This window comes from Xanthomonas boreopolis (assembly GCF_046529185.1).
In the GTDB taxonomy this organism is placed as follows: domain Bacteria; phylum Pseudomonadota; class Gammaproteobacteria; order Xanthomonadales; family Xanthomonadaceae; genus Pseudomonas_S; species Pseudomonas_S boreopolis.
Window position 1 is genome coordinate 2,885,692 of record NZ_CP097162.1, and the last position, 225,433, is coordinate 3,111,124.

A 225,433-nucleotide genomic window follows, 5' to 3' on the forward strand; every position below is an offset into this window, starting at 1 on the left:
CAACGGCACCTACGGATGCGAGCACGGCTACCTGCTCGACCAGGTGCTCAAGCGGGAATGGAAGTTCCCCGGCTACGTGATGTCCGACTGGGGCGGCGTGCACAGCGGCTCCAAGGCGGCGCTGGCCGGCCTGGACCAGCAGTCGGCCGGCGAAGTCTTCGACGCGGCGGTGTACTTCGACCAGCCGCTGCGCATGGCGGTCGCCGCCGGCGTCGTGCCGCAGGCGCGGCTGGACGACATGGTCCACCGCATCCTGCGCAGCTTCTTCGCGGTCGGCGCGTTCGACCGCCCGCCGCAGCGCCAGCCGATCGACGGCCAGGCCGGCCTGCTTGCCGCACAGCGGGTCGCCGAGGAAGGCGCCGTCCTGCTGCGCAACGAGGATGGCGCCTTGCCGCTGAAGCGCGGCGCCGGGCGGCTGCTGGTCGTCGGCGGCCACGCCGACAAGGGCGTGCTCGCCGGCGGCGGCTCCTCGCGCATCGACTACACCGTCGCCGGCGGCAACGCGGTCCCGGGCATCGCCCCGACGACCTGGCCCGGCCCGGTGATCTACCAGCCCTCATCGCCGCTGCAGGCGTTGCGCGCCGCATTGCCGGGCGTGCAGGTGGACTTCGCCGATGGCCTCGACCCGGCCGCGGCGGCGCGCGCCGCGCGCGATGCCGATGCCGTCGTCGTGTTCGCCACGCAGTGGGCCGCCGAGTCGGTGGACCTGCCGGACATGGCGCTGCCCGATGGGCAGGACGCGCTCATCGCCGCGGTCGCCAGGGCCAACCCGCGGACCACCGTGGTACTGGAGACCAACGGCCCGGTGCGCATGCCGTGGCTGGAACGGGTGCCGGCGGTGCTGCAGGCCTGGTATCCGGGCATCGGCGGCGGCCCGGCCATCGCCAACCTGCTGACCGGCAAGGTCAACCCGTCCGGCCACTTGCCGGTGACCTGGCCGGTGGACGAGTCGCAGCTGCCGCGCCCGTCGATCCCGGGGCTCGGCTTCCACCCGGAGCAGCCGGGCGCGGATACCGTGGACTACGCCATCGAGGGCGCCAACGTCGGCTACAAGTGGTTCGCCGCCAAGGGCCTGAGACCGCGGTTCGCGTTCGGCCATGGCCTGTCCTACACCACCTTCGCGTTCTCCGGCCTGCAGGCGAACGTGGACGGCGCGCGGCTGCGGGCGAGCTTCGAGGTCGCCAATACCGGCGATCGCGCCGGCGCGGCGGTGCCGCAGCTGTACCTGCGGATGCCGTCCGGGCACGCCACGCCGGTGCGCCTGGTCGGTTGGCAGAAGGTCGCGCTCGAGCCGGGCGAGCGCCGCCGGGTCACGGTCGAGGCGGAACCGAAAACGCTGGCGGACTTCGACACGCAGGCGCGTCGCTGGAAGATCGGCGCCGGCCGCTACACGCTGGAGCTGGCGCGTTCGGCCGGCGACGTGGTCGAGCGCGTCGAGGTGGCGCTGCCCGAAGCCGTCCTGCAATGACCGTGGCGCAGGCGTCGCCGTGCACGACGCCTGCACCCTGGCTGGGCGAAAATGCCGGCATGATCGCGTTCGCGCCCCGCACTCGCACGGCCCGGCACTGGTTCGTCCTGTTGCTGGCGTTCGGCCTGTGCCAGCCGGGCCTCGCGTCCGCGGCGACCACGCCCCGTTCGCAGCCTTCTTCGCAGGAGCGCACCCTTTCGGTCGCTTCGCTGAGCCTGGCGGGCGACCGCGAGCGCTGGCCGGAACGCCGCGACGGCGTGCTCGCCCTGCTCACGCGGCTGCGTCCGGACGTGATCGCGCTGCAGGACGTGCTGCAGGCGCCGGACGTGCCCAACCAGGCCTGCTGGCTTGCGGCACGGCTCGGCTATGGCTGCAACTTCATCACCGCCGATCCGCCCAGCCGGCCGCGCCGCATGGGCAACGCCCTGCTGACCCGCCACACCGTCGTCGCCGACGCGGTGACGCTGCTGCATCCCTTCGAAATGGCCGGCACCGCCGGCATGGTGCAACTGGAGCTCGATGGCAGGCCGCTGGACGTCTACGTTACCCACCTGTATCCCGACGATCCCCAGGCACCGGAGGATTCGGCCGCGATCCGGGCCGCGCAGGTGCGCAACCTGCTGCGCTGGATCGACGTCACCTCCGGCGATACGCCGGCCGTGATCCTCGGCGACATGGCCACCGCGCCCGAAGCGGCGGAGCTGAAGCCGTTCGCCGCGCGCTACCGCAATGCCCTGGCCAGCGCCGGCAGCGCGCCGATCGCGCCGCCGCCCGCCTGCAGCGGCGAACAGGTGTTCGTGCAACCGCCGCTGCGCATACTCTCGATCCGCCCGATCATGGCCGAACCGGACGCGGGCGCGGACGCCGCGCACGGCGTGTTCGCCACGGTGGCCTTGCCGGCCGAGTCCGCGGCGGCGGAACCCTTGAACTAGGTTCCTCCCCGGACGACCTGGCGCTCCTCGCCCGCGCCGGCCTTCCGCACCGCGCGGGCCCCCTTTCCCGGGGAGTGCGCCGGGGATCCCGCGCCCGCAAGCAAGAAGGCCGGAACCTCGCGGTCCCGGCCTCCGGTCATGCATCCACCGCGGAACCGCGGATCAGGCGATCGCTTCCTTGTAGCGGCGCTCGACCTCGTCCCAGTTCACCACGTTGTAGAACGCGCCGATGTATTCCGGGCGGCGGTTCTGGTACTTCAGGTAATAGGCGTGCTCCCACACGTCCAGGCCCAGGATCGGCGTGTTGCCCTCGAACAGCGGGCTGTCCTGGTTGGCCGTGCTCTCGACCACCAACTTCTTGTCCGGGGTCACGCTCAGCCAGGCCCAGCCGGAACCGAAACGGCTGACCGCGGCCTTGGTGAAGGCTTCCTTGAACTTCTCGAAACCGCCCAGGTCCTTGTCGATCGCCTTGGCGACCTCGCCCTTCGGCTCGCCGCCGCCGTTGGGCGACATCACGGTCCAGAACAGCGAGTGGTTGGCATGGCCGCCGCCGTTGTTGCGCACCGGGCCCTGCAGGCTCTCCGGCAGCGACTTCAGCTTGGAAACCAGCTCCTCGACCGGCAGGTCGGCGTACTCGGTGCCTTCCAGCGCCGCATTAACGTTGTTGATGTAGGTCTGGTGATGCTTGGTGTGATGGATTTCCATCGTCTGCGCATCGATGTTCGGCTCAAGCGCGTCGTAGGCGTAGGGCAGCTTGGGGAGGGTATAGGCCATGCGTGTCTCCTGGACTCGTTCGCCCGGCGGGAGACCGGGCGTTGCGGGGTGAATGGTAAGGACGGCGCCGTGACTTACCAAGCCCGGCCCCGGGGAAACTTCGTCCCACGGGCATGCGGACGCCACATGCGACTGTGCGGCGCGGCCGGTTACATGCGGGTGAACCGCACGTTCGGCGCGGGTGTGCGCCATGCCGCGTTCAACCAGGGATGCCCGTGGCGGGTCATACTGCCGGCCTCTCGACCAGGAGCCTGCCGATGCGCCGACCCGCCCTGTTGATCACCGCGATCGTCCTGCTGGTGGCGGGCCTGTGGGGCATGAGGCAGGTGCAGCAACCGCATCCGCAGTTCGCCCCGCAATCGGACCTTCCGGCCGTCGCCGAGGCCCGCCGCGCGCCGGCGCCGGCGTCGAGCGGCTCGATGGACGGGCTGCCGGCCTTCCTGCCGGCCGAGGCACGCGACACGATCGCCTTGGTCCGGCGGGGCGGCCCGTTCCCGCACCGGCAGGACGGCAGCGTGTTCGGCAATCGCGAACGGCGCCTGCCCGACCGCCCGCGCGGCTACTACCACGAATACACCGTGGACACGCCCGGTTCGCGCGACCGCGGCGCGCGCCGCATCGTCACCGGCGGCACGCCGCCGGAAATCTGGTACTACACCGACGACCATTACGAGACGTTCAAGAGCTTCAGCGTGCCGGAGGACGTGCGATGAGCGGCGGTTTCGGCCTGGACCTGTCCGATCCGGCGCAGTCGGGGGTCTACTCCGTCGGCGAGGCGGACCTGGACACCCTGGCCGCGCTGGCGCGCGATGCCGGCCTGCGGGTGCTGCGGGTGGACCTGCAAGGGTGCACCGACAAGCGCACGCTGCTGGCGCGCCTGGCGGCGCAACTGGACTTCCCGCCCGCGTTCGGCCGCAATTGGGACGCGCTGAGCGATGCGCTGCGCGACCTGTCGTGGCAGCCGGCGAACGGCTACGCGCTGCTGCTGGAGTCGGCCGCAACGCTGCGCGCCTCCGCGGGCGCCGACTTCGACACGTTGCTGGACATCCTCGACGAGGCCGCCATCCGTTGGCGCGAATCCGGCATCCCGTTCGCGGTCTTCATGGGATTGCAGGACGATCCCTAGCCCGCCCGTCCGCGCCCGGCGGCAGCGCGGCGCAAGGCACGCATGCCCTGTGACGCGGACCGAGGAATCGCACATCCGCCGGCCGGGGCGCTTCCACTCGCAGTTCGGTGCGGACCCGTACCTGAAGGCGCGCTACGAGGATTTCAGGATCTGGAACGGGGCCCTGGACGCGGCGCAGGTCGCAAGCCTCGCGCAAGGCCGTTGAACGATGCCGGCCCCGGCCGCATGCGTGCTCAGCCGTCCAGCTCCGACCAGCGTGCGTAAGCCGCGTCCAGCTCGGCCTGCAGCACCGCCAGCTTCTGCGTGTCGGCGGTGACGGCGGCGCCGTCGCGGGCGAAGAAGGCCGGGTCGTTCATCGACTCGGTCAGGGCGGCGATGTCGCCTTCCAGCGTCTCGATCCGCGTCGGCAGCTGTTCCAGTTCGCGCTGCTCCTTGTAGCTGAGCTTGCGCTTGCCGGCGGCGGGTTCGGCCGCCTTCGCCACGGCGGGCGCCGGTGCCGGCGATGCCGGCTTCTCCGCCGGCCTGGCGACCGCCGGCGCGGGGCGCTGGCGCAGCCAGTCGCTGTAGCCGCCCACGTACTCGCCGATCCTGCCCTCGCCTTCCATCACCAGCGTGGAGGTCACCACGTTGTCGAGGAAATCGCGGTCGTGGCTGACCAGCAGCAGCGTGCCGGCGTAGTCGGCCAGCAGCTCCTCGAGCAGCTCCAGCGTCTCCACGTCCAGGTCGTTGGTCGGTTCGTCCATCACCAGCAGGTTGGAAGGCTGCGCGAACAGCTTGGCCAGCAGCAGGCGATTGCGCTCGCCGCCCGACAGGCGCGTGATCGGCGCGCGCGCGCGCTCGGGCGTGAACAGGAAATCCTGCAGGTAGGCATGCACGTGCTTGCGCTTGCCGTTGAGGTCGATGAAGTCCGCGCCCTCGGCGACGTTCTCGATCGCGCTCCAGTCCTCGCGCAGGGTCGCGCGGTACTGGTCGAAATAGGCGACCTGCAGGTTGGTACCGAGCCGCACCTCGCCCGATTGCGGCTGCAGTTCGCCCAGCAGCAGCTTGAGCAGCGTGGTCTTGCCGCTGCCGTTGGGACCGATCAGGCCGATGCGGTCGCCGCGCACGATGGTGGTGGAGAAGTCGCGCACCATGACGCGCTCGCCGAACGCGAAGCGAACGTCCTTGGCCTCGATGACCTTCTTGCCCGACGCATCGCCCTTGGCTGCCTCCAGCCGCACGTTGCCGCCCAGTTCGCGCCGCTGCGCGCGCTCCGCCCGCATCGCCTTGAGCCGGCGCACGCGCCCCTCGTCGCGGGTACGGCGCGCCTTGATGCCCTGGCGGATCCAGGCCTCCTCCTGCGCCAGCAGCTTGTCGAAGCGCGCGTTCTCCTGCGCCTCGGCATTGAGCCGTTCCTCGCGGCGGCGCTCGTAGTTGGCCCAGTCGCCCGGCCAGCTGGTGACCTGGCCGCGATCGATCTCGACGATCCGGGTCGCCAGCGCGCGCAGGAAACGGCGGTCGTGGGTGACGAACAGCACGCTGCCGCCCCAGCCCTTCAGGAAACCTTCGAGCCAGTCGATCGCCTCGATGTCGAGGTGGTTGGTCGGCTCGTCCAGCAGCAGCACGTCCGGGCTCGACACCAGGGCCCGCGCCAGCAGCACGCGGCGCTTCATGCCGCCCGACAGGCGCGCGAACTCGGCCTCGCCGTCCAGTTCCAGGCGCGTGAGCGTCTCGGCCACGCGCTGGTCCAGCGCCCAGCCGTCGGCGGCATCGATCCTGGCCTGCACCCGCGCCAGCGCGTCGGTGTCCAGTTGCGCGGCGTGGCTGAGATGATGGAACTCGGCCAGCCACTGGCCCAGCTCGCCCAAGCCGTCGGCGACCACGTCGAACACGCTGCCGCCGGTGCCCTGCGGCACCTCCTGCTCCAGCCGCGCCACGCGCACGCCCTGCTGGACGCGCACTTCGCCGTCGTCCGGGCGCAGTTCGCCGGCGATGAGCTTCATCAGGGTGGACTTGCCGGCGCCGTTGCGGCCGATCAGGGCGATGCGTTCGCCCGGCTCGATCGCCAGCTCGGCCTTTTCCAGCAGCAATGGGCCGCCGACGCTGTAGTCGACGGCATTCAAGGTGATCAAGGGCATCCGCGCATTGTACGGGAGCGGCGCCGCTCGCCCCCACCTGCCGCGCCCGCCCCGCGATCGGCCGTCATTCCAGCAGCGCCGCCAGGGCCGGCGAGAAACGCTTGCCGCGATGGCGCACGACATACAGCTGGCGCAGCAGCCGCGGCAGCGTGGTGCGCAGCTCCACCAGCCGTCCCAGCGCGATCGGCTCCTGCACCGCGCAGTGCGACAGGCAGGCGATGCCGAGCCCTTCCGCCGCGGCCTGCTTGATCGCCTCGGTGCTGCCGAGCTGCAGCGTGCTGGCGAAGCCGCCCAGGTGCGGCAACAACGCGTTGTCCACCGATTCGCGCGTGCCCGAGCCCGGTTCGCGCAACAGCCAGCGCTGGCCGCGCAGCGTGGCCGGCGCCAACGCGGTGCGCCGCCGCGCCAGCGGATGGCCGGGCGCCGCGACCAACACCATCGGGTCGTCGCACCACGGCCGTGCGTCCAGTTCGTCGAGGTGGCAGGGGCCTTCGATCACGCCCGCATCCACCTCGAAGCGCGCGACGGCCTCGGCCACCGCGCGGGTATTGCCGATGCGCAGTTCCACGCCCGCCTGCGGTTGCACGCGCAGCAGCGCGGCGATGCGGGCGGGCATCAGGTAGTTGCCGATGGTGGTGCTCGCGCCCAGTCGGATGCGCGCCGGCGGGCAGGCACCGGCGAGGTCGCCGAAGCGGCGCTCGATCTCCTGCGCGGCGTCCAGCGCGGCGCGGGCCGGGTCCAGCAGCGCGCGCCCGGTCTCGTTGATGACCAGGCGCTTGCCGATGCGGTCGAACAGGCGCGCCCCCAGCAGGCCTTCCAGCTCGGCGAGCGCGGCGCTGGTCGCCGATTGCGACAAGGGGATCGCCTCGGCCGCGGCGACGGTGCTGCCGTGCTCGGCGATCGCGACGAAGGTCCGCAGCTGGCGCAGGGTCAAGCGCATCCATCTATCCATATTCCAGGTTATCCATAACGATACAACCTGTTTTACAGGTAATCGAGCCCGGTCCAGGCTATGCGTATTCCCGCTATCCGCCCCCTCGATGAATACCCTCTCGGTCCAGCCGGCCCGCTCTCCCGAGCGCCTCCCTTCCCGCCCTTCCCCGTTGCCCGGCCTGCTGCTCACCGCGGCGATCGCGCTGTCCTCGCTCCAGTTGGCGCGGCTGGACTGGCTGCAGGCGCATGGCCTGAGCGCGCTGACGGTGGCCATCGTGCTCGGCATGCTGCTCGGCAACACGCTGTACCCGGCCTGGGGCTCCACCGCCGGGAGCGGCGTCGCCGTGTCCAAGGGCACGCTGCTGCGCGCCGGCATCGTGCTGTACGGGCTGCGCCTGACCTTCCAGGACGTCGCCCAGGTCGGCGGCACCGGCGTGCTGGTCGACGCGATGGTGCTGGCGAGCACCTTCGCGCTGGCCTGGCTGCTGGGCACGCGCCTGCTGGGGCTGGACCGCGGCACCGCGCTGCTGGTCGGCGCCGGCAGCTCGATCTGCGGGGCCGCCGCGGTGATGGCCGCCGAACCGGTCGTGCGCGGGCGGGCCGAGCAGGTCACCGTGGCGGTCGCCACCGTGGTGGTGTTCGGCACGCTGGCGATGTTCGCCTACCCGCTGCTGTACCGCGTCGGCGTCGACCATGGCTGGCTGGCGATGACGCCCGAGCAATACGGGCTCTATGCCGGCTCGACCGTGCACGAAGTCGCGCAGGTCTATGCCGCCGGCCGCGCGATCGGCAGCGACGCCGCCGATGCCGCGGTGATCGCCAAGATGGTGCGGGTGATGATGCTGGCGCCGTTCCTGGTGCTGCTGTCGTGGATGCTGGCGCGCCTCGACCGGCGCGCGCCGGCCGCCGGTGCGCGCCGGGCCGGCAGCCCGATCGTGGTGCCGTGGTTCGCGTTCGGCTTCGTGGCGGTAGTCGGCCTCGGCTCGCTGCACTGGCTGCCGGCGCCGCTGGTCCAGGCCGCCAACGCGCTGGACACCGTGCTGCTGGCGATGGCGATGGCCGCGCTCGGCTTGACCACGCACGTCTCGGCCCTGCGCCAGGCCGGCCCGCGCCCCCTGTTGCTGGCCGGATTGCTGTTCGCGTGGCTGCTGCTGGGCGGCCTGGCGATCAACCTCGGCGTGCGCGGCCTGTTCGGTTGATCCGGTGCGGCGCGGGCCGCCGGGTAGAATGGCGCATGACCGAATTCTCCACGCTGCCGCTTTCGCCGGCGCTCGCCGCCGGCATCGACGCCCTCGGCTACACCACGCTGACCCCTGTGCAGGCGCTCGCGCTGCCGCCGATCCTGGAAGGCCGCGACGTGATCGCGCAGGCGCCGACCGGCAGCGGCAAGACCGCCGCGTTCGGCCTGGGCCTGCTCGATCGCATCGACCCGTCGCACCTGCGCGTGCAGGCGCTGGTGCTGTGCCCCACCCGCGAGTTGGCCGACCAGGTCGGCAAGCAGCTGCGCAAGCTCGCCACCGGCATCCCCAACCTCAAGCTGTCGCTGCTGACCGGCGGCGTCGCGCTCGAGCCGCAAGTCGCCTCGCTGCAGGCGCACGCCCCGCACGTGGTGGTCGGCACGCCCGGGCGCGTGCAGGAACTGGCGCGCATGCGCGCGCTCAACCTCGGCAAGGTCGCCACGCTGGTCCTCGACGAGGCCGACCGCATGCTCGACATGGGCTTCGAGGAGCCGATCCGCGAGATCGCCGGCCGCTGCGCGCGCGACCGCCAGGGCCTGCTGTTCTCGGCCACCTTCCCCGACGCGATCCGCGACCTGGCCCGCCAGCTCCTGAAGGAGCCGGTCGAGGTCACCGTGGCCGGCGCCGACAGCGCGCCCGCGATCGACCAGCAATTCTTCGAGGTCGAACCGGCGCACCGGCAGAAGGCGGTGGCCGGGCTGCTGCTGCGCTTCGCGCCGGAATCGGCGCTGGTGTTCTGCAACACCCGCAAGGACGTGGACGAAGTCGCCGATTCGCTGCGGCAGTTCGGCTTCTCCGCGCTGGCGCTGCACGGCGACCTGGAGCAGCGCGACCGCGACGAGGTGCTGGTGCGCTTCGCCAACCGCAGCTGCAACGTGCTGGTCGCCAGCGACGTGGCCGCGCGCGGGCTCGACGTCGAGGACATCGACGTGGTGCTCAACTACGAACTGCCGACCGACGTGGCCACCTACCGCCATCGCATCGGCCGCACCGCCCGCGCCGGCAAGGCCGGGCGTGCACTAAACCTGGTGGCCTCGCGCGAGCGGCCGCGAGCGCAGCTGGTCGAAGCCGAACTGGGCGAGCCGCTGCGCTTTTCCAACGCCCCGCTGGCGACCGGCAAGCCGCCGAAGCTGCCGCAGGCGGCGATGGCGACGCTGCGCATCGACGGCGGCAAGACCGACAAGCTGCGGCCCGGCGACATCCTCGGGGCGCTGACCGGCGATGCGGGGCTGTCCGGCGCGGCGATCGGCAAGATCGCGATCTTTCCCACCCGCTCCTACGTGGCGGTGGCGCGCGCCCAGGCCGACAAGGCGCTGGCACGGCTGGAAGCCGGCAAGATCAAGGGCCGCCGGTTCCGCGTGCGCAAGCTCTGAGTTCAGGCCGCCGGCGCCGCCCGCGGCCGCCCGCCGAGCAGGCGCGCGGGCAGCGTCAGCAGCGCGCGCAGGAACGCGAACAGGGCCTCGAAGGTGATGCCCACCAGCCGGAACGGCAGCGAGAGCAGCCAGGCCAGCGGCCACAGCAGCAGCACGAGCAACGCCAGCGGCCAGCACAGCACGAACAGGATGCACCAGGCGGCGATGGCGAACAGCGTCTTCATGGGCAGCTCCGAAGCGATCGAGGACCCGGGGTTCCGGTGAGCGGCAGCATGCGGGCGGCCTCCCTGCCCGGCAACGGCCGTGCGACGAAGCGCCGGTTGCGGCGACGAAGCCCGGCGCCGGCGCGACGAATCCGGCCATGGCGGGCATGGGAGAGGCCGCCGGTGCCGGCAGGCCGTGCCCGCTAGAGAGGAAGCTCCATCTCCACCAGGTCGTAGCCGCCCCCGAACCCATCCGGTTCGATGCGCCGCACCACGAAGCCGAAGCGCGCGAAGAAGCCCTGGCTCATCGGTGTGGTCTCGATCAGCACGCTGGCGAAGCGGCCTTCCGCGCGGATGCGTTCGAGCCGCTCCTCCAGCAAGCGGGTGCCGAGCCCGTGCGCATGCAGATCGCGCCGGACCATGCCCCACACCAGGCCGGCGGCCGAGGGCTCCGGATGCGGCGCATAGCCGCCGCACCCGAGCAGCTCGCCCCGGGAGTCCTCCAGCACGAAGTAGCGCAGGCCGTCTTCATCGAGGCTGTCGAGGAAGTCCCCGCGCTCGTGCGCGCCGAAATAGTCCGGCACGTTGCTCTCGAACAGCGCGATGCAGGCGGCCAGGTCGGTGGCGCGGTACGGACGCAGGCGGGCCAAGGCGGACATGCCGTCGGTACGAAGAGGGCTGGCTCAGTACGCCAACGTGGCCTGCAACGGCACCTCGCCGGTCCAGCGAGCGCGCCCGGCCAGCGCCTTCAGCTCGACCAGCACCGCCGCGCCGATCACGTCCAGGTCCAGCTTGCGCGCCAGCGCCATCGCGGCCAGCAGCGTACCGCCGGTCGCCAGCACGTCGTCGACGATCAGCACGCGCGCCCCGGGCTTCAACACGTCGGCATGCATCTCGATCCGATCCGTGCCGTATTCCAGCGCATATTCCTGGCCGACCGTGCGCCCCGGCAGCTTGCCCGGCTTGCGCACCGGCACGAAGCCGCAGCGCAGCTCGTGCGCAAGCGGCGCACCGAGGATGAACCCACGTGATTCGATCCCGAGCACCGCCTCCGGCGATGCCTGCCGCCAGGGCTGTGCCATCGCGGCGATTGCCGCAGCAAAGCCCGGCCCGTCCGCGAGCAACGGCGTGATGTCCTTGAACACGATGCCCGGCTTGGGAAAGTCGGGAATGTCGCGGATCAGATCGGCCCAGTGCGCAGGCACAGCGGAAGCCATGCCATGGCTGGCGTCGTTCATATCGATTACCGGGTAAATCGCGGGGGCGGCCATTCTAGGCCGTACCAAGCCCCCGAGCGAGCCATGCTGTGGCTGTTGCTGTGGATTTTGCCGTTTGACTTACCGGGGCCCCTCCGAAGCGGCGGAGACGGTGGGAAAAACCCCGCAGGGGCGACGCACATGGATGTGCGTCGTTTTTCGCCGCGACAGGAGATCGCGTCGAAAAATCCTGCCGGCTCCGCGGACCCGCAGCGTAGCTGCGGGCGCGTAGGCGGGGTGTGCTTGATCAGCCGTTCGGCTGCTGTGAAGCGCTTCTTTTGGTTACTTTTCTTTACGCGGCACATCCTTGTGCCGCGCCCTTCGGGCCGGCTTCGCCGTGCGGCGCCGCTCCTGCGGCGCGCGTGCACAAGCAAAGAAAAGTGACTCGCCGCAAGGCGAAAGCTTTCGCCTTTCTAGCCAAAGGCAAAAAAAGCGAAAAGCAAAGTCCCTGGATGATCAGCCATTCGCCCGCTGAAAAGCGCTCCCCGCCTTCGCGGGGACGACAGCACGGAGATAGCGAGAACCGGATCGATGGTAGGAAAGTCATACACACCCAACCCAACCAATCCCTCACGACATCAACCGGCAACCGCCTTCCGCCCCTGGAACAATCCCCGCACCAGCACGAAGAACATCGGCACCAGGAAGATCGCCAGCAACGTACCCGTCACCATGCCCCCGATCACGCTCACGCCGATCTCGCGCCGGCTGGCCGCACCCGCCCCCGTCGACAACGCCAACGGCAGCACGCCCGCCACGAACGCCAGCGACGTCATCACGATCGGCCGCAGGCGCAGCCGCGCCCCTTCCAACGCAGCCTGCATCAGCGAACGGCCCGCGCGATGCTGCGCCTCGGCGAACTCCACGATCAGGATCGCGTTCTTGGCCGACAGGCCGATCGTGGTCAACAGGCCCACCTGGAAATAGATGTCGTTGACGAACCCGACCAGCGTCGTCGCGGCGACCGTACCGATCAGGCCCAGCGGGATCACCAGCATCACCGCCACCGGGATCGACCAGCTCTCGTACAGCGCCGCCAGGCACAGGAAGATGAACAGGATCGACGCCGCATACAACCAGATCGCCTGGTTGCTGGCCATCCGCTCCTGGTAGGACAGTCCGCTCCAGGCCAGGTCGAAGCCCGGGTGCTCGGCCGCCAGCGCCTCGATCCGCCGCATCGCCTCGCCGGAACTGCGCCCGGTCGCCGGCGCGCCCTGGATCTGCGCCGCCGCCAGGCCGTTGAAACGCTGCAACAGCTGTGGGCCGCGCGTCCAATGGGTGGAGGCGAACGCCGAGAACGGCGCCATCTGCCCGTCGCTGCCGCGCACGTACCACTGGTCGATGTCCTGCGGCAGCGAGCGATACGGCGCGTCGCCCTGCACGTACACGCGCTTGACCCGGCCGCGGTCGATGAAGTCGTTCACGTAGCGCCCGCCCCAGGCGATCGACAACGTGCCGTTGATGTCGCTCTGGGCCAGGCCGAGCGCGCGCGCCTGCGCCTGGTCCACGTCGACCTGCAGCTGCGCCTTGTCGCCCAGGCCGTTGTAGCGCACCGCCGCCAGTTGCGGGTCGTCGCTGGCCTGCTGCACCAGTTGCTGCCGCGCCTGGTCCAGGGCCGGGCGGCCCACGCCGTCGGCGTCGCGCAGCCACACCTCGAAGCCGCTCGACTGGCCGAGGCCGCGCACCGACGGCGGCGAGAGCACCGTGATCCTGGCGTCGCCGAAACGACGGAAGTAGGCGTTGGCGCGATCGATGATCGCCTGCGCGGAGCCGTCGCGGCCGCGCTCTTTCCAGTCCTTCAGCCCGGCGAACGCCTGGCCGGCGTTCTGGCCGACGCCGGCCTGGTTGCGGCCGATCACCATGAAGATCACGTTGAGGTTGTCCTTCTCCTCGCGCATGAAGTAGTCGCTGATGCGCTTGCCGACCTCCTGGGTCTTCGCCAGCGGCGTGCCCTCCGGCGTGGTGAACTGCACCTGCACCTGCGCCTGGTCCTCCACCGGCAGGAAGCCGGTCGGCAGGCGCTGGTAGAGGACGGCCACCACCAGCACCAGCAGCAAGTACAGCGCCACCCAGCGGCGCGGCCGGTCCAGCAGCCGGCCCAGCCGGCTTTGGTAGCCCGCCTGGCTGCGTTCGACCAGCCGGTTGAAGCCGCGGAAGAAACGCCCCTGCGGCCGCTCGCGCTCCACCGGCGCCAGCAGCGTGGCGCACAGCGCCGGGGTCAGCGTCAGCGCGACCAGCGCCGACAGCGCCATCGCCGACACGATCGTCAGCGAGAACTGCCGGTAGATGATGCCGGTGGCGCCGCCGAACAGCGCCATCGGCACGAACACCGCGCCGAGCACCACGGTGATGCCGACCAGCGCGCCGGTGATCTGCCCCATCGAGCGCTCGGTGGCCTCCAGCGGCGGCAGGTGCTCCTCGTGCATGATGCGCTCGACGTTCTCGACCACCACGATCGCATCGTCCACGAGCAGGCCGATCGCCAGCACCATCGCGAACAGGGTCAGCGTGTTGATGGTGAAGCCCGCCACCGCCAGCAGGCCGAACGTGCCCAGCAGCACCACCGGCACGGTGATCGCCGGGATCAGCGTGGCGCGCCAGTTCTGCAGGAACAGGTACATCACCACCACGACCAGCACGATCGCCTCGACCAGGGTGTGCACCACGCCCTCGATCGACACCCGCACGAACGGCGTGCCGTCGCGCGGATAGGCGACCTCCACGCCGTGCGGGAAGCGTGGCTTCATCCGCTCGACCAGCGCGCGCACCGCGTCGGAGGTCTCCATCGCGTTGGCGCCGGAGGACAGCGTCAGCGAGAAACCCGCGGCCGGATGGCCGTTGAGCCAGGTCCAGCTCTGGTAGTTCTCCGCGCCGATCTCGACCCGGGCCACGTCGCGCAGCCGCACCGCCGAGCCGTCCGGCCGGGTGCTCAGGATGATGTCCTCGAACTGCTCCGGCGTCCGCAACCGCGATTGCGCGGTGACCGTGGCGTTGAGCGCCTGCTCCGGCCCGGTCGGCAGCGCGCCGAGTTCGCCGGCGGTGACCTGGGTGTTCTGCGCCTGGATCGCGCTGGTCACGTCCGAGGGCATCAGCTTGAACGCGTTGAGCTTGTGCGGGTCCAGCCACACCCGCATCGCGTACTGGGCGCCGAACACGTTGATCTCGCCGACGCCGTTGAGCCGGCTCACCGGGTCCTGCAGGTTGCTGACCAGGTAGTCCGACAGGTCCACGCTGTCGAGCGTGTCGGTGGTGTCGTACAGCGCCACCACCATCAGGCTGTCGCCCTGCGACTTGGCCACCACCACGCCCTGGTCCTGCACCTCCTGCGGCAACCGGTTGAGCGCCTGGTTGACCGCGTTCTGCACCTGCACCTGGGCGATGTCCGGGTCGGCGCTCTGGTCGAAGGTGACGGTGATGCGCGACTGCCCCGACGAGGAGCTGGTCGAGGAGAAGTACAGCAGGTGGTCGATGCCCTTGATCTGCTGCTCGATCACCTGGGTGACGCTGTCCTCCACCGTCTGCGCGGAGGCGCCGTTGTAGTTGGCGGTGATGCTGACCGTCGGCGGGGCGATGTCCGGGTACTGCTCGACCGGCAGCGTCGCCACCGCGATCGCGCCGGCGGCCATGATGCAGATCGCCAGCACCCAGGCGAATATCGGGCGGTGGATGAAGAAACGCGGCAGCACCGGCTCAGCCTCCGCCGGCGACGCTGGCGGCCGGGGCCACCTTCACCGGCATTCCTTCGGCCAGTCCCTGCGCGCCCTCGACGATGACCTGGTCGCCCGCCGCCAGCCCGGCGTCCACCAGCCAGCGGTCCCCCACCGCGCGCGCGGTCTTCAGTTCGCGGCGATAGGCCTTGCCGTCCTTGCCGACCACCCACACCTGGGCGAGCCCGCGCGGCGTGCGGTCCACCGCCGCCTGCGGCACCAGGATGGCCCGCTCGCGCACGCCCTGCTCGACGATGGCGCGCACGTACATGCCCGGCAGCAGTTGCCGGTCGGGATTGGGGAACTGCGCGCGCAGCGTGACCGTGCCGGTGTCCTCGGCGACGTCGATGTCGGCGAATTCCAGCCGCCCCGGCAACGGGTAGTCGGTACCGTCGGCGAGCTTCAGCTTGACCTCGGTGGACGCCGGCAGCACGCCGCCGGCGGCGATCTCGCGGCGCAGCGCCAGGTACTGGCTGCCCGACTGGGTCAGGTCCACGTTCATCGGATCGAGCTTCTGGATCTTGGCGATCGCGCCGGCCTGGTTGGCGGTCACCAATGCGCCGGGGGTCACCAGCGAGCGGCCGATGCGCCCGCCGATCGGCGCATCCACCGTGGCGAAGCGCAGGTTGGTGCGCGCGGTCTGCAGCGCCGCCGAAGCCGCGTCGCGGTTGGCGATCGCCTGGCGGTAGGCGGCCTCGGCATCGTCGATGTCCTGCTGTGCGGCCAGTTGGCCACGGCCCAGCGAGCGGTAGCGCTCGGCCTTCAGGCGCGTGGTCGCCAGCGCCGCCTCGGCATTGCTCAGGTCGGCCTCCGCTTGGCGCGCGGCGGCCTGGTAGAGCGTCGGCTCGATCTGGAACAGCGGCTGCCCGGCGCGGACCTCGCTGCCCTCCTCGAACAGCCGGCGCTGCAGGATGCCGCTGACCTGCGGCCTCACTTCCGACTCTTCGGAAGCCACGGCCCGGCCGGCCAGTTCGGTGGTGAGGGTCACCTTCTCGGGAGCGAGGGTGACGACGGCGACCTGCTTGGGCCCGGCGGTCTTTTTCTCGTCGCTGCCATGGCAGGCACTGAGCAGGCCGGCGAGCGACAAGGCGAACGCAACGGGGGCTCCCCGGAAAAACAGTCGGAGCAAGGGCATGCGGGGGATTGGAGTCGGGACTGCCGTCGAGATTATAGGTAGGGGTGGGCGCGGGGTACGTGCCAATGGTTGGTCAACCGGCACCGCGGTCGAGCGTTCTCCGCCGACGCCCTGCATCCCGGCAGGCTCGGCCGGGGAAGACCGGAAGCCTCCGGCCGCCGATCGCGCGATCAGGAACTGCAGGAAAGCATCGAGCATCCGGCCCGGTCGCGCGCCCAGTCCGGGCGCTTCGCCGCGAACGCCTCCCGTCCCGGCTGGTCCTCGTAGGGACGCCGCATCACCTCCATCAGCTCTTGGATGCCGCCCATGTCGCCCTGCTCGGCCCGGTCGATCGCCTGCTGGGCCAGGTAGTTGCGCAGCACGTAGCGCGGGTTCGCCCGTTGCATCCGCTGGCGCCGCGCCGCCGCGGCGCCGCCGTCGGCCTCCACGCGCGCCAGGTAGCGCGCCAGCCAGTCGCGCAGCGCCGGCAAGGCCGCATCGCGCTTGTCCGCCGAATAGAAGGCCGGCATCAGCGGCTCGGCCGAGGGCGCATCCGGGGCCACCTCGACGAGGCTGCGGAAGGTCAGCGTCATGTCCATCTCCGCCCGCTGCATCAGCGCGTAGAGCTCGCCGGCCAGCTCCAGGTCGCCTTCCCGGCATTCCGCCAGCCCGAGCTTGGCCGCCGTGTCGCGCCGCTGGCATGCCAGGTAGGTGGCGCGGAACCGCTCCAGGCCGGCGTTCAGCGGCTCCGCGTCCGCGAACAGCGGCGACAAGGCCTGCGCCAGCCTTCCCAGGTTCCAGTACGCGACCTGCGGCTGGGTACCGAAACGGTAGCGGCGGCCCTGGGCATCGGTGGTGTTGGGGGTCCAGTCCGGGTCGTAGTCGTCCACCCAGCCGTAGGGGCCGTAGTCGATCGTCAATCCCAGGATCGACATGTTGTCGGTGTTCATCACCCCGTGCACGAAACCCACCCGCATCCAGTGCGCCACCAGTTCGGCGGTGCGCTCGCACACCTGCGCGAACCAGGCCGCGTAGCCCGGCCCGTCCCGGCCCTGCAGCCCGGGAAAGTCCCGGGAGATCGTGAAATCGGCCAGCCGCCGCAACAGCGCCGCGTCGCCGCGCGAGGCCGGCAGTTCGAAGCTGCCGAAACGCACGAACGACGGAGCGACCCGGCACACGATCGCGCCGGGCTCCGCGCGCGGATGGCCGTCGTAGAACATGTCGCGCACCACCGCCTCGCCGGTGGCCACCAGGCTCAGCGCGCGTGTGGTCGGCACGCCGAGATGGTGCATCGCCTCGCTGCAGAGGAATTCCCGGATCGAGGAACGCAGCACCGCGCGGCCGTCGGCACCGCGCGAATAAGGCGTGCGCCCTGCCCCTTTCAGCTGCAGCTCGTGGCGCTGCCCGTCGCTCCCGAGCACCTCGCCCAGCGAGATCGCACGGCCGTCGCCGAGCTGCCCGGCCCAGTGCCCGAACTGGTGCCCGCCGTAGTTGGCGGCATACGGCTGCATGCCGGGGTAGAGCGCGTTGCCGGCGAACACCTGGGCGAACTCATCCCCGGCCAGGTCGGCGGCATCGAACCCGATCCGCGCCGCGACCTCGGGCGAGTACGCCAGCAAGCGCGCCGCCGCCACCGGCGTCGGCATCACCGGCGACCACAGCGCGCCTTCCACCTGGCGCTGGCGCGGCCCGCTCTCCGGATCGCCCGGCAGCTCGGCGACGAAGCGATTGTCGAAGACCAGCGCCGCCATCGCCTCAGCCCGCGCCGAGCGCCCCGAAGGGGCCGCCCTGCTGGAGCGCCGCACGGTAGGCTGGGCGCGCTTCGATACGCCGCAGGAAGGCCTGCAATCGCGGATGTCCCTCCAGGCCGCCGGCGCGCGCGGCCGCGGCCTGCACCGGGAAGCTCATCTGGATGTCCGCCGCGGTGAAGCGCTCGCCGGCGAACCAGCCGCTCTCGCCCAGTTCGCGTTCCATCCAGTCCAGGTGCAGCTTGAGTTGCGGCCCGACGAAGCCCTGCATTGCCCTGTCGGCGATCATGCGCGCGACCGGGCGCACGAAGAACGGCATCTTCGCCGAGCGGATCCGGTTGAACACCAGCGCCATCAACAGCGGCGGCATCGCCGAGCCCTCCGCGTAATGCAACCAGTACCGGAAGCGCAGCCGCTCGGGCGAATCCACCGGGCGCGGCGTCGGCGAAAGTACCCGCTCGCTGTCGTAGCGGTCGACCAGGTATTCCAGGATCGCGCCGGACTCGGCCAGCACGTGGTCGCCATCCATCACCACCGGCGACTTGCCCAGCGGGTGGATCGCGCGCAGCTCGGGGGGCGCCAGCAGCGTCTCCGGATCGCGCGCGTAGCGCACCACCTGGTAAGGCAGCGCCAGTTCCTCCAGCAGCCAGAGCACGCGCTGCGAACGGGAATTCTCGAGGTGATGGACGGAGATCATGAAGGCCCGGGCGAACGAAGACGGGCCTCGGATGTTACGCCGCCCCGGGGAATCCCCGCAGGGACGCGCGCGTTCTTGCCAAGGCCCGCACAAAAGAAAACGCCGGGGACTTGCGTCCCCGGCGTCCTGGCGACCTGTCGGTGGCCGGCGCGATTACAGCGCCTGCACCTGGTCGGCCTGCATGCCCTTCTGGCCCTGCACGGCGATGAAGCTCACCTTCTGGCCTTCCTGCAGCGACTTGAAGCCATTGCCCTGGATCGAGCGGAAGTGGACGAACAGGTCCGGGCCGCTTTCCGGGGTGATGAAGCCGAAGCCCTTGGCATCGTTGAACCACTTAACCGTTCCGTGTTGACGATCAGACATCTTTACTTGCTCCTGAAACATGTTGGGATTAATCGCGACCACCGGGACCCCGGGGCCGAGACTGAGTTGCAGGTGTGGGTAAAGCGGAACGATGGAGCGGATCGGATGATCGGCAGCACCAGGCCACGATTCACGGTGACCCTAGCAAACACAGTGGCGCGCACATTACTAGGGTTTTCGGGAAAAAGCGACTCCCGCACGTTCATCTTCCCGACCGGGCCCGGTCCCGGGTGGCCCGGGCGGCGGCCGCGCGTATCATGCCGCCCTTTGCCGCAGGCATCCCGATGGCCCTCACCGCCACCATTCGCAAGGCCGAACTGCAGATAAGCGACCTGGACCGTGGCTACTACGCCACCCACAACCTGACCCTGGCCCAGCACCCCTCCGAGACCGATGAGCGCCTGATGGTGCGGCTGCTGGCGTTCGCCCTGTTCGCGCGCGAGCGGCTGGAGTTCGGCAAGGGCCTGAGCACCGACGACGAACCGGACCTGTGGCAGCGCGACTACACCGGCGAGATCGCGCTGTGGATCGACCTTGGCCAGCCGGACGAGTCGCGCGTGCGCAAGGCCTGCAACCGCGCCGCCGAGGTGGCGGTGGTCAACTACGGCGGCAACGCCGCCGAGATGTGGTGGAAGAAGTACCGCCCGGCGCTGGCGCGCTTCGCCAACCTGCAGGTGATCGACATCGACGCCGGCAGCGTCGAGGCGCTGGGCGGCCGGATCCAGCGCGGCATGCGCCTGAACGTGCTGATCCAGGACGGCGAGGTGCAGCTGATCGGCGAGGACGGCGACGTGCTGAGCATCGTCCCGGCCACGCGCAAGGCCGCCTCGGCATGAGCGTCGCCTGCGACGTGCTGGTGATCGGCGCCGGCGCGGCCGGGCTGATGGCGGCGCTGACCGCCGGCCAGCGCGGGCGCCGCGTCCAGGTGGTCGAGCACGCCAACAAGGTCGGCAAGAAGATCCTGATGTCCGGCGGCGGGCGCTGCAATTTCACCAACACCGGCACCTCCCCGGCCAACTTCATCTCCGCCAACCCGCACTTCTGCAAGTCGGCGCTGGCGCGCTTCACCCCTTCCGACTTCCTCGGCATGGTCGAGCGCCATGGCATCGCCTGGCACGAGAAGGAGCTGGGCCAGCTGTTCTGCGACGTCTCCTCCAAGCTGATCGTGAAGATGCTGGTCGACGAATGCCAGGCCGCCGGCGTGCAGATCCGCACGCATTGCGCCGTCACCGGCATCGAGCGCGGCAGCGAGGGCTTCGTCGTGGACACCGCCCAGGGCCGGTTCCTGTGCCGGTCGCTGGTGGTGGCGACCGGCGGCCTGTCGATCCCCAGCCTCGGCGCGACCGGCTTCGGCTACGAGATCGCCCGCCGCTTCGGCCACGAGGTGCTGCCGACCCGCGCCGGGCTGGTGCCGCTGACCTTGTCCGGCAAGCACCAGGAGCGCCTTCGGGACCTGTCGGGCGTCGCGGTGCCGGTGGAAGCCAGCTGCCATGGCGTCGGCTTCCGCAATTTCATGCTGCTGACCCACCGCGGCGTCAGCGGCCCGGCGATCCTGCAGATCTCCTCCTACTGGCAGCCGGGCGACGACCTGCGCCTGGACCTGCTGCCCGGCCTGGATGCCGGTCAATGGCTGCGCGAGCAGAAGAGGACGCGCGGGGCCTCCGAGCTGCGCACCGTGCTGGGCGACGTGCTGCCACGCCGCTTCGCCCAGCGCCTGTGCGAGGTCTGGCTGCCGGACAAGCCGGTCCGCCAGCTGGACGAGCGCGAACTGCGTGCCGCGGCCGAGCTGCTGTCCGCCTGGCCGCTGGTGGCCAGCGGCACCGAGGGCTACCGCACCGCCGAGGTCACGCTGGGCGGCGTGTCCACCGACCAGGTCTCGTCCTCGACCATGGAGTCGCGCCGCGTGCCGGGCCTGTACTTCGTCGGCGAGGTGCTGGACGTCACCGGCTGGCTGGGCGGCTACAACTTCCAGTGGGCCTGGGCCTCGGGCCATGCCGCCGGCGAGGCGGCCTAGGGCCAGGATCGGGAATTCGGGATGGGATGTGCGAACGACGTCGCTTTTCGCGGCTCCCCGGTCCCGGATCCCCCATCCCTCTCAATGGACTCCGATGCACCCGATCATGTATTAAACCCCGTCCCCGGGGAGACCTGAATGCAGAACGGCAAAGACCTCACGCTCCGCCTGATGATCGTCGACGACAGCGGAGAGAGCGCGGAGGGCATCGTCACCCATCTGCGCAACAGCGGCATCGCGGTGCGCCCCTCGCGCCCGCAGAACGCGGAGGACATGGCAACGATGCTGGGCGGCCAGATCGACCTGGTGCTCGCCGCCCGTTCCCTAGCCATCCCGATGCCGGCCCTGCAGCAACGCATCGCCGCCAGCGGCAAGGACGTGCCGCTGGTCCTGCTCGCCGACCGCATCGACGAGGACGAATGGGTCGAGGCCGCCGCGCACGGCGTCCGCGCGATCGCGCTGCGCCAGCGCCCCGAACACCTGCTGGCGGTGGTCCGCAGGGAATGGGCCGACCTGCTCGCCCGCCGCGACCTGCGCCGGATCGAGGCGCAGATGCGCGAGACCGAGCGCCGCTGCGACGCGCTGATCGCCTCCTCGCGCGACCCGATCGCCTACGTCCACGAAGGCATGCACATCCGCGCCAACGACGCCTACCTGGAGATGTTCGGGTTCGAGTCGTTCGAGGACGTGGAAGGCATCTCGCTGCTGGACATGATCGCCCCGCAGCACGTCGAGGATTTCAAGCAGCTGCTCAAGTCGATGTCGCGCGGCGAGCCGCCGCCGGCGCAGTACAAGGTCGATGCGCGCACGCTGGAAGGCGGCACGTTCCCGGCGACGATGGAGTTCGCCACCGCCACCTACGAGGGCGAGGCCTGCGTCCAGGTGGTGTTCCGCAAGCGCGAGGAGCTGGACCCGGAACTGGCGCGCGAGGTCGAGGAACTGCGCCAGCGCGACGCCGTCACCGGGCTGCTCAACCGCCCGACCTTCATGATGGCGCTGGAGAACGCGGTGGCCCAGGCCAGCCGCGGCGGCCGGCAGTCCGGCTTCCTGCTGATCGAACCCGACCACTACGCCCGCATCCTGCCGGAGATCGGCCTGGACTCGGCCGATGCGCTGATCGCGGCGATGGCCCGCTACCTGGCCTCCTTGCTGGACGAGGACGTCACCGTCGCCCGCTTCGGCGAGAACAGCTTCGCCGTCCTCATGGAAGGCGACTATCTGCGCGCCACCACCACCGCCGAGCGGGTCCGCGAGGCGTTCGCCCAGCACGTGTTCGCGATCGGCGACCGGTCGGTCACGGTCACGGTGAGCATCGGCGGGGTCCAGATCGGCGAGAAGATCGCCAGCATCGGCCAGGTGCTCAAGCGCGGCGCGGAGTGCGTGCGCTCCTGCGTCGAGCTGGGCGGCAACGGCCTGGACATCTTCGATCCCAGCGCGGTCGATCGCGCCGAGGAAGAACGCATCCAGCGCTGGCTGGAGCAACTGCGCGACGCGCTGCGCGGCAACGGCTTCCTGCTGCACTACCAGCCCGTGCTCAACCTCCAGGGCGAACCGCTGGAGCTGTACCAGGGCTTCCTGCGCCTGGAGCGCAACGGCGAGCTGGTGCCGCCGTCGGTGTTCCTGGACATCGCCGAGGAGCACGGCCTGATCGCCGACATCGACCTGTGGGTGGTGGAACGGGCGATCAAGGCGATCGGCGAACGCCAGCGCGCCGGCCATGCCACCCACGTGATGGTGCGGATCGGCCCGGAGTCGTTCGCCAACCCGCGCATGCTCGCGACGATCCGCGAACAGCTTGCCGCCCAGCGCGTGCCGGGCGAGCGGCTGTGGCTGCAAGTCCAGGAATCGAAGGTGTTCACCCACCTCAAGAACGCGCAGCAGTTCCTCGCCGAGGTCGCCGCGTTCGGCTGCAAGGTCGGGCTGGAGCAGTTCGGTTCTGGCCTGGATTCCTTCCAGTTGCTGGCGCATTTCCGCCCGAGCTTCCTGCGCCTGGACCGCGGCATCAGCGCCGAGGTCGCGAGCAGCAAGGAAAGCCAGGACAAGATCCGCGAGATCACCGGGCGGGCCGGCAGCGCCGGCATCGTGACCGTGACCGAGTTCGTCGCCGATGCCGCCTCGATCAGCGCCCTGTTCAGCGCCGGCGTGGATTACGTGCAAGGCGACTTCGTCGCACCGGCGAGCCCGGCGATGAACTTCGAATTCTGATCCCGACGTTCCTGCCTGGTCCCGGTCCCGAAAGCGAAGGGCCCGCAAACGCGGGCCTTCGTCGGTCAGACCACCGTGCCGTTGGCGGCACGCAGCGCGGCGATGCGCTCGGGCAGCGGCGGATGGCTCAGGAACAGCTTGCGCAGGCCGTCGCCGACGCCGCCGGCGATGCCGAACGCCGCGATCTGGTTCGGCAGCGTGCTCTGGCCATGGTTGAGCTGCAGGCGCTCCAGCGCCGCGATCATCTTCTGGCGGCCGGCCAGCTGGGCGCCGCCCGCGTCGGCGCGGAACTCGCGCCGGCGCGAGAACCACATCGCGATCATCGTCGCGAACAGGCCGAACACCATCTCCAGCACGAACACGATGATGTAGTAGGCGAAGCCGCGGCCGCCGTCGCGGTTGCCGGACATCGCGCTGTCCACCACGCCGCCGACCACGCGCGCCAGCACGATCACGAAGGTATTGAGCACGCCCTGCAACAGCGCCATCGTCACCATGTCGCCGTTGGCCACGTGCGCGATCTCGTGGCCCAGTACCGCCTCGGCCTCGTCCTCGGTCATGTTGTGCAGCAGGCCGGTGGACACCGCCACCAGGGCGTTGTTGCGGTTGGCGCCGGTGGCGAAGGCGTTGATCTCCGGGCCTTCGTAGACCGCCACTTCCGGCATGCCGATGCCGGCGGCCTGGGCCTGGCGGCGCACCGTCTCGAGCAGCCAGCGCTCGGTGGGATTGCGCGGCTCGGTGATGACCTGCGCGCCGGTGGAGCGCTTGGCCATGAACTTGGACATCAGCAGCGAGATGAAGGAGCCGCCGAAGCCGAAGATCGCCGCCATGACCAGCAGGCCGCTCATCTGCGACGGGTTCACGCCCAGCAGCGACATCACCACGCTGGCGAGGACCAGCACCGCGAAGTTGGTGAGGAGGAAAAGGGCGATACGGTTGAACATGGAAGCGCAGGCTCCGCCTGGATGAATGGATGGATACCGCGAATCTGCGGGGTGGCAGGCTTGAAATCAAGACGGAACCTGACTGACGATTCAGCCAGTCATGACCCCGGTTCCTTACCGCGGCCGGTTCGCGCCCTCGCCCACCGGCCCGCTTCACTTCGGCTCGTTGCTGGCGGCGCTCGGCAGCTGGTTGCTGGCCCGCCATGCCGGCGGCGAATGGCGGGTGCGGATCGAGGACGTCGATCCGCCGCGTACCGTCCCCGGCGCCGCCGACGCCCAGCTGCGCACGCTGCACGCGTTCGGGCTGCACCCGGACGGCGCGGTCGTGCGCCAGAGCGAGCGCCACGGGCTGTACCAGGCCGCGCTCGAGCGGCTGCTGCACGATGGCCTGGCCTTCGCCTGCGGGTGCAGCCGCAGCGAGCTCGCCGCGGCCGGCGGCATCCACCACCGCTGCGTCGCCCCCGCCGCGCCCGCGCGCCGGGCGGTGCGGCTGCGGGTAGCGCCCGGGAGCCGCGCCGGCTTCGTCGATGGCCTGCAGGGGCCGGTCGAGCAGGACGTGTACGCCGAGGTCGGCGACTTCGTGCTGCGCCGCGCGGACGGCTACTGGGCCTACCAGCTGGCGGTGGTCGTGGACGATGCCGACCAGGGCATCACCGACGTGGTGCGCGGCGCCGACCTGCTGGACTCCACGCCCAGGCAGATCCTGCTGCACGAGGCGCTCGGCCTGCCGATCCCGCGCTATCTGCACCTGCCGCTGGTGCTGGACGCCGCCGGCCACAAGCTTTCCAAGTCGGACGCCGCGCGGCCGCTGGACGATGCGGACCCCGCCCCCGCGCTGCGCCGCGCCTGGGGCTGCCTGGGCCAGGACGCGGCGGTCCTGGCCGGCCAGGCCGCGCCGGAGCGGATGCTGCAGCGCATGCTGCAACATTTCAGGCCGGAACGAATTCCGCGCACGCTGTCGCGCGCCTGACGCGCCGCCGGTCCGGCCGGGCCCGTATCCGCCGCAAAGCGCGCGACACGCTCTAGAATCGCCGGTCCCCTCCCGTCGCTTCCCTGGAGCATCCCCGCATGACATCCCGCGTCGTACTGGTCACCGGCGGCACCGGCGGCATCGGCACCGCCATCTGCAAGCGCCTGGCCGACCAAGGGCACCGGATCGCCACCAACTACCGCGACGAGGAAAAGGCGCGGCAATGGCAGCAGCGCATGCGCGCGGACGACTACGACATCGCGCTGTTCCGCGGCGACGTCGCCTCGCCGGAACATGCGCGCGCGCTGGTCGCCGACGTGGAAGCCGGGCTGGGCCCCGTCGAGGTGCTGGTCAACAACGCCGGCATCACCCGCGACACCACATTCCACCGCATGACCCCCGAGCAATGGCACGAGGTCATCAACACCAATCTCAACTCGGTGTTCAACGTCACCCGCCCGGTGATCGAGGGCATGCGCAAGCGCGGCTGGGGGCGGATCATCCAGATCAGCTCGATCAACGGCCTGAAGGGCCAGTACGGGCAGGCCAACTACGCGGCGGCCAAGGCCGGCATGCATGGCTTCACCATCTCGCTGGCGCGCGAGAACGCCGCGTTCGGCATCACGGTCAACACCGTCTCGCCCGGCTACGTCGCCACCGACATGGTGATGGCGGTGCCGGAGGAAGTGCGCGCCAAGATCATCGCGGACATCCCGACCGGCCGCCTCGGCAAGCCGGAGGAAATCGCCTACGCGGTCGCGTTCCTGGTCGCCGAGGAAGCCGCCTGGATCACCGGCTCCAACCTCGACATCAACGGCGGCCACCACATGGGCTGGTGAGCGCCGATGCTGCACCCGGCGCAACACGCTGAAATCGCGGCGGAATCCATGCTGCGCAGCATGCCCGGCGCCGGGAACCGCCGGCCGCCCTGACTTTCGTTGGTTGCAAGCGCTGCTGCGCTGCGCCATCCTGAGCGCCTGACCGTCACGAGTAACCGCTCCATGGCTGGACTGCGCATCATCAAGAAGTACCCGAACCGCCGCTTGTACGATACGGAGATCTCCAGCTACATCACGATCGAGGACGTGCGGCAGCTGATCATCGACGGCGAGGAGTTCGAGGTGCGCGACGCCAAGAGCGGCGAGGACCTGACCCGTTCAGTGTTGCTGCAGATCATCGCCGACCAGGAATCCGACGGCGAGCCGATGCTCTCGACCCAGCTGTTGAGCCAGATCATCCGCTTCTACGGCGATTCGCTGCAGGGCTTCATGGGCAACTACCTGGAGCGCAGCATGCAGGTGTTCCTGGAGCAGCAGCAGCAGTTCCGCCAGCAGATGGGCAACCTGCTGGGCCAGACGCCGTGGGCGATGATGAACCAGCTCACCGAGCGCAACCTGGAGCTGTGGCAGGAATTCCAGCGCAGCTTCAGCGCCGGCTTCGGGCGCCCGACCGGCACCGGGAGCGGCGGCTCCACCCCGCCCCCGGGCACGACCGGCCCGACCGGCAAGACCCGCAGCGGCGGCCGCTGAAACAGGAGTCTGTCGCGCCCGCGCGCGAAGCGCGGCCGTCCCCGCACGCATCGCGAAACCCCTGCCGGTTCACCTTCGCTGGCGCGCGGCGGCGCGTTCGCCGTCGCCGCTGCCCTCGCTTCCCTGCGGCGCGACCCGCTCCACCGCATAACCGCGCGCGCGCAGCTTTTCGACCACGCCGTCCTCGCCGAGCAGGTGCAGCGCACCGACCACCACCATCGCGTTGCCGCGCGATGGCGCCGCCTGCAGCATCCGCTCCAGGCGCGGCACCCAGCGATCGTTGCGCTCGACATTGATGCGGCGATAGAGCGCCGGGTACTGCCTGCGCATGTCCTGGGCCATTTCCTTCCAGAGCACGTCCGCGTCGCCGCGGCGCCAGGCATCGTGCAGGCGCCGGGTCTGGCCGGCGTCGCCATCCGCGTCGTCGAGCGCTTCGGCCAGCATCTGCCGCTGTTCCTCCGGCGACATCCCGGCCAACAGCGCGATCTGCTCGTCAGCGCGCTCCAGCCCGATGGCCGGCTTGCCGGCCTTGAGCGCCAGCTGCATGAAGTGCCGGTCCAGCCCCAGGGCCGGGTCCATGCCCTGCGAGGTCATCGCCGCGATGCTGATCGTCAATCCCACGAACCATGCCTGGTAGGTCTGCAACAGCTCCGGCGACAGGCCGCGGCGCGCGGCATACGCCTGCAGTTTCTGCCAGGTCGGCGCATCCAGTTCCTGCCGCAGCGAGGAGCCGTCCTTGCGCAGTCCGGCCTGCATCATCTTCCTGCCCAGGTCGGGCGAATCGACCTCGTCCGGGGCGAGCTCGAACACCAGCCTGCGCGCATCGGCGAAGGCGCGATCGACCTCGGGCGACAAGGGGTAGTCGTCCGGCTTGAGCAGGTGGAACGAGCCCAGCAGGTACAGGTGCGCGTCGCCCTTGCTGACCTTCCACAACAACGGCACCGGCGGGCGATGCGCGGCGTTCTCCGCCCGGGCGACGGCCGGCGCTCCCGCCGCAACCAGCCACAGCAACAGGCACATCCACGCCACCGCCCATCCAGGGCGGCGCCCATTGCTGGCCCACGCACGCCGCAGCACCGCCGCCGGCAGGCCCCGCATCATGGCGCGCCCGCTCCGGCGTGCGGCTTGCGGTAGTTCTTCTCGCCCGCGGCGACCGCCAGGTCCAGCCGGTTCTCCGGCGGCGGCAGCGGACAGGTGGCGAACGGCGTGAACGCGCACGGCGGGTTGTAGGCGCGGTTGAAGTCGAGCACCACCCTGCCCTGCGCGTCCGGCGCGCCCGCGTCGATGAAGCGGCCCGCCGGGTAGCTGCCATGGCCGCTGGTGCGGTCGGCGAACACGATGAACAGCTCGTGCCCCGGCTCGCCGATCGCTTCCAGCCGGTAGGTCCTGCCGTTTTTCTCGAACTCGACCGCGCCGGCATTGGGCTGCTCGGTGGTGATGCCGACGATATCGACGATCGGGATCGTCTTGCCGGCCGGGTTCGGCACGAAGCGCGCCTCGACGCGCCATGCAGGGTCGGCCGGCCAGTAGTCCAGCCCGGCGAAGCGCACGCGCGAATCGGCGTCGGCGTGGCGTACCCGCAGCGCGCGCCGGTCGCCGCGCTGGATCAGGGTCAACCGCCCCTTGCCTTCGTCGAAGCCGATCGTGGTGGGGGCATCGTCGCGATCGCTGTAGAAACGGATGCGCCCGGCGAGCGGCTTGCCGTCCACGGTCAGCGCGGCGTGCTTCTCCGGGGTGAACCAGACCTTGTCGCCTTCCACCGAGACCAGCCCCATCTTGGCCGGCCCGACCGCGAGCCGGATGCCGCTGTCGGGGCTGCTGCCGATGTAGTGCGCCTTCAGTTCCAGCCAATGCAAGCCGACCAGGCTGGTCCAGCCGTCCGGCTTGCGCAATTCCTCCAGCCGCTGCTCGCGCCAGGCCAGCGTCTCGGCCAGGAACTGCCGGTCCAGCGCCTCGGCGGGCCGGGCCGGCTGCGGTGCGTCCTCACGGCCGCATCCGGCCAACGCGAGCAGCGCCAGCAGGCCCGCTCCCCATCCCCTGATCCGCACCATCGTCAACGCCCCCTGAGGAACCAGCGGTCGATCTCCGCCAGCGTGAACCGCGCCCAGGTCGGGCGCCCGTGATTGCATTGCCCCGAACGTTCGGTCGCTTCCATGTCGCGCAGCAGGGCGTTCATTTCCGGAATCGTGAGCCGGCGGTTGGCGCGCACCGCGCCATGGCAGGCCATGGTCGACAGCAGCTCGTCGCGCGCGCTCGCCACGCGCCGGCTCTGGCCATGTTCGCGCAGGTCGCCGAGCACGTCCCGCAGCAGCGCCTCCGGCTCGGCATGGGCGAGCAGCGCGGGGATGCTGCGCACGTGCAGCGACCCCGGGCCGCTGCGGGTCACTTCGAACCCGAGCTGCGCCAGCGTCTCCGCCTCGCGTTCGGCGACGTCGGCCTCTCGCTCGCCCACCGCGAGCGTGATCGGCACCAACAGCGGCTGCGCGCGCAGGCCGATGCCGTCGTGTGCGCTCTTCAGGCGCTCGTAGCCGATGCGCTCGTGGGCGGCGTGCATGTCGACGACGATCAGGCCCTCGGCGTTCTCCGCCAGGATGTAGATGCCATGCAATTGCGCGATCGCATAGCCCAATGGCGGCACCCCGCTGGCCTCGTCGGTCGGCGGCAGGCCCACCTGCGCCACGCCGATGCCCGGCGACGGCGCGGCCTCGGCAACGGGGTTCTCCGGCGGCGCATACAAGGCCGCGTAGGCCGCGGGAGCATCGGCCACGCGCAGGCCGAGCGGCGATTGCGTGGGCTTCCACTGCGGCGGCGCGCCGCCGCCGCCCTGGAATGCCGGGGCCGCGAACGTGGCGCCGCCCGCGGCTTCCGCGGCATGGGCCGCGACCGGCGTGGTGCCGGCGCGGGTCTGCGCCAGGGCATCCTGCAAGGTGCGGTAGACGAAATCGTGGATCAAGCGCGCGTCGCGGAAGCGCACCTCGTGCTTGGCCGGGTGCACGTTGACGTCCACCCGCGACGGGTCCAGTTCGAGGAACAGCACGTAGGCCGGCTGGCGGCCGTGGTAGAGCACGTCGCCGTAGGCCATCTTGACCGCGTGCGCGACGCTGCGGTCGCGCACCGAGCGCCCGTTGACGTACAGATACTGCTGGTCGGCGCTGGCGCGCGAGTAGTGCGGCTGGGCGATCCAGCCGTGCAGGCGCAGGCCGGCGCCGCTGTGGTCCACCCGCAGCGCCTGCCGCGCGAAGTCCTCGCCCAGCGTCTCGGCCAGGCGCACGTCCGAATACAGGTCGCCGGGCTTGTAGCGGCGCGACGGCTTGCCGTTGTGCGACACCCGCAGCTCGACGTCCGGGCGCGCCAGCGCCAGCGAACGCAGCCACTCCTCGATATGGCCCAGCTCGGTGCGCTCGGCGCGCAGGAACTTGCGGCGGGCCGGCACGTTGTAGAACAGCTCGCGCACCTCCACCGTGGTGCCGGGCGCATGCGCGCGCGGCGCGACCTCGCCGACCTTGCCGCCCTCCACCTGCAATGCGGCGCCATGCTCGTCCTGCGGGCGGCGCGAGGCCAGGGTGAAGCGGCTCACCGAGGCGATCGACGGCAGCGCCTCGCCGCGGAAGCCCAGCGTCGCCACCGATTCCAGGTCGTCGAGCGAGGCGATCTTGCTGGTGGCATGGCGCGACACCGCCAGCGGCAGTTCCTCCGGCGCGATGCCGCCGCCGTTGTCGCGGATCCGGATCAGGCGCACCCCGCCCTCCTCCAGTTCGATGTCGACCCGGCTGGCGCCGGCGTCGATCGCGTTCTCCACCAGTTCCTTGACCACGGACGCGGGCCGCTCCACCACCTCGCCGGCGGCGATCTGGTTGATCAGGATCTCGGGCAGCTGGCGGATGCTCATCGCGCGCCTCCCTCGGTTGCCGGCGACGGGAGCGGAACGGGAGCGGGCGGGAAGTGGGGCATCGGTACTGCGTCCGGCGCGTCGCGCCGCCATCGGGAATCAATCCGGGATGATAGCCGAGCGCCCGGCGGTTCTTGCGCCCGGCCCGACGATGCGACGCAGTGTCTCCCAGATGCGCGGATCGCCGGACTGGGCGACATTGAAGCGCAGGAACGCCGGCGCGCCCGCGGAGACGCTGAACACGTCGCCGGGCGCCAGGACGATGTTCTCCGCGAGCGCCGCCTTCGCCACGTCCACCGCCCGCAGCCCTTCCGGCAGGCGGCACCAGAGATAGAAGCCGCCGCGCGGCATCAGCCAGGGCTCGATCCCGAGCGCGCGCAGCCGGGCGGCGACGTCGCGGCGCGCGCGCAGCAGCCGCAGGCGGAGCTGGTCCATGTGCTTGCGGTAGCCGCCACCGGCCAGCACGTGCGCGATCGTCTCGGCCGCCGCCGGGCCGGGTCCGCCGAAACCGGTGGCCACCTGCAGGTCGACCAGCGCCTCGACCCAGTCGGCGCGCGCGGCGATGTAGCCGCAGCGCAGCGAGGCCGACAGCGTCTTGGAGAAACTGCCGATCCGCACCACCCGGTCCAGCCCGTCCAGCGCGGCGAGCCGCGGCGACGGCTCCGGCTCGAAGTCGGCGAAGATGTCGTCCTCGACGATGGTCAGGCCATGCCTCGCCGCGGCGTTGAGCAGGCGGTGCGCGACCTGCGGCGAGAGCGTCGCCCCGGTCGGGTTGTGCAGCGCGGAGTTGGTGATGTACAGGCGCGGCCGCTCGGAGGCGAGGATGGCCTCGAAACGCGCCATGTCCGGCCCCGTGGGCGTGTACGGCACGCCCAGCAGGGCGACCTGGTGCACCCGCAGCAAGGCGCGGAAATTGAAGTAGCACGGATCGTCCACCAGCACGGTGTCGCCGGGCCGCAGCAGGAACCGGCAGACCAGGTCGAGCGCCTGGGTGCCGGATGCCGTCAACAGCAACTGGTTGGGGGCCGCCTCGATGCCTTCCGCGCCGAAGCGCGCCAGCAGCAGCCGGCGCAGCGCCGGCGCCCCTTGCGTGCCGCCGTAGTCGGTGAGCACCTCCGCGTCGGCGCGCGCGAGCGCGCGGAACGCGCTCCGCAGCGCTCCCGCCGGCATCCAGTCGGCCGGCAGCCAGCCGCACCCGGGCTTCAGCGCGCCGCGCTCCGCGTCCAGCGCCTGCCGCGACACCCAGAACGGATCGACGACGCGCTCCTGGACGCCCGCCTGCCGTGCCAGGTCCAGCGGCGGCAACGCCGAGGCGGCGATGTAGAAGCCCGAGCCGCGCCGGGCCTGGACCCAGCCTTCCGCCGCCAGCCGGTCGTAGGCCTCCACGACGGTCGCGGGCGATACCGCCATCGCATCCGCCAGGCTGCGGATCGACGGCAGGCGATCGCCCGCGGCGAAGGCGCGGCTGGCGATCTTCGCGCGGATCTGCTCCATCACCGCGGCCGTCTTCGCGCCGGTACGCTCCGCCATCGTCAGGTCCAGGTGTATCCCTCGCGGGACCGATACAGTTCGGGCAGATTGTATTGGATCGTCGCTGTTCGCGGCGGTCCGGCGATCGCTAGAGTCGCGCTCCACTCCAGGAGACCGGCGGCATGAGCGACACCAGGACGATGATCGATGGCTGGGGCAGCGGGCTGCTCGGCGTGGCCATCTTCAGCGGCTCGCTGCCGGCCACGCGCGTGGCGATCGCCGGCTTCCCGCCCATGTTCCTGACCTCGGCGCGCGCGCTGATCGCCGGGCTGCTGGGTGGCGCCCTGCTCCTCCTGCTGCGCCAGGCGCGGCCGGCGCGCCGGGACCTGGCGCCGTTGGCGATCGTCATGGCCGGCGTGGTGATCGGCTTCCCGTTGCTGACCGCGCTCGCCCTGCAGCACATCACCTCGGCGCGCTCGATCGTCTTCGTCGGCCTGCTGCCGCTGGCCACCGCGATCTTCGCGGTGTTGCGCGGCAACGAACGCCCCAAGCCGCTGTTCTGGGCCTTCTCGCTCCTGGGCAGCGCCACCGTCGTCGGCTTCGCGCTGTCCAACGGCACGGCCGCTTCCGCGGCGGGCGACCTGCTGATGGTCGCCGCGATCGTGCTGTGCGGGCTCGGCTACGCCGAGGGCGCCGTGCTCTCGCGACGCCTGGGCGGTTGGCAGGTCATCTCGTGGGCGCTCGTGCTGGCCCTGCCGGTCATGCTGCCGATCGCATGGGCGACCCTGCCCGGCAGCGCCGCGGGCATCGGCGCGCCGGCCTGGATCGGACTGGGCTACGTCTCGTTGTTCAGCATGCTGATCGGCTTCGTGTTCTGGTACCGCGGCCTTGCCCTCGGCGGGATCGCCAGCGTGGGCCAGCTGCAGCTGTTGCAACCGTTCCTCGGGCTGATGCTGGCCGGCTGGGTGCTGCGCGAACCGGTGGCCTGGAGCATGGTCCTCACCGCCGGCCTGGTGGTGGTCTTCGTGGCCCTGGCCAGGCGCTTCGCCTGACCCGGCAAGGTCAGCGGCTGCCGCCGGCGACGGTACCGGCCGCCGCCTCCGCCTCGGCCTGGGCGCGCGCGGCGTACAACGTGCCCGGCGGCGGCTGGCGGGTGAAGAAGGTATTGACGCCGTCCAGCACGGCGCTGGCCAGCCTGCGCTGGTAGGCCGGATCGGTCAGGCGCCGCTCTTCTTCCGGATTGGAGATGAAGGCCGTCTCCACCAGCATCGCCGGCATGTCCGAAGTGCGCAGCACCGCGAAGTTGGCGCGCTCCAGGTGCGGCTTGTGGTTGTTGCCGATCCGCTTGAGCCCGCCCAGCACGTGCCCGGCGGCATCCTCGGATGCCTTCATGTGGCCGCTCTGGGCGAGGTCGATCAGCACGTTGGCCAAGGTGTCCTCGGTCTGCTGCAGGCGCACGCCCCCGACCAGGTCGGCCGCATTCTCCTTGTCGGCCAGCCAGCGCGCGCGCTGCGACGACGCGCCCTTGGTCGAGAGCACGTACACGGAGGAGCCGCTGGCGCTGCGGTTCTCGGCGGCGTCGGCGTGGATCGAGATGAAGATGTCGGCACCGGCCGCGCGCGCCTTCTTGGCCCGCATCGGCAGCGGGATGAAGACGTCGCTGTCGCGGGTCAGGTAGGCCTTCAGGCCCGGCGTGGCATTGACCTGGCGCGCCAGTTCGCGCGCCACGGCCAGGGTCACGTCCTTCTCGCGCTTGCCGGTCGGGCCGATCGCGCCCGGGTCCTGGCCGCCGTGGCCGGGGTCGATCGCGACCACCAGCGGGCGCATGCCGGCCGCCATCTTCACCCGCGACGCCGCGCTCGGCATCACCGGGCGCGGCGCGATCTCGGGGTCCAGCGCATCGCCGCCAGGCGGGTCCGCCGGCGGTTTCGCCGCGGGCGCATTCGCCGCCACGGCAGCGCCGTTGAGGATCGCCGCGGGCGACGCGCCGGTGGCAGACGCCGATGCGGATGCGACGGCGGGCGGCGCGCCCGGTGTCGTCGCCGGCGTGGCGGGACGCGGTTCCGGCGCTGCCGGAGGCGGCGTCGCGGGAGCGGCCGTGGCGGCGCGCACCACCGAGGCCGTCAATGCCGAGGTGGCACGCGCGGCCTCGGCGCGCGCATCCGGCGCGACGGTCGCCGCGGCCGCGGGTTGGGGCTCGCCCTGGGCAAGCTTGGGCGCCGCCGCCGGGTCCGGCGAACCTTCGCCCGGCCACTCGATCACCAGCGTCGAACCGCTGCCGTTGCGCAGCATCTGCGGCTTGAACGCGACCACCGCACCGGCGAGGTCGAACACCACGCGGAAGGTGCCGGGCACCGGCTGGCCGGTCCGCACCGCGGTGACCACGCCGCCGGGCGCCGGCATCTTCAGCCCGCGCGCGGCGGCGGAATCGGGGAAATCGACCACCAGCCGGTTCGGGCCGGCCAGGGAAATGGTCTTGTAGCCGCCGCTGCCGGCCAGCTGGATCTCGGCGCGGGTACCGGTGCTGCCGCTGCTGAGCGACACGCCGCGGATCTCGCCCGCGTCCACGCCAAAACCCGCCGCGCCGAGGCTCGCGGCCAGCGCAAGAACGATGAATTGGCGATTCCCCAGGCTCATGGAGCCGGATTCAATCACCGCGGCATCGTAATTGCAATACGTTTTCCCTTAATAATCCGTAACCTGCCAAACCTTTCTAGCGTCAGCCGGCAGCAATGCCCTGCAACTCGGGCAACGCCCGGAGCCGATCCACCCAGGCCTGGCCGGTTTCGCTCTCGCCCCGCACCTGCAGGCGCCGCCCCTCGCCCGCCACCGCCAGGCACACCGTCAGGTCCACCGGCGGCAGCGCTCCCGCGCCGCGCTCGGGCCACTCGACCAGCCACAGGCTGGCGGTGCCCTCGTCCAGTCCCAGGAAATCCAGCTCTCCGGCCGCGCCGACGCGATACAGGTCCAGGTGCCAGGCCTCGCTGCCGTCGGCCAGCGGGTAGCGCTCGACCAGCGTATAGGTCGGGCTGCGGATCGCACCGGCGACCCCCAGCGCACGCAGCAGCGCCCGGGCCAAGGTGGACTTGCCGGCGCCCAGGTCGCCTTGCAGCTGCACCACGGCCTGCGCCGGCCGCGTGGCCGCCATCAGGCCGCCCAGGCGCTCGGTGGCCTCCGTGGAGGCGAGAAAACCTTCGATCATCGACGTATCCCGGGATTGGCGAGCCGCCGCAGTTCCGGCAGCAGATCGGTGGGAAGCAGGCCGCGCTCGCCCTGCTCAGCGGCCGCGTCGCCCGCGCAGGCATGCAGCAGTGCGCCGAGCGCGGCGGCATCGAACGGCGCATGGCCCTGGGCGATCAGCGCGGCGATCACGCCGGTCAGCAGGTCGCCCATGCCGCCTACCGCCATGCCCGGGTTGCCCGCGGCGACGATCCTCGGCGTGCGATGCGGGGCGGCGACGATCGTGCCGGCGCCCTTCAGCACGACCACGGCATCGAAGCGCGCGGCCAGCGATTCGGCCGCCGCCACGCGGTCGCGCTGGACCTGCGCGGCGGGAATGCCCGACAGGCGCCCGGCCTCGCCCGGATGCGGGGTCAGCACGGCGCCGGGAACCGGCCGCGGCGCGGCGGCCAGCAGGTTCAATCCGTCCGCGTCGATCACCAGCGGCTTGCCGGCGGCGAGCGCGAGTTGCCAAAGTCCCCGCGCCCAGTCGTCCTGCCCGAGTCCCGGCCCGACCGCGACCGCGTCCGCCTGCGCCAGCAGCGGCCGCAGCGCGTCGCCGTCCTCGACCGCGCGCGCCATCGCTTCCGGGCAGCGCGCCAGCAACGGCCCGACATGGCGCGCGCGGGTGGCAACGGCCACCAGCCCGGCGCCGCTGCGCAACGCCGCCTCCGCGGCGAGCATCGCCGCGCCGCCGGTGCCCTCGTTGCCGCCGATGCACAGGACCCGGCCGGATTCGCCCTTGTGGCTGTTGAGCCGGCGCGGCGGCAACCGATCGGCCAGTGCCGACGGGTCCCACGACTGCGCTCGCGGCGTCATCGCCGCGAGCGCCGAGGCCGGCACGTCGAGCCCATGCACGACCTTCTCGCCGACATGCTCCAGTGCGTCGCCGGTATACAGCCCGAGGTGCGGCACGATGAACTGCAGCGTCAGCTGCGCCCGGATCGCCGCGCCCGGGGCCACGCCGTGCTCGGCATCGACGCCGCTCGGCACGTCCAGGGCCAGCACCGGCGCACCGGCCCGGTTGATCGCCTCGACGAACCCGCTGCTGCCCTCGTCCAGTTCGCGATTGAGGCCGAGGCCGAACAGGGCGTCCACCAGCACGTCCTCGTCGCCCAGCCCGCACGGGAACAGCTCGACCCGGCCGCCGACGGCGAGATAGTCGGTGCAGGCGCGCTGGGCCAGCTCGGATGCCGGCCCGCGCTCGGGCAGGTGCACCACCCGCACGCGCCGGCCGGCCTGGTGCAGCAACCGCGCCAGCACGTAGCCGTCGCCGCCGTTGTTGCCGGTACCGCAGGCGACCGCGATCCGCCGCGCCCGCGGCCAGCGCTCCAGCAGCAATTCGCACGCCGCCGCCCCGGCGCGCTGCATCAGCACGTAGGGATCGCCGCCGAGCAGCGCGGTGGCCTGCGCGTCGATCATGCGCGCGGCGGCGGTGTCGTAGAGGTCCAGCGGCTCGAACATGCGGCGATTCTACCGTGCGAGTCCCTCGCAAAAGCCCGCACATCCATGTGCGGGGGATATAAGCTCTCCTGCATGTCCGCCGTCCTCGCCAACGCCGATCCGCACCGCGCCGCCGCGCGCATCCGCGCGCTCGCGCGCGAGGCCGGCTTCCAGCGCTGCGGCATCTCCGGCGTCGAACTCGGCGAGGACGAAGCGCACCTGCGCAGTTGGCTGGCCGAGGGCCTGTACGGGACCATGCACTGGATGGCCCAGCACGGCGACAAGCGCTCGCGCCCGCACGAGCTGGTGCCGGGCACGCTGCGCGTGGTCTCGGTCGGGCTCGACTACGGCCGCAGGGACGATCCGCAGGCCTGGGATACCCTCGCCGACGGCGAACGCGCCTACGTGGCGCGCTACGCGCTCGGCCGCGACTACCACAAGCTCATGCGTAACCGCCTGCAGAAGCTGGCCGAGAAGGTGCAGGCGGAGATCGGCCCGTTCGGCCACCGCGTGTTCGTCGATTCGGCGCCGGTGCTGGAACGCGCGCTCGCCCGCAATGCCGGCCTCGGCTGGATCGGCAAGCACACCTGCCTGATCGACCGGCAGGGCGGCTCCTGGTTCTTCCTCGGCGAGATCTACGTCGACCTGCCGCTGCCGATCGACGTGCCCGCCACCGCGCACTGCGGCACCTGCACGCGCTGCATCGACGTCTGCCCGACCCAGGCGATCGTCGCCCCGTACCGGCTCGACGCGCGCCGCTGCATCTCCTACCTGACCATCGAGCACGAGGGCGCGATCCCGGAGCACCTGCGCAAGCCGCTGGGCAACCGCATCTTCGGCTGCGACGATTGCCAGCTGGCGTGCCCCTGGAACAAGTTCGCCCGGCGCACCGACGAGCCGGACTTCCGCGCGCGCAACCGCCTGGACGAAGCCACGCTGCCGGAGCTGTTCGCCTGGGAGGAAGACGAGTTCCTGGGCCGCACCGAGGGCAGCCCGATCCGGCGCAGCGGCCACGAGCGCTGGCTGCGCAACATCGCGGTGGCGCTCGGCAACGCGCCCTCGACTCCCGCGGTGCTGGAGGCGCTGGCCTCGCGCCGCGAGCATCCCTCGGCGCTGGTGCGCGAGCACGTGCAGTGGGCGCTGGCGCAGCACGCCCCGCGCGTCGATGCGGGATAATCGCGCGATGCCTGCCCGCGAAGACCAGATACTCACGCCCAGCCAGCTCAACACGCTCGCCCGCGACCTGCTCGAGGGCGCGTTCCCGCTGGTGTGGGTGGAAGGCGAACTCGGCAACGTCACCCGCCCCTCGTCCGGGCACCTGTATTTCACCCTGAAGGACGCGCGCGCCCAGGTGCGCTGCGCGATGTTCCGGCCCAAGAGCCAATGGCTGAAGTTCCAGCCGCGCGAGGGCCTGCGCGTGCTGGCGCGCGGCCGGCTGACGCTGTACGAGGCGCGCGGCGACTACCAGATGGTGCTCGACCACCTCGAGGAAGCCGGCGAAGGCGCGCTGCGCCGCGCCTTCGAGCAACTGCGCGCGCGCCTGGAGGCCGAAGGCCTGTTCGACCCGGCCCGCAAGCGCCCGCTGCCGGCGCACGTGCGCCGGCTGGCGGTGATCACCTCGCCGACCGGCGCGGCGGTGCGCGACGTGCTCAGCGTGCTGGGGCGGCGCTTCCCGATGCTGGAGGTCGACCTGCTGCCGTCTCTGGTCCAGGGCGAAAGCGCCGCCGCGCAGATCGCCGAGCTGTTGCGCCGCGCCGACGCCAGCGGGCGCTACGACGCGATCCTGGTGACCCGCGGCGGCGGCTCGCTGGAAGACCTGTGGGCGTTCAACGACGAACAGCTGGCGCGCGCGATCGCCGCATCCGCCACGCCGGTGGTGTCGGCGGTGGGCCACGAGACCGACTTCACCCTGGCCGACTTCGCCGCCGACCTGCGCGCGCCGACGCCCTCGGTCGCGGCCGAGCTGCTGGTGCCCGACCAGCGCGAACTGGCCTTGCGCGTGCAGCGCGCGCGCACCCGCCTGCTGCAACTGCAGCGTCACCGGCTCGACCAGGCGATGCAGCGCAGCGACCGCGCCGCGCTGCGCCTGAACGCACGGAGCCCGCAGGCCAGGCTGCAGTTGCTGCGCCGCCGCCAGGAGGAAGCGCTACGCCACCTGCAGGCGCAACGCCGGCAGACGTTCGAGCGCCTGCATGGCCGCCTGCAGCGTGCCGGAGCGCTGCTGCGGCTGCACGATCCCGTGCGCGAGCTGCCGCGCCTGCGCCAGCGCCTGCTGGCGGCCAATCCTCAACCGCCGCTGCTGCGGCGGCTGCAGCAGGAAGCGCTGCGCCTGCGCGGCCTGGCGCGTTCGCTGGAGGCGGTCAGCCCGTTGGCGACGGTGGCGCGCGGCTACGCCATCCTCACCCGCGCCGACGACGGCCGGCTGGTGCGTTCGCGCGAACAGGTCCACGCCGGCGAACGCCTGCATGCGCGCATCGGCGACGGCACGCTCGGCCTGCGGGTGGAGCAGGAAGACCCCTAGAATCCTCGTAGAAGCAGCTCTTGTGGGAGCGGCTTCAGCCGCGATGGGGCTTTCTCATGAATCCCTGCACATGGATGTACTGGCTGTTGCAGAGGGATCTGCATGAAAGCCTCATCGCGGCTGAAGCCGCTCCCACAGAAGCTGCTCCTATTGAATCTGATTCAGACAGAACCAGATCCGGATCAGGCATGCGCGGCGGCCGCAGCGCCTGCCACGCGCCGCTGCCAGCCTTGCAGGATGATCGCCGCCAGCTTGGCCGGGTCATGGTCGAAGTGGTGGCCGCCGGGCCGCGCGACCACCTCGATCCCGCGCGCCTCGAGCTCGGGGCAGAGCGATCCCTTCTCCTGCTCGCCGTGGATGCACTGCAGCAGCCTCGGATCCATCTTCGCCAGCTCGGGCAGGACCGGCGCCTGCCCGGACTTGCCGAAACCCAGCCAGCCGCCGACCCGCACCTTGAAGTTGGCGCCATGGGCCAGGCCGAGCAGCGAGACGAAACGCACCTGGCGGCGTTGCGCCTCGGGCAGCCGCTGGTAGGCGAACGGCATCACGTCGGCGCCGAACGAATAGCCCACCAACGCGATGTCGTCGGCGTGCCAGCGCCGCTGGTACTCGGCCATCACCCGGGAAAGGTCGTCGCCGATCTGTTGCGGGCTCTTTTCCGACCAGAAGTAGCGCAGGCTGTTCCAGCCCACCACGGACACGCCCTGCCGGTTGAGTTCGGCGCCGACGCCCTTGTCCAGTTCGCGCCAGCCGCCGTCGCCGGAGATCACGATCGCCAGCCTGCGGCTGCCCGGCACGTGCATTTCCACCAGCGGCAATCCCGCCAGGCCGCTGCCCGCGGCCGGGAAGCCGGCCTGGACCGCCTGCGCGAGCTGGTCGGCCGTCGCCGACGCCGGCACCACCGCGAGCGTGCCCTGCGCGGCGGACGGCGCCTGCGTGCCGCAGGCGAAACGATCCTGCGCGGCCCCGCCGTCGACCACGACGCCCCCTGCCAGCACGTCCGGCATCGCCGCGGCCATGGCCTGCCGGACCAGCAACGCGCCCTCGCCGTCGCCGACCAGCAGCGGCGGCAGGAACACGTCGATGTGCCGCTTGCGGAGCAGGTGCTTGCCGAAGCGCTCGGCGTCGTCGGCGAACCCGGCGCAGTTGACCTGCCCCGGCTTGCTCACGCTATCCAGGTAGCGCGCCGTGTCGACCACCGCGACCAGCGCCCCCTGCGCGGCCAACCGGCGCGCGCTCGCCCGGGCCCGCTCCGGGGCCGCCGGGTCCGGGAACACCAGCGCCAGCGCCTTGGGCGCACCGGCCGGCGGCGGCAGGATCTCGGGCCGCCCGTAGCGCCCGACGGTGCCGTCGCTCATGTGCCAGGCCACCGCATAGCCGCTGCCGGCGACCAGCAGTAGCGCCATTACCCACCTGAATATCGTGATCTGCCACTTCATGGGAGTCCCCGGCCGTGTGCGGCTTCGACACACGCGGCCGCGCCCGGTTCCCGCCCGGCCGGCGTCCGCGTTCACGGCCGTTAAGCGAGCGCCGGCGCCCTCCGGTCAGCGCGCGCCGGCGGCGCCGTCCTGGCAGAAGCGCTGCCGGTACTCCAGCGCCTTGGGCATCAGCGCCTGCAGGTTCTGGATGCGGGTGCCCGGGTTGGGATGGGTGGAGGAGAACTCCGGCGGCGCCTGGCCGCCGCTGGCCTGCTCCATGCGCTCCCACAACGGGATGGCCTGGCGCGGGTCGAAGCACGCCGCCGCCGCCAGCATCAGCCCGACCTCGTCGGCCTGGGTCTCGTGGCTGCGCGCATACGGCAGCAGGTAGCCGTATCCCATCGCGGCCATCACCATCTGCTGTTGCTGCGGGTCCATGCCGCTGGCGGCGCCGGCCATCTGCCCGATCTGGGTCAGCTTCTGCTGCGCCATGCGCTGGGCGCCGTGCCGCAGCAGCGCGTGGGCGATCTCGTGCCCCATCACCACCGCCATCGCGTCGGCGTTCTGGGCCACCGGGAACAGGCCGGTGTAGACGGCCATCTTGCCGCCGGGCAGGCAGAACGCGTTGGCCTGGTCGGACTGGATGACGTTGACCTCCCAGTCGAAGTCGCGCGAGATGCGGTTCGGCTGCATGCCGTGTTCGGCGGCGAGCGCGCCCTCGACCGGATCGATCTTCGCGATCAACCGCTGCGCGATCGCCCGCACCTGCTGCGCCTGGGGCGAGCCGGGGTCGATCGGGCGTTCCTGGCTGAGGATCTCCTGGTAGGCCTGCAAGCCGAGCGCCTTCTCCTGCTCCACGCCGAGCGAGCCGTCGATCAGCACCTTCTCGCCGGTGTAGGGATCCTCGGTCCGGTTCGAGAACCAGTAGTACGCCGCATAGCCCGCGAACAGCAGCAGCACGCCCCAGCGAACGTTGCCGAACAGGCCGGGCCGCCGGCGCGGCGCGCCTGCCTGTCCACCGAATGGATCGTTGCGCATGACTTCCTTTCCTCCCCTGCCCCGGATCGCCGATCAGATGCCCCGCACCAGCCGGAAGCCGATCCTGGCACTGGTGATGTCCGAATCCTGTGAGAGCCGCCACGACGCGCGCGTCTGCTGCGGCGAGTTCGCCCAGCTGCCGCCGCGGACCAGGCGTTGCCGGCAGCCGGGATTGAACCATGCCGCGCCGTCCGCCGGCGCGCGCCGGTAGTTGGAATGCCAGCAATCGGCCACCCATTCGCTCAGGTTGCCGGCCATGTCGTGCAGGCCCCAGGCGTTGGCCTTGAAGCTTCCCGCCGGCGCGGGGCCCCAGTAGCCGTCGCCGTAGCCGACGAAGGCGTTGTTCCAGTGCCGCCCGCTCGGCGACACGTCGTTGCCGCCGGTGAAGTTGCCGGTGTTCTCCGGCGGCGTGCCGGCATTGCCCCAGGGATAGCGCCCGGTGCTGCCGGCCCGCAGCGCGTACTCGAACTCGGCCTCGGTCGGCAGCCGGTAATGGCGCCCGGTCTGTTCCGACAGCCACCGCGCGTAGGCTTCCGCGTCGCGCACGCTGACGTGCATCACCGGCATGTTGGGGGCCGCGCGCCGGCCGTCGTAGCCGGACTGCCAGTCCACCCCGCTGCGGCGTATGAAGTTGCCGGAGCGCTCGTCGTAGACCACCGAGTGGCCGCGCCGGGTCGCGCGCGGACGGGCCTTGGCCTGCTCGACGAAGGTGCGGAACTCGGCCACCGTCACCTCGGTGATCGACATCGCGAAGCCGCGCTCGAAGCGCACGTAGTGCGCCGGCCGCTCGGCGTCGATGGCGGCCGGGTCCAGGTCGCTCGCCCCCATCATGAACGCGCCGTGCGGCACCACGATCATCTGCGGGCCGCGTCCGCCGTTCTGCATGCCGTCGGTGAACACCTGTCCGGGACGGAAGCTGCCGTAGTGCGTGGCCAGCTCGACGCGCCCGCGCAGGTCGGCGACCAGGGCATCGCCCGGCTCGGCGATGCGCAGGGCCTCGGCCAGCTTCTCGCGCGCGGCCTTCAGGCCCGGCGGCGAGGTCAGGTCGCGCAGGCCGCCATCGTGCAGGGCGGCGACCTGCGCCCGGCGGATCGCCGCTATCCGCAGCCGGGCATCTGCCATCGCCGGCGACGGCGGGCGCACCGTCGCGGCCAGCTCCAGCCACCGCTGCGCGGCCTCGAAATCGGACGCTTCCGCGGCCTGCTCGGCGCGCCGGACCAGGCCGCTCTCCACCGCCGCCAGCCCTTGCCGCGCGCGCGCATCGTCCGGATCCAGCTTCAGCGCTTCGCGGAAGTTGTCCAGCGCGCCGTTGCCGTCCTCGCCCAGCCGGTCGGCACGCAGGTCGTCCTCGCCGGCACGGTTGAACGCCAGCACGCGCTGGGCGGTTTCCACGCGCCCGAGCAGCGCCCGCACCTCGGGGTCCTCCGGCCGCAGCGCCAGCGCCACCATCGCCATCGACCGGGCCCGGTCCAGCGGCACCTCCTCGTCGCCGTCCCGGGCGAGCAGCGCCCCCGCCTGCTCCAGCAACCGCTGCAGCGCGCTGCGCAGGCCCGAACGCGCGGCCGGGTCCTCCGGCACCTGTTCGCGGATCGCCAGATAGAGCGGAATCGCGTCGTCGGCGGTCTCGAACAGCCGCCCCTCCCTCAGGGCCTGGGCGGCCCGGCGGCGCGCCTGCGGCAGATCGGCCCGGTCCAGCGCCACCGCCGGCGGATGCCAGCGCGCGACCGATTCGGCCGCGCCCTCGTCGCCGATCGTCACTTCCGGCGCCCTGTCCTTGGCGCCCCCCGCGGCCGGCGCGCGGGCGGCCGCGGGCGGCGCCTCGGGCGCGGACGAGGAAGGCGAGCACGCCGTGGCCAGCAGCGCGAGCAGCACCGGATACGCGACGCGTCTTGGCAACCTTCCCTCCTGGTGGACGCCGCGCCCGGAGGGGCGCCGGCTCGGCTGGGCTATTCTTACCCACCCGCTCCACCTTCGCATTCACGGACCCCCACTACGTGCCCCACTGGATCACACAGCCCGCCGAACTCGACGCCTACCTGCTGCGCCGCCCCGCCCGCATCGGCCTGGATACCGAATTCATCCGCGAACGGACCTACTGGCCGCAACTGGCGCTGGTGCAGATCGCCGTCGACGACGAGATCCTGCTGGTCGACCCGCTGGCGCCGGGGATCGCCGAAGCGCTGGAGCCCTGGCTGACCGCGCCCGACGTCGTCAAGGTGATGCACAGCGCCAGCGAGGACCTGGTGGCCTTCAAGTGCGCCTGCGGCGTGCTGCCCCGGCCCTTGTTCGACACCCAGATCGCCGCCGCCCTGGCCGGCATCGGCGCCGGGCTGGGCTACCAGAAGCTGGTCCACGAACTCACCGGCACCCTGCTGGCCAAGGGCGAGACCCGCTCGGACTGGCTGCGCCGCCCGTTGTCGCCGTCCCAGCTGGAATACGCCGCCGACGACGTGCGTCACCTGTTCGCCGCGCACGACGCGCTGTCGGCGCGGCTGGAGGCCCTGGGCCGCGCCGGCTGGCTGGCCGAGGACTGCGAGCGCCTGCTGGCCACGGTGGAGCACGACGAGCCCGAGCGCTGGCCGCACGTGGCCATGCGCAGCGCGCAGTTCCTCGACCGCGACGCGCAACTGCGGCTGCTGCGGCTGCTGCGCTGGCGCGACCGCCAGGCGCGCCAGAGCGACAAGCCGCGCAGCTGGATCCTCGACAACGAACTGGCCGTGGCGCTGGCGCGCACCCCGCCGGCCGACGAAACCGCGCTCCAGCAGCAGCTCGACAGGCTCCCCAAGGCCCCGCGCAAGCTCGCCGGCGCGCTGTGGCAGGCCCTGTCCACGCCGCTGCCGGACGAACGGGACGCCCCGCTGGCGCTGGCCGCGGGCGATGCCCACAAGGCCACGCTCAAGCGCCTCCAGGACGCGGTGGCCATGCACAGCCGCGCCCTGTCCCTGCCCGACGGCGTGCTGGCCTCGCGCCGCCACCTCGAAGCGCTGATCGAAAGCGGGCGCTGGCCGGCGCCGCTCGGCGGCTGGCGCAAGGAACTGCTGGAACCGCAGCTGATGCCGTTGCTGGACGCCGCCCGGGCAGCCGGCTGAGCCGCCAACGGGGCCGCAGCGGCGGGATTGACGGGCCGGTCGTCGGCAACTGGTAAAATGGTTGTTTTTACGCCAGCCGCCTAGTGCAACTCCCCCGCCGCACGCCATTCCACGGCCCGACGTTCATCCGCCTGCTCGCCGGCCTGGCGGAGACCGATGTCCAGCCGCCCCGCCCGCTGCCGGCGGAGCGGCTGAGCGAATGGCTCGACATCAACAACGCCATCGCCCTGTCGGCGGCGCTCGACGGCCGGCCGCTCGCTGGCGTGGCGCCCCCGGGCGACGCCGGGGAGGACGAATGCGCCGGCGTCCGCGCCGCCCTGGCCGAAGCCATCGCCGCCGACCGCGCCTTCGACGGCAACGGGGCGGGCGCCGCCACCGACTACGCCTTCTTCCGCCAGCGCTACCTCGCCCTGCAGCAGACCATGGAGACCGGCATCGGCCAGGCGCGCGCGCGCCTGCGCGAGCGATTGGCGGCGCAAGGCCCGGGCCCGGCCCGGCTCGCCACCGTGGATGCGGCGATGGAGAAGGCGCTGGCCCGGCGCGAACGCACGCTGCTGTCGCGGGCGCCCGCGCTGCTCGGCCAGCATTTCGAGCGCCTGCGCCAGGGCGCCGGGCTCCCGGACCAAGCGCCGTCCCCCGAGGACGCCGCGGCGGCAGCGCCCGTCGATTGGCTCGACGGGTTCCGCAAGACCATGCAGGACGTACTGCTCGCCGAGCTGGATGTCCGCCTACAACCGGTCGAGGGCCTGCAGGCGGCCCTCCGCACCTCCTGACTGAGACGTTATGTTGAAGAAACTGCTCGATTTCGCTGTATTTCTCGTCGGCCTGGCGGTCGTGTGCTGGATCGGCGCCGGCTACGCCGGCTCGAACCCGCTGGCCGCGTCCGTGGCCCTGCTCATCGGCGCCTGCTACGTGGCGGGCGGATTCGAGCTGTATCGCTACCGGCAGGCCACCGCCACGCTGGCGCGGGCGCTGGACGCGCTGCCCGTCCCGCCCTCCGGCCTCGGCGACTGGCTGGACCGCCTGCATCCGTCGCTGCGCAACGCGGTGCGCCTGCGCGTGGAAGGCGAACGCGTCGCGCTGCCCGGACCGGCGCTGACGCCGTACCTGGTCGGCCTGCTGGTGCTGCTCGGCATGCTCGGCACGCTGCTGGGCATGATGGCCACCTTGCGCGGTACCGGCATCGCGCTGGAAAGCGCGGCCGACCTGCACGCGATCCGCGAGTCGCTCGCCGCGCCGGTCAAGGGCCTGGGCTTCGCGTTCGGCACCTCGATCGCCGGCGTGGCCACCTCCGCGATGCTCGGCCTGCTGTCCGCGCTGTGCAGGCGCGAGCGGCTGCAGGCGGCGCAACGCCTGGACCTGCAGATCGCGACCACGCTGCGCGTGCATTCGCAGGCCCACCAACGCGAGGAAACCTTCAAGCTGCTGCAGCGGCAGGCCGAGGCGATGCCGGCGCTGGTCGAGCGGCTGCAGGCGATGGCCGCGGCCGTCGAACGGCAGAACCTCGCCGCCCACGAACGCCAGCTCGCCGCGCAGCAAGCCTTCCACGAGCGGACCGAAGCGACCTACCTGCAGCTGGCCTCTTCCGTGGAACGATCGTTGAAGGAGAACGTCGCCGAGGGCGCCCGCGCCGCCAGTTCCGCGCTGCAGCCGGTGGTGCAGGCCACCATGGCCGCGATCGCGCGTGAAACCGCCGCGCTGCACGGCAGCGTCGCCCAGACCTTGCAGCAGCAATCCGAAGCGCTGTCCGGCGGCCTTGAAAAGACCACCGCGGCCGTCGCGGAGGCCTGGAACCAGGCCCTGCTCGACCAGCGGCACGCGAATGCGGCACTGGTCGAGCAGCTGCAGGACATGCTCGGCCGGACCGGCGAATCCTTCGAACGGCGTTCCGCCGATCTGCTCGAAGGCGTTTCGGCCCGCCTCGACGCCACTGCCGCGCAGATGGGCGAGGCCTGGAAGCAGGCGTTGTCGCGGCAGGAAAGCCTCAACGAAGCGCTGGCCTCCGGCAGCCGGCAGGCATTGTCCGAAGCGGCCGGCAGCTTCGAGCGGCAAGCCGCGTCGTTGGTCGAGAGCACCACCCGCTCGCACGTCGACCTGCAGGCCGCGCTCGCCGCGCAGGATCAGCAGCGCCTGGCCGCCTGGAGCGCGACGCTCGACGCCGTGGCCGCCGCCCTGCGCCAGGAGCTGGAACGGGCCGCCGACCATGCCGCCAGCCGCCAGCAGGAGATCTGCGACGTGCTGGCGCGCACCGCCGGCGACATCACGGCCCAGGCCAAGGCGCATGCCGGCGATACCATCGCCGAGATCTCGCGGCTCGTGCAGGCCGCGTCGGAAGCGCCCCGGGCCGCAGCCGAGGTCATCGCCGAACTGCGCCAGAAGCTCTCCGACAGCATGGTCCGCGACACCGCGATGCTGGAGGAGCGCAACCGCCTGATGGCCACGCTCGACACCCTGCTCGGCTCCGTCAGCCATGCCGCCACCGAACAGCGCGCCGCCATCGATGCGCTCGTCGCCACCTCGTCCGAGTTGCTGGACCGGGTCGGCAACCGCATCGGCGAGCGGATCGAGAACGAAGCCGGCAAGCTCGACGTCGCCGCCGCCCAGGTCGCCGCCGGCGCGGCCGAGGTCGCCAGCCTGGGCGAAGCCTTCGGCGCCATCGTGCAGCAGTTCGGCAAGTCGAACGACAAGCTGGTGGCGCGCCTGCAGCGCGTCGAGAGCGTGCTGGACAAGTCGCTCGCCCGCAGCGACGAGCAGCTCGCCTACTACGTGGCCCAGGCCCGCGAGGTGATCGACCTGAGCGTGCTGGTGCAGCGCCAGATCATCGAGGAACTGCAACAGCTCGCCGGCCAGCGCGGCTCCGCCGGAGCCGAAGCCGCATGAGCCCGGACATCGAAGGCGACACCGAATCGGCTACCCCGGTCTGGGCCGCGTTCGGCGACCTGATGTCGGTGCTGCTGGGCGCGTTCGTGCTGATCCTGGTCGGGGTGATCGCCGTGCAGATGCAGCTTTCCAGCCGGTTGGACGAAGAGGTCAGGCAACGGCAGCTGGAAGCGCAGCGCCGCCAGACCCTGGAACAGGCGCTGGCCGGACCGCTGGCCGCCGGCCGGGTCACGCTGGTCGATGGCCGCATCGGCATCCGCGGCAGCGTGCTGTTCGCGCTCAACTCCGACCAGCTCCAGCCGGAAGGCCGCGAGGTGCTGAAGAGCCTGGCCGGGCCGCTGGCCGGCTACCTCAAGGCGCGCGAGGAGATCCTGATGGTCAGCGGCTTCACCGACGATCGCCAGGTCCGCGACGGCAACCGCCAGTTCGCCGACAACTGGGAACTGTCCGCCCAGCGCGCCCTGACGGTCACGCGCGCCCTGATCGCCGAGGGCGTGCCGTCTTCGTCGGTGTTCGCCGCCGCCTTCGGCGCCGAGCAGCCGGTGGGTTCGAACGCCGACGAAGAAGGCCGCGCGCGCAACCGGCGCGTGGAGATCGCGCCGGTGCCGCGCCCGAAGAACACCGCCGCGGTACCCCGATGAGCGACGACGGCCACCACGCTCCCCCGCCGCCCGGTTCCGCGTGCGCGCAGGACGCCGATCGCACGGCGTCCCTGCACCGGCATTTCGTCGAGGCGATGCGGCGCCGCGCGGCCCGGCACGCCGGCGAAGCGCGCCGCCTGCTGGATGCCAGGCTGGCAACGCTGGCCGCGACGGACGCGGATCGCCGCCATCCTCCCGGCCCGGAGGCCGGAACGCCGGAGGCGCCGGACCACGCGCCGCTGCGCGGCTTGCTCGACCATATCGCCCGGCAGACATCGGCAACCGACCCGACCGCCGGCGCCGCGGACGACCCGTCGACGCGCTCCACCTACCCGGACCTGGCCGCACTCGACGAATTCAGGCAGCTCTGGTCCAAGGTCCACGCCGAGACCCAGGTGCGGCAATCGCTGGAGCAGGCACCGGCCAACGCCGGCCCGCTCAACTCGGGCCGGCTCGTGCACCGCTCGTTGAACCTGATGCGCGAGCTGTCGCCGGCTTATCTGCGCCGTTTCCTCGCCCATGTCGACGCCCTTTCCTGGCTCGAACAGATCAACGTGCCTCCCGTGCAGGCGAAGGACGCAGCGCCCGTTCCAGGCGCCAGGAAACGCGCGCGGAACCCGCGATCGCCATGAGCGGCGCGCCGCGGGAACGAACGCCCCGTCGACGGCTATTGGCTTCCGGCCGCGCATCAGGCTAGAATGCGCGCCTCGCGTGGGGCGGTAGCTCAGCTGGGAGAGCGTCGCGTTCGCAATGCGAAGGTCGGGAGTTCGATCCTCCTCCGCTCCACCAATCACACCAGCACGAAAGCCCCGGCATCGCATGCCGGGGCTTTCTTGTATCGCACGATCCTCACATGCGGCCGCGACAACGGCGTGGCCTTGCCCCCTCAGGGGCCGCACGTGCCTGCAGGCATTGCCTGCAAGCGGCATTCCGCCAACAATGCACCCCTTGCATTGCCCGCGACATTCCCTTTCCAGACAGACCCATGACCGAAAAGAACGCTTTGAACCTGGATGCCATTGCCGAGGCCAAGGCCAAGCTGGCCGAAGAACTGCGCAAGCTCGAGGAACAGGAAGTCCACCTGCGCCAGCAGCAGTCGTCCGATGCCTTCACCCAGGTGCTCGCCCTGCTGCGCGAATTCGCCGGCCACTTCAACGCCAAGCAGAAGGCCGAGATCGCCGCCCTGATCGGCGAGGAAAAGCCGAAGGCCAGGAAGAGCGCCGCCAGCGATGCGCGCCGCGAAGTCGCGCCGAAGTACTGGCTGCCGCACACCGGCGAGACCTGGACCGGTCGCGGCCGTACGCCGAAGGCGTTCGCCGCATGGGAAGGCACCGCCGCCTACAAGGAATGGAAGGCCCGCCACCCCAACGAGAAATTCCCGGCCTTCCCGGGCTGATTCCGCCCGAGCCCCCTCGCCCGCACGGGCGAGGGGCCGGTACGCGGGCGCCGGTCCCTTCCGGCTCCAGGCGGCCCCGCCGTTCTTCCGCCGCGTTTCCTAGCCGCCTCAGGCCAACGCCGATATGCCCGCCGGCGCGCGCGATGCCGTGCCGGACAGGCGCCGCTGCGCCTCGGCCAGATCCGCACCGTCCAGCCCCTGCAGCGGCTGCAACCGATCCGCCACCCATGCCGCCACCGGCAGTCCATCGCGGTACAGCACGCGATTGCCCGGCACGCGCGGTACGCGCTCGCCCGGCAGTACGTTGCCCAGCAGATTGGCCGGGTCGCTGGCCGACAGGCACACCCACTGCCCGGCCAAGGGTTCGCGGCGCAGCCGGCGCAACAACCCGATCGCGTCCGGCAAGGCGAACTGTTCGCCGGACAGGCCGGCGATGAAACGCCCGCCGCGGATCTCGCCGCGCGCTTCCAGGCGCCGGTACACGCGCAGCAACTCCCGCCAGGGCGGCAGCCACGCCGCCTCGCGCTCCAGCAGCCGCCAGCAGACCACGCCATAGCGGCGCAGCAGGACCTGCGCGACGTGCGCGACCGCCTCGTGGCGCGCTTCGCCCGGCGTGTCGTCCGCGACCGGCGGCGGCGCGCGCAGCAGCGACCAGCGGCCTGCGTCGCGGATCCCGGACAACGGCGCCCGCCTGCGCGATCTCGACAGCGCCGACGGCCGTTTCGACGCCGGCACGAGCAAGGCACGCAGCCCGGCATAGCTGTCGCAGTGCACGCGTCCGCGCACCACCAATTCCGCCAGCGCGTCCTCCAGCTCGGTGCCGAGCAGCCGCGTCGCGTCGGCGATCTCGTCGAAGAACGATGCGCCGTGCTCGGCCAGGAAATCGGCCACCTTCTGCGCGCGCGAATGCAGCGGCTCGCCGGCCTCGTGCTCCGCCGCCAGGCGCCGCCACTGCATCGCTTCGCGCCTGGGCAGCAACAGGATCGGCGCGCTGCGCAGCGAGGCGCCCGGGCTGCGCGTCGCCGGGGACGGCCGCAGTCGCGTCCACAGCACCCGCCCGGCTGCGCACTGCTCGTCCAGCCAGGCCGGCTGGTAGTCGCGCAGGCGCGCCGCCAGCAGTTCGCTTTCCCAGCACGCGGCCGGGGCCTCGAAGCCTTCCAGCTGCGCCAGCACCCCCGCGAGCGCTTCCGAACCGGATCGCCGGCTGCCCTCGCCCAGGTGCTGCCATTCGAACAGGAAGCGGGCGAAATCGCGCTGCGAGACCGGCTCGATCTCCCGGCGCAACCGCCCGAGCGTATAGCGATGGATGCGCGCCAGCAGATGCCGTTCGCACCATTCGTCCTCGTCCGCGTCCGGCGAGAACCGCCCCGCCATCACGAATCCTTCCTGGCGCAACGCGAGCAGCGCATCGCGCACGTCCTCGCGCGGCAACTGCAACGGTGCGGCCAACCGCTCCAGCGTGACCGGCCCCAGGCCGGCCAGGCGCGCCCGCACCAGCTCGCGCAGGGCGTCGGCGCGCTCCTGTCCCAAGCTGGCCGCCCCTGCCGGCACCTGCAGCGCCGGACGCGGTTCGGCCGACGGATACAGCAAGCGCACCGATTCCAGCCGCTCCACGCTCACCCACGCGAGCGGCACGCCTTCCCGGACCAGGCAGGTGGCGCGGCCATCGCCCGCCAGCGCCTGCAGCCATGCGGACCAGCCAGGCTCGCGCCCGACCTCGTCCATCGCCAGCATCCCGAGCGTATCGACGGCTTCGTGCATCTCGTCGGCATCGCGCGGCTGCGGCCAGGCCTCGGCCCGTACCGCGGCGATCGCCTCGGCATCGAGCCGGCCCATCGCGCCCGCGTCCTCGGCGTCGCCGAACCGGCGCGCCTGCACTGCCTGGGTGCGCCGCTCTTCGAGCGGGGCATCGTCGAGGAACGCGTACGGGCGCGCCTCCAGCACCTCGGCGGCCAACGGCGAGGGCGCCGGCAGGTCGCGCGCCACCACCTCGATGGCGCCGGACTCGATACCGCGCAGCACGTCGAGCCAGCCCGCACTGTCCATCGCCTCGTGCAAACAATCGTGGAGCGTCTGCGCGACCAGCGGATGGTCGGGGATCTCGCGCTCGCCGACGATGTTCTCCAGGCAGGCGACCTGGTCGGGGAACACGGTGGCGAGCAGGTCCTCGGACTTCATCCGCTGCAGTTGCGGCGCCACCTTGCGCCCGTTGCTGAAGCGCGGCAGCGCCAGCGCGTTGGTCGCGTTCCAGCGCCAGCGCACCCCGAACAACGGCGCGTCCAGCAGCGCCTGCACCAGCACGTGCTCGGCCGAGGCGGAATGCAGGAAGCGCGCCACGTCCTCCAGCGGGAAGCTGTGGCGGGTCGACAGCGACAGCACGATCGCGTCCTCGGTGGCCGCCGCCTGCAATTCGAAGTCGAAGGTGCGGCAGAAGCGCTTGCGCAACGCCAGGCCCCAGGCGCGGTTGATGCGGCTCCCGAACGGGCTGTGGATCACCAGTTGGGTGCCTTCGGATGCATCGAAGAAGCGCTCCATCACCACGCAGCGTTGCGTCGGCAGCTCGCCCAGGTCGGCCAGGGCGCGGGCCAGGTAGTCGGCGAGCTGCTGCGCGGCCTCCAGGGGCAGGCCCAGTTCCGCCAGCAGCCATGCCTGGGCGGCCTCGCGCCCGCCTTCGCGCAGCCGCGCCGCCACGTCCGCGCGCAACCGCGCGACCGCGTGCGACAGCTCGTCGCTGCGGCCGGGCGCCTCGCCGAGCCAGAACGGGATGTTGGGCGGCGCGCCCTTGGCGTCCTCCACCCGGACGCGGCCCGGCTCGATGCGCAGGATGCGGTAGCTGGCATTGCCCAGTTGGAACACGTCGCCGGCCAGGCTCTCCACCGCGAAGTCCTCGTTGACCGTCCCGATGTTCTCGGCCTGCGGCTCGAGCAGCACCGTGTAGTCGCCGGTCTCCGGGATCGTGCCGCCGGAGGTGAGCGCCGTGGTGCGCGCGCCCCGGCGCGCGCGCAGGACGCGGTGCACGGTGTCGCGGTGCAGGTAGCTGGCGCGCCGCCCCAGCCGCGTGTCGAAGCCTTCGGCGAGCATCCGCACCACCTCGTCGAAGCGCTCGCGCGACAGGTTGGCGTACGGCCAGGCGCGGCGCACCAGCGCGTACAGCGCGTCTTCCGCGCAATCGCCGCAGGCCGCCTCGGCGACGATCTGCTGGGCCAGCACGTCGACCGGCGCCTGGACCACGCGCAGCGCATCCAGCTCGCCGCGCCGCACCGCATCGAGCAGCGCCGCGCATTCGACCAGCTCGTCGCGCGAGGCCGGGAACAGCCGCGCCTTCGGGGTTCCGCTCACCGCGTGCCCGGAACGGCCGGCGCGCTGCAGGAACGTGGAGATCGAGCGCGGCGAACCGAGCTGGCAGACCAGGTCGACCTCGCCGATGTCCAGGCCCAGTTCGAGCGACGCGGTGGCGACCAGCACGGTCAGCTCGCCCGCCTTCAGGCGCCGCTCCGCCGCCAGGCGCGTCTCGCGCGCCAGGCTGCCGTGGTGGGCCGCCACCCGGTCCTTGCCGAGCAGGTCGCCCAAGTGCCGCGCGGCGCGCTCGGCCATCCGCCGCGTGTTGACGAACACCAGCGTGGTGCGGTGCTCGCGCGCCAGGCCGGCCACCGCTTCGTAGACCTGCAGCCATTGGTCGTTGGACATCACCGCACCCAGCGGCGTCGGCGGCAGCGCCAGCGCGAGATCGCGCTCGCGCACGTATCCCGCGTCGACGATCTCGCAGTCCGGCCGGCCATCGCGCACCTGCCCCGCCCCGACCAGGAAGCGCGCCACTTCGTCGATCGGCTTCTGGGTGGCCGACAGGCCGATCCGCACCAGCGGCGCCTCCACCAGCGCCCGCAACCGCTCCAGGCTCAATGCGAGATGGCTGCCGCGCTTGTCGGCGGCCACCGCGTGGATCTCGTCGACGATGACCGTGCGCACGCTGCGCAGCGACTCGCGGCCGGAGACCGAACCGAGCAGGACGTACAGCGACTCCGGCGTGGTCGCCAGGATATGCGGCGGCCGCCGGCGCGCCCTATCGCGCTCGCGCTGCGGGGTATCGCCGGTGCGCACCGCGCTGCGGATGTCCACCTCGGGCAGGCCGAGCGCCTGCAGTTCCGCGCGGATGCCGGCCAGCGGGGCCTCGAGGTTCGCGTGGATGTCGTTGGAAAGCGCCTTCAGCGGCGACACGTAGAGCACGCGGGTATGGTCGGGCAGCGCGCCCTCATGCTCGAGGCCTTCGCGCAGCAGGCCGTCGATCGCGGTCATGAACGCCGCCAGCGTCTTGCCCGAACCGGTCGGCGCCGCCACGAGCGTGTGCCGGCCATCGGCGATCGCGGCCCAGGCGGCCGCCTGGGCCGCGGTCGGCACCTGGAAGCGGTGCCGGAACCAGCGCGCGACGGCGGGATGGAAGCGGAGCAGCGGATCGGTCATGGGATCGGAACGGGCCAGGAGGCGCCTGCGCCACGATAGCGCCGGCCAGGATCGGATGCAGGTATCGTTGTCGAGATGCGGCCGGATCCGCAGGCCGGCAAGCGGCATACGGCCGCAGGCGGTTAACCGTTCATCGCCGGCAAGGCCATGTGAGGACATCCGGACGCCCGGGGGCGCCGCCCGCGACCGGACCGGCGTCCTGGCGATTGCCCATGCAGGCGCCCGCTGGCACAGTGCGCCCATGCCCAGCCTGATCCTGTTGATGATTGCCGGCGCAGCCGTGTTCGCGTTCTGGAACGCCTCGCGTGCCGCCGCCGAACGCGCCGAGGTGCTCGGCCGCAATGCCTGCCGCGCTGCCGACGTGCAATGGCTCGACCAGAGCGTGCACGCCGTGCGCCTGCGCCCGTGCCGCCTGCCCAACGGCTGGCTCGGCTTCGAACGGACCTTCCGCTTCGACTACTCGCACGATGGCATCGACCGCCATACCGGCCGCCTGGTGCTGCGCGGCACCGAGCTGGTGGCGTTCACCGGCCCTTCGATGGCGACGGTGACGCCGCTGCGGCGCGAACTGGAGAACCCCTAGCGGCGGATCCGGGCCCCAGGCCGCCGGACTGCTGGAGAACCGATCCGGCTCCGGCACCGGCATTCACCAGGCGTGCCGGTCGTTGCCGCCGCTGTGGGTCCTGCTGTCGTTCCTGCCTGGCTTTTCCGCGCCGGCGTGCGTGAGCCAGGCTGCAGTCCCTACGCTCCCATTCCGCAGCGGGAGGAGCGAGATCCCCCTTGCGATCGAACGACACCGGCGAAGCCCGTCGGGACTGGAGTCCTCCCGCGATGCTCCGGCGTGCGCCGGAGCCCGATGCCAGCGACAGCCGCGACGGACTACTTCACCACCCGCAGGTGCGGGCGCTTGCCGGCAGGCGGGGCATCCTCCGGGCCCGGCCCCTGCGGCGGCGGGGCATCGTCGTCCGGCGGCTCGCCCGACGTGCCGGGGATATCGTCCGGCAGCGCCATGCCCTGCCCGGTCTCGCGCGCATACACCGCCAGCACCGCCGACATCGGCACGTACACCGGATGGCTCACGCCGCCGAAGCGAGCGGTGAAACTCACCCCGTCGTTGTCCATGTGCAGGTGCACGACCGCGCGCTCGGCGATGTTCAGCACCACGCGTCCGTCCTGCACCGAGCTCGGCGGCACCTGCACGCCTTGCAAGCCCGCATCCACGAGGATATGGGGCGTCATGCCGTTATCGTTGATCCATTCCACCAACGCCCGCAGCAGATAGGGGCGATGGCTGGTCATGCGGGGAAAGTCTTGGCTCATGTGCGACAGTTTACGCGCTGGGCCTGTCGCGCTGTCCATTCCCCGATGGGCACCGGTACGCGCCGGTACAGGCGCATACCGGCCACGATCACGCCGGCAGGTCGCGCAGCTTCTTTTCCTGGTCGGTGAGGCTGCGGATGAAGCCGGGGTTGCGGAAGATACGGTTGCCGTAATCCTCGATCGCCTTGCCGTCCTTCGGCAGCGGCACGTCCAGCGCCTGCAGGCGCCAGATGATCGGCGCCATCGCGCAATCGGCCAGGCTCATCTCCGGATTGAGGAAGAACTTGCTGGCCTTGAACAACGGCACCGATGCGGTGAGGAGTTCCTTCAGGCGCTTGCGGCCGGCCTCGGCCTGGGTCTTGTTGCCGAGCTGGATCGCCTGCACCTGCGGTACCCAGTCGTGCTCGATGCGCAACATCGCCAGGCGCAGCCGCGCGCGCGACAGCGGGTCGACCGGCATCAGCGGCGGGTGCGGGTAGCGCTCGTCCAGGTACTCGCTGACCACCGACGCGGCGTAGAGCACCAGCTCGCGCTCCACCAGCGTCGGCACCGAATGATAGGGATTCAGGTCGATCAGGTCTTCCGGCGGGTTCTGCGCATCGACCGGCACCAGGTCGTAGGTGACGCCCTTGGCGGCCAGCACCAGCCGGACCCGATGGCACAGCACGTCATCGGTGGAGGAAAACAAGGTCAGGGTATTTCGCATACGCACACTCGTCGCCATTCAAGGCTCTCCAACGACCGGAATCCGCCGGCCGCATCGGCGCCGCCGGCCCCTTGCCAACGGTTCACCACGGTGAACCCGAGTGTGCAATCACACTCCGGAAAAGCCAATAGCAGGGCTATCGTCCCACCGCCTGCAACGCCCGTCCGCCCCCGGTCGCCGGCTCAATGCACGTCCTTCCAGTACTCGCGCTTGACCAGGTAGGCCAGGAACGTCAGCAGGGCCAGGAACAGGATCACCCACACGCCCAGGCTCTGGCGTTTCAGGGCGGCGGGCTCGCCTGCGTATTCCAGGAAGTTGCTGATGTCGCGCACGGTCTGGTCGAACTCGGCCGGGTTCTGCCGGCCCGGCTGTGCCAGCTTGATGCCGACCACCGGCCTCTCGCCCAGGGCCTTGTCGAGCTCGCCGTACTCGGGTTGCTGCAACCCTTGCAGCTCCCACAGCGGATTGGGCATCGAGGCGTTGGGGAACACCGTGTTGTTCCAGCCCAGCGGCCGCGACGAATCCAGGTAGAACGACTTCAGGTAGGTATAGATCCAGTCGGTGCCGCGCACGCGCGCGATCAGGCTCAGGTCGGGCGGCGCCTTGCCGAACCACTTGGCGGCGGCGTCGTGGGGCATCGCGTTCTCGATGTGGTCGCCGATCTTGCCGCCGGTGAAGTTGAGGTTGTTCATCACCTCTTCCTCGGTCAGCCCGAGGTCGGCGGCCATGCGCGAATAGCGCAGGTACTTCAGCGAGTGGCAGCCGGAACAGTAGTTCATGAACAACTGGGCGCCACGCTGCAGCGAGGCGCGGTCGCTCAGGTCGTTGCCGGCCTGCTGCAGCGCGCCGCCCTCGGCGGCCAGCAGGGTCGTGGAGAACAGCAGGCCCGCGGCCATCGTGGCCACGCGGGCGAACCATGGCTTAGTCATGCGTCGTCACCCGCTCAGGCACCGGCTTGGTCTTGTCCAGCCTCGTCCACACCGGCATGGTGATGAAGAAGGCGAAGTACAGGAAGGTCAGCACGCGACCGATGTAGGTCTCGTGGATGTCGGTGCCCGGGCCGGAGCCGATCACCCCCAGCCACACGAAGCACACCGCCAGCGTGCCCAGCGCGACCTTGGAGATCCAGCCGCGGTAGCGGATCGACTTGACCTTGGCCTTGTCCAGCCACGGCACCAGGAACAGGATCGCGATGGCCGAGAACATCACCAGCACGCCGCCCAGCTTGTTGGGCACCACCCGCAGCATCGCGTAGTACGGGGTGTAGTACCAGACCGGCTTGATGTGCTCGGGCGTGACCAGGCGGTTGGCCTCGGTGAAGTTGTCGTGCTCCAGGAACAACCCGCCGAAGCCCGGCGCGAAGAAGATGATGAAGGCGGCGATGATCAGCAGGAAACCGACGCCGACCAGGTCCTTGACCGTGTAGTACGGGTGGAACGGGATGCCGTCGGCGGGCTTGTTCGGGTCCCAGCGGTTGCCCTTGGGCCCCTTCTTGATCTCCACGCCGTCCGGGTTGTTGGAGCCGACCTCGTGCAGCGCGCCCAGGTGCAGCACCACCAGCAGCAGCAGCACCAGCGGCAGCGCGATCACGTGCAGGGCGAAGAAGCGGTTGAGGGTGGCGTCGGACGGCAGGTAGTCGCCCATGATCCACTCGGTCAGCCCGTTGCCGATCACCGGGATCGCGCCGAACAGCGAGATGATCACCTTCGCGCCCCAGAACGACATCTGGCCCCAGGGCAGCACGTAGCCCATGAAGGCCTCGGCCATCAGCACCAGGTAGATCAGCATGCCGAGGATCCAGACCAGCTCGCGCGGCTTCTGGTAGCTGCCGTACATCAACCCGCGGAACATGTGCAGGTAGACCACGATGAAGAACAGCGAGGCGCCGGTGGAGTGCATGTAGCGGATCAGCCAGCCCCACTCCACGTCCCGCATGATGTACTCGATCGACGCGAACGCCTCCGCGGCGCTGGTCTTGTAGTGCATCGTCAGGAAGATGCCGGTGACGATCTGGTTGGCCAGCACCAGCAGCGCCAGCGAGCCGAAGTAGTACCAGAAGTTGAAGTTCTTCGGCGCGTAGTACTCGCTGACGTGCTTGCGGTAGACCGGCATCAGGCCGGGCGCGCGCGCGTTGACCCAGTCGAAGACGCCGTTGGCGGTGCGGACAAGGATGTTGGCCATGCTCAGGCAGCCCCCGTGCTGTTGCCGGACGGATCCACGCCGATCACGATCGTGTTGTCGTCCTGGTAATGGTGCGGCGGCACCAGCAGGTTGATCGGCGCCGGCACGCCGTCGAAGACGCGGCCGGACATGTCGAAGCGCGACTTGTGGCAAGGGCAGAAGTAGCCGCCCTTCCACTGCGGGTCGTAGGGCTCGGGCCGGATCTCGGCGACCATCTCGGGCGAGCAGCCCAGGTGCGTGCACAGGCCGACCAGCACCGATATCTCGGGCTTGATCGAGCGGTACTCGACGTTCTTCAGCACGTACTCCGGCTGCTGGTCCTTGTTCTCGGACTTGGGGTCCTTGAGCCGGCCGTCCAGCGACGGCAGCGCATCGAGGATGGCCTTGGACCGCTTGACGATCCAGATCGGCTGGCCGCGCCATTCGAGGATCAGGCGCTGGCCTTCCTGCAGGGCGCTGATGTCGGCGGTCACCGGCGCACCAGCCAGCTTGGCGCGCGCGCTCGGGTTCCACGATTTGACGAAAGGTACCGCTAGAAACCCTGCTCCTACCGCGCCGACCACTGCGGTTGTCGCGGTCAGGAACCGTCGACGTCCCGTGTTGGCGGGCTCGTTAACCCCATCGTTGGCCATCCGGCTCTCCGATCTGTATTAGGTAGCTTGAGGCTGCCAGCGGCCCGCGGGGGGTCGAGCCGCGATGAATCCGGGGCGAGTGTAGCGGAAGGCTTAATGGACAGACAATGCGTCGGCGAAGGAAAGATGCCCCGGCCGGCGGCGACATGCCCGCGAAGCCGGGCCGAGCGGCGCTACTGGACCGAGGCCAGCACGCCGCGGTAGCGCTCGGCCAGCACGCCCACGCGCTGTACGTAGCGCTGGGTCTCGGCGTAGGGCGGCACCCCGCCGTACTTGTCCACCGCGCCCTCGCCCGCGTTGTAGCCGGCCGCGGCCAGGGTCAGGTTGCCGTCGAAGCGCTTGAGCAGCCAGGCCAGGTATTGCACGCCGCCGCGGATGTTCTGGCCGGCATCGTAGGAATCGGCGACGCCGAAGCGCCGCGCCGTGGCCGGCATCAACTGCATCAGCCCCTGCGCGCCTGCCCGGCTCAGCGCCATCGGGTTGTAGGCCGATTCGGCGTGGATGATCGCGCGCACGACCGCCTCCTCCACGCCGAACTCGCGCGCGGCGGCGGCGATCTCGCCCTGGTAGGCCGCGGTGTTGAGGCGGACGGTCCCGAAGTTGACGCCGGGGTTGACCGCGCACGCGTAGCAGGTCTCGATGAAGCTGTAGCGGATCGTGCGCAGCCCTTCGATGCTCGCGGTCTGCGTCGGGCGTGCGCTGGTGTAGTGGCGCACGCCATCCTTCATGTAGGAATAGAGCTGCCCGCTGACGACCCGCTGCGGCAATCCGCCCGGATTCGCCGGGGCCGGCATCGGCGCCACGGACTTGGGCGCGACCGAAGCGGCGACCGGCGGCACCGCCGTCTTCGCCGGCTCGGCGCTCGCCACGGCGGGCCGGGGCTTGGCCGGCGCCGGCCTGGCGGACGCGCGGCGCTCGGGCTTGTAGTTGCCGACCACGCTGCACGAGGCGCCATGGACGCGCTTGCTCACGTAGCTGGGGATCCCGTCGCCACCGATGCACTTGTACAGGGTGCCGGCGCTGGCCGGCGCAGCCGACAGCGTGGCGAACAGCAGCCCCAGCATCCCCGGTATCCCCTTCATGGCGCGAAGTCTCCCAGCTCCGCCGGGCGTTGCCAAGTGCTTGGCGCGAAAAGGGTTTGTTGCCGCCAGAGCGTGCCATGCCCTTTGGAGTGCGGCATCCGCGTGCTTGGGCCGGGGCAAGGCCGACCCGTCTTGCCAAGGACCGCAACGCATTCCCGCGGTGGCACCGGCCGCGGGAATGCGCTTCAAGGGGCATGGCACGTTCTACAATAGCCGGCTCGCCGCGGCCGCCCCTGGTGGCCGCCCCCGCTCCGCCACCCGTCTGGAATAAGCGCCATGCCCGGGACGCCCGCCTCCGAAATCCCCGCCACGGCCGTTGCCGTGGATTCCCCCACGCTCGTGCCCTTGCCCGGCCAGCGCCCGGCCATCCCGGGCGGTGCGCGCGGGAAGCTGTACATCAAGACCCACGGGTGCCAGATGAACGAGTACGACTCGGCCAAGATGGCCGACGTGCTCGCGCAGGCCGAGGGGCTGGAACTGACCGACGACCCGGAGGAGGCCGACGTCGTCCTGGTCAACACCTGTTCGATCCGCGAGAAGGCGCAGGAGAAGGTGTTCAGCCAGCTCGGCCGCTGGAAGGCGCTGAAGGGCAACGGCCGCGACGTGATCATCGGCGTAGGCGGCTGCGTCGCCTCGCAGGAGGGCGAGGCCATCGTCAAGCGCGCGCCGTACGTGGACCTGGTGTTCGGCCCGCAGACCCTGCACCGCCTGCCCGAGCTGATCCGCGCCCGCCGCGAGCAGAACCGGCCGCAGGTGGACATCAGCTTCCCGGAGATCGAGAAGTTCGACCGCCTGCCCGAGCCGCGCGCCGAAGGCCCGAGCGCGTTCGTCTCGATCATGGAAGGGTGCTCGAAGTACTGCTCGTTCTGCGTGGTGCCCTACACCCGCGGCACCGAGGTCAGCCGGCCGTTCGAGGACGTGCTGGTGGAAGTGGCGCAACTGGCGGCGCAGGGCGTGCGCGAGATCAACCTGCTCGGCCAGAACGTCAACGCCTACCGCGGGCCGATGGAAGGCGGCGAAGTCGCCGACCTGGGCCTGCTGATCCGCACCATCGCCCAGATCGAGGGCATCGGCCGCATCCGCTTCACCACCTCGCACCCGCTGGAGTTCTCCGACTCCCTGGTGGACGCCTATCGCGACGTGCCGCAACTGGCCAACTACCTACACCTGCCGGTGCAGGCCGGCAGCGACCGCATCCTCGCCGCGATGAAGCGCGGCTACACCGCGCTGGAGTTCAAGTCGAAGATCCGCAAGCTGCGCGCGGTGCGCCCGGACATCTCGATCAGCTCGGACTTCATCGTCGGCTTTCCGGGCGAGACCGACGCCGATTTCGAGAAGACCATGAAGCTGATCGAGGACGTGGGCTTCGACCAGAGCTTCTCCTTCATCTACTCGCGCCGCCCCGGCACCCCGGCCGCGGACCTCGACGACGATACGCCCGAGGCGGTCAAGCACGCGCGCCTGGAGCGGCTGCAGAAGCACATCAACGAATATGCCGCAGGCATCTCGCAGCGGATGGTCGGCACCGTGCAGACCGTGCTGGTCGAAGGGCCTTCGAAGAAGAACCCGAACGAGCTGACCGGCAAGACCGAGAACATGCGCTCGGTGAACTTCCCCGGCCATCCGCACCTGGTCGGCCAGTTCGTGGACGTGCTGATCACCGAGGCGCTGACCAACTCGCTGCGCGGCCGCGTCCAGCTGGGCGGGGACGCCGACGCGGCCTGAGCCGGCCGGGCCTGGCGGTTTTTTCGCCAGACCTTCGCCGGGCCTTGCGGCACAAGCCGTGCCGCGGGTTACCCACAGGCTTTTCCGCATTCGATCCACATCGGTTGTGGACAGCGCGCCGGCCAGTGGCGATTTTTTCGCCAATCCGGCTCGATCCCTTGCGCCGCGGCCCCCTGCGGCCGTTATCCACAGGTTGCTGCAGCCGGGTTCCACAACGACTGTGGAGAAACCCTCAATCCAGCCGCTTGCGGAAGCGCGAGATCGCCAGCGTCATCATCACCGCGGTGAACACCACCAGCGCCAGCGCGTCCGGCCACAACTCCGACGGCGAGGCGCCGCGCAGCATGGTGCCGCGGATCAGCCGGATGAAGTGGGTCAGCGGCAGCGCCTCGGCCAGCCACTGCGCCAGCCTGGGCATGCCGTCGAAGGGGAACATGAAGCCCGACAGCAGGATCGAGGGCAGGAACAGGAAGAACGTCATCTGCATCGACTGGAACTGAGACTGCGCGCGCGTGGAGATCAGCAGCCCCAGGCTGAGGTTCGCCACGATCAGCAGCATCGATGCCGCGTAGACCGCGGGCAGCCCGCCGCGCACCGGCACGTCGAACAGCAAGCCGCCCAGCACCAGGATCACCGTGGCCTGGATCAGCCCCACCGCGATGTAGGGCAGCACCTTGCCGACCATCAGCTCGGCGCTGGACACCGGCGTGGCGATCAGCATCTCCAGGTTGCCGCGCTCGCGCTCGCGCACGATCGCCATCGCCGTGAACATCACCAGGGTCATGGTCAGGATCACCCCGATCAGGCCCGGCACCACGTTGATCGCCGACACCCGCTGCGGGTTGTACAGCGGCAGCACGCTGATGCGCGCCTGCGATTGCGCGCTGGACATGCGCCCGTCCAGCGGCATCTGAGCCAGCTGGCGCGCGGCGGCCTGCACCGAGGTATCGGCGCCGTCGACGATCACCTGCATCACCTCGCGGCCTTCGCCCAGCCGGCGCTCGAAATCCGTTGGCACCACGATGCCGACCTCGATCGTGCCGGCCCGGATCAGCGACTGGATCTCGGCCGGGGTGCGCGCGGCGGCGACCGGCTCGACCACCCCGGTCGCCAGCATGTCGCGCACCAGCGCGCGCGAGGCCGCCGTGTCGGCCAGGTCGGCCACCGCCGCCGGCAGGTTGCGCACGTCCAGGTTGATCGCATAGCCGAACAGCAGCAGTTGCAGCGTCGGGATCCCGATCATCATCGCCAGGGTCATGCGGTCGCGCATCATCTGCCGCACCTCCTTGACCATGACCGCGTAGATCTGCGCGATCTTCATGCGCCCTCCTCCTCGCGGCCGCGGGTCGCGGCGACGAACACGTCTTCCAGGCTGGGCTCGATGCGGGCCACCTGCGCCTCCAGGCCGCGTTCGCGCAATGCCGCGGCGAGCGCGTCCGGGTCGCCCCGTCCCGGCGCGCACAACACGCGCAGCTCGTTGCCGATCTGCGCCACCGAGAGCACGCCGTCCACGGCGTGCAGGATCTTCTGCGCCTGCCGCAGCGCCGGGCTGCGTACGCCCAGCGTGCGCCCCTCCAGGCGCCCGGTCAGCTCGGCCGGCGTGCCGTCGGCCACCAGGCGCCCGCGCTCGAGGATGGCGATGCGATGGCAGCGCTCGGCCTCGTCCATGTAGTGGGTGGATACCAGCAGCGTGGTGCCGCCGTCGGCCAGCTCGAACAGCTTTTCCCAGAAGCCGCGCCGCGATTCCGGATCGACCGCGCTGGTCGGCTCGTCGAGCAGCAGCAGCTGCGGCTCGTGCACCACAGCGCCGGCGAGCGCCAGGCGCTGCTTCTGGCCGCCGCTCATCGTGCCGGCGAGCTGCTTCTGCAAGGCCTCCAGGTCGTAGGCGTGCAGCAGCTCCTCCACGCGCGCGTTGCGGCGCGCGCGCGGCAGGCCCTGCACCGTGGCGAGGAACTGCAGGTTCTCGCGCACGGTGAGGTCCTCGTACAGCGAAAAGCGCTGGGTCATGTAGCCGATGCGCCGGCGCAGCGCCTCGGCCTGCTCGGGGATCGGCAGGCCCAGCACCTCCACGTCGCCGTCGCTGGGCGTGAGCAGCCCGCACAGCATGCGGATGGTGGTGGACTTGCCGGAGCCGTTCGGCCCGAGGAAGCCGTAGACCTGCGCGCGCGGCACGCTCAGGTCGACGTGGTCGACGGCGGTGAAATCGCCGAAGCGCTTGGTCAGCCCGTGCGCGCGGATCGCGATGCCGCCGCCGGCGTCATTCATGGGCGTCGTCCGCCAGCCGCGCCCGCACCGGCACGCCCACCGGCAGGTCCTTCGCGCTCGCCGGCAGCTGCACCTCGGCCAGGTAGGTCAGGCGTTCGGCATCGCCGCCGGAGAGCGCGTAATAGGGAGTGAACATCGGCTCGCTGCGGATCGCACGGATCCGTCCTCGGTACACCTGGCCGCTGCCGTCCACGCTGACCTGCAACGCCTGGCCGATGGCCACGCGCCCGCGCAGGGTGGCCGGCACGTAGAGGCGCGCGTACGGCGCATCGCCGACCAGCATCACCGCCAGCGAAGCGCCGACCGGCGCCTGGTCGCCCAGCTTGTACGGCAGGCTGTCCACGCGGCCGGCGCGCGGGGCCACGATGTCCAGTTTCTCCAGGTTGACCGCCTGCACCGCGGCGTCGGCCTGCGCGGCACGCAAGGCCGCCTCGCCCTGCGCGATGTCCTCGGCCCGGTTGCCGCGCTCCAGCTCCAGCAGGGCCTGTTCGGCCGCGCGCACCTGCGCCTGCGCATCGCCGGCGGCGGCGCGCGCGCGATCGACGTCGGCGGCCGCGACCAGTTGCTGCCGGCCCAGCGGCTGCAGGCGCGCGTAGTAGGCGGTGGCATCGCGGGCCTGCGCCCGCGCCGAGGCCAGCTGCGCGCGGGCCTGCGCGATCTGCTCCGTGCGCGGGCCGGCCACCAGTTCCTGCAGCGCCTGCTCGCGTTGGCGGGCCTGCTCCTGCAGGCCCTGCAGCTGCGAACGGGTACGCACCAGCTCCAACTGCATCAACCGCGTGCCGGCCGCGACCTGCTGGCCCTCGCGCACGTCCATCGCCACGATGCGTTCCGCCGCCGGCGCGGGCAGCGTGATCCGGTCCCACTCCAGCGTACCCAACAGCGGATCGGGCTCGCGCCGGCAACCGCCGGCCAGCGCCAGGACGGCGCACGAAAGGATGAGGAGCAGCTTGCGCATCGCGTTCTCCGTCGTTTCCGAATACCGGCCGCTCAGCGCGGCCCGCTCCACGCCCCGTGCCACAGCAGCGCCAGCGCATGCCCGGCCACCGCGTCCATGCCCAGTTCCTCCGCCCCCAGCAGGCGCCGCCAGATCGGCGCGCCCGCAGCGGGAAACATCGTCAATCCGACCAGCGAGGTCATCAGCAGGCGCGGGTCCAGGCCGGGATTGAGCTCGCCGCGCGCCTGCGCGTCGGCGAAACGCGCCGCCATCATCCGGGCGACCTGCGGGCCGACCTCGTCGGTCAGCAGGCCGCGCAGCGCGCCGCCCTCGCACAACACCTCGCGTACCCACAGCTGCGGCCACCAGGGGTTCTGCTCGACCACGGCCACCACGCCCTCGACGAAGGCGCGCACCGTCGCGGGCAGGTCGTCGCCGGCGGCGACCAGGCGCGAGACCAGCCCGGCGGCGACCGGCCGCAGCCGCGTCTCCACCACGCTGCGCAGCAGTTGCTCCTTGTCGCCGAAGTAGTAGTTCACCAGCGCGGGGGTGACGCCGGCACGCTGGGCGACGTCGCGCATCCGCGTGCCGGCGATGCCCTGCTCGGCGAAGCACGCCAGCGCCGCGTCGAGCAGGCCGGCCTGGTGGTCCTTGCCGTCGGCCACCGCCGGCCGCCCCGGCGGGCGGGGCCGTGCGGCGCGCTTGCGGGTGCCGGCCGCGCGCTTGCCGGCGGCGTCTCGAGGTGGCTTGGGATCAACCATAGCGATATTTAAATCCACATTTAATTAAGGCCGGGTGAATTCCGCGGCGCTGGGGTTTGCCGCGCCGACGCGCTAACCTTGGTTCCCTGCCCGGCCGCGCCTCGCGGCACGGCGCCGCTCCGAACGCCTCATGACCACACCCGCGCAACGCGACTTCACCCTCGATCCCGTCGATACCGAGCGCCTGTCCAACCTGGCCGGACCGTTCGACGAACACCTGCGCCAGATCGAGCTCAAGCTCGGCGTGGAGATCGCCAATCGCGGCAACGTGTTCCGCGTCACCGGCCCGGAAGCGGCGGCCGCCGCGGCCGAGAAGCTGCTGCGCGCGCTCTACGACGAGGCCGCCGGCACCACGTTCGACAGCCATGCGATCCACCTGCGCCTCAACGAGGCCAACGTCGAGCACGTGGCCCGGCGCGAGTACGCGCCGCAGGAAGTGGCCATCAAGGTCAAGCGCGGCACCATCCGCGGGCGCGGCGCCAACCAGGCCAGGTACCTGCACCTGATCGCCACGCACGACATCAACTTCGGCATCGGCCCGGCCGGCACCGGCAAGACCTTCCTGGCGGTCGCCAGCGCGGTCGAGGCGCTGAACGAGTCGCGCGTGCAGCGGCTGGTCCTGGTGCGCCCGGCGGTGGAGGCCGGCGAGAAGCTCGGCTTCCTGCCCGGCGACCTGAGCCAGAAGGTCGACCCGTACCTGCGCCCGCTCTACGACGCGCTGTACGAGATGCTCGGCGTCGAGAAGGTGGTGAAGCTGCTGGAGAAGAACGTCATCGAGATCGCGCCGCTGGCCTACATGCGCGGGCGCACGCTCAACGACGCCTACGTGATCCTGGACGAGGCGCAGAACACCACCATCGAGCAGATGAAGATGTTCCTGACGCGCCTGGGCTTCGGCTCGACCGCGGTGATCACCGGCGACCTCACCCAGATCGACCTGCCCAAGCACGTCAAGTCCGGCCTGCGCGACGCGATCGACGTGCTGCGCGACGTGGAAGGCGTCAGCTTCACCTTCTTCGAGTCGCGCGACGTGGTGCGCCATCCGCTGGTCGCGCGCATCGTCAGCGCCTACGACAGGCGCGACCTCCAGGACGCGCAGACGGGAGCCTCGCCATGACCCGCGGACCGGTACGCCTCGACGTCGCCGTCAGCTACGCCCTGCCCCGCGCCGGGTTGCCGTCGGCGGTGAGCTTCCGCAAGTGGGTCGCGGCCGCGCTGAAGGGCCGCATCCGCGAGGCCGACCTGGCGATCCGCCTGGTCGATGCCAAGGAAGGCCGCTCGCTCAATCACCACTACCGCGGCAAGGACTACGCCACCAACGTACTGAGCTTCCCGGCGGAAGTCCCCGAAGGCCTGCCCAAGGGCGTGAAGTTCCCATTGCTCGGCGACCTGGTGATCTGCGCCCCGGTGGTGGAACGCGAGGCCCGCGAGCAGGGCAAGCTACTGAGCGCGCACTATGCCCACCTGACCGTCCACGGCACGCTGCACCTGCTCGGCTGGGACCACGAGGACGACAGGGAAGCCGAGGCGATGGAACAGCTCGAACGCGAGATCCTGGCCGAACTCGGCGTCGCCGATCCCTACGCGGGCGAGCGTTGAGCCCGGGACGCACGGCACCGGCGCCTGGACGCAGCGCCCATCGGGACCGAAGCACCTCTACGACGCCCTCCGCCCGCCATGTTCCGGAGACAGCCTTCTTGACCCGCCCCCTGCTCGCCGCCCTTGGCCTTGCCTTCGCCGCCGGCACGTGCGCGGCCGCCGAACCGGCCACCGCGCCCGACCTGTCGGCCTTGATCGAGTGCCGCCAGGACATCGCGGCGTATGCGCACGGCATCGTGCCGGTGCTGAACGACCCCGCCGCGGCCGAAGCCCTCGGCTGGCAGGCGCTGCCGCGCAGCAATCCGTTCATGAGCGAATTCCGGCTGCCGGCGCCGGTCGCCGCGTTCGGCGCGTCCAGCGACCACCTCGTGGTCTCGGGCGGCACGATCATGCTGCTGCTCGACGGCCCCGATCCCCGCACGCTCGCCAAGCGCCTGCAGTTGGAAACCGGCGTGGACACGCCGGAGAAATTCATGGCCGGCCGCGAGGTCGCCAGCCGCGACGTGGTCACCCCGGGCACCGGCGAGAAGATGGTCGAATCGGTGATCCTGAGCGTGTCGGACGTGCGCAGCCACCCGGGCAAGACCCTGGCCGGCTGCACCTACGACCTGGACAAGCCTTGAGGACCGGGATCGGGGAAGGGCTCTTGGCTCCGTTCCCGGTCAAGACAGCCTGTGCCCTGTGGGAGCGGCTTCAGCCGCGATGAGCTTTCATACAGATCCCCCTGCAAAAGCCCGCACATCCATGTGCGGGGGTTCAACTGGGAACGCCTCATCACGGCTGAAGCCGCTCCCACAGGGGGCGTCGCTTCTGCCCCTCGGGTCCCGGGCCCCGGCTCCACCCTGCTAGACTTGGACCCAACGCCCGGCTCGCCGGGTGCCGTTTCCCCGAATGATGTCCGAAGACGACAGTAGTCACAGTTCGCCCGAACCCCAGGAAAGACGCCGCAGTTGGCTCGAACGCCTCAGCGCGGCCTTCTCGGGCGAACCGCATACCCGCGACGAACTGGTCGCCCTGCTTCGCACGGCCCACGGCGACGGCCTGATCGCCGCCGATACGCTGCGCATGATGGAAGGCGCGATCTCGGTCTCCGAGCTCACCGTCGCCGACGTGATGGTGCCGCGCTCGCAGATGGTCTCGCTGCCGGTCGAGTCGCGCTTCCTCGACCTGATGAAGCAGGTGGTCGAATCCGGCCATTCCCGCTTCCCCGTGCATGGCGAGAACAAGGACGAGGTGCTCGGCATCCTGCTCGCCAAGGACCTGCTGCGCGGCGTGGTCGCCGACAACGGTCCCGGCAACGTGCGCGAGCTGCTGCGCCCGGCGGTGCTGATCCCGGAGTCCAAGAAGCTCAACGTCCTGCTCAAGGAATTCCGGCTGTCGCGCAACCACATGGCGATCGTGGTGGACGAGTACGGCGGCGTGGCCGGCCTGGTCACCATCGAGGACGTGCTGGAACAGATCGTCGGCGAGATCGACGACGAGCACGACGAGGCCGAGGACGAGAGCTCGCTGATCGCCGTGCAGTCCGACGGGCAGTACGTGGTCGACGCGCTGACGCCGATCGAGGATTTCAACGAGCGCTTCGGCGCCGACTTCCCCGACGACGACTACGACACGGTGGGCGGCCTGGTGACCGACGCGATCGGCCACCTGCCCGAGACTGGCGAGGAACTGACGCTGGGCCGGTTCGCGTTCCGCGTCGCCAAGGCCGACGCGCGCCGCGTGCATGCGCTGCACGTCACCGTGCTGCCGCCCGAACTGCAGGACGAGGCTTGATCCGCGCGCTTCCCATCGCCGCGCTGCGGCTGCTGGCGTTGCTGGCCTGCCTGCTGCCGGCCTGGGCGTTCGCCCAGGCCGCGCCGCGGATCGGCGTGGCGACGATGCAGCCCGGCGAGGTGTTCTTCGAACGCTTCGGCCACGACGCGATCGTGGTGGCCGATCCCGCCACCGGACGGGCCATCTCGTACAACTTCGGCTATTTCGACCCGAGCGAGCCCGACTTCGTCGGCCGCTTCATCGAAGGCGAGATGATGTACTACCTCGTCGCGCTGCCGCTGGAAGAAGACCTGCAGCAGTACCGCGACAGCGGGCGCGGGGTCAGCATCCAGTGGCTGGACCTGCCCCCGCGGCAGGCGACCGCGCTGGCCGACGCTTTGGCGGTGCGCAGCCGCCCGGAGAACGCGCGCTACCGCTACGACTACTTCACCGCCAACTGCGCCACGATGGTCCGCGACAGCCTGGACCAGGCGATGGGAGGCGCATTGAAGGCGCAGCTCGCCGGCCGCTCGCGCGGCAATACCTATCGCAGCGAAGCGGTGCGGCTGGCCTCGCCGGCGCCGTGGATGTGGCTCGGCTTCGACCTGGGGCTGGGGCCCTACGCCGACAAACCGCTGTCGCGCTGGCAGGAAGCGTTCGTCCCGATGCGGCTCGCCGAAAGCCTCGCCGAGGCGCGCAACAGCGAAGGCCGCCCACTGGTGCAGTCCACCCAGGAACTGCTGCCGCACCGGATCGCGTCGGAACCGCCGGACCAGGCGCGGTCGCGCTGGCCGTGGCTGCTTGCCGGCCTGGTCGTCGCCGCCGGCGTGCTGGCCCTCGCGCGGCGCCCGCGCCTGCTGGCCGGCCTGGCGATTCCGTTCTGGCTGGCCTGCGCGATCGGCGGCGGGCTGTTGATCTACCTGTGGGGCTTCACCGCGCACCAGGCCGCCTGGGGCAACCGCAACCTGCTCCTGCTCAATCCGCTGTGCCTGCTGCTGGTCGCCGGCGCCTTCGGATCGCTGCGGCGGCACGTGCCCGGCCGGTGGTTTGGCATCGTCGCCTGGCTGGTGGTCGCCGCGGGCGTGCTCGCGCTGGTCATCGACTGGCTGTCGTTCCAGCCGCAGTTCAACCTGCAGTGGATCATGCTGCTGTTGCCGATCCATGCCGCGCTGGCCATGGCGCTGGGGCGCGCCCGCAAGACGGTCCCGCCCGCGGCGGGCTAGCGTCCACGGATTCCGCTTCGGCGGGATCGCGGCTTCCCGGAGCGCGGATCACGCTCACGCTCCCCGTCGTAGCGCCCGCTGCGCGCGAACGGCGCGGCTTGCCCCTGCCCGCGCGCTGGCGCACGATGCGCGCCATGACCGAAATGCACCCGACCCCTTCCGACAATCCCGCGTGCGTCATCACCTGCGCGTTCTACGATGGCCACGGCAAGCGCCACGACATCGGCCTCGACCGGATCAGCGAAGAACTCGAGAAGGACGACGAGGGCTTCGTCTGGGTGGGCCTGTACGAACCCGCCGAGGACGTGCTGCGGCTGCTGCAGAGCGAGTTCGGGCTGCACGACCTGGCGATCGAGGACGCGCTCAAGGCGCACCAGCGCCCCAAGGTCGAGGGCTATGGCAACTCGCTGTTCGTGGTGGTCAAGACCGCGCAACTGGTGGACGAGCGGATCCGTTACGGCGAGACCCATGCCTTCCTCGGCAAGCGCTTCCTGCTGACGGTGCGCCATGGCGCTTCGCTCTCCTATGCGCCGGTGCGGGCGCAGATGGAGCGCGAGCCGTCGATGCTGTCGCTCGGCCCGGCCTTCAGCCTGTACGCCATCCTGGACTTCGTGGTCGACAACTACCTTCCGATCATGGACGAGTTCCGGGACACCCTGGAACTGCTGGAGAAGGACATCTTCTCGGAGAGCTACAAGCGCCGCACCGTGGTGCGGCTGTACGAGCTCAAGCGCGAGCTCAACAAGATGCGGCTGGTGGTGGCGCCGCTGCAGGACGTGCTCTCGCACCTCAAGCGCAACCCCGGTCCCTTGATCCCCGACAGCGTCGTCGTCTACCTGCGCGACGTGCTGGACCACGCGGCGCGCATCAACGACGCGATCGACACGTTGCGCGAGATGCTGGGTACCGCACTGAGCGTGAACCTCTCGCTGGTCACGCTGGCCCAGGGCGAGACGGTCAAGCGCCTCGGCGCCTGGGCGGCGCTGCTGGCGGCGCCGACCCTGATCACCAGCTGGTACGGCATGAACTTCGAGCACATGCCGGAACTCGGCGGACGCTGGTCCTACCCGATCCTCGTGGGCGGCGTGGCGCTGTCGTGCCTGGTGCTGTATCGCCTGTTCAAGCGGGCGAAGTGGCTGTAGGGGCGCCGGGATTCGGGATTCGGGATTCGGGATTCGGGATTCGGGATTCGGGATTCGGGATTCGGGATTCGGGATTCGGGATTCGGGATTCGGGATTCGGGATTCGGGATTCGGGATTCGGGATTCGGGATTCGGGATTCGGGATTCGGGATTCGGGATTCGGGATTCGGGATTCGGGATTCGGGAGAAGCATCTTTGCCTGACTTTGGCTGTCAAGCGATTTGATGCTCTCTCTGCCGTTTTTTGGCTTCTTTGTGGGAGTGGCCTCGGCATGCCGAGGCCGTTCAGTCCCGACGGAGGGCCGACAAAGCCCGTCGGGACTGGAGTCCCTCCCACAGCACCACGCGATACGGAGCAGGCTTTTCCGGGCCCCGCTCAAGCCACGTAGATCGTCTTGACGTTCATGAACTCGTGGATGCCATGCTCGGCCAGTTCGCGGCCGAAGCCGGAACGCTTGGTGCCGCCGAACGGCATCCGCACGTCGCTCTTCACGATGGCGTTGACGAACGCGGCGCCGCATTGCAGCTGGCGCGCCACAGCCTCGCCGCGCCCGGCGTCGCCGGTCCAGACGCTGCCGCCGAGGCCGAAGGTGGTGTCGTTGGCGACACGCACGGCTTCGGCCTCGTCCTTGACGCGGAGGATCGCCGCGACCGGGCCGAACAGCTCCTCCTCGTAGGCCGGCATGCCCGGGCCGACCCGGTCCAGGATCGTGGCCGGATAACCGGCATGCGAGCCCGGGATCGGCTCGCCGCCCAGCAACAGCTCGGCGCCCTTGGCGATGCTGGCCCGTACCTGCTTGTGCAGCTCGTCGCGCAGGTCGGCGCGCGCCATCGGCGCCAGCGTCGTGGCCTCGTCGGCGGGATCGCCGTAGCTGCGCTTGCCCGCGGCTTCGACGAACTTCGCCACGAACGCGTCGGCGATCGCCTCGACCACGATGAAACGCTTGGCGGCGATGCAGGTCTGGCCGGCATTGTCGAAACGCGACTTCACCGCGGCCTCGACCGTCCTGTCGAGGTCCGCGTCGTCGAGCACGACGAAGGCGTCGCTGCCGCCGAGCTCCATCACCGATTTCTTCAGCTGCTCGCCCGCGTTGGACGCGATCGCGCGCCCGGCACGCTCGCTGCCGGTCAGCGTCACCGCGGCGACGCGGGGATCGCGCAACACCGCCGCGGCCTGCTCGTTGTCGATGTGCAGCACGTCGAACACGCCTTCCGGCACGCCCGCGGCCTCCAGCACCTCGGCGATCGCGTCGGCGCAACGCGGCACGTTCGTCGCGTGCTTGAGCAGGGATACGTTGCCCGCCATCAGCGACGGCGCGAGGAAACGGAACACCTGCCAGATCGGGAAGTTCCACGGCATCACCGCGAACACGCAGCCGATCGGCTCGTAGTGGACGTAGCTGCGCTGTGCCTCGGTGCGGATCTCCTTGGGCGCCAGGTATTCCGCGGCGTGCTCGGCGTAGTACGCGCAAGCCTGCGCGCACTTGTCGATCTCGGCCAGCGCCTCCTTGCGCAGCTTGCCCATTTCCGCCGTCATGATCCGCTGGATGTCGTCGCGGCGCCGGGCCAGTTCCTCGCCGGCCTTGCGCAGCAGCGCGCCGCGCTCGTCCAGCGGCCGCGCCGCCCAGGCCGGGAACGCCCTGGCCGCGGCGGCCAGGCGCCGCTCGATCGCCGCCTGGTCCATCGCCTGGACGGTGTGCTCGGGTCGGCCCGTGTACGGATTGACGGTCTGGTAGCTCATCGTGCGGCTCCGGAAAACGAATGCGCATATGCTAGCCCCGCGCAGGTCGTCATCGCGTCAGCGACATCATTGCGGGGGCGGCCCCGGCCGCGGCGGGCCGTAGCCGCCCCGCGAACTCAACCGTTCTCCTGCAGCGCCAGCTGGATGTCCTGCTGCCGGCGCTTCTCGTTGCGCGCCATGATCCACCAGCCGATCGCCGCGGCCACCGACACCGCCAGCACCAGGATCGTCGCCAACGCGTTGATCTTCGGGCTCAGGCCCATGCGTACCGAGGAGAACACCTTCATCGGCAAGGTGGTCGAACTCGGGCCGGCGACGAAGCTGGCGATCACCACGTCGTCCAGCGACAGCGTGAACGCCAGCAGCCACCCGGACACCAGCGCCGGGGCGATGATCGGCAGCGTGATCAGGAAGAACACCTTGAGCCGGTTCGCGCCCAGGTCCATCGCCGCCTCTTCCAGCGAGCGGTCCAGCTCCTGCAGGCGCGAGGACACCACCACGGTGACGAACGACAGGGTGAAGGTGACGTGCGCGATCCAGATCGCGGTGACGCCCTTCGGCGCGATGCCGATCGCGCCGCCGACCGAGACCAGCATCAGCAGGATCGACAGGCCGATGATCACCTCCGGCATCACCAGCGGCGCGGAGATCAGCGCGCCGAACAGCGTCTTGCCGGGGAAGCGCCGCAGCCGGGTCATCGCCATCGCCGCCATCGTGCCGATCACCATCGAGGCGGTGGCGGTCCAGAACGCGACCTTGAGGCTGATCCAGGCCGCGTCCAGCATCTGCCGGTCGCGCAGCAGTTCGCCGTACCACTTGGTCGAGAAGCCCGACCAGACCGTGGCCAGGCGCGACTCGTTGAACGAGTAGACGATCAGCAACAGGATCGGCAGGTACAGGAAGCCGAACCCCAGGCCCAGCACCAGCCAGGTCGCCAGGCGGCCGCCGCGCGTCGCGCTCATGTCAGCCGCCCTTCCAGCTCGCGCTGCTGGTAACGGTTGAAGATCAGGATCGGGATCATCAGCAAGCCCAGCATCACGATCGCCACCGCCGAGGCCACCGGCCAGTTGCGGTTGTTGAAGAACTCGCCCCACAACACGCGCCCGATCATCAGCGTGTCCGGCCCGCCCAGCATCTCCGGGATCACGAACTCGCCCACCGCCGGGATCATCACCAGCATGCAGCCGGCGATGATGCCGTTGCGCGACAGCGGCAGGGTGATGGTGAGGAACGCCTTCCACGGCCGCGCGCCGAGGTCGTAGGCGGCCTCGAGCAGGCGGTGGTCGAGCTTGACAAGGTTGGCGTACAGCGGCAGCACCATGAACGGCAGGTAGCAGTAGACGATGCCGATGTACGCGGCGACCGGCGTGTACAGGATGTGCAGCGGCGAGTCGATCAGGCCCAGCCCGGTCAGCAGCCGGTTGAGCACGCCGTTGCTGTCGAGGATGCCGATCCAGGCGTACACGCGGATCAGGAACGAGGTCCAAGAAGGCAGCACCACCAGCATCATCGCGACGTTGCGCGCCGCCGGCGGCATCCGCGCGATCACGTAGGCGATCGGATAGCCGGCCAGCAGCGCCAGCAGCGTGGAGATCGCGGCGATCTTGATGGAACTCAGGTAGGCCAGCAGGTACTGGTTGTCGGCCAGCAAGGAGAGATAGTTGCCGAGGTTGAGGCGGACCGTGAGCGCCTCGTCCACGTACTCCAGCAGCGGCGTGTACGGCGGCATCGCGATCGCCAGCCGGCTGAAGGAGATCTTCAGCACGATCAGGAACGGGATCGCGAAGAACACGAGCAGCCACAGGTACGGCGGCGCGATCACCGCCCAGCGGCCGCCCGGCAGCCAGCGTTTGAGCGCGCGCGGGTTCATGAGGTCAGCACCACGCCGTCGTTGTCGTCCCAGGACACCCAGACCTCGTCGCCCCAGGTCATCCCCTCGCTCTCCCAGCGCTTCTGGTTGGCGAAGTTGGATTGCAGCTTGAGGCCGCTGGGCAGGCGCACGTGGAAGATCGAGTGGCTGCCGAAATAGGCGATGTCCTCGATGGTCCCGCGCGCCTTGTTGTACTGCTGCTCCGGCTCGGCCTGGGTGATCCACACCTTCTCCGGGCGCACCGCGAAGGCCACCTCCTGGCCTTCCACGCCGGTGATGCCGTGGCTGATGTAGATCGGCACCGGGAACTGCGGGCAGAGCAGCGTCACGTGGTCGGGCTGGTCCTCGTCGATCCGGCCCTCGATCAGGTTCACCGAACCGATGAACTCGGCGGCGAAGCGGCTGTTCGGCGACTCGTAGATGTCCGCCGGCGTGCCGACCTGCTGGATCCAGCCCTGGTCCATCAGCGCGATGCGGGTGGCCATCGTCATCGCCTCCTCCTGGTCGTGGGTGACCATCACGCAGGTGACGCCGGTCTTCTCGATGATGTTGACCAGCTCCAGCTGCATCTGGTTGCGCAGCTTCTTGTCGAGCGCGCCCATCGGCTCGTCCAGCAGCAGCAGCTTCGGCCCCTTGGCCAGCGAGCGCGCCAGCGCCACGCGCTGCTGCTGCCCGCCGGAGAGCTGGTGCGGCTTGCGCTTGGCGAGCCTGCCCAGCTGCACCAGCTCGAGCATCTCGCCCACACGCGTGCGGATCGCGTCCTTGCCCAGCCCGTCCTGCTTGAGGCCGAAGGCGATGTTCTGCTCGACCGTCATGTGCGGGAACAGCGCGTAGGACTGGAACATCATGTTGATCGGCCGCTCGTACGGCGGCAGGTCGTTCATCGGCTGGCTGTCGAGGACGATGCGGCCGCGGGTCGGCGTCTCGAAACCGGCCAGGCAGCGCAGCAGCGTGGACTTGCCGCTGCCCGAACCGCCGAGCAGCGCGAAGATCTCGCCCTTGCGCACGTTCAGGCTGATGTCGTCGAGCGCGACGAAACCGTCGAACTCCTTGCGCACGCCGCTGATCGAGAGGTAGTCGTCCGGGCGCTCGGACGCCGCGGAGGAAGACGGATTCTGCGGCCTGGCCTCGGTCGACGCCATCGAACACTCCTGATCGGTGAAGGATCGCGGGCGCCGCGCCTGCCCCCGCCGCCCGTGACGAGCAGTGTAGCGGGGCCACGGTGGCGGGAAAACGCTCGAAGTCCCCTCCGCTAGAGGCGGCAAGGCACGGCCCGCGCGCCGGCGGCGCGCGTGCCTCGGAGCGCCCACGCCGCCGGCGTGGACCGGGACGCGGACGGGGCGAGGCGGGGGCGAAGCCCCGGGACGGTGTTCAACTACTTTCTTGCGGGAGGGACTTCGGTCCCGACGCTTGGCCGATGCTGCCGCCGGGACCGAAGTCCCTCCCACAAGAACACTGCCCGGCCCGAACAGAGCCGAGCAAGGAAGTACGGCCTACCTGGCCGCCGCCTGCTCCGGCGCCTGCCAGCCCAGCCCCAGGCTCTTCTGCAGGCCGATGTAGTCCACCAGCAGCTTCATCTGCGCCTGGGTCCGGCTGTCGCGCGCGGACAGCTGCTGGCGCTGCACGTCCAGCGCGTCGATCAACGACGTGGCGCCGGCCCGGTAGCGCTGCTGCACCAGGTCGGACGAACGCGTCGCCGCGTCCGCCGCATCGCCGGCCATCGCCAGTGCCCGGCGCGAGGCGCCGAAGCGCGCCAGCGCGTTGTTGGCGTCCTGCAGGGCCGCGAGCACCTTGGCCTCGTAGCTGGCCGCATAGGCCTGGTTGCCCGCCCTCGCCTGCGCCACCTGCGAGCGCGTCTTGCCGAAATCGAACACCGACCAGCGCAGGATCGGCGCGACCACCGTGCCGACCGCGTCGGAGCCGAGATCGCCCGGCGAGGTCGCGCCCATGCCGATCCCGCCGAGCAGCGTCACCTGCGGGAAGTAGCCCGACAGCGCCTGGCCGATCTTGGCCGACGACGCGGCCAGCTGGCGCTCGGCCCTGCGCACGTCCGGGCGCCTGCGGATCAGCGAGGCCGCATCGTCCACCGGCACCACCGCCGGCAGCTGCGGCAGCGGCCGCGGCTCGGCCAGTGCGGCATCGAGGGCGCCGGGCACGCGTCCGGTCATCAGCGCCAGCTGGTCGAGCGATTCCTGCAGGGTCGCCTGCAGGTCCGGGATCGACGCCTCCTGCTGGCGCAGCTGCGCCAGCGCGCGTTCCACGTCGGTCTGCGGCGCGGCGCCGCGTTCGCGGCGCTGCCGGGTCAGCTCCAGCATCTTCGCCGCCTTGTCGCGGCTGTCGCGGGCGATCGCCAGCCGCTCCTGGGTACCGCGGTAGTTGGCGTAGGCACGGCCCACCTCGGCGGCGAGCTGGACTTGCGCGTCCGCCAGCTGGGCCTCGTCGGCCTCGGCCTGCGCCTGCGCCTCCTGCTGCGCGCGGCGGCGGCGCCCGAACAGGTCCAGCTCCCAGCTCGCGTCGAAGGCCGCGGTGTAGAGCTCGACGTTGTCCAGGTCGGTTCCCTGCAACTGCGGGGTGCTGCGCGCCGCATCGACGATCGCGTCGGGCATGCGCGCGTGCACGTAGCCCGCGGTGGCGCCGACGCTCGGCATCCGCTCTGCCCGGCGCTGCCGCACCAGCGCGCGCGAGGCGCTGACGTTGGCCTCGGCCGCGCGCAGGTCGGGACTGTGGGCCAGCGCCTGCTCGACCAGCCAGGTGAGCTGCGCATCGTCGAGCGCCTCCCACCAGCGCTGCGGCGGCGGCGCATCGGCGACGACGGCCGGATCGGCGCGCGGCAGGCGCGCCTGCGCCAGGGCGTCGCCGGCCACGTCGGGCTTGACGTAGTCCGGGCCCAGCATGCACGCCGACAACAGCAGCGGCAGCGCGGCCGGCAGCAACAACGGACGGAACGGGGAACGGGTGGTCATCAGTGCATCACCATGGGCCCGCCGCCCTTGGGCAGCGGCTTGAGCATGAAGATCAACGGGAACGTGCAAACCACGATCACGCCGAAGATCCAGAACAGGTCGTTGTAGGTCATCACCAGCGCTTGCTGCTGCACCAGCTGCGCGATCCGGGCGAACGCCTGCAGTTGCGCGTCGCCGCTGCCCGCCTGCAGCTGGGCGCCGATGCCGTGCAGGTAGTCCTGCGCCAGCGGCGAGTTGGCCGTGGTCGAGCTGCCGATCATCTCGGTGTGGAAGGTCAGCCGGCGCTCCTGGAAGGTGGAGATCAACGCCAGGCCGATCGAACCGCCGAGGTTGCGCGCGGCGTTGAACAGGCCCGAAGCGTCGCCGGTGAGGTTCTGCGGCACCGAGGTGATCGCGGCCTGGTTGAGCGCCATCATCGCGAACGCCAGGCCCACGCCCTGCAGCAACTGGCCGATCACGAAGTGGATGCCGACGCTGTCGGCGGTCAGTCCCAGGTTGACGAAGCAGGCGCCGGCGAACGCGGCCATGCCGATGCCCACCATCAGGCGCACGTCCACGTTGGCCAGCATCCAGGGCATCAACGGCATCAGCAGCACGGTCGGCACGCCGCCGAGCAACAGCACGTAGCCGGCCTGCTCGGTGTTGTAGCCGGAGATCACCGCCAGGAACTGCGGGATCATGTACATCACGCCGAACAGGATCATGCCCACCGCCGTCACCATCACGAACACCGAGGCGAAGGCGCGGTTGCGCAGGATCGACAGCCGGATCACCGGCTCGCGGTTGATGAACTGCGCCAGCAGCAGCGCGCCGAAGCCGAGCAGCGACAGCAGCGAGAGCATCAGGATCAGCTCCGACTCGAACCAGCGCTCGCGCTGCCCCTCCTCCAGCACCACCGTCAACGCGCCCAGGCCCGCGGTCATGCCGAAGATGCCGAGCCAGTCGGCGCGCAGCAATCCGCCCCAGTCGGCCTTCTCGTGCTTCAGGCCCAGCAGCAACAGCGCCACCAGGCCCGCGCAGATCGGCACGTTGATGAAGAACGCGTAGTGCCAGCTGACGTTCTCGGCCAGCCAGCCGCCCAGCAGCGGCCCGATCACCGGCCCCAGGATCACGGTCATGCCGAACAGCGCGGTGCCCTGGGTCTGCTGCTCCGGCGGCAGGCGCGTGCCGACGATGGTCAGCGCGGTCGGGATCAGCGCGCCGCCGGCGAATCCCTGCCCCACGCGCCCCAGGATCATCATCGGCAGCGTCGTGGACAGCCCGCACATCACCGAGAACGCGGTGAACATGATCGCGCAGATCAGCAGGAAGTTGCGCAGCCCGAGCGTGCGCACGAACCAGCCGGTCAGCGGGATCATCACGATCTCCGAGACCAGGTAGGCGGTGGAGATCCAGGTGCCCTCGGTGCCGCTGGCGCCGACCTCGCCCTGGATGGTCGGCAACGCGGCATTGACGATGGAGATGTCCAGCGTCGCCATGAACGAACCGATGGTGCCGGCGGCCACGGCCAGCCAGGCGCTGGCGTCCGCCTTGCGCGGGCGGCCGGCGGCCGCCGCGGCGGCATGCGCGCTCACTGCGCCGCCCCGCCCTTCGCGCCCTCGCGCCCGGCCTCGTCCTCGGCCCGCGCCTTGCCGTCCTTGGCCGAGCGGGTATCGACGGTCACCACCACCGACATGCCCGGCACCAGCACCTTGCGCGCCTCGGCGCCGGCATCGACGCGGATGCGCACCGGCACTCGCTGCACGACCTTGGTGAAGTTGCCGGTGGCGTTCTCCGGCGGCAGCAGCGCGAACTGCGAGCCGGTACCGGGCGAAATGCTGTCGACCGTGCCGTGCAGCTTCACGCCGGACAGGGCGTCGACCTCGATCTCCGCCGGCTGCCCCGGCCGCATGAGGCCCATCTGGGTTTCCTTGAAGTTGGCCTCGAGGTAGAGGTCCTCCACCGGCATCACCGTCATCGTGCGGGTACCGGCGGCGACGAACTGGCCGACCTGCACGGTCTTGTTGCCGATGCGCCCGTCGATGCGCGCGGTCAGCCGCGTGTCCTCGAAGGCCAGGCGCGCGGCGTCGGCATCGGCGCGGGCCTGCGCCAGGCCCGCGCGGGCCTGGGCGAGCTGCGCCTTGGACGCTTCCAGCTGGCTGCCGGCGCCTTCGAGCTGGGCCCGGGCGGCGTCGTATTGCGCCTGCGCGCGTTCAAGGTCGTGCTGCAGGCTTTCCAGGTGTTCGTGGGTGTCGGCGCCGCTGGCGGCGAGCGGGGTGAACCGCGCGACCTCCGCCTTGGCCAGGCGCAGGCTGGCCGCCGCCGCGGTGACCTGGGTGCGCGCCTGCAGCAGTTGCGCGGATTGTCCCTGCACGCCGGCCTCGGCGGCGGCGATGTCGGCCTCGCGCACCGCCACCACCGCCTCGGCCTGCTCCAGCTGCGCGCGGTAGGTACGCCCGTCGATCTCGAGCAGCGGCTCGCCGGCCTTCACCCATTGGTTGTCCTTGACGAACACCTGGGTGACGTAGCCGTTGACCCGCGGCGCCACCGCGACCGCATCGGCCTTCAGGTAGGCGTTGTTGGTTTCCTGCAGGTAGCGCCCGACCAGCAGCCAGTGCACGAACCAGGCGACCAGCCCGGCCAGCACCACCAGGCCGACGACGAGAAGCGTCCACTTGACTTTGGGGTTGGCGAGCGGCGAAGGCTTGCCGTCCTTGTCCTGGCGGTCATCGGACCCGTTGGAAGGGGAATGCCCGCGTGCCTGATCGTCGTCTGCAGTGCTCAAAGCCAGGTTCCTTGAAAGCCGTTGCGGTCTCGCCGTCCTGACGAACAGACGGCCACGTATGGTCGGGACGGCTACCTTACTATTATTTGTACCGCCGGGTACAGATTGAGAAGGGACGGCCGCGCCGGGCCGCGGCCGCCCGTTCATCTCCTCCGGCCGGAGGTCAATGCCCCGTCTTGAGCTCGGTCCACAGCCGGGTGTACTGGCGATCCACTTCCGGCGGCATGATCTTCAGGCCGAACAGCTTGGCCATGGTCTCCGGCGGCGGGTAGATGGTCTTGTCGTCGCGGATCGCGGCCTCGATCAGGGGCGTGGCGGCCGGCACCGGGTTGGGATAGCTGACGAAGTTGGTATTGGCGGCCGCCACTTCCGGCGTCAGCAGGTAGTTGATGAACGCATAGGCGTTCTCCGGGTGCTTGGCGTCCTTGGGGATCGCCAGCATGTCGAAGAACTGCAAGGCGCCTTCCTTCGGGATCGAATAACCGATGCGGACCCCGTTGCCGGCCTCCTCGGCGCGGTCGCGCGCCTGCAGGATGTCGCCCGACCAGCCCACCACCAGGCAGGTGGTGCCCTTGGCCAGCGCGTCGATGTACTGGCTGGAGTGGAAGTTCTGGATGTAGGGGCGGATTTCCTTGAGCTTGGCCGCGGCCTTGGCGATCACCGCCGGATCGGTGCTGTTGGGATCCTCGCCCAGGTAGTGCAAGGTGGTCGGCACGATCTCCGAAGCGGTGTCGAGGATGGTGACGCCGCAGTCCTTGAGCTTGGCGATGTTCTCCGGCTTGAACACCAGGTCCCAGCTGTTCACCACGTCGGTGCTGCCGAAGGCCGCCTTGACCTTGTCGATGTTGTAGCCGATGCCGGTGGTGCCCCACAGGTACGGCACCGCGTACCGGTTGCCCGGATCCTGCTGCGCGATGCGCTTCATCATCTCCGGATCGAGGTTGTTCCAGTTGGGGATCTTGCTGCGGTCCAGCGGCTGGAACACGCCGGCCTGGATCTGCCGCCCCAGGAAGCTCAGCGAGGGCACCACCACGTCGTAGCCGCTGCCGCCGGCCAGCAGCTTGGCCTCAAGGACCTCGTTGCTGTCGAACACGTCGTAGGCGACCTTGACGCCGCTGGCCTTCTCGAAGTTCGGGACCGTGTCGGTCGCGATGTAGTCCGACCAGTTGTAGACGTTCAATACCTTCGCTTCGGGCGACGCCGGGGCATCCGCGTCGCCCGCGCTCTCGCCGCTTCCCCCGCAACCGGCCAGACACACCGCGGCCAGCGCCATCCACATCGCATGTTGCTTCATCGTGGTCTCCATGGGCCGCCCGCAGGCGGCGGTAGGCAGGCGCCGTTGCGGACGCCCGGTGTTGCCCTCCCCCTTGCCGCGCGAACGCCGCTCTCACCGGCGGCGCCCGTACACCTTGAACCTTGCGATGAAGCCCCCTGTCCGCCGCGGCGACAGAACCCAGCTTGCGCCATGGCGCGGGGGCCATGCGGGAGGGACTCCGGTCCCGGCGGGCTCTGCCAGCAAAGCGCCGGGACCGGAGCCCCTCCCACGATCACTCATGAATGCAAACAGCCCCTGGGCATCAACGCCCCGTCTTGATCTCCGTCCACAGCCGCGTGTACAGCTGGTCCACTTCCGGCGGATTGATCGCGTAGGTGAACATCTTGGCCTTCACCTCGTCCGGCGGGTAGATCGTCGGGTCGTTGCGGATGTCCTCGGCCACCAGCGGGGTCGCCTTCGGCACCGGGTTGGCGTAGTGGATGAAGTTGGTGTTGGCCGCGGCCACTTCCGGCGTCAGCAGGTAGTTGATGAACGCGTAGGCGTTTTCCGGGTGCTTGGCGTCCTTCGGGATCGCCAGCATGTCGAACCACTGCGGCGCGCCCTCCTTCGGGATCGAGTAGGCCACGTGCACGCCGTTGCCGGCCTCGTCGGCGCGGTCGCGGGCCTGGATGATGTCGCCGGACCAGCCCACGGCCAGGCAGGTGCTGCCGTTGGCGAGCGAGCTGACGTACTGGCTGGAATGGAAGTTCTGCACGTACGGGCGGATCCCCTTGATCAGGTCGGCGGCCTTCTGCAGTTCCTCCGGCTTCTGGCTGTGCGGGTCCAGGCCCAGGTAGTTCAGCGCGATCGGCAGCAGGTCGGAGGGCGTATCGAGGATCGTCACGCCGCAGTCCTTCATCTTGCCGATGTTCTCCGGCTTGAAGATCAGGTCCCAGCTGCCGGCGATGTCGGTGCTGCCGCCGAAGCGCTCCTTGAGCTTGTCGACGTTGTAGCCGATGCCGGTGGTGCCGATCATGTACGGCACGCCGTACGCGTTGCCCGGATCCTGCTGCGCGATGCGCTTCATCACGTCCGGGTCGAGGTTGGCCAGGTTCGGGATCTTGCTCTTGTCCAGCGGCAGGAACACGCCGGCCTTGATCTGGCGGCCGAAGAAATTGAGCGTCGGCACCACCACGTCGTAGCCGCTGCCGCCGGCCAGCAGCTTGGCCTCGACCATCTCGTCGCTGTCGAACACGTCGTAGACGACCTTGATGCCGGTCGCCTTCTCGAAGTTGGGGACGGTGTCCTCGGCGATGTAGTCGGAGTAGTTGTAGACGTTGAGGACCTTCTCCTCGGCGCCGGCGGGCTTGCCGGCATCGGCATTGGCGCCGGCCTCGGGCTTGCCGCCGCAGGCGGCCAGCAGCGTGGTGGCGAGGGCGACGGTCAGGATTCGCAGCTTCATCGTGGTCTCCACAAGATCCCGCTATGAGGGTGGGGCCGGCCGTGGGCCGGGACTACGCCAGCCTACCCAGCGCCGGGCTATTTGCCCAGCGCCGCGGCGGTGTCGTCCAGCGCCTTCCAGGCCTTGTCGAACAGTTCGTCGACCTGGGCCCGGGTGATCACCAGCGGCGGCGACAACAGCATCGCATCGTTGGTCGCGCGCAGGATCAGGCCATGGCGGAGCGCAATGTCGCGGCACAGCGCGCCGACCTTGCCGCGCTCGTCGAAGTAGCCGCGCCGGCGCTTGTCCGGCACCAGTTCGAGCGCCCCCATCAACCCGGCGATGCGCGCCTCGCCGACCAGCCGGTGCCCGCCCAGCTCGGCCCAGCGCTGGGCCAGGTAGGGCGCGATCCGCTCGCGCGCAGTCTCGACGATGCGCTCTTCCTGCATGATCCGCAGGTTCTCCAGCGCCACGGCGGTGCAGACCGGATGCCCCGAATAGGTGCAACCGTGCGCCAGCTCGCCGCCCTGCTCCTTCAGCACGCCCGCGACGCGGTCGTTGAACATCGCCGCGCCGAGCGGGATGTAGCCGGAGGTGATGCCCTTGGCGATGGTCATCACGTCCGGCTGGAAACCGAAGTACTGCGAGCCGAACCACTGCCCGGTGCGGCCGAAGCCGCAGATCACCTCGTCGGCGACCAGCAGCACGTCGTACCTGCGGCAGATCCGCTCGATCTCGGGCCAGTAGCTGCGCGGCGGGATGTACACGCCGATGGCGCCCATGATCGGCTCGCCGATGAAGGCGGCGACGTTGTCCGGGCCCAGCTCGAGGATCTTGTCCTCCAGCCGCCGCGCGGCGAGCAGGCCGTACTCCTCCGGGTCCGTGTCGCCGCCGTCGCCGAACCAGTACGGCGGATCGATGTGCGCGATGCCCGGGATCGGCAGGCCGCCCTGCTTGTGCATGCCCTTCATCCCGCCGAGGCTGGCGCCGGCCATGGTGGTGCCGTGGTAGCCGTCGTGGCGCCCGATGAAGACCTGCTTCTGCGGCTTGCCCTGCACCGCCCAGAAGTGCCGCACCAGCCGCAGGATGGTGTCGTTGGCCTCCGAACCGGAGTTGGTGAAGAAGGCGTGGTTGATGTCGCCGGGCGCCAGCTCGGCGAGCTTGGCGGCCAGGCGGATGGTCGGCTCGGTGGTGCACTGGAAGAAGCTGTTGTAGTAGGCCAGCTCCTCCATCTGCCGCGCCGCCGCCTCGCCCAGCTCGGCCCGGCCGTAACCGATGTTGACACACCACAGCCCGGCGAACGCGTCCAGCAACTGGTGCCCCTCCGCATCCCACACATAGACGCCCTCGCCCCGCGTCAGGATGCGCGTGCCCTTCTTCGCCAGCGCCGCGTTGTCGTTGAACGGATGCAGGTGGTGGGCTGCATCCAGGTCCTGCAGGGTCCGCGTTTGAATCGGGTCCATCGCCATCTCCGCTATCGCTTTTGATTTTTGCCGTTGCCGTTGCCGTTGCCGTTGCCGTTGCCGTTGCTCGTGATGTTGCCTTGGCTTCCCGCCTTTGACTTACCGGGGCCCCTCCGAAGCGGCGGAGATGGCGGGTAAAACCCCGCAGAGGCGACGTGCATGGATGCACGTCGTTTTTCGCCGGGGCAGGATGCCCCGTCGAAAAATCCCGCCGGCTCCGCGGACCCGCAGCGCAGCTGCGGGCGCGCAGGCGGGGTGTGCTTGATCAGCCGTTCGGCTGCTGTGAAGCGCTTCTTTGGGTTACTTTTCTTTACGCGGCACATCCTTGTGCCGCGCCCTTCGGGCCGGCTTCGCCGTGCGGCGCCGCTCCTGCGGCGCGCGTGCACAAGCAAAGAAAAGTGACTCGCCAAAGGCGAAAGCTGTTGCTGTTACGCAAGAGAACCCACAAGACCTCGAACAATGCGAGGCTTCCCTCGCACCCTCACCCCAACCGCCCCGGCCCACACCAGCGGAGTGGGCGCTCAAAGGCACGCGCGCCAGTGGCGCGCAAGCCGTGCCTTATCGCCCCGAAGGGAGAGTGGCTCGAGCTCCCCCCTGCCCCTCAAGCACTCAACGCCTCAAACATTCAACAACAGGAACTCCCGTTCCCACGAACTGATCACCCGGAAAAACGTCTCGTACTCCTTCCGCTTCACCGACACGTAGGCACGCACGAACCGCTGCCCCAGCATCTCCTGCAACGGCACGCACCCCTCCAACTCGTCCAACGCCTCGCCCAACGACCGCGGCAGATCGTAGCCCTCCTCCTTGCCGCTGCCGGTGATCGGCTCGGTCGGCTCCAGCTTCTCGCGGATCCCGAGCAGGCCGCAGGCCAGCGTCGCCGCCATCGCCAGGTACGGATTGGCGTCCGAACCGGCAAAGCGGCTCTCCACCCGCATGTTCTCGGGCGTATCGAACGGCACGCGCAACCCGCAGGTGCGGTTGTCGTAGCCCCACAGCACATTGCTCGGCGACACCTCGCCGAACACCAGCCTGCGATAGGAATTCACGTTCGGCGCGAAGAACGCCATCGCCATCGGCACGTACTTCTGCAATCCGCCCAGATAGTGCGCGAAGGTGCGGCTGAACTCCCCCGACCTGCCGCCGCTGAAGACGTTCTGCCCGTCGCCCGCCCGCACCAGGCTCTGGTGGATGTGCATCGCGCTGCCCGGCTCGTTCTCCATCGGCTTGGCCAGGAAGGTGGCATAGACGCCGTGGCGCATCGCCGCCTCGCGCATCGTGCGCTTGAACAGGAACACCTGGTCGGCCCGCGACATCGCGTCGCTGTGGGTGAAGTTCACCTCCAGCTGCGCGGCGCCGGACTCGTGGATCAGCGTATCCACGTCCAGCTCCATCGCATCGCAGTAGTCGTACATCAGGTCCAGGATCGGATCGAACTCGTTGACCGCGTCGATCGAGTACGACTGGCGCGCGGTCTCGGCCCGCCCGGAGCGGCCGGCCGGCGGCAGCAGCGGGAAATCCGGATCGGTGTTCTTCTGCACCAGGAAGAACTCCAGCTCCGGCGCCACCACCGGCTGCAGGCCCTCCGCCGCGTAGGCATCGAGCACGCGCCGCAGCACGTTGCGCGGCGCCAGCTCGTGCGGCGTGCCGTCGCGGGTATAGCAGTCGTGGATGATCTGCGCGGTCGGATCCGTGGCCCATGGCACCATGCGCACCGTGTCCGGGTCCGGGCGCAGGTGCATGTCCGAATCCGACGGCGAGGTCAGTTCGTAATAGTCGTCCGGGTAGTCGCCGGTGACGGTGGTGGCGAAGATCCCTTCCGGCAGGCGCGTGCCGTAGTCGTGGCTGAACTTGTCGGCCGGGATGATCTTGCCGCGCGCGTTGCCGGTGATGTCCGGCACCAGGCATTCCACCTCGGTGATGCGGCGCTCCTTCAGCCAGCGCAGCAGCGAGCTTTCGGGTTGGACAGGAGGGGCGGCCTTGCGGGGGCGCGGGCGGGTGGTCATGGGATTCAGCGGCTGCGTTGGGCGGCGTAGCGACGACACGCTTCGCCGAAGGCCTGGAATATGCCGAGGTAGAACGGGTTTTCGGTGACGCGCCATTCCGGATGCCACTGCACGGCCAGCAGGAACGGCGTGCCGATGCCGCGGAAGGCCTCGACCAGGCCGTCGGGCGAGGTCGCCTCCACCGCCAATCCCCCGCCCAGGCGCGCGATGCCCTGCCCATGCAGCGAGTTGACGCGGACCTCGGTCGTGCCGGCGATGCCGGCCAGCAAGCCGCCCGGTTGCAGATGCACCGGATGCGCCGGGCCGTACTGCACTTCCAGCGCGGCCTCGATGTCCTCGCGGTGGTCGTCCATGCCGTCCACCTCGTGCACCTTCTGGTACAGGGTGCCGCCGCAAGCGACGTTGACCTCCTGCAATCCGCGGCAGATCGCCAGGACCGGCAGGCCGCGCGCCACCGCCTGCGGGACCAGCGCCAGCGTGTTGGCGTCGCGCGCGGGATCGTGCAGGTTGCCCTCCCAGCTCGGTTCGGGGCCGTAGTGGTGCGGCTCGATGTTGCTGACCGCACCGGTGAGCAGCAGCCCGTCCAGGCGATCGAGCCAGAGTCCCGGATCGACCGGCGGCTGCAAGGCCGGCAACAGCACCGGCGTGGCGCCGGCGCCTTCCACCACCGCGCGCACGTACTTCTCGCCGGTGGCGAGGAACGGATGCGCTCCGATCATCTTGCGGTCGGTCGGCAGGCCGACCAGCGGCGGGAAGGCCATGCGATGGGGCTCGATGGGCTTTTCGGCAACCTACCTTGGGCGTTTTATTTTTGCAACAACGCACGCATGCCCCTCTCCCGGCAGGAGAGGGCTTGGGGTGAGATGCGGGCGCAGCCCTGCGTCGCCAGGCTGCAGGAGGCTTCGCCCGTACCCTCGTCCGCCCCTTCGGGGCACCTTCTCCCGGTGGAAGAAGGGAAAGCCGGGGCGTTGAGTATTCTTGACACACCCTCCGCTCTGCTAAGCTCGGCCAGACCCCGCAGGCGCCCGTCATGACCACGAATCCCGCCGCTTCGTCCCTGCCCCCGGAAGACGTCGAGACCCTGCGCCGGATCGACGGCTGCGAACTGGTCGACCTGCTGCTGCCCGACACCAACGGCCTGCTGCGCGGCAAGCGCGTGATCCGCGAATCGCTGGAGAAGGTCTACGCGGACGGCGTCTGCCTGCCGATGTCGCTGCTGGCCGCGCACATCACCGGCGACACGGTCGAGGAGACCGGCCTGGGCTACGACATCGGCGACGAGGACCGATTGTGCCGCCCGGTACCCGGCACGCTGCGCCCGGTGCCGTGGTCGCCGCGGCCGATGGCGCAGTTGCTGCTGTCGATGGAGGACGGGCGCGGCGGCGCGTTCGAGGCCAATCCGCGCGCAGTGCTGGCGCGCGTGCTGGAGCGCTACCGCGCGCGCGGCCTCACGCCGGTGGTCGCGGTCGAGCTGGAGTTCTACCTGTTCGATGCCGCACCCGACGCGCACGGCCGCCCGCAGACCCTGCGCGACCCGCGCACCGGCCAGCGCGGCGACGGCACGCAGGTCTACTACATGCCGGAGCTGGACGACCATCGCGCCTTCACCGACGCGGTCGCCGCCGCCTGCCGCGAGCAGCGCGTGCCCGCCGACACGGCCGTGGCCGAATACGCGCCGGGCCAGTTCGAGATCAACCTCAAGCACCGCGACGACGCGCTGGCCGCCTGCGACGACGCGATCTTCCTCAAGCGCACGATCAAGGCGATCGCGCAGCAGCAGGGCGCGCTCGCCAGCTTCATGGCCAAGCCGTTCGCCGGCCAGTCCGGCAGCGGGCTGCACCTGCACGCCAGCCTGCTCGACGACGCCGGCCGCAACGTCTTCGCGGGCATGCCGGACGCGCCGGCCGAAGCGCTGCGCCACGCGGTGGCAGGCCTGCAGCGCGCCGCCGCCGATTCGCTGCTGCTGTTCGCCCCGCACGCCAACAGCTACCGGCGCTTCGTGCCGAACGCGTTCGTGCCGCTCAACGACAGCTGGGGCTTCAACAACCGCACCGTCGCGCTGCGCATCCCGCACAGCGATCCGCGCAACACCCGCATCGAACACCGCATCGCCGGCGCCGACGCCAATCCCTACCTGGTCGCCGCGGCGGTGCTGGCCGGCATGCTGGACGGCATCGAACGCCGGCTCGATCCGGGCCCGCCGGTCGTCGGCAATGCCTACGAGCAGGCCGAGTGCCGCAGCCCGGGCTGGCAGGAGGCGATCGCGCGCTTCCTGGCCAGCGACTTCGTCGCCCAGGCGTTCGGCGAGCGCTTCCGGCATGTCTACGGCCAGCAGAAGCGACGCGAGATGCTGGACTTCCAGGCCCGGGTGACCGACCTGGACTACGCCTGGTACCTGCGCACGGTGTGATGGCCAGCCGCGCGCGCGAAGAGGGCTATCCCGACAGCTGGTACGCGGCCAGCACGGCGCCGTTGCCGCCGCAGGCAGCCCTGCAGGGCGCGGAGACCGCCGACGTCTGCATCCTCGGCGCCGGCTATACCGGCCTGACCGCCGCGCTGGCATTGGCCGAAGCCGGCTACCGCGTGGCCGTGCTCGAGGCCCGGCGCATCGGCTGGGGCGCTTCCGGGCGCAACGGCGGGCAGGCCATCGTCGGCTACGGCTGCGAGCAGGACACGCTGGAGAACCTGCTCGGGCCGGACGAGGCGCGGCTGCTGTTCGACTTCTCGCGCGACGGCATGCGGATGCTGCGCGAGCGCATCGCCCGCCACGGCATCGACTGCGACTGGCGCGACGGCCATGCCCACGTCCCGCTCAAGCCGCGCCAGGAGCGCGCCTTGCGTGCCGGCATCGCGCACATGGCCGAGCGCTACGACTACCCGCTGGAATGGTGGGACCGCGCGCGCCTGCGCCGGGAGCTGGCCAGCGACCTCTACCTCGGCGCGATGTACGACGCCGCCAGCGGCCACCTGCATCCGCTCGCCTATGCGCTGGGCCTGGCGCGCGCCGCGCTGGCCGCCGGGGTGCGCATCTTCGAGCATTCGGCGGTGACGCGGCTGGAGCGCGGCGCCCGGCCGGTGCTGCACACGGCGCGTGGCCAGGTGCGGGCGGAGTTCGCGGTGATCGCCGGCAACGCCTGGCTGCGCGGCGTCGCGCCGGAGCTGGAAGCGCGGATCATGCCGGTCGGCACCTACATCGGCGCCACCCCGCCGCTGGGCGCCGAGCGCGCCCGGGCCCTGATCCGCAACGACATGGCGGTGGCCGACACCAACTGGGCGCTCGACTACTACCGGCTCAGCCGCGACCACCGCCTGCTGTTCGGCGGCCGCGCCAGCTACTCCTCGCTGCCGCCGCCCGGCCTGAGGGGCCTGATGACCCGGCGCATGCACCGGGTGTTCCCGCAGTTGGGGGACGTCGGGCTGGACTACCTGTGGGGCGGCTACGTCGATATCTCGCTCAACCGCGCCCCGCACTGGGGGCGGCTGGCGCCGAACCTGTATTTCGCCCAGGGCTTCTCGGGCCACGGCGTCGCGGCGAGCGGCCTGGCCGGCACCGTCATCGCCGAGGCCATCGCCGGGCAATCCCGGCGCCTGGACGTGTTCGAGCGCATCCCGCACCGGCCCTTCCCCGGCGGCCGGCTGCTGCGCACCCCGCTGCTGGTGGCGGCGATGAGCTGGTATCGCCTGCGCGACCTGCTCCCATAACGCGAAATCCGTCACAATTATCTCAAGCTTTGCCGGATCTGGCCGATATGGACGCGGCACGTTACTTCCCCATACGTCACTCGATGCCCGTCCCCTCCGCTCGAGCTCCCGAAGGCGATCCGCTGCCGCAGCGCGTCCTGCTGGTGGAGAACTCGCGCGCCTTCACGGGCATGCTGCGCGAGGCGATCGAGTCGCGGGTGGAGCTGCCGGTCACGGTGGTCTCCACGCTGGCCGAGGCCGCGCGCGTGCTGGAGGAGGAGGACGGCTGGTTCCTGGTGCTGACCGGCCTGGTGCTGGTCGACGGCGACCGCGACCAGGTGGTGGAGTTCTTCGTCTCGCGCGGCCTGCCCACGGTCGTGGTCAGCGGCGTCTACGACGAGGACCTGCGCAAGCGCGTGCTGCAGCAGCAGATCATCGACTACGTGCTGAAGAACGCGCCGGGCAGCATCGACTACCTGACCTGGCTGGTGCAGCGCCTGGACCGCAACCGCCGCATCTCGGCGCTGGTGGTGGACGACTCGTTGTCGGCCCGTACCTACGCCACCGCGCTGCTGGAGATGTACGGCTACAAGGTGGTCGTGGCCGCCGACGGCGCGCAGGGCCTGAAGGCGATCGAGCAGGACCCGAGGATCCGCCTGGCGGTGGTCGACCAGGACATGCCGGGCATGGAAGGCGTGGAATTCACCCGCCGCCTGCGGGCGCTGCGCGCGCGCGACAAGGTCGCGGTGATCGGGCTGTCCGGCAACAACGACGCCTCGCTGATCCCGCGCTTCCTGAAGAACGGCGCCAACGACTTCCTGCGCAAGCCGTTCTCGCGCGAGGAATTCTTCTGCCGCGTCTCGCAGAACGTGGACCAGCTGGAGCTGATCGGCACCCTGCAGGACCTGGCCACGCGCGACTACCTCACCGGACTGCCCAATCGCCGCCACTTCCTCGAACAGAGCCAGCGCCTCCTGCCGAGGCTGCTGGCCGAACGGAAGGCGGTCACCGCGGCGATGCTCGACATCGACCACTTCAAGCACATCAACGACACCTGGGGCCACGAGGCCGGCGACCACGCGCTGCGCGCCGTGGCGGCCTCGGTATCCGAGCATGCGCGGCCGCAGGACCTGGTCGCGCGCTTCGGCGGCGAGGAATTCTGCCTGTTGGTGCCCGGCCTCGATGCCGCCGGCGCGGCCGGCTACTTCGAAGCGCTGCGCGAGCGGATCGGCGCGTTGCGCATCCCGGTCGGCACGGACGTCCTGCGGATGACGGTCAGCATCGGCCTGTGCACCGCGCACTCGGAGGACTGGACGCTGCACGACATGCTCGGCGAGGCCGACAAGCACCTGTACCTGGCCAAGGCCGGCGGCCGCAACCAGGTCCGCTTCGCTGCCTGACCCCTATCGCAGGACAGCCCCCACCATTCACGCCACGCTGGAATGCCGGCGCGCGGCCATCAGCGCCAGCAGCGTCACCACCGCCATCGAGCTCAGGTACCAGCCCACCGACTTCAAGCCATACGTCGCCGCCAGCCAGGTCGCCAGCGGCGCGGCCGGCGCGGCACCGAGCACCCCGGCCAGGTTGAACGACATCGACGAGCCGGTGTAGCGCACCTCCACGGGGTACAGTTCCGACAGCAGCGTTCCCACCGGACCGTAGGTCCAGCCCATGACGAACAGCCCGATCGCCAGGAACGCCAGCACCATCAACGGATGGCCGGACTGGAACAGCGTGGAGAACAGCAGCCCGAACGCCACGATGCACGCGCTGGCCACCGCCATCGAACGGCGTGCGCTGGTGCGGTCGCCGTACAGGGCCGACAGCGGGATGCCCAGCGCGAAGAACAGCATGCCCACCATCTGCAACAGCAGGAACTGCTGGCGACTGTAGCCGAGCGTGGTGGTGCCGTAGCCGAGCGCAAACACCGTCATCAGGTAGAACAGCACGAAGGTCGCCAACGCGCCGAACGTGCCCGCAAGCACCGGCCCCATGTGCTTGCGCACGACCACCCCGAACGGCACGCGCACCTGTTCGTTGCGCTCCAGCGCCCGCTGGAAGTCCGGCGTCTCGGTGATGCTCAGGCGCACCCACAGCCCCAGGATCACCAGCAGCGCGCTGGACAGGAACGGCACGCGCCAGCCCCAGCTCATGAACTGGTCCTGCGACAGCAATGCGCCCAGCACCAGGAAGGTGCCGGCCGAGAGCAGGAAGCCCAGCGGCGCGCCGAGCTGCGGGAACATCCCGTACCAGGCGCGCTTGCCCGGCGGCGCGTTCTCGGTCGCCAGCAGCACCGCCCCGCCCCACTCCCCACCCAGCCCCATGCCCTGGCCGAAACGGCACAGGGTCAGCAAGGCCGGCGCGGCGATGCCGATCTGCGCATAGGTCGGCAGCAGGCCGATCACCACGGTCGAGATGCCCATCGTCAGCAGTGCCGCCACCAGCGTCGCCTTGCGCCCGATCCGGTCGCCGAAGTGGCCGAACAGCGCCGAGCCCACCGGGCGCGCGACGAACGCCACCGCGAAGGTCGCCAGCGAGGCGAGCTGCTGCGCGGTCGCGCTGGCCGGCGGGAAGAACAGGTGCGGGAACACCAGCACCGCGGCGGTGGCGTAGATGTAGAAATCGAAGAACTCGATGGTGGTGCCGACCAGGCTCGCCAACAGCACGCGGGCGGGCGAATTGGTCGGCGCCTGGGAAACGGCGGCAACGCTCATGCGGGGGTGGTCGTTCGAAGAGGCTGGGGATTCTGGCAGATGCGGCGCGGCATGCGCACGCATGGTTGCGGCAGCAACCGTATGGCGCGCGTCGCCGGCCGGCCTCGCCATGGCGGTCAATCCGCGAGGTTGATCCAGGTCGCCTTGATCTCGGTGTACTTGTCGAACGCGTGCAGCGATTTGTCGCGCCCATTGCCCGACTGCTTGTAGCCGCCGAACGGCGCGGTCATGTCGCCGCCATCCCAGTAGTTGACCCAGACGCTGCCGGCGCGCAGCTTGCGCGCGACCCGGTGCGCCCGGGAAATGTCGCGGGTCCACACGCCGGCCGCCAGCCCGTACTGCGTGTCGTTGGCCATGCGCAGCGCGTGCGCTTCGTCGTCGAAGGCGATCACCGACAGCACCGGCCCGAAGATCTCCTCGCGCGAGATGGTGTGCTCGTGCGCCACCCCGTCGAACACGGTCGGCTCCACGTAGCAGCCGCCTGCGACCACGTCCGCGCGCTTGCCGCCGAGCACCAGGCGCGCGCCCTCCTCGCTGCCCTTGGCGATGTAGTCGAGCACGCGCCGGGTCTGCGCCTCGTCCACCAATGCCCCCATCGCCGCGTCGTCCTCGAACGGGTGGCGCGGCTGCATCCTGCGCCCCGCGGCGACCACCTTCTCGACGAAGGCGTCCTTGATCGAGCGCTCCACCAGCAGGCGCGAGGCCGCGGTGCAGACCTCGCCCTGGTTGTAGAAGATGCCGCCGGCGGCGGCCTCGGCGGCCGCGTCCAGGTCCGGCGCATCGGCGAACACGATGTTGGGGCTCTTGCCGCCGCACTCCATGTACGCGCGCTTCATGTTGGACTGGCCGGCGTATTGCAGCAGCTTGCGGCCCACCGCGGTCGAGCCGGTGAACACCAGCCCGTCCACGTCCATGTGCAGCGCGAGCGGCTCGCCGGCGCCGGGCCCGGTGCCGGGCACCACGTTGAACACGCCGTCCGGCACGCCCGCCTCGGCCACCAGTTCGGCCAGCCGCAGCGCGCTCAGCGGCGACTTCTCCGACGGCTTGAGCACCACCGAGTTGCCGGTGGCCAGCGCCGGGGCGATCTTCCAGGCCGCCATCAGCAACGGGAAGTTCCACGGCACGATCGCGCCGACCACGCCGAGCGGTTCGCGCGTGACCAGGCCGAGCTCGTCCGGACCGGTCGGCGCTATTTCGCCGTATACCTTGTCCAGCGCCTCGGCGGTCCAGCTCAGGCACCGGATGGTCGCCGCCAGGTCCACCGCGCGCGCGTCGCGCACCGGCTTGCCCATGTCGAGCGATTCCAGCAACGCCAGCTCGTCGGCATGCCGTTCGACCAGTTGCGCCAGCTTCAGCAGCACCTTCTTGCGGTGCACGGGCTTGGCCTCGGACCAGCGCCCGGACTCGAAACCGCGCCGCGCGGCGGCCACCGCGCGGTCCACATCCAGGGCGGACCCGGCCGCGACCCGGCCAAGCACGCGCCCGTCGATCGGGCTGACGCAATCGAAGGTCGCGCCGTCGGCGGCATCGACATAGCGGCCGTCGATGAAGGCCTGGGTCTTCGGCGAAAGACCCTCGGCCATGGCCTGCCAGTGTTCGCGGTTACGGGACGTGCTCATCGACTCTGCTCCTGTGGTTCCTTCGCCCCGCGGGGCGAAGGCGGAGGGCAAGGACCTGTCGCCCCGCCCCTGCGGAAGGCTAGAAAGTAGCCGGCGTGTTCGCGCTGACGATGACCGCCTCGCCTTCGCCGACGTTGCGGAAGCGGTGCGGGATGCGGCTCTCGAAGTAATAGCCCTCGCCCGCGCGCAGCACCCGTGCCTGCCCGCCGACCGTGACCTCCACTTCGCCGCAGACCACCACGCCGCCCTCCTCGCCGTCGTGGCGCAGCATGCTCTCGCCGGTGTCGCTGCCGGGCGGCATCACCTCGCGCAGGATGCACATCTGGCGCTGCGGGCGATGCTTGCCCACCAGGAAATAATGGATGCCGTCGCTGCCCACGTCCGGCAGCTCGTCGGCCGAATAGAAAGGCGTGTCGGGCGGGCCGATCTGCAGGTCGTGGGTGAAGAAGTCGGCCAGCGAGATCGGGATGCCGTCCAGCACCTTCTTCAGCGAGCTGACCGACGGGCTGACCTTGTTCTGCTCGATCAGGGAGATCGTCGAATTGGTCACGCCCACGCGCTTGGCGAGCTCGCGCTGGCTGAGCCCATGCGCCCTCCGCACCAGTTGCAGGCGTGCGCCGATGTCCATGCGTCCAGAAACCGGGGATGTGTTGCGGATACTTTACATGGGCCGACCCGAGCGTCAATCGCACCATGCGGAATCCTGTGGGAGCGGCTTCAGCCGCGATAGGGCTCTACCGGCAAGCTCCATCGCGGCCGAAGCCGCTCCCCAGAGCATCCGATCCCGTCCGGGCCAAGCTGGTGTAAAGTTTTTTCAACAACTCGACCGGAGCGCGTTCATGAGCAGCGAATCCCCGTCCTCCCTCGCCGAACTGGCGCAGCAGCCGCCGGCCTCGCTCGACGCGTTCTGGATGCCGTTCACCGCCAACGCCCAGTTCAAGGCGCGCCCGCGCCTGCTGGCCTCCGCCGAGGGCATGTACTACCGCAGCGTGGACGGCCGCAGGATCCTCGACGGCACCGCCGGCCTGTGGTGCTGCAACGCCGGCCATGCGCGCCCGCGCATCGTCGAGGCGGTGGCGAAGCAGGTGGCGACGCTCGACTTCGCGCCGACCTTCCAGATGGGCTCGCCGCTGCCGTTCGTGCTGGCCGAGCGGCTCAAGGCGATCGCGCCGCCAGGCCTGGAGCACGTGTTCTTCACCAACTCCGGCTCCGAGTCGGTGGACAGCGCGATGAAGATGGCGCTGGCCTACCACCGCCTGCGCGGCGAAGGCCAGCGCACCCGCTTCATCGGTCGCGAGAAGGCCTACCACGGCGTCGGCTTCGGCGGCATGTCGATCGGCGGCCTGCCCAACAACCGCAAGTGGTTCGGTCCGCTGCTGCCGGGCACCGACCACCTGCGCCATACCCTCGACATCGGCCGCAACGCCTTCTCGCGCGGCCTGCCCGCGCACGGCGTCGAATTGGCCGAGGACCTCGAACGCCTCATCGCCCTGCACGACGCCTCCACCATCGCCGCGGTGTTCGTCGAACCGATCTCCGGCTCGGCCGGCGTGGTGCTGCCGCCCGCGGGTTACCTGCAGCGCCTGCGCGAGATCTGCGACCGCCACGGCATCCTGCTGGTGTTCGACGAGGTGATCACCGGCTTCGGCCGCGTCGGCAAGGCTTTCGCCGCGCAACGCTTCGGCGTCGCCCCCGACCTGATGACCACCGCCAAGGGCCTGACCAACGGCACCGTGCCGATGGGCGCCGTATTCGCGAGCGACAAGGTGCACGAGGCCTTCACCCACGGCCCGGCCAGCGCCATCGACTTCTTCCACGGCTATACCTATTCGGGCCATCCGCTGGCCTGCGCCGCCGCACTCGCCACCCTGGACACCTACGCCGAGGAAGGCCTGTTCGAGAAGGCGATCGAACTGGGCGGCCTCTGGGAACAGGCGATCCATTCGCTCGAGGGCGCCCCGAACGTCGTCGACATCCGCAACTTCGGCCTGGTCGGCGCGATCGAGCTGGCCCCGCGCGAAGGCGCCCCCGGCGCGCGCGGCTACGAAGTGCTGGAACGCTGCTTCCACGAAGGCAACCTGCTGGTCCGCGCCACCGGCGACGTCATCGCGCTGTCGCCGCCGTTGATCGTGGAGCCCGACCAGATCGGCGAGATGTTCGAGATCCTCGGACGCGTATTGCGGCAGGTGGCCTGACCGGACGGGCCGAGGGTCGCGTCCGCCGGCCATCGTAGGCGCCGGGGCCGAACTGGCCGGAGAACCGTTTCGCCCGGGCTTGCCGCCCAGGCGGCCCGGCCGGCAGTAATATCAGCCACCGCCGTCAACCGAGGAGCGACCGTGGTCCCCATGAACGACCTGCTGCTGTTCGCCGGCGCGGCCTTGCTGATGGTCCTGACGCCGGGCCCGAACATGATCTACCTGATCTCCCGCTCCATCTGCCAGGGGCGCAAGGCCGGGATGATCTCGCTCCTGGGCGTCGTCGCGGGGTTCCTCGTCCACATGTTCGCGGCGGCCATCGGCATCACCGCGCTCTTCCTCGCGATCCCGATGGCGTACGAAGCGCTCAAGTGGCTGGGAGCGGCCTACCTGCTGTATCTCGCCTGGCAGGCGGTGAAACCGGGCGCACGTTCGCCGTTCGAAGCCCGCCAACTGCCGGAAGACCCGCCTTCCAGGCTGTTCCTGATGGGCTTTCTCACCAATACGCTGAATCCGAAGATCGCGGTCTTCTATCTCTCGATCTTTCCCCAGTTCGTGTCGCCGGACCACGGGTCGGTATTCGCGCAGAGCGTCGTGCTCGGCCTTACCCAGATCGTCGTGAGCTTCACCGTCAACACGGCCATCGCGCTGTCCGCAGGCGCCCTGGCCGGCTGGTTCGTGCGCAACCCGCGCTGGCTGTCGGCGCAGCGCTACTTCATGGGCTCGGTGCTCGCGGGGCTTGCGGTACGGCTCGCCCCGGAGCAACGCAGGGCTGCCTAGGCCACGCCACGGCCCGAGAGCAGGAGACGGCGCGATGTTCAAGAATCTCATCCCGAAGATCTTCTACGAGCGGCTGCAGGACGGCCTCGAATTCTTCGTGGACGGACTGGGCTTCGAACTCCTCTACCGCGATGCAAGCCTGGCCGTCGTGGCACGCGACGGGGCGAAGGCCTATGTCGTCCAGGACGCCGGGTACGCGGCGAAGGACCGTCCGGAGCTTGGCATCGAAACCGACGACATCGGCGCGATCTTCGAGGAAATGTCCTCCCGTGCGCCCCACCTGTTGCATCCCAACTCGAACAGGGTCTCGTTGAAGCCCTGGGGCGCGCGGGAGTTCGCGATGCTGGACAAGACCACGGTCTGCGTCGTCTTCCGCCAATGGCAGGCCGACGGCGGGGACGCCTGATACGCCTCGCCGTCCGGCACCGGGATGCCGTATCCGCCCTGGTTCGCCCATCGCCACGCGCCGGCCTTGCCCCTACAATGCGCGCCCGTTTTTCCCGCTGCATTGCATGGACATCGTCGTCAACGAAGAACTGAAGGCCTACATCGACCCGCTCACCGCCGAGGAGCACGACGCACTGGAACGCAGCCTGCTCGCGGAAGGTTGCCGCGACGCCCTGGTGCTGTGGGGCAACGTCCTGGTCGACGGGCACAACCGCTACGGCATCTGCCGCAAGCACGGGATCCCGTTCAACACCGTGCAGAACCCGCGCTTCCAGTCGATCGACGACGTGCACCTGTGGATGATCGAGCAGCACCTGGGCCGGCGCAGCGTCTCCGATTTCCAGCGCGGGGTGTTGGCGTTGCGCAAGCGCGAGATCCTGGCCAAGCGCCAGCGCGAGGCGCGCGAGGCCGAACTCGCCGCGACGCGCGCCGCGCAGCAGGCCCAAGCCCAGGCGGAAGCGGAAGCAGAAGCCGCCGCGGCCGGACCGGCGCCGGCCGAGGACCTGCCGCCGTGGGACGACGCGCCGCCGGTCAGCCGCGCCGAACTCGCGCGCGAGGCGCGCCTGAGCAACAACCAGGTGGTGATGATCGAGCGCATCCACACCCAGGCCGCACCGGAGGTGATCGAGGCGGTGAAGGCCGGCGACATCTCGATCAGCGCCGCGGCCGCGGTGGCCACGTTGTCCGAGGAAGAGCAACGCGCCGCCGCGCTGGCCGGCAAGTCCGAACTGAAGCAGGCGGCCAAGCGCGTGCGCGAGTCCAAGCGCAAGCCCAAGGCGGACGCCGCCGCGGACGGCGACCAGGCGCCCCTGGACGCCAAGGCGTTGCAGCGCCGCGTCAACGAGCTGGAACGCGAGAACGAGCGGTTGCGCGGCCAGGTCGCGACGCTGCAGGAGCAGTTGCAGCGCCTGCGGGGCTGATCGCGCCCGCCGGCCGGCGCGATCGCCGGGACGACGGATGCCGGCGGCGCGCGGCCGGCGAAGACGGGCCGCATCCGCCGGATATGCCAACCTAGCCGCATGGATACCCGCACCGCTGCCTCCACCGATCCGCGCCGCACGCAGCTGCGGCGGATGAAGACCCTGGCCCTGTTCCTGCTGCTGGCGATGCTCGGCGGTTTCGTGCTCAGCCACGCGATGGGCCAGCAGGGCGCCTGGGCCTGGGTCGCCGCGTTCTGCGAGGCCGCCGCGGTCGGCGCGCTGGCGGACTGGTTCGCGGTGGTCGCGCTGTTCCGCCGCCCGTTGGGCCTGCCGATCCCGCACACCGCGATCCTGCCGCGCGGCAAGGACCGCCTGGCGGACGGCCTGGCGGTGTTCGTGCGCGACCACTTCCTGGCTCCCGCGACGCTGCTGGAAAAGCTGCGGCTGTTCGACCCGGCCAGCCGCCTCGGGCAATGGCTGGCGCAACCGGCGCAGGCGCGGATGCTGGCGCAGATGGCGCGCGGCTGGATGCAGCAGGCGCTGGACCTGCTCGACGAAGCCGCGGTGCGGCGCGCGATCCAGCGCTTCGTGGTGGAGCGCCTGCGGCAGTGGAACGCCGCCGCCACCGCCGGCGAGGTGCTGTCGCTGCTGACCACCGACGGCCGCCACCAGCGCCTGCTCGACGATGGCCTGGAACGGCTGGGCCGTTGGCTGGACGACGAGAAGGTCAAGGCCTGGGCATCCGACCTGATCGTGCGCTACGCGCGCCGCGAATGGCCCAAGCTGGTCGGCACGGTGAACTGGGTGACGCCGGTCGACGAGATCGGCGACAAGCTGGCCGACCGGCTGGCGCGGGCCACGATCGAGGAACTGCAAGCCATCCTGTCCACGCCGGAACACCCGCTGCGCCAGGACTACGAGGCCTGGCTGCGCGACTACATCGAGCGCCTGCGCGACGAGCCCGCGATGGCCGAGCGGGTGGAACGGCTCAAGCAGCGCGCGATCGAGCACCCTGCCCTGCAGGATTACGTGCAGGCGCTATGGGCGCAGATCCACGCGGCGCTGCGCCGCGACCTGGACAGCGGGGACTCGGCGATCGCCGCGCACCTGGAACGCTCGCTGCATGGCCTGGGCCGCTCGCTCGCCGAAGACCCGGCCCTGCGCGAGGCGCTCAACCAGCACATGCTCGATGCCGCCGGCCGGCTCACCGAGCGGCTGCGCGCCTCGGTGACCGAACACATCGCGGGCACGATGAAGGGCTGGGACGAGCGCCACCTGGTCGACCTGCTGGAACTGAGCGTCGGCCGCGACCTGCAGTACATCCGCTTCAACGGCACACTGGTGGGCGGATTGATCGGCCTGGCACTGCATGCCGTGTCGGTGTGGATGGGGTGATGCCCCGCTGGCGGGCGTCCCAACCCCGGCCGATACAGCGCTTTATCTGTGGGAGCGACTTCAGTCGCGACGGGCCCTACCCTCAAAACCCATCGCAACCAATGCCGCTCGGTGCGGACGGAGTCGCGCCCCCCGGCAAGCGCCCCAACCCCGGCCGATGCAGCGCTTTTCCGTGGGAGCGACTTCGGTCGCGACGGGCCCTACCCGCAAAACCCATCGCAACCAATGCCGCTCGGTGCGGACGGAGTGACGCCCCCCGGCAAGCGCCCCAACCCCGGCCGATGCAACGCTTTTCCGTGGGAGCGACTTCAGTCGCGACGGCCTTATCGGTAAAGCCCGTCGCGACTGAAGTCGCTCCCACAAGGGATCGCCGGCGCCCTCGCCTGCCATGGGCGAGCACCGCCAGCGGAGGGGAAAGCGCCTCCATGACGGACGTCGCCTTGCTCCGTCCCGCCGGGAGGCGAATAATAGCCATGCTGCGCCGCACAATCCCGTGCGGCGCGGGCTGGTCCGCCGGCCACGCCGGCCCCCCGCGACGCCTCGCGCCCGGCCAGCCCGGAACCGAGAACGCCAAGTTGTCCCGCGAGCCCACGCCTGCCGCCCCCTCCCAGCGTTACCCCGACTACCGTCTGATCTCGCTGATCCTGGCCTGCGCCATCTTCATGGAGCAGCTCGACGCCACGGTGCTGGCGACGGCGCTGCCGACCCTGGCGCGCGACTTCGGCGTGGCGGCGCCGGCGATGAGCATCGCCCTGACCAGCTACCTCCTGGCGCTGGCGATCGGCATCCCGGCCAGCGGCGCGATCGCCGACCGCTTCGGCCTGCGCCGGGTCTATTGCGCCTCGATCTGGATGTTCATCGCCGGCTCGATCCTGTGCTCTCTGGCGACCGACCTGCCGACGATGGTCGTGGCGCGCTTCATCCAGGGCGCAGGCGGCGCGATGATGGCCCCGCTCGGCCGCTTGATCCTGCTGCGCAGCGTCGAGCGCCGCCACCTGGTGTCCGCGATGGCCTGGACGCTGGTGCCGGCCTTCGTCGGGCCGATGCTCGGCCCGCCACTGGGCGGCCTGTTCGTGACCTACCTCGACTGGCGCTGGATCTTCTACATCAACGTGCCGATCGGCATCGCCGGGTTCTTCCTGGTGCGGCGCTTCATCCCGGAAATCCCCGCCGAGTCGGCGCCGGGCCGGTTCGACTTCGCCGGATTCGCGCTGTGCGGCGTGGCGCTGGGCTGCCTGCTGTTCGGGCTGGAGATGGTCAGCCAGCGCGACGGACTGGCCCATGCCGTCGCGCTGATCGCGACCGGCGGCGTCGCCTCGCTCGGCTACCTGTGGCATGCACGCCGCCATCCGGCGCCGCTGCTGGACCTGTCGCTGCTGAAGATCGATTCGTTCCGGCTGTCGGTCATCGGCGGCTCGCTGATGCGCGTCACCCAGGGCGCGCATCCGTTCCTGCTGCCGCTGCTGTTCCAGATCGGGTTCGGCTACAGCGCCGCGCAGAGCGGCCAGCTGGTGATGGCCACCGCGCTGGGCGCGCTGGTGATGCGCGTGCTGACTCCGCGCCTGTTGCGGCGCTACGGGTACCGCAACGCGCTGATCGGCAACGGCGTGTTCGCCAGCCTCGGCTACCTGGTGTGCGCGTTCTTCCAGCCCGGCTGGCCGCCGATGCTGGTGTTCGGCCTGCTCGCCTGCTGCGGCGCGTTCATGTCGTTCCAGTTCGCCGCGTACAACACCATCGCCTACGAGCACGTGCCGGCATCGCGCATGAGTTCGGCCAGCAGCCTGTACACCACGCTGCAGCAGTTGATGCTGTCGGTGGGCGTGTGCGCCGGCGCGCTGTTCCTGAAGACCTCGATGGCGGCGAGCGGCCACGCCGCGCCGCAGCTGCGCGACTTCTCCGTCGCCTTTCTCGCGGTGACGCTGATCTCCTTCAGCTCGCTGCGCTGGCACGTGCGCTTCGCGCCCGATGCGGGACAGGAGATGAGCGGGCACCGGCGCGGCGAAGCCGCCGGCTGACGGACTGCCCTGTGGGAGCGGCTTCAGCCGCGATGGAGCCTTACCGGGAATGCCACATCGCGGCTGAAGCCGCTCCCACGGGCTATGCCCGCGCCAGCCGCCAGGCGCGGTGGATGCGGGCGTTGCGCTCGAAGTCCGGGTCGATCGTCGCCGGGGTGATCTCCTCGCAGCGCGCGAACGCGGCGATCGCGTTCTCCTCCAGCCGGAACCGGCGGAAATTGTTTGAGAAGTACAGCACCCCGCCCGGCGCCAGCCGCGCCACCGCGGCGCGCAGCAACCGCACCTGCTCGCGCTGCACGTCGAAGTCCTCCGCGCGCGCGGAATTGGAGAACGTCGGCGGGTCGCAGAAGATCACGTCGAACTGGCCGCGCTCGGCTTCCAGCCAGGCCAGCGCATCGGCCTGCACCAGTTGGTGCTTCGCCCCGCCCAGGCCATTGAGCGCGAAGTTGCCGGCGCACCACTGCAGGTACGTGCCGGACAGGTCCACGCTGGTGGTGGCCGCCGCACCGGCCACCGCCGCTTCCACGCTGGCCACGCCGGTATAGCAGAACAGGTTGAGGAAGCGCTTGCCGCGCGCCTCGGCCGCCATGCGCGCGCGCAGCGGGCGGTGATCGAGGAACAGGCCGGTATCCAGGTAGTCGAACAGGTTCACCTGCAGCAGCGCGCCATGCTCGCGCACGTGGAAGCTCTCGCCGCGCTGGTCGAAGCGGCCGTACTTGCTGCCGCCCTTGCCGCGCTGGCGCGCCTTGGTCGCCACCTGTTCCTTCGGCACCTGGAACACCTCCCGCGCCGCCGCCAGCAGGTCGCCGAAACGGCGGCGCACGTCGGCCTCGGGGATCGAGGCCGGCGCGGCGTACTCCTGCACGTGCAGGAACAACCGGCGCTCGCCGTCGGCCTCCTGGTAGACGTCGATCGCGGCGGCGTATTCGGGCAGGTCGGCATCGTAGGCGCGGAAGCACTCCACGCCTTCGCGCGCGCGCCATTTCTTCAGCCGCTGCAGGTTCTTGCGCAGGCGGTTGGCGACCATCTGCGCGCCGTCGCCGAGCGGGCGCGGCTCGGCCTGCGCCCGCTGCGGCACCGCGACGGGATCGCAGACGAGCAGCGTGCATTCGAGCGCGCCGTTGAACACCTGGTACTTCCGGGTCGCGCGCAGGCCGGTGGCGAAGGCCAGTTCGTCGTTGCCGCACAACAGGCCGGCGCGCCAGGCGGGCACCGCGCGCCGCAACGCATCGCCCAGGCGCCGGTACAAGGCCGCGTCCGCGGCCAGGCGTTCGTCGTACGGCGGATTGCACACCACCGCGCCGTTCGCTTCGGGCGGCAGCGGCAGTTGCGCGACATCGGCCACGGCGAAATCGATCGCGCCCTCCACGCCCGCCGCGCGGGCGTTGGCACGGGCGGCGTCGATCGCGCGCGGGTCGAGGTCGCTGCCGTGCAGGGACGGGCGCAATCCGGCCAATCCCGCCGCGGCGCGCGCCTGCGCTTCGTCCACCAGCGTTTCCCATGCCGCAGCGTCGAATCCGCGCCAGCGCGTCGGCGCCAGCACCGGCCGCTCGGCCGGCGAGGCGGCGGCAAGCGACCACGGGTCGGCGTAGCGCTGCAGGCCGGGCGCGACGTCCGCGGCCATCAGCGCGCCTTCGATCAGCAAGGTGCCGCTGCCGCACATCGGGTCGAGCAGGCCGCCGCCTTCCGCGTACAGGCGCGGCCAGCCGGCGCGCACCAGTACCGCGGCGGCCAGGTTCTCCTTCAAGGGCGCTTCGTGCGGGGCCATGCGCCAGCCGCGCCGGTGCAGCGGGCCGCCGCCGAGGTCGACCGAGAGCGTGGCGCGGCCCTTGCGCAGCGACAGGTTCAGGCGCAGGTCGGGCTGCTCCACGTCCACCGACGGCCTCGGCAGGCCCTGCCCGCGCAAGCTGTCCACCACCGCATCCTTGACCCGCTGCGCGGCATAGCGCGCATGCGTGATCGCGGTGCCGGAGACGTGCGCATCCACCGCCAGCGTGTGCCCGGTCGCGAGGTGCTCCTGCCACGGCAGCGCCGCCGCGCCGGCGTACAGCGCATGTTCGTCGGGGCAGTCGAACCCGGCGATCGGCCACAGCACGCGGCTGGCCAGGCGCGACCACAGCACGGCCCGCTGGGCATCGCGCAGTTCGCCTTCGGCGTTCACGCCGGCGACGGTGGCGGTGGCCTTGGCCGCGCCGAGCGCAAGCAGTTCGTCGGCCAGCAGGTATTCCAGGCCCTTGGCGCAGGAAGCGAAGAATTTCACGTGGATATCCGGGAAAGCGGCGGCGCCAGGGGTTCCTGCGGCGGAAGCGGCGGCACGGGGGCGCCATGTTCGGCGATCGTGCCGCGCATTGCCAGTTCCCGCGCTACCAGGGTTCCAACCGCGGGCGTTCGCGGTCGAGGTCGAGGCGGCCGTCCAGCGCCAGCCGCTCCAGCAGCGCCTCGTCGTGAGAGACCACCACCAGCGTGCCCGGATAGTCCTGCAGCATCGCCTCCAGCGCCTGCCGCGACGGCAGGTCGAGGTGGTTGGCCGGTTCGTCGAGCAGCAGCAGTTCGGCTGGCTCGGCCGCATAGAGCGCACAAGCCAGGGCCACTTTCAGGCGCTCGCCGCCGCTGAGCGAAGCGCAAGGCCGCTCGAGCGCCTCCGCCGCGAGCCCGAGCAGCACCAGCCGCAGCCGCAGGTCTGCCTCGGGCAGGGCCGGGTTGGCGTCGCGCAGCAGGGACAGCGGTGCGAGGCGGGCGTCGATCCCGCCCAGGTGCTGGTCGAGCCAGGCGCGCGCGACCGGTACCTCGCAGGTCCCCTCCGCCGGCATCAGGCGCCCGGCCAGCATGCGCAGCAAGGTGGATTTGCCCCGGCCGTTGCCGCCGCACACCGCGATCCGCCGGCCGGCCTCCAGCACCAGATCGAGCGGATGCGCCGCATGCGGGCCGAACGGCAGGCGCGCGCCCTGCAGCACGGCGGTGCGGCGGCGCTGCAACGGGCGCGGCGGCCACAGCACCACGGGCCGCTCCGGCGCCACCTGCGAGGCGGCCTCGCGTACCGCATCGCGCTGCTGCGCCAGCGCGCGATCCTGCAATGCCTGCTGGCGCCCCTGGCTGGCCTCGCTGCGCGACTTGCTCAACCCCAGCAGGATCGGCGCCTGGTTGGCCTCGTGGCCTTCCTGGCGTCCGCGCGCCTGGCGCCGCTGCATGCGCTGGTGCGCCTGCTGGCGTTCGCGCTCGACCCGCCGCAGCCCGGCCCGTTGCCGGTCCAGCTCGGCCTGGGCGGCGGCGCTCGCCCGGGCGGCCGCTTCCGCGTAGGCGCCGTAGCCGTCGCCGTGGCAGCGCAGGCCTTGCGGAGAGAGCTCGACGATCTGCCGCATGTCTTCCAGCAACGTCCGGTCGTGGCTGACGACCAGCAACCCTCCCGGCCAGTCCGCCAGGCGTCGCCGCAGGCGCTCGCGCTGCGCGCGGTCGAGATGGTTGCTCGGCTCGTCGAGGATCAACAGGTCGGCCCCGGCCAGCCAAGCGCCGGCCAGGGCGACGCGCATCGCTTCGCCGCCGCTGAGCAGCGCGGCCGGATGCCCGGGCTCCCATTCCGGCAAGTCCTGCATCCGCAGCGCCGTGGCCAGTTCGCGGCGGATGTCCCAGCGCTCGCCCACGGCCTCGAAGTCGGCCGGATCGGCGCTGCCCGCCTCGATCCGCGCCAGCGCGGCCACGACCGGCCCCATGCCCGCGAGATCGGCCACGCTCGCGCCGGCCGCGACCGCGACCTGCTGCGGCAGGTAGTGCACGCGACCCTGCGCCGACCTCCGCCCCCGGCTGGGCGCCAGCTGGCCGGCGAGGATGCGCGCGAGCACGCTCTTTCCCACGCCATTGCGGCCGACCAGCCCGGTCGGGGTGGCGTCGAGGTGCAGGTGGATATCGGAGAACAGGCACCGGCCATCGGCCAGGTGGAAGGCGACGCCATCCAGCGTCAAGGAAGGAACTTGCATGCGGAACTCCTGATGCCAGGCGGGACACGGTCGCGGGGACCGGGTTCGTCGGGCCGTCGTGACGACGGCGGGCATCAGTGGCGCATCGGCGCAGCTCCTTCCAGATCAGGCGCGCAGTCTAGCGCGATGCCGGCTCAGCGGCTGAATGCCGGGTGGTACTCGACCTCGCCCATCGGCGGCAGGCGGTCGCCGAAGGCCAGTGCCTGGAAATACGCCGCCGGCACGCCGGGCAGCACCAGGCCTGGCTCCTGCGCGAAACCGAAGCGGCCGTAGAAGGCCGGCTCGCCCAGCACCACGCAGCCGCTCGCGCCCTGCTCGCGCAAGGCATCGAGCACCGCGCCGACCAGCCGGCTGCCGATGCCGCGGCGCTGGTGGCCCGGCCCGACCGAGACCGGTCCCAGCCCGTACCAGCCCCTGGCGCCGTCGGAAACCGTCACCGGCGAGGCCGCGGCATGCCCGACCACGTAGCCTTCGTGCTCGGCGACCAGCGAGACCGCGAGCGCACCGTCGGCGCGCAGCGCGGCGATGATGTCCTGCTCGGTGTGGCGGCTGTGCTCGGCATGCATGAAGGCGACCAGGGTGACCACCTCGATTGCCTGCGCGTCTTCCGGCCGCTCCGGGCGCAACAGGATGTCCACCGGCGCGCCGTTCACAACGATTGCAGCAGTTCGGCGAACGCGTGCGCGGAAGCCTCGACGTGCGAGGCCAGCCGATGCGTGTCGTCCACCAGCAGCAGCCGCGCCGAGCGTGCCTGCGCCCAGGCGATCACGTCGGCGGCCGGGATCAGTTCGTCGTGCCAGGCATGCACGACCGAGACCGGCACGCGCGCGGCGTCCAGCGCCGGCAACGGCCCCATCCTGGTCGGCGGCACCATCAGGAACAGCGCGCGCGTGGGCACCTGCAGCGACACTTGCGCGGAGACGTAGGAGCCGAGGCTGGACCCGGCGAGCACCACCGGCCCCCTGGCCGCGGCCGCCTGCGCCAGGCCGAGCAGGCGCTGCAGCCGGCCGCGCACGTCGCCGACCTGGCTGATGTCGCGGCGCGCGTCGAGGTCGGTGTAGTCGGGACGCTCGTGGGTCCAGCCCAGGCGTTCGGCGACGTCGGCCAGCGCGGTCACCTTGATGGCGTCGGGCCCGCTCTCGAACCCGTGCGAGAGGATGCAATGCCCCCGGCTCACAGCGCCTCCACCGTGTCGCCTACGCGCAGCACGCCGCCCTTGACGATGCGCGCGCACAGCCCGCCGTGGCCGCGCATGGCGTTGTAGCCGCCCGGCCCCAGCGCCAGTTCCATGCGCGAGCATGGGTCGCAGGGATCGGTGCCTTCCAGTTCCACCTCGCCGATGCGGAAGCGCCGCCCCTTCAGTGCGATCAGCGGGATGCCCGCCACCACCAGGTTGCGGCGCAGCAGCGCCGGCGCCACCTCGGCATGCCCGGACAATGCCGCGATCGCCGGCAGGTGCTCGGCCTGGATCAAGGTGACGCCGCGCTTGCCGCTGCCGCCCTGGTAGCGATCGCCGTCCAGGCCGCCCTGGGCGGTGGCGCGCACTTCGGCGAGCCCTCGCATCGGCACGTCGCGCGCGGGGCGCACGCCGATCCATTCGACGCGGCCGGTGCGCGGCAGCGTCGCCATCAATTTCGCCAGTGGGCTTTCGGGATCGAGAGACATGCGCGAATGCTAGCATCCGCGCATGTCGCCAGCCCCCGTGCCGCAGCCTTCGATCCATCCCGCGCCCCTGCCCTACGAGCGGAAGCTCGCACCGCGCGCGCTCGCCGAGGTGACGCTGGCGGTGATCCACTGCACCGAGCTCCCGGACCTGGCCACGGCACGCCAGTACGGCGAGCAGGTGCGCTACGACAGCGGCACCGGCAACAGCGGCCACTACTACATCGACCGCGACGGCCGCATCGAGCAGTACGTGGCGCTGGACCGCATCGCGCACCACGTGCGCGGGCAGAACGCGCATTCGATCGGCATCGAGCTAGTCAATACCGGCCGCTACCCGCACTGGCTGGATTCGCGCCACCAGGCCATGCACGAGCCCTATCCGCAGGCGCAGGTCGAGGCGCTGCTGGCGCTGCTGGCGTGGCTGCCGCGAGTCCTGCCGTCGCTGCGCGACATCGCCGGGCACGAGGACCTGGACACCGCGGAGGAAGCCGCCAGCGACGATCCGTCCCTGCGCGTGCCGCGCAAGCGCGATCCGGGGCCGCTGTTCCCGTGGGAGCGGGTCATGGCCGCGATCCCCTTGCGGCGGATCGGCGCGAGGCGGTCCTGACGGACGAAGGACGCCAGGGCCGGGCTAATGCGCCGCGGCCAGGTACGTCTTCTCGCCGGCGTTCACCGCCAGGTCCAGCCGGTTCTGCGGCGGAGCGACCGGGCACACCACGTGCGGCGTCAACGCGCATGGCGGGTTCTCGGCGCGGTTGAAGTCCAGCACGATGCCGTGCCCGCTCGGCGGATCGACGAACAGGTAGCGCGCGCCGCCGTAGGTTTCCTTGCCGCTGGTCCGGTCGGCGAACAGGAAGAACAGCCGCTTTTCCCCTTCGATCGTCACCGGCGCGAGGCGGTACTCGTGGCCGTCGCGGCGAAACACCGCCTCGCCCGGCATCGTCGCGTTCAACGGCGTGCCGATCGAGGTCAGCAAGGTGATCGGCCTCGGCTGCGGATAGACGCGCCAGTCGGCCCTGATCCGCCAGCCCTCGTCCACCGGGAAATACTCGATGCCGGGGAAATTCTTCAATGCCGGCGCCTGCGCGTCGCGATAGCGCCAACCGGCGACCGGCCCGGTGCGGACCAGGTAGAACTGGGCCTGGCCGATCTCCAGGCGGTCGCCGGGCCGCTCGAAGGCTTCCGGCCGCAGTTCGGTCTCGCCGGTCAGGCGCGTTCCGCGCAGGCGCACCTCGGCGCGCGGGTCCGGCTCGAAGCGCGCGCCGCTCTCCGCCTCCAGGCGCAGCACGCCCAGGTACGCCGGCCCGCCCGGCAACACGATGTCGTTGTCGCCGGCCGCGCCGATCCGGTACGTGCCCGGGCGCAGCCGGCCCGAGCCGGTATAGCTCAGCCAGCCGTCGGGCGCGCGCAGGCGTGCCAGGCGCTCCTCGCGCCAGCGCTCCAGTTCGATCTCATACCGGTCCGCCGCGACCGCGGCGGCATGCGTCTGCGGCGTGGTATCGGCGGCGGTGGGCGTGGTCACGCCCTGCGAACATGCGCCTACCGCGACCGAAGCCAGAACCGCCCATACCCGCAACCGCATGAAGTGCACCCACTCCGAGAGAAACGTGCGCTCCGCGCAAATGCCTGGCGATGAACACAGGCCCCCATCCAGGGCCGTATTGTGCCTGCAATCTCAGGCGCCCGCCGTGATGGGCCGGGCGGGATCGCTGATCCAGCCGCTCCAGGAACCGGCGTAGACCCGCGCGCCCTGCAGCCCGGCCACCTCCATCGCCAGCAGCAAGTGGCAGGCAGTGACGCCGGAACCGCACATCAGCACCGTCTCCCGCGGCAGGCGGCCATCCAGCACGGTTTCCAGTTCCGCGCGCAGACGCGCGGCCGGCTTGAAGCGCCCGTCTTCCAGGTTGGCCGCGAACGGCCGGTTGACCGCGCCGGGCACGTGCCCGGCCACCGGATCGATCGGTTCGACCTCGCCACGGAAGCGTTCCGGCGCACGCGCGTCCCACAGCCAGCCGGCAGGCTGCGGCAGGCGCGCCAGCACCTCCCCGGCCTCGGCGATCGCCCCGGGATCGGGCGCGCCCGGATACGGACCGGCATCCTCGATGGCGGCCATCTCGCCGGTTTCCGGCAGGCCCACGGCGCGCCATGCGGCCAGGCCGCCATCGAGCACGGCCACCGCACGATGGCCCAGTACCCGCAGCAGCCACCACAGCCGCGCGGCGGCCATGCTGCCGTCGCCGGCGTCGTACACCACCACCTGCGTGTCCGGGCGGATGCCCCACAACCCGAGCTTGACCGCGAACAGGTCCCATTGCGGCAACGGGTGGCGACCTTCGCCCGACCGGCCCAGGTCGGACAGGTCCTTGTTCAAGTCGGCGTAAACGCTGCCCGGCACATGCGAGCGGAAATATTCCTCGCGCCCCCAGTCGGGCGCGTTCAAGGCGAAGCGCGCATCGACGATGCGCAGGTCGGCGCGCTCCAGCGAGGCGGCCAGCGTCGATGCATCGACCAGGGTGTTCCAGGTCGGCAAGCTCATGCGGTCTGCTCCAGTCGGCGTCGCAGGTTGAGAAGGATGGCGGCGGTGGCGCCCCAGATGCGCTGCCCGGGCCAGGCGTACTCCAGCACCCGGCGCGGGCGGCCCCGGAACTCGATCTCGACGCTGCGCAGGTTGTCAGGATCCATCAGGTAGTCGAGCGGGACCTCGAATACCTCGGCCACTTCGTCGGGCTGCGGCACCGGCACGAACGCCGGATCGATCACCGCCACCACCGGCGTCACCCGGAAACCGCTGACGGTGACGAACGGATCGAGATAGCCCAGGGCCTGCGCCTGCCCGGGACCGAGCGCGATCTCCTCGCAGCTCTCGCGCAGCGCGGCCGCGGCGGGATCGCGATCCGACGGCTCCACCCGGCCGCCCGGGAAACTCACCTGTCCCGCGTGGTGGCGCAGGGCGTCGTTGCGGCGGGTCAGCAGCACCCGCGTACCGGTCTCGCGAGGGATCAGCCCGGCGAGCACCGCCGCTTCGGCCGAGGCGCCGTTGCCGACCAGGTCGATCATCTCGTCGTGGTTCCAGCCCGGCCCGGCCGGCACGGCATCGAGCGGATACAGCGCGCGCCGCAGCCGGTCGCGTTCGGCCAGGCGCAGTTCCAGCCCGCGGGCCTCGCGCCCGGGCAGGATCGATTCCAGATAGTGGCGGCGTTCGGCGTCGCTCATGCTCTTCCAACGGACAATCTCGTCGATGCTGCGCAGGCAGCCCCGGCATCGCCCGGCCGGATCCAGCGCGCATATGCCGATGCACGGCGTGGGGATGCCATCGGGGGAGACGCGCACCGGCACGGACACGCCTCCAGCCTAGCGCGAATCGGGCCGCGATCGCGCGGCGGCGCCCCGCGTCACCGCCTCGCACGAGGGCGTGGACGCGCGAGGCTCCCGCAAACGATCGCGCCGGCCACGTGGGCCGGCGCGATCGTCGTTCCGCAAGGCTCGCTTACTTGACGCTGACGAGCTTGATCTCGAACTGCACGGCCACGTTCGGCGGGAACGGGGTGCGCGGGTCGGCACCGTAGGCCTTGTCCGGCGGCAGGGTCACTTCCCACTTCGAGCCGGCCGGCATCTGCAGCAGGGTGTCGCGCATGGCCTGCATCTCGACCTCGCTGACCTTGATCGACGGGATCTGCTGCGCCGGGCGGGCCTGCTGCGGGCGCTGGCCGTACGGGAACGGACCGGCCACTTCCAGCTGCACGGTGCTGGCCTGGGTCGGCTTGGCGCCGGTGCCGTTCTCCAGGACCTTGTAGGCCACGCCGCTCGGCAGCGTCTTCACGCCGGCCTGCGACTTGTACTGGGTCATGAACTGGTCGCTCTTGGTCTTGTTCTCGGCGGCGGCCTTGTCGTACTCGGCCTTGGCCTGCTGGGCGCGGGCCTGCTCGCGCTTCTGGAACGCCTCGACCGCCGGCTTGAGCTGCTCGGCGGTGATCGCCGGCTGCTTCTTGGCGTAGGCGTCCTGCAGGCCCTTCACCACCGAGTTGATGTCCAGCTGCTCGCCGCGGCCGGTCAGCTCGGCCAGGTTGTTGCCGTAGTCGTAGCCGAAGTAATAGCTGAGCTTGCCCTTCTCGGACGTGGTGTCCTGGGCCAGTGCATTGCCCGTCAGGGCCAGGGCCGCCACGGCGACCGCGATAGAACGCAACTTCATCAAACAATTCTCCAGGGTGGTGGCACAGGACGGGGCTGCCGCCTGAGATGGACGCGTTAGGATAGCCGCCGCTATGGCGGACTGCCACTGACGACCCCGGCTATGACCGGCCGGGGGTTGCGGAAGTTCCGCGCTCACATTTTCTTCACTTCACGAAAGGTTCTGCGATGTCAGACAACGTGGTCCTGGTCGAAGACCGGCAGGCCGTCCGCACCCTCACCGTCAACCGGCCCGACAAGCTGAATGCATTGAACCGGCAGACCCTGCAGGCGCTGGACCAGGCCTTCGCGGAGGCCGCGGCCGCCGACGGCGTGCGCGCGGTGGTGCTGACCGGCGCCGGCGCCAAGGCCTTCGTGGCCGGGGCGGACATCGCCGAGATGGCCGACCTCCCCGCGGTCCAGGGCCGCGACTTCTCGCTGCTCGGCCAGCAGCTGATGCGGCGGATCGAACGCATGCCCAAGCCGGTGATCGCCGCGATCAACGGCTTCGCGCTCGGCGGCGGGCTGGAACTGGCGATGGCCTGCCATCTTCGCCTGGCCGCCGACAGCGCCCGCGTCGGCCAGCCGGAGATCAACCTGGGCTTGATCCCCGGCTTCGGCGGCACCCAGCGCCTGCTGCGCCTCACCGGCCGCGCCGCGGCCCTGGAACTGTGCCTGCTCGGCGAACCGATCGACGCCGCGCGCGCGCTGCAGCTGGGCCTGGTGAACCGGGTGGTGCCGGCCGGCCAGTTGCAGGAGCAGGCGCTGCAGCTGGCCGGGAAACTGGCCGACGCCGCGCCGATCGCGCTGCGCGGCATCCTCGACGCGGTGGTGCTCGGCGGCGAATGCGCGATGGAGGAAGGCCTGCAGTTCGAGACCGCGCAGTTCGCGCTGATGTTCGCCACCGAGGACATGCGCGAAGGCACCCGCGCCTTCCTGGAGCGCCGCAAGCCCCGCTTCGCCAACCGCTGATCCGCCGACGATATCGATGCACCGGAAGCCCGACGCCACCGGAGCGGCGATGCCGCTGCCCTTGCGACTGCTGCACTGCCTGCTCGCCGACGATCCGGACCGGGCGATCGAACTCGGGCTGATGGACTATGCGCCCTCGCCCGGCGACGACGCGCTCGACCCGGCCCATCCCGACCTGCCGCAGCGGCTGCTGCAGGCGCAGGCGCGCTTGCGCACGGCCTGGGCCGCGCGCGAACGCTATCGCGCGCGTACCGCGCGCCTGGCACGCCGCGCAGCCGAACGCGAGGCGCGCCGCGCGCCGCCTCCCGCGCCCGGCCGGCCCGCCGCGCCGGCGCTGCCGCCGCTGGCGGCGGCGATCCTGGCACGCGCCAAGGCCAAGGCGGCCGCGAAAGGACAATCATGAGCACCAAGAAAGAAGCCCGGCGCAAGGGCGCGGCGTCCGCCGGCGCGAGCGCCGCGAAAAATACGGCCACGCGCCGCGGCGGCACCATGACCCGGGCCGAGATCGTGGAGATGTTCTCGCGCCTGCGCGAACTCAATCCGCATCCGACCACCGAACTCGAATACTCCACGCCGTTCGAACTGCTCGTGGCGGTGATCCTGTCGGCGCAGGCGACCGACGTCGGCGTCAACAAGGCCACCCGCAAGCTGTACCCGGTCGCCAACACGCCGCAGGCGATCCTCGATCTCGGCGAGGACGGACTGAAGCGCTACATCTCCACCATCGGCCTGTTCAACGCCAAGGCCAAGAACGTGATCGCCACCTGCCGCATCCTGGTGGAACGGTACGGCGGCGAGGTCCCGCGCGAACGCGCCGCGCTGGAAGCGCTGCCGGGCGTCGGCCGCAAGACCGCCAACGTGGTGCTCAACACCGCCTTCGGCGAGCCGACGATGGCGGTGGACACGCACATCTTCCGGGTTTCCAACCGCACCGGGCTGGCGCCGGGCAAGGACGTGCGCGCGGTCGAGGATGCCCTGCTCAAGCGCGTGCCGGCCGAGTTCCTGCAGGACGCGCACCACTGGCTGATCCTGCATGGCCGCTACGTGTGCAAGGCGCGCAAGCCGGACTGCCCGCAGTGCGTGATCCGCGACCTGTGCAAGTTCAAGGACAAGACGCAGGCCGCGTAGGCGCCGCATCTTCGACGCGGCGCCCACGCGGTCCCGCACCGGTCACGCCGGATTGAGCCCCACGCGCGCCGGCCCGCGTCCTTCGGTACGCGTCTCCAGCGCCTGCCAGTCGACCACCAGCGTGTTGCCGCGCGCGGCCGCGTTGCGGGCGAAGTCGCGCAGCAGTTCCAGGCAGGCGTGGTCGACATGGCGCAACCGGCTCACGTCCAGGTGCAGTTCGCGCCCGGGTGGCACCTGCTCCAGCGTGCGCGCCATCTCCGGCACGCGCAGGAAGGTGGCCGAGCCGTCCAGCGCCAGCACGAGCCGGTTGCCCTCGCCCTCCGGCTCATGGACGTTCACCTTCAGCCGCGAGGAATGCAGCGACAGGCGCAGCAGCGACAGCGCGAAGCCTACGATCACCCCGGTCAGCAGGTCGGTGGCCACGATCGCCAGCATGGTCGCCAGGTAGATCGCCGCCGTGCCGCGGCCGTAGGCGGCGAGCGTCCGCACCTGGCGCAGGTTGACCATCTTGACGCCGGTGTAGATCAGGATGCCGGCCAGGCACGCCACCGGCGCCATCCGTAGCAGCCACGGCAGCAGCATCGCGAACACCAGCAACCAGCCCGCATGCAGGATGGTAGACATCCGCGTCGCCGCCCCGGCCTGCACGTTGGCCGCGCTGCGCACGATCACGCCGGTCATCGGCAACGCGCCGAGCGCGCCGCAGACCATGTTGCCGACGCCTTGCGCCGCCAGTTCGCGGTCGTACTGCGTGCGCGCTCCCGTGTGCATGCGGTCCACGGCCGCCGCCGAAAGCAGCGTCTCGGCGCTGGCGATGAAGGCGAAGGTGATCGCCGACACCAGCAAGGCGGTGTCGAGCAGGCCGGCCAGGTCGGCCCAGCCCGGCACGCGGATGGCCTCGAGCAGGTTGCCCGGCACGTCGACGCGCGCGACCGCGAGCCCCTGCCACTGCGCCAGCGCGGTGATGCCCACCACCGCAAGCAGCGCGCCCGGCACGAAGCGCAGCCGCGCCGGCCTGAGCTTGTCCCAGGCCAGCATGATCGCGACCGTGCCCAGGCCGACCAGCAGCGCGGTACGCCCGACGCCCTGGTCGAGCGCGCGCCAGAGCACGCCCGGCAACGCGGCGAAGTTCTCCAGGCCACGCGCCTTGGGGGCCGCATCCATCAGCACGTGCGCCTGCGAGGCGATGATGAGGATGCCGATGCCCGATAGCATGCCGGCCACCACCGCCGGCGAGGTCATGCGGAACCACACGCCGGCCCGGCACAGCCCGGCCAGCAGCTGGATGACGCCGGCCAGCAGCACCACCGGGCCCAGGGCGGCGATGCCGTGCTGGCGCACCAGCTCGAACACCAGCACGGCCATGCCCGCGGCGGGGCCGCTGACCTGCAGCGGCGACCCGGCCAGCACGCCCACCACCAGGCCGCCGACGATGCCGGTGATCAACCCGGCCGCCGGCGGCACCCCCGAGGCGATGGCGATGCCCATGCACAGCGGCAGCGCCACCAGGAACACCACCATCGAGGCCAGCAGGTCGCGCCCGAACAGGCGCTGCCGGAAGTAGTCGCGAATCGACGGGGATCGCATGGCTGCGCTCCTCATGCCGTTTCCGCTTCGAGCGCGGCTTCCAGGGCCAGCCGCGGCGGCGGCGTGGCCTCCGGCGTGCGGCCGTCTTCGATCAGCAGCGGCACGAAGCGGCCGCTGCGCGCGTCGAAGGCGCGGATCTCGCCATGGGCGATGTCGTAGATCCAGCCATGGATGCGCAGCGTGCCGGCGGCCAGCCGCGACGCCACCACCGGCTGCGTGCGCAGATGGTCCAGCTGGGCCACCACGTTCTCTTCGGTCAGGCAGGCCAGCGCCTGCTCGCTGTCCGGCGCATGGCCGTGGTGGACGGCCACGTGGCGGGCGCTGTCGGTGTGCTTGAGCCACGCCGCCACCGAGGGCACGCCCTGCAGCGATTCCGGCTTGAGCACGGCCTTCATCGCGCCGCAGTCGGAGTGGCCGCAGACCACCACGTGGCGGACCCCGAGCACGGCGACCGCGTACTCGATCGCCGCGACCACGCCGCTGACGTGTTGCGAGTACGGCGGCACCACGTTGCCGATGTTGCGGTAGACGAACAGTTCGCCCGGCCGGGCGGAGAACATCAGTTCCGGCATCACCCGCGAATCGGCGCAGGTGATGAACAGGGTGTGCGGCTTCTGGCCGGCGGCCAGCTGGCGGAACAGGTCGCGCTGGCCGGGATAGACGTGCTGACGGAAATGGCGGAAACCTTCGATCATGCTTTCCATTGGGGGAATGCTCCAGGCATGCAGGGGCCGTGTCCGCGGCGCGGGCCGCGGAAGGCGGGAACAAGGGCGGTGTCGCGGGAGGACGGCGCGTCAGCGGGCGCCGATCGGAGGCCGGTGTAGCGGCTCGGGCCAGGCGCTGCCCGGCGGTTCCAGCAGGCGGGTTCCGGACAGCGTCGCGTGCGGGCGATGCGACTGGAACGGAGCGCGCGGCAGCATCGCCTCGTCGGCCGCCGGCTCCGGGTCCTCGGGCGCGCAGGCCTGGTCGTGGCTCGCCGGCGAATCCGGCTCGGCCAGCACGCCCTGGCACTCGCCCGCGAACGTCGTCGCAGGCACCAGGGCCATGACCAGCATGAAGACGAGAAGACAATGGAACACGCGCGGCAACATGTCCCGGAAGCTACGCGAGACGCGCGCGGCGGGCCAAGTGCTGCAGAGCACAAAAACGCGGATTTCATGGCGAATGCGCGGCTCGATCAGCCGGCAGACATCTGCGTGAAATATGCCTTCACCCCGCGCGCGACCGATGTCACGCCGCGACCGTGCCGGCGGTTGCGGCAAGGCTCCGGACGCACGGGCGGCGGCATCCGCGCGCAGGCGATGCGGCGCACGACAGCGCGCGTGATCTTCGTCGCGTTCGCATGCGACGCAGTGCGCAACGAAAAACGGCGGCAGGTCACCCTGCCGCCGTCGCGATCGCACCAGCGAGCCGGATCAGAACTGCACGTCGCCGAACACGCCGAACTCGTTGGTCTTCAGCTCGTTGGCGGTGTCGGCCTTGGTGTGCTTGTACACGGTGGCCAGCTTGATGCCCTTGGTGATCGGGAACTCGACACCGAGGTGGTAGTAGGTGTTCTGGTAATCCGGGTTCACCTGCTTGCTGGTGTCGACCTTGTCGTAGCGGCCGAACGCGTTGATGCCGCCGTCGGTCAGCGCCACGTTGGCCCACAGCGACCAGCCCTGCGCCTTGTCGTCGGCGACGTTGGTGACGGCCCAGTTCTTGGCCTGGAACCACTCGCCGCCGAAGCGGAACTTCGACGAGGCGTAGGCCGCCATGGCGTTGATGCGCTCGGCGGTGTGCGGCGGATCGACCAGTTCGGTCTCCAGGCCGCGCTTGCCGGAGTAGCCGCCCACGGCGATGACGGTGTTCTGGGTCGGGGCGTAGCCCACGCGCGCCTCGAAATCGACGCCCTTGCTGCGGCTCGGGTTGCGGTAGCCGCGGCCGTTGCTGATCGAGGCGGCGTAGTTGAAGCCGTTGGCGTCGCCGCCGGCATGGATGCCCCAATCCGCCGAGGTGCCGTACGACAGGCGGTCGACCAGGGTGTTCTGCACGTAGCGGTAGCCGTAGTACTTCTCGACGAACGGGATCCACGGCGTGTCGGCCGCGCCGGCGCGCAGGAACAGCGCATCGCTGAACTTGGCCTGCACGTAGGCCTTCTTGATGAAGACCTCGACGCTGTTGGGCTGGTTGGCGCCCGCGCCCGAACCGAACGACAGGTACTGCGCGTCGGTGGTCAGGTTGGCCGACCAGACCTCGTTGAAGGTGTGGTCGAAGGTCAGGTAGAAGCGGGTGACGTCGAAACCGGTGCCGCTGTTAGCGGTCTTGGTGCCGTTGTTCTTCTGGTCGATGCTGGTCGCGTCGAAGAAGATGCGGCCACCGATCTTGGTGTCGTTGACCAGCTTGGCAAGCTTGTCGACCTTGCTGCTGGCGGCCTGCGCGTCCTCGGCCGCCTTGGCCTGCACCACGTTCACTTCGGACTGCGCGTCGGACTGGGTCTGCAGCGACTGGGTCTGCTCCTGCAACGCCTGCACCTGGGCCTGCAGGGCCGCGATCTGGGCCTGCAACTGCTCGAGCTGTGCAGCAGTCGCCGCCGGGGTGGTCGCCTTGGCGGCGAAGGCGTCGGTGGACACCAGGCCAAGGCTGGCGATGATCGCCGTGGCGAGCAAATGGGAACGCATCTGGGATTTCTCCATGGGTGGTTTTGGCTTCAGGTAACGCCCGCACCGTCACGCGAATGGCGGCCAAACGTTTTGTGAAGATTCCGTCAAACACATGACGGTTTTGAGTCACACCCATGACCGATCGAAGACAAGCGTGCCGGAGCGCACTGTCATCCAAACGTCATCCTTCCGTAGCGAGAGATTCATCTAATCGACTTGCAATAGCCGGCGCTGTCGGCCGTCGCGCCGACCACCACCCTAGGAGCAATCTCGAATGCATTCCCTCAAGAACCGCGTGCTGGTCGGCCTCGTCGCCGCCTCGTTCGCCTTCGCGTCGCAGGCCGCCGACATCACGGGCGCCGGCGCCTCCTTCATCTATCCGGTGATGTCCAAGTGGTCGGCCGACTACGCGAACGCCACCGGCAACAAGGTCAACTATCAGTCGATCGGCTCGGGCGGCGGCATCGCCCAGATCAAGGCCGGCACCGTCGATTTCGGTTCCTCCGACGCGCCGCTGAAGCCGGAAGACCTGGCCGCCTCCGGCCTGGCGCAGTTCCCGTCGGTGATCGGCGGCGTGGTGCCGGTCGCCAACGTGCCGGGCCTGCAGCCGGGCGCGCTGAAGCTGGATGGCCCGACCCTGGCCAACATCTTCCTGGGCAAGATCACCAAGTGGAACGACCCGGCGATCGCCGCGCTCAACGCCGGCCTGACCCTGCCCGACCTCAAGATCACCGTCGTGCACCGCTCGGACGGCTCGGGCACCAGCTTCAACTACACCAACTACCTGTCCAAGGTCAGCCCGGACTGGAAGGCCAAGGTCGGCGAAGGCACCACCGTGCAGTGGCCGGCCGGCATCGGCGGCAAGGGCAACGAAGGCGTGGCCGCCTACGTCAAGCAGATCCGCGGCGGCATCGGCTACGTCGAGCTGGCCTATGCGCTGCAGAACAAGCTGAGCTACGCGCAGTTGAAGAACGCCGCCGGCCGCTTCGTGCAGCCGAGCGACGAGAGCTTCGCCGCCGCGGCCGCCAGCGCCGACTGGGCCAACGCCAAGGACTTCTACCTGGTCATCACCAACGCCCCGGGCGCCAATTCCTGGCCGATCACCGCCACCAACTTCATCCTGGTGCGCAAGAAGGCCAAGCCGGCCAACCTGAAGAACACCACCGATTTCTTCCGCTGGATCTACGCCAACGGCGACGCCCAGGCCAAGCAGCTCGACTACGTGCCGCTGCCCGACTCGCTGGTGCAGCAGATCGAGGCCTACTGGACCAAGTCGGTACAGAAGTAATCGAGCCAAGGCAGGCGAAGGGGCGCCTCTCCCTCCCCTTCGCCCACCGCGACGCGGGCCCTCGTGGCCCGCGTCTTTTTTGGGGACCCGGATCCGGCTGCTCTCGCGGCTCTCCGCAGGAGGGACTTCCACCCCGGCAACAGGCCGGCAAAGCCCGCCGGCGCCGGAGCCGTCCCGGGCAACGCCTCTCCGAGGCAGCCCCCCCTGCCTTTCCGCGACCCAGGTCCCGAATCCCGGCCCCGGAGCCCTGTAATCAACATGTAACAAAAACATCATTTCATAGCGTGGCCCGCCGGAATCACCGGCAAGAACCCGTTATGGAGCACCGCATGAAACTGCAATCGGCCGGCCTCGCCGCCCTGTCCCTGGCCATCGCCCTGGCCATGACCGCTTGCAACAAGCCGGGCAACGAAGCCCAGCAGCCTGCCGACGCGGCACCGGCCGCCGGCAATGCGTCCGCCCCCGCCGCCGGCGATGCCAAGGCGGCCGAGATCTCCGGCGCCGGCGCCTCCTTCATCTATCCGCTGATCTCGAAGTGGTCGGCCGACTACAACGCCGCCACCGGCAACAAGATCAACTACCAGTCGATCGGCTCGGGCGGCGGCATCGCCCAGATCAAGGCCGGCACCGTCGACTTCGGCTCCTCCGACAAGCCGCTGGCCAGCGACGAACTGGCGCAGTCGGGCCTGGGCCAGTTCCCGTCCGCGATCGGCGGCGTGGTGCCGGTGGTCAACCTGGAAGGCATCGAGGCGGGCAAGCTGCGCCTGACCGGCGCGCTGCTGGCCGACATCTTCCTGGGCAAGGTCAGCAAGTGGAACGATCCGGCCATCGTCGCCGCCAACCCGGGCGTGAAGCTGCCCGACGCCAAGATCAACCTGGTGCATCGCTCGGACGGCTCGGGCACCAGCTTCAACTTCACCAACTACCTGTCCAAGGTCAGCCCGGAGTGGAAGGAAAAGGTCGGCGAAGGCACCTCGGTGCAGTGGCCGGGCGGCGTCGGCGGCAAGGGCAACGAGGGCGTGGCCTCCTACGTGCAGCAGATCAAGGGCTCGATCGGCTACGTCGAACTGGCCTACGCGCTGCAGAACAACATGCCGTACGCGTCGCTGCAGAACGCCGCCGGCAACTGGGTGCAGCCGAGCGCGGAGACCTTCGCCGCCGCGGCCGCCAGCGCCGACTGGAAGAACGCCAAGGACTTCAACCTGGTGATCACCAACGCCCCGGGCGACCAGGCCTGGCCGATCACCGCCACCAACTTCATGCTGATGCACAAGCAGGCCAAGGACCCGGCGCGCGCCAAGGCCACGCTGGATTTCTTCAAGTGGGCCTTCGAGAACGGCCAGCCGCAGGCCAACGAGCTGCACTACGTGCCGCTGCCGCCGGAGCTGGTGCAGCAGATCGAGGCGTATTGGGCGGCTGAGTTCAAGTGACGCAATGGCGCGGCCGGGCCGAAAGCCCGGCCGCCTTTGCCATTGCGTCATCCCCGCGAAAGCGGGGATCCATGGACCTTGCCTTTGCCGTCGGTTCTGAACGTCCATGGATCCCCGCTTTCGCGGGAATGACGAGTTTCCCCTTACCGGACCTCAAATGAACGCCACCGTCATTCCCGAAGCGATGACCGCCCCCCGCGGCCGCGACCTGCGCGACGCCCGCGCCGACCGGCTGTTCAAGGTGGCGCTGACCGCCACCGTCGTCTTCGTCCTGATCGCCCTCGCCAGCGCCGCGCTGTCGATGCTGTGGGGCGGCCGCCACGCCCTGCAGATGGAGGGCCTGAGCTTCTTCTACTCGGCCGAGTGGAATCCGGTCGAGAACAAGTACGGCGCGCTCGCGCCGATCTACGGCACCATCGTCACCGCGCTGATCGCGATGCTGATCGCGGTGCCGGTGAGCTTCGGCATCGCCTTCTTCCTGACCGAGGTCGCGCCGCGCTGGCTGCGCGCCCCGATCGGCACCGCCATCGAGCTGCTGGCCGGCATCCCGTCGATCATCTACGGCATGTGGGGCCTGTTCGTGCTGGTGCCGGTGATGACCGAGTACGTCACACCGTTCCTCAACGACCACGTCGGCACGCTGCCGCTGGTCGGGCCGCTGTTCCAGGGCCCGCCGCTGGGCATCGGCATGCTCACCGCCGGCTTCGTGCTGGCGATCATGGTGATCCCGTTCATCTCCTCGGTGATGCGCGAAGTGTTCCTGACCGTGCCGACCCGGCTGAAGGAATCGGCCTACGCGCTCGGCTCGACCAGGTGGGAAGTGAGCTGGGACATCGTCCTGCCCTACACCCGCTCGGCGGTGATCGGCGGCATCTTCCTCGGCCTGGGCCGCGCGCTCGGCGAGACCATGGCGGTGGCCTTCGTGATCGGCAACACCGTGCGGCTCTCGCCGTCGCTGCTGGAACCGGGCACCACCATCGCCGCGCTGATCGCCAACGATTTCGGCGAAGCCACCGAGACCTACCGTTCGGCGCTGCTGCTGCTCGGCTTCGTGCTGTTCATCGTCACCTTCGTGGTGCTGGCGATCGCGCGGCTGATGCTGCAACGCCTGTCGCGCAAGGAGGGCAACTGATGTCGGCCGTCTCGCAACGCCTCTACAACCGGCGCCGCCTGGTCAACGCGGTCGCGCTGGCGCTGTCGTGCGCCACCGCGCTGTTCGGCCTGTTCTTCCTCGGCTGGATCCTGTGGACCCTGGCCGCCAAGGGCATCGCCGGCATCAGCCTGGACCTGTTCACCAAGACGACGCCGCCGCCGATGCAGGAAGGCGGCCTGGCCAACGCCTTCTTCGGCAGCGCCGTCATGTGCGTGCTGGCGATCGTGATCGGCACGCCGCTGGGCATCGCCGCCGGCACCTGGCTGGCCGAGTACGGCAACGCGCGCAAGGCCGGCACCGTGGTGCGCTTCGTCAACGACATCCTGCTGTCCGCGCCGTCGATCGTGCTGGGCCTGTTCGTCTACACCCTGTACGTGATGCAGACCGGCGGGCAGTTCTCCGCGTTCGCCGGCGCGCTGTCGCTCGCGTTCATCGTGCTGCCGGTGGTGGTGCGCACCACCGACGAGATGCTGCGGCTGGTGCCGGCGCAGATGCGCGAGGCGGCGCTGTCGCTGGGCATCCCGCAGTGGAAGGTGATCGTCCAGGTGCTCTACCGCAGCGCCTCGGCCGGCATCGTCACCGGCGTGCTGCTGGCCCTGGCCCGCATCTCGGGCGAGACCGCCCCGCTGCTGTTCACCGCCTTCGGCAACCAGTACTGGAACACCAACGTGTTCCGCCCGATGGCGAGCGTGCCGGTGGTGATGAACCAGTTCGCCGGCAGCCCGTACGAGTCGTGGCAGGTGCTGGCCTGGGCCGGCGCGCTGGTGCTGACCGTGTTCGTGCTGCTGGTGAGCCTGGGTGCGCGCGCCCTGCTCCTGCGCAACAAGATTTCCCATGACTGACCTTTCCTGGAAGCCCGCCATGAACGACCTCCACAACGCCGGCCAGAGCGCGGCCATGAGACAGCGCATCGCCGTGCCGGTTTCCGGCGAGACGGCGCTGGCGCCAGCACCGGTCAAGCTGGCCGCGCGCGGGTTGAACTTCTACTACGACAAGTTCCACGCGCTGAAGGACATCAACCTGGAGATCCCGGAGAAGCGCGTGACCGCCCTGATCGGTCCCTCCGGCTGCGGCAAGTCCACCCTGCTGCGCATCTTCAACCGCATCTACGCGCTCTATCCCAAGCTGGAGGCGCGCGGCGAGGTGCTGCTCGACGGCGAGAACATCCTCTCGCCGAAGTACCCGATGAACCGCCTGCGCAGCAAGGTCGGCATGGTCTTCCAGAAGCCGGTGCCGTTCCCGATGACGATCTTCGAGAACGTCGCCTACGGCATCCGCCACCACGAGAAGCTGTCCAGGAGCGAGATGAACGACCGCGTCGAGCAGGCGCTGCGCCAGGGCGCGCTGTGGGACGAGGTCAAGGACAAGCTCAACCAGAGCGCGCTGGGCCTGTCCGGCGGCCAGCAGCAGCGCCTGTGCATCGCCCGCGCGGTGGCCCTGCGCCCCGACGTGCTGCTGCTCGACGAGCCGACCTCCGCGCTGGACCCGATCTCCACCAGCCGCATCGAGCAGCTCGTGGAAGAGCTGAAGAACGACTACACGATCGTGATCGTCACCCACAACATGCAGCAGGCGGCCCGCGTGAGCGACTACACCGCCTTCATGTACCTGGGCGACCTGATCGAGCACGACCGTACCGAGACGATCTTCTCGCAGCCGTCCAAGCAGCAGACCGAGGACTACATCACCGGGCGTTTCGGCTGATGCCGAACCGCCGTGATTCGTGATTCGTGATTGGCGATTCGCAGAAGCAAGCCCCAGCCACGAACCGATGCCGCCACGAATCACCAATCACGAATCACCAATCACGGACATGCCATGAACAACCTGCCCAACGACCACATCGTCAAGAGCTACGACGAAGAGCAGCACCGGCTGGTCGCCGAGATCATCCGCATGGGCGAGACCGCCGTGGCGCAGCTGGAGGCCGCGCTCGACGTGGTCGAGCGCCGCGACGACAACGCCGCGCACCGGATCATCGCCAACGACGAGGCGATCGACGCGCTCGAACACGCCATCAGCCACGACGTGATGCGGCTGGCGCTGCGCGGCCCGATGGCCCGCGACCTGCGCGAGATCCTGGTCGGGTTGCGCATCCCGTCCGACATCGAGCGCATCGGCGACTACGCCGCCAACGTCGCCAAGCGCTCGATCGCGCTCAACGCCGTGCCGCCGCTGCCGCAGACCGTGGGCCTGCGCGCCCTGGGCGAGCTCGCCGCCGAGCAGGTGCGCCAGGTGCTGCAGGCCTACCGCAGCAACGATGCCGAGGCCGCCATGCAGGTCCGCACCGCCGATGCCCGCCTGGACGCGCAGTACACCGCGCTGTTCCGCGAGCTGCTGACCTACATGATGGAAGACCCGCGCAACATCACCCCTTGCACGCACCTGCTGTTCATGGCCAAGAACCTCGAGCGCATCGGCGACCACGCCACCAACATCGCCGAGAACGTCTGGTTCCTGGTGAACGGCGACCAGCCGCTGCCGCCGCGCGAGAAGCGCGACGACACCAGCACCACCGTGGCTCCTTGAGAACCAACCTGAATAGGCGACCACGGCGGCCGGGGGACTTAATTTCGCGTTCACGCGGCGGACTCTAGCGTTCGTTCCGCAGGCGGATCCTGCCCAGAGGAGAACCACCCATGAAACGCGTCCTCGCTTCGATGCTCGCAGTGGCCATGCTGTCCGGCAGCGGCCTCGCCTTCGCCGATCCCCCGCCGCATGCCGGCGGCCACGGCAACGCCCATGGAGACAAGGGCAAGGGCCCGCCGCCGGGCCAGGTCAAGCGCTGGCAGAAGGGCGACCGCCTGCCGCGCGACCATCGCGGCGTCTATGTCTCCGACTACGCCCGCTACGGCCTCAAGCCGCCGCCGCCCGGCCACCAGTGGCGCCGGGTCGACAACGACTACGTCCTGGTCGCGGTGGCCACCGGCATCATCGCCAGCGTGATCCTCGGCGACCATTGACCCGGCACGGCAAGGGCCCCGCCAAGCGCGGGGCCCTTGCCGTCCACGTCCCCCTGGAGCGCGCTAAGCTGCCGGCTCATCCACGCGACCGGAGCACGACATGAACCGCATCAACCGTACGGCGACCCTGGGCGCAGTCCTGGTGGGCGGCAGCCTGCTGGCATCGCCGGGTTTCGCGATGACCGACCTGGCCCAGGGATACGCCCTGGGCGCCGCGCAGGACACGACCGCCACGCCGAAGGATCCCCAGCCCCGGCAGACCCCGGTCCCGCGGCAGGACGCCGCTCCCAGGCCGCAGGAAAAACAGGACGCCTCCGAGCCGGCGCCGGCGCACGCCGACAAGGCCAAGCACGGCGAGAAGAAGAAGGACGCTTCCGGCAAGCAGATGAGCGAAGGCAAGTGCGGCGAAGGCAAATGCGGTGGCGCGCTCTGACGGCGCGGCGCCGCACCTCGCCGCGGGCCTCGGCCTGCGGCGTGGCCTGATCGGCGCACTGCTGGAAGCCCCGGCCAGCGCCTTCGATTTCCTCGAATGCGCGCCCGACAACTGGATCGGCGTCGGCGGCGCGCTCGGCGAGCAGTTGCAGGCGCTCGCCGAACGGCATCCGCTGACCTGCCATGGGCTGTCGCTTTCGCTCGGCGGCGTCGCGCCGCTCGACGAGGAATTCCTGCGGCGCACCCGCCGGTTCCTGGACCGTCACCACGTCGCGCTCTACAGCGAGCACCTGAGCTGGTGCAGCGACGATGGCCAGCTCTACGAGCTGATGCCGCTGCCGTTCACCGAGGAAGCCGTGCGCCACGTCGCGGCGCGCATCCGCCGCGTGCAGGACGTGCTCGGCCGGCGCATCGCGGTGGAGAACGTTTCGTACTACGCCGAGCTGCCCTCGCCCGGGCAGGCCCGCCTGTCCGAACCGGAATTCGTGCGCGCCGTGCTGGACGAGGCCGGCTGCGACCTGCTGCTCGACGTCAACAACGTGCACGTCAACGCGGTCAACCAGGGCTACGACGCGCGCGCCTTCATCGACGCGATGCCCTCCGCGCGCATCGCCAGCTACCACATCGCCGGCCACCACGACGAAGCGCCCGGCCTGAAGATCGACAGCCATGGCCGGGACGTGCATGCCGACACCTGGCGGCTGCTCGCGCACGCCTATGCCCGCCATGGCGTGCGCCCCACCCTGCTGGAAAGGGATTTCAACCTGCCGCCGCTGGCGCGACTGCTGGACGAGCTGGAACGGGTCCGCGACCTGCAACGCGCGTTCCCCGTGCAGGCCGCGCATGCCTGAAGCGCTCGAACGCCTGCTGGCGGGATTCGCCGCGCACCTGCGCGATCCCGCGCATGCGCCGGCCCCCGCAGGGATGGATCCGCGGCGGCTGCAGGTCTATCGCGAGCTTTACCTCAACAACCTGGAAAGCCTGCTGTCCGGCAACTTCCCCGTGCTGCGTCGCACGCTCGGCGACGCGGCGTGGCGGCGGCTGTGCGACGACTTCGCCCGCGACCATCGCGCGCGCTCGCCGCTGTTCACCGAAATAGGCCGGGAGTTCCTCGATTACCTGGACGAGCGCGACCCCGCCGCGCTGCCGCCCTGGCTGCCGGAACTGGCGCACTACGAATGGATCGAGCTGGACTTGCTGCTCGACGGCGCTCCGCTCCCGCCGCACCTCCCCGATGGCGATCTGCTCGCCGGCACTCCCGTGCCGTCGCCGGCCGTGCGGTTGCTCGGCTATCGCTGGCCCGTGCACCGGATCGGCCCCGATTTCCAGCCGGAGGCGCCGCCGCCCGCCCCCATCTGGCTGTTGGCGCATCGCCGGGACGGCCAGGTGCGCTTCGCCGAACTGTCTCCCTTGGCCGCCCGCCTGGTCGCGCTGCTGGGCGAAGCCGGGGCCGGCAGCGGCAGGCGCACGCTCGAACGGCTCGCCGCCGAAGCCGGCGCATCCGCCCGCGAAGCCTTCCTGCAGGACGGCGCGCAGTTGCTGTACCGGCTGCGCGAGCAGGGCACGATCCTCGGCACCGCGCCCTGATGCGGGGCCGGCACGGGAAGCATGGAACGGGCCCGGCCGTATCCCGCGCCGCATCGAATCAGCCAGGAAAAGGGCCAGGCCCGCAACGGCGGATGTTTTTCGACCTGCTAGGCTATTGCGATGAGCAACAACGTCGAAACCCCACCCGTCCCCTCCGTGATCCCGATGTCGCGACGCTTCCGCGGTTACCTTCCCGTGGTCGTGGACGTGGAGACCGGCGGCTTCGACTGGAACCGGCACGCCCTGCTGGAAATCGCCTGCGTGCCGATCGAGATGGACGAGAACGGGCTGTTCCGGCCCGGCCAGACCACCAGCGCGCACGTGGTGCCCGCCCCGGGCACCGATATCGATCCCAAGTCGCTGGAAGTCACCGGCATCGTGCTCGACCATCCGTTCCGCTTCGCCAAGGAGGAAAAGGCCGCGCTGGACCACGTGTTCGCCCCGGTCCGCGAGGCGGTGAAACGCTACGGTTGCCAGCGCGCGATCCTGGTCGGCCACAACGCCCACTTCGACCTCAACTTCCTCAATGCCGCGGTCGCGCGTACCGCGCACAAGCGCAACCCGTTCCACCCGTTCAGCGTGTTCGACACGGTGACGCTGGCCGGCGTGGCCTATGGCCAGACCGTGCTCGCGCGCGCGGTGCAGGCGGCCGGGCTGGAGTGGAACGCGGCCGACGCGCACAGCGCGGTCTACGACACGGAGCAGACCGCGCGGCTGTTCTGCAAGATCGCCAATGCCTGGCCAACAGGCGCGGCAGGCGCCGGCTAGCCAAGTCGCATCCGCAAGGCGCGGGCGGCACGCGAGGCTTCGGTTTCCCTGGCCATCGCGGCCGAGCCCTGCCCCGGCCGCCACCTTTCGAGCGAACGCCGCGGCCTCAGCCGCGCTGCCGGACCGCCTCGAACAACGTCACGCCGGCCGCGACCGACACGTTCAGGCTCTCGATCTCGCCCGGCATCGGGATGCGTACCAACTGATCGCACTGTTCGCGGGTCAGCCGGCGCAGGCCGTCGGCCTCGCCTCCCAGCACCAGCGCGACGTTGCCGCGCAGGTCCAGCGCATACAGGGAGCCTTCCGCCTCGCCGGCCAGGCCGTAGATCCATACGCCTTGCTTCTGCAGGTCGCGCAGGCAGCGCACCAGGTTGGTCACCGCCACCACCGGGATGCGGTCGGCGGCACCGGCCGAGGTCTTGCGCACCGTGGCGTTGATCGTGGCCGACTTGTCCTTGGGGATGACCACCGCGGTGACGCCCGCCGCGGCCGCGCTGCGCAGGCAGGCGCCGAGGTTGTGCGGGTCCTGCACGCCGTCGAGCACCAGCAGCAGCGCCTTGCCCCCGGCGGCCTCGACCAGGCCTTCAAGCTCGTTCTCGTTCCAGGTTCGCGCCGCGGCGTACCGCGCCGCCACGCCCTGGTGGCGGACGCCGCCGCCGACGCCGTCCAGCGCCTGCGCATTGACCCGGCGCACGTCGATGCCCTTGCGGCGGGCGTTCTCCTCGATCTCGGTCAGGCGCGGGTTCTTGCTGCCCGCCTCGACCAGGACCTCGCGGACGTTGTCGGCATCGTTCTCGATCGAGGAAGCGACGGCGTTGACGCCGACGATCCACTGGTTCTGCTTGCTCATGGCGGGCTACTGGAAAAGAAAGCGGGCATGGTAGGCGCTGGCGGCCATCGCCGCCATGCTCCACCTCAGGAAGAGGTCTTCATTATGGGAGGGACTTCAGTCCCGACGCTTTTGGAAGACCACCCCTGTCGGGACTGAAGTCCCTCCCACGAATAATGTTCCAACTCATCAAGGCCAGCGCTGGGTGTCGTGGTCCGGATGCTGGTTCGACACGAGCCGCGCCAGGAACTCCGTCGCCTCCACGTCCTGCTCGGTGCGCGTGCCGGGCAGCGCATGCAGGGTATCGACGAACGGCAGCTTGGCTTCCAGGCCGTACTGCAGCGTCGGCGGCAGCCGTTCCGGCTGGTCGAACGCGCCGGCCGCGATCGCCATGCCGTCCGGCGCCTCGTAGGTCAGCGGCGTGCCGCATTCGGCGCAGAAGCCGCGCTTGACCAGGTTCGAGGAGGCGAAGCGCTTCGGCTCCCCGCGCGTCCAGGCGAATTCCGCGCCGCGCACCGACACCAGCGGCGCGTAGTAGGCGCCGAACGCCTTCTGGCACATCCGGCAATGGCAGATCGAGGCATGGTCCAGCGTGCCGCGCGCGTGGAAACGCACCGCTCCGCACTGGCATCCGCCGCTGTATTCGTCCGTCATGGTCGCCCCCTCAGTATTTCTGCTTGGTCCGCTTGGCCGGCTTGCCGCGCGGCGGCAGCGGCGGCAGGCCATCGGCCTCCGGCTGGTCCAGCCGCTCCACCAGCCGGAAGTCGATCTTGCGCTCCTCCATGCTGGCCTTCAGCACCAGCACGCGTACCCGGTCGCCGAGCCGGTACTCCATGCCGCGGCGCTCGCCGGTCAGCGTCTTGCGCACCGCGTCGAAGTGGTAATAGTCCTGCGGCAGCTGGGTGACGTGCACCAGGCCGTTGACCTTCGACTCGTCCAGTTCCACGAACAGGCCGAAACTGGTCACGCCGCTGATCACGCCGTCGAAGCGGCCGCCGACGTGCTTCTCCATCCACGCCGCGCGGTAGCGCTCGTCGACCTCGCGCTCGGCCTCGTCGGCGCGGCGCTCGCGCTCGGAGCATTGCAGCGCCAGCGCCGCCATCTCGCGCGGCGTGTACAGGTACTTGTCCGGGCGGCCGCCGGTCAGCCCGTACTTGATCGCGCGGTGCACCAGCAGGTCCGGGTAGCGGCGGATCGGCGAGGTGAAGTGCGCGTACGCCTCCAGCGCCAGGCCGAAGTGGCCGCTGTTGTCCGGCGAGTACACCGCCAGGCTCTGGCTGCGCAGCAGCACCGACTCCAGCAGCGCCGCATCCGGGCGCTCGCGCACCTTCTTCAGCAACTTGGTGTAGTCGCCGGGCTTGACCTTGCCCCATGGCGGCAGGCTGAGCTTGAACTCCTTGAGGAACTCCAGCAGGTCCTCGTACTTGTGCTCCGGCGGCCGCTCGTGGATGCGGTACGGCGCCGGGATGTGCGCGCCCAGCAGGTACTTCGCCGCCTCGACGTTGGCGGCGATCATGCATTCCTCGATCAGCTTGTGCGCGTCGTTGCGCACCAGCATCCCGGCCTGGGCGACCTCGCCGCGATTGTCGAGCACGAAGCGCACTTCCGAGGACTCGAACTCGATCGCGCCGCGCCGCGCGCGCGCCTTGGCCAGCACCTGGTAGAGCTGGTGCAACCGCTGCACCTGCGGCAGCAGCGGGCCTATCGCCGCCTTCGCCTCGGCGTCGTCCTCGCCCACCGCCTTCCAGACCTGCGTGTAGGTCAGGCGTGCGTGCGAGTTCATCACCGCCTCGTAGAAGCGCGAACCGGTCACTTCGCCCTTGCGGTCCACCTGCATGTCGCAGACGAAGCACATCCGGTCGACCTTGGGGTTCAGCGAGCAGATGCCGTTGGACAGCGTCTCCGGCAGCATCGGCACCACGAAGCCCGGGAAGTACACCGAGGTGGCGCGCTTTTGCGCCTCGTCGTCCAGCGGCGTCCCCGGCCGCACGTAGTGGGACACGTCGGCGATCGCCACCACCAGCCGGAACCCGTCCTTGTTCGGCTCGCAGTACACCGCGTCGTCGAAGTCCTTGGCGTCCTCGCCGTCGATGGTCACCAGGGGCGTGCGGCGCAGGTCCACGCGCTTGCCGACCATCTCCGGCTCGACCGCCAGCGGCACCGCCGCGGCCTCGTCCAGCACTTCCTTCGGGAATTCGTAGGGCAGGTTGTGGCCGTGGATCGCGGTCTCGACCAGCAGCGACGGCGTCAGCTTGTCGCCGAGCACGGCGACGATCCGGCCGATCGCGGGGCGCCGGCCGTCCGGCGGCGCGACCAGTTCGCACACCACCAGTTGCCCCTCCCTCGCCCCGCCGGTGCCGTCGGGCGGCACCTGCACGTTGCGCTGCACGCGCTTGTCGTCCGGCTCGACGTAGGCGATGCCCAGTTCGTAGAAGAACCGGCCGATCAGCCGGGTCATGCGCCGTTCCAGCACGCGCGCGATCGCGCCCTCGCGGCGGCCGCGCCGGTCGATGCCGGTGACGTTGGCGAGCGCGCGGTCGCCGTGCATCACCTTGCGCATCTCGAACGGCGGCAGGAACAGGTCGTCGCCGCCTTCGTCGGGCTTGAGGAAGCCGAACCCGTCCGGGTTCGCGATCACCGTGCCGGCGATCAGGTTGGTATGCCGCACCGGCGCGAAGCCGCCGCGACGGTTCTGCACCAGTTGCCCGTCGCGCACCATCGCCCCGAGCCGGCGGCCGAGCACCTCGATGCGCGCCTGCAGCCCGAGCCGTTCGGCGATTTCCTCCGCGGTCTGCGGTCCCTCGCAGGCTTCCAGGAATTCCAGGATCGCCTCGCGGCTGGCGATCGGCTCGGCATAGCGTTCGGCCTCGCGCGCCGCGTGCGGGTCGTGGAAGCCGCCGGCCTGCGGGGGCGGGCCGAGCGGCTTGCGCGGTTTGGGCGCCTCGCCGGGCGACTTGCCGGCGCGCGGCTTGCCGGCGGCCGCCGCCTTGCCCGGCTTCGCGGCCTTCGGCGCGGGGGCGGTGAGCGACTCCGGCATCCAGGCCGGCAATGCGCGCTTGCCGGCCTTGCCATGCGGTTTCGGGGACGCGGCCTGCTTCGTCGCGTGCTTGCGGGGCGCCTTGCCGGCGCTTGGCGTTTTCTTCTTCATCGGCGCCATGGTAACCGCGCGCCTGCATGCGTACCGTCATGCCGGCAGGCATTGACAGACACCGCGTTCACCTCCAGAATTCGCGGCCCACCTGCCCAGGTGGCGGAATTGGTAGACGCACTAGTTTCAGGTACTAGCGGGTAAAACCGTGGAGGTTCGAGTCCTCTCCTGGGCACCACTGATTTAGGGTAACACCCCCGAAACCCCGCTCTGGCGGGGTTTTCGCGTTTTGGGGTGCCACGTCAGGGGGTATGGTGCCCAGAGAGTGACAGGACGCTGTGCCGGTCAGCACGACGCCAATGACCGCCCGCAGCTTCCTGTACCGCCGCAACGGCATCTACTACTTCCGCTGGCCCATACCGCTCGCCTGCCGGCAAAGGATGCCCCCCGGTAGCCCCGTCGAACTGCGCACCTCCCTGCGAACCTCCCATCCCGGTACCGCCCGTCACCTTGCCGCGAGGCACTGGCTGGCCGCTCTGGACGTTGCCCAGCGCGTCCTTGTCTCCCGTTCAGCCATTCGCTACAACGACCTTCTGAACGCAATCAGGGGGCATGTTGGGATGGATGGAAACACCGCGCCTGCGCAAGCTGCTGGCGACACGCTGGTGACCTTGGGAGAGGTAGCGGGAACGGTTGAGGTGCTGACCTGAGTATGGAACTTGTAGCCAATCAGGCAGTGAGTCCGGGGTTGATGGTATCGGGTTTCGACCAGTTCCGGCGAACGCTCGCCGGGGGTTTGTAACCATGGGCGCTGTGCGGCCGCTGCTCGTTGTAGAACTGCCGCCAGCGTTCGATCAGTACCTTCGCCTCGGCGCGGCTGCGGAACCATTCGCGGTTCAGCAGCTCGTCCCGCAGCTTGCCGTTGAAGCTCTCGACGAAGCCGTTCTGCCAGGGGCTGCCCGGCGCGATGAACGCCGGGCCGATCGCCGCGTCGCGCAGCCAGCGCATCACCTTGGCCGCCGTGAACTCGGCGCCGTTGTCGGAGCGGACAAAGGCCGGCTTGCCGTAAAGCCGCATCAGTCGCGACAGCGTCAGGACCACGTCTTGTGCCCGCAGGCTGGCCCCGACCTCGATGGCCAGGCATTCCCGGGTGTATTCGTCGATCACGCACAGCATCTTCAGCGAGCGCCCGTCGACCATCTGGTCGTGGACGAAGTCGTAGCTCCAGACCGCATTCGGGCGCACCGCGCCCGGCAGACGGATGTCGTTGCCGGAACGACGGCGACGCGGTCGTCGGCGGGGAATGTTCAAACCCAGTTGGCGCCACAGGCGCCGCACCCGGGCTTCGCCCAGGTCCAGCCAGGCCGCCATCCGGCGATACCCGAACCGCGGCACCTTCGGCGACGCGGCCAGCAGCCGCTCGGCCACCGCCTGGTCCTTGGCGGCCTGGCGCGGGGCGTAGCTGGCGATGCGGCGGCTCAGGCCCAGGTATCGAAGGGCCTTGCGCTGCGAGAGACCCCGACGGACCAGCATCTGGACCGTGTCGCGTCGTTCCGACGGGGTCGTCATTTTTTTCGGACGATCTCCTTCATCCCGTCGATGACCAGCATCTGCTCGGCGACCAACCGCTTGAGCCGGGCGTTCTCGGACTCGAGGTCCTTGAGCCGGCGGGCATCTGGAACGTCAAGGCCGCCGAACTTGTTGCGCCATCGGAAAAAGGTCTGCTCGGTAACGTTGTGCTTCTTGCACAAGGCCTTGATCGACATGGCGCCGATCTCGGCCTCGCGCAGGATGCCGATGATCTGCTCGTCGGTGAATCGCTTCTTCATGGAGCTCTCCTTCCTGTCGAGGGTAGAGAACTCACCAGCCAACTGGCTACACGATCCGTCTCAGGTCAATTAGGCTCATATTCAATACCTTTCCAGAACGTTCTTCTTGAAATCCTGTCGAGGATTCGCATCGTAAACGAAGAGATTGAGCAGTTCAGGTTTTACTTCCGTCAAACATTTACAACGACCGGCGAGAATCGCGACCTGCTTGATGGCAATATTGATGGAAGCTATAGAGCCATAAGAAGTCAGGTAATGAAGATTTCGGACCATATTGACGAGGCAGTGATGGAAGAGAGCAAGCCATGAAACAGATGTAACCTTGGGCATGGAGCCAATCACGCGTCAAATCTTAGTAATAGTAAATCTGGGGAGAGCTTTACTCCCCTCTGCCACTAGCCAGCGATATGCCCGAGGCGGCATGCCTCCATACGAAGTGAATCGAGTTCTTAAATCGTCGGTCGGATGGGCATAAACAGAACAAGCACTCCATCAAAGTTGTCGTCGCATTTCTTCAGGGCGTAATGGGTCAATTCGCTCCTGTCGTGCTCGTTATCCAACTCGATGAACCAATCGTCTCTATTCGGACAGTTCACTTTTGGGTCTCCACACAACCTTCCTGAAGACCGCCAGAGCTTCCGGACTACATCCTTGTAGGCCATTGGGCTACCGGGCAGACGCATGAGGCAATGGATGTGCGTTCCTTGTCGAACACCCGGCGGCGATGTGCTCCACATCATCTCCTTACCGAAGTCTTCCACTATCGGACACATGGGAATCCGCTTCTTCGATTTCTGGCCGAATAGGTGGCACTTCAGTTTGTGGGCGAAGGTGCCGAATACCTTCTCCGCAAATTTGTAGCTAACTCCCTCGTCGCCACTGAACGTGAACGTCACCATGACATTGTGCTCCCCGCGTTGGAGCCAGTCTGCGGCCTGTTGTTGAAAGTCAGTTCTCGAATACTTTGAATCCGTGTCGTCCATTGCCTATACCTTCAAGAGCGTTGTGCGTTTGTGCTCTCGCAGGTATCTTCCAAGGTTCGGACACTTCGCAAATACAGGCTATGGCTCGCCCCGGTGGCAACCCCAATCTATTGAAGGTCCGGAACATGGACACGACCGCTGCAAACGCTGCCCGACAGGCGGCAGCGGACAAGCAGGCGCTGCAAGTATTCGATTGGACCCGCGAGGCGCTAACCAAAGGATGCACCACGCTTGCCGAATGCATGACATGGCTTAACAACCACGGAAACTACACTCGCGGCAAGAACTCGAAGCCTTGGTCCGACAAGACCTACCGGCGGGCGCTGAAGCGTCTAGGACGCCGGCAACTCATCTCGGTGAGCGATGCCCGCCAATTGCTGGACCTTCTTGAGTAGCGCGAAGCAGGCTAGATATGCGACGATGGGGTGTGACATCTGGGCACCAACGCCTGATGCCAAGCCTTATCAATCAACAACTTGAGATGGATAGGACCGTCAGAGCGCCAGTCCTCTCCTGGGCACCAGGATCCAAGAAACCCGCCTCGCGGCGGGTTTTTTCGTTGGCGCGCCCGGCTCAACGGGCCGGGGCGCCGATGCCCGCCTCGCGCAGCGCCTGCGCCCAGATCCGGTAGCCGGCCTCGTTCGGGTGCGTCGTGTCCGGGAACAGCGATTCCGGCAGCGTGCCGTCCTTGTCGAGGAAGCGCGCGCCGATGTCGAGCCAGCGCACCGACGGGTCGCCGGCGAAATGCGCGGCGAGCAGGCGGTTGGTCTCGGCGATCGGCGCACGCAGCGCATCGCCGGCGTGGCGCCCGCGCGGGAAGATCGCCATCAGCACGATCCGCGCCTTGGGCAGCCGCTGCCGGACCTGCGCCACCACCGCCTGCACGCCTTCGGCGACCTCGGCCGGGGTGCTGGTGCGCGCCTGCTCGGTGCCGGCGAGATTGTTGGTCCCGATATTGATGACGACCCACTCCGGGTCCAATCCGTCCAGTTCGCCCTGGCGGATCCGCCAGAGCACGTTCTGGGTGCGGTCCCAGCCGAAGCCGAGGTTCAGCACGCGCCTATCGCCATACAGCCAGCGCCACGATTCCGGCCCGCTCGCGCGCACGCCGCGCGGCGTGCCGGACCAGAAGTGGGTGATCGAGTCGCCGATCATCACGACCTCCGGGTCGAGCGTGCGCGCGGCGGCCAGGGCGCCGTGGTGGCGGGCGAACCAGTCGTACGAATCCTGTTCCAGCCGCGGCACGGGGATCAGCGACGTGTTGAACGACGTGCCCAGTTGCGCCATCGGCACGCGCGGCGGCTCGCCGAGCAGGCGCGCCAGGGTCGGCTCGATCGCCTCGGCCATCATCCGCTGCCCGCGCGGGTCGGGATGCAGCGCGCCGGCCGGCGGATCGAAGCGGGTGTCGTAGAAGCGCGTGGTGTCGAGGCGGCCATCGCGCATGAACACCGAGCCGATGTCCAGGTAGGTCACCCGCGGGTTGTCGCCATAGCGCTCGGCCAGGTAGCGATTGACCTCGGCATCGGCGCGGCTCTTCTCGGCCGACAGGTCGCTGGGCAGCAGCCCGAGCAACAGGATGTGCGTCTGCGGCAGTTTCTGCTCCAGCCTGGCCACCACCGCATCGATGCCGAGCTGGGCCTGCTCGGCGCTCTGCTCGAGCCAACCGGTGTTGTTGGTGCCGATCAGTACCACGGCCACCTTGGGACGCAGGCCGTCGACTTCGCCGTGATCGAGCCGCCACAGCACATGCTGCGTGCCGTCGCCGCTGAACCCCAGGTTGAGCGCGCCGCGCGCACCGTAGAAGGCGTTCCAGGTCGGCAGGAAATCCTCGTCCGGCGGATCGCCCTTCTCGTAGTTGTGGGTGATCGAATCGCCGATCAGCAGCAACGGCGCATCCGGGTGCGCACGCACCTGTTCGAGCACGTGCTGGTGGCGCTGCGCCCACCACGCCTCGCCCAACCGGTCGGCCGGCACCGCCGAGACCGGCAAGTCGTCGGCCGCCAGCGCGCCCGCCGACAGGCCCAGCCCCGCCAGCAGCGCGAACATCATCGCGCGCGCGCCCTGCGCTCCCCGTTTCCAGTACGCCATCTGCCACCCTCCTCCCGGTACGTGGCGCCGATTGTGTCCAGCCGAGCGCGTGCGGGACAAGGAATACCCGCCATCGGATTCGGAATGCTTGACACGCGTTCTCGGCCAGGCCAAAATTCCCCTCCTGAGTCGCCCAGGTGGCGGAATTGGTAGACGCACTAGTTTCAGGTACTAGCGGGTAAAACCGTGGAGGTTCGAGTCCTCTCCTGGGCACCACGACTCAAGCCAAGAACCCCGCTTTTTGCGGGGTTTTCTGCTTCATGGCCCCGGCTTCCGAAGCACCGCTCGGCGCGCCGCGACGTTACCGTCGGCGGAAGGCGTCCGGCACGCAGCGCCGCGTCGCGCCCCAGAACGCCACCGCAAGCAAGCTGACCGCCGCCCCCAGCAGGCACACGCCGTGCCATCCGGCGCGGGCATAGGCGTAGGTCGTGGCGATCGCTCCGAGCCCGCTGCCGACCGCATAGAACAGCATGTAAAGCCCGACCAGCCGGCTGTGCGCCTGCGGCCGCGTGCGAAAGATCATGCTCTGGTTGGTCACGTGCAGCGCCTGGCCGCCCAGGTCCAGCAGCACGATCCCGAGCAGCAGCGCCCACAGCGAACGGTCCATCAGCGACAGCGGCCACCACGCCAGCAGCAGCACCACGAGCGCGGCGATGCTGGTGCGCTGGCCGTATCCCCGGTCGGCCCACCGGCCGGCGCGCGCGGCCGCCAATGCCCCGACCACGCCGGCCAGCCCGAAGGCGCCGATGAGCGTGTGCGAGAAACCATGGGGCGGCGCGCTCAACGGCAACACCAATGCGCTCCAGAAGATGTTGAAGACCGCGAACATCAACAGCGCGAGCACGCCCCGGACCTGCAGGACCCGCTCCTCGCGCAGCAGCGCCAGCATCGAGGCGAGCAAGCGCGGGTAGCTCATGCCGCCGGGCGCGGGCGGCAGCGCCGGCAACCGCCTCCACAACGGCCACGCGATCGCCAGCATCGATCCGGCGGCGCAGAAGTACACGCCGCGCCACCCGGCCAGATCGCTGATGCCCCCGGCGAACACGCGCGCGAGCAGCAGGCCGATGAACACCCCGCCCTGCGCCGTGCCCACCACATGGCCTTGTTCCCCGGGAGCCGCGGCACTGGCCGCGTACGCGATCAGCCCCTGGGTCATGGCGGTGCCCAGCAGGCCGACGCAGAGCATGCCCAGCAGCAATACCGTTGCGGATCGGGCCAGCGCGACGGCCACCAGCGCACCCGCCAGGGCCAGCAACTGCACCGCCATCAGCCGCCGGCGGTCCACGCGATCGCCGAGCGGCACCAGCAACAGCAGCGCCAGCGCGCAACCGGCCTGCGTGGCGGTGACCACGCCGCCGATCGCGGCCCGCTCGATGGCGAAATCCCGCGCCAGCGCATCCAGCAACGGCTGCGCGTAGTACACGTTCGCCACGCTCAGCCCGCTGGCGGCCGCGAACAACAACACCAGCCCGCGGGGCATGCCCGCTCCTTCGCAGGCGTTTGCGGGTCCGGCAAGGGACGAAGTTTCCATGGGGTAATCCAGTTTCAAAACAAAACCGATTGAACGATGCGCCAATCGGTTTTAAATTGCAACCACAAGACACCCGCCCGGATCGCCCGCCGTGCCCGACCGCAAGCCGCCGAACGACCAGCCCTGCCCCGTCGCCCGCTCCGTCGACGTGGTCGGCGACCGCTGGGCCCTGCTCATCGTGCGCGATGCCTTCGACGGGCTGCGTCGCTTCGGCGATTTCCAGCGCAACCTGGGCGTGGCGCGCAACATCCTGTCCGATCGCCTGCGCAAGCTGGTCGACGCGGGGATCCTGGAGACGCAGGCCGCCTCGGACGGCACGGCCTACCAGGAGTACGTGCTGACGGCCAAGGGCGAGAGCCTGTTCCCCGTGGTGGTGGCCTTGAGGCAGTGGGGCGAGCGCCACCTGTTCGCCCGCGGCGAGCGGCACTCGACGCTCATCGACAGGAGGACCGGCAAGCCCGTCCCGCCAATGAGACCCCAAGGCGGCGACGGCGGCGACCTGAGGCCGGAAGACACGCAGGTGCGGAAGCTGCGGTAGCGACGCGCCCAAGCGGCGAAAGCGCTTGCTTCCAAAAGCAAGAAGCGCCCTCATCCGCCCTTCGGGCACCTTCTCCCACTGGCGGGAGTAGGAAGCCTTGCCCGTCGAACGACACCGGTAAGGCCCGTCGGACGGAAGTCCTCCCGCAGCTCGCATGAGGCGATACGAGGGAGCTCCTCGATCGCGAACGCCGGCAAAACGCGGGTTGGAGCGGCCCGGGCCGTTCGATTGACACCCCCGGGGGCGCACCTACAATCCGCGAAACGGCGCCCCCTGGCTGCAAGCGCGTTCCATCGATCAAGGACCGATCCGTCTCTCCAGCGAAAGAAGGAATCCTCCCGATGAAGACCCCCACGAAAGCAGCCGTCCTCCTCCTGGGCGCCGCCCTGGCCGCCACCGCGCAAGCGAAGGACGACGCACCGCTGGCCGGATCGTGGCGGCTGGTCAGCTACCAGGTCGAATCCAAGGACACCGGCAAGAAGATCCCGGCGATGGGAGACCATCCCACCGGCCGCGTGATCTTCACCGAGGACCACCGCGTCGCCTTCGTCCTGACCGGCGAAGGCCGCAAGAACGGCACCACGGATGCCGAGCGGGCGGCGCTGCTGAACACGCTGGTCGCCTACACCGGCATCGAGCAGACCAAGGGCAACCAGTGGTGCACCAAGGTCGAAGCGGCCTGGAATCCCGAATGGGTCGGCACCACCCAGTGCCGGGAGTTCCGTCGCGAGGGCGACCGCCTGGAAGTGCTGACGCCCTGGCGGCAGATGCCGAACTGGCCCGGCACCACGCGTTCGATCATCACCTTCGTGCGCGACAAGTAGCCTGTCCGGTCGCGCATGGAGAACGCCGGCCCAGGGCCGGCGTTCTTCGTTCCGGACGATCCGCGTAAAAAAAGCCCCGCCGATGGCGGGGCTTTCGTCATGCGGCGCGCCCGCTCAGTGGCCGCCTGCCGCGGCGGCGCTTCCGGCGCCGGCGCCGAACGGCGGCTTGGCCAGCCACAGGAAGCCGATGATCACCAGGAACGTCCAGCCCAGCAGGTAGAAGATGTCGTTGAAGCCCATCTGCGAGGCCTGGTGGTTGATCATGTTGTTGAGGAACGCCGCGCCGTGCTGCAGGTCGCCCTGCCCCATCGCCGCCACCCGCTCCTGCATGCCCGGGTCGTAGACCGAGATGTGCTCGGTCAGGTGCGCGTGGTGCTCGACCGTCCGCCGCGACCACAGGTAGGTGGTCAGCGATGCGGCGAAGCTGCCGCCCAGCGTGCGCAGGAAGGTCGCCAGGCCCGAGCCCGCCGCGATCTCGCGCCCGTCCAGGTCCGACAGCAGGATCTGCAGCACCGGCATGAAGAACAGCGCCACGCCCACGCCCATGACCAGCTGGATCGTCGCCACGTGCTGGAAGTCGACCTGCAGGTTGAAGTTGGAGCGGTAGAAGCTGGTGAACGACATGAACACGAACGCGATCGAGGCCAGCAGGCGCAGGTCGAAGCGCAGCGCGTACTTGCCGACGAACGGCGTCATGATCACCGGCAGGATGCCGATCGGCGCCGTGGCCAGGCCCGCCCAGATCGCGGTGTAGCCCATGTCGCGCTGCAGCCACTGCGGGATCAGCAGGCTGACGCTGAAGAACGCGGCATAGGCGACGATCAGCGCCATCGTGCCGGCCCGGAAGTTGCGGTGCCGGAACAGGCGCAGGTCGACGATCGGGTCCCTGTCGGTCAGTTCCCAGATCACGAACACCACCAGCGCCACGGCGGCGACGCAGCTCAGCACGACGATCTTGTCCGAGCTGAACCAGTCTTCGTCGTTGCCCAGGTCGAGCACGATCTGCAGCGCACCGACGCCCACCACCAGCAGGATCAGGCCGATGTAGTCCATCTTCGGCCGCTCGGTCGGTTCGGGGCGATTGCGCAACTGCGCGCCGACGATGGAACTGGCGATGATGCCTAGCGGGACGTTGATCAGGAAGATCCATTCCCAGCTGTAGTTGTCGGTGATCCAGCCGCCGAGGATGGGGCCCGCGATCGGCGCCACCACCGTGATCATCGCCAGCAGCGCCAATGCCTGCCCGCGTTTCTCGCGAGGATAGATCGAGACCAGCAGGCTCTGGGTGATCGGGTACATCGGTCCGCACACGAAGCCCTGCAGCGCGCGCGAAACCACCAGCATGCCCATGCTCTGCGCCAGGCCGCACAGCAGCGAAGCGAGGGTGAAGGCCAGCGTGGACCAGACGAACAGCTTGGTTTCGCCGAAGCGGCGGCTGAGCCAGCCGGTCAGCGGCAATGCGATGGCGTTGCTGACCGCGAACGAGGTGATGACCCAGGTCGCCTGCTGCGAGCTGGCGCCGAGGTTGCCGGCGATGGTCGGCAGCGAGACGTTGGCGATGGTCGTGTCCAGCACCTGCATGAACGACGCCATCGCCAGGCCGATCGTGCACAGCGCCACGCTGGCCGGCTTGAAGCCGGCAGCGGGCGCCGGTGCCGCCGGCGCTGCGGGAGCTTGCGAGGACATGGCGTTGCTCAGCCCGCCTGGGCCTGCGACGGCAGGTTGGCCTGGATGATGCGATGGATATCGTCATCGGCCGCCTGCAGTTGCTTGGCGTACACGTCGGTGTCGAACACCGGGCCCTTGGCCGGCTGCGCCGGCAGCACCGGGCCGTCCTGGTCGTGCAGGTTGACCTCGGCCTTCATCGACAGGCCGATCCGCAGCGGGTGCTCGGCCAGCTGCTTGGGATCGATCGTGATGCGCACCGGCACGCGCTGCACGATCTTGATCCAGTTGCCGCTGGCGTTCTGCGCCGGCAGCAGCGAGAACGCACTGCCCGTGCCCAGCCCGAGGCTCTCGACGCGGCCCGTGTAGGTCACGCCGCCGCCGTACAGGTCCGAGCGCAGCTCGACCTCCTGGCCCAGGCGCATGTGCTTGAGCTGGGTCTCCTTGAAGTTGGCCTCGACCCAGGTCTGCTCCAGCGGCACCACCGCCATCAGCACGGTCCCGGGCTGCACGCGCTGGCCGACCTGCACCGAGCGGCGCGCGACGTATCCGGACACCGGCGCGACGATCGCGCTGCGCGCGTGGTTGAGGTAGGCCTGGCGCAGCTGCGCTGCGGCGGCCTGCACGTCCGGCTGGGTGGCCACGACGGTGTCGTCGACCAGCGCGCGGTTGCGCTCCAGGGATTCGCGCGAACCGCTGACCGCGGCCTCGGCGGCCGCCAGCTCGTCGCGGGCGTGCGCCAGCTCCTCGTTGGAGATCGCGCCGCTCGCGGCGAGGTTCTTGCGGCGCTCGAAGTCGGAACGGGCGCGCTGCAGCGTGACCTGGCGCGCGGACAGCTCGGCCTGGGCGCTCTCCACGCTGCGGTACAGGCCGCGCACCTGGCGCACGGTCTTGGCGAGATTGGCCTCGGCCTGCTGCAGGGCGACCTCGGTGTCGGCCGGGTCCAGCTGCACCAGCAGCTGGCCGCGTTCCACGCGCATGCCGTCCTCGGCGCCGATGCTGACCACGGTACCGCCGACCAGCGGCGTGATCTGCACCTGGTTGCCCTGCACGTAGGCGTCGTCGGTTTCCTCGAACCAGCGGCCGTACAGGAAGTACCAGATCGCCACGGCCGCCAGCAGCACGATCACCAGCACCGCGACGATGCGCAGCAACTTGCCGCGACGGCTCGGTGCGGCGTTGTCCGTCGAGGGGGAAGCGGAAGGAGTCTGACTCATGGGAGATGCTCTCAGGAATGCTTGGAATCGGGGGAGGTGGTTTCGGCGGCGGCGTTGCCGGCGGACTCGGGCGCGAACCCGCCGCCGAGCGCGCGGCGCAGGCGCACCGAAGCCAGGATCTGCTGCGACTGCAACGTGGCCATGCGCTGCTGCGCGGTCAGCAACTGCTCCTGCACGCTCAGCACTTCGAGGTAGCTGCCGATGCCGGCGCGGTAGCGCTGCTGCGCCAGGTCGTGGGCGGACGTGGCGGTGGCCAACGCCTGGGCCTGGGCTTGCAATTGCCCGTCCAGCGAGCGCATCGCGTTGACCTGGTCGGCGACCTCGCGCAATGCGCCGATCACCTTCTGGTTGTAGTCGGCCACGGCCAGGTCGTAGGCCGCGTCCTTGCCGGCCAGGTTGGCGCGCAGCCTGCCGCCGTCGAAGATCGGCAGGCTCAGCGCCGGCGCGACCACGCCGAACACCGAGGCGCTCTTGAGCAGGTCGCCGACCTCGTTGTTGACCACGCCGCCCAGCGCCGTCAGGTTGAGGCTCGGGTAGAACTGGGTCTTGGCCGAGGCGATGTCCTTGTTGGCCGCCTCCACGCGCCAGCGCGCGGCGACCACGTCCGGACGGCGGCCCAGCAGGTCGGCCGGCAGCACGCTCGGCAGTTGCAGCGCCAGCGGGGACAGGCGCGGGCGCTCGATCGACAGGCCGCGGTCGGGCCCCTTGCCCACCAGCGCGGCCAGCGCGTTGCGGGCTTCGTCGATCTGCTGCTGCGCGGCCTGCACCTGCTGCTGCGCGGCCGGCACGCGGGCCTCGGCCTGGCGCAGTTGCAGGTCGCTGTCGATGCCGGCGCTGCGGCGCTGGCGGGTCAGTTCGAGCGCCTTCTGCGAGCGTTCCAGCTCGCTGTTGGCGACGTCGAGCATCTGCCAGGCCTGGCCGAACTGGGCATAGGCCTCGGCGATGCCGGCCGACAGTTCGAGCCGGGCCGCCTGCGCATCGACCTGCGCGGCGTGCGCCTGGTCCACCGCGGCTTCCCAGGCGGCGCGCTTGCCGCCCCACAGGTCGAAGCCGTAGCTGAAGTCGAACACGACCTGGCCGCTGCCGGCGTAGCTGCCGCCCAGCTCGCTGCCCACCATCGACTCGGGCAGTTGCAGGCCGGTGTAGCCGCCGGAGACCGAAAGGCTCGGCTTGCGCTCGGCATCGCGCGCGCCGGCCTGGGCCTGGGCCTGGCGCAGGCGCGCTTCGGCCGATGCCAGGCTCGGGCTGCCCTGCAGGCCTTCGGCGACCAGCGCATCGAGCTGCGGGTCGCCCAGCGCCCGCCACCACTCGCTGCTCGGCCAGCCGGCCGGGCTCAGCGCGACGCCGGACAGGGTCTTTTCGGAATGGACGTCGGCCGCGTCCAGCAGGCGGCCTTCCGGCGCCAGCCCGCGGCTGCTGGCGCAGGCGGCCAGGGCCAGGGCCAGCGCGGACACCGCGACCGGCCGCCACATGCGCGTGATCGTTGGGAGGTCTGGGTTCATGGCGAATTGAGTGAATCGCGTACTCGGGTCAGGAGAAGGGTGAGTTGCTCGCGCTCTTCCGGGACCAGGTCGCGCAAGGCGAAATCCACGACCCGGTCGCCGCGGCGCTTGAGCCGTTCGTACAGCGCGCGCCCCTTGTCGGTCATCACGATCTGCAGGGCGCGCCGGTCCTGGGCGTGCGGCTCGCGGCGGACGGCGCCGAGCGCCTCGAGCTTGTCCAGCAGGCGGGTGATCGCGCTCGGCGTCTGCTCGAGGGCCTGCGCCAGTTCGTTGGCGGTGCACGGCGAACTGGATGCCAGCACCTTCAGGCCCATGTAATGGCTGAAGCCGAACTCGGGCAGTTCCTCGCGCATTTCCGCATCCAGGTGGCGCCTGAGGCCGTCGCGGACCTGCCGCAACAGCAACCCGAAGGACGGCGGGTGGAGGGGAGAGGGGGAGCAGATCATAGGGTCGCCATTTTGTTCCGGAGAAAATATTTGTCAACGCAAATATCGAAACTGGAACTAAATGGCGTATTCAGTCGCACTTTGGAGGCGCGTATGTTCGGGCCGAACGGGGCTGGCCTGGTAATACAATTAGGACAATGGATATCGAAATCACGCCAAATCCCGAGTCCGCGATCGATCCCGCGATCCACGTCTGGTTCGAGCGCCTCGACGGCCCGCCGCTGCTGGCGTTCCAGGTCCACAGCGAGCACGGACTGGCCCGCGAGGTGGACTGGCACCACCATGCCCGCGGCCAGCTGATCTGCGTCGAGTCGGGGCTGCTGACCACGCGCACCGAGCGCGGCGACTGGTCGCTGCCGGCCGGCTGCGCCGGCTGGATGCCGCCCGGGGAACGCCACACCGTGGCGGTCTCCGGACCGATCCGGGGCTGGGGCGTACTGGTGACGCCCGAGGCCTGCACCGCCCTGCCCGGCCACCCGTGCGTGCTCGGCATCAGCGACCTGGTGCAGTGCCTGGCGCGGCGCCTGGCCGCGCACGCGCCCGAGGAGATGGGCGAGCCGCGCCTGCAGCGGCTGGCCGCGGTGCTGCTCGACGAGCTCGGCGATGCGCCGCCGCAAGGCCTGCACCTGCCAATGCCGCAGGACCGCCGGCTGCTGCGCATCGTGACGCGCCTGATCGCGGACCCGGCCGACGAGCACGCGCTGGACTACTGGGCGCAATGGGCCGGCCTGTCGCCGCGCAGCCTGAGCCGGCACTTCCGCGCAGAGACCGGCATGAGCTTCGGCCAGTGGCGCCAGCAGGCGCGGCTGGCCGAATCGCTGCGGCTGCTGCACGCGGGCCAGCCGGTCGGCGCCATCGCCCACCAGCTCGGCTACAGCAGCGCCAGCGCCTTCGTCACCGTGTTCGCCCGCCACTACGGCGCCCCGCCCGGCCGCTATCTGCAACGGTCGGGCCGGCACCGTCCGCCGCCGCGCTTGGCTTCCCCGGCCGCATCCGGATAATCGGGCCCCTTCGAGCGTCGCGGCCGCGCCGCGCGCCCACCCTGAGCAGGTATCACCCACGCAATGACCGATCTCACCCGTCCCACCTTCCACGGCTTCGAACAACTGCCGCTGCGCGAGTACGCCGAACGCGCCTACCTCGACTACTCCATGTACGTGGTGCTGGACCGCGCCCTGCCGTTCGTCGGCGACGGGCTCAAGCCGGTCCAGCGCCGCATCGTCTACGCGATGAGCGAGCTGGGCCTGAACGCCGCCGCCAAGCCGAAGAAGTCGGCGCGCACCGTCGGCGACGTGATCGGCAAATACCATCCGCACGGCGACAGCGCCTGCTACGAGGCGCTGGTGCTGATGGCGCAGCCGTTCTCGTACCGGTATCCGCTGATCGAGGGCCAGGGCAACTTCGGTTCGCCGGACGATCCCAAGTCGTTCGCGGCGATGCGCTACACCGAATCCAAGCTCACCCCGATCGCCGAGGTCCTGCTGGGCGAACTCGGCCAGGGCACGGTGGACTGGGCGCCGAACTTCGACGGCACGCTGGAGGAGCCGACCTGGTTGCCGGCGCGGCTGCCGCACCTGCTGCTCAACGGCACCACCGGCATCGCGGTCGGCATGGCCACCGACGTGCCGCCGCACAACCTCAACGAGATCGTCAGCGCGCTGATCCGCCTGCTCGACGACCCGGACTGCAGCGTCGCCGACCTGTGCGAGCACGTGCGCGGGCCCGACTACCCGACCACCGCCGAGATCATCACCCCGGCCGCCGACCTGCGCGCGATCTACGAGAGCGGCAACGGCAGCGTGCGCGCCCGCGCCACCTTCGCCAAGGAAAACGGCAACATCGTCGTCACCGCGCTGCCCTACCAGGTCTCGCCGTCGAAGGTGATCGAGCAGATCGCCGCGCAGATGCGCGCCAAGAAGCTGCCGTGGCTGGAGGACATCCGCGACGAGTCCGACCACGAGAACCCGGTCCGCGTCGTGCTGGTGCCGCGCTCGAACCGGGTCGATGCCGAGCAGCTGATGGGCCACCTGTTCGCGACCACCGACCTGGAGAAGAGCTACCGGGTCAACCTCAACGTGATCGGCCTGGACGGCCGCCCGCAGGTCAAGAACCTCAAGCAACTGCTCAACGAGTGGCTGAGCTTCCGCAGCGATACCGTCACCCGCCGCCTCAACCACCGCCTGCAGAAGGTCGAGCGCCGCCTGCACCTGCTGGAAGGCCTGCTGGTCGCGTTCCTCAACCTCGACGAGGTGATCCGCATCATCCGCACCGAGGACGAACCCAAGCCCGTGCTGATGGCGCGCTTCGGCCTGTCGGAGGAGCAGACCGAGTACATCCTCGAGACCCGCCTGCGCCAGCTGGCGCGGCTGGAGGAAATGAAGATCCGCGGCGAGCAGGAAGCGCTGGAGAAGGAGCGCGAGCAGATCGTCGCCATCCTCGGCAGCAAGGCCAAGCTGAAGAAGCTGATCAAGGACGAGCTGACCGCCGACGCCAAGAAGTTCGGCGACGCGCGCATGTCGCCGCTGGTGCAGCGCGAGGCCGCGCAGGCGATCGACGAGACCGAGCTGGTGCCGAGCGAGCCGATGACCGTGGTGCTCTCGCAGAAGGGCTGGGTCCGCGCGGCCAAGGGCCACGACGTGGACGCCGCCGGGCTGTCCTATCGCGAGGGCGACGCGCTGCTGGCGGCGGTGCGCAGCCGCAGCACCCAGCAGGTCGCCTTCCTCGACTCGGAGGGCCGCGCCTATTCCACCGCCGTGCATACCCTGCCCTCCGCGCGCGGCAACGGCGAACCGCTGACCGGGCGTTTCTCGCCCGCCTCCGGCGCTTCGTTCCTGGCCCTGGCCAGCGGCGACAACGACACCCGGTTCGTGCTCGCCTCCTCGCACGGCTATGGCTTCGTGACCCGCTTCGAGAACCTGACCGGCCGCAACAAGGCCGGCAAGGCCATGCTCAACCTGAGCGCCGGCGCCGGCGTGCTGCAGCCCGCCCTGCTGGCGAACCCGGCCACCGACCGCATCGTGGCGGTGACCAGCGCCGGCAACCTGCTGGCGATCCCGGCCACCGAGCTGCCCGAACTCGACAAGGGCAAGGGCAACAAGCTCATCGAGATCCCCAAGGCCAAGCTCGCCACCGAGCGCGTGGTCGCGGTGGCCGCGGTGGCGCCGGGCAACACCCTGCTGGTGCGCAGCGGCCAGCGCACGATGAACCTCTCGTTCAAGGACCTGGACGCCTACCTGGGCACCCGCGCCACGCGCGGCCACCTGCTGCCGCGGGGCTGGCAGAAGGTGGATGGGCTGAATGTCGAATAGCACCGCCGTTTTCTGGTGGTTGCGCGGCGCACTGGCGATAATCGTCGGCAGTGCGGCCGCATGGTTGACCAACAAGGGCCTGTTACACCTACTTGATCGTTTGGACGTGCCGATGACGATCCATTACGCGACGCCTCAGAAGCGCTTGACGTCGATCGGAGACTTTCCCGCTCTGACCACAGTCACCAACGACACGCTCCCGGCTGGATTGGCCGCAGGTTGGTTCAGTCTGGCCCTAGGCTGGTATGTCGCCATCTCCATTCTTCGCCTGCTTCCAGGGGGCCTGCTGGGCCGCCGCGCCCGCTGGATGCTGACTGGAAATGCGTTCTACGCCCTGCTGATCGGTCTGCTCCTGCAATGCGAATTGCTGCTGCTGGCACACCTGCGCCTGTGGAGTTGGCTCGCGGGGGTGGTATTACTGATCACATTCTTCTCAGCTACCGCAGCCTTCATGGAAGGCTGGAGCCGCCTAATGCGTTGGCGCCAGGTACCTAGCGCCGATGATTGATGGAGCCTAGCCGGCTATCCCGCTCACGCCCAGCTTGGACACCTGGTACAGCTCCAGGCCGATGCGCTTGATCAGGCCGAGCTGCTGTTCCAGCCACCAGGCGTGATCTTCCTCGGTGTCCTGCAGCTGCTTGAGCAGGATGTCGCGGCTGACGTAGTCGCCATGCTCCTCGCACAGCTTCATGCCGGCGGCGAGGTTGGCGCGCACTTCGTACTCGACCTGCAGGTCCTTCTCCAGCATCTCGACCACGGTCTTGCCCGGCTCGAACGGCAACGGGCGCATGTCCGGGTCGCCTTCCAGGAACAGGATGCGCCGCAGCAGTGCGTCGGCATGCTCGGTTTCCTCCTCCATCTCGTGGTTGATGCGCTGGTACAGCGCCATCAGGCCCTGGTCCTCGTAACGGCGCGAATGGATGAAGTACTGGTCGCGGGCGGCAAGCTCGCCGCGCAGCAGCTGCTTGAGGTACTCGACGACGTCGGGATGGCCTTTCATGGGGGGATCTCCGTGGGATCGACCGGGCGCATGGTGCCTCATCCGGCGCGGCGATGATCTAATCGGAATCAGTTTCAGTTGCGTAACCAATGTCGCCCGGCTGCCATGCCGACCGGCTACCATCGGGCGACCACCCGGGGGACCATGGCATGCGCAAACTGCTGGGCCGGCTGCTGCTGGCGATCGTCGTGCTGGTGCTGGCCATCGCCTTGGCCGCCTACCTGATGCTGCGCGGCAGCCTGCCGTTCCTGCAGGGCGACCAGGCCCTGCCCGGCCTGGCCGCGCCCGTGAAGATCGAGCGCGACGCGCTCGGCATGGTCACCATCGACGCCGCCAGCGAGGCAGACGCGATGCGCGCGCTCGGCTACGTGCACGCGCAGGAACGCTTCTTCGAGATGGACCTGATGCGGCGCTCGTCCGCCGGCGAACTGGCCGAACTGTTCGGGCCGGCGGCGCTGGACATCGACAAGCAGATGCGCGTGCACCGCCTGCGCGCCCGCGTGCAGGCGCACCTGCCGCGATCGCTGGGCGGGCAGGGCCCGGTGCTGGAGGCCTACCGCGACGGCGTCAACGCAGGCCTGGGCGCGCTGCGCGTGCGGCCCTGGGCCTACCTGCTGGTGCGCCAGCGGCCGCGTGCCTGGACCCTGGACGATTCGATACTGGTCGGCCTGGCGATGTACGCCGACCTGCAAGACCCGCGCAACCAGCGCGAGCTGGCGCTGGCGCGGATCCGTGGCGTGGTGCCGCCGGCGCTGTACGCGCTGCTCGCCCACGACGGCTCCGAGTGGGACGCGCCGCTGTCCGGGGAGCCTCATGGCAACGCGCGGCTGCCGGATGCGGCGGCGCTTGATCTGCGCAAGCTGGCAAGTGACGCGGGCAGTGCCGGCACGTCTGCGGCATTCACTCCACCGTCCGCTCCGCGGACGGTCCCCCTCTCTCCCGCCGGGCGGGAGGGAGGCGTCGGTTGGCCGCCTGCGGCAGCCGATTCCTTCTTGGGCAGCAACAACTTCGCGGTGGACGGCACCCTGACCGCGGACGGCCGCGCCATCGTCGCCGACGACATGCACCTGTCGCTGCGCGCGCCCAACATCTGGTTCCGCGCGCGGCTGCGCTACCCGGATCCGAAGGCGCCGGGCGGCAAGGTCGATGTCGCCGGCTTCACCCTGCCCGGCATCCCGGCGGTGATCGTCGGCAGCAACGGCCACGTCGCCTGGGGCTTCACCAACAGCTACATCGATACCGCCGACTTCGCGAAGCTCCCGGCCGGTGCGGGTCCCGATGTGCTGACCACGCACGAGGAGACGATCCGCATCGCCGGCGCGGAACCCGCCACCTTGCAGGTGCGCGAGAGTACCTGGGGACCGATCGTCGGCACCGATCCCGACGGCAGCCTGCTCGCGTTGCGCTGGACCGCCCAGTTGCCGGGCGCGGTCAGGCTCGACTTCATCGACATGGCGCGCGCCGGCAACCTCGACCAGGCATTCACCGTTGCCGACCGCGCCGGCATTCCCACGCAGAACCTGATGATCGCCGACAGCACCGGCCGCATCGGCTGGCGGCTGATCGGTGCGCGCCCGGATCGTGGTCCCGGCTGCGTGCCGGATGCGTTCGGTCCCGCGCTCGTCCCCGACGTGAAGCCGGCCGCCGGCGCGATCATCGACGCGCCGTGCGCGCCATGGTCGTTGATCAGCGATCGCGCGCCGTCCCTGGTCGATCCTCCCTCGCATCGCCTGTGGACCGCCAACAACCGGCTGGTGGATGGCGAGCTGCTCGCCCGGCTCGGCAACGCCGGTTACGACCTGGGCGCACGCGCACGGCAGATCCGCGACGACCTGTTCGCCAAGCCCCACTTCACCGAGAAGGACCTGCTGGCGATCCAGCTCGACGACCGCGCGCTCCTGCTGGAACGCTGGTGGAAACTGCTGCGGCAGGTGGTCGAGCACAGCGACGACCCCGCCCTGCAGCGGCTGGAAGCGGCCACCCGCCACTGGGACGGCAGGGCATCGGTGGAGTCGGCCAGCTACCGCATCGTGCGCGGCTTCCGTGGCACGACGCTGGACATGCTCGAGGCCGGGCTGCTCGCCCCGGCCAAGGCCAGGCTCGGCGAGGCCTACGTGCCGCCGCGGCTGGCGCAGTTCGAAGGCGTGGCATGGCCGTTGCTGGAAAAGCGCCCGGCGAACCTGCTGCCTCCGCCGCATGCGAGCTGGGACGCCTTGCTCGCCGATGCCGCGCGCACGCTGGAAAAGGACCTTGCCGAACAGGGCCCCGCGCTGTCGAGGCGCACCTGGGGCGAACGCAACACGGCCGCGATCTGCCACCCGGTCTCGCGCGCTCTGCCCGCCTTCGCCAAGCCGCTGCTGTGCATGCCGGCCGACCAACTGCCGGGCGACCGCGACATGCCGCGCGTGCAAGGGCCGGCGTTCGGCGCGTCCGAGCGGATGGTGGTCTCGCCCGGGCACGAGGCCGACGGCATCGTGCACATGCCCGGCGGCCAGAGCGGACATCCGCTGTCGCCGTTCTGGGGCGCGGGTCACGAGGACTGGGTGCACGGACGCGCCACGCCGTTCCTGCCGGGACCGGCCCGCTACACGCTGACGCTGCGTCCGCAATGAACCTGTCGCCGGTCGCGTGAAACCGGCCTGCACGCACCGCAATCACAGGTGAACGCGCGCCACTCGGATGACGGCGTGCGTGGGAACCTCCCTCGGGAATGGCGACACTAAGAGCGGCTAACAAAACCCGGGAAGATGGCGAAGACAGATGACCGAGCAGGCGAGAGACAGCAGGGCCAGATGGATATCGATCCGGCGTTCGAAACGGATGCGCAGCTTGCCCATGCCCGCGAACCAAGCATGAGTGCGCTCGACTACCCAACGATAGCGTCCCAGCCTATCGTTGCGTTCTATCCCCTTGCGGGCGATACGCGGGGTGATACCTCGCTGGTTGAGGTGATCGCGGCAGCGGTCGATGTCGTAGGCCTTGTCGGCGTGCAGCTTGCCCGGCCAGCGTTGCGGACGCCCCGGCTTGCCAGCGATCGGGGGCAGTGCATCAACCAACTCCTCGAATACCACCGAGTCGTGCCGGTGGGCTCCGGTGACACAGAACGCCAAGGGAATGCCGTTGCAGTCGGTGATCAGGTGCCGCTTGCTACCGAGCTTACCGCGATCGGTCGGGTTCGGCCCGGTGTAGGCGCCCCCCGGGGGGCGGCCACACTGGCCGCGTCCAGGCTGGCTCGACTCAGGTCCAGCTTGTCGGCCCGGCGCAGTTCGGCCAACAGGACCTGATGCAGACGATGCCAGACCCCGGCGGCTTGCCAGTCGCGCAACCGCCGCCAGCAGGTCATGCCGCTGCCGTAGCCCAGTTCCTGGGGCAACTCCTCCCACGGGATGCCGGTGCGCAGGACATAGACGATACCGTTGAGGGCTTGTTGGTCGCTCACGCGCGGTCGCCCTCCCTTGGGCGAGGGCTTCACGGGCGGGATCAAAGGTTCGATGCGCTTCCACAGCGCGGCGGGAATCTCTTTGCGACGTGCCATGCAGGCGATTTTGTCATCACCGCTCAGGTGTACAAGGCGGTTTTGTTAGCCGCTCTTAGCCAGACATTGAGCAAAGCCCCCACTCCTCGTCATTCCCGCGAAGGCGGGAATCCATGGACGTAGAGCCATTACCAGCAACGTCCTTGGATCCCCGCTTGATCAGCCATGCGGCTGCTGAAAAGCATTTCGCGGGAGTGACGTCCCTGATGCAGGCCCTCCTTGAGCACCATGCGCAGCCCCCTCACAACAATCGCTCCATGATGCGAACCCTCCTGCTTCCCTGCCTGCTGTTGGCCGCAACCGCTGCGCAGGCATCGCCCTCCACCCCGGAGGGATGCACCGCCCGCGCCGCGCCCGGCGGCGACCTGCAGCAGGCCATCGATCGCCTGCCCGCCGATCGCCCGGCCACGCTGTGCCTGGTGAAGGGCGAGTACCCGCTCGAGGGATTGCTGGCGATCCGCCGCAACGACTTCACCCTGCGCGGCGCCGGCCACGACACCGTGCTGCGCATGGCCGACGATGTGCAGCAACCCTTGCTGGTGATCGGCGACCACCTGCACGCGGTGCCCGCCATGCGCATCCGCAACGTCGTCGTCGCCGACCTGCAACTCATCGGCGGCCGCGCCGAGCACGAGTTCATGCCCGAGCACCCGTACCTGAGCAACAGCGCGGTGGTGATCCGCGCCGGCGACCAAATCCGCCTGTCGGGCCTGAAGGCCAGCCATTGCCGCAGCGCCTGCCTGCTCAGCGAGCGCGACAGCCGCGACCTGCGCTTCGAGCGCAACGACGTCTCCGGCGCGCAATGGGACGGCGTATCGTTCAATCGCACCGCGCGCGTGCGCCTGGTCGACAACCATATCCACGACAACGTGGCCGCCGGCATCACCACCGAGCACCTGGAGGACAGCGAGATCCGCGGCAACCGGCTCGAACGCAATGGCAGCCAGGGCATCTACCTCGCCGACGCGCGCCGCAACCGGTTCGTGGACAACCAGTTCCTCGACAACAAGTCCGCCGGCGTGTTCCTGACCTGCTCGATCCGCTACCGCACGCCGGAGATTCTGTGCTGGGACGGCAGCATGAGCCAGGACAACCTGTTCGAGCGCAATGTCTTCAAGGGCAGCCCCTACACCTACACCATCGGCGTGGACCGCGCGGCCAACTGCAAGGGCGGCGATTTCAAGCCGAACCTGTGGCGCGCCAACCAGGCCGACGCATCCGGGTTCAATCCGCCGGTGGAGGTCTACGGCGAATGCGTGCGGAGCCAGTAGAACGTCGCTCGATTGCACACGCATGGATGTGGGAGGGACTTCAGTCCCGACAAGCTTCACCGGTGAAGTCCGTCGGCACTGAAGTCCCTCCCACAAAAACCACTCGATCCGACAACGGATCTTCTCGGGACAATGGCTGCCGCGAACCTACTCCCCGGCAGCCTTCCGCCGTGTCATCTCACGACGCCAGCGCCTGCTCGTGCACGCCCGCCACCGCGCGGCCGGACGGATCGGCCATCCTGGCGAAGCTCGCATCCCAGGCGATCGCCGCCGGCGACGAGCAGGCGATCGACTTGCCGCCCGGCACCGTCTCGGCCGCGGCCGGGCTCGGGTAGAACTGTTCGAACAGGCTGCGGTAGTAGTACGCCTCCTTGGTTTGCGGCGGGTTCACCGGGAAGCGCTTGTCGGCCGCGGCCAGCACGCGGTCGGAGACGTGCGCCTCGGCGTACGCCTTGAGCCCGTCGATCCAGCCGTAGCCCACGCCGTCGCTGAACTGCTCCTTCTGCCGCCACAGGATCGATTCGGGCAGGTACCCGTCGAACGCCTCGCGCAGCACGCCCTTCTCCATCCGCTGCGGGCCCTCGCTGGCCTTGTCGATCATCTTGTACTTCGCGTCCATCCGCATCGCCACGTCGAGGAACTCGCGGTCCAGGAACGGCACGCGCGGCTCCACGCCCCAGGCCATCATCGACTTGTTGGCGCGCAGGCAGTCGTAGTTGTTGAGCGCGTCGAGCTTGCGCACCAGCTCCTCGTGGAACTCGCGCGCGTTCGGCGCCTTGTGGAAGTACAGGTAGCCGCCGAAGATCTCGTCGCTGCCCTCGCCCGACAGCACCATCTTCACGCCCATCGCCTTGATCCGCCGCGCCAGCAGGAACATCGGCGTGGACGCGCGGATGGTGGTGACGTCGTAGGTCTCGATATGCCGGATCACCTCCGGCAACGCATCCAGCCCTTCCTCGAAGGTGTACTCGAAGCCGTGGTGCACGGTGCCCAGCGCCTCGGCCGCGACCTTGGCCGCGGCCAGGTCGGGCGAGCCCTCCAGGCCGATCGCGAACGAATGCAGGCGCGGCCACCAGGCCTCGGTCCTGTCGTTGTCCTCGATGCGATGGCGCGCGTAGCGCGCGGCCACCGCGGCGACCAGCGAGGAATCCAGCCCGCCCGACAGCAATACGCCGTAGGGCACGTCGGTCATCAGCTGGCGATGCACCGCCGCCTCGAACGCCTCGCGCAGTTCCCGAGGCGAGACCTGCACGCCCTCGACCGCCGCGTAGTCGCGCCACGGCCGCTCGTAGTACCGGGTCAGCTCGCCGGTGGCGGTGTCGTACCAGTGCCCAGGCGGGAACTGCGCCACGTCGGCGCAGGTATCGGCCAGCGACTTCATCTCCGACGCCACGCGCAACCGGCCTTCCTTGTCGTGCCCCCAGTACAGCGGCACCACGCCGATCGGATCGCGCGCGATGATCGCGCGTCCCTTGGCCTTGTCCCACAGCGCGAAGGCGAAGATGCCGTTGAGGCGGTTGAGGTACGACGCCGGTTCGTCCTCGCGATAGAGCGCGTTGATGACCTCGCAATCCGAACCGGTCTGGAAGGCGTAGGGCTGCGCCAACTCGCCCTTCAGCGCCAGGTGGTTGTAGATCTCGCCGTTCACCGCCAGCGCCAGTTCGCCGTCCTCCGACAGCAGCGGCTGCGAACCGCCCGCGGGATCGACGATCGCCAGCCGCTCGTGCACCAGGATGGCGCCGTCGTCGATGTACACGCCGCTCCAGTCGGGGCCGCGATGGCGCTGCCGCTGCGAACACTCCAACGCCTGGCGGCGCAGGGCCTGCCGGTCGTCGCCGGGTTGCAGGCCGAAGATGCCGAAGATGGAACACATGGGATGACTCTCCTGGATTGTGGGGATTGCACGTGTCTGGAAACTTCGCCCTGCCGCCCCGATCGCCGGCGGCGCGGAAACCCAGGCAACAAAAAACCCGCATCGGCCGATGCGGGTTTTCTGGTCACTGGGCGCTTGTTTGCTGCTTTCGCCTAGTCGCAGACCCGCATCGGCCGCGCACGATTATTCGCCGCATTGTTGGTGCGGTTCGAAACGTTCGCGGTGGCGAGGACGGAAAGCGACATGGCGGCGACGTTAACCCGGCCCGTGCGGCGGCGCAACTGTTACGCGAGCAACCGTTCGACCAGGCGGCGGTACAGCGCCGGCAAGGCCTCCAGGTCGGCGACGCGCACGTGCTCGTCGACCTGGTGGATGCTGGCGTTGATCGGCCCGATCTCGATGCACTGCGCGCCGAGCGGCGCGATGAAGCGCGCGTCCGAGGTGCCGCCGCCGGTACTTTCCTCGGGCGGCGCGCCGGCGAATTCGCCCAGCACCTCGCGCGCGACGCTGCGCAGCGTGCCTTCTGGCGTGTAGAACGGCTCGCCGCTGCGATGCCACTTCAGCGCGTAGTCCAGCCCGTGCCGGTCCAGCAGCGCGGCGATCTCCGCTTCCAGCCGCGGCGCGTCCCAGTGCGGGTTGTAGCGCAGGTTGAACAGCACCTGCAGTTCGCCGGGGATGACGTTGTTGGCGCCGGTCCCGGCGTGGATGTTGCTGACCTGCAGGCTGGTCGGCGGAAAGCTCTCGTAGCCATCGTCCCAATGCCGCGCGGCCAGCTCGGCGATGGCCGGCGCCGCCAGGTGGATCGGGTTGCGCGCCTTGTGCGGATAGGCCACGTGCCCCTGCACGCCCTTCACCGTCAACGTGCCGGACAGGCTACCGCGGCGCCCGACCCGCAAGAGGTCGCCCAGCCGCCCGGTCGAGGACGGCTCGCCGGTGATGCACCAGTCGATGCGCTCGCCACGCTCGCGGAACAGCGCCGCCACCTTGCGCACGCCGTCGATCGCGTCGCCCTCCTCGTCCGAGGTCAGCAGCACCGCCAACGTGCCGGGATGGTCCGGATGCGCGGCGACGAACTGCTCCGCGGCGACCACGAACGCGGCCACGCTGCCCTTCATGTCGGCCGCGCCGCGCCCGTACAGCACGCCGTCGCGCACCTCGGGCACGAACGGGTCGCTGGCCCAGGCCTCGGCCGGCCCCGGCGGCACCACGTCGGTATGGCCGAGCAGCACCAGCACCGGCGCCCCGCTGCCGTGCGTGGCCCAGAGGTTGTCGACCGCGCCGAAGCGCAGGTGCTCGCAGGCGAATCCGGCCTTCGCGAGGCGCCCGGCGATCAATGCCTGGCAACCGGCATCCTCCGGCGTCACCGAGGGCCGGGCGATCAGTTCGCGGGCCAGGTCGAGGACGTCGCTCATCTCAGCCGGCACCGAACAGCTTCTTGAAGCCGTTGTCGGAGAATCCCTGGCTGAAACCGCCGTCGTCCTTCACCACCACCGGCCGGCGGATCAGCTGCGGGTGCTCGCGCAGCAGCAGCTTCCACTCGGCCTCGCTGCCGGGCTGCTTGCGGTTGTCCGGCAACTGGCGCCAGGTCGTCGAGGACTTGTTGACCAGCGCATCGAAACCGCCGGCCTTGCCCGCCCATTCCAGCAGCGTCTCGGGGCTGGGCTTGTGCTCGCGGTAGTCGACGAACGTGTAGGCGACGCCGAAGCGGTCCAGCCACTTGGTCGCCTTCTTGCAGGTGTCGCAGTTCTTCAGGCCGTAGATCGTGGTCATGCCAAATTCCAGATGCTTGCAATCCAATAGCCCTCTCCCGGCGAGGCAGGGGCGGTGCGAGGGTACGGGGAAGCCCCCTCGCGAATGGCCGGGCGCACGAGGCCGCGCCCGTACCCCTCGCCCGACCCTCCGGGGCGCCTTCTCCGGAGGGGAGAAGGAAGAGAAATCAGTCCGCCAACCCGCGCAGCAGGTCGTTCACGCTGGTCTTGCTGCGCGTCTTCGCATCGACCTGCTTGACGATCACCGCGCAGTACAGCGAGTGCGTGCCGTCCTTGGACGGCAGCTGCCCGGACACCACCACGCTGTACGGCGGCACGTAGCCATAGCTGATCTCGCCGGTCGCGCGGTTGTAGATGCGGGTGCTCTGCCCGATGAACACGCCCATGCCGATCACGCTGTGGTGGCCGACCACGACGCCTTCCACCACTTCCGAGCGCGCGCCGATGAAGCAATGGTCCTCGATGATCGTCGGGCTGGCCTGCAGCGGCTCCAGCACGCCGCCGATGCCGGCGCCCCCGGACAGGTGGCAGTGCTTGCCGACCTGCGCGCAGGAACCGACCGTGGCCCAGGTGTCCACCATCGTGCCCTCGCCCACGTGGGCGCCGATGTTGGTGAAGCTCGGCATCAGCACCACGTCCTTGCCGAAGTAGCTGCCGCGGCGCGCCACCGCGCCCGGCACCACGCGCACGCCGGCGGCGCGGAACCTGGCCTCGTCGTAGCCGGCGAAGCGCGCCTCGACCTTGTCCCAGAACGGCGCGGGGCGGGCGTCCACCACCGCCATGTCGTTGACCCGGAAGTACAGCAGCACCGCCTTCTTCAGCCACTCGTTGACCTTCCAGCCGCCGTGGCCGTCCGGCTCGGCGACGCGGAACTCGCCGCTCTCCAGGCCGTCGATGACGCGGTTCACCATCGTCTTGGTGGAGCCTTCGATCTCGTCGATGGTCAACATCGCGCGGCGCTCGAACGCGCTCTCGATGCCGAACTTCAGCTCGGCCACGCCCGGCGCCGGCGGCTTGCGCAGGCTGCGGCGCGCCGCGTGCTCGGCCTGCGCCTCCGCAGCCGCCTCGGTCTTCGGTGCGGCCTTCGCGGCCTTCTTCGCGGCGACCGTCTTCTTGGCGACGGCCTTCTTGGCGACGGCCTTCTTGGTGGCGGGCTTCTTGGACGCGGGCTTGGTAGCCATCAGGGGATCTCCAACGTGCTTACTTGGGGTCGAGACAGGCCAGCAGCGCGTCGTGCAGGGCCTGGCGGGAGGGATCGGTCAACGGGCGGTCGTGCTCGTCCGTGATCAGGAACTGGTCCTCGGCGCGCTCGCCGAACGTGGCGATGCGCGCGTCGTGCACGCGCAGGTGATGGCTGCGCAGGACCTGCGCGAGGTCGGCCAGCAGGCCGGGCCGGTCGGGCGCGACCAGGCTGAGCCGGGTGCGGCCGCCATCGGCGGAATCCTTGAACTCGATGCGCGGCGCGAAGCGGAAGTGCCGCAGCTGCCGCGGTACCACCCGGCGCGAGGTGCGCACGTCGGCCAGGTCGCCGGCGAGCACGTGCGCCAGCGCCGCCGCCAGGCGGTCCGGGTCGCGCTCGGCGAACGCGTCGGCCGGCAGCACCTCGAAGGTGTCGAAGATCGCGCCATGCGGCGCGTCGAGCACGCGCGCGCGGTGGATGCCGTAGCCCTTGCGGTCGAGCGTGGTGACGATCGCGGCGAACAGGCCGTCGCGGTCGGGCGAATACACGAACACCTCCACCGCGTCGTTGTCCGGCGCGGCGCGGCGCGCCTTCACCAGCGTGCCGCCGATCTCGACCTCGATCAGCGAGATCGCCTGCCAGGCCAGCTGCGCAGGACGGAAGCGCAGGAAGCATTCTTCCGGCATGCCGGCGAACTGGCGGTCGATCACGTCGTCGGGCACGCCCTGCACGTGCAGCAGCGCGCGCGTGGACTCGCGCGCCTCGCGCAGGCGCTCCTCGCGCGGCGGCGGGTTTTCCAGGCCCTCGCGCAACGCCCGCCGGGTGGCGAAGTACAGGTCGGCCAGCAGCCGGTCCTTCCAGGTGTTCCACAGCTTGGGGCTGGTGCCGGCGATGTCGGCGCAGGTCAGCAGGTACAGGTAGTCCAGGCGTTCGCGGCTGCCCACCAGCGAGGCGAAGCGATGGATCACCTCCGGGTCGGAGATGTCCTGCTTCTGCGCGGTCACCGACATGCGCAGGTGCTGCTCGACCAGCCACGCCACCAGTTCCGTATCGCTTTCGCTGAGCTGGTGCGCCACGCAGAATTCGCGCGCATCCACCGCGCCGAGCTCGGAGTGGTCGCCGCCGCGGCCCTTGGCGATGTCGTGGAACAAGCCCGCCAGCAACAGCAGTTCGGGCTTGCGCAGGCGCGGCCACACCTCGTGCGCGATCGAGAAGCGCTCGTCGGCGCGGCCGCTGGCGAACTGGGCGAGATTGCGCAGCACCATCAGGGTGTGCTGGTCGACCGTGTAGACGTGGAACAGGTCGAACTGCATCCGCCCGGACACCTTGGCGAAGGCCGGGATCCACTGGCCGAGCACGCCCAGCCGCGCCATCCGGTTCAGCGTCTCGACCGCGCGCGGCCCGCGCATCAGGGCCATGAAGGCCTCGCGCGCCTGCAGCGGCGCGTCGGCATAGGCCGGCAGGAACCGCAGTACCTCGGCCAGCGCCCGCGCGGTCAGCGAATGCAGGCCGCGCACGTCGCCGTTGGTCGCCCAGGTCGAGAACAGCGCGAACACCTGCAGCACGTCGCCGTTGGGCCAACCCGGCGCGTCCGCCGCCAGGTAGCCGCGGCGCAGCGAGAAGCCCTCTCCCACCACCACCGGCACCGCCTCGCCGTCGAACTGTTCCTCGAACCGCTGCAGCAACCGGTCGCTGATCCTGCGCACCATGGCCGCGCTGCGGTAGAAGCGCTGCATCATCTTCTCGACGCCCAGGCTCTCCGGGTCGTCGTGGAAGCCGAGCCGTTGCGCCAGCGCCTTCTGGTAGTCGAAGCGCAGCCGCTCCTCGGGCCGGTTGGCGACCAGGTGCAGGCCGAAGCGCAACCGCGCCAGTTCGCGCCGCTCGCGCCGCAGCGCGGCGGCCTCGTCCGGGCCGAGGTGGCCCAGGCCGACCAGGGCGTCCAGGTCGTGCACGCCGAACGTGCGCAGCGCCATCCAGCCCAGCGTATGCAGGTCGCGCAGCCCGCCCGGGCCTTCCTTGATGTCCGGCTCCAGGTTGTCGGCGGTGTCGCCGAAGCGCTGGTGCCGGGCCTGCAGTTCCTCGCGCTTGACCAGGAAGAACTCGCGCGGCGGCCAGATCCGCTGCGGCGCGATCGCGGCCGCCAGCTGCGCCTGCGCCTCGGGGCCGGCCACCAGCGGGCGCGACTCGACCAGCGCAGTCAATACGGTCTGGTCCTCGGCCGCCTGCGTGCATTGCTCCGGCGAGCGCACCGCGTGGCTGACCGGCAGCCCCGCGTCCCACAGCAGCGCGAACAGGCGCGCCAGCGCCTGCTCGTGCAGGCGCTGCGACTCCGGCGCGCCGAGCACCAGCAGGTCGATGTCCGAGCGCGGGAACAGCTCGCCGCGCCCGTAGCCGCCGACCGCGTGCAGGGACAGGCCGGCGTCCCCGGGGACGCAGCGGGACCACGCATCGCGGATCAGCTCGTCGATCGCGCGCGCGCGCAACGCCAGCAGGCGGTCGATGTCGTCGGCCTGGTCGAAGCGCCGTCCAAGCCGCGCATCGGTGTGGGCGAGCGACTGGCGCGCCTGCGCCGCCCATTCGCCATCGCCGGCGATGTCGGTTCCGGACAGACCCGCCGCCGGCAGCCTGCTCACGCGCGCACGGGGTCGTTGGGCGACAGGGTCAGCACGTCCACGCCGTCCTCGGTGACGGCGATCATGTGCTCCCACTGCGCCGAAAGCTTGCGGTCCTTGGTCACCACGGTCCAGCCGTCCGGCAGCACCCGGGTGTAGCGCGTGCCCTCGTTGATCATCGGCTCGATCGTGAAGGTCATCCCGGGCTTGAGCACCAGCCCCTCGCCGGGGCGGCCGTAGTGCAGCACCTGCGGTTCGTCGTGGTACACCTTGCCGATGCCGTGGCCGCAGTACTCGCGCACCACGCTGAAGCGCTCGGACTCGGCGTACTGCTGGATCGCATGGCCGACGTCGCCCAGGGTCGCGCCCGGCCGGACCGCGCGGATGCCGCGCCACATCGCCTCGCGGGTCACCTCGACCAGCCGCCTGGCCATCACCGAAGGCGTGCCGACGTAGTACATCCGGCTGGTGTCGCCGTGCCAGCCGTCCTTGATCACGGTGACGTCGATGTTGACGATGTCGCCGTCCTTGAGGACCTTGCCCTCGCTCGGGATGCCGTGGCAGATGACGTTGTTGACCGAGGTGCACACCGTCTTGGGGAAGCCGCGGTAGCCGACATTGGCCGGGATCGTGCCCTGCACGTTGACGATGTGGTCGTGGCAGATGCGGTCCAGCTCGGCGGTGGTCACGCCCGGCTTCACGTGCGGCGCGACGATGTCGAGCACCTCGGCGGCCAGGCGGCCGGCGATGCGCATCTTCTCGATTTCTTCGGGGGTCTTGAGATTCACGGTCATGCCGGCGATTATCGCCGATCCGGGCTGAATCTGAACGGGAGCGGGCCATCCGCGCCGTCCCGGCGGCCCCGGCCATGCCCGGATTTGCGCGGCCGCGGCCGACGGGCTATCATCCGCGGGATTTTCCCGGCCCTCGGCCACGGAAATCCGTCCACGCCGGACGCCACCGGCGAATCCACACCTGCCGCCCACATCCGTGCCGGGGTGCCCCGCGAGGGGTTCGGACACGGACGCGGCAGGGAGGCCCAACCCCGGAATCGCATGCGCGGACCTCAACGAGAACGGCCGCGCGCGGAAGCGATTCCACATCCAACTGGAGTACAGCAATGCCCCAAGTCACCATGCGCCAGATGCTGGAAGCCGGCGTCCACTTCGGCCACCAGACCCGCTACTGGAACCCCAAGATGGCTCCGTACATCTTCGGCGCGCGCGGCAAGATCCACATCATCAACCTCGAGAAGACCGTCCCGCTGTTCAACGACGCGATGAACTTCATCTCGAGCGTCGCCCAGAAGCGCGGCACCATCCTGTTCCTGGGCACCAAGCGCAGCGCGCGCGACGCCATCAAGGAAGAGGCCGAGCGCTGCGGCATGCCGTACATGACCCAGCGCTGGCTGGGCGGCACCCTGACCAACTTCCGCACCGTCAAGCAGTCGGTCGCCCGCCTGAAGGAGCTGGAAGCGGCCGAGACCGACGGCACCTTCGACAAGCTGGTCAAGCACGAAGTGCTGGGCCTGCGCCGCGAGCGCGACAAGCTGGAAGCCTCGCTGGGCGGCATCAAGGACATGAACCGCCTGCCCGACGCGATCTTCGTGATCGACATCGGCCACGAGGACATCGCGATCAAGGAAGCCAAGAAGCTGGGCATCCCGGTCGTGGCTGTGGTCGACACCAACTACGATCCGGCCCTGGTCGACTACGCGATCCCGGGCAACGACGACGCCATCCGCGCCGTGCAGCTGTACGCCCGCGCCGCCGCCGACGCCGTGCTGGAAGGCAAGGCCGCCGCCCCGAACGCCGCCTCGGTCCGCGAGGAAGAGTTCGCCGAGGCTTCCGAGGAAGCCAAGCCGGCCCGCCGCGCCCCGGCCAAGAAGGGCAAGAAGGAAGAAGCGGCCGAGTAATCGGCCTGCCATGCGGCCATGCCACGCTGCATGGCCGCTCCTCCGGCCGACGGGCCACCGGCCCGTCCCTCCAGGCCGGATCGAATACCCGTTGGCGGGGCCTCGCCCCGCCCTACACACCGCATACGAGGTAATCCCGTGGAAATCACTGCTTCCCTGGTCAAGGAACTGCGCGAGCGCACCGGCGCCGGCATGATGGAGTGCAAGAAGGCGCTCACCGAGAACGCCGGCGACATCGACGCCGCGGCCGAGTGGCTGCGCAAGTCGGGCCTGGCCAAGGCCGACAAGAAGGCCGACCGCGTCGCCGCCGAAGGCCGCATCGCCGCGGCCCAGGACGGCGGCAAGGCCGTGCTGGTGGAGATCAACTCCGAGACCGACTTCGTCGCCAAGGACAGCAACTTCATCGCCTTCACCGACGCCGTCGCCCAGGCCGCCCTGGCCTCCGGTGCCGCCGACGTCGATGCCCTGAAGGCCGCCAAGCTCGCCTCCGGGGAGACCGTCGAGGAAGCCCGCGCCGCCGCCGTGGCCAAGCTGGGCGAGAACATCCAGATCCGCCGCCTGGTCCGCGTCGACACCGCCAACAACGTGGCCGCCTACGTCCACGGCGGCAAGATCGGCGTGCTGGTCGACCTGGCCGGCGGCGACGCCGAGCTGGCCCGCGGCCTGGCGATGCACGTCGCCGCGATGAACCCGCCGCACAACAAGGCCTCCGACGTGCCGGCCGACTTCATCGCCAAGGAGAAGGAGATCGAGCTGGCCAAGATGTCCGACAAGGACAAGGCCAAGCCGGCCGAGATCCTGGAGAAGATCATCTCGGGCAAGATCAACAAGATCGTCAACGAGGTCACCCTGTACGGCCAGCCGTACGTGCTGGACAGCGACAAGTCGGTCGAGCAGGTCGTCACGGCCGCCGGCGCCGACGTCGTCGGCTTCCAGCGCCTGGTGGTCGGCGAAGGCATCGAGAAGGTCGTCGAGGACTACGCCGCCGAAGTCGCCAAGGCGATGCAGGTCTGACCCCGGGCATTGCGCCCACGGAAAAGCCGCGGCTCGCCGCGGCTTTTTTGTTTTCCGGCACGGGCATCGGCGGCGTGCCCGTTTGGTAATGTACTTGCGGCTGAACAGCGGCAGAATACGAGCATGTCCCCAGAAATCCAGGCCGCCCTGGCCTCCTGCCGGAACCTGCCCTCCCCGCCTGGCGTCGCACTGCGCATCATCGAACTGGCCCAGGACCCCGATGCCGACGTGGCCACCGCCGCGGACGCGATCGCCCTGGACATGGCGCTCAGCGCGCGCATGCTGCGGGTCGCCAATTCGCCCCTCTACGCCAGCCGGCGCCGGGCCGAGAACCTGGGCCAGGCCCTGGCGATACTCGGCCTCAACGCCACGCTCAGCCTCGCGCTCGGGTTCTCGATGGTGCACGGCCTGCACAACGCGTTCGGGCCGCACCCGCTGCACGAGCGCGTCTGGCGCCGCAGCGCGGTCACCGCCCTGGCCTGCCGCGTGCTCGGCCAGGCCCGCGGCCTGCGCAAGCCCGAGGAACTGATGCTGGCCGGGCTGCTGCAGGACATCGGCATCCTGGCGCTGCTGAAGGCGATGCCGGACTCCTACGCGCCGCTGCTGGAGAGCGCGACGGACAACGCGGCCCTGGTCGCAGCCGAACGCGCCGCGCTCGGCTGCGACCATGCCGAGGTCGGCAGCTGGCTGGCCGGCGAATGGAACCTGCCGGAATACCTGCGCACCGCCATCGCCCGCAGCGAAGCGCCCGCCGATCCCGCCGAACCGTTCGCCGCCTGCGTGGCGCTGTCCGGCCCGGTCGCCGACATCTGGCTCCGCGACGACCCGCTGGAGGCGCGCGGCATCGCCTTCGCCCGGGTCAAGGACGCGCTCGCGCTGGATGCGGAACGCTTCGAGAAGGTGATCGAGAAGATCGGCGAATCGCTCCCGGACATCGGCGCCCTGTTCGACATCCGGGTTCCCACGCCGGGGCACGTCGAAGCGATCTTCGAGCAGGCCCGCGAACTGGCCTCGCTGCGCGGCCTGCGCGAACTGCAGGACCTCGCCGACGCGCGCCGCCAGGCCGACGAATCGGAGAACCGCGTCCGCCATTTCGCCGAGCAGGCCAGCCGCGACGCGCTGACCGGCGTCTACAACCGCCACCAGCTGCATTCCCGGCTGGAGCAGGAGTTCGAGATCGCCCAGCGGCATGGCCGCCCGCTGTCGATCGCGTTCATCGACCTCGACGATTTCAAGCGCGTCAACGACAGCCACGGCCACCTGGTCGGCGACGAGGTGTTGCGCAACTTCGCCCTCGCCCTGCAAGGCGCGCTGCGCGCCAGCGACGTCATCGCACGCTACGGCGGCGAGGAGTTCCTGGTGATCCTGCCCAACACCACCAGCGCCGCGGCCCAGGCCGTGCTGCAGCGCGTGCTCGCGGCGACCTCGCGCGCGCCCATGGCGCGGCTGGCCGACGGCCCGCTCCACATCACCTTCTCCGCGGGACTGGCGACCCAGGGCGACGGCTGGCGGTTCGATGACGTCGAAGAACTGCTCAAGGCCGCCGACAAGGTGCTCTACCGCTCCAAGCACCGCGGCCGCAACCAGGTGAACGTGCACGGCGCCGAACCGCATGCGGCGCAGGCGTGAGAAAGGCCGTGCGGCCGGCGCGATGCGCATGACCCCGCGACCGCGGTCGTTGCCGGCCTCCCGCACCGCCTCGCCCCCTTCGGACCGGGAAGGCTTCCCGGCAACCGGGTGACCGATCGCCCTGGCAGCCGGCCTTCATCGTCGAGCACGCATGGATTCCCGCCTTCGTGGGAACGGCTGCGCCCGGCGCTTCCGAGGATCGAGGACGCGCACTAAGGAAAAATTTACATCTCCGGTGCGCGCGCATCCGCTAGAATTTGCGCCGTTTGCCGCCCCCACTCCGAGGTACTCCCATGTCCGAACTCGCCTATCGCCGCGTCCTGCTCAAGCTTTCCGGGGAGGCGCTGATGGGAGAGGAGGACTACGGCATCGACCCGAAAGTGATCAACCGCCTCGCCCACGAGGTGATCGAGGCCCAGCAGGCCGGCGCGGAAATCGCGCTGGTGATCGGCGGCGGCAACATCTTCCGCGGCGCCGGCCTGGCCGCCGGCGGCATGGACCGGGTCACCGGCGACCAGATGGGCATGCTCGCCACGGTCATCAACGCGCTGGCGATGCAGGACGCCCTCGAGAAACTCGGCGCCAAGGTCCGCGTGATGAGCGCGATCAAGATCAACGACGTCTGCGAGGACTTCATCCGCCGCCGCGCGATCCGTCACCTGGAGAAGGGCCGCATCGCGATCTTCGCCGCCGGTACCGGCAATCCGTTCTTCACCACCGACTCCGGCGCGGCGCTGCGCGCGATCGAGATCGGCGCGGACCTGCTGCTGAAGGCCACCAAGGTCGACGGCGTCTACGACAAGGACCCGAAGAAGCACGCCGACGCGGTCAAGTACGACAGCCTCACCTACGACGAGGTCATCATCCAGGGCCTGGAGGTGATGGACACCGCCGCCTTCGCGCTCGCCCGCGACAGCGACCTGCCGCTGCGCATCTTCGACATGGGCCATCCCGGCGTGCTGCTGCGCATCCTGCGCGGCGAACCGATCGGCACGCTGGTGAAGGGCCGCAGCTAAAAGCTTGGGATTCGGGATCCGGTAAAAGACTGCCGGATATCGACCGGCCTTGCGCGGCCGGCCCGGCACCCGGCCGCACGTGAATCGGGGCCATCGGCCTTTGCGAACCCCGGGCCCCGGAACCCGGGCCCCGGCCTTCCCGGCTATAATCGCCCGATTCAGTTCCACACGGACTCCGGCGATGCTCAACGAAATCAAACAAGACGCTCAATCCCGCATGGCCAAGAGCATCGAGGCCCTGCGCCACAACCTGGTGAAGGTGCGCACCGGCCGCGCTTCGACCGGCCTGGTCGACACCATCCGGGTCAACGCCTACGGCAGCGAGGTGCCGCTCTCCCAGGTCGCCGCCGTGTCGGTTTCCGACGCGCGCTCGCTGGTGATCAACCCCTGGGACAAGGGCATGGTCGGCGCAATCGAGAAGGCGCTGCTCGCGTCCGACCTCGGCCTGACCCCGAACACCGCCGGCACCACGATCCGCCTCAACCTGCCCGCGCTGACCGAGGAGCGCCGCAAGGAGCTGGCCAAGGTCGTGCACGGCGAAGGCGAGGAAACCAAGGTCGCCATCCGCAACATCCGCCGCGACGCCAACCAGAAGGTCAAGGACCTGCTCAAGGACAAGGCGATCACCGAGGACGAGGTGCGCCGCAGCGAGGAAGAGATCCAGAAGATCACCGACAAGGCGATCAAGAACGTGGATGACGTGGTCAAGGCCAAGGAACAGGAATTGATGGCCGTCTGACGTTGCCGACCGCGGCCATGCGTCCAGACTCCGAACCGTCCCTGCTGCCCCGCCACGTCGCCATCATCATGGATGGCAACGGCCGCTGGGCGCAGCGCCGGCGGCGCCCTCGCGTGATCGGGCACCGCGCCGGCGCGCGCGCGGTCAACCGCACCGTCGACACCTGTCTCGAAAAAGGCATCCGGGCGCTCACCCTGTTCGCGTTCTCCAGCGAGAACTGGGGCCGGCCGCAGGAAGAGGTCGACGCGCTGATGAAGCTGTTCCTGCACGCGCTCGAGCGCGAGGTGGAGGAGTTGCACCGGCGCGACGTGCAGGTGCGCTTCATCGGCGATCGTTCGCGGTTCGCCCCGAACATCCGCGAACGCATGCAGCAGGCCGAGGATTCCACCGCCGGCAACCGCAGCCTGGTGCTGTCCGTCGCCGCCAGCTACGGCGGCCGCCAGGACATCGCCCAGGCGGCGCGGGCCCTCGCCGAGGAGGTCGCGGCCGGGCGCCTGGCGCCGGGGCAGATCGACGAGGCGCTGCTCGCCCAGCGCATGGCCCTGGCCGACCTGCCGCCGCCGGACCTGTTCATCCGCACCGGTGGCGATACCCGCATCAGCAACTTCCTGCTCTGGCAACTGGCCTACACCGAGCTCTGGTTCACCGAGACGCTGTGGCCGGACTTCGATGCCGCCGTGTTCCAGCAGGCGCTGGACGACTACGCCGGGCGCGAGCGCCGCTTCGGCCTGACCAGTGCGCAGGTCGCCTCGCGCGCGACGGAGAATTCTTCCGCATGACCCAGACCCGCGTCATCGCCGCCCTGATCATGGCGCCGGCCGCCATCTGCGCGATCCTGTTCCTGAGGACCGACTGGCTGGCCGCGGCCGCTGCCGTCGTGTTCCTGACCGGGCTGTGGGAGTGGCTCAAGCTGTCCGGCGTCGACGACACCCTGCCGCGCACCGTGCTGCTGGTCCTGAACCTGTTGCTGATGGTGCTGCTGGTATGGGCGTCCGCCGGCTCGATGGTGCTGTTCCAGATCGCCGCGCTGGTCGGCGTGGGATGGTGGCTGCTGGCGTTGCTGTGGCTGCGCTTCTTCGACTTCGGCGCCCGCCCCGACAGCCGTGGCGCCGGCGTGCTCAAGCTCGCCGCCGGCACGCTCGCGGTGATCCCGGCCTGGTCGGCGCTGCTGCTGCTGCACCTGGGCACGCGCGAAACGTTCGACGGCACCGCATCGCTGCAGGACCACCTGTGGCTGCTGACCGCCCTGGCCATGGTCTGGGCCGCCGACTCCGGCGCCTATTTCGCCGGCCGCCATTTCGGCCGCCACAAACTGGCGCCCCGGATCAGCCCGAACAAGACCGTCGAGGGCCTGGTCGGCGGTCTGGTCGCCGGCCTGCTGGTGGCGGCCGCCTTCGGGCTGCTGGCCGGCCTGCCCGTGGCCGGCCTGCCCAAGCTGCTGCTGGTCGCCGCCGTGGCGGTGCTGGCCTCGGTGCTGGGCGACCTGTTCGAGAGCCTGCTCAAGCGCCATGCCGGCGCGAAGGACTCGGGCAACGTGATCCCGGGGCATGGCGGCGTGCTGGACCGCATCGACGGCGTGCTCGCCGCGCTGCCGGTGTTCGCGCTCGGCAAGGACATCCTGGGTTTCTGAGATGGCCGGCAGCCATATCCGCCAGGTCGCCGTGTTCGGCGCCACCGGTTCCATCGGCGCCTCCGCGCTGGACGTGATCGCGCGCCATCCCGACCGCCTGCGCGCCAGCGTGCTGGCCGCCGGCAACAAGGTCGACGCGCTGGTCGGACTGTGCCGCCGGCACCGGCCCGACCATGCGGTGATCGCCCGGCCCGGCCTGCTGGACGACCTGCGCGCCGGCCTGCGCGAGGCCGGCCTGGACACGCAGGCGCACGCCGGCCAGGAGGCGCTGGCTGAGCTGGCCGGCGACGCGGCGGCCTGCGATACCGTGGTCGCGGCGATCGTCGGGGCCGCCGGCCTGCCTTCCACGCTTGCCGCGGCGCGCGCCGGCAAGCGCCTGCTGCTGGCCAACAAGGAATCGCTGGTGCTCGCCGGCGAGCTGCTGATGCGCACGGCCGCGGCGGCCGGCTGCGAGATCATCCCGATCGACAGCGAACACAGCGCGATCTTCCAGTGCCTGCACGGCAGCGGCGCCGGGCCCGGCGTGCGCAAGGTGATCCTGACCGCCTCGGGCGGGCCGTTCCGCGGGCGCAGCCGCGCCCAACTGGCTGACGTCACCCCGGCCCAGGCCGTGGCCCACCCCAAGTGGTCGATGGGCCCGAAGATCTCGGTCGACTCGGCCACCCTGATGAACAAGGGGCTGGAGGTCATCGAGGCCCACCACCTGTTCGGGCTGCCGGCCGACCGCATCGAGGTGCTGGTGCACCCGCAGAGCCTGGTGCATTCGCTGGTCGAGTTCGTCGACGGCTCCACCCTGGCCCAACTCGGCCTGCCCGACATGCGCACCACCCTGGCGGTCGGCCTGGCCTGGCCGGAGCGGATCGCCTCCGGCGTGGCCGGCCTGGACCTGCGCGCGCATGGCCGGCTCGATTTCGAAGCGCCCGACCTGGATGCCTTCCCCTGCCTGAAACTGGCATGGGCCGCCATGCATGCCGGCGGCTGCGCGCCGGCCGTCCTGAACGCCGCCAACGAAGTGGCGGTTTCAGCCTTTCTTCAGGGCCGGATCGGTTTCCTAGCCATTCCTGCACTGGTCGAGCATGCGCTCTCCACACTGCCCGGGGAAAATGCGGATACGCTGGAACACCTGCTGGCGGTGGATGCCCAGGCCCGCCAGGTGACCGAAGCCGCCCTCGCCCGCCACTGATGCCGATCTCCCTCCCTTGCCTGCCCTCGACCGCCGCCAATGAGTGACCTGCTCGGATCCATCTGGTGGATGATCGTCAGCCTGGGCGTGCTGGTGACCTTCCACGAATTCGGCCACTTCTGGGTCGCGCGCCGCTGCGGCGTGAAGGTGCTGCGCTTCTCGGTCGGCTTCGGCCGCCCGCTGTGGTCGCGCCGCGACCGCCACGGCACCGAGTTCGCGATCGCCGCGATCCCGCTCGGCGGCTACGTGAAGATGCTGGACGAGCGCGAAGGCAACGTGCATCCGGCCGAACGCTCGATGGCGTTCAACGCCAAGTCCGTGTGGCAGCGGATCGCGATTGTCGCGGCCGGCCCGGCCGCCAACCTGCTGCTGTGCATGCTCCTGCTGTGGGCGATGTTCGTGATCGGCAAGCAGGACTATTCCGCCACGCTCGGCCACGTCGAGGGCCTGGCGGCCCAGGCCGGCTTGCGGGCCGGCGATCGCGTGCTGTCGGTCGACGGCCGCGACGTCGCCAGCTGGAGCGACACCAGCATGCTGCTGACCACCGCGGCGATGGACCGGCGCGACGTGCGCATCCGCGCGGCCGGCGCCGATGGCGGCGAACGCGCGGTCATCGTGCGCATGTCGCAGCTGCCGGCGGGCTTCCAGGAACAGCGCGTGCCGGAGCTGGCCGGTTTCGGCTGGCAGTTCCTGACCCAGCCGGCGCAGGTTTCCGAGGTCGCCCCGGGCTCGGCCGCCGACGGCGTGCTCAAGCCGGGCGACCGCATCGTGGCGATCGACGGCCACCCGATCGACTCGGCCGAGCAGGTCGCCCCGCAGATCCAGGCGCTGGGCGAGCGCGGCGGCGCCGGCATGGTCGAGGTCGAGCGCGACGGCGACCGGCTCGCGCTGGAACTGGTCCCGACCCGCGAAACCGGCACCGACGGCAAGCCCGCCTACCGGATCGGCATCGCGGTGGGCCGCGCCGCCGCCCCGGCCTACGACGCGCGGCTGCAATACGGCGTGTTCGCCGCGGTGCCGGCCGCGATCCGCGAGACCGGGCGGATGGCCGGCGATTCGCTGGGCATGATCCGGCGCATGCTGACCGGCCAGGCCTCGGTCAAGAACATCTCCGGCCCGATCACCATCGCCAAGGTCGCCAACGCTTCGGCCAAGCGCGGGCCGGACTGGTTCCTGTACTTCCTGGCCCTGCTGTCGCTGAGCCTGGCGATCATCAACCTGCTCCCGATCCCGATCTTGGACGGGGGACACCTGCTGTATTACCTTATCGAGTTGGTCAAGGGCAGCCCGCTTAGCGAGCGCGCCATGGCCGCCGGGCAGTACGTGGGCCTGGCGGTGCTCGCCGGGTTGATGGGGTTGGCGTTCTACAACGACATCCTCGGCCGGGTCCCGTGACCACCGAATCCGAATCCCCGCATATGGAACCGTGGTGCCGTCGCGAAGGATTCGCATCCATGCCCGTCGTCATACGCCGGCAACCCGCAACCTACGAATTCGACTTCAACCGGATGTGACATGACGAGATTTCCCACTCGCCGCTTCCTCGCTCTAGCCCTTTCCGCCAGCCTGGGCCTGCCCGCGCTCGCGAACGCGGCCGAGCCCTTCGTCGCCAGTGACATCCGCGTCGACGGCCTGCAGCGCATTTCCTCCGGTACGGTCTTCACCTATCTCCCGGTCAACCGCGGCGACACCGTCGACGACGCCAAGGTGGCCGAGTCGATCCGCGCGCTGTACCGCACCGGCTTCTTCGAGGACGTGCAGCTGGACCGCCAGGGCAGCATCCTGGTCATCACGGTCAAGGAGCGCCCGGCCATCAACAAGCTGACCGTGACCGGCAACAAGGACATCAAGAGCGAGGAACTGCTCAAGGGCCTGAGCGACATCGGCCTGAGCGAGGGCGGCACCTTCGACCGCCTGAGCCTGGACCGCGTCACCCAGGAGCTGACCCGCCAGTACAACAACCGCGGCAAGTACAACGTCCAGATCACCCCGACGGTGAGCCCGCTGGACCGCAACCGCGTGGACGTGGCCATCGCGATCAAGGAAGGCAAGGCCGCCAAGATCCGCCACGTCAACCTGGTCGGCACCGACAAGTTCCTGGACAGGGACATCCTCGACCAGTGGGAGTCGAAGGAGCACAACTGGAAGTCGTGGTACAGCCGCGACGACCAGTACTCCAAGGAAAAGATGTCCGGCGACCTGGAGAAGCTGAACTCCTGGTACCTGGACCGCGGCTACATCGACTTCAACATCGACTCGACCCAGGTCGCGATCAGCCCCGACAAGCGCGACATGTTCATCACCGCGGGCGTCACCGAGGGCGAGCAGTACAAGATCTCCGAGATCAAGGTCAGCGGCGACACCGTGCTGCCGCAGGCCGACGTCGAGAAGCTGGTGATCCCCAAGGCCGGCGACATCTTCTCGCGCGCCCTGCTGGAATACAGCGCCGACGCGATCACCAACTCGCTCAGCAACGTCGGCTACGCCTTCGCCAAGGTCAACCCGATCCCGACCCCGGACCGCGAGCACCGCACCGTCGCGGTGAACCTGCAGGTCGTGCCGGGGCCGCGCGTCACCGTGCGCCGGATCATCTTCAAGGGTAACACCCGCACCTCCGACGAGGTACTGCGCCGCGAGATGCGCCAGTTCGAGAACACCTGGTACTCGCAGGCCGCGATCGACCGCTCCAAGATCCGCCTGCAGCGCCTGGGCTACTTCGAGACCGTGGACGTCGAGACCCCGCCGGTACCGGGCAGCAACGACCAGGTGGACGTGGTCTACAACGTCAAGGAAACCACGTCGGGCAGCTTCCAGATCGGCCTGGGCTACTCGCAGACCTACGGCGTCACCACCTCGGTGCAGCTGTCGCAGAACAACTTCCTGGGCGGCGGCAACCGCGTCTCGGTGGAAGCCTCGCGCAGCAGCTACCAGGACCGCTACTCGTTCTCCTACACCAACCCGTTCTTCACCGACGACGGCGTCTCGCTGGGCTACAACCTGGCGTGGCAGAAGCTGGACTACTCCGACTACAACGCCGCGCAGTACAACAGCAAGCGCGGCTCGGCGCAGGTGGTCTTCGGCATCCCGATCACCGAGAACGACGCGTTCTCGCTGATGCTCGGCATCGACAGCAACCAGATCACGACCTACCAGGGCTATACCCCGCAGTCGATCATCGAGTACATCGACGCGGTCGGCCAGCGCACCTTCCACACCTGGCGCAGCGAGGTGGGCTGGGCGCGCGACACCCGCAACGACTACTTCATGCCGACCCGCGGCATGTACCAGCGCGTGGGCGCGGAAATCGCCCTGCCCGGCTCGACCGTGGAGTACTACAAGCTCACCTATTCGTTCTCCAAGTACTGGCCGATCATCCCGTCGCTGGTGCTGAACACCCGCCTGGACCTCGGCTACGGCGACGGCTACGGCAAGACCTACAGCCGCGACATCTGCGGCACGACGACCAGTACCGGGTATACCCCCGAGGCCTGCAACGGCAGCAACCTGATCCGCCGCGTCAACGCCTCCGGCCTGCCGTTCTTCGAGAACTTCTACGCCGGCGGCACCAACTCCGTGCGCGGCTTCGAGGACAACACCCTCGGCCCGCGCTCGGAGGCCACGGTCTACTACAGCCGCGGCCAACCGCTGGGTGGCTCGGTCAAGACGGTCGGCTCGCTCGAAATGTACTTCCCGAGGCTGTTCAACAGCCCGTCGGCGCGCGTCTCCGCGTTCTTCGATTTCGGCAACGTCTACAACGGCTGGGACAACTTCAAGGCCAACGAGCTGCGCGCCTCCACCGGTATCGCGCTGCTGTGGCGCGCGCCGGTCGGCCCGATCTCGATCAGCTACGCCTTCCCCCTGAAGAAGGAAGACGGCGACGAGATCGAGCGCCTGCAGTTCACCTTCGGCGGGCAGTTCTAGCGAACTGCCCGCCCCGCCAGGGCTTTGCCCTGGCGGACCAGACTCCTGCACAGCAGGAGTCTGGTGGGCGACTGGCCTACCAAATCCCCGCGCCGGCGGCGCGCCCCCTTTACTAAAGGGGGCCTTTCTCCAGCGTGATGATCGCTACCTGCTCGGATAAAGAGCACGGCTTGGCCTGCCCGCCAGGCAGCCGCAACATGACCGCCATCACGGCGCACGGTAGAATTCCGGCGTGAATACTCCTACCTATACCGCCCAGGACATCGCCGAGCGCTTCGGCCTGCAGGTGCATGGCGACGGCGGCGTGGCCATCCACGGCGTCGCCACGCTGGCCCATGCCGGCCCCGGCCAGCTCAGTTTCCTCGCCAACCCGCGCTACCGCGCGCAACTGGCCGACAGCCGCGCCGGCGTCGTGGTCTTGCGCGCCGACGATGCCGAGGCGGCATCCGGCACCGCGCTGGTCGCGAAGGATCCCTATACGGTCTTCGCCAAGATCGCCGCGTTGTTCGACGTGCCGCCGGCGCGCGCGGCCGGCATCCATCCGAGCGCGAGCATCGATCCGAGCGCGACCGTGTCGCCCACCGCGCATGTCGGCCCGTTCGCCAGCATCGGGGCGCGCAGCGTCATCGGCGACGGCTGCATCGTCGGCCCGGGCTGCGTGATCGGCGAGGACTGCGAGATCGGCGAGGGCAGCGAGCTGATCGCGCGCGTCACCCTGGTCACCCGCGTGCGCCTGGGCAAGCGCGTGCGCGTGCATCCCGGCGCGGTGCTCGGCGCGGACGGCTTCGGCCTGGCGATGGACGCCGGCCGCTGGATCAAGGTACCGCAGCTCGGCGGCGTGGTGATCGGCGACGATTGCGAGATCGGCGCCAACAGCTGCGTCGATCGCGGCGCGCTGGAAGACACCGTCCTCGAGGAGGACGTGCGCATCGACAACCTGGTGCAGATCGCGCACAACTGCCGCATCGGCGCGCACACCGCCATCGCCGGCTGCACCGGCATCGCCGGCAGCGCCAGGATCGGGCGCTATTGCCTGATCGGCGGCCACGTCGGCGTGGTCGGCCACCTCGAGATCTGCGACAAGGTCGTCATCACCGGCAAGTCGGTGGTGCGCAATTCCATACACGAGCCGGGCGAGTACTCGTCCGGGACCCCGCTCACCGACAACCGTACGTGGCGCAAGAACGCCGCACGCTTCAAGCAGCTCGATGCCCTTGCCCGGCGCATCCTGGCTGTGGGCAAGGAGAAAGAATGAACGATACGCTGCAGTTGCCAATCGACGTCACCCGCATCCAGGAGCTGCTCCCGCACCGCTATCCCTTCCTGATGGTGGACCGGGTGCTGGAGCTCGACCATGAAGCGCGCCGCATCGTTGCGCAGAAGAACGTGAGCATCAACGAGCCGTTCTTCCAGGGCCACTTCCCGGGCCGCCCGGTGATGCCCGGCGTGCTGATCATCGAGGCGCTGGCGCAGGCCGGCGGCGTGATGACGCAGCTGGGCCTGGGCCGCGACGCGGACTCCACGCTGTTCTACATGGTCAAGGTCGAGAACGCGCGCTTCAACAAGCAGGTGGTCCCGGGCGACGTGCTGATCCTGGACGTGCAGATGAAGCGGCTGATCCGCAACATGGGCTGGTACTACGGCGAAGCCAGGGTGGACGGCGAAGTGGTCGCCTGCGCCGAGGTGATGTGCGCCGGCGCCAAGGGCTGAACGCATCCGGAGGAACGATGAGCAACGACACGCCCCTGATCCACCCCACCGCGGTCATCGATCCGTCGGCCAGGCTCGCCGCGAACGTGCGCGTCGGCGCCTTCACCCTCATCGGCCCTGACGTCGAGATCGGCGAAGGCACCCAGATCGGCCCGCATTGCAGCGTGTACGGCCCGACCCGCATCGGGCGCAACAACCGCTTCGTCGGCCATGCCGCGATCGGCGGCGACCCGCAGGACAAGAAGTTCGCCGGCGAGCGCACCGAGCTGGTGATCGGCGACAACAACCTGATCCGCGAGTTCGTCACGATCAATCGCGGCACCGGTGGCGGCGGCGGCGTCACCACGATCGGCAACGACAACTGGATGCTGGCCTACACCCACATCGCGCACGACTGCCACGTCGGCAACCATTGCGTGTTCTCCAACAACACCACGCTGGCCGGGCACGTCGTGGTCGGCGACTGGGTGATCATCAGCGGCTTCTCCGGGGCGCACCAGTTCTGCCGCATCGGCGCGCACGCCTTCCTGGGCATGGGCGCGCTGACCAACGGCGACGTGCCGCCGTTCACGATGGTGGGCACCGATGCGCTCGGCCGTCCGCGCGGCATCAACAGCGAAGGGCTCAAGCGCCGGGGCTTCTCGCCCGAGCGCATCGCGGCGATCAAGCGCGCCTACCGCACGCTGTACGTGGCCGGCCTGCCGCTCGCCGAGGCCAAGCAGGAGCTGGCCGACCAGGCGCGCAACAGCGAGGACGTGCGCAGCATGCTCGAATTCATCGAGCACACCGAGCGCCCGTTGCTGCGATAACGGCCACGGCTCGTGATCCGGCGAAAAGCAAAAGCAATGCGGGCGCGCTCATGGTCCTAGCTTCTTCGAACCGCGAATCGCGAATCACGGATCGCCGCGCAGCGCCGCTGCGCGTGGCCCTGCTCGCCGGCGAGACGTCCGGCGACCTGTTGGGCGCCGGCTTGATCGAGGAACTGCGCAAGCGCTACCCCGATGCCCAGTTCGCCGGCATCGGCGGCGATGCCATGCGCAACGCCGGCTGCGAGACCTGGTTCGACGCCAGCGAGCTGTCGCTGATGGGCTTGTTCGAGGTGCTTCGCCACCTGCCGCGGCTGCTCAAGCTGCGCCGCGAGTTCCGCGAGCGCGCCCTGGCCTGGCAGCCCGACGTGTTCGTCGGCATCGACGCGCCCGATTTCAACCTGCCGGTGGAGCGCTGGCTCAAGCAGCGCGGCGTGCGCACGGTGCACTACGTCAGCCCCTCGGTATGGGCGTGGAAGGAAAAGCGCGCCGAGAAGATCAGCGCCAGCGCCGACATGGTGCTGTGCCTGTTCCCGATGGAGCCGCCGATCTACCACCGGCACGGGGTGGATGCGCGCTTCGTCGGCCACCCGATGGCCGACGCCATCCCCTACCAGGTCGACCGCGACGCGGCCCGCGCCGAACTCGGGCTGTCGTCGTCCAGCCCGGTGCTGGCGATCCTGCCCGGCAGCCGCCACGGCGAGATCAGCCGTCTGGGCGAGACCTTCTTCGAGGCCGCCTGGCAGCTGTCCGAGCAATTGCCGGGACTGCACGTGCTGGTGCCGGCCGCCAACCCGGGCTGCAAGCCGCTGATCGCCGAGCAGCTGTCGCGCTCGGCCCTGCCGGTACTGCGCTCGCACGTGCTCGACGGCCAGGCGCGCACCGCGATGATCGCCGCCGACGTGGTGCTGCTCGCCTCCGGCACCGCCACGCTGGAGGCGATGCTGGTCAAGCGCCCGATGGTGGTCGGCTACAAGGTCGCGCCGCTGACCGCCCGCATCGTCAAGGCGCTGAAGCTGATCAAGGTGAACCGCTACGCGCTGCCCAACATCCTGGCGAACGAGGACCTGGCGCCCGAGCTGATCCAGGACGATTGCACGCCCGGGAAGCTCGCCGCGGCCGTGCTGCACTGGTTCCGGCACCCGGAGGCGGTGGCCCGCCTGCAGCCGAAGTACCTGCAACTGCACGCGGAACTGCGCCGCGACGCTTCGGCGCGCGCGGCCGAGGCGGTGGCGGAGCTGGTGCGGGGCCCGGCACCGGGGGCCGGGGTCCCGGAGCGGGTGCCGCGATGAAAGCCCCGTCCTCCGGATTGCCGCTGTTCCCCGGATCCCCGGCCCCCGACCTCCGGCTCTACGCCGGCGTCGACGAGGCCGGCCGCGGCCCGCTGGCCGGACCGGTGGCGGTGGCGGCGGTGGTGTTCGATCCGTCCAAGCCGCGCATCAACGGGCTGGACGACTCCAAGCAGCTCGGCGCCGAGCGCCGCGAGGTGCTGTACTCGCGCATCGTCGAACGCGCGCTCGCCTGGAGCGTGGTGCTGGTGGCGGTCGAGGAGATCGACCGCTTCAATATCTTCCAGGCGACGATGCTCGGCATGCGCCGCGCCCTGGAGGACGTCGCGCACGTCGCGCGGTATGCCAGGATCGACGGCAACCGCGTGCCCAAGGCGTTGCCCTGCCCGGCCGAGGCGCTGGTCGGCGGCGATGCCCGCGACCGCACGATCATGGCCGCGTCCATCGTCGCCAAGGTCACCCGCGACCGCTACATGCAGGAACTGCACCTGCGCCATCCGGAATACGGCTTCGACCAGCACAAGGGCTACGGCACGCCGGCGCACCTGGCCGCGCTGCGCCGGCATGGCCCATGCGCCGAACACCGGCGCAGCTTCGCGCCGGTGCGCGACTGCCTTGCAGGCGATGGAGCCCGCGATCCCGCACCGGCGCCCCTGGAAAGCCTCCCCAGCCACGACCTGGAGCTCTCCTAGCGAAGCCCCGGGGCCCCGGACCCGGGTCCCGGCTGTCAAGCCTTGTCGCTCCGCCCCCTCCGGACTACCCTGCCCGGTCACCGCAGTGATCCGGCATGACCACGTCCCGCTTCGTTCATCTTCATATCCACACCGAATTCTCGATGGCGGATTCCACGATCCGCGTGCCCGAGAAACCGGACCAGGCCGATCCCAAGAAGGCCAAGCAGGCCAACCTGCTCAGCCGCGCCGTCGAACTCGACCTGCCCGCCCTGGCGGTCACCGACCTGAACAACATGTTCGCGCTGGTGAAGTTCTACAAGGCGGCCGAAAGCGTGGGCATCAAGCCGATCGCCGGCGCCGACGTGATGATCGCCACACCCGACCAGGCCCCGTGGCGGCTGACGCTGCTGTGCCGCGATCGCGAGGGCTACCTGAGCCTGTCGCGGCTGATCTCGCGCGCCTGGCTCGAAGGGCATCGTCCCGAGGGCGGCGTGGCCGTGCACCCGGAGTGGCTGGCCGAGCACCACCACAACCTGTTCGCGCTCGCCGGGCGCGAGAGCCTGGCCGGCCGGCTGTTCGCCGAAGGCCGGCACGACCTGGCCGAACAGAGCCTGGCCGATTGGCAGCGCGTGTTCGGCGACGGCCTGCACCTTGAGCTGACCCGCACCGGCCGCGACGGCGAGGAGGCGTTCAACCGCTTCGCCCTGCATGCCGCGGGCACGCGCGGCCTGCCGGTGGTGGCCAGCAACGACGTGCGCTTCCTGCACGAGAAGGACTTCGACGCGCACGAGGCGCGCGTGTGCATCGCCTCCGGCCGCGTGCTCGACGACCCCAAGCGGCCGCGCGAGTACAGCCCGGAGCAGTACCTGAAGTCGTCCGAGCAGATGTGCGAGCTGTTCGCCGACATCCCCGACGCGATCGACAACACGCTCGAGCTGGCCAAGCGCTGCAACATCGAGATGCGCCTGGGCACCTACTTCCTGCCCAAGTACCCGGTGCCCGACGACGAGACGCTGGACACCTGGATCCAGAAGCAGTCGCGCGAGGGCCTGGAGGAACGCCTGCAGAAGAACCCGCTGGCGCCGGGCAAGACCCGCGAGGACTACTTCGAGCGGCTCGAATTCGAGCTCGACACCATCATCAAGATGGGGTTCCCCGGCTACTTCCTGATCGTGGCGGACTTCATCCAGTGGGGCAAGAACCACGGCATCCCGATCGGGCCGGGCCGCGGTTCCGGCGCCGGTTCGCTGGTGGCGTGGGCCCTGAAGATCACCGACCTGGACCCGCTGCCGTACAACCTGCTGTTCGAGCGCTTCCTCAATCCCGAGCGCGTGTCGATGCCGGACTTCGACATCGACTTCTGCATGGACCGCCGCGACGAGGTGATCGACTACGTCGCGCGCAAGTACGGCCGCGAGCGCGTCAGCCAGATCATCACCTACGGCACCATGGCCGCCAAGGCGGTGGTGCGCGACGCCGGCCGCGTGCTGGGCTTCCCGTACGGCCTTGTGGACGGCGTCGCCAAGCTGGTCCCCAACATCCTCGGCATCACGCTCAAGGATGCGATGGGCGAAGGCAAGGACAGCGAGATGGCCTCGCCCGAGCTGATCCAGCGCTACCAGAACGAGGACGACGTCCGCGACCTGATCGACCTGGCGCGCCAGCTCGAGGACCTGACCCGCAACGCCGGCAAGCACGCCGGCGGCGTGGTGATCGCCCCGGAGCCGCTGACCGAGTTCTGCCCGCTGTTCGCCGAACACGACGAGGGCGGGCGCGGCAAGAACCCGGTCACCCAGTTCGACAAGAACGACGTGGAAGAAGTCGGCCTGGTGAAGTTCGACTTCCTCGGCCTGCGCACGCTGACGATCATCGACTGGGCGGTGAAGGCGATCAACCGGCGCCATGCGCGCGCCGGCATCCCGCCGATCGACATCGCCGCGATCCCGCTCGACGACCCGGCCACCTACAAGGACATCTTCGCCTCGGGCAACACCGGCGCGGTGTTCCAGTTCGAATCCTCGGGCATGCGCCGCCTGCTCAAGGACGCGCGCCCGGACCGCTTCGAGGACCTGATCGCGCTGGTGTCGCTGTACCGCCCGGGCCCGATGGACCTGATCCCGGACTTCAACGCGCGCAAGCACGGCCAGCAGGAGATCATCTATCCCGACCCGCGCACCGAAGCGATCCTGAAGGACACCTACGGGATCATGGTGTACCAGGAGCAGGTGATGCAGATGGCGCAGATCGTCGGCGGCTACTCGCTCGGCGGCGCCGACCTGCTGCGCCGCGCGATGGGCAAGAAGGTGCCGGCCGAGATGGCCAAGCACCGCGAGATCTTCCGCGAGGGCGCGGCCAAGGGTGGCGTGGACGCGGCCAAGGCCGACGAGATCTTCGACCTGATGGAGAAGTTCGCCGGCTACGGCTTCAACAAGTCGCACGCCGCCGCCTACGCGCTGGTCAGCTACCAGACCGCCTGGCTCAAGCGCCACTATCCGGCCGAGTTCATGGCCGCGACCCTGTCTTCGGACATGGACAACACCGACAAGGTGGTCGGCTTCCTCGACGAGGCGCGCAACCTCAACCTGCAGGTGCTGCCGCCGCGCGTCAACGAATCGGCCTACATGTTCGAGGCCGCCAACGCGGACACCATCCGCTACGGCATCGGCGCGATCAAGGGCGTCGGCCGCGGCGCCTGCGAGGCGATCGTCGAGGAGCGCCAGCGCGGCGGCGAGTACACCTCGCTGCTGGATTTCTGCACGCGGGTGGATTCGTCCAAGCTCAACCGGCGCACGCTCGAGGCGATGATCAACGCCGGCGCGCTGGACGGGCTGGGCAAGAACCGCGCCTCGCTGATGCTACAGCTGCCGGAAGTGCTCAAGGCCACCGACCAGATGGCCAAGGAGCGCGAGTCCGGGCAGAACTCGCTGTTCGGCGGCCCCGACCTGTCGGCGCCGGCGATCCACCTGGAGCTGCCGGAAAGCAAGGAATGGCCGCTCGCGCAGGTATTGAACGGCGAACGCGAGACGCTCGGGCTGTACCTGAGCGGCCATCCGTTCGACCCGTATCGCGAGGAAGTGAAGGAGCTGGTCGGCTGCGACCTGGGCGCCCTGGAGAAGATCGTCGCCTCACAGCAGCGCGGCGGCGGGGGCGGCGACGGCGAGAAGCGCGCCTGGCGCCCGGAGGTCAACGCCGTCCTGGCCGGCATGGTGGTCGGCGTGCGCCGCAAGGGCGACAGCCAGGTGTTCGTGCAGTTGGAGGACGGCCGGGGCCGGGTGGAATGCTCGGCGTTCTCCGATGCGATGGCCGAGTTCGGCGACCTGCTGACCCGCGACCGCATCCTGATCGTGCGCGGCGGCCTGCGCGAGGACGAATTCAACGGCGGCTACAGCCTGCGCATCCGCCAGTGCTGGGATTACGAGCAGATCTGCGCCCAGCACGCCCAGCGCCTGATGCTGCGGCTGGACCTGCGCGACCGCCAGGCCTGGCAGCGCATCGATGCCCTGCTCGCCCGCCACCGCCCCGGACGCACGCCGCTGCGGCTGGACCTGCTGCTGCGCTCGCCCAAGGGCGGCGTGGCCGGCATGCTGGACCTGAACGGCAGCGGCTCGGTCCGGGTCGATCCGCAGCTGATCGACGCCCTGCGCGGCGACCCGGCGGTACGCGCGCTCAAGGTCAAGTACAACCCGCCGTGGGCGCAATGAAAGGCCGCCTCCCGTTCCGGGCGAGGCCGGCCGGCGTCTCAGCAATCCGCGAGACCATGCCGTCCGAAGTGGCACGGGCGCGGCCCGCGAAGCGCCGGCCGCGCCGCATGAATGCGTAAAGGCGCCGTACACACCCCCGGGCGCACACTGCGCTCTCGGACCCATGACGGCCTAGGACTCCCCACCATGAAAGCCCTGCTCGCCGCTCCGCTGGTCGTTGCCCTGCTCGCAGGCTGCAGCGCCGCCCCGAAAGCCTACGAGATCGACAACCCGACCGCTTCCGCCATCACGGTGACCGTGGACGGCACCGAGCACCGCGTGCCGGCCGGCGGCTCGGTCGCCCTGCAGCTGGACGCGGGCGCCCATACCCTGCACACCGATGCGCTGGGCGACATCAACTTCCTGGTGTCCTCGGCCGACCGCGGCGGGCTGATCAACCCGACCCGCAGCGCCTACGTCATCGCGAGCACCACCTCGCCCTCGCACGAGCCGGTGGTGAGCCGCTTCGACGACGCCCACCCGGGCGTCACCCTCGAAGGGACCACCTACGAAGGCCCGTACCGCCTGAACGACGAACTGATCATCAACCGCAGCTGGCGCGCCGGCGTGCACGATGCGCCGCCAGTCGGCCGCGCCCGTGCGGACGATGCGCTGGCCGATGCCAAGATCTTCGCCGCGCGCGATTTCGTGAGCTACTACCAGCACGTGGTCGAAGGCCCCAGCACCTTCTCCTACGTGGTGAACCCCGGCATGCCGTCGCCGACCTACCTGACGGCGCTGGAGGATGCCGGCCTGCCGAGCCTGGCGCCGGTCCTGGCCTACGACACCGGCGAGTTGCGCCGCGTCTACACCGCCTACCTGCGCTCGTTCGAGCCGGCGCTGCCGAGCCGCGATGCCGGCACCCGCCTGGTCTACGTGCAGCCCGGCGCTTCGCGCCACGCCGCCCAGCGGCAGTAAAGCGCTCGTCCCGAAGCCCGGCCAAGCGCCGGGGTTTTTCGTTGGGATCCTTCGCGTTCGATCGGAACCTGCGTCCTGGGTCGTCATGCGCCCGATGCAGTCTGCTCCTCGTGGGAGGGACTTCAGTCCCGACGGGCGGTATCGGCCAAGCGTCCTCCTTGGGTCTTCGGCGGCCGGAGCTCGACCGTTTCCGGCATCGATCCGCACCGGGGCGTACGGGCCGCGACGGAGCATTCGGCTACACTTCGCCCCTTTGGTTCCTCACGGCGTCCCATGAATCCGAACTACCTCGACTTCGAGCAACCCATCGCCGACCTGGAAGCCAAGATCCAGGAGCTGCGCAACGCCAGCACCGGCCCGGCGGTCAACGTGGAGGTCGAAGTGCGTGCCCTGCAGGACAAGCTGCGGCTGCGCACCGCCCAGATCTTCCGCGATCTCTCGGCCTGGCAGGTCTCGCAGCTGGCGCGCCATCCGCAGCGCCCGTATACGCTGGACTACCTGCGGGTCATGTGCGACGAGTTCCAGGAACTGGCCGGCGACCGCGCCTTTGCCGACGACAAGGCCATCGTCGGCGGCCTGGCCCGCATCGCCGGCCGCCCGGTGGTGGTGATCGGCCACCAGAAGGGCCGCGACACCAAGGAGAAGATCCGCCGCAACTTCGGCATGCCCAAGCCGGAGGGCTACCGCAAGGCGCTGCGCCTGATGAAGCTGGCCGAGCGCTTCCGGCTGCCGCTGCTGACCTTCATCGACACCGCCGGCGCCTGGCCGGGCATCGATGCCGAGGAGCGCGGCCAGTCCGAGGCGATCGCGCGCAACCTGATCGAGATGGCCGAGCTGAAGATCCCGGTGATCTGCACCGTGATCGGCGAAGGTGGCTCGGGCGGCGCGCTGGCGATCGGCGTCGGCGACCGCACCCTGATGCTCGAGTACGGCACCTATTCGGTGATCAGCCCGGAAGGCTGCGCCTCGATCCTGTGGAAGGACGCGGCCAAGGCCAAGGATGCCGCCGAACAGCTCGGCCTGACCGCCAAGCGCCTGAAGGACCTGGGCCTGGTCGACAAGGTCGTGCGCGAGCCCACCGGCGGCGCGCATCGCAATCCGACCCAGATGGCCAAGCGCCTCAAGGCGGTGCTGCTCAACGAACTGGACGCGCTGGAGAAGATCCCCGTGGACCAGCTGCTGGAAAAGCGCTACGAGCGCCTGCGCGGCTACGGGGCGTACGAGGCGGCGTGAGGAGCCGCGATGGCTGGTTCGTAATGGGGAATCCGCAAAAGCGGCATGGCTGGCACGCCGCTTTTGCGGATCGCGAATGCCCCATCACGGCCGTCAAAACGGCTTGAACAGCACCAGCCAGATGATCGCCACCAGCGCCAGCAGGGGCAGTTCGTTGAACAGGCGCAGCGTGCGCGAGCCCGGCAGCGGCTTGCCCTGCTCGGCGCCCTTCAGCCAGCGCCCGGTGAAGACGTAATAGGCCAGGATCGCCACCACCAGCGCGAGCTTGGCGTGCAGCCAACCGGTGCCCGGGCCGACCATGGTCGGGAAATCCGGGATGAAGCGGTATCCCAGCCATAGCACCGCCCCCAGCGCCACCGCCAGGCCGAACATGTTGTGGCCGAAGCGGTACAGCCTGCGGCCCATCAGGACCAGCCGCGCGCGCACGTCGGCCTGCCCTTCCGTTTCGGCGATGTTGACCAGGATGCGCGGCAGGTAGAACACCGCCGCCATCCAGGCGATCACGAACAGCAGGTGGAAGGTCTTGATCCACAGGTACAGGGTCATGCGCTGGCTCCGCGGCTCGCGTGTAGGATGGCGCGCATTTTCACCGATCCGGCCAGGCGAAACACCGTACGCGATGGACAAGACCTACGACCGCGACTACTTCCGGCATTGGTACGGCAAGGCCGGCCTGCACGACCGGGCGCGCCTGCGACGCAAGGTCGCACTGGCCGTCGCGCAGGCCGAGCACTACCTGGAACGCCCGATCCGCAGCGTGCTCGACATCGGGTGCGGCGAAGGCGCGTGGCGCGCGCCGCTGCGGGAGTTGCGCCCGCGCGCCAGCTACCTCGGCTTCGACGGCAGCGAGTACGCGGTGCGCCGCTACGGCCGCAGCCGCAACGTGCACTTGGCGCGCTTCGGCGATTTCGCCTGGCTGCGCCCGTGTGCGCCGGTCGACCTGCTGGTCTGCTCGGACGTGCTGCATTACGTGCCCAGCCGCGAACTGGCGCAGGGCCTGCCGGGCCTGGCCGAGCTGTGCGGCGGCGTGGCGTTCCTGGAACTGTTCACGGCCGAGGACGAGTTCGAGGGCGACCATGCCGGTTTCCAGGCGCGGCCCGCGCGCTGGTATCGCTCCCGTTTCGCCAAGGCGGGGTTCACCGCGGTCGGCTCGCACTGCTGGCTGTCTCCGGCGCTCGACGGGCATGCGTCGGCGCTGGAAAAGGCTTGAACCCCTTCCCGCGCCTGCAAAGCAGGAAAACCCCATTAAGGTGCAAATGCGCCAATTCGGGTATGCTGCACGGCAGCAAACCGCCAGACGGATGGGTGACGTGCTTTACCAATTGCATGAGCTGACCCGTAATCTGCTTGCCCCGTGGGTCCACCAGGCCCAGGCCAACGCCAAGATGTTCTCCAGTCCGGACAGCCTGTGGGCCACCCTGCCCGGCGCGGACCGCCTGGCCGCCAGCAACGAGCTGCTGCATCGCCTCACCAAGGACTACGAGAAGCCGGCCTGGGCGCTGGACGACGTCGAGGTCGACGGCCATTCGCTGCCGATCATCGAGCGCGAGGTGCTGACCAAGCCGTTCTGCCGCCTGCTGCGCTTCAAGCGCTTCAGCGACGACCCGGCATTGATGGCGCGGATGAAGCAGCAGCCCGCCGTGCTGGTGGTGGCGCCGCTGTCGGGCCATCACGCCACGCTGCTGCGCGACACCGTGCGCACCCTGCTGCGCGACCACAAGGTCTACGTGACCGATTGGGTGGACGCGCGCATGGTGCCGGTCGAGGAAGGCGATTTCAGCCTCGAGGACTACATCGCCTACGTCCGGGAATTCATCCGCCACATCGGCGAGCACCAGCCGCGCCTGCACGTGATGAGCGTGTGCCAGCCGACGGTGCCGGTGCTGGCGGCGGTGTCGCTGATGGCCGCGCAGGGCGAACGCACGCCGGAGTCGCTGGTGATGATGGGCGGGCCGATCGATGCGCGCTGCAGCCCCACCGCGGTCAACAACCTCGCCACCCGCAATCCGATCGAGTGGTTCGAGAACAACGTCATCCACACCGTGCCCTACCCCTATCCCGGCCATGGCCGGCAGGTGTATCCCGGCTTCCTGCAGCATGCCGGTTTCCTGGCGATGAATCCCAGCCGGCACGTGATGTCGCACTGGGACTTCTACACCAACCTGGTCAAGGGCGACCTGGAGGACGCGCAGGCGCACCGGCGCTTCTACGACGAGTACAACGCCGTGCTCGACATGCCGGCGCGCTACTACCTCGACACGATCCGCGTGGTGTTCCAGGAATTCCTGCTGCCGCGCGGCAAGTGGAAGGTCGGCGGGCAGTTGGTCAAGCCGTCGGCGATCCGCAACACCGCGCTGCTGAGCATCGAGGGCGAACTGGACGACATCGCCGGGCTCGGCCAGACCGAAGCCGCGCATGCGCTGTGCACCGGCATCGACGAAGCCGACCGCAAGCACCTGGTGGTGGAAGGCGCCGGCCATTACGGCATCTTCAGCGGGCGCCGCTGGCGCGAGATCGTCTACCCGCAGGTGCGCGAGTTCATCGCCCGCTACGATGCGGTGCCGGTCAGCCAGCGCCGTGGCTCGGCGGGCGCGAAGGTCACCCCGCTGCGGCGCAGGCGCGGCGCCTGACGCCCCCCCCCCGCTGTACGGGAACGCTCGAACGCCGCGGTCGCCCGCGGCGTTCGCGTTTCGCGGCGGCCCGCGTCAATTGCCGCGCACGAGCAGGTGCTTGGCGAACAGGCCGTGCACGTGCCCGAGCAGGCGCACCAGGTGCAGCGTGGCGAACAGCATCAGCACGCCGGCCAGGGCCATGGGGATCGAGAGCCAGGGCGCGTCCGCGGCCAGGTTCCAGTCGTCGACGTAGATGCCCGTGTGGCCCGGCGCCAGCAACGCCAGGGGACTCAGCAACAGGGCCAGCGAGCACACCGTGAGGACCGTCGTCACCGTGAAGTAGACGACGCCCAGCGGCAGCATCAGCACGAAGTACAGCAAGGTGCTCCAGGTGCGCGCGTCGGTGAACATGTCGGCGATGCGCTGCAGCCACGGCTTGGGCGGGCCGGCATGCGGCGGGCGCCGCGGCATGCGCACGCCGAGCAAGGTCTCCACGACCCGCCCTTCCACCAGCGCGAGCAGGCGCGTGGACCCGAAGAACAGCACCAGCAGCGGCAGGCCGACGATGGTGACCGACAGGCCCAGCGACAGCGAGAAGCCGGTCACCACCCAGGTGAAATAGAAGATGCCGGTCGCCAGCGCCAGCACGAGATAGAAGAGCGCGCCGTAGGTGCGCGGGTCGGCGGCGATGCCGAAGAAGCGGCCGAGCGGCGAGCGCCGTTTCGGCGGTTGCGGCGGACGCAGCGCGCGCGTCACCGTGACTTCGGTCTCGCGGTAGATCTCCGCCACTTCCTCGGGCGCGCCGTAGCTGCCGGCGACCTCGGCGATGACCTCGGCCTCGCTCTTGCCGGACTGTTCGGCCAGTTCCGAGCGCAGGTATTCCTCGGCGTCGTAGAGGGCGTCCTGGACCATCGCCGGGTCGGCGCCGGCCAGCGCCCGGCGCAGTTGCGCCAGGTATTCGGGAATCGTGGTCGGCAGCGGCCGAGGCGTGCGTTCGGTGGTCATGCGTTGTCCCCCTCCAGTACGGAATCGACGGAATCCCGGGTGGCGCGCCAGGCCTCGGCCCATTGCCGCAGGCAGGCGCGCCCGTGTTCGGTGATGCGGTAGTAACGGCGCGGCGGGCCCGCCTGCGACGGTTCGACGTGGCTGTCCAGCAGGCCGGCGCCTTCCAGGTTGCGCAGCACCGGGTAGAGCGCGCTCTGCTTGCCGCTCAGCACCCCGTCGAGCCGCTCCAGCCGCTTGGCGATGAGATAGCCGTACAGCGGTTCCTCGGCGCGGTCGAGCACCGCCAGCAGGGCCAGCGACACGGTGCCGGCGCTGAGCTCCTTCTGGAACTTCCTGAGCTGGGCTTCGACATCCACCATGGCGGCCTCCACTAGGTTGGAGGCAACACTATCCTCAACTTCGGTATAGCGGATGTGCCGGTAGTCATCCCGGCCTTCGGCGCCGGCCGCCAGACACGCTGCACCGCGGCATTGCGCTCCACTACAATGGGCGGATGTCGCCCGATGCTGCCGCACACCCCCGCCCCTCCCTGCAGCGAGTCTTCCTGACGGGCCTTCTCACCCTGCTGCCGGTCTGGCTGACCTGGGTCGTGGTCAAGTTCGTGTTCGTGCTGCTGTCGGGCATCAGCAGCCCGTGGGTAGTGCCGCTCTCGGCCCGGATCGCCGCCTCGTTCCCGGGGTCGCTGGACTGGATCGAGGCGTTGTGGGTGCAGAACACCATCGCCCTGCTGGCGACGCTGCTGGCGATCCTGCTGGTGGGCTATCTCAGCCGCAAGGTGATCGGCCAGCGCCTGCTGCGCTGGTTCGAGGCGGTGATGCGGCGCATTCCCCTGGCCAGCATCGTCTACGACAGCGCGCGCAAGCTGCTGGACATCCTGCAGACCCAGCCGGGCAGCACCCAGCGCGTGGTCCTGATCGACTTCCCGCACCGGGACATGAAATCGGTCGGCCTGGTCACCCGGGTGATCCGCGAGCACGGCACCGGCCGCGAGCTGGCCGCCGTCTACGTGCCGACCACGCCCAACCCGACCTCCGGCTACCTGGAAATCGTGCCGGTGGAGTTGCTGACCCCGACCGACTGGAGCGTGGACCAGGCGATGAGCTTCATCATCTCCGGCGGCGCGGTCTCGCCCGAGACGGTGCCCTTCACCCGTACCGCGGACCGCTGAACGCATGCACCCGGCGCGCACGCTCGACGACCGCGCGGTAAGGCTGTTCATCGCGCTGTCGGCGTTCTTCTGCGTCAACGCCGCGCTGGCCGAGTTCATCGGCGTCAAGATCTTCGCGCTGGAGGACACCCTCGGCATCGCGCCGCTGAACTGGAACCTGTTCGGCCAGACCGGTTCGCTGAGCTTCACCGCGGGCACGCTGCTGTGGCCGATCGTGTTCATCATGACCGACACGATCAACGAGTTCTTCGGCAGCCGCGGCGTGCGCTTCATCTCGTGGATCGCGGTCGGCCTGATCGGCTATGGCTTCCTGTTCGCGTTCGCCGCGATCCATCTCGCGCCCGCCGGCTGGTGGGTGCAGGCCGCGCAGTCGCAGGGCGTGCCCGATTACCAGGCCGCGTTCGCCGCGGTGTTCGGCCAGGGCATGTGGACGATCGCCGGGTCGCTGGTGGCGTTCCTGGTCGGCCAGTTGATCGACGTGGCGGTGTTCCACCGCATCCGCCGCGCCACCGGCGAGAAGCATGTCTGGCTGCGCGCGACCGGCTCGACCGCGGTGTCGCAGTTGGTGGACAGCTTCGTGGTGATCTACATCGCCTTCGTGATCGGGCCGCAGCATTGGCCGCTGTCGCTGTTCCTGGCGGTCAGCACGGTCAACTACGTCTACAAGATGCTGTTCGCGGTGCTGCTGATCCCGCTGCTGTACGTGATGCGCCGCGGCATCACCGCCTATCTCGGCGCGGCGCGCGCCCAACGGCTGCGCGAGGAAGCCGCGGCATAGCGGGCCTTCGCCGGGCGGAGGCAACGCTTGGCGCGGCGGGAACCCCTGCCGTCGTCGGCATACCGGCAGGCCGCCCCCGCCTCTCACGAGCATGAATCCTTGCCGCGCCGCGCGTGCCGGATCGCTGGCCGTACGCTTCCGGATCGGGCAAGCTCCCCGGCTCGCTTGTTGCCGGAGCCCGCGATGCCGTTGCCGCTTTCCCGCCTGCTTTCGCTCGCCATCGCGGCGGCATTGAGCCTGTCGCTGGCACCGCCGGCCGAGGCGGCCAAGAAGAAGAACGCCAAGTCCCAGACCAGCCAGCAGGCGCGCGCGAAGGCCGCCAAGTCGACCCGGGCCGCCCGGCCCAAGCCGGCCCCCGCCCCGGCCAAGGTCGACAAGGCCACGCGGCTGAACGCGCTCTACGACCAGTACTGGGACGCCTCGCTGAAGCTCAATCCGCTGCAGGCCACGCTGCAGGGCGATGGCCGCTACAACGACCAGCTTCCCAACTTCCTGTCCGCCGCCTTCCGCCAGCAATCCCACGATTTCGTCACCGAATGGCTGGCCAAGGTGGAGGCGATCGGCCCGGACGGCCTGTCCGGCCAGGACCTGCTGAGCTACGAGATCTTCGTGCGCGACGCCAACAACGCCCTGGCGGCCGAACAGTTCCCGAGCTGGATGCTGCCGATCAACCAGTACTACAACGTCGCCAACGTAATGGCGATGCTCGGCTCAGGCACCGGAGCGCAGCCGTTCAACACGGTGCAGGACTACGACGACTGGTCGCGCCGCTCGCTGGGCATCCCGGACCTCTTCGACCAGGCCATCGCCAACATGCGCGAAGGCATCAAGGCGGGCGTGGTGCAGCCGAAGGTGCTGATGCAGAAAGTGCTGCCGCAGCTGGACGCGCTGATCAAGCCGACCGCCGAACAGAGCATCTTCTGGGCTCCGGTGCGCAACATGCCCGAGTCGTTCCCGGCCGAGGACAAGGCGCGCATCGCCGCCGAGTACAAGCGCATGATCGAGTACCGGATCATGCCGGCCTATCGCGCGCTGCGCGGCTTCATCGCCACCGAGTACCTGCCGGCCTGCCGCGACACCGACGGCCGCGGCGCACTGCCCAACGGCGCCGCCTGGTACGCCTACGACGTGCGCCAGAGCACCACCTCGGCCGACATGGCGCCCGAGCAGATCCACCGGATCGGCCTGGACGAGGTCGCGCGCATCCAGGCGCAGTTGCAGGACGTGATGAAGCAGACCCGCGCGCGCGGATCGCTGCAGAAGTTCTTCAAGTCGATGCAGGAAGACAAGCGCTTCGCCTTCAGGAGCGAGGCGGAACTGCTGGACTACTACCGCACGCTGCAATCGCGGGTGCAGGCCAGCGCGCCCAGGCTGTTCTCGCTGGTGCCCAAGGCGGGTTTCGAGATCAAGCCGGTGGAGCCGTACCGCGCGCAGACCGCCTCGGCGGTGTCCTACCTGCCGCCCAGCGCCGATGGTTCGCGTCCCGGCACGCTCTACGTCAACACCTCCGACCTGCCCAAGCGCAGGACCTGGGAGGCGCAGGACCAGTTCCTGCACGAGGGCGTGCCCGGCCATCACTTCCAGCTCGGCCTGCAGCAGGAACTCGGCCATTTGCCGCGCTTCCGCCGGTTCGGCGGCGAGACCGCGTTCGTCGAAGGCTGGGGGCTGTACAGCGAATCGCTCGGCAAGGAACTGGGCCTGTACGAGGACCCGTACAGCTACTTCGGCTACCTGCGCAACGAACTGTGGCGCGCGGTGCGGCTGGTGGTGGACACCGGCCTCAACGGCAAGGCCTGGAGCCGGCAGCAGGCGATCGACTACATCCTCGACAACGCTCCCGCCACCCGCGAGGAAGCCGAGGCGGAGGTGGAGCGCGCCATGGCGATCCCCGGCCAGGCCCTGGCCTACAAGATCGGCGAGCTGAAGATGCAGGCGCTGCGCGATCAGGCCAGCCGCGAGCTCGGCCCGGCGTTCGACGTCCGCGAATTCCATGCGGAGGTACTGAAGGACGGCTCGGTGCCGCTGGACGTCCTGCAGGAAAAGATCGGCCGCTGGATCGCCTCCAAGAAGGGCGGCAAGCCGTCGTCGTAGGCGTGGCCGGGGCGGCGACGGCCCCGGCCTCTCGCTGGCCGGCATCGCGGGATCGATCTTCAGTACCGCGCAGGCGGGGAATGGCGGCAGGCGGCACTGCGAGGCATGCCGGGAGCACCGGCAGGCCGCCTAGGCGTCGTCCTTGGCTGGATGCAATCGCATCGCCAACGCCGCGATGTCGCGCGGCGTGGTGCGGCAGCATCCGCCGATCAGGCGCGCGCCCGCAGCGCGCCAGGACGAGGCGCACCCGGCCAGCGTACCGGTAGCCCCGGGGTCGGCGTGCCAGGTCTTGTCCGCCGCGTCGTAGCGCTCGCCCGAATTGGGATAGGCCACCAGCGGCAATCGCGTGAGCGATGCCAGGTGCGCGAGCGCGTCCTCCACCCGTTCCAGCGCGATGCAGTTGATGCCGAGCGCCACCACCTGCGGGTTGGCCTGCACGCGCGCGACCACGTCCGCCAGCGGCGTGCCGTCGCTCAGGTGCGTCGCGTCGCGCAGGGTGAAGGTGAACCACGCGCGCATCGCCGGGAATTCCTCCAGCAACCCCAGCAGCGCGTCGATCTCCGGCGCGGACGGCTGGGTCTCGCAGGCCAGCAGGTCCACGCCGGCGTCCGCGAGCGCGGCCATGCGCGGCCGATGGAACGCCAGCATCCGCTCGCGCGGCAACGCATAGTCGCCGCGATACTCCGAACCATCGGCCAGGCAGGCGCCGTACGGGCCGATCGAGCCGGCCACCAGCAGCGGCCCCGCATCCGGATGGACTTGCAGGTGATCGGCGCGCGCCTGCTGCGCCAGCTCGGCGCTGCGCCGGATCAATCGCCGGGACTGCGCCAGGTCGAGCCCGCGCGTGGCGAACCCTTGCGGGGTCGCCTGGTAGCTGGCGGTGATCGCGCACTGCGCCCCCGCTTCGAAGTAGTCGCGGTGCACCCGATAGATCAGCTCCGGTCGCTCCAGCAGGACCCGTGCCGACCACAGCGGATCGTCGAGGTCGCAGCCGCGCGCCTGCAGCTCGGTCGCCAGCGCGCCATCGAGCACGATGCAGCCATCGCCGGCCAGCAGCCGCGCGAGCGGATCCGTTGCAGCGTCGGGAAGGTCCGGTGCCATCGTCGCGTTCCGGCCGCCTGGGCCATCGCGACATGGTAGCCGGGCATGCACGTCGCCGCGCCCGGCACGAGCAGGCCGGCCCTGCCCAAGGGCACCGGCGGACGCAAGGGAGGCCTGCGCTATGCTGGCCTGCCGCACCGCATCAACGTCCCCCCATGTCCGCGTCCACGTCCCATCCGCCCAGCGAATCCGGCCTGCGCCTGGCCGGCATCCACCATGTCGCGATCATCGCTTCGGACTACGAACGCTCCCGGCACTTCTATCGCGACATCCTGGGCCTGCGCGTGCTGGCCGAGCACTACCGGCAATCGCGCGACTCGTGGAAGCTGGACCTCGCGCTGCCCGACGGCGGGCAGATCGAACTGTTCTCCTTCCCCTCGCCGCCGCCGCGCCCCAGCCGCCCGGAAGCGCGCGGCCTGCGCCACCTGGCGTTCCGCGTCGGCGACCTCGACGCCGCCGTCGCCCACCTGGCCTCGCACGGCGTCGCCTGCGAGCCGGTCCGCGTGGACGAGTACACCGGCCGCCGTTTCACCTTCTTCGCCGATCCGGACGAGTTGCCGCTGGAGCTGTACGAACAGGAGCGCTGACCCTCGCCGCATGGTTTCCGTACCCGAGCGAATGGGTATACAGTCGGCTCCATCCCGGCCCCGCGCCGGTCACGACATCCCTGGGAGGGGAACCATGCGCAACACATGCAAAGCCCTGCTGCTCGCCCTGCCGCTGGCGGCGGCCTCGATGCTGGCCCAGGCCGCCGAAACCCCGGTCGGCCGCTGGACGACCATCGACGACAGCACCGGCAAGCCCAAGTCGATCGTCGAGATCGAGCAGGCGGCCAACGGCACACTGACCGGCAAGGTGGTCGAGATCCTGCAGTCGGACAAGGGCCCCAACCCGGTCTGCGACAAGTGCGACGGCGAACGCAAGGGCAAGCCGATCAAGGGCATGACCATCCTGTGGGGCCTGAAGCCGGACGGCGCGCAGGTCTGGGACGGCGGCTCGATCCTCGATCCGGCCAAGGGCAAGACCTACAAGGCCAAGATCACCCTGACCGACGGCGGCAAGAAACTGCAGATGCGCGGCTACATCGGCATCGAAGCGCTGGGCCGCACCCAGACCTGGATCCGCGACTGACCGCGCGCGGCCCGCATCTCCAGGACAGCGACCCGGCCCAGGCCGGGTCGCCTGTTTTGGGCGTGCGATAATCCCCTGTCCCCCGCAACACCATCATCATGACCCGCACCGCTCTCGTCACCACCGCCCTGCCCTATGCCAACGGCCCGCTGCACCTGGGTCACCTGGTCGGCTACATCCAGGCCGACATCTGGGTCCGCGCGCGCCGCCTGAACGGCGACAGGACCTGGTTCGTCTGCGCCGACGACACCCATGGCACGCCGATCATGCTGGCGGCGGAAAAGGCGGGCGTGACGCCGGAGGCCTTCATCGCCGGGATCAAGGCCAGCCACGAGCGCGACTTCGCCGCCTTCGGCGTGGCCTTCGACCACTACGACTCGACCAACTCGCCGGTCAACCGCGAGCTGACCGAGCAGTTCTACCTGAAGCTCGAACAGGCCGGGCACGTCGCGCGCCGCTCGGTGGCGCAGTTCTACGACCCGGCCAAGGGCATGTTCCTGCCGGACCGCTACATCAAGGGCATCTGCCCCAACTGCGGCAGCCCGGACCAGTACGGCGACAACTGCGAGGTCTGCGGCGCCACCTACGCGCCGACCGACCTGAAGGAGCCCAAGTCGGCGATCTCCGGCGCCACGCCGGAAATCCGCGACTCGGAGCATTTCTTCTTCGAGGTCGGGCATTTCGAGGGCTTCCTGCGCGACTGGCTGGCCGGCGACGTGGCGCTGCCGGGCGTGAAGGCCAAGCTCAAGGAATGGCTGGACGCCGAGGGCGGCCTGCGCGCCTGGGACATCTCGCGCGATGCGCCGTACTTCGGCTTCGAGATCCCCGGCCAGCCAGGCAAGTATTTCTATGTCTGGCTGGACGCGCCGATCGGCTACCTGTGCAGCTTCAAGACGCTGTGCGCCTCGATCGGCGAGGACTTCGAGTCGCACCTGCGCGCCGGCACCGCGACCGAGCTGCACCACTTCATCGGCAAGGACATCGTCAACTTCCACGGCCTGTTCTGGCCGGCGGTGCTGCACGGCACCGGCCACCGCGCACCGACCCGGCTGCACGTCAACGGCTACCTGACCGTGGACGGCGCCAAGATGTCCAAGTCGCGCGGCACCTTCGTGATGGCGCGCACCTACCTGGACGTGGGCCTGGAACCCGAGGCGCTGCGCTACTACTTCGCCGCCAAGTCCTCCGGAGGCGTGGACGACCTGGACCTCAACCTGGGCGACTTCGTCGCGCGCGTGAACGCCGACCTGGTCGGCAAGTTCGTCAACCTCGCCAGCCGCTGCGCCGGCTTCATCGGCAAGCGCTTCGACGGCCGGCTGGCCGCCGCGCTGCCGGACCCGGCCCAGTACGACCGCTTCGCCGCCGCGCTGGCGCCGATCCGCGAGGCCTACGAGCGCAGCGACCCGGCCGCCGCGATCCGCCAGACCATGGCGCTGGCCGACGAGGCCAACAAGTACATCGACGAGGCCAAGCCCTGGGTGATCGCCAAGCAGGACGGCGCCGACGCCGAGCTGCAGGCGGTATGCACCCAGGGCCTGAACCTGTTCCGCATCCTGGCCGCCGCGCTCAAGCCGATCCTGCCGCGCACCACCGCCGAGGCCGAGGCCTTCCTGTCCGCGCCGGTGACGTCGTGGCAGGACCTGGACCGGCCGCTGGCCGGCGGCCACGCGATCCAGCCCTACGCCGCCCTGTTCACCCGTATCGACCCGAAACTGATCGACGCCATGACCGAAGCCTCCAAGGACACCCTCGCCGCCGCCCCGGCCGCCGCGCCCGCCAAGAACGCCGAGCCGAAGGCCGCGCCCGCCGCCAAGCAGGAAGAGGCCGGCCAGTACATCGGCATCGACGACTTCGCCAAGCTCGACCTGCGCATCGGCAAGGTGCTGGCCTGCGAGTTCGTCGAGGGTTCGGACAAGTTGCTGCGCTTCGAACTGGACGCCGGCGAGCTGGGCAAGCGCCAGATCTTCTCCGGCATCCGCGCCAGCTACGGCGAGCCGGACCGGCTGGTCGGCCGCAACGTGGTGTTCATCGCCAACCTGGCCCCGCGCAAGATGCGCTTCGGCGTGAGCGAAGGCATGATCCTGTCGGCCGGCTTCGACGGCGGCGCGCTGGCGCTGCTGGATGCCGACAGCGGCGCGCAGCCGGGCATGCCGGTGCGGTGAGGGCGGGACCCGGCGAAAGCATCCGCGCTTGCCCGCTCCCGCGCAGGCGGCCCGCTTCTCCGGCCCCGAGTCTCCCAACCAGAGCCCCGGCTCCATGCAACTGGCCCTGTTCGACTTCGACCACACGGTCACCACCTGCGATACCTACGCGCGTTTCCTGCGTCGCGTGGCCACACCCGACCGGTTGGCGCAGGCGAAGTGGAAGGTCGGCCCCTGGCTGCTGGGCTATCGCGCCGGGCTCGTTTCGGCCAAGGCGATCCGCGCGCGCGTGACCCGGCTGGCCTTCGCCGGCCGCGATGCCGCGCAGATCGCCGCGCATGGCGAACCGTTCGCGCGCGAGGTGCTGCCGCCGCTGCTGCGGCCGGAGATGATGCGGCGGATCGCCTGGCACCAGGCGCAGGGGCATGCGGTGGCGCTGGTTTCCGGCTCGCTCGACCTGTACCTGGCGCCCTGGTGCGAACGCCACGGCCTGCACCTGCTCTGCAATCGCCTGGAGCAGGACGCCGCCGGCCGCCTGACCGGGCGCTACGATGGCACGGACATCGGCCCGGGCAAGGCCGGGTTGGTCCGTTCCCGTTTCGACCTGGCGGGATTCGAACGCATCCACGCCTATGGCGACAGCCGCGAGGACAAGCCGATGCTCGCGCTCGCCCACGAACGCTGGTATCGCGGGCGACGGATCGCCTGACGCATCATTCCTGCCGCAGCCTCGCGCCACGCCCATGTCCCCCATCGCCGACCTCGCCGAACGCCTGGACCGCCTGTTGCCGCAAACCCAATGCGGCCAGTGCGGCTTCGACGGTTGCCGCCCGTATGCCGAGGCGATGGCGCGCGGCGAGGCCGGCGTGGACCGTTGCCCGCCCGGAGGCGATGCTGGGGCGCGTGCGCTCGCGCGCGTGCTGGGCGTCGAAGCCCGGCCCTACGACCGCGGCCGCGGCGAGCACAAGCCGCCGCAGGTGGCATGGATCGTCGAGGCGGACTGCATCGGGTGCACCAAGTGCATCCAGGCCTGCCTGGTGGATGCGATCGTCGGCGGCGCGAAATACATGCATACCGTGCTGGCGCCGCTCTGCACCGGCTGCGAGTTGTGCGTGCCGGCCTGTCCCGTGGACTGCATCGTGATGCAGCCGCCCCCGCCGCATCCGTAAAGGCGGGCCGGCCCGCCGTCGTTCCGCGATTCGATCGGCACGATCGCAGGTCGCCGCATCGAATGGCCTCGTGCCCGTCCAGGCGGGCACGACGGGGGCGAAGATGGCCGGGGCCCGATGCCGATCGGCGTCCGCGGGCGGAGCTTGCTCCGCCCGCGGCGGCATGGCTCAGATGGTCGCGGTGACGACGATCTCGATCTTCCACTCCGGGTTGGCCAGCTTGGCCTGCACCGTCGCGCGCGCCGGCGTGAACCCCGGGGCCACCCAACTGTCCCACACTTCGTTCATCGCGGCGAAATCGGCCATGTCGGCGAGGAAGATCTCCGCGCGCAGGATCTTGGTCTTGTCGCTGGCCGCCAGCGCCAGCAGCCGGTCGATCTCGGCCAGCACCTGGCGGGTCTGGCCCTGGATGTCGGCCGTGGCGTCCTCGGCCACCTGGCCGGCCAGGAAACACAGGCCGTGGGCCACGGTCATCTCCGACATGCGCGTGCCGGTCTCGTATCGCTGCAGCATTTCAGTGTTCCTCGGGTTGGACATCGGCATTGTCACGCGAAGTCGCCTGCGGCGCAGCCCCCGCGCGATTCCGCCATCCCAGCCATGCGCCGACCATCACCAGCCATCCCACGATCAGCACGATCGCCAGCTTCTGGCTCAATCCGCGCGGCGCGCTGCGCACGCCGGCGTTCCAGGCCAGCACGGCAAACGCCAGCACGCCCACGGCGAAGGCCGGCCCGAACCGGTCCCGCCACCGGGGGTCGTGGCGAAACCACCACGACTGCAACAGCACCGCGGCGATCACGCACAGGAATGCGGTCTGCGCCGACAGCAGGTGGACCAGCGGCGCGACGTCCGGCGCCAGGTCCGGCAACCAGCTGTCGCCGATCGCCACGCCGCCCAGTCCCAGCGCGGCGCACCAGAACAGGCCCAGCACGGTGCGGCTGCGTGCGCCCGCTTGCAGCGCCCGCTGCAGCGCCAGGGCCACCACGGCCATCGCCGCCGCCATCAGGCAATAGGCGGTGCGCAGCCCCAGTCCATAAGGGCCATGCAGGTAAAGGCTCAGTTGCGCGTCCACCCAGGCCAGGTCGTCGCGCATGAACTGCAAGGCCACCACCCATGCCAGGAAGGCCGACCCGACGATCGCCGCCAGCCGGCCCGCCGCCGCGATCCATGCAGCCTGCCCTTCCCCGTCCCTCGTCCCCGTTTCCATCATGCCGCCATCGTCCTCCCGGACACCACGCCCGCTCACAATGCTTTGCCCTATGATGCGCGCCGGCAACATCGGAGGCACCCACCATGATGTCCGATGACGCGTCCCGTCCTCCGATCACCGACGGCACGATGAACCACGGCCCTGGCGTTCTGCACGACCGGCAATGCCGGCCTTCTCCCTCTCCCGGTCCTTCCAGGCCCTTGTCGCCATGACGGAAACCCCTGCCTCCCCGGCATCCCCCCCAAGCGGTTGGCGGCGCGCCCTGCCGGTCCTGGTCAGCCTGGCGATCCTGGCGATGGCGCTGCGGGCGCTGTCGGCCGAGTTCACCGAGCATGGCTATCGCCAGATCCGGGAAGCCTTCCGCGCCTTCGGCGCGGGGCAGATCGCGCTGACGCTGCTGCTCGGATTGAGCAGTTATGCCTGCCTGGTCGGGTTCGACAGCATCGGGCTGAAGCGCACCGGCAAGCGCTTGCATCCGGCGCGCGTCGGCATCACCGCGTTCCTGGCGCACGCGGTCGGGCAGACTCTGGGCTTCGCCGCGCTCACCGGCGGCGCCGTGCGGTTGCGCGGCTACGGCAGCGTGGGCCTGAGCCTGGCCGAGATCGGCCAGGTGGTGTTGATGAGCACCCTGGGCTTCGTGTTCGGCGCGTGGGTGCTGCTCGGCCTGGCCCTGTGCCTGGAACCGGAAGCGGCCGCGCGCGCCCTGCCGATCCTGCCCGGCGCGGTGCGCATCGCCGGCATCGCGATCCTGCTGGGCTACGGCGCGATGCTGGTCCTGGTCGGCCGGCACGGACGCGAGTTCGGCTTCGGCACGCACCGCTTCTGGGTGCCCGACCGGCGCACGGTGCTCGTGGTCAGCGCCTTGAGCGTGTTCGAGCTGGGGCTGGCGAGCGCCGCGTTCTACGTGCTGTTGCCGCCGGATCCCGGCACGGGCTATTTCGGCTTCATCGGGCTGTGGCTGGTCGCGGTGGTCGCCGGCCTGGTCTCGACGGTACCGGCGGGCCTGGGCGTGTTCGAGTGGAGCCTGCTCAAGCTGCTGCCGCAGGTCGCGCCGGCGGCGCTGCTGGCGGCGGCGCTGGCCTACCGCATCACCTACTACATCGTGCCGATGCTGATCTCGATCGCGATGGCCGCCGCGACCGGCCTGCGCAAGCCTGCGCTGGTCGGTGCCAGCGGCGCGCGCGCGGCATGGAAGACCTTGCGGCCGTGGCTGCCGCAGATCATCGCGCTGGCGGTGTTCGCGGTCGGCGCGGTGCTGGTGATCGACGGCACCCTGCCCACGCCCAAGTCGCGGCAGCAGGTGGCGCCGTTGCCGTTGATCGAGACCTCGCACCTGCTGGTCAGCCTCGGTGGCGTGGTGCTGCTGCTGATCGGCCAGGGCCTGCAGCGGCGCAGCCATTCGGCATGGGCGCTGGCGCTGGCGATCTGCGTGGCGCTGGTACCGCTGGCGCCGATGCGCGGCAGCCACTACTCGGTGGCCCTGTTCTCGCTGCTGACCGCGCTGGCGCTGTGGGTGGCTCGCCGCGAGTTCTACCGCGAAGGCGCGCTGCTCGACGAGGCCTGGTCGTGGCGCTGGCTCGGCAACCTGGGCCTGGTGCTGGTGGCGACGTTCTGGCTGCTGTTCTTCGTCTACAGCCACGTCGAGTACAGCAACGACCTGTGGTGGCAGTTCGCCACCTCGGCGAACGCGCCGCGCGCCCTGCGGGCGCTGCTGATCGTCTGCGTGTGCCTGATCGTGTTCGGCCTGGCGCGGCTGCTGCGCAGCGCGCGCCGTCCGCTGCCGCCGGCCGACCCGCAGACGCTGGAGCAGCTCAGGCCGTTGATCGCCGCCAGCGCAGACACCCAGGCCTGCCTGGCGCTGACCGGCGACAAGGCGCTGCTGCGCGACGACGCCAGGACCGGCTTCGTGATGATGCAGCGCTACGGCGGCTCGTTGATCTCGATGGGCGATCCGGTCGGCCCGCCGGAGGTCGCGCGCGCGTTGATCTGGCGCTTCCGCGAGGAAGCCGACCGGCTCGGCCTGCGCCCGGTGTTCTACCAGGTCGGCGAGCAGCACTGGCAGACCTATCTCGACCTGGGCCTGACCCTGGTCAAGCTCGGCGAGGAAGCGATCGTGCCGCTGCATGACTTCACCCTCGAAGGCCGCGAGCGCGCCGAACTGCGCCAGGCCTACAACAAGGGCAAGCGCATGGGCCTGAACTTCCGCATGGTCCCGGCCGAGGAAGTCGCCGCGCTGCTGCCGCGCCTGCGCGAGATCTCCGACCAGTGGCTGGAGGAAAAGGCCGGCGAGGAAAAAGGGTTCTCGCTCGGCAGCTTCGACCCGGACTACCTGTGCCGCTTCCCGATGGGCGTGGTCGAGGTGGAAGCCGAAGGGCGGATCGTCGCCTTCGCCAACATCTGGGAGGCGCAGGCCAGCGGCGAGCTGTCGGTGGACCTGATGCGCCACGCCAACGATGCCCCCAAGGGCACGATGGACTACCTGTTCGTCGCGCTGTTCCTGTGGGGTGCCGGCAACGGCTTCACCCGCTTCTCGCTCGGCATGGCGCCGTTGTCGGGGCTGGCGCAGCACCGCCTGGCCGGGCGCTGGAACCGCTTCGCCAACCTGGTCGCCCGCCACGGCGAGCGCTTCTACGGCTTCAGCGGACTGCGCCGCTTCAAGGCGAAGTTCGCGCCTGTCTGGCGCCCGCGCTATCTGGCCGCGCCCGGCGGCATGCACCTGCCGGCCGCGCTGTTGGACGTGACCCGGCTGATCTCGCTGGACCCGCGCCAGCACGACTGACCCGGCGGGAGCGGTCGCGGCCGCTCCCGCGGCACCGCGCCTCAGGGCGCGGTGTCGTGCAATTGCTGCAGGATCGTCTTCGCCAGCGTCTCGTAGTCGCCTTCGAAGTGGTGGTCGCCCGGCAGGCCGACGCGGCGGCTCTGCTTGGGCAGCGACGGGCACAGCGCGTCGTCGTCGTCCACCCCGTAGATGCACACGGTGCGCTGCACCGGCAGCCTGGCCATCTCCGGCGCGATCGGCAGGCCGTCGTCGTCGCTGGATATCCAGTTGCTGACGTGGAACTCGTAGTCGGCGAACTTGCCGATCGACAGCAGCGCCGCCATGCGCATCTGCGCGAGCGTGGCCGGCGGCAGGTGGTTGATCGCGGCCGGGAGCACGTCCGCACCCTGCGAGAACCCGATCAGCACCACGCGCGAGCGCTTCCAGCGCTGCGCATAGAACCGCACGATGCGATCCAGGTCGTCGGCGAAGCCTTGCGGGGTGCGCTCCTGCCAGAAGTAGCGCAGCGAGTCCACGCCGACGACGGGGATGCCGGCCTGCGCCAGCGCGCCGGCCACTTCCTTGTCCAGGCCGGCCCAACCGCCGTCGCCGGAAACGAAGACCGCGAAGGTATCGCCCTGCCCGTCGGCGGCGGACGGCACTTCCACGATCGGCAATCCCTCGAGGTCGGCCGGCGGCGGCGGCAGGCTGACGCCCTTCTGCGCCCCCAGCGAGCGGATCGCGGCCCGCAGCCCCGGCAGCAGGTCGCCGCTGGCGCTGCGCTTGAGCAGGCGCGCCTGCGGGATGCCCTTGATGAAGTCCGGCACCGGGACCGCATCGCCCTGCTTGCCCTGCGACGATGCCGCCAGCCACGGCACCGGCAGGCGCGTGGCCTTCAGCGCGCCGGCCTTGCCCACGCCGTCGCCGCAGATCGCCTTGGGCGGGACCGAGGCCGGGCGCAGCCCGTCGGTCAGCACGCCCGCCAGTACGTTCGCCGGCGCCTGCGCGGCCACGGCGTAGACCAGCGCCGAACCCTCGCCATCGCCGACCAGCAGCGGCAGCCGGTAGGTCGGCACGTGATAGAACGCCTGCACGTAGCGCGAGAAGTTCTCCACGTCGCCCGACGAGAACGCGCAATCGCCGCCGTCCTTGTCGAGCACCCTGTACAGGTGCGCGGTGTCCACCATCGCTACCATCGCGCCATCGGCGCGCAGCGCCTCGGCCTGGGCCTGCCGGCGCGCGCCGTCGCCGATGCCGCCGAACCAGATCACCATCCGTTGCGGCTCGCCCGCCGGCTGCAGCACCGGTACCTGCTCGAAGCGTCCATGCGTGACCGTCTCGGGCCCGGCCGCCGCGGCGCCCATCGACACCGCCAGCACGCCCGCGCCACACAGCGACTTCCACAGTTCAAGCCTTCGCATCATCGATTCCTGGAATGAGGGCGTGTCCGCATCAGGCATCCGCACCGGGATGCCGCTCGAGCCAGCGTGCCAGCGCCTGCCGGTACTCGGCCAGTTGTTCCTCGTACAGATCGTAGACGCACAACGGGCAACCGCTTCCGCAGCACTCGTTGTCCGCCGGCCGCTCCGGAGGCTGCGGTCGCGGATCGAGCGGGTCGTCGGGAAGATCGGTCATCGGTACGGCGGGCAGCGCTGCGTGGGACACCCGCCATTGTAGGGCCGGCCACGTAGCCGAAACGTCGCCGGGCGCCCGGTCGATCGTCGCGCACGGCTGCGGCGCCTCAGCCGCCGGTGGCGCGGCGCAGGTTGGCGCGGGCGCGTGCGTCGTAGCGCTCATGGAAGAACCCGCTCAGGAATATCCGCGGCAACGCCAGCAGCCCGCGCAGGAAGCGCTTGCGCTCGTGCCGGAACAGCAGCCCGGGCACGTGCCCGCGATACTCCTCGGCGATGCCCCGGTCGTAGGCGTCGAAGACCGCTTCCGGGGCGGCCAGGATGGCCATGTCGCAATCGAGGAACAACGCGGTTTCCTCGTCCACGTCCTGCGGCTGCAGCTGGCCATGGCGGGCGGTGAGCAGGATCAGCCGTTCGATGCGGTCCAGGTCGTAGCCGGCATGCGGCCACCAGCGCGCGATCCATTCCCGCGCCATCGCCGCGGACTGGCGCTCGTTGTCCGAGCGCCCCGGGCGGTAGACCGCGTCGTGGAACAGGATCGCCAGCCAGACCTCGCACGGATGCCGCCAGCCGGGTCCGGCCTGCACCTCGTCGAAGTGCCGCCAGAGCGCGCGGACGTGCCCGAAGTTGTGGTACGCCCGCGGCGGGGTGGCATAGGCCTGTTCGATGGCCTGCCACTGGGCCGGATCGAGCGCGACGGGCGGGGAATGGTCCATGCGCGCAGCCTAAGCGCGGCGCGCCGTTCGCGCCACCGCTCACGCGAGCGGCCAGCGTCCTTCCAGCTGGTAGCGGGTCTGCCCCAGGAAACTGCGGATCAGCACGAACTCGCGCGCGCGCCACTGCACCGGCTCGACACGCCGCAGCGGCAGCGCCGTGTCGGTGTAGAGCAGGGTCATGTGCGGCGTGAACGCGGTATCGCCGGCGATGCCCTGTTCGGCCATCCGCCGCGCCAGCGTGCGCTGCAGCTGGAACAGGCCTTTCACGCCTTCCTCGCCGCGCAGCACGCAGGGCATCTGCCGGCGCCGGCCGCCGAACGTCCCCACCCGGTCGAAGCGCACGTCGAAAGCCTCCATCCTCAGCCGCTCCGCGGCCGCGCGTGCGCGCGCCAGCAAGGACGGCGGCAGTCCGGCGTAGTCGCCCAGGTGATGCAGGGTGACGTGCAACCGCGCTTCCGCCAGGGGCTTGCCGGACAGGTTTTCCTGCCCGACCAGATCGCGGGCCAGGCGGCCGGCCGCGGCCGCCGTCTCCGCGTCCGGCATCACCGCGAAGAACAGCCGCTCGCTCGGCTTCTCCTCGCCCAACCCGAGCGACAGCTGCGCGTCGGCCGAGGAGAGATAGAGGAATGGCCGGGTCATCGACATGGCTACCTGCTTGCCAGCAGCGTCTTGCGGGGGCGCGGATACTAGCAAAGCCCGGCCGGCGCCGGCATGCGCCACCGGCCCGCCGCAGGAGTAGACTGCCGGCACGCCCTGCTGCGCGGAGGTGTCGGATGATCAGCCTGGCCTCGTTCGTGCTCGCCACCGCCCTCGCGGTCGCGCCCGCACCGGAATCCCCGCCGTCCTCGCCGCCGCCGCCACCGGCGGTGGACACCTTGATGGCGATCCCGCCGGAGCTGCGGCACATGCTGCAACAGCGCGTGATGCGCCGCAGCCCGCCCAACTCGGAGGAACGCCTGCAGCGGCTGGTCGACCTGCTGTTCTCGCAGGACGGCCTGGGCCTGCAGTACGGCGCGAGCGACACGCACAGCGTCGCCGAGAGCTTCGCCACCCGGCGAGTCAACTGCCTGTCCTTCACGATGCTGTTCCTCGCGCTGGCGCGCGAGGCCGGGCTGAGCGCGCGCCCGCAGGAAGTCGGCCAGGTGCTCAGCTGGTACGAACAGGGCGGCATCGGCTACAACTACGGCCACATCAATGCGCAGGTCCGGATGAACGCCCAGGTCGCCACGATCGACCTGGACAGCAACATCCTGATGGACCGGCGCGGGCCGCGCGTGATCTCCGACCTGCGGCTGTTCGCCCACTACTACAACAACCGCGGCGCCGAACTGATCTCGGACGGCCGGTTCGCGCAGGCCCGCCCCTACTTCGAGCAGGCATTGCGCATCGACCCCAAGCTGGCCGATGCCTGGAACAACCTGGGCGTGCTCAACGCCCACGAGAATGCGCTGGACGCCGCCGCGGCCGACTACGCGCAAGCACTGGCGCTGGACGCGCGGCACGCGGCCTCCATCTCCAACGCGCTCAACGTGTATCGCAGGCTCGGCGACACCCAGCGCGCCGCGCAGATGCTGGCGCGCCTGCAGCAGGTGCAGGCGCGCGACCCGTTCCACCAGTACGTGCTCGGCACCGAGGCCGAGCGCCAGGGCGACTACGCCACCGCGTCGCGCTACTACGCCAAGGCGATCCGTCTCTACCCTAATGCGCACCAGTTCCATTTCGGGCTGGCGCGGGTGGCCTTCCTGACCGGCGACGGCAGGCTCGCCGACCGCGAGCTGCGCCTGGCGCACACCCTGGCGCCGGCCAGCGAACAACAGCGCTACCAGGCCAAGCTCGACAGCCTGCGCCGCTGGTCGCGCTCGTCCGCCAGCCTGCGCCCGTGACGGCGCCGGCCGGCGGCCGCAAGCGTTCCCTCAGACGAACATCCCGCCCGAGGCCTCCACGCGCTGCGCGTTGATCCAGCCGCTCTGCGGCGCGAGCAATGCCGCCACCACCGGGCCGATGTCGTCGGGCAGGCCGGCGCGGCCGAGCGCGGTGACCGAAGCCACCATGGCGTTGACCTGCGGGTTGTCGCGCACGGCGCCATCGCGGAAATCGGTCTCGATCGCCCCGGGCGCCAGCGTGTTGACGCTGATGCGGCGTTCGCCGAGTTCCCTGGCCAGGTAGCGGGTGAAGACCTCGATGCCGCCCTTCATCATCGCGTAGGCCGAATAGCCCGGCAGCGAGAAGCGGGTCAGCCCGCTGGACAGGTTGAGGATGCGCCCGCCGTCGGCGATCAGCGGCAGCAGCGCCTGGGTCAGGAAGTACGGCCCTTTCAGGTGCACGCGCACCAGTGCGTCGAACTGGTCCTGCGTGGTCCTGGCGATCGGCGCGTCCAGGCCGATGCCGGCGTTGTTGACCAGCGCATCCAGGCGCTCGCGCCTCCAGCCGGCGAGCACGCCGCGCACCGCATCGGCGAACGCGGGAAAGCCGTCGGCATCGGACACGTCCAGCGGCAATGCCGCCGCCAGGCGTCCTTCGGCCTCGATCCGGCGGACGACCTCGGCCGCCTCGTCGGCATGGCTGCGGTAGGTCAGGATCACGTCGCTGCCGGAGGCGGCGACGGCCAGGGCGGCATTGCGGCCCAGGCCGCGGTTGCCGCCGGTGATCAAGGTGGTGCGGGGCGAAACGTTCATGGCACGGGTCCTGTCGGAAGAAACGATGGGGCCCACGTTATTGCCGTTGTGGCGACGCATAAACCGCTCCAGAATGATTTCATCGTTCGCGCATCGAGAACAATCATGGACACGCTGGACCTCCTCCGCAGCTTCCTGCGGGTCGCGGAACTGGGTTCGTTCACCCGCGCGGCCGATTCGCTGGGCCTGCCGAAGGCCAGCGTCTCCACCGCGGTGCAACGGCTGGAAGCGCGCCTGGGCACGCAGCTCCTGCACCGCACCACCCGGCGCGTGCGGCTGACCGCCGACGGCGAGACGTTCTACCCGCGCGCCCGCGAACAGCTCGACGAGATGGAAGAGCTGCACGGCATGTTCCAGCAGGGCGATGCGCCATTGCGCGGCCGGCTGCGGGTCGACATGCCCACCGGCATGGCGCGGTTGCTGATGCCGCAGTTGCCCGGCTTCCTGGCGAAGCATCCACGGCTGGAGATCGAGCTCAGCGGCACCGACCGGCGCGTGGACGTGGTGCGCGAGGGTTTCGACTGCGTGCTGCGCGTGGGCGCCCTGGACGACAACACGCTGATCGCGCGTCCGCTCGGCGCGCTGCGGATCGTCAACTGCGCCAGCCCCGCCTACGTGGCCGCGCACGGCATGCCGCGCGGGCCCGACGACCTCGCCGCCGCGCACATTCTCGTGCACTACGTCGGCACGCTCGGCCAGCGCCCGCCCGGCTTCGAGTACCACGACGGCCAAGGCTATCGCTGGCTGCCGATGGCCGGCCCCGTCACCGTCAACAACGGCGACGCCTACGTCCAGGCCGCGCTGGCCGGCCTGGGCATCATCCAGGTGCCGGTGCACGGGGTGCGCCCCCTGCTCGAGTCCGGCGCGCTGGTCGAAGTGGCGCCGCATCTTTCCGCCGAGCCCATGCCGGTCACCCTGCTCTACGCGCAGCGCCGACGATTGCCCCGCCGCGTCTCGCTCTTCATGGACTGGCTGGCCGACAGGGTGCGCCCGCACCTGCAGCCGTGATCTTCGCGCGAGGCCGCTTCGCACTCATCCCAAAGTACATGGCACGCTCTAAGATCGCCCGGTCCCTCGCCCCGGAGCCTTCCATGCGCCGACTGCTGTACACCACTGCGCTGCTGGCCGTCCTGCAGGCCGCGCCGGCCACGGGCGCCGTACCGTTCTGGGGCGCCAGGACGTCCAGCCCGATCGGCACGCCGGCGGCGGACCTCGAGCCGGGCGAATGGTACTGGGGCGGATTGAGCAAGGGCTGGGGACCGATGGCGGTGATCGTCAGCCTCACCGAGCAGCGCGCGTATGCCTATCGCAACGGCATCCTGATCGGCATCAGCACGGTCAGCACCGGCAAGCCGGGGCACGAGACGCCGACCGGGGTGTTCACCATCCTGCAGAAGGACAAGGACCATCGCTCCAACCTCTACAACAGCGCGCCGATGCCCTACCAGCAGCGCCTGACCTGGGACGGCGTGGCCCTGCATGCCGGCGGCTTGCCCGGCTACCCCGAATCGCATGGCTGCGTGCACCTGCCGTCCGAGTTCGCGCGGTTGCTGTTCGAGAACTCCAACATGGGCATGGTGGTGGTGATCTCGAAGGCCGGCGTGAGCCCGGACGCGCTGGTGCATCCGCAGCCGCTCAGCCCGATCGATCCCGGCACCGGCGCCGACGTGCCGATGCAGCCGCTCGCCAGCGGCGAGACCTACAGCTGGCATCCGGAATCCTCGGCGCAGGGCCCGATCTCGATGGTGCTGAGCGATGCCGACCAGCAACTGGTGGTGTACCGCAACGGCGTCGAGATCGGCCGCGCGCGGGCCAGGGTGCACGACCTGCCGCCCGACTTCGGCACCCAGGTCTACCTGGCCGGGCAAGGCTTCCTGCCCGGCACGCTGCCCGGCCTGCCGGACGTACGCATGCCGAACTGGCTGCACGTCGCGGTCAACGGCGATGCCACGTCCGGCGAGACCGTCGCCGCCCAGACCATCGGCAAGGTGGAAGTGCCGCCCGATTTCCTCCGCCAGCTCGTGCCGCAGATCATGCCGGGCGCGGCGCTGGTGGTGACGACCCAGTCGGTGATGGCCTCGACCACCGGGCGCGCGCAGCAGGTCATCGATGCCGATCCGCCGGAGCAGGCGGCGAACTGAGCCGCCTGGCGGCGTTCAGGCCTTGCGCAGGAAGACGGTCTTCAGCACCAGGCCCTTGATCCTGTCCGAGTTGCCTTCGATGTGCCCGGCATCGTCCTCGACCAGGCGGATGTTGCGGATCACCGTGCCCTGCTTGAGCGGGATCGAGGAACCCTTGACCTTCAGGTCCTTGATGACGGTGACGGTGTCGCCGGCCGACAGCACGTTGCCGTTGCAATCGCGCACCACCAACGCCTCCGCCTGCGCCTCCTCCGCGGGCCATTCGAACCCGCAATCGGCGCAGGCCCACTGCCCGCCGTCGACGTAGGTGTTTTCCAGGGTGCATTGCGGGCAGGCGGGCATGGCAGGCGTTCCAGGACGCGGAAGGGCCGCCATTGTAGTGGCAAGGCGCGCGCGCCGGCTCACGTGGACCGCACGCGGCTGGCGCGATAGTGCCCCTCCACGCACGCATCGACCTGCACGCATGGCCAGCAACAGTGGTTCGAAATGGGTGGTCTACGTGGCGCTGGCGGGCAATCTCGCCATCGCCGTGGCCAAGTTCGTCGCCGCCGGCATCTCCGGCAGCTCGGCGATGCTGAGCGAGGGCGTGCATTCGCTGGTCGACACCGCCAACGAACTGCTGCTGCTCTACGGCCTGCACCGCGCCGCGCGCCCCGCCGACCGGACGCATCCGTTCGGCTACGGGCGCGAGCTGTACTTCTGGAGCTTCATCGTCGCGCTGCTGGTATTCGCGATGGGCGCCGGCGTGTCGATGTACGAAGGCGTGATGCACGTCCGCGAGCCGGAGCCGGCCACCGACCATGCGCTGGCCTACGCGGTGCTCGGCGTGTCGGTCCTGTTCGAGGGGACCTCCTGGTGGGTGGCGCTGCGCGAATTCCGCGCCCACAAGGGCCGGCTGGGCTACTTCGAGGCATTCCGCCAGAGCAAGGACCCGAGCACGTTCACCGTGCTGCTCGAGGACAGCGCCGCCCTGCTCGGCCTGTTCATGGCCCTCGCCGGCCTGCTCCTGTCGCAGTGGCTGCAGATGCCGGTCTTCGACGGCATCGCTTCGATCGGCATCTCGCTGGTGCTCGGCTTCACCGCTTTCCTGCTGGCGCGCGAGACCAAGGGCCTGCTGATCGGCGAGCCCGCGCACCCGCACGTCGCCGAATCGCTGCTGGCCATCGCCGGCCAGGACCGCGACGTGCACGCCGCCAACGGCGTGCTGACGCTGCAGATGGGCCCCAACCAGGTCGTGGCCGCGCTCAGCGCCGAGTTCGAGGACGCGCTGGCCACGCCGCAGATCGAGGCCTGCGTCACCCGCATCGAGACCGCCGCGAGGCAGCGGCATCCCGAGCTCACCGCGCTGTTCGTCAAGCCGCAGACGCCGGAGACCTGGCGGCGCCGGCGGCAGGCCCTGGACCGGGGCGAGCAGCCCCCCTGAGCGCGCGAACACCGATTTAACGTTTGCCGGCGTCCCTTGAGCTAAACTATTGTCACGTAAGGCTTTCATCGACGCCCCCTCGCTTCCGCCGTCTGCCTGCGACTGTCTCGACCCGAGGGGTTCCGCCGGCAATACCCGCTCCACGGCACTGCGTCCCTCACCGCCTTTCCAGAACGCCCCCGCCGCCGGCGGGCGGTCTCGATCACCTTCAAGACAGCACAGGAGCCACCATGGCACGTCCAGCCAAGTCCAAGACCCAGCCGATCATTGCCCGCAACGAAGGCAAGGGGCAGCCGCTGACCCGCGAACGCATCGCCGCCGACCTGGCCGCGTTCCGCAAGGCCGGTGGCCGGATCGAAGTGCTCAAGACCCACTTCGGCCAGGCCCGCAACGACGCCGACAAGGCCGACTGAGCCGTTCGACGCGCCCGACCCGGAGGCCGCCCCGTGCAGACGCGGGCGGCCTTCGCGTATCCGGGCCTCCGATCCGCGCATGAAGCGGCGCTTCCGGAACCGGGTCCCGGGTTTCCGCCGCGCATCGCCACGGGCGCAACGGCCTGTGGTCCAATCGGGACGATTCGATCCCGAACCGCCCCCCATGCCCGACCCCGCCCCCACGCCCGCGCCCAGCCACGTCCTCGGTTCCGACCGGATACCGCTGCTCGGGGAAACCGTCGGCGCGCTGCTCGAACGCATCGCGCGGCGCTGGCCGGACCGGCCCGCGCTCGTGGTTCCGCCGCAGCGGGTCAGGCTCGACTACGCAGGCTTCGACGCGGCCGTGACCCGGCTCGCCGCCGGCCTGCTGCAACTCGGCCTGGAACCGGGCGACCGCATCGGCATCTGGTCGCTCAACCGCGCCGAGTGGGTGCTGATGCAGTTCGCGACCGCGCGCGCCGGGCTGATCCTGGTCAACATCAATCCCGCCTATCGCAGCCACGAACTGGAGTACGCGCTGACCCGGGCGGACTGCAAGGCGCTGGTGCTCGCACGCCGCTTCAAGACCTCCGACTACCCGGCGACGCTGCGCGAGCTCGCGCCCGAACTCGACCGCAGCGCGCCGGGCCGGCTGCAGGCGGCGCGCCTGCCGGCGCTGCGCCACGTGATCGTCCTCGGCGACGAGGACGCCCTGCCCGGCACCTGGCGCTTCAACGACATCGCCAATTGCCGCGACCGGCATGCGCAGGCCCGCGTGCGGGCACTGCAGGCGTCGCTGTCGCCGGACGACGCGATCAACATCCAGTTCACCTCCGGCACCACCGGCTCGCCCAAGGGCGCCACGCTCAGCCATCGCAACATCGTCAACAACGGCTTCTTCATCGGCGAAAGCATGCGCCTGACCGAGCACGACCGCCTGTGCATCCCGGTGCCCTTCTATCACTGCTTCGGCATGGTGCTCGGCAACCTCGCCTGCGTCACCCACGGCAGCTGCATGGTGGTGCCGGGCGAGGGCTTCGACCCGCTCGCGACCCTGCAGACCGTGCAGGACGAGCGCTGCACCGGCCTGCACGGCGTGCCGACCATGTTCATCGCCGAACTCGAGCATCCGCGCTTCGGCGAGTTCGACCTGTCCTCGCTGCGCACCGGCATCATGGCCGGTTCGCCCTGCCCGGTCGAAGTGATGAAGAAGGTCGTCGGGCAGATGCACATGGACCAGGTCACGATCGCCTACGGCATGACCGAGACCAGCCCGGTGAGCTTCCAGACCACGCCCGACGATCCGCTGGAACGGCGCGTCGACTCGGTCGGCCGCGTGCACCCGCACGTGGAAGTCCGCGTCGTCGATGGCGACGGCAACGTCGTGCCGCGCGGGCAGACCGGCGAACTGCACACGCGCGGCTACTCGGTGATGAAGGGCTACTGGAACGATCCCGCGCGCACCGCCGAGGTGCTCGACGCCGACGGCTGGATGCACACCGGCGACCTGGCGACGATCGACGAGGACGGTTATTGCCGCATCGTCGGCCGGCTCAAGGACATGCTGATCCGCGGCGGCGAGAACATCTATCCGCGCGAGATCGAGGAGTTCCTCTACGCCCATCCCGCGATCGCCGACGTGCAGGTGTTCGGCGTGCCCGACCCCAGGTTCGGCGAAGAGGTCTGCGCCTGGATCCGGCTTGCCGAAGGCTGCGAGCTGACCGCCGAGGAAGTACGCGACTACTGCCGCGCGCGCATCGCCCACTACAAGGTGCCGCGCTACGTGGAGTTCGTGGACGGCTTCCCGATGACGATCACCGGCAAGGTGCAGAAATACCTCATGCGCGACGAGATGGCGCGGCGGCTCGGATTCTGAGGATGCGGGCGGGACGCTTTAGAATCGACGCCCCTTCCCGCTCCTGCCCCCGATGCCCAGCCTGCACCCGCCCCTTGCGATGATCCGGGACCTGTTGCCGCAGTGGAACCGCCAGGTTCTCGACATCGCCGTCCCGGCGCTGGAGGTCGTCGTCATCCTCGCCGTCGCCGTGCTGACGCGCGCGATCCTGCGCGGCCTGATGCGGCGGGTCGGCAAGCGCTACCACGTGCCTGCCGAGATGATGATCGGGCTGCGCCGGGTCGGCAGCTTCGTGATCTCGGTGGCGGCGCTGCTGGCGATCCTGCGCGTGTTCGGCGTATCCGGGGCCGTGCTGTGGACCGCCTTCACCGGCTTCGCCGCGGTCGGCGCGGTGGCGTTCTTCGCCGCATGGAGCGTGCTGTCCAACATCTTCTGCACGTTCCTGATCGTCACCACCCGTCCCTTCCGCCTGCACGACCACATCGAGCTGCTGGAGAACGGCGAGAAGCCGGGACTGAAGGGCAAGGTGATCGACATCAACGTGATCTACACCACCCTGCAGGAAACGGACGAAGCGCGCGGCAACACCGTGCTGCAGATCCCCAACAGCCTGTTCTTCCAGCGCACCACGCGGCGCTGGCGCGAGGGCGGCTACGACAACGGCTGACGCGGCCTCGCATGGATGGCGTCGGCGGAGCCTTCGCCCAATGCATCGCATGCCGCCACGTTCCGCTGCACGGCACGCCGGGCGCCGCCGCGGTCCGGGCGGCCGGCAAGCGGCCGTCAGCGCAACTGGCTGTCCTTGCTGCCGCGGCGGTTGTAACCGCTGTGGTCCCGCTCGTCCTCGTCGTGCGCCTGCTGGCAATCCACGCACAGCCGCACGCCGGGCACCGCCTTGCGCCGCGCCTCCGGGATCGCGGCGCCGCACTCCTCGCAATGCGTCAGCCCCGGCCCGCTCGGCAGCCGGCTGCGGGCGCGCTTGACCGCATCGTCGACGGTCGCCTCGATCTGGTCGTGCACCGCGCCATCGCCTGCCCATCCGGTCGCCATTGCCTTCTCCCGATTGCCACTTCGACAAGATGGCCGCGGCAACCGGCGTTTCCAAGCCCGCGCCATCAGTCGCACGACATGGTGAGATGGATGCTGCAACGCACATCGCCGGGACGATTGCTTTAGAATGCGCCCACGCGACGCTCAGGACCTGCTCCAGACCCGTCGCTTTTTTGTTTTTGCGTGACGGTCCGCGCCTCCACATGGCAGCGCGGGATGCGGACCGACCGCAGTGGCCCGCGCCTTCACGTGCGGGGTAAAAATCTAATGCCAGGCACAGTTCCCGGTCGTTCCAGCGCATTGCCGGGCGACCCCCACGGAGCCCTACCGATGCTTTTCGAAACCCTCGACACCACCGGCCACGAACAAGTCGTGTTCTGCCACAACCGCGACGCCGGACTGAAGGCCATCATCGCCTTGCACAGCACGCGGCTCGGGCCGGCGCTCGGTGGCGTGCGCATGCGTCCGTACCCCAACAGCGAGGCCGCCATCAACGACGCCCTGCGCCTGAGCCGCACGATGACCTACAAGAACGCGCTGGCCGGGCTGAACGTCGGCGGCGGCAAGGCGGTGATCATCGGCGACCCGAAGGCGGACAAGAGCGAGGTGCTGTTCCGGGCGTTCGGGCGTTTCGTCGAATCGCTGGGCGGGCGCTACATCACCTCCGAGGACGTCGGCACCGACGTCAACGACATGGAACAGATCTACCTGGAGACCGGCTACGTCACCGGCGTGCACCAGGTCCACGGCGGCTCCGGCGATCCCGCGCCGTTCACCGCCTACGGCGCGCTGCAGGCGCTGATGGCGACGCTGAACCGCAAGCTCGGCCACGAGGAAGTGGGCAGGACCCGCATCGCGATCCAGGGCCTGGGCCATATCGGGATGGAACTGGTCAAGCTGCTGAAGGAGCGCGGCGCCAAGCTGTTCGTGGCCGACCTGGACAGCCGCCTGGTCGACCGCGCCGTAAGCGAATACGGCGCCGAGGCGGTCAGCCCCGACGCGATCTACGAAGTCGAGGCCGACGTGTTCGCGCCCTGCGCGCTGGAAGGCGCGATCAACGAGGACACCCTGCCGCGCCTGAAGGCCGGCATCATCTGCGGCACCGCGAACAACCAGCTCTCCAGCGAAGCGATCGGCGCGGAACTGCACCGCCGCGGCGTGCTGTACGCGCCGGACTACGTGGTCAACGCCGGCGGCGTGATGAACGTGTCGCTCGAGATCGACGGCTACAATCGCGAGCGCGCGATGCGGCTGATCCGCAGCATCTACCACAACCTCGGCAAGGTCTTCGATCTGTCCGAGCGCGAGGACATCCCGCCGCAGCAGGCGGCCGACCGCATCGCCGAAGCCCGCATCGAGACGATCAGCCGGCTCAAGCTGCCGCTGGGACGGACCTCGCCGCGCTTCACCGGCAAGCTGCGCGGGGAGTGACCGCGACGCCCTGCATGGCGCGGCGCCGCTGAAGGCACCCAGCCGACGCCCCCGCGCGGGCGGGACGCAGCAGCGTCCCGGCAACGCCGTCCCCGTCAGAAGCCGAGCAGATAGCGCAGCCCGAACGCGCGGTCCTCGCCGCGCGCGCCGAAGCGCTGGTCGTAGCCCAGGCCCAGCGCTCCGAGGCGGCCCAGCGGCGCCTGCACCGAGAACCCGAACAGGCCGCCCGAACGGCCCGGCTGCAGATCGGCGAGCGTGCCCCACGCATCGGCGCCCACGAACCCGACCTGGCGCGACAGGCCGTTACTGGCCAACGCCTGCTGCCATTCCGCATACGCGCCCAGCGCGAGGCCGCGCCAGCGGTACTCGCCGCGCAATCCCGCCAGTACCTGCGTGCGATCGGCCGTGTCGGCATCCGCGCGCAGGCCGAAGCCTTCGCCTCCCTGCTCGCTGAAGCCATCGCTGTCGATGCGCACGTGATCGGCGCCCAGGTACGGCGCCAATACCAGGCCGGCGCGCTGCCAGCGATAACCCGCCTCCAGGCTCGCGGAAAAGAAACGCGCGCCGTAGTCCACCGAGGTCTCCGCGCGGGCCTGGCCGAACTGCAGCTCGCGGGCGATCTGGCGGTGCACCTGGCCGCTTCCTACCTGGCCCAGCGCGTAGAGGTGATCGCCGCGCCGGCCCCAGTACGCCTGCGCCTGGACCTGCCGGTTGCGATCGCGCGAGGACGGCAGCGTCGCGTCGCTCATCCGCGCTTCGCCGAACGCGAAACCCGCCACGCCGCCGTCGCCCTGCATGAAGTCGTGCCCGACCATCCATCCCGCCAGCGCGCCGCCGATCCCGGCGAAACTGCCCTGGCCGGTACCGCCGAGCGCCTGGCGCCATGTCCCGCCGTGCGTGCCGCCGGACCATGCCACCGCCCCGAAATGCTGCGACAGCGCGCGCCGCCCCAGGTCCACGGCGTCGAACGTCGCCGTCATCGCTTCCGCGTGCGCCTGCCCGGACAGGCTCTGCAACGAAGCCAGCGCCTGCTTCGCGTCGGCCGATTGCTGCAACGCCGCCGCACTTCGGACGAAATCGCCGCCGACCGGCCCTGCCCCCTGCTGTTGCGCATCGATCTGCCGGAAGGCCTGCTCCACGCGCGTCGCCGAGGCCAGCGACGCCGCGGTGATGCCGGGCAGCGCCGCCGCCGCCGTCGCCACGTCCAACCGCTGCAAGGTGATGTAGGCCGTATTGGCGTCGTACGCCAGCGTGCCCTGGCCGACGAAGACGCCCGGCCCCCAGGTCAACCGCGCGAACGTACCGCTCAGGCCGGCGTCGGCCCGCAACACGGCGTAGGCGGTGTTGAGGCTCACGTAGCCGCGCTTGCCGAGCACCTGCAGTTCGCCGGCGATGCTCGCGCTGCCGGAGGCACGGAGCCAGTCGCCCACGTTCAATGCCAGTCTCGCGTCGGCGGCCTGCACGTAGTTGCCGGACACGCCCAGCGTGCCCTCGCCGAGCTGCAGCGTGCCGGCGTTGTCGACGCTGCCGCCGATGCGGTAGCTGGCGCTCAGCGTCGCGCCGTCGGCGATGCTGGCCGCGCCTCCCAGGCTGGCGCTCTGCAGCGTCCCCTCGAGCACCTGGGTACGTCCCTCGAAGGTATTCAGCGTGCTGGCGAGCACCAGCGTGCCGGTGCCGCGCTTGACCAGCCCGCCGCCGCCGCTGATCGGATTGGACCAGGTCGACGTCCCGTCGAACGACACCGAGACATCGCCCCAGTCGAACTTCGCCGGCCCCAGTACCGCCCTGCCGACGTCGAGCAGGCCATAGCCGAACACCGGGTCCACGCCCGGCGCGCCCAGGTCCGTGGCCGTACCGAGCAGCGTCTGCCGCACCAGGTCGTTGTTGAAATACGGGAACGCCTGCCACACCAGCGCGGCGGCGCCCGAAACCAACGGCGCCGCGAACGAGGTGCCGCTGCCGTACCAGTACGAAATGCTGCCCGCGGTATCGTCGTGGCCGGTGAACATCGAGGTTCCCGGCGCCACCAGGCAATACCGCATCGCCACGCCGCAGGCGTTGGAATAGTCCGCCAATCGGGACGGATTGGCGGTATCCAGCGCGGCGACCGCCAGCCAGCCGCGCTCCAGGTCGGCCGCGGGGCGGGTGCCGTTGGGGCCGGGCTGGCTCGGCAGCGCCGCCATGTCGGACGGGGCGGACCTGCCGTCGTTGCCGGCCGCGAACACGACCAAGCCATCGTTGGCGAAGATGAAGTTGCGGTACTCGTTGGCGATCGGGGCCGTGGCGCTCGGGTTGGTCCAGTACAGGCCCGCCCACGAGTTGTTCATGATCCTCACGCCGGCCGCGACCAGGTCGTCGTGGACCGCCTGCAGCCCGAGCGCGCCGTTGACTTCGTTGCCTTCGCCGGAGCCGTCGTCCTCGGGCTCCTTGTCGTTGATGATGCGCGCCGACACGATCTGCGCACCGGGCGCGATGCCGCCGGGCCAGTTGCCGACCGGGGCGCCGGCGGCGAGCTGGGCGACCGTCGTGCCGTGCCCGACCACGTCGTCCACGCGCAGGTTGTTCGCCGACGGGTCCACGTAGGTGTAGTTCGCCACCACCCGCCCCTGCAGCGCGGGATGATTGCGGTTCACGCCGGTATCGACCACGCCGATGCGGTAGCCCGCGCCGGTGTAGCCGAGATCGTGCGCGGGCCGGGTATCGGTCAACGCCAGGTGCGCGTCGACCGCCGGCTGCGGCGTGCTCGGCGGCGGCGTCGTGGGTGGAGGCGTCGTCGGAGGCGGCGCCGGTGGAGGCGATGCCGGCGGCGGCTCCGGGCGCACCGAGCCCCCGCCTCCGCCCCCTCCGCAGCCCACCAGGACCAGCGCCAACGCCGAAGCCAGCAAGGTCCTGGCCGCACGCACCTCGTTCATCGCGATCTCCCCGATTCAATCCATTGAGTCGCGGACCCATGGCCGTCCGCGCAAAGCGCATCTATACGGCATCGCGCGCCGCTTGTCGCCGGTCTGGCAAGCCGGACGCCGCGCCCCGATAATCGGGAGATATTTCAAAACGGTATTCGTCCATGTCAGAGATCGTCATCGCCGCGGCCAAGCGCACCGCGATCGGTTCCTTCCTGGGTCAGTTCAACGGCGTCCCGACGCCGACCTTGGGCGCCGCCGTGATCCAGGCCGTGCTCGAACAGTCCGGCGTGCCGGGCGCGGATGTCTCCGAAGTGATCATGGGCTGCGTGCTGCCGGCCAACCTCGGCCAGGCGCCCGCGCGCCAGGCCGCGATCGCCGCCGGCATCCCGGTATCGGTCGGCGCCCTGACCATCAACAAGGTCTGCGGTTCGGGCATGAAGGCGATCATGCTCGGCCACGACCTGATCAAGGCCGGCTCGGCCAGCATCGTGGTCGCCGGCGGCATGGAGTCGATGAGCAACGCGCCGCACCTGCTGCCGAACTCGCGCACCGGCAACCGCTACGGCAACTTCCAGGCGGTCGACCACATGGCCTGGGACGGCCTCACCAACCCGTACGACGGCCTGGCCATGGGCGTGTTCGGCGAGAAGGCCGCCGAGAAGTTCGGCTTCACCCGCGAGCAGCAGGACGCCTATGCGATCGAGTCGGTCAAGCGCGCGCAGGCGGCGCAGTCCTCCGGCGCGTTCGACGACGAGATCGTTCCGGTCAAGGTCGCCGCCCGCAAGGGCGAGGTGCAGGTCGCCACCGACGAGCAACCGGGCAAGTCCGACATCGCCAGGATCCCCGCCCTCAAGCCGGCCTTCAAGAAGGACGGCACGGTCACCGCCGCCAGTTCGTCCAGCATTTCCGACGGCGCGGCCGCGACGCTGCTGCTGAGCGCCGAGGAAGCCGCCAGGCGCGGCATCGCGCCGCTCGCGCGCATCGTCGGCCACGCCACGTTCTCGCAGCAGCCGGAGTGGTTCACGACGGCACCGGTCGCGGCGATCGACAAGCTGGCCAGGCAGGTCGGCTGGTCGCTGGACGAGGTGGACCTGTTCGAGATCAACGAGGCCTTCGCGGTGGTCGCGATGGCGCCGATCAAGGAGCTGGGCCTCCCGCACGCCAAGGTCAACGTCAACGGCGGCGCCTGCGCGCTGGGCCACCCGATCGGCGCCAGCGGCGCGCGCCTGGTCGTGACGCTGGTGAATGCGTTGCGCAAGCGCGGTGGCAAGCGCGGAATCGCCACCCTCTGCATCGGCGGCGGGGAAGCGACGGCGATCGCCATCGAATTGATTTGACAAGGATTAATACCACCCTTTCAAACCTGAATGCGGGTGCCCTTGACACCCGTCTTGGGGTTGTCATCATGTTGGGGGCGCGCATTCGCGCGTTGCCTAACTAACGACGAGGATTGAGACAAATGAGCATCAACAAGCTGCTGATCGCGGGCGCCCTGGCTCTGGCCCTGGCTGCGTGCTCGAAGCCGGAACAGGCTCAGGACGCCGCTGCTTCGGCCAACCAGGCCGCTGCCGACGCCCAGGCCGCTGCCGACCAGGCTGCTGCCGCCGGCGCCCAGACCGCCGACGCTGCCCAGGCTGCCGCCGACACCGCCGCCACCGCTGCTGACACCGCCGCCGACGCCGCTGCTGCCGCCACCGGCGCTGCGACCGACGCTGCCGCCGGCCAGGCTGCTGACGCTGCCAAGGCTGCCGAAGGCACCGCCGAGCAGGCCAAGGACGCTGCCGAAGAAGCCAAGAAGTAATCACTTCTTCGCACTTCGCGAGTTCGGGAAAGCCGCTGGTCTCCAGCGGCTTTCTTTTTGCGCGTTGGCTGGCCATCAACGCGGCGCCGGCCGGCCTTGACGCCGGCTAGATCGACGGCCGCCTAGGCTGTCCCTGCCTTCATCCAACGGAGACAGCCATGAATGCGTTTCGCACCTTCCTCGCGGGTTCGCTGGTGGTGTTCGGCCTGGCCGCATGCAAGGGACCGGATGCCGAGCAGGCCAAGCGCGATGCCGCGTCCGCGGCCGAGCACGCCGCGGCGGCCACCCAGCAGGCGGCCAGCGATGCCGCGGACAAAGCCAAGGCCATGACGGCCGAATCGCGCGAGGCGCTGGGCCAGGCGGCCCAGGACGCCAAGGCCGCCGCCGCCGACGCCAGCCGCGCCACCGCCGAGGCGGCCGATGCCACCGCCGACAAGGCGCACGAGCTTGCCGACAAGGCCGAGCGCAGCGCGGACGAACAGAAGAACTGAAGACCGGCCCGGCCGACGCCGTGCCTGGCTCGCCAGGACGCGGCGTCGATCAGGGCAGCGCGCGCGCCAGCAGCTCCTTCGTGTCGGCCGATGCCAGCGTGCCGAAGGCGAGGCCATGGGCACGCTCCAGCCGGCTGCCGACGAACGCCGCCGCCGCTGGGCTTCCGGCACGCAGCAGCAGGGCCGCTTGCAGCGACAGCACCAGTTGTTCGCTGGCCGCGCGCGCGTCGAACTCGCCGATGCCGCCGGCCAGCAGCGCACGGATGCGCTGCACGGCCTCGACGTAGCGGACGTCGCGATCGCCGGCGGATTCCAGTTCGGCCAGCACCGCATCCACGCAGCCCGGTTCGCGCGCCAGCGCCCGCAGCACGTCCAGGCACTGGATGTTGCCGCTGCCCTCCCAGATCGAGTTCAACGGCGCCTGCCGGTACAGCCGCGGCAGCATCGACTCCTCGACGTAGCCGGCCCCGCCCAGGCATTCCTGGGCTTCGTTGACGAAGGCGGGCGCGCGCTTGCACAACCAGTACTTGCCCAGCGCGGTGGCGACCCGCGCGAAGGCGGCCTCGCGCGGGTCGCGCGGCGCCGCATCCACCGCCCGCGCCACGCGCAACGCGAACGCGGTGGCCGCTTCCGATTCGATCGCCAGGTCGGCGAGCACGTTGGCCATCAGGGGATGCTCGGCCAGGCGCCTGCCGAACGCGACGCGATGCCTGGCGTGGTGCAGCGCCTGCGCCAGGGCCATGCGCATCTCGGCGGCCGCACCGAGCATGCAATCCAGGCGGGTCATCATCACCATCTCGATGATGGTCGCCACGCCGCGCCCCTCCTCGCCCACGCGCAACGCATGGGCACCGCAGAGTTCGACTTCGCTCGAAGCGTTCGACCAGTCGCCGAGCTTGTCCTTCAGCCGCATCAGCCGGAACGCGTTCTTGGTGCCATCGGGCAGTCGGCGCGGCATCAGGAAGCAGCCCAGTCCGCCCGGCGCCTGCGCGAGCACCAGGAACCCGTCGGACATCGGCGCGGAAAAGAACCACTTGTGCCCGACCAGCGCATAGCTGCCGTCGGCCTGCGGCGTGGCGACCGTGGCGTTGGCGCGCACGTCCGAGCCGCCCTGCTTCTCGGTCATGCCCATGCCCAGGGTGATGCCGGCCTTGCCGGCGATCGGCACCTCGCGCGGATCGTAGTGCGGCGCGGCCGCCTTGTCGGCCCATTCGCGCAGCGCCGGGAACTTCCGCAACACCGCCACGCCGGCATGCGTCATCGTCAGCGGGCAGCTGGTGCCCGCCTCGGCCTGGTGGTGCAGGTAGCTCAATGCGGCACGGGCGACGTGCGCGCCCGGGGCCGGTTCGTGCCAGGACAACCCGGCCACGCCGTGCTGCTTGGCCAGTTCCATCAACCGGTGGTAGGCCGGGTGGAACTCGACGCTGTCGATGCGGTGGCCATAGCGGTCATGCGTGCGCAGGCGCGGCCGGTCGCGGTTGGCATCGAAGCCGAGCCGGTAGACCTCGCCGCCGGCAAGCGCGCCATAGGCCGCCAGCCGCGGCGCGAAGTCCGAGGCGCCCTCGCGCCCGACCGCCTCGCGCAGGACCGCGTCGTCGGCCCACAGGTCGCGCTCCTCGAACGGCGGCGGCTGGTTCTCCACTCGATGGGTCTCGAAGGCGGGCATCTCGTCCATGCGCAACTCCCAACTGGCTCGTGTCCCGATTGTCGCCGACGCGGGTGCGATGGCCATTGTGCGCTGCGTGCATCGCAGCGCACGGCTGGCGGAGCCGTCAGTCGGTTTCCGGCCGCGGCACGGCCGGGGACGCCCCGGGCAGGCATGGCGCATCCGTGAGCGCGGCCACGAATGCCTCGTCCAGGACGAGCCGGCCGAACCAGCCCCGCTGGGTACCGCTGAGCACGCGCAGCATGTGGCCGCGCCCGCCGGGCATGCGCCCCAGCGGCAGGAAGCCCAGGTCGCGGGCACGGGCGGCCAGGTCGCGCTCGGACTGGAACAACGGCGTCAGCCAACGGCTCCAGAACTGGTAGATCGTCACGTGCGCGCGCCGCTGCCGCTGGTAGCAAGCCAGCGCGGCATCCACGTCGCCCTCGCCTCGCAAGGCCTCGCACAGCGTCCAGGCGTCCATCAGCGCCATGTTGACGCCCTGCCCCAGCTGCGGGCTCATCGCATGCGCGGCATCGCCCGCCAAGGCCACGCGACCGCGGTACCAGCGCGCCACCACCGCATCGCGGTAACTGGCACGCGCCAGTTGCGTGTGCACGGTCACGCCCTGCAGCCGTTCGCGCGCCTGCGGCCAGATCGTCGCCACCTCGTCCAGCCATGCCGGCATGCCGCGCGCCTGCCATCCGTCGAAATCCTCGCGCGGCAGGCTCCAGAAGAAGCTGAGTCGCGGCGTAGGGTCGCCCGGGCGCGTGCCGACCGGCAGCAACCCGATCATCTTGCGGGCGGCGACGTAGCGCTGCCGCAGTTCGTCGGCGAACGCCCAGTCGCCGCGCGGCAGCAGGCACCACAGCGCGCCCCACGGGTATGCGCGGTCCAGCTTCGTGGCCTGCACTTCGCCGCGCAGCGCCGAGGCCGAGCCGTCCGCGACGACGATCAGGTCGTAGGGGCCATGCCAGTGGCCTCCGCCATCGCGCAGGCGCCGCCGCTCATGGTCGATGGCGACGATCGGGGTACCGGCGTGCAGCCCGGCCCGCCCGCTCCAGGCCTGCTCCAGCACCGAGAACAAGGCGCCCCGCTGCATGCCCAGGCCGAACAGGCGCGCGTCGAGGTCGCTGTAGCGCATGTCCATGACGGCGCGGCCGCAAGGCGTCTCGCCGTACAGGCGCGCGACCGGCGCGCCATGCGCCAGCGCCTGCCGCAGCAGGCCCATCTTCCACAGCACCTGCAGCCCGGTCGGCTGCAGCAGGAATCCCGCCCCCACCGGCCCCGGTTCGGCGGCGCGTTCGAATACGTCCAGCCGATGTCCATCGCGCGCCAGCAGCACCGACAGCGCCTGGCCCGCCGTCCCGTAGCCGACGATCGCGATACGCAGTGGACGCTCCATGTCTTTCCCCGTTCCGCCTCCCATAAAAAACCCCGCCGAAGCGGGGTTCAATGCACGATCAGGCGATGGATCAGCCGATCGGCGTGATATTCGAGGCCTGGGCGCCCTTCGGGCCTTGGGTCACGTCATAGCTGACCTTCTGGCCTTCCTGCAGGCTGCGGAAGCCCTTGGCGTTGATCGCGGAGAAGTGCGCGAAAACATCGGCGCTGCCGTCCTCCGGTGAGATGAAGCCAAATCCCTTGGCGTCGTTGAACCACTTGACGGTACCGTTCGGCATGGTGATGCGTGACCTTGTTTACAGTGAATTGGGTGGTGTGCGGCAAACCGCACACGCCGAGTATGCAAAGCTTATGCCCCGATGACAATCACCCCGAACGCAGGTCAACCGCGGGCAAGTTCGCCGATCAACTCGGGAAGCCCCGACGAAGCCGCTTCGACGTTGGCCAGCACTTCGGCCATCGTGATCTCTTGTGCATCGCCGCATCCGGCCGCCCAGTTGGCGACGATCGCCAGGCATGCGTATTCCAGGCCCAGCTCGCGCGCGAGCGCGGCTTCGGGCATGCCGGTCATGCCGACCAGGTCGCAGCCGTCGCGGCGCATCCGCGCGATTTCTGCAATCGTTTCCAGCCGCGGCCCCTGCGTCGCGCCATAGCATCCGTGCTCCACCGTCTTCACGCCGACTACACGCGCGGCGGCGATGACCTTGCTGCGGAACATCGGCGAGTACGGATGCCCGAAGTCGACGTGCACCACCTCGCTGCCCGGTTCCTCGCAGATCGTCGAAACGCGGCCCCAGGTGTAGTCGATCAGTTGGTCGGGGCACGCCAGCACGCGCGGGCCGAAGTGCTCGGTGATGCCGCCGACCGTGTTCAGCGCCAGCACGCGGGTCGCGCCGACCTGCTGCAATGCGGCCAGGTTGGCGCGGTAGTTGATCTTGTGCGGCGGGATCGAATGGCCTTCGCCGTGCCGGGCGAGGAACGCCACGCGATGCCCCAGCAGCGTGCCGACCCGCACCGGACCGGAGGGACTGCCGAAGCGGGTCTCGACCTGGTGGCTCTGCACGTCGTCGAGTTGGGCGAGCTTGTAGACGCCGGTGCCGCCGATGACGGCCAAGGAAATGGGAAGCATGTGTAGTTCGCGTCGCTGAGGAAAAAAAGCCGGCCCCAAGGCCCGCCGGACTCGAAGGCCCCGGCGTTCGCCGGCGCCGCGGGTCCCGGTCCTTGTCTTTACTGCTTCATTGCATAGATCGCGGGGATGCCGCGCAGTTGCTCGCCGACGTCCATGCCGAACCCGAACACGTAGCGGTCCGGGACCTCCACGCCGAGGTAGTCGGCGGCGATGCCGGGCACGCAGCGGCCATGCTTCTTCACCGCGAGCACCGCCAGGCGCACGTCGGTGGCGCCCTGCTCCAGGCACCACTGGCGCACGCCCTGCAGGGTATAGCCTTCGTCGAGGATGTCGTCGACCAGGATCACGCGGCGCCCGAACAGTGCGGTGGCCGGACGATGCTTCCACACCAGCTCGCCTCCGACGGTCTCGCCGCGGTAGCGGGTCGCATGCAGGTAGTCGAACTGCACGTCCTGGCCGCGCGATCCCAGTTCCAGCGCAAGCTGGCCGGAGAACGGCAACGCCCCGTGCATGATCGTCAAGTACACCGGCACCTCGCCG

200 protein-coding genes, 3 tRNA genes and 2 pseudogenes (2 of these 205 running past the window's edge) are annotated in these 225,433 nt (G+C 70.0%); 106 read left to right on the top strand and 99 right to left on the bottom strand.

Translation table 11 applies throughout. The annotated features are described in order from the left end of the window. Together M3M27_RS12990 and M3M27_RS12995 are read left to right on the top strand one after the other, a co-directional pair. Positions 1-1,468 carry the 3' portion of a beta-glucosidase family protein gene (locus M3M27_RS12990; protein WP_434028017.1) on the top strand. 767 nt of this gene lie to the left of the window's left edge, so the window shows 1,468 of its 2,235 coding nt (coding positions 768-2,235); the start codon falls outside the window, past its left edge; the stop codon is at positions 1,466-1,468. Beyond that, positions 1,465-2,400 carry an endonuclease/exonuclease/phosphatase family protein gene (locus tag M3M27_RS12995; protein WP_434025892.1) on the top strand — a complete coding sequence of 312 codons (936 nt, stop codon included), beginning with the start codon at positions 1,465-1,467 and terminating at the stop codon, positions 2,398-2,400. Before M3M27_RS12990 ends, M3M27_RS12995 begins: the two co-directional genes overlap by 4 nt. 162 nt (positions 2,401-2,562) lie before the next feature. Here the strand turns inward: M3M27_RS12995 and M3M27_RS13000 are convergent, their stop codons facing one another. Further along, positions 2,563-3,174 carry a superoxide dismutase gene (locus tag M3M27_RS13000; protein WP_434025893.1) on the bottom strand — a complete coding sequence of 204 codons (612 nt, stop codon included), beginning with the start codon at positions 3,172-3,174 and terminating at the stop codon, positions 2,563-2,565. 257 nt (positions 3,175-3,431) lie between these two features. Between M3M27_RS13000 and M3M27_RS13005 the strand changes: the two genes are divergently transcribed. From M3M27_RS13005 to M3M27_RS13015, 3 genes are read left to right on the top strand one after another with little or no spacing between them, the layout of a single operon-like run. After that, a complete protein-coding gene (locus M3M27_RS13005) occupies positions 3,432-3,887 on the top strand; it encodes a ribonuclease domain-containing protein (RefSeq protein ID WP_434025894.1) in 456 nt (151 codons plus the stop codon). Then, entirely contained in the window at positions 3,884-4,300 is a 417-nt protein-coding gene (locus M3M27_RS13010; RefSeq protein ID WP_140720173.1) for a barstar family protein, read from the top strand. The genes M3M27_RS13005 and M3M27_RS13010 overlap by 4 nt, the downstream gene beginning before the upstream one ends. Before the next feature lie 49 nt (positions 4,301-4,349). Continuing rightward, entirely contained in the window at positions 4,350-4,505 is a 156-nt protein-coding gene (locus M3M27_RS13015; RefSeq protein ID WP_434025895.1) for a hypothetical protein, read from the top strand. A 28-nt stretch (positions 4,506-4,533) separates the two neighbouring features. On the opposite strand, the gene M3M27_RS13020 is transcribed toward M3M27_RS13015, so the two are convergent. Together M3M27_RS13020 and M3M27_RS13025 are read right to left on the bottom strand one after the other, a co-directional pair. After that, positions 4,534-6,417 carry an ATP-binding cassette domain-containing protein gene (locus M3M27_RS13020; protein ID WP_434025896.1) on the bottom strand — a complete coding sequence of 628 codons (1,884 nt, stop codon included), beginning with the start codon at positions 6,415-6,417 and terminating at the stop codon, positions 4,534-4,536. 64 nt (positions 6,418-6,481) lie between these two features. After that, positions 6,482-7,357 carry a LysR family transcriptional regulator gene (locus M3M27_RS13025; protein WP_140720167.1) on the bottom strand — a complete coding sequence of 292 codons (876 nt, stop codon included), beginning with the start codon at positions 7,355-7,357 and terminating at the stop codon, positions 6,482-6,484. A gap of 100 nt (positions 7,358-7,457) precedes the next feature. Here M3M27_RS13025 and M3M27_RS13030 point away from each other — a divergent pair, with 100 nt between their 5' ends. Together M3M27_RS13030 and dbpA are read left to right on the top strand one after the other, a co-directional pair. Next, positions 7,458-8,549 carry a YeiH family protein gene (locus tag M3M27_RS13030; RefSeq protein ID WP_140720165.1) on the top strand — a complete coding sequence of 364 codons (1,092 nt, stop codon included), beginning with the start codon at positions 7,458-7,460 and terminating at the stop codon, positions 8,547-8,549. Between the two features lie 35 nt (positions 8,550-8,584). Beyond that, on the top strand, positions 8,585-9,961 hold the full coding sequence (gene dbpA, locus M3M27_RS13035; protein WP_434025897.1) for an ATP-dependent RNA helicase DbpA: 1,377 nt from the start codon (positions 8,585-8,587) through the stop codon (positions 9,959-9,961). Between the two features lie 2 nt (positions 9,962-9,963). Here the strand turns inward: dbpA and M3M27_RS13040 are convergent, their stop codons facing one another. The 8 genes from M3M27_RS13040 to M3M27_RS13075 form a co-directional block, all read right to left on the bottom strand. Further along, positions 9,964-10,185 carry a hypothetical protein gene (locus M3M27_RS13040; RefSeq protein ID WP_434025898.1) on the bottom strand — a complete coding sequence of 74 codons (222 nt, stop codon included), beginning with the start codon at positions 10,183-10,185 and terminating at the stop codon, positions 9,964-9,966. 182 nt (positions 10,186-10,367) lie between these two features. After that, the gene (locus M3M27_RS13045) at positions 10,368-10,823 is read right to left on the bottom strand and encodes a GNAT family N-acetyltransferase (protein WP_434025899.1); all 456 of its coding nucleotides are present in this window, start codon (positions 10,821-10,823) and stop codon (positions 10,368-10,370) included. A gap of 24 nt (positions 10,824-10,847) precedes the next feature. Next, on the bottom strand, positions 10,848-11,402 hold the full coding sequence (locus tag M3M27_RS13050) for an adenine phosphoribosyltransferase (protein WP_140720157.1): 555 nt from the start codon (positions 11,400-11,402) through the stop codon (positions 10,848-10,850). Positions 11,403-11,998: 596 nt separating this feature from the next. Continuing rightward, positions 11,999-15,103 (bottom strand): efflux RND transporter permease subunit, encoded by a 3,105-nt coding sequence (locus M3M27_RS13055; protein WP_434028018.1) that lies wholly within the window; start codon positions 15,101-15,103, stop codon positions 11,999-12,001. Between the two features lie 7 nt (positions 15,104-15,110). Beyond that, positions 15,111-16,262 carry an efflux RND transporter periplasmic adaptor subunit gene (locus tag M3M27_RS13060; protein ID WP_434025900.1) on the bottom strand — a complete coding sequence of 384 codons (1,152 nt, stop codon included), beginning with the start codon at positions 16,260-16,262 and terminating at the stop codon, positions 15,111-15,113. 170 nt (positions 16,263-16,432) lie between these two features. Further along, a complete protein-coding gene (locus M3M27_RS13065) occupies positions 16,433-17,992 on the bottom strand; it encodes a protein adenylyltransferase SelO (RefSeq protein WP_434025901.1) in 1,560 nt (519 codons plus the stop codon). Positions 17,993-17,996: 4 nt separating this feature from the next. Then, positions 17,997-18,686 (bottom strand): glutathione S-transferase, encoded by a 690-nt coding sequence (locus M3M27_RS13070; protein WP_434025903.1) that lies wholly within the window; start codon positions 18,684-18,686, stop codon positions 17,997-17,999. 153 nt (positions 18,687-18,839) lie between these two features. Further along, complete coding sequence (locus M3M27_RS13075) at positions 18,840-19,049, bottom strand: cold-shock protein (protein WP_140720147.1); 210 nt, start codon at positions 19,047-19,049, stop codon at positions 18,840-18,842. A 284-nt stretch (positions 19,050-19,333) separates the two neighbouring features. On the opposite strand from M3M27_RS13075, the gene M3M27_RS13080 reads away from it, so the two are divergent. The 3 genes from M3M27_RS13080 to M3M27_RS13090 all read left to right on the top strand — a co-directional run bounded on the left by M3M27_RS13080 (position 19,334) and on the right by M3M27_RS13090 (position 23,268). Further along, positions 19,334-19,885, top strand: a complete 552-nt coding sequence (locus M3M27_RS13080; RefSeq protein WP_434025904.1) for a YaeQ family protein — start codon at positions 19,334-19,336, stop codon at positions 19,883-19,885. Continuing rightward, entirely contained in the window at positions 19,882-21,063 is a 1,182-nt protein-coding gene (locus M3M27_RS13085; protein ID WP_140720143.1) for an NAD(P)/FAD-dependent oxidoreductase, read from the top strand. The genes M3M27_RS13080 and M3M27_RS13085 overlap by 4 nt, the downstream gene beginning before the upstream one ends. Positions 21,064-21,201: 138 nt before the next feature. Further along, entirely contained in the window at positions 21,202-23,268 is a 2,067-nt protein-coding gene (locus M3M27_RS13090; RefSeq protein ID WP_434025905.1) for an EAL domain-containing protein, read from the top strand. 65 nt (positions 23,269-23,333) lie between these two features. On the opposite strand, the gene htpX is transcribed toward M3M27_RS13090, so the two are convergent. After that, a complete protein-coding gene (gene htpX, locus M3M27_RS13095; protein WP_140720139.1) occupies positions 23,334-24,212 on the bottom strand; it encodes a protease HtpX in 879 nt (292 codons plus the stop codon). Positions 24,213-24,312: 100 nt separating this feature from the next. Between htpX and gluQRS the strand changes: the two genes are divergently transcribed. The 3 genes from gluQRS (at position 24,313) to phaR (ending at position 26,711) form a co-directional block, all read left to right on the top strand. Beyond that, positions 24,313-25,182, top strand: a complete 870-nt coding sequence (gene gluQRS / locus M3M27_RS13100; protein WP_434025906.1) for a tRNA glutamyl-Q(34) synthetase GluQRS — start codon at positions 24,313-24,315, stop codon at positions 25,180-25,182. A gap of 98 nt (positions 25,183-25,280) precedes the next feature. Beyond that, positions 25,281-26,021 carry a beta-ketoacyl-ACP reductase gene (locus tag M3M27_RS13105; protein ID WP_434025907.1) on the top strand — a complete coding sequence of 247 codons (741 nt, stop codon included), beginning with the start codon at positions 25,281-25,283 and terminating at the stop codon, positions 26,019-26,021. 162 nt (positions 26,022-26,183) lie between these two features. Beyond that, positions 26,184-26,711, top strand: a complete 528-nt coding sequence (gene phaR / locus M3M27_RS13110; protein ID WP_140720133.1) for a polyhydroxyalkanoate synthesis repressor PhaR — start codon at positions 26,184-26,186, stop codon at positions 26,709-26,711. A gap of 69 nt (positions 26,712-26,780) precedes the next feature. Here the strand turns inward: phaR and M3M27_RS13115 are convergent, their stop codons facing one another. The 4 genes from M3M27_RS13115 to M3M27_RS13130 all read right to left on the bottom strand — a co-directional run bounded on the left by M3M27_RS13115 (position 26,781) and on the right by M3M27_RS13130 (position 32,130). After that, positions 26,781-27,809: a TraB/GumN family protein gene (locus M3M27_RS13115; RefSeq protein WP_434028019.1), complete on the bottom strand. Its 1,029-nt coding sequence runs from the start codon at positions 27,807-27,809 to the stop codon at positions 26,781-26,783. After that, complete coding sequence (locus tag M3M27_RS13120; RefSeq protein WP_434025908.1) at positions 27,809-28,762, bottom strand: DUF1684 domain-containing protein; 954 nt, start codon at positions 28,760-28,762, stop codon at positions 27,809-27,811. The genes M3M27_RS13115 and M3M27_RS13120 overlap by 1 nt, the downstream gene beginning before the upstream one ends. A 2-nt stretch (positions 28,763-28,764) precedes the next feature. Then, positions 28,765-30,600, bottom strand: coding sequence for a DNA mismatch repair endonuclease MutL (gene mutL, locus M3M27_RS13125; protein WP_434025909.1), 1,836 nt, complete (start codon positions 30,598-30,600; stop codon positions 28,765-28,767). Positions 30,601-30,699: 99 nt separating this feature from the next. Next, complete coding sequence (locus tag M3M27_RS13130; protein WP_434025910.1) at positions 30,700-32,130, bottom strand: PLP-dependent aminotransferase family protein; 1,431 nt, start codon at positions 32,128-32,130, stop codon at positions 30,700-30,702. Between the two features lie 122 nt (positions 32,131-32,252). On the opposite strand from M3M27_RS13130, the gene M3M27_RS13135 reads away from it, so the two are divergent. Beyond that, the gene (locus M3M27_RS13135; RefSeq protein ID WP_256661868.1) at positions 32,253-33,122 is read left to right on the top strand and encodes a DMT family transporter; all 870 of its coding nucleotides are present in this window, start codon (positions 32,253-32,255) and stop codon (positions 33,120-33,122) included. A 10-nt stretch (positions 33,123-33,132) separates the two neighbouring features. On the opposite strand, the gene M3M27_RS13140 is transcribed toward M3M27_RS13135, so the two are convergent. From M3M27_RS13140 to M3M27_RS13150, 3 genes are all read right to left on the bottom strand, one after another. Beyond that, positions 33,133-34,707 carry an N-acetylmuramoyl-L-alanine amidase gene (locus tag M3M27_RS13140; protein ID WP_434025911.1) on the bottom strand — a complete coding sequence of 525 codons (1,575 nt, stop codon included), beginning with the start codon at positions 34,705-34,707 and terminating at the stop codon, positions 33,133-33,135. Between the two features lie 82 nt (positions 34,708-34,789). Then, the gene (tsaE, locus tag M3M27_RS13145) at positions 34,790-35,272 is read right to left on the bottom strand and encodes a tRNA (adenosine(37)-N6)-threonylcarbamoyltransferase complex ATPase subunit type 1 TsaE (protein WP_434025912.1); all 483 of its coding nucleotides are present in this window, start codon (positions 35,270-35,272) and stop codon (positions 34,790-34,792) included. Beyond that, complete coding sequence (locus tag M3M27_RS13150; RefSeq protein WP_140720121.1) at positions 35,269-36,753, bottom strand: NAD(P)H-hydrate dehydratase; 1,485 nt, start codon at positions 36,751-36,753, stop codon at positions 35,269-35,271. Before M3M27_RS13150 ends, tsaE begins: the two co-directional genes overlap by 4 nt. A 72-nt stretch (positions 36,754-36,825) precedes the next feature. Between M3M27_RS13150 and queG the strand changes: the two genes are divergently transcribed. Together queG and xseA are read left to right on the top strand one after the other, a co-directional pair. Then, on the top strand, positions 36,826-37,908 hold the full coding sequence (queG, locus tag M3M27_RS13155; RefSeq protein WP_434025913.1) for a tRNA epoxyqueuosine(34) reductase QueG: 1,083 nt from the start codon (positions 36,826-36,828) through the stop codon (positions 37,906-37,908). 7 nt (positions 37,909-37,915) lie between these two features. Next, positions 37,916-39,253, top strand: coding sequence for an exodeoxyribonuclease VII large subunit (gene xseA / locus M3M27_RS13160; RefSeq protein ID WP_140720117.1), 1,338 nt, complete (start codon positions 37,916-37,918; stop codon positions 39,251-39,253). 182 nt (positions 39,254-39,435) lie between these two features. On the opposite strand, the gene M3M27_RS13165 is transcribed toward xseA, so the two are convergent. The 3 genes from M3M27_RS13165 to M3M27_RS13175 all read right to left on the bottom strand — a co-directional run bounded on the left by M3M27_RS13165 (position 39,436) and on the right by M3M27_RS13175 (position 43,605). Next, on the bottom strand, positions 39,436-40,692 hold the full coding sequence (locus M3M27_RS13165; protein WP_140720115.1) for an AcvB/VirJ family lysyl-phosphatidylglycerol hydrolase: 1,257 nt from the start codon (positions 40,690-40,692) through the stop codon (positions 39,436-39,438). Between the two features lie 105 nt (positions 40,693-40,797). After that, positions 40,798-41,709 (bottom strand): M48 family metallopeptidase, encoded by a 912-nt coding sequence (locus tag M3M27_RS13170; RefSeq protein ID WP_140720113.1) that lies wholly within the window; start codon positions 41,707-41,709, stop codon positions 40,798-40,800. Positions 41,710-41,742: 33 nt separating this feature from the next. Beyond that, positions 41,743-43,605, bottom strand: coding sequence for a formylglycine-generating enzyme family protein (locus M3M27_RS13175; protein ID WP_434025914.1), 1,863 nt, complete (start codon positions 43,603-43,605; stop codon positions 41,743-41,745). Between the two features lie 98 nt (positions 43,606-43,703). On the opposite strand from M3M27_RS13175, the gene rnd reads away from it, so the two are divergent. The 7 genes from rnd (at position 43,704) to M3M27_RS13210 (ending at position 49,715) form a co-directional block, all read left to right on the top strand. Continuing rightward, positions 43,704-44,798: a ribonuclease D gene (gene rnd / locus M3M27_RS13180; protein ID WP_140720108.1), complete on the top strand. Its 1,095-nt coding sequence runs from the start codon at positions 43,704-43,706 to the stop codon at positions 44,796-44,798. Positions 44,799-44,881: 83 nt separating this feature from the next. Further along, the gene (locus M3M27_RS13185; RefSeq protein WP_434025915.1) at positions 44,882-45,571 is read left to right on the top strand and encodes a DUF3348 domain-containing protein; all 690 of its coding nucleotides are present in this window, start codon (positions 44,882-44,884) and stop codon (positions 45,569-45,571) included. A 10-nt stretch (positions 45,572-45,581) separates the two neighbouring features. Beyond that, positions 45,582-47,678, top strand: a complete 2,097-nt coding sequence (locus M3M27_RS13190; protein ID WP_434025916.1) for a DUF802 domain-containing protein — start codon at positions 45,582-45,584, stop codon at positions 47,676-47,678. Beyond that, positions 47,675-48,319, top strand: coding sequence for an OmpA family protein (locus M3M27_RS13195; RefSeq protein WP_140720101.1), 645 nt, complete (start codon positions 47,675-47,677; stop codon positions 48,317-48,319). The genes M3M27_RS13190 and M3M27_RS13195 overlap by 4 nt, the downstream gene beginning before the upstream one ends. Then, on the top strand, positions 48,316-48,951 hold the full coding sequence (locus M3M27_RS13200; protein ID WP_434025917.1) for a DUF2894 domain-containing protein: 636 nt from the start codon (positions 48,316-48,318) through the stop codon (positions 48,949-48,951). The genes M3M27_RS13195 and M3M27_RS13200 overlap by 4 nt, the downstream gene beginning before the upstream one ends. Positions 48,952-49,032: 81 nt before the next feature. Continuing rightward, positions 49,033-49,108, top strand: a tRNA-Ala gene (locus M3M27_RS13205). A gap of 196 nt (positions 49,109-49,304) precedes the next feature. Further along, positions 49,305-49,715: an H-NS family nucleoid-associated regulatory protein gene (locus M3M27_RS13210; RefSeq protein ID WP_140720096.1), complete on the top strand. Its 411-nt coding sequence runs from the start codon at positions 49,305-49,307 to the stop codon at positions 49,713-49,715. A gap of 108 nt (positions 49,716-49,823) precedes the next feature. Here M3M27_RS13210 and M3M27_RS13215 read toward each other — a convergent pair whose 3' ends face one another. After that, entirely contained in the window at positions 49,824-54,173 is a 4,350-nt protein-coding gene (locus tag M3M27_RS13215; protein WP_434025918.1) for a DEAD/DEAH box helicase, read from the bottom strand. 241 nt (positions 54,174-54,414) lie between these two features. Between M3M27_RS13215 and M3M27_RS13220 the strand changes: the two genes are divergently transcribed. Beyond that, positions 54,415-54,756 carry a DUF3301 domain-containing protein gene (locus tag M3M27_RS13220; RefSeq protein ID WP_177497584.1) on the top strand — a complete coding sequence of 114 codons (342 nt, stop codon included), beginning with the start codon at positions 54,415-54,417 and terminating at the stop codon, positions 54,754-54,756. A gap of 296 nt (positions 54,757-55,052) precedes the next feature. Here M3M27_RS13220 and M3M27_RS13225 read toward each other — a convergent pair whose 3' ends face one another. From M3M27_RS13225 to M3M27_RS13250, 6 genes are all read right to left on the bottom strand, one after another. Then, a complete protein-coding gene (locus M3M27_RS13225; RefSeq protein ID WP_434025919.1) occupies positions 55,053-55,493 on the bottom strand; it encodes a ClpXP protease specificity-enhancing factor in 441 nt (146 codons plus the stop codon). A gap of 88 nt (positions 55,494-55,581) precedes the next feature. Next, positions 55,582-56,217 carry a glutathione S-transferase N-terminal domain-containing protein gene (locus M3M27_RS13230; RefSeq protein ID WP_140720090.1) on the bottom strand — a complete coding sequence of 212 codons (636 nt, stop codon included), beginning with the start codon at positions 56,215-56,217 and terminating at the stop codon, positions 55,582-55,584. A 164-nt stretch (positions 56,218-56,381) separates the two neighbouring features. Next, positions 56,382-57,095: a cytochrome c1 gene (locus tag M3M27_RS13235; protein ID WP_218569601.1), complete on the bottom strand. Its 714-nt coding sequence runs from the start codon at positions 57,093-57,095 to the stop codon at positions 56,382-56,384. Positions 57,096-57,120: 25 nt separating this feature from the next. Beyond that, entirely contained in the window at positions 57,121-58,380 is a 1,260-nt protein-coding gene (locus M3M27_RS13240; protein ID WP_140720086.1) for a cytochrome b, read from the bottom strand. A gap of 2 nt (positions 58,381-58,382) precedes the next feature. Beyond that, complete coding sequence (gene petA, locus M3M27_RS13245) at positions 58,383-59,012, bottom strand: ubiquinol-cytochrome c reductase iron-sulfur subunit (RefSeq protein ID WP_140720084.1); 630 nt, start codon at positions 59,010-59,012, stop codon at positions 58,383-58,385. A gap of 173 nt (positions 59,013-59,185) precedes the next feature. Continuing rightward, a complete protein-coding gene (locus M3M27_RS13250; protein WP_434025920.1) occupies positions 59,186-60,094 on the bottom strand; it encodes a lytic transglycosylase domain-containing protein in 909 nt (302 codons plus the stop codon). 276 nt (positions 60,095-60,370) lie between these two features. On the opposite strand from M3M27_RS13250, the gene miaB reads away from it, so the two are divergent. Then, the gene (miaB, locus tag M3M27_RS13255; protein ID WP_434025921.1) at positions 60,371-61,819 is read left to right on the top strand and encodes a tRNA (N6-isopentenyl adenosine(37)-C2)-methylthiotransferase MiaB; all 1,449 of its coding nucleotides are present in this window, start codon (positions 60,371-60,373) and stop codon (positions 61,817-61,819) included. 232 nt (positions 61,820-62,051) lie between these two features. Here miaB and M3M27_RS13260 read toward each other — a convergent pair whose 3' ends face one another. From M3M27_RS13260 to M3M27_RS13275, 4 genes are read right to left on the bottom strand one after another with little or no spacing between them, the layout of a single operon-like run. Beyond that, positions 62,052-63,140, bottom strand: a complete 1,089-nt coding sequence (locus M3M27_RS13260; RefSeq protein WP_434025922.1) for an ABC transporter permease — start codon at positions 63,138-63,140, stop codon at positions 62,052-62,054. Then, positions 63,137-64,057 (bottom strand): ABC transporter ATP-binding protein, encoded by a 921-nt coding sequence (locus M3M27_RS13265; RefSeq protein ID WP_140721835.1) that lies wholly within the window; start codon positions 64,055-64,057, stop codon positions 63,137-63,139. The genes M3M27_RS13260 and M3M27_RS13265 overlap by 4 nt, the downstream gene beginning before the upstream one ends. Positions 64,058-64,076: 19 nt before the next feature. Continuing rightward, on the bottom strand, positions 64,077-65,039 hold the full coding sequence (locus tag M3M27_RS13270) for an HlyD family secretion protein (RefSeq protein ID WP_434025923.1): 963 nt from the start codon (positions 65,037-65,039) through the stop codon (positions 64,077-64,079). A gap of 32 nt (positions 65,040-65,071) precedes the next feature. Further along, the gene (locus M3M27_RS13275) at positions 65,072-65,779 is read right to left on the bottom strand and encodes a TetR/AcrR family transcriptional regulator (protein WP_434025924.1); all 708 of its coding nucleotides are present in this window, start codon (positions 65,777-65,779) and stop codon (positions 65,072-65,074) included. A 130-nt stretch (positions 65,780-65,909) separates the two neighbouring features. Here M3M27_RS13275 and M3M27_RS13280 point away from each other — a divergent pair, with 130 nt between their 5' ends. The 6 genes from M3M27_RS13280 (at position 65,910) to M3M27_RS13305 (ending at position 71,498) form a co-directional block, all read left to right on the top strand. After that, positions 65,910-66,896, top strand: a complete 987-nt coding sequence (locus M3M27_RS13280) for a PhoH family protein (protein ID WP_140720072.1) — start codon at positions 65,910-65,912, stop codon at positions 66,894-66,896. After that, positions 66,893-67,378 carry an rRNA maturation RNase YbeY gene (gene ybeY / locus M3M27_RS13285; RefSeq protein ID WP_140720070.1) on the top strand — a complete coding sequence of 162 codons (486 nt, stop codon included), beginning with the start codon at positions 66,893-66,895 and terminating at the stop codon, positions 67,376-67,378. Before M3M27_RS13280 ends, ybeY begins: the two co-directional genes overlap by 4 nt. Positions 67,379-67,476: 98 nt before the next feature. Beyond that, on the top strand, positions 67,477-68,001 hold the full coding sequence (locus tag M3M27_RS13290) for a hypothetical protein (RefSeq protein WP_434025925.1): 525 nt from the start codon (positions 67,477-67,479) through the stop codon (positions 67,999-68,001). 271 nt (positions 68,002-68,272) lie between these two features. Then, the gene (locus M3M27_RS13295; RefSeq protein ID WP_140720066.1) at positions 68,273-69,154 is read left to right on the top strand and encodes an HlyC/CorC family transporter; all 882 of its coding nucleotides are present in this window, start codon (positions 68,273-68,275) and stop codon (positions 69,152-69,154) included. A gap of 23 nt (positions 69,155-69,177) precedes the next feature. After that, complete coding sequence (locus tag M3M27_RS13300; RefSeq protein ID WP_434028020.1) at positions 69,178-70,356, top strand: DUF4105 domain-containing protein; 1,179 nt, start codon at positions 69,178-69,180, stop codon at positions 70,354-70,356. Positions 70,357-70,499: 143 nt separating this feature from the next. Next, positions 70,500-71,498 (top strand): magnesium and cobalt transport protein CorA, encoded by a 999-nt coding sequence (locus tag M3M27_RS13305; RefSeq protein WP_140721829.1) that lies wholly within the window; start codon positions 70,500-70,502, stop codon positions 71,496-71,498. A gap of 375 nt (positions 71,499-71,873) precedes the next feature. Here the strand turns inward: M3M27_RS13305 and M3M27_RS13310 are convergent, their stop codons facing one another. The 12 genes from M3M27_RS13310 to M3M27_RS13365 all read right to left on the bottom strand — a co-directional run bounded on the left by M3M27_RS13310 (position 71,874) and on the right by M3M27_RS13365 (position 87,761). Continuing rightward, entirely contained in the window at positions 71,874-73,238 is a 1,365-nt protein-coding gene (locus M3M27_RS13310; RefSeq protein WP_434025926.1) for an NAD-dependent succinate-semialdehyde dehydrogenase, read from the bottom strand. 116 nt (positions 73,239-73,354) lie between these two features. After that, a complete protein-coding gene (locus M3M27_RS13315) occupies positions 73,355-74,200 on the bottom strand; it encodes an ABC transporter permease subunit (RefSeq protein WP_434025927.1) in 846 nt (281 codons plus the stop codon). Then, complete coding sequence (locus M3M27_RS13320; RefSeq protein ID WP_140720058.1) at positions 74,197-75,108, bottom strand: ABC transporter permease subunit; 912 nt, start codon at positions 75,106-75,108, stop codon at positions 74,197-74,199. Before M3M27_RS13320 ends, M3M27_RS13315 begins: the two co-directional genes overlap by 4 nt. Then, a complete protein-coding gene (locus M3M27_RS13325) occupies positions 75,105-76,250 on the bottom strand; it encodes an ABC transporter ATP-binding protein (protein WP_434025928.1) in 1,146 nt (381 codons plus the stop codon). The genes M3M27_RS13320 and M3M27_RS13325 overlap by 4 nt, the downstream gene beginning before the upstream one ends. 351 nt (positions 76,251-76,601) lie before the next feature. Further along, a complete protein-coding gene (locus M3M27_RS13330) occupies positions 76,602-78,071 on the bottom strand; it encodes an efflux transporter outer membrane subunit (protein ID WP_434025929.1) in 1,470 nt (489 codons plus the stop codon). After that, a complete protein-coding gene (locus M3M27_RS13335; protein ID WP_140720052.1) occupies positions 78,071-79,645 on the bottom strand; it encodes an MDR family MFS transporter in 1,575 nt (524 codons plus the stop codon). Before M3M27_RS13335 ends, M3M27_RS13330 begins: the two co-directional genes overlap by 1 nt. Further along, positions 79,642-80,835, bottom strand: a complete 1,194-nt coding sequence (locus M3M27_RS13340) for an HlyD family secretion protein (RefSeq protein WP_434025930.1) — start codon at positions 80,833-80,835, stop codon at positions 79,642-79,644. The genes M3M27_RS13335 and M3M27_RS13340 overlap by 4 nt, the downstream gene beginning before the upstream one ends. A gap of 163 nt (positions 80,836-80,998) precedes the next feature. Continuing rightward, positions 80,999-82,129, bottom strand: coding sequence for a polyamine ABC transporter substrate-binding protein (locus M3M27_RS13345; protein WP_140720048.1), 1,131 nt, complete (start codon positions 82,127-82,129; stop codon positions 80,999-81,001). A gap of 283 nt (positions 82,130-82,412) precedes the next feature. Beyond that, positions 82,413-83,552: a polyamine ABC transporter substrate-binding protein gene (locus M3M27_RS13350; RefSeq protein ID WP_140720046.1), complete on the bottom strand. Its 1,140-nt coding sequence runs from the start codon at positions 83,550-83,552 to the stop codon at positions 82,413-82,415. A gap of 77 nt (positions 83,553-83,629) precedes the next feature. Next, positions 83,630-84,994 carry an aspartate aminotransferase family protein gene (locus M3M27_RS13355; protein WP_140720044.1) on the bottom strand — a complete coding sequence of 455 codons (1,365 nt, stop codon included), beginning with the start codon at positions 84,992-84,994 and terminating at the stop codon, positions 83,630-83,632. A 617-nt stretch (positions 84,995-85,611) separates the two neighbouring features. Continuing rightward, positions 85,612-87,000, bottom strand: coding sequence for a glutamine synthetase family protein (locus M3M27_RS13360; protein WP_434025931.1), 1,389 nt, complete (start codon positions 86,998-87,000; stop codon positions 85,612-85,614). A 5-nt stretch (positions 87,001-87,005) separates the two neighbouring features. After that, entirely contained in the window at positions 87,006-87,761 is a 756-nt protein-coding gene (locus M3M27_RS13365; RefSeq protein ID WP_140720040.1) for a gamma-glutamyl-gamma-aminobutyrate hydrolase family protein, read from the bottom strand. 269 nt (positions 87,762-88,030) lie between these two features. On the opposite strand from M3M27_RS13365, the gene M3M27_RS13370 reads away from it, so the two are divergent. The 3 genes from M3M27_RS13370 to M3M27_RS13380 all read left to right on the top strand — a co-directional run bounded on the left by M3M27_RS13370 (position 88,031) and on the right by M3M27_RS13380 (position 92,081). Further along, on the top strand, positions 88,031-89,410 hold the full coding sequence (locus M3M27_RS13370; protein WP_434025932.1) for a glutamine synthetase family protein: 1,380 nt from the start codon (positions 88,031-88,033) through the stop codon (positions 89,408-89,410). Then, complete coding sequence (locus M3M27_RS13375; RefSeq protein WP_434025933.1) at positions 89,410-90,702, top strand: NAD(P)/FAD-dependent oxidoreductase; 1,293 nt, start codon at positions 89,410-89,412, stop codon at positions 90,700-90,702. The genes M3M27_RS13370 and M3M27_RS13375 overlap by 1 nt, the downstream gene beginning before the upstream one ends. Before the next feature lie 83 nt (positions 90,703-90,785). Beyond that, a complete protein-coding gene (locus tag M3M27_RS13380) occupies positions 90,786-92,081 on the top strand; it encodes a diguanylate cyclase (RefSeq protein ID WP_140720033.1) in 1,296 nt (431 codons plus the stop codon). Positions 92,082-92,108: 27 nt separating this feature from the next. Here the strand turns inward: M3M27_RS13380 and M3M27_RS13385 are convergent, their stop codons facing one another. The 3 genes from M3M27_RS13385 to M3M27_RS13395 all read right to left on the bottom strand — a co-directional run bounded on the left by M3M27_RS13385 (position 92,109) and on the right by M3M27_RS13395 (position 95,642). Continuing rightward, positions 92,109-93,395 (bottom strand): MFS transporter, encoded by a 1,287-nt coding sequence (locus M3M27_RS13385; protein ID WP_140720031.1) that lies wholly within the window; start codon positions 93,393-93,395, stop codon positions 92,109-92,111. Positions 93,396-93,511: 116 nt separating this feature from the next. Beyond that, positions 93,512-95,014 carry an aldehyde dehydrogenase gene (locus M3M27_RS13390; protein WP_434025934.1) on the bottom strand — a complete coding sequence of 501 codons (1,503 nt, stop codon included), beginning with the start codon at positions 95,012-95,014 and terminating at the stop codon, positions 93,512-93,514. Positions 95,015-95,093: 79 nt separating this feature from the next. Then, entirely contained in the window at positions 95,094-95,642 is a 549-nt protein-coding gene (locus M3M27_RS13395) for a cupin domain-containing protein (RefSeq protein ID WP_140720027.1), read from the bottom strand. A gap of 211 nt (positions 95,643-95,853) precedes the next feature. On the opposite strand from M3M27_RS13395, the gene M3M27_RS13400 reads away from it, so the two are divergent. The 6 genes from M3M27_RS13400 to M3M27_RS13425 all read left to right on the top strand — a co-directional run bounded on the left by M3M27_RS13400 (position 95,854) and on the right by M3M27_RS13425 (position 102,766). Further along, complete coding sequence (locus M3M27_RS13400) at positions 95,854-97,209, top strand: aspartate aminotransferase family protein (RefSeq protein WP_434025935.1); 1,356 nt, start codon at positions 95,854-95,856, stop codon at positions 97,207-97,209. Positions 97,210-97,359: 150 nt separating this feature from the next. Further along, a complete protein-coding gene (locus M3M27_RS13405) occupies positions 97,360-97,989 on the top strand; it encodes a LysE family translocator (protein ID WP_434025936.1) in 630 nt (209 codons plus the stop codon). A 34-nt stretch (positions 97,990-98,023) separates the two neighbouring features. Then, positions 98,024-98,395 (top strand): hypothetical protein, encoded by a 372-nt coding sequence (locus M3M27_RS13410; RefSeq protein WP_434025937.1) that lies wholly within the window; start codon positions 98,024-98,026, stop codon positions 98,393-98,395. Positions 98,396-98,501: 106 nt separating this feature from the next. Beyond that, entirely contained in the window at positions 98,502-99,356 is an 855-nt protein-coding gene (locus M3M27_RS13415; RefSeq protein ID WP_434025938.1) for a plasmid replication/partition related protein, read from the top strand. A gap of 99 nt (positions 99,357-99,455) precedes the next feature. Continuing rightward, positions 99,456-100,751 (top strand): DUF445 domain-containing protein, encoded by a 1,296-nt coding sequence (locus tag M3M27_RS13420; protein ID WP_434025939.1) that lies wholly within the window; start codon positions 99,456-99,458, stop codon positions 100,749-100,751. Between the two features lie 575 nt (positions 100,752-101,326). Next, a complete protein-coding gene (locus tag M3M27_RS13425; protein ID WP_434025940.1) occupies positions 101,327-102,766 on the top strand; it encodes an MDR family MFS transporter in 1,440 nt (479 codons plus the stop codon). 82 nt (positions 102,767-102,848) lie between these two features. On the opposite strand, the gene rlmKL is transcribed toward M3M27_RS13425, so the two are convergent. From rlmKL to M3M27_RS13450, 5 genes are all read right to left on the bottom strand, one after another. Then, on the bottom strand, positions 102,849-105,026 hold the full coding sequence (rlmKL, locus tag M3M27_RS13430; protein WP_434025941.1) for a bifunctional 23S rRNA (guanine(2069)-N(7))-methyltransferase RlmK/23S rRNA (guanine(2445)-N(2))-methyltransferase RlmL: 2,178 nt from the start codon (positions 105,024-105,026) through the stop codon (positions 102,849-102,851). 103 nt (positions 105,027-105,129) lie between these two features. After that, positions 105,130-106,737 (bottom strand): ATP-binding cassette domain-containing protein, encoded by a 1,608-nt coding sequence (locus M3M27_RS13435; protein WP_434025942.1) that lies wholly within the window; start codon positions 106,735-106,737, stop codon positions 105,130-105,132. Between the two features lie 134 nt (positions 106,738-106,871). Further along, on the bottom strand, positions 106,872-107,390 hold the full coding sequence (locus M3M27_RS13440; protein WP_434025943.1) for a GNAT family N-acetyltransferase: 519 nt from the start codon (positions 107,388-107,390) through the stop codon (positions 106,872-106,874). Then, positions 107,387-107,914 carry a hypothetical protein gene (locus M3M27_RS13445; RefSeq protein ID WP_140720011.1) on the bottom strand — a complete coding sequence of 176 codons (528 nt, stop codon included), beginning with the start codon at positions 107,912-107,914 and terminating at the stop codon, positions 107,387-107,389. The genes M3M27_RS13440 and M3M27_RS13445 overlap by 4 nt, the downstream gene beginning before the upstream one ends. Further along, a complete protein-coding gene (locus M3M27_RS13450) occupies positions 107,911-108,402 on the bottom strand; it encodes an MOSC domain-containing protein (protein ID WP_140720009.1) in 492 nt (163 codons plus the stop codon). The genes M3M27_RS13445 and M3M27_RS13450 overlap by 4 nt, the downstream gene beginning before the upstream one ends. A 22-nt stretch (positions 108,403-108,424) precedes the next feature. On the opposite strand from M3M27_RS13450, the gene M3M27_RS13455 reads away from it, so the two are divergent. After that, positions 108,425-109,009: an N-acetylmuramoyl-L-alanine amidase gene (locus tag M3M27_RS13455; protein ID WP_434025944.1), complete on the top strand. Its 585-nt coding sequence runs from the start codon at positions 108,425-108,427 to the stop codon at positions 109,007-109,009. 24 nt (positions 109,010-109,033) lie between these two features. Here the strand turns inward: M3M27_RS13455 and M3M27_RS13460 are convergent, their stop codons facing one another. The 4 genes from M3M27_RS13460 to M3M27_RS13475 form a co-directional block, all read right to left on the bottom strand. Beyond that, positions 109,034-109,984, bottom strand: a complete 951-nt coding sequence (locus M3M27_RS13460) for a DUF1684 domain-containing protein (protein ID WP_434025945.1) — start codon at positions 109,982-109,984, stop codon at positions 109,034-109,036. 93 nt (positions 109,985-110,077) lie between these two features. Further along, positions 110,078-110,938, bottom strand: coding sequence for a sulfurtransferase (locus M3M27_RS13465; RefSeq protein WP_434025946.1), 861 nt, complete (start codon positions 110,936-110,938; stop codon positions 110,078-110,080). Continuing rightward, on the bottom strand, positions 110,935-111,744 hold the full coding sequence (locus M3M27_RS13470) for a CoA pyrophosphatase (protein ID WP_434025947.1): 810 nt from the start codon (positions 111,742-111,744) through the stop codon (positions 110,935-110,937). The genes M3M27_RS13465 and M3M27_RS13470 overlap by 4 nt, the downstream gene beginning before the upstream one ends. A 145-nt stretch (positions 111,745-111,889) precedes the next feature. Further along, positions 111,890-112,591, bottom strand: a complete 702-nt coding sequence (locus M3M27_RS13475; RefSeq protein WP_140720001.1) for an FKBP-type peptidyl-prolyl cis-trans isomerase — start codon at positions 112,589-112,591, stop codon at positions 111,890-111,892. 167 nt (positions 112,592-112,758) lie between these two features. Between M3M27_RS13475 and M3M27_RS13480 the strand changes: the two genes are divergently transcribed. The 3 genes from M3M27_RS13480 to nth all read left to right on the top strand — a co-directional run bounded on the left by M3M27_RS13480 (position 112,759) and on the right by nth (position 114,669). Further along, positions 112,759-113,541, top strand: coding sequence for an enoyl-CoA hydratase/isomerase family protein (locus M3M27_RS13480; protein ID WP_434025948.1), 783 nt, complete (start codon positions 112,759-112,761; stop codon positions 113,539-113,541). A gap of 16 nt (positions 113,542-113,557) precedes the next feature. Then, on the top strand, positions 113,558-113,944 hold the full coding sequence (locus M3M27_RS13485) for a hypothetical protein (RefSeq protein WP_434025949.1): 387 nt from the start codon (positions 113,558-113,560) through the stop codon (positions 113,942-113,944). Positions 113,945-114,030: 86 nt separating this feature from the next. After that, complete coding sequence (gene nth / locus M3M27_RS13490; RefSeq protein WP_434028021.1) at positions 114,031-114,669, top strand: endonuclease III; 639 nt, start codon at positions 114,031-114,033, stop codon at positions 114,667-114,669. A gap of 42 nt (positions 114,670-114,711) precedes the next feature. On the opposite strand, the gene M3M27_RS13495 is transcribed toward nth, so the two are convergent. The 4 genes from M3M27_RS13495 to M3M27_RS13510 form a co-directional block, all read right to left on the bottom strand. Then, positions 114,712-116,256: a SulP family inorganic anion transporter gene (locus tag M3M27_RS13495; protein ID WP_434025950.1), complete on the bottom strand. Its 1,545-nt coding sequence runs from the start codon at positions 116,254-116,256 to the stop codon at positions 114,712-114,714. 11 nt (positions 116,257-116,267) lie between these two features. After that, on the bottom strand, positions 116,268-116,960 hold the full coding sequence (locus M3M27_RS13500) for a carbonic anhydrase (RefSeq protein ID WP_140722019.1): 693 nt from the start codon (positions 116,958-116,960) through the stop codon (positions 116,268-116,270). Between the two features lie 90 nt (positions 116,961-117,050). Next, positions 117,051-117,347 carry a hypothetical protein gene (locus M3M27_RS13505; RefSeq protein ID WP_434025951.1) on the bottom strand — a complete coding sequence of 99 codons (297 nt, stop codon included), beginning with the start codon at positions 117,345-117,347 and terminating at the stop codon, positions 117,051-117,053. 324 nt (positions 117,348-117,671) lie between these two features. Beyond that, positions 117,672-118,916, bottom strand: coding sequence for a porin (locus tag M3M27_RS13510; protein WP_140722025.1), 1,245 nt, complete (start codon positions 118,914-118,916; stop codon positions 117,672-117,674). Positions 118,917-119,172: 256 nt separating this feature from the next. On the opposite strand from M3M27_RS13510, the gene pstS (M3M27_RS13515) reads away from it, so the two are divergent. From pstS (M3M27_RS13515) to rnt, 11 genes are all read left to right on the top strand, one after another. Beyond that, complete coding sequence (gene pstS, locus M3M27_RS13515) at positions 119,173-120,186, top strand: phosphate ABC transporter substrate-binding protein PstS (protein ID WP_140722028.1); 1,014 nt, start codon at positions 119,173-119,175, stop codon at positions 120,184-120,186. 329 nt (positions 120,187-120,515) lie between these two features. Next, complete coding sequence (gene pstS, locus M3M27_RS13520; protein WP_140722031.1) at positions 120,516-121,616, top strand: phosphate ABC transporter substrate-binding protein PstS; 1,101 nt, start codon at positions 120,516-120,518, stop codon at positions 121,614-121,616. 157 nt (positions 121,617-121,773) lie between these two features. After that, positions 121,774-122,748, top strand: a complete 975-nt coding sequence (gene pstC, locus M3M27_RS13525) for a phosphate ABC transporter permease subunit PstC (protein ID WP_434025952.1) — start codon at positions 121,774-121,776, stop codon at positions 122,746-122,748. Next, positions 122,748-123,611 carry a phosphate ABC transporter permease PstA gene (gene pstA, locus M3M27_RS13530; protein ID WP_140722037.1) on the top strand — a complete coding sequence of 288 codons (864 nt, stop codon included), beginning with the start codon at positions 122,748-122,750 and terminating at the stop codon, positions 123,609-123,611. Before pstC ends, pstA begins: the two co-directional genes overlap by 1 nt. Positions 123,612-123,630: 19 nt before the next feature. Then, positions 123,631-124,473 (top strand): phosphate ABC transporter ATP-binding protein PstB, encoded by an 843-nt coding sequence (gene pstB / locus M3M27_RS13535; RefSeq protein WP_434025953.1) that lies wholly within the window; start codon positions 123,631-123,633, stop codon positions 124,471-124,473. Positions 124,474-124,587: 114 nt separating this feature from the next. Next, positions 124,588-125,298: a phosphate signaling complex protein PhoU gene (gene phoU, locus M3M27_RS13540; protein ID WP_140722043.1), complete on the top strand. Its 711-nt coding sequence runs from the start codon at positions 124,588-124,590 to the stop codon at positions 125,296-125,298. Between the two features lie 110 nt (positions 125,299-125,408). Beyond that, positions 125,409-125,732 carry an RcnB family protein gene (locus tag M3M27_RS13545; RefSeq protein WP_140722045.1) on the top strand — a complete coding sequence of 108 codons (324 nt, stop codon included), beginning with the start codon at positions 125,409-125,411 and terminating at the stop codon, positions 125,730-125,732. 100 nt (positions 125,733-125,832) lie between these two features. Then, positions 125,833-126,165, top strand: a complete 333-nt coding sequence (locus M3M27_RS13550; protein ID WP_434025954.1) for a hypothetical protein — start codon at positions 125,833-125,835, stop codon at positions 126,163-126,165. Beyond that, on the top strand, positions 126,152-127,015 hold the full coding sequence (locus tag M3M27_RS13555) for an HvfB family MNIO-type RiPP peptide maturase (protein WP_434025955.1): 864 nt from the start codon (positions 126,152-126,154) through the stop codon (positions 127,013-127,015). Before M3M27_RS13550 ends, M3M27_RS13555 begins: the two co-directional genes overlap by 14 nt. Continuing rightward, a complete protein-coding gene (locus M3M27_RS13560; RefSeq protein ID WP_434025956.1) occupies positions 127,008-127,751 on the top strand; it encodes an HvfC family RiPP maturation protein in 744 nt (247 codons plus the stop codon). The genes M3M27_RS13555 and M3M27_RS13560 overlap by 8 nt, the downstream gene beginning before the upstream one ends. Positions 127,752-127,871: 120 nt before the next feature. Beyond that, positions 127,872-128,519 (top strand): ribonuclease T, encoded by a 648-nt coding sequence (gene rnt, locus M3M27_RS13565; protein ID WP_434025957.1) that lies wholly within the window; start codon positions 127,872-127,874, stop codon positions 128,517-128,519. A gap of 106 nt (positions 128,520-128,625) precedes the next feature. Here rnt and rlmB read toward each other — a convergent pair whose 3' ends face one another. From rlmB to rnr, 3 genes and pseudogenes are all read right to left on the bottom strand, one after another. After that, entirely contained in the window at positions 128,626-129,369 is a 744-nt protein-coding gene (gene rlmB, locus M3M27_RS13570) for a 23S rRNA (guanosine(2251)-2'-O)-methyltransferase RlmB (protein ID WP_140722060.1), read from the bottom strand. A 168-nt stretch (positions 129,370-129,537) separates the two neighbouring features. Then, the gene (locus tag M3M27_RS13575; protein ID WP_140722064.1) at positions 129,538-130,002 is read right to left on the bottom strand and encodes a GFA family protein; all 465 of its coding nucleotides are present in this window, start codon (positions 130,000-130,002) and stop codon (positions 129,538-129,540) included. Positions 130,003-130,012: 10 nt separating this feature from the next. After that, positions 130,013-132,397: pseudogene (rnr, locus tag M3M27_RS13580) on the bottom strand (ribonuclease R); the annotation flags it as partial. A gap of 192 nt (positions 132,398-132,589) precedes the next feature. Here rnr and M3M27_RS13585 point away from each other — a divergent pair. Both M3M27_RS13585 and M3M27_RS13590 read left to right on the top strand, forming a co-directional pair. Then, a tRNA-Leu gene (locus tag M3M27_RS13585) sits at positions 132,590-132,674 on the top strand. Positions 132,675-132,795: 121 nt separating this feature from the next. Then, the gene (locus M3M27_RS13590) at positions 132,796-133,146 is read left to right on the top strand and encodes a DUF6538 domain-containing protein (RefSeq protein WP_434025958.1); all 351 of its coding nucleotides are present in this window, start codon (positions 132,796-132,798) and stop codon (positions 133,144-133,146) included. Between the two features lie 19 nt (positions 133,147-133,165). Here the strand turns inward: M3M27_RS13590 and M3M27_RS13595 are convergent. Together M3M27_RS13595 and M3M27_RS13600 are read right to left on the bottom strand one after the other, a co-directional pair. Continuing rightward, positions 133,166-134,265, bottom strand: a protein-coding gene (locus M3M27_RS13595; protein WP_109724937.1) for an IS3 family transposase whose coding sequence is annotated in 2 segments (ribosomal slippage) — positions 133,166-134,016 and positions 134,016-134,265 — 1,101 coding nt in all. Because the reading frame shifts where the segments join, the coding sequence is not laid out codon by codon here. A 449-nt stretch (positions 134,266-134,714) separates the two neighbouring features. Then, a complete protein-coding gene (locus tag M3M27_RS13600; RefSeq protein ID WP_434025959.1) occupies positions 134,715-135,248 on the bottom strand; it encodes a hypothetical protein in 534 nt (177 codons plus the stop codon). 125 nt (positions 135,249-135,373) lie between these two features. Between M3M27_RS13600 and M3M27_RS13605 the strand changes: the two genes are divergently transcribed. Continuing rightward, entirely contained in the window at positions 135,374-135,643 is a 270-nt protein-coding gene (locus M3M27_RS13605) for a hypothetical protein (protein ID WP_434025960.1), read from the top strand. Positions 135,644-135,821: 178 nt separating this feature from the next. Here M3M27_RS13605 and M3M27_RS13610 read toward each other — a convergent pair whose 3' ends face one another. Beyond that, a complete protein-coding gene (locus M3M27_RS13610; RefSeq protein ID WP_434028022.1) occupies positions 135,822-137,294 on the bottom strand; it encodes a GDSL-type esterase/lipase family protein in 1,473 nt (490 codons plus the stop codon). Between the two features lie 173 nt (positions 137,295-137,467). Between M3M27_RS13610 and M3M27_RS13615 the strand changes: the two genes are divergently transcribed. Continuing rightward, positions 137,468-137,552: transfer RNA gene (locus tag M3M27_RS13615), tRNA-Leu, on the top strand. A gap of 85 nt (positions 137,553-137,637) precedes the next feature. Here M3M27_RS13615 and M3M27_RS13620 read toward each other — a convergent pair. Further along, positions 137,638-138,816 (bottom strand): MFS transporter, encoded by a 1,179-nt coding sequence (locus M3M27_RS13620; RefSeq protein ID WP_218569628.1) that lies wholly within the window; start codon positions 138,814-138,816, stop codon positions 137,638-137,640. Between the two features lie 142 nt (positions 138,817-138,958). Between M3M27_RS13620 and M3M27_RS13625 the strand changes: the two genes are divergently transcribed. Further along, positions 138,959-139,405, top strand: a complete 447-nt coding sequence (locus M3M27_RS13625) for a winged helix-turn-helix transcriptional regulator (RefSeq protein ID WP_434025961.1) — start codon at positions 138,959-138,961, stop codon at positions 139,403-139,405. A gap of 341 nt (positions 139,406-139,746) precedes the next feature. After that, entirely contained in the window at positions 139,747-140,229 is a 483-nt protein-coding gene (locus M3M27_RS13630; RefSeq protein WP_140722076.1) for a lipocalin-like domain-containing protein, read from the top strand. A 114-nt stretch (positions 140,230-140,343) separates the two neighbouring features. On the opposite strand, the gene M3M27_RS13635 is transcribed toward M3M27_RS13630, so the two are convergent. From M3M27_RS13635 to M3M27_RS13650, 4 genes are read right to left on the bottom strand one after another with little or no spacing between them, the layout of a single operon-like run. Continuing rightward, on the bottom strand, positions 140,344-141,915 hold the full coding sequence (locus M3M27_RS13635) for a DHA2 family efflux MFS transporter permease subunit (RefSeq protein ID WP_140722079.1): 1,572 nt from the start codon (positions 141,913-141,915) through the stop codon (positions 140,344-140,346). A gap of 8 nt (positions 141,916-141,923) precedes the next feature. Then, on the bottom strand, positions 141,924-143,111 hold the full coding sequence (locus tag M3M27_RS13640; protein WP_140722082.1) for a biotin/lipoyl-binding protein: 1,188 nt from the start codon (positions 143,109-143,111) through the stop codon (positions 141,924-141,926). Between the two features lie 11 nt (positions 143,112-143,122). Then, entirely contained in the window at positions 143,123-144,613 is a 1,491-nt protein-coding gene (locus M3M27_RS13645) for an efflux transporter outer membrane subunit (RefSeq protein WP_434025962.1), read from the bottom strand. After that, positions 144,610-145,059, bottom strand: coding sequence for a MarR family winged helix-turn-helix transcriptional regulator (locus M3M27_RS13650; protein WP_140722109.1), 450 nt, complete (start codon positions 145,057-145,059; stop codon positions 144,610-144,612). The genes M3M27_RS13645 and M3M27_RS13650 overlap by 4 nt, the downstream gene beginning before the upstream one ends. 137 nt (positions 145,060-145,196) lie before the next feature. Here M3M27_RS13650 and M3M27_RS13655 point away from each other — a divergent pair, with 137 nt between their 5' ends. The 3 genes from M3M27_RS13655 (at position 145,197) to M3M27_RS13665 (ending at position 148,875) form a co-directional block, all read left to right on the top strand. Next, positions 145,197-146,060, top strand: coding sequence for an AraC family transcriptional regulator (locus tag M3M27_RS13655; protein WP_140722113.1), 864 nt, complete (start codon positions 145,197-145,199; stop codon positions 146,058-146,060). A gap of 63 nt (positions 146,061-146,123) precedes the next feature. Continuing rightward, positions 146,124-148,367 (top strand): DNA topoisomerase IV subunit A, encoded by a 2,244-nt coding sequence (gene parC / locus M3M27_RS13660; protein WP_434025963.1) that lies wholly within the window; start codon positions 146,124-146,126, stop codon positions 148,365-148,367. Further along, a complete protein-coding gene (locus M3M27_RS13665) occupies positions 148,357-148,875 on the top strand; it encodes a hypothetical protein (protein WP_434025964.1) in 519 nt (172 codons plus the stop codon). Before parC ends, M3M27_RS13665 begins: the two co-directional genes overlap by 11 nt. Positions 148,876-148,881: 6 nt before the next feature. Here M3M27_RS13665 and bfr read toward each other — a convergent pair whose 3' ends face one another. Next, the gene (gene bfr / locus M3M27_RS13670; protein WP_434025965.1) at positions 148,882-149,367 is read right to left on the bottom strand and encodes a bacterioferritin; all 486 of its coding nucleotides are present in this window, start codon (positions 149,365-149,367) and stop codon (positions 148,882-148,884) included. 149 nt (positions 149,368-149,516) lie between these two features. On the opposite strand from bfr, the gene M3M27_RS13675 reads away from it, so the two are divergent. Next, positions 149,517-151,979: a penicillin acylase family protein gene (locus tag M3M27_RS13675; protein WP_434025967.1), complete on the top strand. Its 2,463-nt coding sequence runs from the start codon at positions 149,517-149,519 to the stop codon at positions 151,977-151,979. Positions 151,980-152,096: 117 nt separating this feature from the next. Here the strand turns inward: M3M27_RS13675 and M3M27_RS13680 are convergent. After that, positions 152,097-152,902, bottom strand: a protein-coding gene (locus M3M27_RS13680) for an IS5 family transposase (RefSeq protein WP_130531530.1) whose coding sequence is annotated in 2 segments (ribosomal slippage) — positions 152,097-152,572 and positions 152,572-152,902 — 807 coding nt in all. Because the reading frame shifts where the segments join, the coding sequence is not laid out codon by codon here. Between the two features lie 257 nt (positions 152,903-153,159). On the opposite strand from M3M27_RS13680, the gene M3M27_RS13685 reads away from it, so the two are divergent. Beyond that, complete coding sequence (locus M3M27_RS13685; protein WP_434025968.1) at positions 153,160-154,173, top strand: right-handed parallel beta-helix repeat-containing protein; 1,014 nt, start codon at positions 153,160-153,162, stop codon at positions 154,171-154,173. A gap of 178 nt (positions 154,174-154,351) precedes the next feature. Here the strand turns inward: M3M27_RS13685 and asnB are convergent, their stop codons facing one another. From asnB to map, 6 genes are all read right to left on the bottom strand, one after another. Further along, positions 154,352-156,046: an asparagine synthase B gene (asnB, locus tag M3M27_RS13690; protein WP_434025969.1), complete on the bottom strand. Its 1,695-nt coding sequence runs from the start codon at positions 156,044-156,046 to the stop codon at positions 154,352-154,354. Between the two features lie 284 nt (positions 156,047-156,330). Then, the gene (gene dapE / locus M3M27_RS13695; RefSeq protein ID WP_434025970.1) at positions 156,331-157,458 is read right to left on the bottom strand and encodes a succinyl-diaminopimelate desuccinylase; all 1,128 of its coding nucleotides are present in this window, start codon (positions 157,456-157,458) and stop codon (positions 156,331-156,333) included. Between the two features lies 1 nt (position 157,459). After that, a complete protein-coding gene (locus M3M27_RS13700) occupies positions 157,460-157,816 on the bottom strand; it encodes an arsenate reductase (RefSeq protein WP_140722135.1) in 357 nt (118 codons plus the stop codon). Positions 157,817-157,982: 166 nt separating this feature from the next. Further along, a complete protein-coding gene (gene dapD, locus M3M27_RS13705; protein ID WP_434025971.1) occupies positions 157,983-158,996 on the bottom strand; it encodes a 2,3,4,5-tetrahydropyridine-2,6-dicarboxylate N-succinyltransferase in 1,014 nt (337 codons plus the stop codon). A 19-nt stretch (positions 158,997-159,015) separates the two neighbouring features. Further along, on the bottom strand, positions 159,016-161,628 hold the full coding sequence (locus M3M27_RS13710) for a [protein-PII] uridylyltransferase (protein ID WP_434025972.1): 2,613 nt from the start codon (positions 161,626-161,628) through the stop codon (positions 159,016-159,018). Continuing rightward, a complete protein-coding gene (map, locus tag M3M27_RS13715; RefSeq protein WP_218569631.1) occupies positions 161,625-162,401 on the bottom strand; it encodes a type I methionyl aminopeptidase in 777 nt (258 codons plus the stop codon). The genes M3M27_RS13710 and map overlap by 4 nt, the downstream gene beginning before the upstream one ends. A 326-nt stretch (positions 162,402-162,727) precedes the next feature. Between map and rpsB the strand changes: the two genes are divergently transcribed. From rpsB to M3M27_RS13805, 18 genes and pseudogenes are all read left to right on the top strand, one after another. Beyond that, entirely contained in the window at positions 162,728-163,522 is a 795-nt protein-coding gene (rpsB, locus tag M3M27_RS13720) for a 30S ribosomal protein S2 (RefSeq protein WP_140722143.1), read from the top strand. Positions 163,523-163,660: 138 nt separating this feature from the next. Then, the gene (tsf, locus tag M3M27_RS13725) at positions 163,661-164,536 is read left to right on the top strand and encodes a translation elongation factor Ts (RefSeq protein WP_434025973.1); all 876 of its coding nucleotides are present in this window, start codon (positions 163,661-163,663) and stop codon (positions 164,534-164,536) included. 123 nt (positions 164,537-164,659) lie between these two features. After that, positions 164,660-166,165, top strand: a complete 1,506-nt coding sequence (locus tag M3M27_RS13730) for a GGDEF domain-containing protein (protein WP_140722149.1) — start codon at positions 164,660-164,662, stop codon at positions 166,163-166,165. 293 nt (positions 166,166-166,458) lie between these two features. After that, positions 166,459-167,181, top strand: a complete 723-nt coding sequence (gene pyrH / locus M3M27_RS13735) for a UMP kinase (RefSeq protein WP_140722152.1) — start codon at positions 166,459-166,461, stop codon at positions 167,179-167,181. A 181-nt stretch (positions 167,182-167,362) separates the two neighbouring features. Then, positions 167,363-167,920: a ribosome recycling factor gene (frr, locus tag M3M27_RS13740; RefSeq protein WP_434025974.1), complete on the top strand. Its 558-nt coding sequence runs from the start codon at positions 167,363-167,365 to the stop codon at positions 167,918-167,920. Positions 167,921-167,937: 17 nt separating this feature from the next. Continuing rightward, positions 167,938-168,699 (top strand): polyprenyl diphosphate synthase, encoded by a 762-nt coding sequence (gene uppS, locus M3M27_RS13745; RefSeq protein WP_140722159.1) that lies wholly within the window; start codon positions 167,938-167,940, stop codon positions 168,697-168,699. Continuing rightward, positions 168,696-169,550: a phosphatidate cytidylyltransferase gene (locus M3M27_RS13750; protein ID WP_140722162.1), complete on the top strand. Its 855-nt coding sequence runs from the start codon at positions 168,696-168,698 to the stop codon at positions 169,548-169,550. Before uppS ends, M3M27_RS13750 begins: the two co-directional genes overlap by 4 nt. Position 169,551: 1 nt before the next feature. Continuing rightward, a complete protein-coding gene (locus M3M27_RS13755; RefSeq protein ID WP_434025975.1) occupies positions 169,552-170,733 on the top strand; it encodes a 1-deoxy-D-xylulose-5-phosphate reductoisomerase in 1,182 nt (393 codons plus the stop codon). A 39-nt stretch (positions 170,734-170,772) separates the two neighbouring features. Further along, positions 170,773-172,128: an RIP metalloprotease RseP gene (rseP, locus tag M3M27_RS13760; RefSeq protein ID WP_434025976.1), complete on the top strand. Its 1,356-nt coding sequence runs from the start codon at positions 170,773-170,775 to the stop codon at positions 172,126-172,128. Between the two features lie 120 nt (positions 172,129-172,248). Then, a complete protein-coding gene (gene bamA / locus M3M27_RS13765) occupies positions 172,249-174,654 on the top strand; it encodes an outer membrane protein assembly factor BamA (RefSeq protein WP_140722171.1) in 2,406 nt (801 codons plus the stop codon). A gap of 232 nt (positions 174,655-174,886) precedes the next feature. Further along, positions 174,887-175,909, top strand: a complete 1,023-nt coding sequence (lpxD, locus tag M3M27_RS13770) for a UDP-3-O-(3-hydroxymyristoyl)glucosamine N-acyltransferase (RefSeq protein ID WP_434025978.1) — start codon at positions 174,887-174,889, stop codon at positions 175,907-175,909. Continuing rightward, positions 175,906-176,364 carry a 3-hydroxyacyl-ACP dehydratase FabZ gene (gene fabZ, locus M3M27_RS13775; protein WP_140722177.1) on the top strand — a complete coding sequence of 153 codons (459 nt, stop codon included), beginning with the start codon at positions 175,906-175,908 and terminating at the stop codon, positions 176,362-176,364. The genes lpxD and fabZ overlap by 4 nt, the downstream gene beginning before the upstream one ends. 17 nt (positions 176,365-176,381) lie before the next feature. Next, positions 176,382-177,173: an acyl-ACP--UDP-N-acetylglucosamine O-acyltransferase gene (lpxA, locus tag M3M27_RS13780; RefSeq protein WP_140722180.1), complete on the top strand. Its 792-nt coding sequence runs from the start codon at positions 176,382-176,384 to the stop codon at positions 177,171-177,173. A 98-nt stretch (positions 177,174-177,271) separates the two neighbouring features. Further along, positions 177,272-178,462, top strand: a pseudogene (gene lpxB / locus M3M27_RS13785) (lipid-A-disaccharide synthase); the annotation flags it as partial. Then, positions 178,459-179,151: a ribonuclease HII gene (locus M3M27_RS13790; RefSeq protein WP_434025979.1), complete on the top strand. Its 693-nt coding sequence runs from the start codon at positions 178,459-178,461 to the stop codon at positions 179,149-179,151. The pseudogene lpxB and the gene M3M27_RS13790, both read left to right, overlap by 4 nt. 95 nt (positions 179,152-179,246) lie before the next feature. Next, a complete protein-coding gene (gene dnaE, locus M3M27_RS13795) occupies positions 179,247-182,834 on the top strand; it encodes a DNA polymerase III subunit alpha (protein WP_140722189.1) in 3,588 nt (1,195 codons plus the stop codon). A gap of 186 nt (positions 182,835-183,020) precedes the next feature. Continuing rightward, positions 183,021-183,791, top strand: coding sequence for a hypothetical protein (locus M3M27_RS13800; RefSeq protein ID WP_434025981.1), 771 nt, complete (start codon positions 183,021-183,023; stop codon positions 183,789-183,791). Between the two features lie 273 nt (positions 183,792-184,064). Then, entirely contained in the window at positions 184,065-185,024 is a 960-nt protein-coding gene (locus M3M27_RS13805; protein WP_140722195.1) for an acetyl-CoA carboxylase carboxyltransferase subunit alpha, read from the top strand. 93 nt (positions 185,025-185,117) lie between these two features. Here the strand turns inward: M3M27_RS13805 and M3M27_RS13810 are convergent, their stop codons facing one another. After that, the gene (locus tag M3M27_RS13810) at positions 185,118-185,570 is read right to left on the bottom strand and encodes a CopD family protein (RefSeq protein ID WP_140722197.1); all 453 of its coding nucleotides are present in this window, start codon (positions 185,568-185,570) and stop codon (positions 185,118-185,120) included. Positions 185,571-185,643: 73 nt separating this feature from the next. On the opposite strand from M3M27_RS13810, the gene M3M27_RS13815 reads away from it, so the two are divergent. Together M3M27_RS13815 and M3M27_RS13820 are read left to right on the top strand one after the other, a co-directional pair. After that, a complete protein-coding gene (locus tag M3M27_RS13815; protein ID WP_434025982.1) occupies positions 185,644-186,234 on the top strand; it encodes a class I SAM-dependent DNA methyltransferase in 591 nt (196 codons plus the stop codon). Positions 186,235-186,334: 100 nt separating this feature from the next. Then, entirely contained in the window at positions 186,335-187,654 is a 1,320-nt protein-coding gene (locus tag M3M27_RS13820) for a polyhydroxyalkanoate depolymerase (RefSeq protein ID WP_218569633.1), read from the top strand. A 75-nt stretch (positions 187,655-187,729) separates the two neighbouring features. Here the strand turns inward: M3M27_RS13820 and M3M27_RS13825 are convergent, their stop codons facing one another. Both M3M27_RS13825 and M3M27_RS13830 read right to left on the bottom strand, forming a co-directional pair. After that, the gene (locus M3M27_RS13825) at positions 187,730-188,704 is read right to left on the bottom strand and encodes a sensor domain-containing protein (protein ID WP_434025984.1); all 975 of its coding nucleotides are present in this window, start codon (positions 188,702-188,704) and stop codon (positions 187,730-187,732) included. Next, a complete protein-coding gene (locus tag M3M27_RS13830; RefSeq protein WP_140722205.1) occupies positions 188,638-189,000 on the bottom strand; it encodes a PadR family transcriptional regulator in 363 nt (120 codons plus the stop codon). The genes M3M27_RS13825 and M3M27_RS13830 overlap by 67 nt, the downstream gene beginning before the upstream one ends. Positions 189,001-189,134: 134 nt before the next feature. On the opposite strand from M3M27_RS13830, the gene M3M27_RS13835 reads away from it, so the two are divergent. The 3 genes from M3M27_RS13835 (at position 189,135) to M3M27_RS13845 (ending at position 192,678) form a co-directional block, all read left to right on the top strand. Beyond that, positions 189,135-189,809 (top strand): DUF502 domain-containing protein, encoded by a 675-nt coding sequence (locus tag M3M27_RS13835; protein WP_140722207.1) that lies wholly within the window; start codon positions 189,135-189,137, stop codon positions 189,807-189,809. Between the two features lie 4 nt (positions 189,810-189,813). Beyond that, positions 189,814-190,587, top strand: a complete 774-nt coding sequence (locus M3M27_RS13840) for a queuosine precursor transporter (protein WP_140722209.1) — start codon at positions 189,814-189,816, stop codon at positions 190,585-190,587. Positions 190,588-190,770: 183 nt separating this feature from the next. Continuing rightward, on the top strand, positions 190,771-192,678 hold the full coding sequence (locus M3M27_RS13845) for a DUF885 domain-containing protein (RefSeq protein ID WP_434025985.1): 1,908 nt from the start codon (positions 190,771-190,773) through the stop codon (positions 192,676-192,678). 129 nt (positions 192,679-192,807) lie between these two features. On the opposite strand, the gene mmuM is transcribed toward M3M27_RS13845, so the two are convergent. Next, positions 192,808-193,779, bottom strand: a complete 972-nt coding sequence (gene mmuM / locus M3M27_RS13850; RefSeq protein WP_140722213.1) for a homocysteine S-methyltransferase — start codon at positions 193,777-193,779, stop codon at positions 192,808-192,810. Between the two features lie 194 nt (positions 193,780-193,973). Between mmuM and gloA2 the strand changes: the two genes are divergently transcribed. The 5 genes from gloA2 to rnfB all read left to right on the top strand — a co-directional run bounded on the left by gloA2 (position 193,974) and on the right by rnfB (position 198,220). Continuing rightward, positions 193,974-194,366, top strand: a complete 393-nt coding sequence (gene gloA2, locus M3M27_RS13855; RefSeq protein ID WP_140724164.1) for an SMU1112c/YaeR family gloxylase I-like metalloprotein — start codon at positions 193,974-193,976, stop codon at positions 194,364-194,366. 94 nt (positions 194,367-194,460) lie between these two features. Then, entirely contained in the window at positions 194,461-194,910 is a 450-nt protein-coding gene (locus tag M3M27_RS13860; protein ID WP_140722215.1) for a DUF2147 domain-containing protein, read from the top strand. A 98-nt stretch (positions 194,911-195,008) separates the two neighbouring features. Beyond that, positions 195,009-197,072 carry a methionine--tRNA ligase gene (gene metG, locus M3M27_RS13865; protein WP_434025986.1) on the top strand — a complete coding sequence of 688 codons (2,064 nt, stop codon included), beginning with the start codon at positions 195,009-195,011 and terminating at the stop codon, positions 197,070-197,072. Between the two features lie 94 nt (positions 197,073-197,166). Next, on the top strand, positions 197,167-197,760 hold the full coding sequence (locus tag M3M27_RS13870) for an HAD family hydrolase (protein WP_434025987.1): 594 nt from the start codon (positions 197,167-197,169) through the stop codon (positions 197,758-197,760). A gap of 34 nt (positions 197,761-197,794) precedes the next feature. After that, the gene (gene rnfB, locus M3M27_RS13875) at positions 197,795-198,220 is read left to right on the top strand and encodes an Rnf electron transport complex subunit RnfB (protein WP_434025988.1); all 426 of its coding nucleotides are present in this window, start codon (positions 197,795-197,797) and stop codon (positions 198,218-198,220) included. Between the two features lie 168 nt (positions 198,221-198,388). Here the strand turns inward: rnfB and M3M27_RS13880 are convergent, their stop codons facing one another. Beyond that, positions 198,389-198,733, bottom strand: a complete 345-nt coding sequence (locus M3M27_RS13880; protein ID WP_140722224.1) for a RidA family protein — start codon at positions 198,731-198,733, stop codon at positions 198,389-198,391. A 1-nt stretch (position 198,734) separates the two neighbouring features. After that, entirely contained in the window at positions 198,735-199,430 is a 696-nt protein-coding gene (locus M3M27_RS13885; RefSeq protein ID WP_434025990.1) for a DUF998 domain-containing protein, read from the bottom strand. 208 nt (positions 199,431-199,638) lie between these two features. On the opposite strand from M3M27_RS13885, the gene mprF reads away from it, so the two are divergent. Continuing rightward, positions 199,639-202,209: a bifunctional lysylphosphatidylglycerol flippase/synthetase MprF gene (gene mprF, locus M3M27_RS13890; RefSeq protein ID WP_434025992.1), complete on the top strand. Its 2,571-nt coding sequence runs from the start codon at positions 199,639-199,641 to the stop codon at positions 202,207-202,209. Positions 202,210-202,250: 41 nt separating this feature from the next. On the opposite strand, the gene M3M27_RS13895 is transcribed toward mprF, so the two are convergent. The 4 genes from M3M27_RS13895 to M3M27_RS13910 form a co-directional block, all read right to left on the bottom strand. Continuing rightward, on the bottom strand, positions 202,251-203,609 hold the full coding sequence (locus tag M3M27_RS13895) for a virulence factor (RefSeq protein WP_434025993.1): 1,359 nt from the start codon (positions 203,607-203,609) through the stop codon (positions 202,251-202,253). Positions 203,610-203,640: 31 nt separating this feature from the next. Next, positions 203,641-203,823: an oxidoreductase-like domain-containing protein gene (locus tag M3M27_RS13900; protein WP_140722232.1), complete on the bottom strand. Its 183-nt coding sequence runs from the start codon at positions 203,821-203,823 to the stop codon at positions 203,641-203,643. Between the two features lie 106 nt (positions 203,824-203,929). After that, on the bottom strand, positions 203,930-204,535 hold the full coding sequence (locus M3M27_RS13905) for an HD domain-containing protein (protein ID WP_434025994.1): 606 nt from the start codon (positions 204,533-204,535) through the stop codon (positions 203,930-203,932). Positions 204,536-204,574: 39 nt separating this feature from the next. Continuing rightward, the gene (locus M3M27_RS13910; RefSeq protein WP_434025995.1) at positions 204,575-205,174 is read right to left on the bottom strand and encodes a 2'-5' RNA ligase family protein; all 600 of its coding nucleotides are present in this window, start codon (positions 205,172-205,174) and stop codon (positions 204,575-204,577) included. 134 nt (positions 205,175-205,308) lie between these two features. Here M3M27_RS13910 and M3M27_RS13915 point away from each other — a divergent pair, with 134 nt between their 5' ends. Then, positions 205,309-206,418, top strand: coding sequence for a tetratricopeptide repeat protein (locus tag M3M27_RS13915; RefSeq protein ID WP_434025996.1), 1,110 nt, complete (start codon positions 205,309-205,311; stop codon positions 206,416-206,418). Positions 206,419-206,448: 30 nt separating this feature from the next. Here M3M27_RS13915 and M3M27_RS13920 read toward each other — a convergent pair whose 3' ends face one another. Next, on the bottom strand, positions 206,449-207,210 hold the full coding sequence (locus M3M27_RS13920) for an SDR family NAD(P)-dependent oxidoreductase (RefSeq protein WP_140722241.1): 762 nt from the start codon (positions 207,208-207,210) through the stop codon (positions 206,449-206,451). A 105-nt stretch (positions 207,211-207,315) separates the two neighbouring features. Here M3M27_RS13920 and M3M27_RS13925 point away from each other — a divergent pair, with 105 nt between their 5' ends. Beyond that, entirely contained in the window at positions 207,316-208,218 is a 903-nt protein-coding gene (locus tag M3M27_RS13925; RefSeq protein WP_434025997.1) for a LysR family transcriptional regulator, read from the top strand. 83 nt (positions 208,219-208,301) lie between these two features. Then, a complete protein-coding gene (locus M3M27_RS13930) occupies positions 208,302-209,351 on the top strand; it encodes a L,D-transpeptidase (protein ID WP_434025998.1) in 1,050 nt (349 codons plus the stop codon). 15 nt (positions 209,352-209,366) lie between these two features. Here the strand turns inward: M3M27_RS13930 and M3M27_RS13935 are convergent, their stop codons facing one another. After that, entirely contained in the window at positions 209,367-209,726 is a 360-nt protein-coding gene (locus M3M27_RS13935) for a zinc ribbon domain-containing protein YjdM (RefSeq protein WP_434025999.1), read from the bottom strand. 88 nt (positions 209,727-209,814) lie between these two features. Between M3M27_RS13935 and M3M27_RS13940 the strand changes: the two genes are divergently transcribed. From M3M27_RS13940 to M3M27_RS13955, 4 genes are all read left to right on the top strand, one after another. Next, entirely contained in the window at positions 209,815-210,774 is a 960-nt protein-coding gene (locus M3M27_RS13940; protein ID WP_434026000.1) for a cation diffusion facilitator family transporter, read from the top strand. A gap of 230 nt (positions 210,775-211,004) precedes the next feature. After that, positions 211,005-211,187: a hypothetical protein gene (locus M3M27_RS13945; protein WP_140722257.1), complete on the top strand. Its 183-nt coding sequence runs from the start codon at positions 211,005-211,007 to the stop codon at positions 211,185-211,187. A gap of 184 nt (positions 211,188-211,371) precedes the next feature. Continuing rightward, positions 211,372-213,063 (top strand): AMP-binding protein, encoded by a 1,692-nt coding sequence (locus M3M27_RS13950; protein WP_434026001.1) that lies wholly within the window; start codon positions 211,372-211,374, stop codon positions 213,061-213,063. A 79-nt stretch (positions 213,064-213,142) separates the two neighbouring features. Continuing rightward, positions 213,143-213,709, top strand: coding sequence for a mechanosensitive ion channel family protein (locus tag M3M27_RS13955; protein WP_140724174.1), 567 nt, complete (start codon positions 213,143-213,145; stop codon positions 213,707-213,709). Positions 213,710-213,825: 116 nt separating this feature from the next. On the opposite strand, the gene M3M27_RS13960 is transcribed toward M3M27_RS13955, so the two are convergent. Further along, positions 213,826-214,092 carry a DksA/TraR family C4-type zinc finger protein gene (locus M3M27_RS13960; protein WP_140722263.1) on the bottom strand — a complete coding sequence of 89 codons (267 nt, stop codon included), beginning with the start codon at positions 214,090-214,092 and terminating at the stop codon, positions 213,826-213,828. A gap of 330 nt (positions 214,093-214,422) precedes the next feature. Between M3M27_RS13960 and M3M27_RS13965 the strand changes: the two genes are divergently transcribed. Further along, complete coding sequence (locus tag M3M27_RS13965; protein ID WP_140722266.1) at positions 214,423-215,523, top strand: Glu/Leu/Phe/Val dehydrogenase dimerization domain-containing protein; 1,101 nt, start codon at positions 214,423-214,425, stop codon at positions 215,521-215,523. Positions 215,524-215,618: 95 nt separating this feature from the next. Here the strand turns inward: M3M27_RS13965 and M3M27_RS13970 are convergent, their stop codons facing one another. Then, the gene (locus M3M27_RS13970) at positions 215,619-218,435 is read right to left on the bottom strand and encodes a S8 family serine peptidase (RefSeq protein ID WP_434026002.1); all 2,817 of its coding nucleotides are present in this window, start codon (positions 218,433-218,435) and stop codon (positions 215,619-215,621) included. Between the two features lie 152 nt (positions 218,436-218,587). Here M3M27_RS13970 and M3M27_RS13975 point away from each other — a divergent pair, with 152 nt between their 5' ends. From M3M27_RS13975 to M3M27_RS13985, 3 genes are all read left to right on the top strand, one after another. Beyond that, positions 218,588-219,763 (top strand): thiolase family protein, encoded by a 1,176-nt coding sequence (locus M3M27_RS13975; protein WP_434026003.1) that lies wholly within the window; start codon positions 218,588-218,590, stop codon positions 219,761-219,763. A 122-nt stretch (positions 219,764-219,885) separates the two neighbouring features. Continuing rightward, positions 219,886-220,227 (top strand): hypothetical protein, encoded by a 342-nt coding sequence (locus M3M27_RS13980; protein WP_140722275.1) that lies wholly within the window; start codon positions 219,886-219,888, stop codon positions 220,225-220,227. A gap of 158 nt (positions 220,228-220,385) precedes the next feature. Continuing rightward, positions 220,386-220,718 (top strand): hypothetical protein, encoded by a 333-nt coding sequence (locus M3M27_RS13985; RefSeq protein WP_140722278.1) that lies wholly within the window; start codon positions 220,386-220,388, stop codon positions 220,716-220,718. Positions 220,719-220,767: 49 nt separating this feature from the next. Here the strand turns inward: M3M27_RS13985 and M3M27_RS13990 are convergent, their stop codons facing one another. The 5 genes from M3M27_RS13990 to M3M27_RS14010 all read right to left on the bottom strand — a co-directional run. Further along, on the bottom strand, positions 220,768-222,393 hold the full coding sequence (locus M3M27_RS13990; protein WP_434026005.1) for an acyl-CoA dehydrogenase family protein: 1,626 nt from the start codon (positions 222,391-222,393) through the stop codon (positions 220,768-220,770). Positions 222,394-222,490: 97 nt separating this feature from the next. Beyond that, a complete protein-coding gene (locus M3M27_RS13995) occupies positions 222,491-223,765 on the bottom strand; it encodes an FAD-dependent oxidoreductase (protein ID WP_434026006.1) in 1,275 nt (424 codons plus the stop codon). A 70-nt stretch (positions 223,766-223,835) separates the two neighbouring features. Further along, a complete protein-coding gene (locus M3M27_RS14000) occupies positions 223,836-224,042 on the bottom strand; it encodes a cold-shock protein (protein WP_140722287.1) in 207 nt (68 codons plus the stop codon). 104 nt (positions 224,043-224,146) lie between these two features. Beyond that, positions 224,147-224,893: an S-methyl-5'-thioinosine phosphorylase gene (locus tag M3M27_RS14005; RefSeq protein ID WP_140722290.1), complete on the bottom strand. Its 747-nt coding sequence runs from the start codon at positions 224,891-224,893 to the stop codon at positions 224,147-224,149. 98 nt (positions 224,894-224,991) lie between these two features. After that, positions 224,992-225,433, bottom strand: partial view of a hypoxanthine-guanine phosphoribosyltransferase gene (locus M3M27_RS14010; RefSeq protein ID WP_140722293.1) — the 3' portion only. 113 nt of this gene lie beyond the right edge of the window; the window shows 442 of its 555 coding nt (coding positions 114-555); the start codon falls outside the window, past its right edge — the gene reads right to left on this strand; it ends in the stop codon at positions 224,992-224,994.

What these genes read in the sequence shown, in the direction of transcription:
- fabZ (WP_140722177.1), top strand. Translation starts at nt 175,906, where the DNA reads ATGAACGATACGCTGCAGTTGCCAATCGACGTCACCCGCATCCAGGAG.
- M3M27_RS13640 (WP_140722082.1), bottom strand. Translation starts at nt 143,111, where the DNA reads ATGAGTCAGACTCCTTCCGCTTCCCCCTCGACGGACAACGCCGCACCG.
- pstA (WP_140722037.1), top strand. Translation starts at nt 122,748, where the DNA reads ATGTCGGCCGTCTCGCAACGCCTCTACAACCGGCGCCGCCTGGTCAAC.
- tsaE (WP_434025912.1), bottom strand. Translation starts at nt 35,272, where the DNA reads ATGATCGAAGGTTTTCTCGCCTCCACGGAGGCCACCGAGCGCCTGGGC.
- rpsB (WP_140722143.1), top strand. Translation starts at nt 162,728, where the DNA reads ATGCCCCAAGTCACCATGCGCCAGATGCTGGAAGCCGGCGTCCACTTC.
- M3M27_RS14000 (WP_140722287.1), bottom strand. Translation starts at nt 224,042, where the DNA reads ATGCCGAACGGTACCGTCAAGTGGTTCAACGACGCCAAGGGATTTGGC.
- M3M27_RS13150 (WP_140720121.1), bottom strand. Translation starts at nt 36,753, where the DNA reads ATGTTCGAGCCGCTGGACCTCTACGACACCGCCGCCGCGCGCATGATC.
- M3M27_RS13170 (WP_140720113.1), bottom strand. Translation starts at nt 41,709, where the DNA reads ATGCGCAACGATCCATTCGGTGGACAGGCAGGCGCGCCGCGCCGGCGG.
- M3M27_RS13260 (WP_434025922.1), bottom strand. Translation starts at nt 63,140, where the DNA reads ATGAAGATCGCGCAGATCTACGCGGTCATGGTCAAGGAGGTGCGGCAG.
- M3M27_RS13230 (WP_140720090.1), bottom strand. Translation starts at nt 56,217, where the DNA reads ATGGCGACGAGTGTGCGTATGCGAAATACCCTGACCTTGTTTTCCTCC.
- M3M27_RS13880 (WP_140722224.1), bottom strand. Translation starts at nt 198,733, where the DNA reads ATGCTGCAGCGATACGAGACCGGCACGCGCATGTCGGAGATGACCGTG.
- M3M27_RS13020 (WP_434025896.1), bottom strand. Translation starts at nt 6,417, where the DNA reads ATGCCCTTGATCACCTTGAATGCCGTCGACTACAGCGTCGGCGGCCCA.
- M3M27_RS13665 (WP_434025964.1), top strand. Translation starts at nt 148,357, where the DNA reads ATGTCGAATAGCACCGCCGTTTTCTGGTGGTTGCGCGGCGCACTGGCG.
- M3M27_RS13675 (WP_434025967.1), top strand. Translation starts at nt 149,517, where the DNA reads ATGCGCAAACTGCTGGGCCGGCTGCTGCTGGCGATCGTCGTGCTGGTG.
- M3M27_RS13320 (WP_140720058.1), bottom strand. Translation starts at nt 75,108, where the DNA reads ATGAACCCGCGCGCGCTCAAACGCTGGCTGCCGGGCGGCCGCTGGGCG.
- mmuM (WP_140722213.1), bottom strand. Translation starts at nt 193,779, where the DNA reads ATGGCACCGGACCTTCCCGACGCTGCAACGGATCCGCTCGCGCGGCTG.
- M3M27_RS13415 (WP_434025938.1), top strand. Translation starts at nt 98,502, where the DNA reads ATGGACATCGTCGTCAACGAAGAACTGAAGGCCTACATCGACCCGCTC.
- miaB (WP_434025921.1), top strand. Translation starts at nt 60,371, where the DNA reads ATGCCCGGGACGCCCGCCTCCGAAATCCCCGCCACGGCCGTTGCCGTG.
- M3M27_RS12995 (WP_434025892.1), top strand. Translation starts at nt 1,465, where the DNA reads ATGACCGTGGCGCAGGCGTCGCCGTGCACGACGCCTGCACCCTGGCTG.
- M3M27_RS13505 (WP_434025951.1), bottom strand. Translation starts at nt 117,347, where the DNA reads ATGTTGCCGCGCGTGTTCCATTGTCTTCTCGTCTTCATGCTGGTCATG.
- M3M27_RS13225 (WP_434025919.1), bottom strand. Translation starts at nt 55,493, where the DNA reads ATGAGCCAAGACTTTCCCCGCATGACCAGCCATCGCCCCTATCTGCTG.
- M3M27_RS13355 (WP_140720044.1), bottom strand. Translation starts at nt 84,994, where the DNA reads ATGGACCCGATTCAAACGCGGACCCTGCAGGACCTGGATGCAGCCCAC.
- petA (WP_140720084.1), bottom strand. Translation starts at nt 59,012, where the DNA reads ATGGCCAACGATGGGGTTAACGAGCCCGCCAACACGGGACGTCGACGG.
- M3M27_RS13420 (WP_434025939.1), top strand. Translation starts at nt 99,456, where the DNA reads ATGGATACCCGCACCGCTGCCTCCACCGATCCGCGCCGCACGCAGCTG.
- M3M27_RS13465 (WP_434025946.1), bottom strand. Translation starts at nt 110,938, where the DNA reads ATGAGCTTGCCGACCTGGAACACCCTGGTCGATGCATCGACGCTGGCC.
- M3M27_RS13685 (WP_434025968.1), top strand. Translation starts at nt 153,160, where the DNA reads ATGATGCGAACCCTCCTGCTTCCCTGCCTGCTGTTGGCCGCAACCGCT.
- gluQRS (WP_434025906.1), top strand. Translation starts at nt 24,313, where the DNA reads ATGACCCCGGTTCCTTACCGCGGCCGGTTCGCGCCCTCGCCCACCGGC.
- parC (WP_434025963.1), top strand. Translation starts at nt 146,124, where the DNA reads ATGACCGATCTCACCCGTCCCACCTTCCACGGCTTCGAACAACTGCCG.
- M3M27_RS13195 (WP_140720101.1), top strand. Translation starts at nt 47,675, where the DNA reads ATGAGCCCGGACATCGAAGGCGACACCGAATCGGCTACCCCGGTCTGG.
- M3M27_RS13065 (WP_434025901.1), bottom strand. Translation starts at nt 17,992, where the DNA reads ATGGCGGCGCTGGTCTTCGACAATCGCTTCGTCGCCGAGCTGCCGGGC.
- M3M27_RS13975 (WP_434026003.1), top strand. Translation starts at nt 218,588, where the DNA reads ATGTCAGAGATCGTCATCGCCGCGGCCAAGCGCACCGCGATCGGTTCC.
- M3M27_RS13885 (WP_434025990.1), bottom strand. Translation starts at nt 199,430, where the DNA reads ATGATGGAAACGGGGACGAGGGACGGGGAAGGGCAGGCTGCATGGATC.
- M3M27_RS13365 (WP_140720040.1), bottom strand. Translation starts at nt 87,761, where the DNA reads ATGGCCTTCCCGCCGCTGGTCGGCCTGCCGACCGACCGCAAGATGATC.
- M3M27_RS13800 (WP_434025981.1), top strand. Translation starts at nt 183,021, where the DNA reads ATGAAAGCCCTGCTCGCCGCTCCGCTGGTCGTTGCCCTGCTCGCAGGC.
- pyrH (WP_140722152.1), top strand. Translation starts at nt 166,459, where the DNA reads ATGTCCGAACTCGCCTATCGCCGCGTCCTGCTCAAGCTTTCCGGGGAG.
- M3M27_RS13120 (WP_434025908.1), bottom strand. Translation starts at nt 28,762, where the DNA reads ATGGTGCGGATCAGGGGATGGGGAGCGGGCCTGCTGGCGCTGCTCGCG.
- M3M27_RS13945 (WP_140722257.1), top strand. Translation starts at nt 211,005, where the DNA reads ATGGCACGTCCAGCCAAGTCCAAGACCCAGCCGATCATTGCCCGCAAC.
- M3M27_RS13395 (WP_140720027.1), bottom strand. Translation starts at nt 95,642, where the DNA reads ATGGACATCGGCGCACGCCTGCAACTGGTGCGGAGGGCGCATGGGCTC.
- M3M27_RS13410 (WP_434025937.1), top strand. Translation starts at nt 98,024, where the DNA reads ATGTTCAAGAATCTCATCCCGAAGATCTTCTACGAGCGGCTGCAGGAC.
- M3M27_RS13310 (WP_434025926.1), bottom strand. Translation starts at nt 73,238, where the DNA reads ATGAGCTACCAGACCGTCAATCCGTACACGGGCCGACCCGAGCACACC.
- mprF (WP_434025992.1), top strand. Translation starts at nt 199,639, where the DNA reads ATGACGGAAACCCCTGCCTCCCCGGCATCCCCCCCAAGCGGTTGGCGG.
- rlmB (WP_140722060.1), bottom strand. Translation starts at nt 129,369, where the DNA reads ATGAGCAAGCAGAACCAGTGGATCGTCGGCGTCAACGCCGTCGCTTCC.
- pstS (WP_140722031.1), top strand. Translation starts at nt 120,516, where the DNA reads ATGAAACTGCAATCGGCCGGCCTCGCCGCCCTGTCCCTGGCCATCGCC.
- M3M27_RS13960 (WP_140722263.1), bottom strand. Translation starts at nt 214,092, where the DNA reads ATGGCGACCGGATGGGCAGGCGATGGCGCGGTGCACGACCAGATCGAG.
- M3M27_RS13455 (WP_434025944.1), top strand. Translation starts at nt 108,425, where the DNA reads ATGTCGCCAGCCCCCGTGCCGCAGCCTTCGATCCATCCCGCGCCCCTG.
- M3M27_RS13930 (WP_434025998.1), top strand. Translation starts at nt 208,302, where the DNA reads ATGCGCCGACTGCTGTACACCACTGCGCTGCTGGCCGTCCTGCAGGCC.
- M3M27_RS13825 (WP_434025984.1), bottom strand. Translation starts at nt 188,704, where the DNA reads ATGGGCCGAGGCCTGGCGCGCCACCCGGGATTCCGTCGATTCCGTACT.
- M3M27_RS13140 (WP_434025911.1), bottom strand. Translation starts at nt 34,707, where the DNA reads ATGAGCCTGGGGAATCGCCAATTCATCGTTCTTGCGCTGGCCGCGAGC.
- M3M27_RS13305 (WP_140721829.1), top strand. Translation starts at nt 70,500, where the DNA reads ATGCACCCGACCCCTTCCGACAATCCCGCGTGCGTCATCACCTGCGCG.
- M3M27_RS13955 (WP_140724174.1), top strand. Translation starts at nt 213,143, where the DNA reads ATGATCCGGGACCTGTTGCCGCAGTGGAACCGCCAGGTTCTCGACATC.
- M3M27_RS13935 (WP_434025999.1), bottom strand. Translation starts at nt 209,726, where the DNA reads ATGGCGGCCCTTCCGCGTCCTGGAACGCCTGCCATGCCCGCCTGCCCG.
- M3M27_RS13275 (WP_434025924.1), bottom strand. Translation starts at nt 65,779, where the DNA reads ATGGTTGATCCCAAGCCACCTCGAGACGCCGCCGGCAAGCGCGCGGCC.
- M3M27_RS13480 (WP_434025948.1), top strand. Translation starts at nt 112,759, where the DNA reads ATGTCAGACAACGTGGTCCTGGTCGAAGACCGGCAGGCCGTCCGCACC.
- M3M27_RS13995 (WP_434026006.1), bottom strand. Translation starts at nt 223,765, where the DNA reads ATGGAGCGTCCACTGCGTATCGCGATCGTCGGCTACGGGACGGCGGGC.
- metG (WP_434025986.1), top strand. Translation starts at nt 195,009, where the DNA reads ATGACCCGCACCGCTCTCGTCACCACCGCCCTGCCCTATGCCAACGGC.
- M3M27_RS13545 (WP_140722045.1), top strand. Translation starts at nt 125,409, where the DNA reads ATGAAACGCGTCCTCGCTTCGATGCTCGCAGTGGCCATGCTGTCCGGC.
- M3M27_RS13830 (WP_140722205.1), bottom strand. Translation starts at nt 189,000, where the DNA reads ATGGTGGATGTCGAAGCCCAGCTCAGGAAGTTCCAGAAGGAGCTCAGC.
- M3M27_RS13620 (WP_218569628.1), bottom strand. Translation starts at nt 138,816, where the DNA reads ATGCCCCGCGGGCTGGTGTTGTTGTTCGCGGCCGCCAGCGGGCTGAGC.
- M3M27_RS13510 (WP_140722025.1), bottom strand. Translation starts at nt 118,916, where the DNA reads ATGCGTTCCCATTTGCTCGCCACGGCGATCATCGCCAGCCTTGGCCTG.
- M3M27_RS13240 (WP_140720086.1), bottom strand. Translation starts at nt 58,380, where the DNA reads ATGGCCAACATCCTTGTCCGCACCGCCAACGGCGTCTTCGACTGGGTC.
- M3M27_RS13495 (WP_434025950.1), bottom strand. Translation starts at nt 116,256, where the DNA reads ATGCGATCCCCGTCGATTCGCGACTACTTCCGGCAGCGCCTGTTCGGG.
- M3M27_RS13950 (WP_434026001.1), top strand. Translation starts at nt 211,372, where the DNA reads ATGCCCGACCCCGCCCCCACGCCCGCGCCCAGCCACGTCCTCGGTTCC.
- M3M27_RS13790 (WP_434025979.1), top strand. Translation starts at nt 178,459, where the DNA reads ATGAAAGCCCCGTCCTCCGGATTGCCGCTGTTCCCCGGATCCCCGGCC.
- map (WP_218569631.1), bottom strand. Translation starts at nt 162,401, where the DNA reads ATGACCGTGAATCTCAAGACCCCCGAAGAAATCGAGAAGATGCGCATC.
- phaR (WP_140720133.1), top strand. Translation starts at nt 26,184, where the DNA reads ATGGCTGGACTGCGCATCATCAAGAAGTACCCGAACCGCCGCTTGTAC.
- M3M27_RS13500 (WP_140722019.1), bottom strand. Translation starts at nt 116,960, where the DNA reads ATGGAAAGCATGATCGAAGGTTTCCGCCATTTCCGTCAGCACGTCTAT.
- dbpA (WP_434025897.1), top strand. Translation starts at nt 8,585, where the DNA reads ATGACCGAATTCTCCACGCTGCCGCTTTCGCCGGCGCTCGCCGCCGGC.
- M3M27_RS13040 (WP_434025898.1), bottom strand. Translation starts at nt 10,185, where the DNA reads ATGAAGACGCTGTTCGCCATCGCCGCCTGGTGCATCCTGTTCGTGCTG.
- M3M27_RS13385 (WP_140720031.1), bottom strand. Translation starts at nt 93,395, where the DNA reads ATGAGCGTTGCCGCCGTTTCCCAGGCGCCGACCAATTCGCCCGCCCGC.
- M3M27_RS13805 (WP_140722195.1), top strand. Translation starts at nt 184,065, where the DNA reads ATGAATCCGAACTACCTCGACTTCGAGCAACCCATCGCCGACCTGGAA.
- M3M27_RS13250 (WP_434025920.1), bottom strand. Translation starts at nt 60,094, where the DNA reads ATGAAGGGGATACCGGGGATGCTGGGGCTGCTGTTCGCCACGCTGTCG.
- M3M27_RS13375 (WP_434025933.1), top strand. Translation starts at nt 89,410, where the DNA reads ATGGCCAGCCGCGCGCGCGAAGAGGGCTATCCCGACAGCTGGTACGCG.
- M3M27_RS13600 (WP_434025959.1), bottom strand. Translation starts at nt 135,248, where the DNA reads ATGGACGACACGGATTCAAAGTATTCGAGAACTGACTTTCAACAACAG.
- xseA (WP_140720117.1), top strand. Translation starts at nt 37,916, where the DNA reads ATGCCTGCCCGCGAAGACCAGATACTCACGCCCAGCCAGCTCAACACG.
- M3M27_RS13360 (WP_434025931.1), bottom strand. Translation starts at nt 87,000, where the DNA reads ATGACCACCCGCCCGCGCCCCCGCAAGGCCGCCCCTCCTGTCCAACCC.
- M3M27_RS13900 (WP_140722232.1), bottom strand. Translation starts at nt 203,823, where the DNA reads ATGACCGATCTTCCCGACGACCCGCTCGATCCGCGACCGCAGCCTCCG.
- dapE (WP_434025970.1), bottom strand. Translation starts at nt 157,458, where the DNA reads ATGAGCGACGTCCTCGACCTGGCCCGCGAACTGATCGCCCGGCCCTCG.
- M3M27_RS13985 (WP_140722278.1), top strand. Translation starts at nt 220,386, where the DNA reads ATGAATGCGTTTCGCACCTTCCTCGCGGGTTCGCTGGTGGTGTTCGGC.
- M3M27_RS13380 (WP_140720033.1), top strand. Translation starts at nt 90,786, where the DNA reads ATGCCCGTCCCCTCCGCTCGAGCTCCCGAAGGCGATCCGCTGCCGCAG.
- M3M27_RS13815 (WP_434025982.1), top strand. Translation starts at nt 185,644, where the DNA reads ATGGACAAGACCTACGACCGCGACTACTTCCGGCATTGGTACGGCAAG.
- M3M27_RS13970 (WP_434026002.1), bottom strand. Translation starts at nt 218,435, where the DNA reads ATGAACGAGGTGCGTGCGGCCAGGACCTTGCTGGCTTCGGCGTTGGCG.
- M3M27_RS13330 (WP_434025929.1), bottom strand. Translation starts at nt 78,071, where the DNA reads ATGACCACCCGTTCCCCGTTCCGTCCGTTGTTGCTGCCGGCCGCGCTG.
- M3M27_RS13050 (WP_140720157.1), bottom strand. Translation starts at nt 11,402, where the DNA reads ATGAACGACGCCAGCCATGGCATGGCTTCCGCTGTGCCTGCGCACTGG.
- M3M27_RS13845 (WP_434025985.1), top strand. Translation starts at nt 190,771, where the DNA reads ATGCCGTTGCCGCTTTCCCGCCTGCTTTCGCTCGCCATCGCGGCGGCA.
- dnaE (WP_140722189.1), top strand. Translation starts at nt 179,247, where the DNA reads ATGACCACGTCCCGCTTCGTTCATCTTCATATCCACACCGAATTCTCG.
- M3M27_RS13405 (WP_434025936.1), top strand. Translation starts at nt 97,360, where the DNA reads ATGAACGACCTGCTGCTGTTCGCCGGCGCGGCCTTGCTGATGGTCCTG.
- M3M27_RS13750 (WP_140722162.1), top strand. Translation starts at nt 168,696, where the DNA reads ATGACCCAGACCCGCGTCATCGCCGCCCTGATCATGGCGCCGGCCGCC.
- M3M27_RS13560 (WP_434025956.1), top strand. Translation starts at nt 127,008, where the DNA reads ATGCCTGAAGCGCTCGAACGCCTGCTGGCGGGATTCGCCGCGCACCTG.
- nth (WP_434028021.1), top strand. Translation starts at nt 114,031, where the DNA reads ATGACCCGGGCCGAGATCGTGGAGATGTTCTCGCGCCTGCGCGAACTC.
- M3M27_RS13010 (WP_140720173.1), top strand. Translation starts at nt 3,884, where the DNA reads ATGAGCGGCGGTTTCGGCCTGGACCTGTCCGATCCGGCGCAGTCGGGG.
- M3M27_RS13210 (WP_140720096.1), top strand. Translation starts at nt 49,305, where the DNA reads ATGACCGAAAAGAACGCTTTGAACCTGGATGCCATTGCCGAGGCCAAG.
- M3M27_RS13045 (WP_434025899.1), bottom strand. Translation starts at nt 10,823, where the DNA reads ATGTCCGCCTTGGCCCGCCTGCGTCCGTACCGCGCCACCGACCTGGCC.
- M3M27_RS13485 (WP_434025949.1), top strand. Translation starts at nt 113,558, where the DNA reads ATGCACCGGAAGCCCGACGCCACCGGAGCGGCGATGCCGCTGCCCTTG.
- M3M27_RS13810 (WP_140722197.1), bottom strand. Translation starts at nt 185,570, where the DNA reads ATGACCCTGTACCTGTGGATCAAGACCTTCCACCTGCTGTTCGTGATC.
- M3M27_RS13450 (WP_140720009.1), bottom strand. Translation starts at nt 108,402, where the DNA reads ATGTCTCTCGATCCCGAAAGCCCACTGGCGAAATTGATGGCGACGCTG.
- M3M27_RS13590 (WP_434025958.1), top strand. Translation starts at nt 132,796, where the DNA reads ATGACCGCCCGCAGCTTCCTGTACCGCCGCAACGGCATCTACTACTTC.
- ybeY (WP_140720070.1), top strand. Translation starts at nt 66,893, where the DNA reads ATGACCCGCGGACCGGTACGCCTCGACGTCGCCGTCAGCTACGCCCTG.
- M3M27_RS13630 (WP_140722076.1), top strand. Translation starts at nt 139,747, where the DNA reads ATGAAGACCCCCACGAAAGCAGCCGTCCTCCTCCTGGGCGCCGCCCTG.
- M3M27_RS13635 (WP_140722079.1), bottom strand. Translation starts at nt 141,915, where the DNA reads ATGTCCTCGCAAGCTCCCGCAGCGCCGGCGGCACCGGCGCCCGCTGCC.
- M3M27_RS13135 (WP_256661868.1), top strand. Translation starts at nt 32,253, where the DNA reads ATGAGCGACACCAGGACGATGATCGATGGCTGGGGCAGCGGGCTGCTC.
- bamA (WP_140722171.1), top strand. Translation starts at nt 172,249, where the DNA reads ATGACGAGATTTCCCACTCGCCGCTTCCTCGCTCTAGCCCTTTCCGCC.
- M3M27_RS13460 (WP_434025945.1), bottom strand. Translation starts at nt 109,984, where the DNA reads ATGCGGTTGCGGGTATGGGCGGTTCTGGCTTCGGTCGCGGTAGGCGCA.
- M3M27_RS13200 (WP_434025917.1), top strand. Translation starts at nt 48,316, where the DNA reads ATGAGCGACGACGGCCACCACGCTCCCCCGCCGCCCGGTTCCGCGTGC.
- lpxA (WP_140722180.1), top strand. Translation starts at nt 176,382, where the DNA reads ATGAGCAACGACACGCCCCTGATCCACCCCACCGCGGTCATCGATCCG.
- M3M27_RS13645 (WP_434025962.1), bottom strand. Translation starts at nt 144,613, where the DNA reads ATGAACCCAGACCTCCCAACGATCACGCGCATGTGGCGGCCGGTCGCG.
- htpX (WP_140720139.1), bottom strand. Translation starts at nt 24,212, where the DNA reads ATGTTCAACCGTATCGCCCTTTTCCTCCTCACCAACTTCGCGGTGCTG.
- M3M27_RS13235 (WP_218569601.1), bottom strand. Translation starts at nt 57,095, where the DNA reads ATGGCCGCGGGCCTGCTGTTCTCCACGACCCTGCTGGCCGCCGAGGGC.
- phoU (WP_140722043.1), top strand. Translation starts at nt 124,588, where the DNA reads ATGAACAACCTGCCCAACGACCACATCGTCAAGAGCTACGACGAAGAG.
- M3M27_RS13130 (WP_434025910.1), bottom strand. Translation starts at nt 32,130, where the DNA reads ATGGCGGAGCGTACCGGCGCGAAGACGGCCGCGGTGATGGAGCAGATC.
- M3M27_RS13870 (WP_434025987.1), top strand. Translation starts at nt 197,167, where the DNA reads ATGCAACTGGCCCTGTTCGACTTCGACCACACGGTCACCACCTGCGAT.
- M3M27_RS13190 (WP_434025916.1), top strand. Translation starts at nt 45,582, where the DNA reads ATGTTGAAGAAACTGCTCGATTTCGCTGTATTTCTCGTCGGCCTGGCG.
- dapD (WP_434025971.1), bottom strand. Translation starts at nt 158,996, where the DNA reads ATGGCTACCAAGCCCGCGTCCAAGAAGCCCGCCACCAAGAAGGCCGTC.
- M3M27_RS13325 (WP_434025928.1), bottom strand. Translation starts at nt 76,250, where the DNA reads ATGGCGTCGACCGAGGCCAGGCCGCAGAATCCGTCTTCCTCCGCGGCG.
- M3M27_RS13755 (WP_434025975.1), top strand. Translation starts at nt 169,552, where the DNA reads ATGGCCGGCAGCCATATCCGCCAGGTCGCCGTGTTCGGCGCCACCGGT.
- M3M27_RS13005 (WP_434025894.1), top strand. Translation starts at nt 3,432, where the DNA reads ATGCGCCGACCCGCCCTGTTGATCACCGCGATCGTCCTGCTGGTGGCG.
- M3M27_RS13295 (WP_140720066.1), top strand. Translation starts at nt 68,273, where the DNA reads ATGTCCGAAGACGACAGTAGTCACAGTTCGCCCGAACCCCAGGAAAGA.
- M3M27_RS13075 (WP_140720147.1), bottom strand. Translation starts at nt 19,049, where the DNA reads ATGTCTGATCGTCAACACGGAACGGTTAAGTGGTTCAACGATGCCAAG.
- M3M27_RS13070 (WP_434025903.1), bottom strand. Translation starts at nt 18,686, where the DNA reads ATGATCTCCGTCCATCACCTCGAGAATTCCCGTTCGCAGCGCGTGCTC.
- M3M27_RS13895 (WP_434025993.1), bottom strand. Translation starts at nt 203,609, where the DNA reads ATGCGAAGGCTTGAACTGTGGAAGTCGCTGTGTGGCGCGGGCGTGCTG.
- M3M27_RS13060 (WP_434025900.1), bottom strand. Translation starts at nt 16,262, where the DNA reads ATGCCCTTGCTCCGACTGTTTTTCCGGGGAGCCCCCGTTGCGTTCGCC.
- M3M27_RS13350 (WP_140720046.1), bottom strand. Translation starts at nt 83,552, where the DNA reads ATGAAGCTGCGAATCCTGACCGTCGCCCTCGCCACCACGCTGCTGGCC.
- M3M27_RS13030 (WP_140720165.1), top strand. Translation starts at nt 7,458, where the DNA reads ATGAATACCCTCTCGGTCCAGCCGGCCCGCTCTCCCGAGCGCCTCCCT.
- M3M27_RS13080 (WP_434025904.1), top strand. Translation starts at nt 19,334, where the DNA reads ATGGCCCTCACCGCCACCATTCGCAAGGCCGAACTGCAGATAAGCGAC.
- M3M27_RS13315 (WP_434025927.1), bottom strand. Translation starts at nt 74,200, where the DNA reads ATGAGCGCGACGCGCGGCGGCCGCCTGGCGACCTGGCTGGTGCTGGGC.
- rnt (WP_434025957.1), top strand. Translation starts at nt 127,872, where the DNA reads ATGAGCAACAACGTCGAAACCCCACCCGTCCCCTCCGTGATCCCGATG.
- bfr (WP_434025965.1), bottom strand. Translation starts at nt 149,367, where the DNA reads ATGAAAGGCCATCCCGACGTCGTCGAGTACCTCAAGCAGCTGCTGCGC.
- M3M27_RS13980 (WP_140722275.1), top strand. Translation starts at nt 219,886, where the DNA reads ATGAGCATCAACAAGCTGCTGATCGCGGGCGCCCTGGCTCTGGCCCTG.
- M3M27_RS13915 (WP_434025996.1), top strand. Translation starts at nt 205,309, where the DNA reads ATGATCAGCCTGGCCTCGTTCGTGCTCGCCACCGCCCTCGCGGTCGCG.
- M3M27_RS13610 (WP_434028022.1), bottom strand. Translation starts at nt 137,294, where the DNA reads ATGTTCGCGCTGCTGGCGGGGCTGGGCCTGTCGGCGGGCGCGCTGGCG.
- M3M27_RS13965 (WP_140722266.1), top strand. Translation starts at nt 214,423, where the DNA reads ATGCTTTTCGAAACCCTCGACACCACCGGCCACGAACAAGTCGTGTTC.
- M3M27_RS13000 (WP_434025893.1), bottom strand. Translation starts at nt 3,174, where the DNA reads ATGGCCTATACCCTCCCCAAGCTGCCCTACGCCTACGACGCGCTTGAG.
- M3M27_RS13215 (WP_434025918.1), bottom strand. Translation starts at nt 54,173, where the DNA reads ATGACCGATCCGCTGCTCCGCTTCCATCCCGCCGTCGCGCGCTGGTTC.
- M3M27_RS13165 (WP_140720115.1), bottom strand. Translation starts at nt 40,692, where the DNA reads ATGAAGTGGCAGATCACGATATTCAGGTGGGTAATGGCGCTACTGCTG.
- M3M27_RS13730 (WP_140722149.1), top strand. Translation starts at nt 164,660, where the DNA reads ATGTCCCCAGAAATCCAGGCCGCCCTGGCCTCCTGCCGGAACCTGCCC.
- M3M27_RS13400 (WP_434025935.1), top strand. Translation starts at nt 95,854, where the DNA reads ATGAGCAGCGAATCCCCGTCCTCCCTCGCCGAACTGGCGCAGCAGCCG.
- M3M27_RS13860 (WP_140722215.1), top strand. Translation starts at nt 194,461, where the DNA reads ATGCGCAACACATGCAAAGCCCTGCTGCTCGCCCTGCCGCTGGCGGCG.
- M3M27_RS13475 (WP_140720001.1), bottom strand. Translation starts at nt 112,591, where the DNA reads ATGAAGTTGCGTTCTATCGCGGTCGCCGTGGCGGCCCTGGCCCTGACG.
- M3M27_RS13990 (WP_434026005.1), bottom strand. Translation starts at nt 222,393, where the DNA reads ATGGACGAGATGCCCGCCTTCGAGACCCATCGAGTGGAGAACCAGCCG.
- M3M27_RS13550 (WP_434025954.1), top strand. Translation starts at nt 125,833, where the DNA reads ATGAACCGCATCAACCGTACGGCGACCCTGGGCGCAGTCCTGGTGGGC.
- M3M27_RS13835 (WP_140722207.1), top strand. Translation starts at nt 189,135, where the DNA reads ATGTCGCCCGATGCTGCCGCACACCCCCGCCCCTCCCTGCAGCGAGTC.
- M3M27_RS13115 (WP_434028019.1), bottom strand. Translation starts at nt 27,809, where the DNA reads ATGCGGGGCCTGCCGGCGGCGGTGCTGCGGCGTGCGTGGGCCAGCAAT.
- M3M27_RS13105 (WP_434025907.1), top strand. Translation starts at nt 25,281, where the DNA reads ATGACATCCCGCGTCGTACTGGTCACCGGCGGCACCGGCGGCATCGGC.
- M3M27_RS13605 (WP_434025960.1), top strand. Translation starts at nt 135,374, where the DNA reads ATGGACACGACCGCTGCAAACGCTGCCCGACAGGCGGCAGCGGACAAG.
- rseP (WP_434025976.1), top strand. Translation starts at nt 170,773, where the DNA reads ATGAGTGACCTGCTCGGATCCATCTGGTGGATGATCGTCAGCCTGGGC.
- M3M27_RS13655 (WP_140722113.1), top strand. Translation starts at nt 145,197, where the DNA reads ATGGATATCGAAATCACGCCAAATCCCGAGTCCGCGATCGATCCCGCG.
- M3M27_RS13085 (WP_140720143.1), top strand. Translation starts at nt 19,882, where the DNA reads ATGAGCGTCGCCTGCGACGTGCTGGTGATCGGCGCCGGCGCGGCCGGG.
- M3M27_RS13940 (WP_434026000.1), top strand. Translation starts at nt 209,815, where the DNA reads ATGGCCAGCAACAGTGGTTCGAAATGGGTGGTCTACGTGGCGCTGGCG.
- M3M27_RS13700 (WP_140722135.1), bottom strand. Translation starts at nt 157,816, where the DNA reads ATGACCACGATCTACGGCCTGAAGAACTGCGACACCTGCAAGAAGGCG.
- M3M27_RS13220 (WP_177497584.1), top strand. Translation starts at nt 54,415, where the DNA reads ATGCCCAGCCTGATCCTGTTGATGATTGCCGGCGCAGCCGTGTTCGCG.
- M3M27_RS13905 (WP_434025994.1), bottom strand. Translation starts at nt 204,535, where the DNA reads ATGGACCATTCCCCGCCCGTCGCGCTCGATCCGGCCCAGTGGCAGGCC.
- M3M27_RS13090 (WP_434025905.1), top strand. Translation starts at nt 21,202, where the DNA reads ATGCAGAACGGCAAAGACCTCACGCTCCGCCTGATGATCGTCGACGAC.
- frr (WP_434025974.1), top strand. Translation starts at nt 167,363, where the DNA reads ATGCTCAACGAAATCAAACAAGACGCTCAATCCCGCATGGCCAAGAGC.
- rnfB (WP_434025988.1), top strand. Translation starts at nt 197,795, where the DNA reads ATGTCCCCCATCGCCGACCTCGCCGAACGCCTGGACCGCCTGTTGCCG.
- M3M27_RS13575 (WP_140722064.1), bottom strand. Translation starts at nt 130,002, where the DNA reads ATGACGGACGAATACAGCGGCGGATGCCAGTGCGGAGCGGTGCGTTTC.
- M3M27_RS13435 (WP_434025942.1), bottom strand. Translation starts at nt 106,737, where the DNA reads ATGCAAGTTCCTTCCTTGACGCTGGATGGCGTCGCCTTCCACCTGGCC.
- queG (WP_434025913.1), top strand. Translation starts at nt 36,826, where the DNA reads ATGTCCGCCGTCCTCGCCAACGCCGATCCGCACCGCGCCGCCGCGCGC.
- M3M27_RS13370 (WP_434025932.1), top strand. Translation starts at nt 88,031, where the DNA reads ATGACCACGAATCCCGCCGCTTCGTCCCTGCCCCCGGAAGACGTCGAG.
- M3M27_RS13345 (WP_140720048.1), bottom strand. Translation starts at nt 82,129, where the DNA reads ATGAAGCAACATGCGATGTGGATGGCGCTGGCCGCGGTGTGTCTGGCC.
- uppS (WP_140722159.1), top strand. Translation starts at nt 167,938, where the DNA reads ATGCGTCCAGACTCCGAACCGTCCCTGCTGCCCCGCCACGTCGCCATC.
- M3M27_RS13920 (WP_140722241.1), bottom strand. Translation starts at nt 207,210, where the DNA reads ATGAACGTTTCGCCCCGCACCACCTTGATCACCGGCGGCAACCGCGGC.
- M3M27_RS13025 (WP_140720167.1), bottom strand. Translation starts at nt 7,357, where the DNA reads ATGCGCTTGACCCTGCGCCAGCTGCGGACCTTCGTCGCGATCGCCGAG.
- asnB (WP_434025969.1), bottom strand. Translation starts at nt 156,046, where the DNA reads ATGTGTTCCATCTTCGGCATCTTCGGCCTGCAACCCGGCGACGACCGG.
- pstB (WP_434025953.1), top strand. Translation starts at nt 123,631, where the DNA reads ATGAACGACCTCCACAACGCCGGCCAGAGCGCGGCCATGAGACAGCGC.
- M3M27_RS13840 (WP_140722209.1), top strand. Translation starts at nt 189,814, where the DNA reads ATGCACCCGGCGCGCACGCTCGACGACCGCGCGGTAAGGCTGTTCATC.
- pstC (WP_434025952.1), top strand. Translation starts at nt 121,774, where the DNA reads ATGAACGCCACCGTCATTCCCGAAGCGATGACCGCCCCCCGCGGCCGC.
- M3M27_RS13280 (WP_140720072.1), top strand. Translation starts at nt 65,910, where the DNA reads ATGACCACACCCGCGCAACGCGACTTCACCCTCGATCCCGTCGATACC.
- M3M27_RS13925 (WP_434025997.1), top strand. Translation starts at nt 207,316, where the DNA reads ATGGACACGCTGGACCTCCTCCGCAGCTTCCTGCGGGTCGCGGAACTG.
- mutL (WP_434025909.1), bottom strand. Translation starts at nt 30,600, where the DNA reads ATGAGCATCCGCCAGCTGCCCGAGATCCTGATCAACCAGATCGCCGCC.
- pstS (WP_140722028.1), top strand. Translation starts at nt 119,173, where the DNA reads ATGCATTCCCTCAAGAACCGCGTGCTGGTCGGCCTCGTCGCCGCCTCG.
- M3M27_RS13270 (WP_434025923.1), bottom strand. Translation starts at nt 65,039, where the DNA reads ATGCGCAAGCTGCTCCTCATCCTTTCGTGCGCCGTCCTGGCGCTGGCC.
- M3M27_RS14005 (WP_140722290.1), bottom strand. Translation starts at nt 224,893, where the DNA reads ATGCTTCCCATTTCCTTGGCCGTCATCGGCGGCACCGGCGTCTACAAG.
- M3M27_RS13650 (WP_140722109.1), bottom strand. Translation starts at nt 145,059, where the DNA reads ATGATCTGCTCCCCCTCTCCCCTCCACCCGCCGTCCTTCGGGTTGCTG.
- M3M27_RS13390 (WP_434025934.1), bottom strand. Translation starts at nt 95,014, where the DNA reads ATGAGCACGTCCCGTAACCGCGAACACTGGCAGGCCATGGCCGAGGGT.
- M3M27_RS13910 (WP_434025995.1), bottom strand. Translation starts at nt 205,174, where the DNA reads ATGACCCGGCCATTCCTCTATCTCTCCTCGGCCGACGCGCAGCTGTCG.